We start from the raw sequence: 230,686 nt of genomic DNA on the forward strand, positions 1-230,686 counted from the left end.
GCGTATTTCCAGCCCAGGGCTTCACGGGTGGCAGCCACTTCGGCCGCACCCAGCGCCGCGCCGTGCACGTCGTGGGTACCGGCCTTGTTCGGGGAACCAAAACCAATCACGGTTTTGCACATCAGCAGCGACGGCTTGTCGGTCACCTTGCGGGCTTCTTCAATCGCGGCCTTGATGGCATCCGGGTTGTGACCGTCAACGTGACGCACCACGTGCCAGCCGTAGGCTTCAAAGCGCTCGGCGGTATCGTCGGTGAACCAGCCTTCGACGTGACCGTCGATGGAGATGCCGTTGTCATCGTAGAACGCGGTCAGTTTGCCGAGCTTGAGGGTACCGGCCAGCGAACAGACTTCGTGGGAGATGCCTTCCATCATGCAGCCGTCGCCCATAAAGGCGTAGGTGTGGTGGTCGACCACGTCATGACCCGGGCGGTTGAACTGCGCGCCCAGGGTGCGTTCGGCAATGGCGAAACCGACGGCGTTGGCGATGCCCTGGCCCAGTGGGCCGGTGGTGGTTTCCACGCCCGGGGTGTAGCCGTATTCCGGGTGACCCGGGGTTTTGGAGTGCAGCTGGCGGAAGTTTTCCAGCTCGCTCATCGGCAGGTCGTAGCCGGTGAGGTGCAACAGGCTGTAAATCAGCATGGAGCCGTGGCCGTTGGAAAGGACGAAGCGGTCACGGTCAGCCCAGTGCGGGTTGGTCGGGTTGTGGTTCATGTAGTCACGCCACAGGACTTCGGCGATGTCCGCCATGCCCATAGGTGCACCCGGGTGGCCGGAATTTGCTTTTTGTACGGCGTCCATGCTGAGTGCGCGGATGGCGTTGGCGAGTTCTTTACGAGCAGACATTACGGGACTCCAGAGTGATTACAGTTCAGCGGCCAGCATGTCTTCCAGCTTTTGCTGGTCAACGGCGAACAGACGGATACCTTCGGCCAGTTTTTCAACCGCCATGGCATCTTGATTGTGCTGCCAACGGAATTCGGCCTCGGCCAGCGGGGCAGGTTGATGGAAACCTTCGGTCGATGGCGTCAGTTTGCGTTCTACCGGTTGATCGCTTTGCTTGAGCTGTTCCAGCAGGTTCGGGGCGATAGTCAGGCGATCGCAGCCGGCCAGCGCCAGGATTTGCTCTACCTTGCGGAAGCTGGCACCCATGATAACCGTCTGATAACGGTGCTGCTTGTAGTATTCATAAATGCTGCGGACTGATTCCACGCCCGGATCCTGCTCGGCGTTATAGTCAGCGGACGGTTGTTTGGCCTGATACCAGTCATAGATGCGGCCAACGAAAGGTGAAATCAGGAACACCCCGGCTTCGGCACAGGCGCGGGCCTGGGCGAAAGAGAACAACAGGGTCAGGTTGGTGTTGATGCCTTCTCTTTCCAGCTCCTCGGCGGCTTTGATGCCTTCCCAGGTGGAAGCCAGTTTGATCAGAATGCGCGACTTATCAATGCCCTGTTGCTGATACAGGCCAATCAGTTTACGCGCCTTGGCCACGCACATACCGCGGTCGAAGGACAGGCGGGCGTCCACTTCGGTGGAAATGCGGCCCGGCACGCTTTTCAAAATTTCGACGCCGATGTTGACCGCCAGTTTGTCGCAGGCGTTAATCAGTTGGGTTTCTTTGCTGCCGCCTTGCTGGCGGGCATAGCTCAGGGCTTCGAGGATCAGTGGCTTATATTGAGGCAGTGCAGCGGCCTTCAGGATCAGTGAAGGGTTGGTGGTGGCATCTTGCGGTTCGAACTGGCGGATCGATTCGATATCGCCGCTGTCGGCCACAACCGTGGTTAGCTGCTTGAGTGCGTCTAATTGATTCATTTATAAGCTCCTTGACCAAACGTCAATGTAGGAAATGAGAACGTTTTCCATCGTAGGCTGAACACACTGCATCAGAAGCCCGAAGATTAAAATGCGCTTTTTCTGATTGTTGCAATGGACAAGAACGATGGATCCTCTCAAAAGCCAGGCGGGCTGCGGCTTTGCGTCGATTGTTCGACAGCGGGAAGCCGAATTTAGCCTGAGGGGAACAATAAGAAACATGCGCTGCGACGATCTATAAAGCAATAAAAAAGGGTTCAGCCCCCGGCTGAACCCTGTGGTATTCCCCCTCCTTATTATTTGCTCAAATTAACGTCAATCGCCTGATAGAAGGCATTGTCCGTATCTGCTACATCCCACACTGCGAGGATCACGTGCGAACCGCTACGGTCTGCCGGTATGTTGCACTGGTGGGTGACCTGCGCGGCAGGGATCGCGCCGCCGTCGTTCTGTTGGCAGAACGGTGTCAGGTCAAACGACGCACGGGTCAACGGCTGTGAAGCGTCCCAGTTTGGCTTGGTAATGAAATAACGCCAACTGGTGGTGCTGTGACGAGCCGTCAATGTCCAGGTGAAGGAATTAGGCCCGGTGTGCAGGTTGATTTTGTTCCAGCGGGTCGGCGTTTGCTGATCCAGCTCGAAGAAGGTGGTTTTGTCGGCGCTGGCGATATGCCCATCCGCTGGACCGGCCTGCGGGAAGCCTTTCAGCCCTTCAACGCTTTGCGGTTCGTATTGCACGCTGCCGCACTGGGTATTGAGCTGTAGTTTGCACTGGTAAGAGCGGCTGGCCGGTGTTTCGACATAGCCGTGGGCAGCAGCCTGTTGTGAGACGCCGAACAGTGCGGCACTCAAAAGACCAAGGGACATAAGGGTACGAGAAGTCTTGTTCATAAGTCACTCCTGACTGAAGTTGTATTGTAAGTTGGGTTTATTTCACCGGTGAAATGAGAGGTTATTAACGAAATTAAAAACATCATTCTTGGCGGCTTGTTTTATTTTTACTCTTAGTCTCGGCCATCAGGATGGAATGTTTTGTAGGCTATTAACTAAAATTATTATGATGATTGACTTTTGTTTCTTGGTTGAATTTATTTAAACACTGCTGTCTAAAAAAACGGCGTCATGATGAATTTTATTTAAAGGATTGATGAATAGTCTTTCAGATGACGTTCTCCGATATGGAGTATATTGCTTGTGGTTTGACTTACTCTTGTGTGACTTGAACGACTTTTACGCGCCAACCACTTGGGAATTTAGTGTCAATTTTTTCTTATTTTATTTCAAAGAGGAATTTGTATGACTAGATTATCCCTGGATGCGATTAAAATAATCAGCACCATCAAAAGTACCGGCTCTTTCTCAATGGCGGCGGAGGCATTGCATAAAACCCCGTCGGCTATCTCCTATCGGGTTTCCAATATTGAAAGTAAACTCTGCGTGAAACTTTTTCATCGTAATGGCCCGATGATTACCCTGACAGATGAAGGGGAATTCCTGTTACAAGAGGGCGGTTGGATTTTAAATGCGGTGCAGGATCTTGAGAGTAGGGTAAGAAACATCCCAAAACTCGATAATAATATCCGCATCGTCGTCGATAATTTCTTTCCGTTGGAAACTATCACCCAGGATATCCGCGACTATATTGGGCACAGTCCGAATGCCAACATTTCCGTACAGCGTGAAGCGCTGAATGGCACCTGGGATGCGCTGAAGAACAACCGGGCTGATTTGATTATCGCCATCGGCCAGATCCCGGACAGCGTACAGGCCAAGACGCTGATGCTCGGCAAGCTGAATTTTGTGCTGTGCGTTTCACCTTCGCATCCCTTTGCGGCGCAGAAAAAGCCGGTGGATAAAAACCAGCGGTTGAACGATATCGTGGTGGTGATTGCCGACAGCAGCCACGAGCTGCCCAAGCGTAACCACGGCACCATGCCGTTGCAGCGCCAACTGGTGGTGTGCGACGTCGAAAGTAAGCTGGCGTTGTTGAAGCGCGGCATTGGCCACGGCTTCCTGCCACCGGCACTGATAGAAAAAGAGCTGGCGAGCGGCGAACTGGTGACGGTGCCGGTTGATATGCAAAAAGGTGACGAAATGATTTGGCTGGCCTGGCATCCGGCCAGCAAGGGGGCCGGGTTTACCTGGTGGCATGAGCGGCTGACGCGCAAAAGCGACGTTTTTAGCCTGATGGGACGCGAAGTCATACGTGATGGGGGTTACCCTTGGTGTAACAACTGAAGGAGTAGCCACGAAGGGATGCGAAAATTAAACGTTTAATGCAGTAAGAACCCCGTTGCCATCGGCCCCGGGGTTTTTTTATGCTGCGACCTGCCGTTACGCCACGCGGCCCACTTTCAGCCAGGCGGTGTCGGAGCCGGGCACCGACGTGATGTAGCCCCACTTGGTCTGCCAGACGTAGCCCAGATAAGACACCAACGCCCCCTGGTTATAGGTGGTACCGGCAACGTAGGCCGGGGCACTCATGATCGGCAAATTACCCGGGCCAACGCCGGTATAACGCAGGCCTGTGCCCATATCCAGTTGGCTGTCATCGTAGTCCGTCGCGTTGAAATAGCGGTCCAGCGACGCCAGCAGGTCCCCGTTACGGTTATCCTGGCCCAGGTGCCAGAACATCACGCCGCCCAACTGCTGCTGCTTGATGTACTTCGCCTTGTATTTGAAGCTTTCGACGTCGTCATAGGTGACGAACAGGCCATTGGCCGCGTGATACAGGTACGGCGTTTTGGTCTTGTCGTTCCACAGGCGCTGATAGCCGTAGTTGCCCAAAAGCATCTGTTCCAGTTGGCGGTAGGAGGCAATGCGCGGATCCTTGTCGCGGACACACTCTTCACAACCCACCAACCAATAGTCGGTGCCCGGGAAAGGATCTTCGCCCGGTGTGCTATGGCTGCTGTACTGGCCGCCGTTGCTGCCGCTGACGCCCTTGAACGCACGGCCATAGAACGGCACACCCATGACAATTTTGTGGCTCGGCACGCCTTCCAGCATCAGGTGCTGTTGTACTGCGGCGTCCACCGTCAGGCTGAATGGGCTGGGGAAGGCGCGGGTCAGTTCTTCCCAGCTCCAGCCCAGGTTGGCTTCACGTAGCGCGTTATAGAAGGTTGGCCCGGCGCTGTCGCCGAATAATCCCGCCTGATGGTTGGTGATCTTTTCCCATGGGCCGGCCAGATCGTAGGTCATCAGGTTGATGTAATCGAGCGAGGCGACGATCTGCGGCAGCTTGCTGTAGTAACGGGACAGGAAGAAAGCGCCACCGGCGCCGGCAATGGTCAACTGGTAAGGCAGTGCCTGGCGGCCGTCGGCCTGAGTCTGCTGGTTCAACAGGGTACGGATTTCCTGCAGCGCGGCGACAAAGCCATCTACTTCGCTGCTCTGTGGGTATTCCCAGTCAATGTCCACGCCGTCAAAGCCGTAGTCTTTCATGATACGTACACAGGATTGCGCAAATTTGGTACGCGCCGCCGGGGTTTTTACCGCATTGACATAGTTGGCATGGGAAACCCCCAGATCGTTGGAGTAATACCAGCCGCCGATGGAGAACATAATGCGCAGGTTGGGGTTGTGAGCTTTCAGCGCGGTTAACCGGCCGACCACGTCGCGCGCCTTGGTGTCGTTAGTGGCCGGATCCCAAGCGCATTCCAGATTGCTGTTAATGTCGAGGAACGAGAAATTAATGTGGGTCAGTTGTTTGGCCTTGGCCGGTGTGATGTTTGACACTGGGAAGGGCACAATTGAAGTATCAGACTCGGTATAGTTATTAATTTGGTTGGTTGGAATGAAATAATAACCAATAACGGCTTTACGTTCGGACATGATATTTCTCCAGGGTTGAGTTTTTTTGTTATTGAGAGCCATTCTCTCGCCGCTATTAATGTTTATTTTTCTGATAAAGAGAAGTCGAAATAAATCACAGTAAAGATGAATTTTTTATCAATGCACCCTGTTATTTACCTGAGCTTGTTGTGCTATGGCTGAGCATGAATCAATTTGACCTTAGAGGCTATATTTATTCATTTGCTTTGTTATAGCATCCTTAACTAGATTCTGATGGTACCGATATCCCACCGGCCGTGATGGGCAGTTTATTAAAATAAAATAGGAGTGTAGCTATGTCCAGCTTAGAGCCAGACGCTGTTGGCTTAATTATCCAGAGAGCATGTGAATATCTCCAGCCGGTGATGAATGCCATTTTGGCGGGCATCATGGCGCTATTACATGGCGCCTACCGCAACGTAGGTATGCGGCGCCGATTATTAAATGCAGGCATGTGTGCATTATTGGCCTGGACGGTGCGCGACGCGTTGGCGCTGACCGGGTTGGAATTAAAGTGGGCGAATCTTGCCAGCGTGCTGATTGGTTTTCTTGGGGCAGATTATATCAGCGCATTAATTAAAAAAATCATTGGAAAAAAGACGGGGTTTAAAAATGATAAATGAAATTGAGGACATTCAGTTTACCGCACGCAGCGAGGCGAATTTAATCGGCGTTCATCCGGATCTGGTGCGGGTGATAAGGCTGGCGCTGCACTACTCATTGGTGCCGTTTTCCATTACCGAGGGGCTGCGCACTATGGCTCGTCAGCGTGATCTGGTGCGTGGCGGTCAAAGCCAGACGCTGAAAAGCCGTCATTTGACCGGCCATGCGGTGGACGTGGTGGCGATGCCGGCGGGCGTGGTGTCCTGGGAATGGGATTACTACGCGCAAATTGCCGTAGCAGTACGCCGCGCGGCACGCGAATGTGCCGTCAGCGTTGAGTGGGGCGGGGAATGGAAAACGCTGAAGGACGGGCCGCACTTCCAGCTTTCCTTCAGGGATTATCCGGCATGAGCGGCTTGCTGAGCCGGCTGGTGCAGGGGGGATGGCTGCTGTTGTTGGTGGCAGCCATCTGCCTTGGCGGCTATAGCTCGCTGTTGTCGCACCGGCTGGAGTTGGTGCAGCAACAGGCGGGTGAACAGCAAAAGACCCTGGCGCAGCAGGCAGGGTTGATTGCCACGTTGCAAACTCAGGATGCACAGAACCGGGCGCTGATGGCGGCCCAGCAGCAGCAGGAGCAGCAGTTGCGTCAGCAAAGCGACGTTTATCAGAGGAAATACCGTGAAGCGATCAAAAATGACGCCTGCGCTGGGCAGCCTATGCCTGATGCTGTTATTGAGCTCCTGCGCCCAACCGCCACAGGTAGCAGTGCCGGTGGTGCTGTTGCCCCCTGAGTCGGTGTTTACCCCGTGCGAGCAGCCGCAGTTATTGGGCAGTACCTGGGGTGACGCGTTGAGTTACACCCTGGCACTACAAACCTCGTTACAAATTTGCGCCGGCCGGGTGTCAACGCTCAACGTCTGGCGTGCCCAACTGCCGTCGAACTGACGGCACTCAGGCTACTGATAATGTCCGATATTAGGGAGAGCGTGCCGAAGGGGTCGTAGCAGCCTTGGCTGCCGGAGCGCCCCTCGGTGCGCTAGGCCCGGGTATCTCGAGCTAAAAAACAACTTTGTTATCAAACTCACTAGCGTCGCACTGACGGCAGTGTTTTTCTTTTCCGTCCTGTGGTACTTCTTTTTTTACTTTTAAAAAACTATTTCGATCAAGGTTATGGCCCGGTTCAAAGTTTGTGACGTTTCTCTCACTATACTGGTCTAGCCTTACAAGTCTTACCTCAACATAAAAGCAAAAAGCATAGGAACCCATAATGGACGAACAGCTCAAACAGAGTGCGCTTGATTTTCACCAGTATCCGGTCCCAGGGAAGATCCAGGTCTCTCCAACCAAACCGCTGGCAACGCAACGCGATCTGGCGCTGGCCTACTCGCCGGGCGTCGCAGCCCCTTGTCTGGAAATCGCTGCCGATCCGCTGGCGGCCTACAAGTACACCGCGCGTGGCAACCTGGTGGCGGTGATTTCCAACGGCACGGCAGTGCTCGGGCTGGGCAATATCGGCGCATTGGCCGGTAAGCCGGTAATGGAAGGGAAAGGCGTCCTGTTCAAGAAATTTTCCGGTATCGACGTGTTCGATATCGAAGTGGATGAGCTAAACCCTGACAAGCTGATCGACATCATTGCCTCGCTGGAGCCCACCTTCGGTGGCATCAACCTGGAAGACATCAAAGCGCCGGAGTGTTTCTACATCGAGCAGAAACTGCGTGAACGTATGAAGATCCCGGTGTTTCATGACGATCAGCACGGTACCGCCATTATCACCACCGCCGCAGTGCTGAACGGCCTGCGGGTAGTGAAAAAGAATATTTCCGACGTGCGACTGGTGGTTTCCGGTGCCGGTGCCGCGTCGATCGCCTGTTTAAACCTGCTGGTGGCGCTGGGGTTGCGTCAGCAGAACATTACCGTCTGCGATTCCAAAGGGGTGATCTACAAAGGTCGCGACGCCAACATGGAGCAGACCAAGGCGGCCTACGCCATTGAAGATAACGGCCAGCGGACGCTGGGGGACGCGATCCCCGATGCCGATATCTTCCTCGGCTGTTCCGGCCCGGGCGTACTGACCCAGGATATGGTGAAAACCATGGCCAAGGATCCGCTGATCATGGCGCTGGCCAACCCGGAACCGGAGATCTTGCCGCCGCTGGCGAAAGCCGTGCGTCCGGACGCCATTATCTGTACCGGCCGTTCCGACTACCCGAACCAGGTGAACAACGTATTGTGCTTCCCGTTCATCTTCCGTGGCGCGCTGGACGTGGGCGCAACCACCATCAACGAAGAAATGAAGCTGGCCTGTGTACATGCGATTGCCGATCTGGCACTGGCTGAGCAGAGCGACGTAGTGGCTTCGGCCTATGGCGATCAGGACCTGTCATTTGGCCCTGAATACATCATTCCAAAACCTTTCGACCCGCGTCTGATTGTTAAAATTGCTCCGGCGGTCGCCAAGGCGGCGATGGAGTCCGGCGTGGCGACGCGTCCGATCGAAGACTTTGACGCCTACGTCGAAAAACTGTCCGAATTCGTCTACAAAACCAATCTGTTCATGAAGCCGATTTTCTCCCAGGCGAAGAAAGAAATGAAGCGCGTGGTGATGGCGGAAGGCGAGGAAGAAAGGGTACTGCATGCGACTCAGGAACTGGTGTCGCAGGGGCTGGCCTATCCAATCCTGGTCGGTCGTCCGAGCGTGATTGAAATGCGCCTGAAAAAACTCGGCCTGCAACTGACGGCAGGTAAAGACTTTGAAGTGGTGAACAACGAGTCCGATCCGCGTTTCAACGAATACTGGGGCGAGTATTACCAGATCATGAAACGCCGCGGTGTATCGCAGGAGCAGGCGCGCCGTGCGGTGATCGGTAACCCGACGCTGATTGCCGCCATCATGCTGCATCGCGGTGAAGCGGATGCGATGATTTGCGGCACCATCGGCAGCTATCATGAGCATTACGACGTGGTTGAGAAAGTGTTTGGCTTCCGCGAGGGGGCACACGTCGCCGGGGCGATGAATGCGCTGCTGCTGCCAAGCGGTAACACCTTTATTGCCGACACCTATGTCAATGACGATCCTACCCCGGAACAACTGGCAGAAATCACCCTGATGGCGGCGGAAACCGTGCGCCGCTTCGGTATTGAGCCGAAAGTGGCGCTGCTGTCCCATTCCAGCTTTGGCTCTTCCGATAACCCGGCGGCCTGCAAGATGCGCAAAACGCTGGAGCTGGTGAACAAGATGGCGCCGGAACTGGAAATTGACGGTGAGATGCACGGCGATGCCGCGCTGGTAGAGAGCATTCGTAATGATCTGATGCCGGACAGCCCGCTGAAAGGGGCGGCCAACGTGTTGATCATGCCGAATATGGAAGCGGCGCGCATCAGCTACAACCTGCTGCGCGTCTCCTCTTCCGAAGGGGTCACCGTAGGGCCGGTGCTGATGGGGGTATCGAAACCGGTACACATCCTGACGCCAATCGCCTCGGTACGCCGTATCGTCAACATGGTGGCGCTGGCCGTGGTAGAAGCGCAGACCACGCCGCTATAAGCCTTTAGCGATAAACCACCCCCTGACGCCCTCGGCGCAGGGGGTTTTTTTATGCCTTGCAGCTGGCCGCGATCTGACGGATATCCTGCGGCGTAGTGCGGCAGCAGCCACCAATCAGTCGTGCACCGATGCCTTGCCACTCGCCAATTTGATCAATCAGGCTGCCGTGTGCACCGCCGCAGGCATGCCAGGTTTTGCTCACCGCGTCGTAGTGTTCACCGGAGTTCGGATAGACCAGCAGCGGCTTGTCAGCCAGGGCGGCAAACTGTTGCAGTGCCGGGGCCACATTTTCCAGCGCAATACAGTTAATGCCGATGGCCAGCACCTGTGGATTGGCGTGTAGCAGTGCCATGACCTCGGTCAGCGGTGTCCCGTCGCTGAGGTGCTGGCTGTCGCGCAGGGTGAAAGCGAACCAGGCACCGAGCGTCGGGAATTCTTGTAATAACGTCAGCAACGCCTGCAGTTCGCTGAAGGACGGCAGGGTTTCGCAAGCCAGTAAATCCACCCCGGCTTCGGCTAACGCCTGGATACGTGGGCGGTGGAAGGCGATCATCTCTTCCTGCGGCAGTGAGTAATCGCCGCGATATTCAGACCCATCGGCCAGATAAGCGCCATACGGCCCCACCGAGCCGGCAACCAGCAGGGGGGCAGCTTGCGGATGCTGCGCCAGGTAGTCACTGCGTGCCTGCTGCGCCAGTTGCACGCTTTTGGCAATCAGCGCCAGTGACTGTGCTTGATCCAGACCCCGGCGTAAAAAGCCTTGTGGCGTGGCCTGATAGCTGGCGGTGATGGCACACTGTGCTCCTGCTTCGAAATAATCGAGGTGCACCTGATAAATCAGCTCAGGGTTTTCAATCAGCACTTTTGCCGACCACAGCGAGTCGCTGAGGTCACAGCCGCGCGCTTCCAGTTCGGTAGCCAGCGCGCCGTCTAAAATCAGCGTGCCGTTAGCGGCCAAGAGGGGGGCTACGGGGTTATTAACCGACATGATTCTCTCCCAGAGTGGTTTTTTGCCCGGCACGGCGGGTCAGGTAATAGGCGATGTAGCACAGGGCGACAAACGGCAGGCCGCAGTAAAGCGCGATACGCTGCTCGGGATCGAACGCCAGCCCGATACAAGCCAACAGGCACAGGGCGAAACCGACAATCGGTGTGAGCGGATACCCCGGCGCTCGGTATTTCAGGCCGGAGATCGGCTGGCCGCTGCGGACATAATGACGGCGGAAAGCGAAGTGCGAGGCACAGATGCTCAACCAGACCACCACCACCGCAAAGCCGGAAATCGCGGACAGCGCCACGAACACCGTGTCTGGAGCGATCACGCTGGTCAGCAGTGCCAGTACGCCGCCGAGCATGCTGAAGGTCAGCGCATTAATCGGAATGCCGCGTTTATTCACGCGGGAGAAATAGGCCGGCAGAGTACGCTGGTTGGCCAGCGACCACAGCATGCGACCCGAAGCGTACAGGCCCGAGTTGGCCGCCGACAGAATGGCGGTCAGGATCACGAAATTAAAGATATCGGCGGCATAGGGTACGCCGATACGTTCAAACACCAGCACAAACGGGCTTTTGACAATGCCGGCCTGATCCATCGGGATCAGCGCCGCCAAAATAAATACCGTGCCGATAAAGAACAGCATCAGACGGATCACCGTGGTCCGTATCGCCCAGGGCACCACCTTTTCCGGGTTCTCGGTTTCGCCGGCGGCAATGCCGATCAACTCAGTACCGGAGAAAGCGAAGTTCACCGCCACCATGGTCATCAGGATTGGCAAGGTGCCGTTCGGCAGCCAGCCGGAAGCAGTCAGGTTATGCAGGAAGGGGGCCGGGGTGCCGTCTTTCATCGGCAGCAGGCCGAACATCGCCGCACCGCCGAGAATGATAAACGCCAGAATAGTGACCACCTTGATCAGTGAGAACCAGAATTCGCTTTCAGCAAAGAAGCGGGTGGTGACCACGTTGAGCAGGAAAATAGCTGCGCAGAAGATCAAACACCACAGCCACACCGGTGATTGTGGGAACCAATACTGCATGCAGAAACCGGCGGCGGTCAGGCTGGAGCCCAATGCAACCGTCCAGGTCAGCCAGTATAGCCAGGCGACGGTGTAACCGGTGGCCGGACCAAGATAACGTGAAGCATAGACGTGGAAGGCACCGGTTTCCGGCATCGCCACCGACAGTTCCCCCAGACACAGCATCACCAGATAGACCACCAGCGCGCCGATCAAGTAGGCCAGCAGGGTGCCGAGAGCGCCGGTGGTGGAAATGATATAACCGGTGTTGAAGAACAGTCCGGTGCCAATCACACCGCCTAGCGACAGCATCACCAGATGCCGGGCTTTCATGGTGCGTTTGAACTGTCCTTCGGTGGGAACGGCTGAGTGCATAATTTCTTGTCCGTATAGACGTCTGGGCTGCTAAGTGGCTATTGGTTATACCCGCAATACTTCATGAAATCAATGCGGGAGCGGAAACCATAAAGTAAAAAAATAGTTATCGACGTCTCAGGACAGGTTGCTTTCTATATGCAAATGATAATTATTATCTATAATGTTGCCACTTTTTATTACAGGGCTGCATCATGAGATTTTTGATTTTATTGGCCGCGCTGGCACTGGGTGCCTGTAGTCAGGCTCCGGTTTCCTCGCCGAAAAATACCCTCGACAGTCTGGGGAAAGTAACCGACTTGCACACGGGGAAAACCCTGACGCCTGACCAACTGCTGACCCGTTTGGCCGCTCAGCCACGGGTTATCGTTGGGGAAAAACATGACAATCCGTATCACCACCAGATTGAACGGTGGCTGGTGCAAAACCTGCCGCAGCAACGGCCGCAGGGCAGCGTGCTGATGGAGATGATTAACCCGAATCAGCAGGCCAAGGTAGATCAGGTGAAGCACTGGCTGCAGGGCAGTCCGGCGGTACGCGACAGCCGTGTGGCGGAGTTGATTGACTGGCAGCCAGGCTGGAAATGGTCGCTGTACGGTGATTTGACGATGGCGGCGATGCGCGCACCGTACCCGCTGTGGTCGGCCAACCTGGATCGCGATGAGATCATGGCGTTTTATCAGCAGCCGACTTTCCCGCAGGGCCAACTGTCGGTGCGTCTGGTGGTGCAAAAGGCGCTGGAAGAAACTATCCGTACTTCGCACGGTGGGAAGATTGAACCTCAGCAGCTGCATGCGATGCTGGCGATCCAGCAGCAACGTGACCGGCGCATGGCTGAACGTCTGCTGGCGGCCCCGACCCCGGCGCTGCTGATTGCCGGTGGCTACCATGCTGCCAAGTCGGTGGGGGTACCGCTGCACGTAGAGGATCTGCAACCGAAGGCGATGCCGACCGTGTTGATGCTGGCGGAACCCGGCGTTCAGGTCGATAAGCAGGTGGCGGATTACCTGTGGGTTACCCCTGCGGTAGCCCCTGAGGTTAAATGATTAGGTTAAGACAGTGAAAAGAACTGTTAATACAAATTACAAATGATTATCATTAGCAAATGAGATCTAAAATCATTCGTAATTAAATAGTCTAATCTCCCTATGTTAAGTCAGTCTTTATCTTACCCGACCGTCGCTTTGCCGCAGCCGCGTTGGGCTCGCGGCTTTTTGTGTGCAATAGCGGCACATGCGGCTCTGGTGCTGTTGTTTTACTGGCCGTCTTCGTCGTTGCCGCCGATGCAGTTGCCACCACCGGCGGTGATGATGAGTTGGGCTGCGCAGATTGAGGCGCCGGATAGCCCCAGGCCGCTGCCGTTGGGCGTGCAACAGGCGGAGTCCGCAGCGGCACAACCGGCCGAACAGCAGGAAGAGCCGGACTTGCCGAAGTTGGCGCGGGCTGAAAAGACCAAAATTAGCGTGGCTGAGAAAAAGCGGACCGAACACCGGCCACCGCAGAAAGCTCAGCCGAAGCCGGAAGATCAGGCGAAAGAGGCCAAACGTGCCGCCGCCTCCAGTGCCGCGGCACCAAAAGCGCTGAATATCTCCCGGCAGACGGCAGCGCCGCTGAACAGCGATTCCGCAAGCAGTGTGCAGGCCAAGCTGTCGTGGGAGAGCCAGGTGAAGGGAATGCTAAACCGCAACAAACGTTATCCGCCGGATGCGCAACGTCGCCGCCGTAGCGGTATGCCGCAGGTGTCTTTTTCTGTGGATGCTCAGGGGCGGGTTTTCGATCTGACATTGCACGCCCCGTCGGGCACGGCCTCGCTGGATCGGGAGGCGTTAGCGGTGGTGATGCGGGCACAGCCGCTGCCACTACCACCGGGCGAGCTGCTGCGGCAGGGTAATGTACAGGTGACGATGCCGATTGATTTTAATCTGGCTGCATTGAACGCCAGCAAATAATTTATTCCGTGAGCAGCCTCCTTGGTTTATCTAAACCAGGGGCGGGATTGCTTATGCCAAACCATCGTGAGGGATTATGAAACATCCATTTCTGTCGGTTCGTCGTCGTTGGCGTACGGCCGCCTATGCAGCGATTTCATTGAGTTTATTGGGGCAGGTAGCCCGGGCGGAAGCATTGGCACCCAGCGCTGAGATTATCCCGCATCCATTAACTGCCCAGGGGGAAATCCGGGTGGATGATTATTATTGGCTGCGTGACGACAGCCGCCAGAATAAAAAAATGCTGAATTATCTGAAGGCGGAAAACCGTTATACCGAACAGATGATGCAGCCGTATAAAAAACTGCGCGATACGCTGTATCAGGAAATGTTGGGCCGTATGAGCCCGGAAGATCGCTCGGTGCCTTATCAGCTTAACGGTTATCGCTATCAGGAAAGCTATGCGGTGGGTAAAGATTTTGCCCTGTATCAACGCCAGGCTCTGACGGCCGATGCGCCATGGCAAACCTTGCTGGACGCTAATCAGCGCGCCATGGGCCAGGATTATTATCGTCTGGCCGGGTTGGAGATCAGCCAGGATAATCGGCAGATGGCGATCGCCGAAGATTTGCAGGGGCGCAGGCAGTACCGTATCTCATTGCAGGATATCGATAGTGGAAAATGGTCGCCGGAAGTGATTGAAAATACCTCCGGTGATATGGCGTGGGCCAACGATGGCAAGACGCTGTTCTATATCCGCAACCACCCGCAGACCTTGCTGCCGTATCAGGTTTATCGTCATCAATCCGGTACGCCGGTCGCGGATGATAAGCTGGTGTATCAGGAGAATGACGGAGGGTTTTATCTGAGCCTGGGCCGATCTTCCTCACGTGACTACGTCATTATTAGCATCAGCGGCAATACCACCTCGGAGGCGCGACTGATCGACGCTAATCAGCCGCTGAACACTCCGGTGTTGTTTGCCGCACGCAAGAACGGCCTCGAGTATTATTTGGATCACTATCGCGGTGAGTTCTATTTGCGCTCCAACCACCAGAGCCCGCATTTTGGCTTGTATCACACCGCGGCGGTCGATAAGCCGTGGCAGACGCTGATAGCGCCGCAGGAAAAGAACGAGGTGGAAGGCTTCACCCTGTTCCGCGACTGGCTGGTGGTGAAGGAACGTGGCGAGGGTTTGGTGCAACTGCGGCAAATCAGTTGGGACGGTAAAACTCGGCGCAGTATTCCGTTCGATGACGCCAGCTATATGGCCTGGCTGGGTTATAACCCCGATCCGGATAACCCGCAGTTGCGCTACGGCTATTCGGCGATGACCACTCCGACCCGGACTTACCAATGGGATCTTAATAAAGGCGAGCGCACCCTGCTGAAACAGCAGGAAGTGAAGGGGGTGGATCCCAGCCAGTACCACAGTGAGCGGGTGTGGATTAACGCGCGTGACGGTGTGAAGGTGCCGGTCTCGCTGGTCTACAACAAAGCAATGTTCAAACCGAGGCACAGCCCGCTGCTGGTATACGGTTATGGTGCTTACGGCATGAGCATGGATCCGGCCTTCAGCGCTAACCGCATTAGTTTGCTGGATCGCGGTTTCGTTTATGCGCTGATCCACGTGCGTGGTGGCGGTGAACTGGGGCAGAACTGGTACCAACAGGGTAAGTTGACCCATAAGCCGAATACCTTCAACGACTTTATCGATGCCACCCAGGCATTAATCCAACAGGGTTATGGTCAGCCGGGCCGCATTTACGCCATGGGCGGCAGCGCCGGTGGGCTGCTGATGGGAGCGGTGATCAATCAGGCACCGCAGTTGTATAACGCGGTGGTGGCGCAGGTGCCTTTCGTTGATGTGCTGACCACCATGCTGGACGACAGCATTCCGCTGACGGTCGGTGAATACGAGGAGTGGGGCAACCCGAATCAAGCGCAGGCCTATGCGTTGATGAAGTCCTATAGCCCCTATGACAACGTGCGTAAGCAGGCCTATCCGAACCTGCTGGTCACCAGCGGCCTGTATGACTCGCAGGTGCAATATTGGGAACCGGCCAAATGGGTGGCCAAACTGCGTCGCTTTAAACAGGGCGATTCACTGTTGCTGCTGGCGACCGATATGACGGCCGGCCACGGCGGAAAATCAGGCCGTCTGACACGGCTGGAAAATAACGCGCTGGAGTACAGCTTTATTATGGCGATGGATCAGAAAACACAGCAATAACCATTACCACCGTCGGGTAATAAACCCGACGGTTTATTAAAACTATAAAAAATAAATTTACCGTCGATTTCGGCGGACTTTTTGCTGGGCATTGTCGGCCATCAAACCTTTTTGGCAATTTCTGGGGATATATGAAAATTAAATTAATAGTAAGCCTGATCGGTGCAGGAATAGCACTGAGCGGGGCGGCGACGGCTGCGCAGAGTGGGGCAGAGGGTAGCAAGGGCAAGGTGGTTTTCAGCCCATTGAATGTTTCGGCGGCAGACAGCAGCAACAGCAGTGAAAAAGAGGCGCTGGAAAAGCCCGGCGCCTTCAGTTCGCGCGGGGAAAATAAGAATCTGGAGTCGGTGGACAGCATTCTGCGCAGCATGCCGGGCACCTATACTCAGATCGATCCAGGCCAGGGTTCGGTCAGCGTCAATATCCGCGGCATGAGTGGCTTTGGTCGTGTAAACACCATGGTCGATGGCATTACCCAGAACTATTACGGCAGTTCACCGAGTGACGCCGCGCATGGTGGTCTGCCCACCAGTCAGTTTGGCGCGTTGATCGATCCTAACTTTATCGTCGGCGTTGATGTGGCACGCGGTAATGCGACGGGTTCCGCCGGTGTTAATGCATTGGCGGGCAGCGCCAACTTCCGCACTATTGGTGTGGATGACGTGGTGTTTTCGGATAACCCCTTCGGCGTGCGCACCAGGTTTTCTGTTGGGAATAACGGCATTGGCCGTAGCGGTATGATTGCCGTGGGCGGAAAGACTAGCGCTTTCGGTGAGGGGGGCAGCCTGGGGGCCATGGCAGCTATCAGCGGCAGCTCCATCACCTCTAATTATAAGAACGGCTCAGGGTTTGACAGTGAAGAGTTTAATGTCGATAAAACCTATCGCCAGAATCCTAAATCTCAGCTATTCAAAGTGGATATTAAACCTGACGCCTTTAATAGCATTGAACTGTCAGCCAGAACTTATCAAAATAAGATCACCCGCCGCCATATCGACAGTAATGACTTTTATATTAAATATCATTACGCCCCGTATTCAGAGCTGATTGACTTTAATCTGACGGCCAGTACCAGCCGGGGTGAGCAGAAGTTTATGTCCGACAATATGGCGGGCTTTAGCGACAGCACCGCAAAAAATATCTCCGACGCGGTGGATGTGAACAATACCAGCCGTTTCAGCCTGCAGGAGGTTGATTTTGCCTTCAGCTACGGTGGCAAGCTGATTCACAACGAATACAAGAAGCGCGCCTCCGGTCTGGTGACAGACGAGGGCCAGGCGGAAAGCTCGCCGGTCGGCATTGCCGGCAAACAAAACATTGCCAGTATTTACAGCGGGCTGCAGCTTAATTACGGCATTTGGCAAGGTAACTTTGACCTGAACTATAGCGCCTATGATATCTCCGGCTATAAACCCGCCTGCGATGAGCGCGTCGCCTGCTTCCCGCAGGGGGCCAGTAACATCAATTTGAAAGAGCATGGCTTTAACCCGGCGGTGATGTTGTCCGCGCAGGTAACGCCGTGGTTGCAGCCGTTCGTCAGCTACAATAAATCCATGCGTGGACCGAATATTCAGGAAGTGTTCTTCGCCAACAGCGGTGGGCAGTCGATGAACCCGTTCCTTAAGGGGGAAACGGCAGAAACCTATCAGGCGGGTTTTAACGCCAATGCGCATGACCTGCTGTTTAAACAGGACAGTTTCCAGCTCAAGGCGGTGTATTTTGAATCGAAAATCAAAAATTACATTTCCAGCCAGAGCTACATGGTGTGCAGCAATCGCCAAAAATGTAATCGTGCCCAGACTAGTCAGGAGGAATGGGATAACGCCGATGTGAATGTCGCCATGACTATGTACAGCAACTCTTACGAGCCAGTCAGGTCGCGTGGGGTAGAAGTAGAGGCGATGTACGACGCCGGTTTCGCCTACACCAAACTGTCTTTGAGCAAGGAGCACACCAGCCAGCCGACCAATCAGGCCAGCAATGTGTTTGGTGCCGGTGACATTAGCGAGTTACCGGAGTTGTACTTTACGCTAGATACGGGGGTGCGTTTGCTGGATGAGAAATTGACGTTGGGCGGGTTGGTGAAATACACCGGCAAGGCTGTGCGCCTCTCTCCCGATTCTAACGTCGATGAGAATGAGCAGTTGCTGAAAGAGCCTGCGCCGCATATTCCGACCGTTATCGACCTGTACAGCACCTATCAATTCAACCGCAATCTGCTGTTGAAATTCAGCGTGCAGAACCTGATGGACAAAGACTATTCCGATGCATTGAACAAGATGAACGCGATGCCGTCGCAGTCGCAGGATTTCTCACCGACCAACACCGCCCGCGGCCGAACCTATATCTTCGGCGGGGAGGTGCGATTCTAAGCGCAATGCGGGCGCAGTTACTGCGCCCGTTTGGCCTGCTGCAGCCACTTGTCCAACTCGTTGGCAAACTGCTGACGGTCGCGCTGGTTCAGCGTATTCGGCCCGCCGGTCTGGATACCGCTGGAGCGCAGGGTGTCCATAAAGTCACGCATATTCAGGCGTTCACGAATGGTGTCCGGGGTGTAACGTTCACCGCGTGGGTTCAGCGCCACCGCCCCTTTTTCTATTACCTCTGCCGCCAGCGGGATATCGGCGGTGATCACCAGATCGCCTTTCTCGCAGCGGCGTACGATTTCGTTATCCGCCACGTCAAAGCCGGCCGGCACCTGCAGGGTGTGGATGTGTTTTGACGGCGGCGTTCTCAGTGGCTGGTTCGCCACCAGCGTCACCGACATCGCAGTACGCTCTGCCGCCCGGAACAGCACTTCCTTGATTACGTTCGGACAGGCGTCCGCATCAACCCAAATCTGCATCATTCTGGCTCCTTCAGCCAATCGCGCACCGGCAGGAAATCACGGTACAACGCCGCTTCCGGGCTGTCTTCTGCCGGTTGATAGTTGTATTCCCAGCGTACCAGCGGCGGCATCGACATCAGGATGGATTCGGTACGGCCACCGGTTTGCAGGCCAAACAGCGTACCCCGATCCCAGACCAAATTGAATTCCACATAGCGTCCACGGCGATACAGTTGGAACTGACGTTCGTGATCGCCCCAGCTCAGCGCCTTGCGTTTCTCTACGATCGGCAGATAGGCCTCGAGGAAGCCTTCGCCCACCGCCTGGGTAAACGCGAAGCAGGTGGCGAAGTCCGGGGTGTTCAGATCGTCAAAGAACAGGCCGCCGATGCCGCGTGCCTCGTTGCGGTGCTTGATAAAGAAATAGTCGTCGCACCACTTTTTGTATTTGGGATAGACCTGTTCACCGAAGGGCGCACACAGCTGCTCGGCGGTGCGGTGCCAGTGAACGGCGTCTTCTTCAAAGCCATAGAACGGCGTCAGGTCAAAACCGCCGCCAAACCACCACACCGGTTCTTCACCCGGCTTTTCCGCAATGAAAAAGCGTACGTTGGCGTGGCTGGTGGGAATGTAGGGGCTGCGCGGATGGATCACCAGCGAAACGCCCATCGCCTGGAAGCTGCGTCCGGCCAGTTCGGGGCGATGCGCAGTAGCGGAAGCGGGCAGGGTGGCACCGGAGACGTGTGAAAAATTGACGCCCGCCTGTTCGAACACCGCGCCGTCGGTCAACACCCGGCTGCGGCCACCGCCGCCTTCTTCGCGCGTCCAGCGGTCTTCGTTGAAAACGGCGCCGCCGTCGGCCTGGGCCAACTGGCTGCAGATGCGGTCCTGCAGCGCCAGCAGGAAGGATTTTACTTCTGCGATGGTCGATAAACTCATACGGAATAATTCACAGCGTCTGACTGAACAAGCCGCAGAGTATACCTTTATTCACGGCGGCTGGCAGTATCAGCCGGGTTTTCGTTGGTGGGTATCGTAATAGCTGAAGAAGCTGATCACCCCATCGGCAATGGCGCGGGCGATTTTTTCGCGGAATGCGGTGGTGCCCAGCAAGCGCTCTTCGGCCGGGTTGGTAATGAACGAGGTTTCGACCAACACCGACGGGATCGACGGGGATTTCAGCACCGCGAAGGCTGCCTGTTCCGTGCTGTTGCTGTGCAGGTGGTGCACCGGACGGATCTGGCCAAGCACATGGCGGCCGAGTGTCAGGCTGTTGTTGATGGTGTCAGTCTGCACCAGGTCAAATAGCACCTGCTGCAGATAGTTGTCCTGGTTTTTATACTTGCCGCCGGCCACGTCATCGGCAGCATTTTCGCGCTTGGACAGGTATCGCGCCATGGCGCTGCTGGCGCCGCGGTTGGATAAGGCGAACACCGACGCGCCCGAGGCTTCCGGGCTGGTGAAGCCGTCGGCATGAATCGAGATAAACAGATCGGCCTGATGCTGGTGGGCAATCTCCACCCGCTGGAACAAGGGAATAAACTCGTCCTCTTCCCGCGTCAGGCGAACTTCGACATGTTCCTGCTCGTGCAGGATGCGGCGGACGTGGTTGGCAATTTCCAGCACCACGTGCTTTTCCTGTGAGCCTTCACTGCCGACTGCGCCGGAGTCGATACCGCCATGACCCGGGTCGATCATCACCAGCCTTTTGCTGCCGGAAGGTTTAGGCGCAGGTTTAGCGGTCGGTTTGGGATGTTGGTTACGCAGCATGCCGCCAGACTCGGCTTCGGCAGTGTGGCTTTTGCTGCCAAGTAACACCAATGCCAGACCGGAGAGCAGTAATTGACGTCGCGTGGGGGAAACGGAAAGCGGCTTAAAATTGAGGAATTGTTTAACCTGCTTTTTCATAACGCTACGCTCCATCGACAAATTCTAATTTGCGATGTTATATCGTATTGATAATCATTAATCGACCTGATAACTATGTCCATTTATTACTCGTGTTACCGGTGATTTCTACATAATTGAGGGGGGAAATCACAGTTTGATATTGCGTAAGTGAGTAATCACGCGATAATCAGATAAACATCTTAATTAACAGCGGCGAACATCGATGGAAATTCGCGTATTTCGACAAGACGACTTTGAAGAAATCATTACCCTGTGGGAGCGCTGCGATCTGCTGCGACCGTGGAACGATCCTGAGATGGATATTGAGCGCAAATTGAATCACGATCCGGATCTGTTTCTGGTCGCCGAAGTGGGCGGTGAAGTGGTGGGCTCAGTGATGGGCGGTTACGACGGCCATCGTGGCTCGGCGTATTATCTGGGGGTACACCCGGATTATCGTGGGCGGGGCATCGCCAATGCGTTGATTAGCCGCCTCGAAAAGAAGCTGATTGCGCGCGGTTGCCCGAAGATCCAACTAATGGTGCGGGAAGATAACGATACGGTGATCGAGATGTATGAAAAGCTCGGTTACGAAATCCAGAACGTCACCAGCCTGGGCAAACGACTGATCGAAGATCAGGAATATTGAGTGGCACTTTGGGCGGTGAAGCTTCACCGCCCTTTGCTACCGGTTACGGCAGTTTTTTGATGTTCTTCACATCCACTTCGACACTGCTCCAGTCTTTATCCACTTTCCCTTCCAACTGCACTTTATCTTTCGGGGTGATGGTCTGGCCGTTCCAGCGTTTTTTGTCGATCTCTACCGTCAGGGTGCCGCTGGCATCGCGGAAGGTATAGGTGTCGTCACCGACGCGCTGCTCAATGTTGCCCTGCAGCATCACCCAGGTGTCATCGCTCATCGACTTAACCTTGTCTACGGTGGTCAGCGCGGCGCTGGGGCCGGAGAAGCCGCCTTGCTGGGTGTTTTGCGTTTGCGTCTGCGGTACTGCAGGATCAAGGAACCCACCTTGCTGTGCCAAAACCGGTGCGCTGCACAGGGCGATTAATGCGGCCAGGGTATATTTTTTCATTTGAAGCTTCCTTATCTCAATCGAGAATTAAAGCCCTGCCAATCAGGACTGCTGGTTTGATGGGGTTAAGTAAAGCATGAAAATCTTAAGGGGTTCTTAAGCGTGCGCATTGAAAACTATAAATCGGGCTCCCATTTGAAGGAGTAATCAAATGAAATTGGCAAGGAATCGACGTTGAAGCCACTCCCACCCCGTTTTTCCCCCGACGATTACGATCATCACGGCGCGCTGCGTTTGCCGCTGTGGTTTTGGGGCGTGCTGGTTTTACAGGCCCGCACCTGGATCCTGTTCGTGATGGCCGGTGCCTCACGCCAGCAGGGGGAAGGGCTGCTGCAGCTGTTTTACCCGGATACCCAAAGGTTCTGGTTCGGCATCATATTGGGGCTGCCGGCGGCACTGGCATTTTTGTTAGCCCCGCGCCGTCACCAGTGGCCACGCTTGTGGCGAGCCTGGCGTTGGGTACTTTGCCTCTCGCTACTGGCGGCGCTGGGTGGTTCGCTGTTCAGCCTGTGGCAGCAGGCCGACAATCAGCCGCCGCTGGAGGTTGTTCTGGTGCTGCTTGATGCGTTGGCACTGGCCTACCTGCTACTGAATGAACGCCTGAAAGCCTGCTTTGCCGTGCAGGACGAGGCGGGGTAATTGCCGCCGGCTGCGGCACTTTTCCTATTTTCCGCACTCCAAGCTCGCAACCGATGGCGAAGCGTGGGCAGTTATGAGAGGCTGACACGCAGCAAAACGCCGAGCGCGCTTGATATTAAGGAGTTAGAAATGAATATTCGCCCCCTGCTGTTAGGGCTCCCGCTGTTACTGACCGGCTGTTCGACGATGTCCAACTTCTCCTGGTCGAGCCTGTCACCGCTTAACTGGTTTGGCAGCAGTCTTGAGGTCAGTGCCAAGGGCGTTGGTGAACTCAATGCAGGTACCCCAATGTCGGAAAGCGCTATTAACGACGGGTTGAATGGCGATTACCGCCTGCGCGGCGGCATGGCCACCAGTCAGGGCCAGATTGTTTCTTACTATCAGGCGATGGACGGCAACGACGTGAAGCTGGTGATCACCGGTGAACCCAAGGGCCACGTGCAGCGTGTGGACGTGATGGACAGCAAAGTGGCAACCGAGTGGGGCAGCAAACTCGGCACGCCGTTCAGCGATCTGTACAGCAAAGCGTTCGGCGCCTGTAAACCGGCCGACGGCGATGATGCCGGCAAGGTGGAGTGCGTGGCGGAGCAGAGCAAGTACGTCACCTACATCTTCAGCGGTAAATGGGCCGGTCCGCAGGACATCATCCCACCGGATGACACGCTGAAAAGCTGGACGGTCAGCAAGATCATCTGGCACGCCAAACCCCAGTAAACCTTTCTTTTTGGGCGCCCAATCCGCGGCGCCCCCGCTCCCCTCATCATGACGGATATCCTTATTTTCTTTGCGTTCGGGCAAGGCAATTACCCTTGCTTGCGGTATGATGCTGCGCATTCGTAACAGGCCACTGTTACCCGATTCTGCTATAGAGGATAACGACAATGACACAGGTTCAGAGCGGCATTTTGCTGGAACACTGCCGTTTCGCCATTTTTATGGAAGCCACCGTGCAGGGCGAATTCGCCGATTTACGCCAGGGCTGCAAGCAGTTTTGCCAGACCTTGACCGAGCTGCAACAGCAGTTCCCCGATGCGCATTTGGGCGCGGTGATCGCCTTTGGCTACGACGTTTGGCATGACCTGTCCAGCGGCCAGGGTGCCAAAGAGCTGAAGCCATTCACCCCGCTCGGCAAAGGGCTGGCACCGGCCACCCAGCGCGACCTGCTGATCCATATTCAATCCCTGCGTCATGACGTTAACTTCACGCTGGCCCAGGCCGCACTGGCGGCGTTTGGCAACGCCATCAAAATTGAAGAAGAAACCCACGGTTTCCGCTGGGTAGAAGAGCGTGACCTGAGCGGCTTTATCGACGGCACGGAAAACCCGCAGGGCGAGCAACGTCCGGAAGTGGCGGTGATTGCCGAAGGCGAAGAAGATGCCGGCGGCAGCTACGTGCTGGTGCAGCGTTACGAACACAACCTGCGTCAGTGGCAACGTTTCACCCCCGAGCAGCAAGAGCAGATTATCGGCCGCACCAAGCAGGATAGCGAAGAGTTGCCGCCGGAGCAGCGTCCGGATACCTCGCATGTCAGCCGTGTCGATCTGAAAGAAGACGGCAAGGGCCTGAAGATCCTGCGCCAGAGCCTGCCTTACGGCACCGCCAACGGCAAGCACGGGCTGTATTTTATCGCCTACTGCGCGCGCCTGCATAACATCGAAAAACAGCTGCTGAGCATGTTTGGCGATCTGGACGGCAAACGCGATGCGATGCTGCGTTTCAGCCGTGCAGTGACCGGCAGCTATTACTTTGCGCCATCACTGACGCGTCTGCTGTCGCTTTAACTCCTCCACCGGGGTTGGCCACGCCAGCTCCGGTTTTATATCCCCCTCCGCCATGCCGCTCCGCTCCTGCCTTATAGCGTTTGATGCTTGAAAATCACTAAACGGTATATAAAAGCGTTACAGCTCCGCACCTAGTTATAAATACACTGGTCAACATCAGGGCGAAAGCCCGACAGATTGACTCAGTTATAAGGTGCACAATGAAACATACGCGGGTTAAAAATATCGTACTGAAAGGATGGCTGGCGGCGGCGCTGTTAGCCAGCGGCACCGTATCGGCAACCGAATTGCTGAACAGCTCCTATGACGTTTCCCGTGAATTGTTTACTGCGCTGAACCCAGGCTTTGAACAGCAGTGGAACCAGCAGCATCCGGGCGACAAGTTGACCATCAAGCAATCCCACGCTGGCTCTTCCAAGCAGGCGCTGGCGATCCTGCAAGGATTACGCGCCGATGTGGTGACCTACAACCAGGTGACCGACGTGCAGATCCTGCACGATCGCGGCCAACTGATCCCGGCCGACTGGCAGACACGTTTACCGAACAACAGCTCACCTTTCTATTCCACCATGGCTTTCCTGGTACGCAAGGACAATCCAAAAGGCATTCATAGCTGGAACGATTTGGTGCGTGACGACGTGAAGCTGGTATTCCCGAACCCGAAAACCTCCGGTAACGGCCGTTATACCTATCTGGCCGCCTGGGGGGCTGCCAGCCAGGCAGATGGCAACGATCAGACCAAAACCCGCGCCTTTATGACCCGCTTTTTGAAAAACGTCCTGGTGTTTGACACCGGCGGCCGTGGCGCGACCACCACCTTCGTGGAACGGGGTCTGGGTGACGTGCTGATCAGCTTTGAGTCGGAAGTGAACAATATTCGCAAGCAGTATGGTGAAGACAAATACGAAGTGATTGTGCCGCCGGTCGATATTCTGGCGGAGTTCCCGGTGGCCTGGGTAGATAAAAATGTGGCAAGAAACGGCACCGAACAGGCGGCCAAAGACTACCTGAATTATCTCTACAGCCCGGCAGCCCAGCAGGTGATCACCAGCTACTACTATCGCGTTTACGACAAGCAGGCGATGGCAGCGGCCAAGGGCCAGTTCCCGGAGACCAAGCTGTTCCGGGTGGAAGATCAGTTTGGCGGCTGGCCGCAGGTGATGAAAACGCATTTCTCCACCGGTGGCGAGTTGGATCAACTGTTAGCCGCAGGGCGTAAGTAATGTTGACGTTGACCAGCAAGCGGGTTTTGCCTGGGTTCGGCCTCAGTCTGGGGAGCAGCCTGTTTTATACCTGCCTGATCCTGCTGTTGCCGCTCAGTGCGCTGGTGATGCAGTTGGCTCAGATGAGCCTGGCGCAGTATTGGGAAGTGATTTCCAACCCGCAGGTGGTGGCGGCCTATAAAGTCACGCTGCTGGCGGCGGGCGTCGCCAGCCTGTTTAACGCGGTGTTCGGCATGCTGATGGCCTGGATCCTCACCCGCTATCGTTTTCCGGGTCGCACGCTGCTGGACGGCCTGATCGATTTGCCGTTCGCGCTGCCGACTGCAGTGGCCGGTCTGACGCTGGCGGGACTGTTTTCCACCACCGGTTGGTATGGCCAGTGGTTGGCGCATTTTGACATCAAGGTGACTTTCACCTGGCTGGGGATTGCGGTGGCGATGGCATTTACCAGCCTGCCGTTCGTGGTACGTACCGTACAGCCGGTACTGGAAGAACTGGGGCCGGAATATGAAGAAGCGGCGGAAACCCTGGGTGCAACCCGCTGGCAGAGCTTCCGCCGTGTGGTCATGCCCGAGCTGGCACCGGCGCTGCTGGCCGGTACGGCCATCTCCTTTACCCGCAGCCTGGGCGAGTTTGGTGCGGTGATTTTTATTGCCGGCAACATCGCCTGGAAGACGGAAGTGACCTCGCTGATGATTTTTGTTCGTCTGCAGGAATTTGATTATCCGGCGGCCAGTGCGATTGCCTCGGTGATCCTGGCGGCCTCGCTGCTGTTGCTGTTCAGCATTAACGTTCTGCAGAGCCGCTTTGGCCGACGCATCGGGGGGCACTGATGGCGGATATCTCTGAGTTCAACGGTGTCGAACGCCCGCGTGTCAACTGGGGCAAGTGGACGCTGATCGGTATCGGCGTACTGTTTTCGGTACTGCTGCTGGTGGTGCCGATCATTTCAATTTTCGCCGAGGCCTTTTCCAAGGGCATTGGCGCGATGTGGGGCAACCTGGTCGATCACGACATGTTGCACGCCATTTGGCTGACGGTGCTGATCGCTTTGATTACCGTGCCGTTCAACCTGGTTTTTGGCACCTTGCTGGCCTGGTTGGTGACGCGTTTCACCTTTCCCGGTCGCCAGCTGCTGCTGACGCTGATCGATATCCCGTTCGCCGTTTCACCGGTGGTTGCGGGGCTGATTTATCTGTTGTTTTACGGCAGCAATGGCCTGCTGGGCGGTTGGCTGGATGCACATAATATTCAGGTGATGTTCTCCTGGCCGGGCATGGTGCTGGTGACCATTTTCGTGACCTGTCCGTTCGTGGTGCGTGAGCTGGTGCCGATGATGCTTAGCCAGGGCAGCCAGGAAGACGAAGCTGCCATTTTACTCGGCGCTTCCGGCTGGCAGATGTTCCGCCGGGTGACGCTGCCAAACATTCGCTGGGCGCTGTTGTACGGCGTGGTACTGACCAACGCGCGCGCCATCGGTGAATTCGGCGCGGTCTCGGTAGTGTCCGGTTCTATTCGCGGTGAGACCTTCAGCCTGCCGCTGCAGGTTGAGTTATTGCAACAGGACTACAACACGGTCGGTTCCTTTACCGCCGCCGGTTTGCTGACCCTGATGGCGATAGTGACCCTATTTTTGAAGAGTGGCCTGCAATGGCGTCTGGAACGTCAGAATGCACGTCTCGAGCGGGAGGAAAATCATGAGCATTGAGATTAACGGTATCAACAAGTTTTTCGGTCGTACCAAGGTATTGAACGATATCTCGCTCGATATTGCCTCCGGTGAGATGGTGGCGCTGCTGGGGCCTTCCGGCTCCGGTAAAACCACGTTGCTGCGCATTATCGCCGGGCTGGAAAGCCAGAGCGGCGGCAAGCTGGGCTTCCACGGCACCGACGTCAGCCATGTGCATGCCCGCGATCGTCGGGTGGGCTTCGTGTTCCAGCATTACGCGCTGTTCCGCCATATGACGGTGTTCGACAACATCGCCTTCGGCCTGAGCGTGCTGCCGCGCCGTGAGCGCCCGAATGCCGCGGCGATCAAACAAAAAGTGACCCAGTTATTGGAAATGGTGCAGTTGAGCCACCTGGCTAGTCGCTACCCGTCACAGCTTTCCGGTGGCCAGAAGCAGCGCGTTGCCCTGGCACGTGCACTGGCGGTCGAACCGCAAATCCTGCTGCTGGACGAACCCTTCGGCGCGCTGGATGCACAGGTGCGTAAAGAGCTGCGTCGCTGGCTGCGCCAACTGCATGAAGAGCTGAAATTCACCAGCGTGTTTGTCACCCACGATCAGGAAGAGGCGATGGAAGTGGCCGACCGTATCGTGGTGATGAGCCAGGGCAATATTGAACAGGTCGGTTCGCCGGAAGAGATTGTGCGTGAACCGGCCAGCCGCTTCGTGCTGGAATTTATGGGCGAAGTGAACCGCCTGAGCGGCGAGATCCGCGGCTCGCAACTGTTCGTCGGTGCGCACCAGTGGCCGCTGTCGTTCCAGCCGATGCATCAGGGCAGCGTGGATTTGTTCCTGCGGCCCTGGGAAATGGAAGTGGGCACCGAAAGCAGCGACCGCTGCCCGCTGCCGGTACAGGTGCTGGAAGTCAGCCCACGCGGCCATTTCTGGCAGATGACCGTACAGCCCATCGGCTGGCATCAGGAACCGATCAGCGTAGTGCTGCCGGATGGCAACGAACCCCCGGTACGCGGCGGCCGTTACTACGTTGGCAGCCTGAATGCGCGTCTGTATGCCGGTGACCAACTGCTACAACCTGTTGCGTTAGCTAAAAGCGCCTGATAGTTTTTAGCCCCCAACTTCATTTTAAAGGCAACCCCGGGGTTGCCTTTTTACATTACGTACTTCAACACAGGCCAAGATCGTGACAACGCTTGAACAATGCATCGGGAATACCCCGCTGGTAAAATTACAACGTCTGGCCGCAGGACTGGGCAGCGAGGTTTGGCTCAAACTGGAAGGCAATAATCCGGCGGGTTCGGTGAAGGATCGCGCCGCGCTGGCGATGATCCAACAGGCGGAGCTGCGCGGTGAGATAAAGCCCGGCGATCGGTTGATCGAAGCCACCAGTGGTAACACCGGCATTGCGCTGGCGATGATCGCGGCGCTGAAAGGCTATTCGATGACCCTGCTGATGCCGGAAAACATGAGCCTGGAACGCCAGGCGGCGATGCGCGCCTATGGTGCAGAGCTGATCCTGGTCAGCAGGGAAGTGGGGATGGAAGGCGCGCGCGATCTGGCGCTGGAAATGCAGAATCAGGGGCAGGGCAAGGTGCTGGATCAGTTCAATAATCTGGACAACCCTTATGCCCACTTCACCACCACCGGTCCGGAAATCTGGCAGCAGAGCCATCAACGGGTGACCCATTTCGTTTCCAGCATGGGTACCACCGGCACCATTACCGGCGTGGGCGGCTACCTGAAGAGCCAAAATCCTCAGGTGCAGATTATCGGCCTGCAACCTGCAGAAGGCAGTAATATTCCCGGCATTCGCCGCTGGGCACCGGCCTACCTGCCGGGCATCTTCCGTCCGGAACTGGTGGATCAGGTGCTGGACATTGAGCAAACCGATGCCGAACAGACCATGCGCCAGTTGGCACAGCGCGAAGGCATTTTCTGCGGCGTCAGCTCCGGCGGTGCGGTAGCCGGTGCGCTACAAATTGCGGCAGCCAATCCGGGCAGCGTGATAGTGGCGATCATCTGCGATCGCGGCGATCGCTATCTCTCCACCGGCGTTTTTGCCTGAGTATTATTCCCTTTCCAACGCATGTATCGGATCCATCCCGGCGGCGCGTTTCGCCGGGAAGAAGCCAAAAATCACCCCAATCAACGTCGAACAGATAAAAGCGGCGACGATGGATCCGGTGGAATAAACCATCTTGAAGTTGTCGCTGAATTGGCTGAACACCACGCCGATCGCCAGTGACAACAAGACCCCCAGCGCGCCGCCCAGCAGGCACACCAGCACCGCCTCAATCAAGAACTGTTGCATGATGTCGCTGGCGCGGGCACCCACCGCCATGCGGACGCCAATTTCACGCGTGCGCTCGGTGACCGACACCAGCATGATATTCATCACCCCAATCCCGCCGACCACCAGCGAAATCAGCGCGATCATCGACACCAGCAAGGTCAGGGTAGCGGTGGTCTGTTCAATGGTCTGGCGGATGCTGTCGGTGTTCATCACGAAGAAGTCTTTGCCGCCGTGGCGTTGGCTCAGCAGGCGAGTGACGCCGTCTTCGGCGCTGGTGAGATCGATATCGTCGTTAACCCGCACGGTAATGCTTTTCAGGTAGCTCTGGCCCAGCATGCGCTTCATGGCGGTGGTGTAGGGGATCCAGACGTTGAGGTTTTCATCGCTGCCGAAGCCGCTCTGTTTTTTGGCGGCGACGCCGATAATGCGACACGGCAACGAACCGAGCAGGATCACTTCGCCCAATGGATTGGCGCCATGGGGAAACAGTTTGTCGCGGGTATTTTCGTCGATCACCGCTTCCTGCATCAGATGGTCGACGCTCTGACGGTTAAACGCCATACCGCTGTCAATGTGATAGCCGCGCACCAGAAAATACTGTTCACCGACGCCGTTGACCGTGCCGCTGACCGACTGATTGCCATAGCGAAAAGTGGTGCTGCTGGAAACGGTCGGCGTCACGCTGTGCACGTAGTTCTGCTGCGCCAGTGCGTCGGCATCGGTAGCGCGCAGCGTTTGCACTGCGGCTGAACGCATATCGCCGAAATCCTTGCCCGGATAGACCTCCAGCGTACTGGTCCCCATGGCACTAATGTTCGCCAGCACCTGCTGTTGGGAGCCTTTGCCCAGTGCCACCACCGAGACCACCGAGGCGATGCCGATAATAATGCCGAGCATGGTCAGCAAGGTGCGCAGCCGTTGGGAAGCCATCGCCAGCAGCGCCATTTTAAACGCCTCACGCAGGCGGTCGCGTTGTGATTGCCAATGACTGCTGGTGCTAGCCGGCCTTTTTGGCAGGCGTGCGACGCTCTGGGCGCTTTTCTGCCGGTCGGCGATGATTTCGCCGTCGCTGAGCTCAATGATGCGCTGGGCATGTTCGGCGATCTGCATGTCGTGGGTGACAATCACCACCGTGTGGCCGCGGGCGTGCAGGTTTTTCAGGATGCCCATCACCTCCTGGCCACTGTGACTGTCCAGCGCGCCGGTCGGTTCGTCCGCCAGGATCACTTCGCCACCGTTCATCAATGCACGGGCGATGCTGACCCGTTGCTGCTGGCCGCCGGAGAGCTGGCTGGGACGGTAATCCAGCCGTTGCGCCAAACCAAGCCGCTGCAACAAATTGGCGGCGCGCTGTCGGCGTGCACTACGCGCATGGCCCGCATACACCGCCGGTACCTCCACGTTGCCCTGTGCGCTAAGATCGCCCAGCAGATGGTAGCGCTGGAAGATAAAACCAAAGTGTTCGCGGCGCAGTTCGGCCAGGCTATCGCGATCCAGCCACCCGGTGCTGCGACCCGCCACCTGATAATCACCCTCGCTGGGGCGATCAAGGCAACCGAGAATGTTCATCAGCGTCGATTTACCGGAGCCGGAAGCCCCCATGATCGCCACCATTTCGCCCTGATCAATGGTGAGGTTGATATTGTTCAGCACCGTCACGGTTTGCTCACCGGCCTGAAAATGGCGGCTGATGCCGTGCAGTTGCAGCAGAGGTTGTTGGCTCATGATTACATCCCCATCGGCGGCGGGCCCATGCGGCGGGTGCTGCTTTTAGTCGTGGCATTGACCTGGCTGACAATCACTTGCTCGCCGGCCAACACGCCGCTGATGATCTGCGCATCAACGTTGTTATTGATGCCGACCTTGACCGGACGGCGGGCGGTATTGCCCTGTTTATCCACCACCTGTACCCAATCACCCTGTAACGCGGTAGCGGGGATCACCACCGCGTTTTCTACTTTGGCCAGCACGATATACACCTGCGCGGTCATTGAGATGCGCAAAGCGCCGTCCGGGTTGGCTACGTCAAACAGGCCGTTGTAGTAAATCGCGGTGCTGGTGCTGGAGGTACTGCTGGAGCTGCTGGTACTGGATGAGGTGGTGTCGTCATTGATGGAGTCTGGTGCAGGTTCTATCGCCCGCAGGGTAGTGCGGTAGCGCTTGCCCGGCTCACCGAGAATGGTGAAATAGACCGGCATGCCGGTTTTCACCTTTACCACGTCGGCTTCGGAGATTTGCGCTTCGATGGTCATGGTCGCCAGCTGCGCGACTTTGACGATGGTCGGTGCGCTCTGTACCGCGTTCACCGTCTGGCCTTCCTCCACCGGCAGGGCGACGATGGTGCCGTCGATCGGCGAGGTGATTTTGGTGTAACCGAGGTTAACCTGGGCGGTATTGACCGCGATCTGCGCCTGAACCGTCTGTGCGTCCAGCGCATTGATGTCAGCGCGGGTCGCAATCAGTGTGGCCTGGGCGTTATCCAAATCTGCCCGTACACCGACGCCGCGCGCCACTATGGCCTGCTGACGCTGATAAGCGAGCTGATTGTTATGCAGTGCCGCCATCTTGGAAGCTCGCTGGGCCTGAATGTTTTTCAATGCCGCTTCTGCGTCCCTCAGGGCGTTCTGCTGAGTTAAGTCGTCAATCTCAGCCACCCGTTGCCCTTTATGCACTTTATCGCCCAGCATCACGTACAGGGCCTTTATCTGGCCGGAAACCTGGGCGCCGACGCTGACCTGCTTTTGCGCCTCAATGGTGCCGTCGGCCAACACCGTTTGTTCCAGGTCGCGCGTTTGCGCCACCGCAGTGATATAACGGGGTGTTTCTTCGCCGCCTTGCGACCTGAAGTAGAGAAATAAGGCGATAGCAGCCACAATAACGGTAGGCAGCAGATAACGTTTTGAGCGTTGAAACGATGGCATGACGGTGGGATTCCCTGGCATAAAAGCGCGGAAAAAATCTGTTGGCACTAATTTAACGCGCCGTCGGCCGGGCTGCGGTTAAGTGGCGTTCAGGAATATGTAAGGATTGAGTAAAACCGGCTGCGAAGCAGACAAATAGGCGTGAAAATGGCGAAAATCCGCGAAGGAGCAAGGCATGAAAATTTTATTGGTCGATGATGACCTCGAACTCGGCACCATGCTGAGTGAGTACCTGACCGGCGAAGGCTTTAACGCCACGCTGGTGCTGACCGGCAAGGCAGGGGTAGAAGGCGCGCTGTCGGGCGATTACACCGCGATGATCCTCGACATCATGCTGCCGGACATGAGCGGTATCGACGTACTGCGTGACGTGCGTAAAAAGAGCCGCATGCCGATCATCATGCTGACGGCCAAAGGCGATAACATCGATCGGGTTATTGGCCTGGAAATGGGGGCCGACGACTATATGCCCAAGCCGTGCTATCCCCGTGAGCTGGTCGCGCGCCTGCGTGCGGTACTGCGCCGTTTTGACGAGCGTCCGGATGAAGTGGACGACGAGATTGCGATTAATTTTGGTGAGCTGACCCTTAACCCCTCGACCCGCAGCAGTGAATGGCGCGGCAAGGCGTTTGATCTGACCGCTTCCGAGTTCAACCTGCTGGAGCTGCTGCTGCGCGCGCCCGAGCGTGTGGTGTCAAAAGATGAGCTGTCAGAAAAAGGGTTAGGCCGCCCGCGCGAAGCCTATGACCGCAGCGTTGACGTGCATATCAGCAACATTCGCCAGAAGCTGGGGGCGCTGACAGACAACGCGCTCAGCATTGAGACGGTGCGCAGCATCGGCTATCGCATCCGATAATGCCCATGCGCGGAAGACTATTCTGGAAAATCCTGCTCGGCTTCTGGCTGACCTTTATCATCATGACTCAGGCGCTGTGGGTCGCTTTTTCTTTGTATGGCGATCGCTACGAACCGCCAGAAAATGCCATGGCCCGACGGGTGATCGCGCTGCAATTGACGTCGGCCGCCACCCAACTGCGCAGCGGTGGCATGCCTGCGCTGAATGCGATGTTGAAAGACTGGTCGGATGATGATCGACGTTTGCTGTCGGTGACTCCGATGGCGCAGCCTCCGGCATCGGCACCAGAACCCGAGGAGCCGGTGTTTGAAGGCCGCCGGATGCCAAAAGCGATTACCGCCTGGGTAGAAGGTGAGGGCGGTAACGGCTATTGGCTGAGTTATGATATGCGTGGCCTGCGGGAAGAGTATCGCCCCAAAAAGCGTTCGCATTTCTTCAATATTCCCGCGCCGATGCTTTGGGTCGGGGGGCTGGCGGGGCTGTTGTTCAGTGCGGTGCTGGCCTGGAACCTGACCCGGCCGATGCGCAAGCTGCGTGACGGTTTTGATCGCGTGGCGCAGGGGGACTTGTCGGTACGTTTGTTCCCGGCGATGCGCCGACGGCATGATGAACTTTCTGAGGTCGCGCGTGACTTTGACAGCATGGCCGAACGGCTGGAACTGTTGGTCAGCGCCCGTGAGCAGTTGCTGCACGATGTTTCGCACGAGCTGCGTTCGCCGCTGGCCCGCTTGCAATTGGCGATTGGCCTGGCGCGGCAGAATGAGGGTAACGTAGAGAACTCGTTGCAGCGTATTGAGCATGAAGCAGGGCGGCTGGATAAGATGATCGGCGAACTGCTGGCGCTGTCGCGTGCCGAGAACAACAGCCTGCCGGACGAAGAGTATTTCGATCTGTACGGGCTGGTGGACGCGGTGGTGAGCGATGCGCGTTACGAAGCCCAGATCCCTGGCGTGGACATCGTGCTGCAGGCCAGTTCGGACGTGGATTACACCGTCAAGGGCAATGCCGAACTGATGCGGCGTGCGGTAGATAATATCGTGCGTAACGCGTTACGGTTCTCCAGCCACGGACAGCGGGTGACGGTGGTGCTGACGCGTATCGAGCAACTGTTCCAGATTGAGGTCAGCGATCAGGGGCCGGGAGTGGAAGAGTCGAAGCTTTCGAGTATCTTTGATCCGTTCGTCAGGGTGAAATCGGCGATGTCGGGCAAGGGCTACGGGCTGGGGCTGGCGATCACCCGTAAGGTGGTACTGGCGCATGGCGGTCAGGTTGAAGCGCGTAACGGCGAACAGGAAGGGCTGGTGATTACCCTACGGATTCCACGCTGGAGTTAATCGCTATCGTGACGTTGCACAAATGACAGACATAAAAAAACGGCGCCGAGGGCGCCGTTCTTGCGTTCATTCGCTATTACTTCTTGATGCGGATGATCGGGGTCTCGCCAACGGTCACGGTACCGGACAGTTTGATCAGCTCTTTGATCTCGTCCATGTTGGAGATAACCACCGGCGTCAGGATAGACTTGGCTTTCTCTTCCAGCAGGGCCAGATTGAACTCGATGACCACATCGCCTTTCTTGACGCGCTGGCCTTCTTCAGCGATGCGTTTGAAGCCTTCGCCTTTCAGTTCAACGGTGTCGATACCGAAGTGGACAAACAGCTCGATGCCGCTGTCGGATTCGATAGAGAAAGCATGGTTGGTTTCAAAAATTTTACCGATAGTGCCGTCAACCGGAGCAACCATTTTGTTGCCAGTCGGTTTGATAGCAATACCGTCGCCAACGATTTTTTCAGCGAATACTACGTCAGGTACATCTTCGATATTAACGATTTCGCCAGAAAGTGGAGCTACGATCTCGATAGTGCCCGTGTCTTTCTTGTCATCAGAAACCAGAGATTTCAATTTATCGAACAAACCCATGATCTTCTCCTAAGCATTAAATTGGGCGGCGTTCCAGTGTCGTGGAAGTTTAGCAGAGCGTCTTTTCTTCGATGAATTTATTCACGCAATTCATCAGATCTTGCGCCGTTGGCTGTGCCAAGGCTTGCGCTGCCAACGCCTTCACATCTTCGAAATTCGTATTACGAATAATTTTCTTGATGCGCGGGATTGAAATCGCACTCATGCTGAACTCATCCAGCCCCATGCCCAATAACAACAGTGTAGCACGCTCATCACCAGCCAGTTCACCGCACATACCGGTCCACTTGCCTTCTGCGTGAGATGCATCAATAACCTGTTTGATCAGGCCAAGCACTGATGGGGACATCGGGTTATAGAGATGAGAAATCAGCTCGTTGCCGCGATCTACCGCCAGAGTATACTGGGTAAGATCGTTTGTCCCAATACTAAAGAAGTCGACTTCTTTCGCCAGGTGGTGAGCAATCACCGCCGCGGCCGGTGTTTCCACCATCACGCCCACTTCAATTGTTTCGTCAAATGCCTTGGCTTCTTCACGCAGCTGCGCTTTCAGCGTCTCGATTTCACCTTTCAGATCGCGGACTTCTTCCACGGAAATGATCATCGGGAACATGATACGCAGTTTGCCGAACGCGGAGGCGCGCAGGATGGCACGCAGCTGGGCGTGCAGGATTTCTCTGCGGTCCATGGCGATACGGATGGCGCGCCAGCCGAGGAACGGGTTCTCTTCTTTCGGCAGGTTCATGTACGGCAGGTCTTTGTCGCCGCCGATGTCCATGGTGCGGACGATCACCGCCTGCGAGCCCACGGCTTCCGCAACGGCTTTATAGGCCTGGAACTGCTCGTCTTCGGTTGGCAGTGAGTCGCGGTCCATGAACAGGAATTCGGTACGATACAGGCCGACACCTTCAGAGCCGTTACGCTCTGCACCTGCGACGTCGCGCACGGTGCCGATGTTGGCACAGACTTCAACCTGATGACCGTCCAGCGTAATCGCCGGCAGGTCTTTCAGCTTGGCCAGATCGTTTTTCTCGGTCAGGTACTGGTTCTGTTCGGCTTTCAACTTATCGATAACGTCAGCGGTTGGGTTAACGTAAATTTTATTGTTAACCGCGTCCAGAATCAGGTAGTCGTCGTTCTTCACCTGTTTGGTCACATCGCTGGTGCCTACGATTGCCGGCAATTCCAGGGAGCGAGCCATGATGGAGGTGTGGGAAGTTCGGCCGCCGAGATCGGTGATGAAGCCCAGCACTTTGTCCAGGTTCAACTGTGCGGTCTCAGACGGCGTCAGATCGGTAGCTACCAGGATCACTTGGTCCTGGATTGAGCTCAGATCGACGATAGCCAGGCCCAGAATGTTCTGCAGCAGGCGTTTACCGATGTCCCGTACGTCGGCCGCACGTTCTTTCAGGTACTCATCGTCGAGTTCTTCCAGCGCTTTCGCCTGGCCTTCGATGATGGTGTAGGCAGCCGCGTCCGCAGAAGCCAGATCATCTTTGATTAGGGCTATGATTTCCTGCTCAAGCTCTTCGTCTTCCAACAGCATGATATGGCCTTCGAAGATAGCTTCTTTCTCTTCGCCGAAGGTTTCGCCAGCTTTGGTCTTGATTGCTTCCAACTGCACGGATGCCTTGGCGCGGCCATCAAGAAAACGTTGGACTTCCTGCTCTACAGCGTCTGCAGAGATTTTCTTCCGGTTGATGACAATTTCATCTTCTTTCAGTAGGAGAGCCTTACCAAAAGCGATACCCGGTGATACTAAAATGCCTGAAATCATAACCCTACCTTACTCTTGACTGGTGTTAACTAAGAAGACGGGCCGATTACTCAAGCTCTGCCATCAGTTTTACCAGGTGCTCAACGGCTTTCTGCTCGTCTTCACCCTCAGCGGAGATGGTCACTACGGTCCCTTGAGTCAGCCCCAGAGTTTGCAGTTTGAACAGGCTTTTGGCGCTGGCGCTTTTACCGTTAGAGGTCACGGTGATGTCAGACGTGAAGCCTTTGGCTTCTTTCACGAACTGAGCGGCAGGGCGAGTGTGCAGACCATTCGGAGCGGTAATAGTAACTTCTTGCTGGAACATTGATGTTTCCCCAACTTATTGGTGTGTTGTGGAGCTAAAGTTTAGCCCAAGGGTATGACTTTAGCTTGTCTGGTTAGCGCCTGACTATGGTACAGGGGCGAGCATTGATGCAACAGAAAACGACGCGTTAGGCACTTCAGATCAAAAAATTCGGCTTCCGTCGTCGTTTTAATCCGCTCTCCATTATGCCGTGTTTAACGCCTTGGCGACAAATAAGTAAATCGATTCAGCTTAAACCAGAAATGAAGGGTGATTAATTTCGCGCATCGAAATAATGCACCGTTAAATACTAAAGCTGGCGGGTAAAATCAATCTTTGACTGCTATAAACTTTGATCCAGTCCACAAAAAAGCACCCCGAAAGGTGCTTTTTTAGCGATTAGTGCGCGGCTGGCACTACTGTTGTAATTCTTGTTCGGTGAACAAATCGGCGAACAAAGCGGTGCTTAAATAGCGTTCACCGGAGGACGGCAAAATCACCACGATGGTCTTGTCGGCGAATTCGGGTTCTTCAGCCAGTTTCACCGCTGCAACCACTGCTGCACCGGAGGAAATACCCGCCAGAATGCCTTCTTCGTCCATCAGACGGCGCGCCATGTTGATGGCTTCGTCGTTGGTGACTTGTTCAACGCGGTCGACCAGATCGAGATCCAGGTTGCCGGGGATAAAGCCGGCGCCGATGCCCTGAATTTTGTGCGGGCCCGGTTTGATTTCTTCACCGGCCAGCGCCTGGGTGATCACCGGGGAGTCAGTAGGCTCCACCGCCACGGTGGTAATCGCCTTGCCTTTGGTGTTCTTGATATAGCGGCTGACACCGGTCAGCGTACCGCCGGTACCGACGCCGGAGATGAAAACGTCGACTTCGCCATCGGTGTCGTCCCAGATTTCCGGGCCGGTGGTTTGTTCATGAATCGCCGGGTTAGCCGGATTGCTGAACTGCTGCAGGATGAGGTAGCGGTTGGGATCGGTAGCGACAATTTCTTCCGCCTTGGCGATCGCGCCTTTCATGCCTTTAGCGCCTTCGGTCAGCACCAGATTGGCGCCCAACGCTTTCAGCAGCTTGCGGCGTTCGATGCTCATGGTTTCCGGCATGGTCAGCGTCAGCTTATAGCCGCGCGCTGCGGCGACGAACGCCAGTGCGATGCCGGTGTTGCCGCTGGTCGGCTCCACCAGTTCTTTGCCGGCAACCAGTACGCCGCGTTTTTCTGCGTCCCAAATCATATTGGCACCGATGCGGCATTTAACGCTGAAGCTGGGGTTGCGTGATTCAACCTTGGCCAGAATGCGTCCGTTGCCGATACGGTTCAGACGAACCAGCGGCGTATGGCCGATTGTTAATGAGTTGTCTTCATATATCTTGCTCATAGCCCGTCCTTTAACTCTATGAAAATGTGGGGAACGTCGAAAGCATACGCTAACAGTACCGGCAGGGAAGTAAAGAATTGGTATATCTATATGTTATTAGGAAATAAGTTTTAAGCACAAGGATAAGGGCGCAAATTGCGCGCCCTGTCGAAGAATTAATCGTGAAACGGTCAGTAAAACGGCTCAGGAACGAACGAATTGTGGGCGGTAACGATCGACCCACATTGCAGTAGCACCACAAACCGCGACCGGCAGGATCACCAGATTAAGGATGGGGATCATGGTGAACAGGCTGACCATCGCGCCAAACTGCAGGTTATCGGTTTTATGCTGGCGCAGTGCGCGGCGCATATCGGCGAAGCTCACCTTATGGTTGTCGAACGGGTAGTCGCAATACTGGATCGCCAGCATCCAGGCGCTGAACAGGAACCACAGCACCGGCGCCACCGTCTGGCCAATGCCCGGAATGAAATAGAGTATCAGCAGCAGCAGTGCGCGTGGCAGGTAGTAGGCCAGCTTGCGCCATTCGCGCGCCATGATGCGCGGCAAATCTTTCACAATGCCGAAGATGCCGGTGTCCGGCAGCGGTTTGCCGGTCAGGCTACCCTCCAGGTGTTCGGCCAGCAGGCCGCAAAACGGGGCGGCAATCAGGTTGGTGATGGTGCTGAACAGATAGCTGAACACCAGCAAGACGGAAATAACCGCCAGCGGCCACAGCAAATAGCTAAGCCACTGCAGCCAGGTGGGGACATGGCTCATCATGCTGGGGATCCAATCCCCTAGCTGGCTGAACAACCACCAGAAGGCGGAGCCCATCAGCAGTACGTTGACCAGTAACGGTAATACGACATAGCGTTTAATCCCCGGGCGCGAAATCAGGCGCCAGCCTTCGGCAAAATAATGAAGGCCGTTGGTGGAGTGAGAAGGTGACTGCGTATAGGACATATCTTAAGTTATCTCTTTGTCTGAACAGGCTTAGCTATCATATCGGGATGATTTTCTACTGGCTAGGGTGACATTGGCTGAAAAAACAGCAAAAAAAGGCAGTGTAATCATCTTTATTGGCATAAAGTTCAGCACGGACTTGCACTTGTGTGCTCGGGCAAATAGAGTTAAAGAGTGAATGTTTGCCGCGGTGGCAATGTATTGGAACAACAGAGATAGCAATGATGCAGGATTTGCGTCTGATATTAATCGTTGTTGGCGCGATCGCCATAATAGCGTTGTTATTGCACGGTCTTTGGACCAGTCGTAAGGAACGCTCATCGCTTTTTCGCGATCGCCCAGCCAAACGTTCCAAAAAGGAACGTGAACAATCCCCGATCGACGAACTCGATGAAGGTGTGGGAGAGGTGCGTGTGCGCTCCGCTCACCCGGAAGATGAGCCGTCCTTTGGTCATTTTGATGCCGCTCGCGAAGAACCCGTGGTTGCGCCCAAGCCTGCTCCGGCGGCTGAGCCAGCACCGCGTGCCGTTCAACCTGCTGCTCATCAGGCTCCGCCACCGCTGTCTCAGCGGCCGGATTATGATGACATCCTGTTGGACAACTACGCGCAGGACGAAGACGACGAGCCGCAGCAGCCTGCGCCACGCCGTGAACCGCGCGTTGACGATCTCCCGCCTGTGGCACCAGTAGCAGAGCCGGCATTCCACGCCGAACCTGCTCATCAGCCGCAGCCGGAAGTGAAGCCAGCCGTGGCACACGAGCCTCAGCCAGCGCCTGCTGCCATCAAGGCTAAACTGAAAGAAACCGTACTGGTGCTGCACGTTACCGCACATCAGGGTGGCGTGATCGGCGGCGAAATTTTGCTGCAGAGCGTACTGCAGGCGGGCTTCCAGTTTGGTGAAATGGGTATCTTCCATCGCCATATCAGTCCTGCGGGCAGCGGTCCTGTGCTGTTCAGCCTGGCGAATATGGTTAAGCCGGGGTCCTTCGATCCTGAGATGATGTCCGATTTCTCTACGCCGGGCGTGTCGATGTTTATGATGGTGCCGTCTTATGGCGACGCTAATCAGAACTTCAAGCTGATGCTGCAGTCGGCACAGCGGATCGCCGACGATGTGGGTGGTGTGGTGCTGGACGATGAGCGCCGCATGATGACCCCGCAAAAGCTGGAAACCTACAAAGCGCGCCTTCGTGAAGTGTTGGAAAACAACGCCTGATCGACGGCCACGCGCACTGAACATCCGTAACAACAAAGCCCCCGCTTGCCGGGGGTTTTTTATCTTTGATGGTGAGCCATGGAATCGATAATCCAACAAATCAATCAACTACGAACCTCACTGCGCCATCATGAATATCAATATCATGTTCTGGACGCGCCGGAAGTGCCGGATGCGGAATACGATCGCCTGATGGGGGAACTGCGTGCACTGGAAAGCGCACACCCGGAGCTGATCACCGCAGATTCGCCGACTCAGCGTGTGGGCGCCGCCCCGCTGGCGGCGTTCGATCAGGTGCGTCATGAAGTGCCGATGCTGTCGCTGGACAACGTCTTCGACGAAGAAAGCTTCCTGGCGTTCTATAAGCGAGTGCAGGATCGCCTGAAGAGCAGCGATCCGCTGACCTTCTGCTGCGAACTGAAGCTGGACGGTCTGGCGGTCAGCCTGCTTTACGAAGAGGGCGAACTGGTTCGCGCGGCTACGCGCGGCGACGGCACCACCGGTGAAAATATTACTTCTAATGTGCGTACTATCCGCGCCATTCCGCTGCGACTGACCGGTGACAATATCCCGCGTCGGGTGGAAGTGCGTGGCGAAGTGTTTATGCCGCAGGCCGGTTTCGAGCAGATGAACGAAGAGGCGCGTCGCAAGGACGGTAAAATTTTCGCCAACCCGCGTAATGCTGCCGCCGGATCGATCCGTCAGCTTGACCCACGTATTACCGCCAAACGCCCGCTGACTTTCTTCTGCTATGGCGTTGGCCTGCTGGAAGGCGGCGAGTTGCCGCGCAGTCACTGGCAGCGCCTGATGCAATTCAAAGATTGGGGGTTGCCGGTCAGCGATCGCGCCAAACGTTGTACCGGCAGCGACGAAGTCCTGGCATTCTACCGCCAGGTAGAACAGGACCGCGCACAACTCGGGTTTGATATCGACGGCGTGGTAGTGAAAATCGACGATATCGACCTGCAGGAAACGCTCGGCTTTGTGGCGCGTGCACCGCGTTGGGCGACGGCATTCAAATTCCCGGCGCAGGAGCAGATCACGCTAGTGCGTGAGGTGGAATTCCAGGTTGGCCGTACCGGTGCCATTACGCCGGTGGCGAGACTGGAACCGGTGCTGGTGGCCGGGGTGATCGTCAGCAACGCCACGCTGCATAACGCCGACGAAATTGAACGTTTGGGCTTGCGTATCGGTGATACGGTGATTGTACGCCGTGCCGGTGATGTGATCCCGCAGGTGGTGGGAGTGATGACCGAACGCCGTCCGGCGGATGCGCGTGAAATCGTATTCCCACAGCATTGTCCGGTATGCGGTTCCGACGTTGAGAGAGTGGAAGGCGAAGCGGTGGCACGTTGCACCGGCGGGTTGATCTGCGCTGCACAACGTAAAGAAGCGCTGAAGCACTTTGTTTCCCGTCGGGCATTGGATGTCGACGGCATGGGCGACAAGATCATCGAGCAACTGGTCGAAAAAGAGTACGTGAAGAATCCGGCCGATCTGTTCCGTCTGTCCGCCGGTATACTGACCGGGCTGGATCGCATGGGGCCGAAGTCGGCGCAGAATCTGGTTAACGCGCTGGAAAAATCCAAACAGACCACTTTTGCCCGTTTCCTGTACGCGCTGGGTATCCGCGAAGTCGGCGAAGCCACGGCGGCCAATCTGGCGGCACATTTCGGTTCGCTGGATAAGCTGATGTCTGCTGATATTGAAGCACTGAAACAGGTGCCGGAAGTGGGCGAGGTGGTGGCGAAGCACACGCGTCATTTCCTCGACGAAGAACTTAATCAGCAGGTAATCCAGGAACTGGTCAGCGACGAAATCGGCATTAACTGGCCGGCACCGGTGGTGATAGTGGCGGAAGAGATCGACAGCCCGTTTGCCGGTAAAACCGTGGTGCTGACCGGCTCGTTGAGCCAGCTTTCCCGCGACGAGGCCAAAGATCGCCTGACGGCGCTGGGCGCCAAGGTCAGCGGCAGCGTATCGAAGAAAACCGATCTGGTGATTGCCGGTGAAGCGGCGGGATCCAAGCTGGTGAAGGCGCAGGAGCTGGGCATCGCGGTCATCGACGAAGCGGAAATGATCCGCCTGTTGGGGGTCTGATGGAAAAAGAGAATCTGATCGAAATCGCCAACACCCTGATGCCGTTCGGCAAGTATCAGGGGCGGGTGCTGATTGACCTGCCGGAAGAATACCTGCTGTGGTTTGCCCGCAAAGGGGAGTTCCCCCAGGGGAAACTCGGTATGCTGATGGAAATGACCTTGGCGATTAAAATCGAAGGGCTCGACCACCTGGTCAAGCCACTGAAGAAAACTTGAGTTACCGGGCGCGGTATCTGTGCCGCGCCCATTTTATTATCCCCGTACGGTTTCTGCTTCTGCGTTTAGCACCGCCTGCTTTTCCTGCTGTTTCTTCTGATAACGCCGAGCCAATACCGCACAGGTCATCAACTGCACCTGATGAAACACCATCAACGGCAGCACCATAATCCCCACGGTCGCGGCCGGGAACAGGATGTTGGCCATCGGGATACCATTCGCCAGGCTTTTCTTCGAGCCGCAGAACACAATGGTAATTTCGTCGGCTTTACTAAAGCCCAGCCAGCGTGCCATGTAAGTATTTACCACCAGCACAATGGTCAACAGCACCAGGCTGCCCACCACAATAAACACCAGTGAACCCAACCCCACCTGATGCCAGATGCCGTGCGTTACCGCCTCGCTGAAGGCGGCATATACCACCAGCAGAATCGAGGTCTGGTCAGTTTTGCCGATCAGCTTGCGGTTGCGTTCAATCCATTTGCCGATCAACGGCCGTGACAGATGACCGGCAACAAATGGCACCAGCAGTTGCAGCACGATGGAGCCCACTTGTTGCAGGCTGCCGGTTTCTCCGTGTACGTTCATCAACAGCCCGACCAGCAATGGTGAGACGAAGATCCCCAGCAGGCTTGAGGCAGACGCGCTGCACACCGCCGCAGCCACGTTGCCGCCCGCCAGTGAGGTAAAGGCGATGGCCGATTGCACGGTAGCAGGCAGAATGCACAGGTAGATAAAACCGGAATACAGCTCGGGGCTGACGTTGACCGGCGACCACCATTTAAACAGCACGCCGAGCGTCGGGAAAATAATAAAGGTGCTGAACATCACCCACAGGTGCAGCCGCCAGTTGTTGCTGCCGGCCAGAATGGCTTCGCGAGACAGCTTGGCACCGTGCATAAAGAACAGCAGGGCGATGGCGGCGATGGTCAACGCGTTCAGCCAGCCGACGAACTCGCCGCGCGCCGGCAGGAACGAAGCCAGCAGCACGGTGGCGATCAGCGTCAGGGTAAAGCGATCGGGCAAAAATCTCATGGCGGCGTACTCGAAGAAAAATCAATGCACCCATTGTCGCGCGACGACATATAATAATTAAATTGATTTATTTAATTCATTTATGAATAAAAAACATGAATTACTCGATTAAACAGCTCAGGGTTTTTGTCGCCATTGCCCGGCACCGCAGCTTCAGCCGGGCCGGTGAGGCGATTGGCCTGACCCAGTCGGCGGTCAGTCACAGCGTAAAAGAGCTGGAGGCGGAAATCGGCGTGCGCCTGCTCGATCGTACGACCCGCGAAGTGCTGCTGACCGACGCCGGACAGCGGCTGGCCAACCGCGTTGAACGATTGCTGGATGAATTACAGTCGTCATTGCTGGATGCGCGCAGCTTTGGCGTGCTACGCAGTGGTACGGTGCGGGTGGCATCGAGTCAGACCATCTCTGCGCACCTGATGCCACAGTGTATCGCCGCAGGGGAAAAGCAGTATCCTGACATCCGCATCATGTTACGTGACCAGGCGCAACAGCAGGTGCTGCACAGTATTCGTAACGCCGAGGTCGATTTTGGCATCGTGGTCGATCCGGTGCAGGCGCTGGATCTGGACTGCGAACCGATCCTGTATGAACCTTTCCTGTTGTTGTGCCGTAACGATCATCCGTTTGCCGAGCTGCCTGAAGTGCACTGGTCGGCGCTGAACGGCAGTCGTTTGGTGTTGCAGGATTATGCCTCCGGCAGCCGACCGTTGATTGACAGTGCCCTGAGCCAACAAGGGGTGGAAGCGACGGTGGTGCAGGAGATTGGCCACCCGGCCACGCTGTTCCCGATGGTGGCGGCGGGTATCGGCATCAGTATTTTTCCGGCGTTGGCATTACCCTTGCCGGAAGGGGGCCAGCTGAAGGTTCGGCGGCTGGTGCCGGAAATCAACCGCGCGCTGATGCTGGTGCGGCGTAAAAACCGCTCGCTGACACCGGCGGCAGAGGTCATCTGGCAGGTGGTGGGACAGCAGGCGGCGCTGTTGCAACAGCAGCGCCAACGGCAGGCAGATTACTGAGTTAAATATACACATCCACGGCGTTAAGCGCGGTTGGGCGGTTGATGCCGTCGCCTTTGGCTGGCGCGATACTATCGGCAGCTTTGGCCATTTGCTCTGCCTGCTGTTTTTCCATCTCTTCTTTCTGAATCCGCGCGATTTCGGCCTGCAGCATTTTGATCTGCGCCTGGATCAGCTGTCTCTGTTTTTCGATCTCTTTAGGATCACCATCCGAGTCTTTCAGATCTACCAGCTTTTGTTGCAGATCCTGGATTTGTTTGTTCAGCGATTTGATCCGTGCAGAAGCGCTGCTGTCGGCCACTTTTACCTGATCGTTACCGCCCGCCTCCTTGGTTTCTTTCATTTTGCCGCCTTCCGGCTGCTGGTTGACCGGTTTGGCCATCAGCAACTGGCCTTCGTTACCGGGGGCGCTAAAAACCTTGCTGATGTCGGGTACGGTATTTTTCACCGGGACAATCATGGTAATGCTGGTCGACATAATACTCTCCCTGAGTTTGATTCTGCTGCTCAGGGTATCGGCTGCGCGGGGAAAAACTTTACCCGCGGATTTGCCGCAGGCGTGGCCAGTGTTGCAACCAGCCTTTGCTGGTTACCCGTTGTTCATAAGCATTGAGGTCGCCATTTTTGACATTGAAGGTGATGGTGTCATCGAACAACCCGTCGAGGCCGAATGGCGCGACCAGTTGGATGCTGTCGTCAGCGTTCAGGCGTGCGCCCACCGCGGTTTCCCGCTCGGTCCAATAGCTGATGGCATCTTCGCTGTTAAGATAGGGGGCCCGGCCGCTGCGCAGGTGCATACGCGCCTGGTTTTTCACCGACCACGGCTGTGCTAACCACTCTTGCAGTCGCGTTTCCAGCATTTGGTCACGCTCCGCTTCCGGGCGTTGTGGATCAAAATGGATCACGTCGATGTCGTTGAGCGGCGTTGACGTGGTGTAACCGTGCAGCCGATCCCACACCAGATTACGCACAAAACCGGCTCCCAGGCACCAGTCATTCAGACCGAGCCGGCGGGCCGTGCGCAATGCCGCCATTCTTTCATTATCTTGCTGTAACCACTGGATAATTTGCTGTTGCCGGGTCATTACCTCTCCTTTGTTGCGGCTACTGTAACCTGAAGCGCCCGTGGGCGAAACAGCGGGCGAATATATTCGCTGGCCGACTGACTACACTTGGTACAGGGTTTGCAGCTTCAGATGACTATTCAGGGCCGAACAGGGGACACTATGTATCAGGCAACGCTTAGCCGGCGCAGCTACCGTTTCAGTGATTTACGTCAGTTGATGGCCAAGGCGTCACCGGCCCGTTCCGGTGACTATCTGGCGGAAGTGGCGGCGGACAGCGCGGAGGAACGCATGGCGGCGCGCATCGCATTGGCAGAGGTACCGCTGAAAACTTTCCTTCAGCAGTTGCTGGTGCCGTATGAACAGGACGAGGTCACGCGGCTGATTATCGATAGCCACGATGCGTTGGCCTTTGCGCCGATTTCGCACCTGACGGTGGGGGACTTTCGTGACTGGTTGCTGAGTGAGCAGGCGGACAGCGCTATGTTGGCGCAGGTGGCCGCCGGCATTACACCGGAAATGGCGGCGGCAGTGAGTAAATTGATGCGCAATCAGGATCTGATCCTGGTGGCCAAAAAATGCCGGGTGATAACCCGTTTTCGCAACACCATTGGTTTGCCGGGCCACCTCAGCGTGCGACTGCAGCCGAACCATCCTACCGACAGTCTGCAGGGCATTGCGGCCAGCATGCTTGATGGCCTGCTGTATGGCAGTGGTGATGCGGTGGTGGGCATCAACCCGGCCAGCGACAGCCTGCCGCTGCTGGAGAAACTCAATTATATGCTGGACGACGTGATCCAGCGTTTCGCCATTCCTACCCAATCCTGTGTGTTGACGCACGTCACCAATACGCTGCGCCTGATCGAGCGTGGCGCGCCGGTGGATTTGGTGTTCCAGTCGATCACCGGTACTGAGGCGGCCAACAGCGGTTTTGGCATAAATCTGGCCCTGCTGGCGGAGGCGCAGCAGGCAGCGCTGAGCCTCAATCGTGGCACTCTGGGTCATAACGTCATGTACTTCGAAACCGGGCAGGGCAGTTGTTTGTCGTCCAATGCGCACCACGGCGTTGATCAGCAAACCTGTGAGGCACGCGCCTATGCGGTAGCGCGACATTTCTCGCCATTGCTGATCAACACCGTGGTCGGTTTTATCGGGCCGGAGTACCTGTACGACGGCAAACAGATTATCCGCGCCGGTCTGGAAGATCATTTCTGCGGGAAATTGCTCGGTCTGCCGCTGGGTTGCGACGTGTGTTACACCAATCACGCGGAGGCAGATCAGGACGATATGGATACGCTGTTGACGCTGTTGGCCACCGCCGGACTGACTTTCCTGATTGGCGTTCCGGGGGCAGATGACATCATGCTTAATTACCAAAGCACCTCATTCCACGACGCGCTGTATATCCGCGAACTGCTGGGGCTGAAGCATGCACCGGAGTTTGCCGACTGGCTGACGAGAATGCATATCACCGACGATCTGGGCCGGTTGCGCGACACCGCCGCTAATCACCCGTTGTTGCTGGCGTTACAGGGAGAGCAACCATGAGCAAGCCGGTCCACGTTAATAGTTGGGATGCGCTGCGTGCCTTTACCGATGCGCGCATTGCGCTGGGGCGCACCGGCGCCAGTCTGCCCACCGAGGAACTGCTTAAATTTGGTCTGGCGCATGCGCAGGCGCGTGATGCGGTGCATCAGCCGTTCGACAGCGATACGCTGGCCAGCGCTTTACAGCATCAGGGCTGGCAAACCTTAACAGTGCACAGCCAGGCGGCCGATCGTACCGCTTATCTCAGCCGGCCGGATCTGGGGCGTCGGTTGGCCGCGGACAGCCGCAGCCTGCTGCAGGGCCTGTCGGACAAGCCGGCCGACTTACTGCTGGTGGTGGCGGACGGATTGTCCTCCAAGGCGGTACATCGTCAGGCGCTGCCGTTGTTGCAGGCGCTGCGGCCTTATCTCGACCTATTGGGGCTCTCGGTCGCACCGGTGGTGTTGGCGCATCAGTCACGAGTGGCATTGGGGGATGATATTGGCGAATGTTTGCGGGCCAGGGCGGTGGCGATGTTGATCGGCGAGCGGCCGGGCCTGTCCTCGCCGGACAGCCTGGGGATCTACCTGACCTGGGGGCCGAACACCCAGCGCCGTGAGTCGGAGCGTAATTGCATTTCCAACGTGCGTCCGGAAGGGCTGGATTACCCGCAGGCGGCATTTAAACTGGCATGGCTGCTGGAGCAGGCTTTCCAGCGTCGCCTGACCGGAATAGAGCTGAAAGACGAAAGTGACAACCCGGCGTTGTATGGCCAGGTCTCACCGCTTCACTCCCAACTCGGTGGTTGACCGATACTTTGCTTGAGCAGAGTAATAAACAGATTCAGCCGCGTGGACACCTTCGCCAGCGGCCGCAGCAGATAAATCCCCTGTTGCTCCTGCCGCGGATCTTCCAGCAGCGGCAGCAACCGACCGGCCTGAATATCCGGCCCGACGACCCAGTTGGGTAAAAAGGTGATCCCCAGTCCCAGCAGCGCCGCCTCGCGCTGAGCGGTAAAGTCATCGCAGCGCAATACCAGGTTGCAGCGATCCATCAACGGAGCGCTGAGAATTTGTGCCCAGCAGGCCGGTTGTTGCTTGTGATAGCGGGCAATCAGCCGATGTTCCGGCAAGGCATTCAGGTCGGCCGGGCGGCCATAACGGGCGAGATAATCAGGGCTGGCGCACATCATCCAGCGCTGGGTGGCTATCCGGCTGGCATACAGCCCACTGTCTTTTTGCTCGCCGATGCGGATGGCGGCATCCAGCAGTTCCTGGGTCGGATCGGTCTGACGCTCAGTCAAATCCAGCTCAACAAACAGCTGCGGATAGCGTTCAGCCAGCGTTGGCAACAGCGGCAGAATATAGGTTTTGCCAAAGGTCGGCAGGCAACTGATGCGCAAGGTGCCTTGCGGCCTGTCGTTCAGCGAAGTCAGTTCGGCGCGGATATCGCTGATGTCTGTCAGCAGCGCGGTGGCTCGCGTCTGCAGCATTTCCCCGGCGTCCGTCAGCATCAGACCGCGCGTTGAGCGAATAAACAGCGTCGCGCCCAGGGCACTTTCCAATGCATCAACGTGGCGCACCAGTGAAGAAGGCACCATTCCCAGCTTGCGGGCAGCGGCGGAGAAGCTGCCCAACAGGGCCACCTCGAGAAATATCGGCAGATGTTCAACATAGCGGGCGTCATTCATCTTTGCATTATATGCAAAAGCGTTTCTTATGAATACCTGGTTCTCCGTCCGTCGCAATACGGCTACTCTTTTTTGGTGCTTACGGCGGATAAGAATGTGCCGCTAGCTCACCGCACAGAGCAAGAATGCATAAGTCACGCGGTTTTTAGAACTTCAGATCACTTTTTTTCCCCAGGCGCCACCGTGCGCCTGCGGTATTGGTAACTGCTTCAACACCAGATTAACCGTTCAATTTGACACCCTGTTTCACAACAATGATTAGTGAAGCTAAACCGTTGTTGACATTGGGTGTTGCCGGCCAGCCGTGCCGGTTTTTTTGTCACCGTTGGCTGAATCGTTCCAACTGAACGCGTCGCCGGTGACATCTTTGTTCACCTTCAGGTGAGCATTTTTGAACGCGCGGGGCATTCCACTCCGTGCTGGTGGAGGAGTAGTTTATGAATGAAGACCAAGGGTGTTCCTGCGCGCAGCATTTGGCGCAAGGGTTTGCCAGGCAGTCGCTGAGCGTTGGGGAGGGCGAGATCTACCAAATCTCGCTGATGAGCGCGTTAATCAGCGGCGTTTACGAAGGGGAGGTCACTATTGCCGAATTGCTCCGGCACGGTAACTTCGGCCTGGGCACCTTCAATCACCTTGACGGCGAACTGATCGCCTTCGACAAGGAAATTCACCAGTTGCGCGCCGACGGCAGTGCGCGGCCGGCCAGTCTGCAGCAGAAAACCCCGTTTGCCGTTGTCACCTTTTTCCAACCGAGCGTTACCCAAAATTTTGATCGTCCGATCACCAAGGCGCAACTGCACCAGTGCATTGATGAACAGGTGGCTTCACCCAATCTGTTCTGCGCGGTACGCGTTGACGGCGAATTCAGCCACGTGGAAACCCGCACCGTACCACGCCAGGAACGCCCCTATCGCCCGATGCTGGAAGCGATAGAGGAGCAGCCAACCTTTGCCTTTCATCACTGCCAGGGCACCCTGGTCGGTTTCCGCTCGCCTGACTATATGCAGGGCGTTGGCGTGGCCGGTTATCACGAGCATTTTGTCACCGAGGATCGCAACGGCGGTGGCCACGTGCTGGATTACCAACTCGACCACGGTCGCCTGCAGTTTGGCGTGATCACCCGTCTCGATCTTCAGTTGCCGCATGATGCGGATTTTCTGCGCGCCGATCTCTGTCCAGAGGATTTGGACCGCGCAATTCGTTCTGCCGAGGGTTAAGTCCGCGACAGTCTTGGGTTAATTTTCAGGAGGTATTCCATGAGCAAGGCAAAAACAGACCATAACTGGGCATGCGGCGCAGATTTAGTGGTGAAAAATCTGGAAGCGCAGGGTGTTAACTACGTATTCGGTATCCCGGGAGCCAAGATTGATCGGGTATTTGATTCGCTGGAGGACGCCCCCTCAATAGAAACGGTGGTGGTGCGTCACGAAGCCAACGCCGCGTTTATGGCGGCGGCGGTCGGGCGTTTGACCGGCAAGGCCGGGGTGGCGCTGGTGACCTCCGGGCCAGGCAGTTCCAACCTGATCACCGGGCTGGCGACCGCCACCTCGGAAGGGGATGCGGTGGTGGCGTTTGGCGGGGCGGTGAAACGTGCCGATAACCAGAAGCAAACCCACCAGAGCATGGACACCGTCAGCATGTTCCGGCCGGTGACCAAGTATTGTGCCGAGGTGCATGCCGGCTCGGCGATTTCGGAAGTGATCGCCAATGCTTTCCGCCACGCCGAGTTTGGCCGTCCGGGGGCATCGTTCATCAGCCTGCCGATGGACATCGTCAATGAGCCGGTCAGTGCGCCGGTGCTGGCGGGGTGCCGACTGCCGCGCATGGGGGCGGCAGCGGCCGAGGATATTCGTGCAGCGGTCAAACTGATCCAGCAGGCGAAATGCCCGGTGCTGCTGTTAGGCCTGCAGGCCAGCCGCCCGGAAAACAGCGAGGCAGTGCGTCAGTTGCTGCATCGCACTCATATGCCGGTGGTGGGCACCTATCAGGCGGCCGGGGTGATCGATGTCAATCACTTCGCGCGCTTTGCCGGGCGCGTTGGGTTGTTCAACAACCAACCCGCCGATCAGCTATTGCAGAAGGCCGATCTGGTGGTCAGCGTCGGCTACGGGCCGATCGAGTACGATCCCTGCATGTGGAACAGCCAGGGCCGATTGAAACTGGTGCATATCGACGTGCTGCCGGCGGACATCGACACCTGCTATCGCCCGGACGTCGAGCTGGTGGGCAATATCAGCGCGACTCTCGACATGATGACCGAAGCCTTTAACAGCGTGGTGAGCGTACCGGCGGAGGTCGAACTGATCCTCAGCGATCTGGGACGTCAGCGCAATGAATTGGCGGAACGTGCCGCACGGCGCGGCGGTATGCCGATCCACCCGTTGCGCATCGTGAAAGAGCTGCAGGACATTGTCAGCGACGACGTAACGCTGTGCGTGGACATGGGCAGTTTCCATATTTGGATTGCACGTTACCTTTACAGTTTCCGCGCGCGCCAGCTACTGATTTCCAACGGCCAACAGACCATGGGGGTGGCGTTGCCGTGGGCTATCGGTGCGGCGTTGGTGCGCCCGGGGGACAAAGTGGTGTCGATATCCGGCGACGGCGGTTTTATGCAGTCGAGCATGGAGCTGGAGACCGCGGTACGGCTGAAAAATAACATCGTGCACGTGATTTGGGTGGATAACGCCTACAACATGGTGGAAATGCAGGAGCTGAACAAATACCAGCGTAAATCCGGGGTGGAATTCGGCCCTATCGACTTTAAAGCCTATGCCGAGGCCTGCGGTGCGGTCGGGTTTGCCGTGCAGTCGGTGGAGGACTTGCGGCCCATGCTGCGTAAAGCGATGGAAATTCAGGGGCCGGTCGTGGTGGCCATTCCGGTGGATTACGCCGACAACTACAAACTGATGGCGCAGATGAACTTCAGCCAGATGATTTAATTTCAGCAAGTCGTTAAACCAAGGGGAATGCCGCCTCTGGCATTCCCCGTTTTTCATGCTCATAATTTGTTCTTTACATCCCTAACTGCATGATTTATTGGTATCCCTCGAGTCTGTTTTTTACTCTGGGGATGGCACGATGAATCAGAAATCAAAAGCAAAAGCGATAACAATGACGCTGGGATTATTGGCCCTGGCGGTGATGGGCGGCGCGCGCGCCAGTACGCTGGTTTATTGTTCCGAAAGCTCGCCGGAAGGTTTCAATCCGCAGCTGTTTACCTCCGGTCCGACGGTCGATGCCAGTTCGGCGACCATTTACAACCGGCTGGTGGATTTCAAAACCGGCACCGTCGAGCTGCAACCGAGCCTGGCGGAAAGCTGGCAGGTGAGCGAAGACGGTAAGAATTACACCTTTCATCTGCGTAAAGGCGTGAAGTTCCAGAGCAACAAATACTTTACCCCCACCCGCGACTTTAATGCCGACGACGTCATCTTCTCATTTATGCGGCAAAAAGACGCCAATAACCCTTATCACAAGGTCTCCAACGGGGCTTACACCAACTTCGAATCGATGGAGTTTGGTTCGCTGATCAACCAGATTGTCAAAGTGGATGACAACACCGTGCGTTTTGAGCTTTCGCGAGCCGAAGCACCGTTTGTGGCCGATCTCGGCATGTATTTCGCCACTATTCTATCCGCCGAATATGCCGATGCGATGCTGAAAGCCGGCACTCCGCAGCGGGTGGATAACGATCCTATCGGTACCGGCCCCTTCCAGTTGGTGCAGTACCAGAAGGATGCGAAGATCCTCTACAAGGCGTTCGACCAGTATTGGGAGGGCAAACCGAAGATTGACCGCTTGGTGTTCTCGATCACCCCGGATGCGGCGGTGCGCTTCGCCAAGCTGCAAAAGAATGAATGCCAGGTGATGCCATTCCCCAACCCGGCGGATCTGACGCGCATGCGTGAGGACAAAAATATCCAGTTGATGGAGAAATCCGGGCTGAACATCGGTTTCCTGGCGTTCAACACCCAGAAAAAGCCGTTGGATAACCTCAAGGTTCGGCAGGCGTTGGCTCTGGCGGTGAACAAGCCGGCTATTCTCGAAGCAGTGTTCCACGGGGCGGGGCAGCCGGCGAAGAACCTGCTGCCGCCGACCCAATGGGGCAGCAATGATAAAATTGAGGACTATCCGTACTCACCGGAAAAAGCCAAACAGTTGTTGCAGGAGGCCGGGCTGGGCCAGGGCTTCGCTATTGACCTGTGGGCGATGCCGGTACAACGGCCGTATAACCCGAATGCCAAACGTATGGCCGAGATGATCCAGGCCGACTGGGCGAAGATCGGCGTGAAGGCCAAGATTGTCACCTTCGAGTGGGGCGAGTATTTGCAGCGGATAAAAAACGGTGAACATCAGGCGGCATTGATGGGTTGGACCACCGCCAACGGCGACCCGGATAACTTCTTCGGCCCACTGTTTACCTGCGTGTCGGCCAATGGCGGTTCGAACTCGGCCAAGTGGTGCTACCCACCCTTTGATAAGCTGATTTCGCAGGCGCGTGAAGAGAATGACCACGCCAAACGGGTGGCGATGTATCAGCAGGCGCAGGTGATGATGCATGACCAAATGCCGGCAATGATGATTGCCCACTCAACCATTTTTGAACCGGTGCGCAAGGAAGTGAAAGGCTACGAGATTGATCCCTTTGGTAAGCACATCTTCAAACAGGTTTCGCTGGAGAAATAATAAAAAGGGGCTGCATGGCAGCCCCTGAAATCATGACCGGTTTATCCCACCATTAGAAATGGGTATTCACGCTCATATAGTAAGTCCGGCCCGGTTCGTTATAGGTGGCTGCCCCTGCACCGGCGATGTTAATCGCGCCGGTGGTTGGGTCACCCACGTTCTGCGAGTTACCTTCACGGAACTGGCGTTTGTCGAACAGGTTGTCGATACCGGCGGTCAGGCTGATGTTCTTGGTCACATCATAGGTGGCGCTGGCACCCACCACGGCGTAAGGGCTGACTTCCTTGGTTTCGGTGCCGCTAACCGGCTTACCCTGGTAGTTATACTTCTTCGGTTTCTGGCGGCCGTACCAGGTCAGGGTCGATTGCATCGACAGCTCCTGGGTTGCCTGCCAGCTCAGGGTCGAGTTGATGGTGAATTCAGGAATAATCGACAGGTAATCACCGGTCGTCTTATTTTTGTTTTCAATCATATAGGTGGCGTTGTTGGACCAGGAAACGGTCTCGCTCACCGGTACATTCAACGTCCCTTCCAACCCCTGAACTACCGCTTTAGGCACGTTTTCCCACTGGTAAATGGCGGTCCCGGTGCTGCTGGTGCCGATTCGGGAGTTGCCCGCTTCAATTTTGTTGTGGTAGTCGTTACGGAAATAGGTCACGCCGGCCAACCAGCCGTCGTTATGGAACTCCAGACCAATCTCTTTGTTGACGCTGGTTTCCGCCTTCAGATCGTCGTTACCCAGCAGGTAACAGCCATTTTTGACGTCGCTGGACGAACAACCTTGCCCCTTGCTGTAGAGCAAGTAGTTTTGGTTGGTCTGGTACAGGTTAGGTGCCTTATAGGCGCGGGCGATACCCATCTTCAGGGTGAAGAAGTCGCCCAGTTCCTGCGACAGGTTCAGTGACGGGCTCCAGTTGTTGCCGGCCTCGGAGTGCAGGTCGTAACGCAGGCCCGGTGTCAGCATGGTACTGTCAGTCAGCTCCATATTGTCTTCGGCAAACAGCGAGAAGATATGTGCGGAGGCGTAAGGGCTACGGGTGCCGGTGTCTTGGCCTGGAATGGTGCCGCCCATCTGAGTTTGGCTGGTGGAGGAGCCGTCCTTCATCTTCTGTTGGTTCCACTCGGTCCCGACCGTGGCGGTTTGCGTCACGCCCAGCTCGAAGGGCACGCTGACTTCGCTGTGCGCCAGGAAATCGTCCAGCTTGGTGGTGCCGAAACCCTGGTTTTTGGTATCGAAGATGCCTTCGGTACCGCCGGCCAGGCCTTCGTTCAGACGGGTATTACGCGTGCGTTCGAACTGAATATAGTTGTTGGTGCTGACGCCGTTATCCCAGGCACCGCGGTGGTTGAGGCCAAAGGTTTCGCGATAAATACGGTTAGTCTCTTTGCCGTAGTTGCTTTGCACCAGCGCGTTGGAGTTGGTGTTTTGGGTATCCCCGGCATACAGGTTGCCCTGGCGACCGTAGGCATACTCAAACTCCAGTGACTGCAAGTGAGCAAAGTCCCAGTGCAGCATGGCATCGATGTTTTTGTCTTCTACGCCTTCACGTCCGGAGGGCGTGCTGCTGGCATAAGCGCCCACACGCGCGGATTTGTGTGATTCGTTGATATCCCAGGCATCGGCCTGGGTTTTGCTGTAGCCGCCGAACAGGCGGAAGCTCAGCTCGTCGGTCAACGGACCGGACAGGCTGAAGTCGGTACGTTTGGTCGAGCCTTCTTGCTTGTGCTGCGGGACGTTGAAGTAGGCATTTAACGAGCCGTGCAGCTCTTTGGTGTTCTTCTTGGTGATGATGTTGACGACGCCGCCGGCGGCGCCGTTGCCGTAGCGTGCTGCCGCCGGGCCACGCAGCACTTCGATGCGTTCAATCATCTCTGGTGGCACCCAGGCGGTATCGCCACGGGTATCACGTTCGCCACGCCAACCCTGGCGCACCGAATTACGGCTGGTAGCGGGTTTGCCGTCGATCAGGATCAGGGTATTTTCCGGACCCATGCCGCGAATATCGATCTGGCGGTTGTTGCCGCGCTGGCCGCTGGTGGAGTTGCCGGTCAGGTTAACGCCGGGCATGGTGCGGATCAGTTCGCTGATATCGCGCGCCGGTGGGCGCTTTTTGATTTCGTCGGCGCTGATGGTAGAAACGCCCGGGGCCTGCAGGTTCTGCTTGGCGGCGGTGACAACAATGGTTTCTTCAGCGGGTTGTTTTTTGTTTTTGGCGACGGAGTCTGTTTCTGCGGTGGTTTCTATTTGCTGTGCGGCGTGCGCAAAGGCGGACGCCCCTAATCCTAACCCGATGAGTGTGGCTAAGGAATAACGAGATAATTTGCGGTTCATGTGAGTGTTCCTACCTTGCTGCCTTTCCCGGGGCACCCAAGCTGTAGGCCACCGGCGGAGAGAAGGGCGGTTGTAGTTTTTGTGTTTTCGGAAATAAAAATCCAGCCGGCCGAGACGCGACGACACCGATACCGACATTGGATTCAGCGCTAAAACCCGGTATCCATCCCTGTTGAAGAATACCTGCCCGGTTTGCGGGCCTACACACACTATTGCAAACGCAAATAATTATCAATAGTATTCGATTTACGGTTTTCTTGGGCAGCGCCTCGCGCCGCGAATTTACCGGCTTTCCTGAAGCTGCCAGCTAAAAAGTGAATAGGCGTTTTGAAAACAAAATCCGAGTCAGAAAGCAGCAGATTATTATCGAGCAAGCACGCCGGGCGCCATGGATGGTGGCTGAATATTGCCAAACGCGGCACGCCGTTGGTGGAGTTGCTGGGGGATGGGCGAGGGAAGGTCACATTTTTATGGCGTGATCCGCAGGGATGTGAGCTCACTTCAGCCTATCAACGCGTTTGGATCCACATCAATTGCCTGACCGACCACCATCAGTCGTCGCCGCCACAGAGCCTGCAACGACTGGAAGGCACCGACGTCTGGTATTGGCAAACCGAGCTGAGCGCGGACTGGCGCGGCAGCTACTGCTTCATCCCCTGTATGGACGACCGACCGCTGGAACACAGTGGTGAGGACGCGCATGCCAAAATGCATTCGATCCGTCACTGGTGGCATCAGGTGTTTGCCGGGGCGACTCAGGATCTGCTTAATCCCCATCGTTCATGGACCGGTGTTGGCGGCAATGTGCTGTCCGGGCTGCATATGCCGGAAGCCCCGTCACAACCGGCCTGGCAGGATTTTGATCGCTACGCCGTGGCCAGTGGGCGCTGTACACCAGCGCCGCCTGCGCGACTGCAGCGTCACAGTTGGCACAGCGAGCGACTGGGTAATACTCGTAACGTCTGGGTTTACACCACCGGCGACAGCAATCCGGCGCAACGGCCGCTGGCGGTAATGCTGGACGGGCAATTCTGGTCGAGCAACATGCCTGTCTGGGATCCGCTGATGCAGTTGACCCGCGAAGGCAAACTGCCGGAAGCGGTATATCTGCTGATCGACATCATCAGCCTCAAACACCGTAGTCAGGAACTGGCCTGCAATGAAGATTTCTGGCTGGCGGTGCAAGAAGAACTGCTGCCGCAGGTGGCTGAATGGGCACCTCACAGCCGTGATCCTGCCACGACGTTAGTGTGCGGCCAGAGTTTTGGCGGCCTGTCATCGCTGTATGCCGGCTTGCACTGGCCACAGTGCTTCGGCGGCGTTATCAGCCAGTCTGGCTCCTTCTGGTGGCCACGTCGCGATATGTATCAGCGTGAAGAGATACCCGCCGATGCTGGCTGGTTGCTGCATCAGGTTGAGCAGGGCGTCGGCAAGGGTAAGTTGAAGGTGTTTATGGAGGCCGGCGTGCACGAAAAAGTAGCGCACCGGGTGAACGACCAAATGGCGGCATTGCTGCGTGACGCCGGACATCGGGTGCAATACCGGGTGGTAGCCGGAGGGCATGATTATCTGTGCTGGCGTGGTGGCCTGATCGACGGGCTACAGGCGTTGTGGGCGGATCAAGTTCCTGCGCTCTCGGCCAAGCTAACCTTCACTGTCCAAGGAGTCCGTGATGGAAACTCTGAACCCGTTCGATGACGAACAACAAATCTGCCTGATTGTGCAGAATGACCAACGGCAATACAGCCTGTGGCCGGATTTCAGCGCAGTACCGGCGGGGTGGACGCCGGTATTCGGCCCTGCGGCCCGGCCGCTGTGCGTGCTGTGGCTGGAACAACATTGGCAGGATATGCGGCCCGCATCACTGCGTAAGGCGTGATGGCATTAGTCCCGAAAACAGGAGTCAGTCCCTTGTCAGACAGCATTTTATTATCGTCCGAACAGCAGCTCGCCACTGAGCTGCCGTTGGTCGCCGCGCAGCCCGGGATCTGGGTTGCCGATCAAATTTCACCGCATGCCAATGCTTACGCGGTTTCCCACTATATTGAGCTGAACGGCCCGCTGGACCAGGATTGTCTGCTACAGGCGATCGCGCAGGGGTTGTCCGAAGTGGATACCCTGCAGTTCCGTTTTGCAGAACGTGACGGGGTGCCGATGCAGTGGCATGACCCGGCGCTGGCGATCCTGCCGGTCGAGTTTATTGACCTGCGTGATTCTCCTGACGCAGCCGTTGCAGCACGCGCCTTGATGCAACTGGATATGTCCGGTGATTTACGCATCGGCAGCGGCAATGCGCTGTACCGCCATATGTTGATCCGCCTGTCGGATCAGCGCTGGTTCTGGTATCAGCGTTATCACCATATTTTGGTCGATGGCTTCAGTTTCACCGCCATTGCCCGCAGAATTGCCCATATTTATACCCGAACGTTACGTAATGAACAGCCGGACCCGACGCCGTTTAGCGCCTTCAGCGAAGTGGTTGAAGAATATCAACGCTACGCCCAGTCGCCTACCTGTCAGCGCGACGCAGCCTTTTGGTTGAACAAGGCGCAGCAGTTACCGACCCCGGCCACGCTCTGTCCGCAGCCGTTGGCCGGCCAAACGCCGACCACCCGCATTCATCGGTTATCACAGCTGTGTGACCGCCAGGACTTTAGCCAACTGGTGAACGCCGGTCAGCAGCAGTTCAGCGTGGCAGATATGGCGCTGGCATTGGTGGCGCTGTGGGTGTCTCGCCTGAGCGGCCACGCCAGCTTCAGCGCCGGTTTTATCTTTATGCGCCGTACCGGCTCGGCGGCACTGTGTGCCAACGGGCCGGTGATTAACGTATTGCCGATCGAAATGCACCTCGACCCTCAGGCTACGCTGAGCGAAGTCGCCGGCAATATCGGCCGAGAGCTGAAAAGCGTCCGTCGTCATCAGCGTTACGAGGCGGAACAGGTGCAGCGTGATCTGGGGCGGATTGGCGATGCCCAGCCGCTGTACGGCACCGTTTTCAACTTTAAGATGTTCGATTTCCAATTGGATTTCGGTGATATCGAAGGTATTACCCATGAGCTGGCCTCCGGGCCGGTGCGTGACCTGGAAATCGCGTTGTACCTCGATGAGGCTGGTACGCTGAAGGTTGATCTGCTGGCCAATGCCGAGCGTTATCAGCCAGATGAGCTGGCGGCGCATCTGCAACGCCTGCCGCTGTTGCTGCGCCAGTTTGCGGCACAGCCGCAGATGCCGATCGGTGAAGCCGATTTGCTCACCGTGCAGGATCGCCAATTGTTGGCCCGGGTTAACGACACCGTTCATCCGGTGGCGCCGCAAACCCTCTGCGGCCTACTGGCGGAACAGGCGCAGAAAACCCCGGATGCCCCGGCACTGGCCGATGCGCAATACCAATTCAGCTACCGCGAAACCCGTGAACAGGTTACCGCGTTAGCGCGTCAACTGACGGCACAGGGCGTGCAGCCCGGCGATATCGTCGCCGTTGCCTTGCCACGGTCGGTGTTTTTGTCGCTGGCGTTAATGGCCATCGTCGAGGCCGGGGCGGCTTATTTGCCGCTGGACACCGGTTATCCTGACGAACGCCTCAGCATGATGCTGGAAGATGCCGCGCCACGCCTGATTATCACCGAAGCCAGCCAGCAGGCGCGTTTTGCCGGTCAGGGTGAGATCTTGCTGTATGCCGCACCGCTGGCCGCAAACAGCGCGGCGGACGTGGTGCTCAGTGGGCCAACGCCGCATCACCCGGCCTACATCATCTTTACCTCCGGCTCAACCGGGCGGCCGAAAGGCGTGCTGGTGGGGCATCAGGCGATCGTCAACCGATTGCTGTGGATGCAGCATCAGTATCCGATGGCTGCGGGCGATGTGGTGTTGCAGAAAACCCCCTGCAGTTTTGATGTCTCGGTGTGGGAGTTCTTCTGGCCGTTGATGGTGGGTGCCCAGTTGGTGATGGCACCGCCGGAGGCGCATCGCGATCCGGAACAGTTGCTGCAACTGATTGACCGGTATCGGGTTACCACCATGCACTTTGTGCCTTCGATGCTGGCGGCCTTTGTCGGCGCATTGGACACTCGGCAGGCGGTGGCGTGTTGTGCGCCGTTGCGGCAGGTGTTCTGCAGCGGTGAAGCCTTGCCGGCCGAGCTGTGCCGCCTGTGGCAAAGCCGCACCGGAGTGCCGTTGCATAACCTGTACGGCCCGACAGAAGCGGCGGTAGACGTCACCTGGCATCCGGCCTGGGGCGAGGCACTGGCCGCCGTCACCGGGGCTAATGTGCCCATTGGTTTGCCGGTATGGAACACCGGTCTGCGCATTCTCGACGCACGTTTGCGACCGGTACCGCCGGGTGTTGCGGGTGATTTGTATCTCACCGGTGTACAGCTGGCGCACGGCTATCTGGGCCGACCAGAGCTGACCGCCAGCCGCTTTGTGGCCGATCCGGAAGGTGACGGTGGGCGGATGTATCGCACGGGTGACGTCGCACGCTGGTTACCGGGGGGAGAGGTGGAATACCTAGGCCGCAGCGACGATCAGCTAAAAATTCGTGGTCAACGTATAGAACTGAGTGAAATCGATCATGCGTTGCTGTCATTACCGGGCATCAAGCAGGCGGTGACTCATGCGCTGGTGCTGGATAATACGCCGACAGATCCGGCTGGTGGTGATGCCCGTCAACTGGTGGGCTATCTGGTGGCGCAACCCGGTGTGCGTCTCGATCTGGACGTGCTACGAGCTGCACTGGCCGATCGTTTGCCGCCACATATGGTGCCGGTGGCGTTGGTCGAGATGGAATCCTTGCCGCTGAGTGCCAATGGCAAGCTGGATCGCAAGGCGTTGCCGCAACCGCAGAGCGGCGTCAGAGCTGCAGGGCGTGAGCCTGAAGCCGGGCTGGAAACGGCGATTGCTGCGGTGTTCGCCCGTCTGCTGCAGCGTGAAACCGTGTTTGCCGACGACGATTTCTTTGCCCTCGGTGGTCACTCGCTGCTGGCGATGCGTCTGGCGGCGGAGCTGCGCCGTGAGCTGGGTAAAGCGGTTTCGGTCGGGCAGGTGATGGTGGCTTCCCGCGTGGAACAGCTGGCGCAGCTGCTGGCGGAAGATCGCACGCAGGAAGAGGCCGATCGGACCGGTTTTGACAGCGTACTGCCGTTACGTACCACCGAAGGCCCAACGTTGTTCTGTCTGCATCCGGCTTCCGGATTCTCCTGGCAGTTCAGCGTCCTGCCGCGCTATATCGATCAGCATTGGTCGCTGGTGGGTATTCAGTCACCACGGCCAGAGGGTCCGCTGGCGCTGAGCGAGGATATGGATCAGGTCTGCGATGCACATCTGGAGACGGTATTGCAGGTGCAGCCGCAGGGCCCGTACCACTTTATCGGTTACTCACTGGGCGGCACGCTGGCGCAGGGTATCGCCGCCAGATTGCAGGCGCGGGGTGAAGAGGTGGCCTTCCTTGGGCTGCTGGATACCTATCCGCCGGAAACGCAGAACTGGGACGTGATGTTGGATGACAACGTGCTGAAAGAAGTCCAACGCGAACGTCAGCAGTTCCTGGCGGTCTCCGAGGATGCCCTTGATCCGGCATTGGGTGAAACCCGTGTGGCAATGTTCGACAATATCGAAGCCAACTATGCCGATTCGGTGCGCCTGCTTTCGGCGACCCATACGGCGAACTTTAAAGGGCAGGCGACGCTGTTTGTCGCACGTCAGACATTGCAGGAAGGGATGGACGTGCAGCAGACCTGGTCGCAATACGTGGATGCCTTGCAGGTACATGAGCTGGATTGTGCCCATGTCGATATCGTGTCACCGGCGTCGTTCAAGGTGTTGGGGCCGTTGCTCAACCGAATTCTAAGAGCGCTGTAATCCCCAGTGACGGTAGGGGGCGAATACATTCGCCCCGATTAATGCGGGCCCAGCATGCTGGGCCCCTACAATATCTATGACTTACCCAGCGGTACCACCAACGGCGTGTGCGAGACCGGATCGTCAATGATCATGCAGCGCAGGCCGTACACCTCTTCGATCAGTTCTGCGGTCACAATGTCCTTCGGGGCGCCTTCGGCTACCACCTTGCCATTGCGCATGGCAATCAGATGCGTGGCGTAGCGGCAGGCATGGTTGAGATCGTGCAGCACCACCACCAACGTATGGCCGTTTTCACGGTTTAACTGACGCATCAGTTCCAGCAGGTCAATCTGGTGGGTGATATCCAGCCAGGTGGTCGGCTCATCCAGCAGCAGCAGTGGCGTTTGCTGCGCCAGCACCATCGCAATCCACACTCGCTGACGTTGTCCGCCAGAGAGCGTATCGACCGACTGTTCGGCCAGCTCGAAGACGCCGGTAGAGCGCATTGCCTGGTCTACCGCCTGTTGATCCTCCTCACTCCAGCGACTGAACAGGCGCTGATGCGGATAGCGACCACGGGCCACCAGATCAAACACGGTGATATCACCCGGAGCGGTCGAGCTCTGTGGCAATAACCCCAACTGGCGCGCCACCTCTTTGGTGGCGTATTCGCTGATTTGTTTACCGTTCAGCCAGACTGCGCCGGCCTGCGGTTGCATCAGGCGGCTGAGAGTACGTAGCAGGGTCGATTTACCGCAGGCGTTCGGCCCGATAATCACCGTCAGTTCGCCGTGCGGGATAGAGACGGACAGGTCGCTGGCGACAATTTTTTTGTCGTAGCCGAGCGTCAGATGTTCTGCGCGCAACGGCGCGGGCTGCAGGGGTTCAGCATTCATTTTTTTTGTGACTCACGGATTAATAGCCAAATCAGATAAATGCCGCCCAGGCTGACGGTCAACACCCCGACCGGCAACTGATATGGCATAAACAGGCGCTGTGCAGCGACATCGGCGAGCAACAACAACAGGGCACCGATCAAGGCGGTCAGCAGCAGGACGCTGCGGTTGGCGCACAGGCGTCGCGCAATCTGCGGAGCCACCAGCGCAATAAAGGAGATTGGCCCTGCCACGGCGGTCGCGGCGGCCGTCAGCATCACGCCGATCAGCAGCAGCATAACGCGCGAGCGTTCCACCGGTACGCCGAGTGCGCAGGCGGTATCATCACCCATCTCCAGCAGCCGCATGCGGCGGGACAGCGTCAGCAACAGCAGGCAGCACAGCGCGAACACCGCCAGTACCGGCAGGCTTTTCGCCCAGTTCACGCCGTTGAGTGAACCGGCGCTCCACAGTCCGGCGGTCATGGCGGATTCCAGTGAGGCACTGATGATCAGCCAGGTATTCCCCGCCACCAGCAGGGCGCGGACGGCAATGCCGACGATAATCAAACGGAAAGACTCGACGCCGTTGCGCCAGGCCAGCAGATAAATCAGCGCGGCGGTCAACAGACCCCCGATCAGCGCGCCGGAAGTGATGCCGAAAACGCCGCCGTTAAACAGCACTATGGCCACCAGTACGCCGCTGTAAGCGCCGGTATTAAAGCCAATCACATCCGGACTGCCGAGCGGGTTGCGCAGTATCGACTGGAAAATGGCACCGCTGATGCCCAGTGCCGCCCCCAGCAGCAGCGCCATCACCACGCGTGGCAAGCGCCATTGGGTGACGATCACCGCCAGGTTGGCCGGGCCTTCACCGCGCAAGGCGTCGATCACCTGCGCGGCGGTCAGTGACAGAGCACCGGAACCCAGAGCGTAAATCGCCAGCGCCAGCACGGCCAGCAACAGTAGCAGCGCAGTCAGCGCCGGACGCGAAAGGGCGCGCATTTTGTGGTTGGCCATCAGGCGGGCCGCGGACATCGACATTAGCGCTGCCTCCTGAACATATGGCGTTGCCGCACCAGCATGATCAGCAGCGGTGCGCCAATCAGGGCGGTGACGATGGAAACGCGCAGTTCACCGGCCACCAGGAAGCGGCCGATCAGATCGGCGCTCAGCAGCAAAATCGGGGTCAATACCAGCGTCCATGGCAGCATCCAGTGCAGCTCGGAACCGGCCAGCCGCCGGGCGATGTGCGGCATCATCAGACCGACAAAGGCAATCGGGCCGACGGCGGCAGTGGCACCGCCACACAGCAAGGTAATCGCCAGCAGACCCAGCAATTGGGTACGCACGATACCGGTGCCCAGCGCGGTGGCCAATTCATTGCCCATGCTCAGGCTGTTCAGCGATTTGCTCATCCACAGGGTAATCAGCGTACCCAGCAGGATTGGCAGGGCGACGGTACGCACCACCTGCATATTTTGAATATCCAGCGAACCGGCCTGCCAAAAACGGAGCTGATCGAACACCAGTGGGTTCAGCAGGGAAATCCCGGAGGTCATGCCCTCCAGCACCGCGGCCAGCGCGACACCGGCCAGCGTCAGGCGCACCGGGTTAAGGCTGCTGCCGCCCAGAGCGCCGATCAGAGCCACCAGCAGCGCAGCGAACATCGCACCGGCAAAGGCAAACCACAGATATTGGCTGACGTCGGCAGCACCAAAGAAGGTGATCCCCAGTACCACGGCAAAGCCCGCACCGGCATTAACCCCGAGAATGCCCGGATCGGCGAGGGGGTTGCGGGTGAGGGTTTGCATCAGTACGCCGGACAGGCCCAGTGCGATACCGGCCAGCACGCCCACCAGCGTACGTGGCAGCCTGGCGTTGGTAATGATAGTGCAGTCTGCACCGCTGCACTGGCCGTTCAGCGCCTGGATAACCGTGTCGAAGGGAATTGATTTAGCGCCAAGTGACAGGCTGAGCAACATCACGATCAGCAATGCACAAAAGGCAATCAGCAGGCCAAACAGCCTGCGGCGAAATGAGCGGGGAGTGCCGCCAATAAGACGCTCCCGGGGGGCAGGAACGGGCTGTGTGCCAGGGTGTGAAATCCGTAACATACCAATCCATTATTTAATTGAATATAAATGAGTTTTATTATCATTATTGATTGCTTTCATCTATGGTACCATGAGTCCCTTCGCTATTGCAGCACAGACGCTGCCCCTTTTTCTTTAGTTGTGGTGAGAAAGCTCATGAGTAAGCCCTCTATTTTGCTTGATTTTGGCCTGCTTAAGACCAATGGCGCGTTTCGTGCCGTTTTTTGCGCGCGTTTTATTTCCATTTTAGCGCTGGGGTTGATGGCCATTGCGATCCCGGTGCAGATCCAGGCCTTGACCGGGTCGACGTTGCTGGTTGGTTTGTCCGTGACGCTGGCGGGCAGCGGCATGTTTGCCGGTTTGTTGATGGGGGGCGTGCTGGCCGATCGTTACGAGCGCCGTCGCCTGATTTTATTCGCCCGTTCCACCTGCGGTATTGGTTTTGTCGGTCTGTGCCTGAACGCCGCTTTGCCTGCTCCTTCATTAACGCTGATTTACCTGCTGGCCGTCTGGGACGGCTTCTTCGGTGCGGTTGGCGTCACGGCGCTGTTGGCGGCCACACCGGCACTGGTGGGGCGCGAAAATATCGTGCAGGCCGGGGCCATCAGCATGCTGACGGTGCGTTTTGGCTCGATCCTCTCCCCGGCGATCGGGGGGCTGGTGATCGCCAACGCCGGCGTGGCCTGGAACTACGGTCTGGCGGCGTTTGGCACCTTGCTGACGCTGATCCCGCTGCTGCGCCTGCCGCAGTTGTTGCCGCCTCCACAGCCGCGTGAGCATCCGCTACGTGCGCTGGCCGGTGGCTTTGGGTTCCTGTTCCGTAACCGGGTGATTGGCATGGTGGCGCTGATTGGCGCGCTGTTGACCATGGCCAGTGCGGTGCGGGTGCTATATCCGGCGATGTCCGGCATGTGGCAGGTCAGTGCGGCGCAACTGGGCTTTATGTATTCCGCCGTGCCGCTGGGTGCGGCGATTGGCGCCTTTACCAGTGGTCGGGTGGCCCACGTGGCGCGGCCGGGCTGGATGATGCTGATGACGGCGATTGGTGCTTTTGTCGCTATCGGCCTGTTCGGTTTGATGCCGTGGTACGGTCTGGCGCTGTTTTTCCTGGTGGTCTTCGGTTATCTGAGCGCACTGAATTCACTGCTGCAGTACGGGTTGATCCAGAACCTGACGCCGGATGCGTTTCTCGGACGTATCAATGGCCTGTGGACGGCGCAAAACGTGGTGGGTGACGCCTTGGGCGCGCTGCTGCTGGGGGCCATGGGGGCGTTTATGCTGCCGGCGATGACTTCAACCAGTTTTGGTTTTGGCGTGGCGCTACTCGGTGTGGTGTTGGCTTTTGCGATGCGCGGTTTGCGTCAGGTGGGCCGTGGCGGGCAAGAAAACGATCTCCAGCCCGCCGCAGAATCTACTGAGAAATAAACTGTTTTTCCAACAGCGTCAGCAGGTTGCTGGCGCTGTAGTAATCCAGTCGGAAGGTGTTACTCCCCAGTGCGTAAACCCGCTTGTGCTGCACCGACGGCAGGTCCGCCAGGAAAGGATTGGCCATCAGCCGCTGGACATCGCTGTCGTTGTTGGCGAACAGCATCAGCGTCTGACCGTTCAGGCCTTCCGCCAGGTTTTCACCGCTCAGTTGAATAATGTCCTTACGCATCCCCATGCTGCGGCTGTTGTTCAGCTTGGCCGGTAGCGGTGCCAGGGTAAAACCCAACTGCTTGAGCATCTGCCCCTGGGAAGAAGCGGCGGTCCACAGGTTGGCGGATTTGCCATCGGCGTTGAAGACCAGGGCAGAAATCGGTTGTTCCGGCAGTTTCATACGCTGCTTCAGTGATTTTTCACGTGCATCGAAATCACTGACGACTTTCTGTGCCTGAACTTCATGCCCGGTAGCCTGACCCAGTTCGGTCGCCAGCGCCTGCCAGCTTTTGTCGTCGTAATTGACCACCAGCACCGGGGCAATGGCGGAGAGCTGATCGTACAGGCGCAGGGCGGAATCGGCACCGGTGGCCGAGATGATGATCAGATCGGGGGCTTCGCCGGCAATGGTTTCTGCGTTGGGTTCGCCGATATACAGACGCTTGACGCCGCGCTGTGCCGCGATAGCGCCCCATTGATGGAAGAAGCCCTGTGAATCCGCCAGACGGTTGCCGGGCGTGGTGGCGCCACTGGCGATCACCGGGGCGTCGATCGCCAGCAGGGTACCGGTGACGGTGACGCTGGTGGAAACGATACGCGCAGGGGGCTGACTGAGTGTCACCACGCCGTGTGAAGTTTCAATTTTGCGCGGCCAACCGGCGTCTGCGGCATGGGCAGTACCGATGACCATCAGGCCAAACAGCACCAGGCTGAAGATCGGGTTCTTCTTCATAAAGCATTCCTTAGAAGTTAAATAGTAATACTTATCATTTATATAATTAAAACTGCTGGTTTTATATCACGATTATGAATGGAAGAACTGTTTACATTTATTGACATAGCATATTCACGAGGGTAATTTAACGCGATTCAATACAAATGATAATCATTATTATACCGGTTATTGTTCATGATACGAAAGGGGGTACCGATGAGCGTTACAGTAAAGAGTTCCGGGCAGAAGAAGCCGCAAAGCAAGGATAGCGAACAGTCTGCTGCAGGCGTGTCGCCGACCTCCGGCTTTTTCTTTACCTCTCCTTTCCGTAGCCTGAGTACTCAAGGCTGCTTCGCCAAAATCACGCTGCCAGCCCAGGACGGGGACCAGCTTAACGGCGAGTTCCAGCAGGCGGTACAGCATGCTTTTGCCGAGGCCAAACTGGCGGGGGTGAAAAACCCAATACTGTGTGGTGCGATCCCGTTTGACACTCATCAGCCCTCCGCGCTGTTTATTCCCCAGCAAACCCAGTGGTTTGAGCGCGATGCCTATTTGGCTGGCGTAACTTCACCGCAGGACGCCCTGCCGGAAATTACTCGCCAAAATGAAGTGCCTGCCCAGCAACCCTTTATGCAGATGGTGGCGGATGCGGTGGAAGCGACCCGTGGCGACCAGTTGGATAAAGTGGTGCTGTCGCGCTTGCTGGAGATTGAAACCCGCGAGCCGGTAGACCGCCAGGCGTTGATGGCGCGTATCATCGCCCAGAATCCTCATGGTTTCCACTTTCATGTCCCGCTGGAACAGGGGGCACTGCTGGGGGCCAGCCCGGAATTGCTGCTACGCAAATCCGGCGCGCAGTTTTACTCCAACCCGCTGGCCGGCTCTGCCCGCCGTGATGCCGATCCGCAGCGGGATCTGGAAGTCAGCCAGCAGTTATTGGTGTCAGAAAAAGATCGCTATGAGCACCAGTTTGTCACCGAAGGGATGCGTCAGGTGCTGGCCGATCGCTGCCGTTATCTGAATATTCCCACCGTTCCTGAATTATTGAGCACCACCACGCTCTGGCACCTGTCGACCCCTATCGACGGTGAAGCCGCCAGCCGCGCTGAAAATGCGCTGTCGCTGGCCTGCCTGTTACACCCGACGCCGGCGCTGTGTGGGACGCCGACCGCGTTGGCACATCAGGTGATTAAGCAGTTGGAACCTTTCGATCGCGGCCTGTTTGGCGGCATCGTCGGCTGGTGTGACGCCGAAGGCAACGGCGAGTGGGTAGTGACCATCCGTTGCGGCACGGTGCAGGGCAATCAGGTGCGACTGTTCGCCGGAGCCGGCATCGTGCAAGACTCTTCGCCGGAATCCGAATGGCATGAAACCGGCACCAAACTCAGTACCATTTCGCGGGCGTTTGGCCTGAACCAAGGATAGACATTCCCATGAGTATTGCTTTTACCCCCTGGCCTGAGGCCTTGGCCCGTCGCTATCGCGAACGTGGATATTGGACCGATCGGCCGTTGATCGACATCATCACTCGCCAGGCCAAAAATGACGCCATCGCGCTGATCGACCCAGAACGCAGCCTGAGCTACCGCCGGCTTAATCAGCTTTCCGATCGGCTGGCCGCCGCCCTGCAGCGTCGCGGCATCCAAAGCGGTGATACTGCGTTGGTGCAGTTGGGCAACGTAGTCGAATTCTATGTGACCTTTTTTGCGCTGCTGAAAATTGGCGTGGTGCCGGTGAATGCGCTGTTTAGCCATCAACGCAACGAGCTGAACGCCTACGCCGTACAGATCAAACCAGCGTTGCTGATTGCCGATCGCCAGCATGGCTTGTTTGGCAACGATGAATTTCTGACGGCTTTTCACGCTGAGCATCCTTCACTGCGCGTGGTGGCACTGCGTAATCAGGCCGAGGGCGAACAGTCGCTGACGGCCTGGCTGGAAGAGGACAGCGGTGATTTTGTCGCGACGCCAACCCCGGCCGATCAGGTGGCGTTTTTCCAGCTTTCCGGTGGCAGCACCGGCACGCCAAAGCTGATCCCGCGTACCCACAATGATTACTACTACAGCATTCGCCGTAGCGTGGAAATTTGTCATTTCGATGTCGATACCCGCTATCTGTGCGCGCTGCCGGTGGCCCACAACTATCCGATGAGCTCCCCGGGCATCCTGGGCGTGTTCTATGGTGCCGGGCTGGTGGTGTTTGCCAGCGATCCGGATGCCGGACAATGTTTCCGTTTGATCGAGCAGCATCAGATTAACGTGACGGCGCTGGTGCCACCGGCGGTCACGCTGTGGTTGCAGGCGATTGAAGAGTGGGGCGGTTGCCAGCAACTGGCCAGCCTTAAGCTGCTGCAGGTGGGCGGTGCCAAGCTGGGAGAAACCCTGGCTGCACGTATTCCGGCCGAGATTGGCTGCCAGTTGCAGCAGGTGTTCGGCATGGCGGAAGGCCTGGTGAACTACACCCGACTGGACGATGACGACCAGCATATTCTGACTACCCAGGGCTGCCCGATGTCGCCGGATGACGAGCTGTGGGTGGCCGATGATGAAGGCAACCCGCTGCCGGTGGGCGAAACCGGACGTCTGATGACCCGTGGCCCTTATACCTTCCGCGGCTATTATCAAAGCCCAGAGCACAATGCTGCCGCCTTTGATGACGAAGGTTTCTACTGCTCCGGTGACCTGATCAGCCTGACCGAGGACGGTTATGTGAAGGTTGAAGGTCGTCAGAAAGATCAGATCAACCGCGGTGGGGAGAAGATCGCCGCCGAGGAGATCGAAAACCTGCTGTTACGTCACCCGGAAGTGATCAACGCGGCGTTGGTTTCGATGCCGGACGAACTGATGGGCGAAAAAAGCTGCGCCTATATTATCGCGACCAGCGGGTTGAAACCGGTGGTGCTGCGCCGCCATTTGCGCGCCGAGGGCGTGGCCGAATTCAAATTACCCGATCGCTTTATACAGGTTGATACGCTGCCGCTCACCCCGGTTGGCAAAGTGGATAAAAAACTGTTGCGCCAACGCCTGGAGGCGCAACAACTGACTCTGGTCCAGGGAGAATAAGTCATGGCCATTCCAAAACTTAATGATTACGCGTTGCCTACTCAGGCTGAACTGCCGACCAACAAAGTGAGCTGGAAGGTGGAACCGCAGCGCGCCGCACTGTTGATCCACGATATGCAGCAGTATTTCCTGAATTTCTGGGGTGAAGACAGCCCGCTGATCAAACAGGTGGTGGAAAACATCGCCAACCTGCGCCGTTACTGCAAATCCCAGGGGATCCCGGTGTTTTACACCGCGCAGCCTAATCAGCAGAGCGATGAAGATCGCGCCTTGTTGAATGACATGTGGGGCCCAGGCCTGAATAAGCACCCGGAGCAGCAAGCGGTGGTTGCTGCCCTGGCACCGGAAGCAGACGATACCGTACTGGTGAAATGGCGTTACAGTGCTTTCCACCGCTCACCGCTGCAGGAAATTCTGCAGGAGTCGGGGCGCGATCAGCTGATCATCTGTGGCGTCTACGCGCATATCGGCTGTATGACTACGGCGATCGATGCCTTTATGCGCAATATTCAGCCGTTCATGGTGGCCGACGGCCTGGCTGATTTCTCCCGTGAAGAGCATCTGATGGCATTACGTTATACCGCCGGCCGTTGCGGTCGCGTGGTGACCACCGCCGAGCTGTTGCCGGGCATTGCCAGCAAGGCTGCGCTGCGTCAGCAAATCATGCCTTTCCTCGATGAAGACAGCGAAGACATGGGCGACGATGAGAACCTGATCGACTACGGTCTGGATTCGGTACGCATCATGGAGTTGGCGGCACGCTGGCGCAAGATTCGCGGCGATATCGATTTTATCGCGCTGGCCAAGAACCCAACCATCGATGGCTGGTGGGCGCTGTTGTCAGAGGGGAAAGCCTGATGGGACAACAGGGCGAGTTCGCCGGTAAGCGAGTCTGGGTGACTGGTGCAGGTGCCGGGATTGGTCTGACAACGGCACTGGCGTTTGTGCAGGCTGGTGCCAAAGTGGTTGGCTTTGATAAGCACTTTGGTGAGCCGGAATATGCATTCCGCACCGAAGTGCTGGATATCGCTGACAGTGACGCAGTAGACCGCGTGTGCGGGCGTTTGCTGGCGGAGCAGGGGGATTTGGACGTGCTGGTCAACGGCGCTGGTATTCTGCGCATGGGGCTGGCGGATGAAACCAGCACCGCAGACTGGCTGGCCTGTCTGGCGGTCAATGCCGGTGGGGCATTCAATATGTTCCGCCATGCCTTACCGGTATTTCGCCGCCAACGACGCGGTGCGATTGTCAGTGTGGCGTCTAATGCCGCCCATGTACCGCGCGTCGGCATGGCGGCCTACTGTGCCTCCAAGGCGGCATTACGCAGCCTGTGCCAAACCGTGGGGCTGGAAATGGCCCCTTACGGCGTGCGCAGCAACCTGGTTTCGCCGGGCTCGACCAATACGCCGATGCAGCGCGGCATGTGGCAGGATGAAACCGGCGAGCAAAACACCATTAACGGTTTCCCGGAACAGTTCAAATTGGGCATTCCGTTGGGCAAAATTGCTCAACCGCAAGAAATTGCCGATGCCATTTTGTTCCTGGCTTCCGATCGCGCCAGCCATATCACTATGCAGGATATTGTGATTGATGGTGGAGCGACGCTGGCGGCCTGATATACCCGTCATACTTCAAGCTGCAGGCGCTTTGCTGTTTAATCGTAGGGGCGCTGCATGCTGCGTCCCTTGGTATAACTAATGGGTTAAGTCGGGACGAACATGTTCGTCCCCTACGGGTTAAGCTCTTTTGCTGGTTTGCTAATTATGAGGTGCTGCTTGCAGCGCCTTTTTTATGGGAGACGTTAGGGGGAGTTATAGCGGTGATAAGGATTGCTGTGCTACAGATGCGAAAAAAGCGCCCAAAGGCGCTTTTTTCTGTAGTGGTGGGTCGTGCGGGATTCGAACCTGCGACCAATTGATTAAAAGTCAACTGCTCTACCAACTGAGCTAACGACCCGCAGAAGTGGTGGGTGATGACGGGCTCGAACCGCCGACCCCCTCCGTGTAAAGGAGATGCTCTACCAACTGAGCTAATCACCCACTTCAGAACTTCCGGGTACTGCTAAACAAGAGAATGAGTGGTGGGTGATGACGGGCTCGAACCGCCGACCCCCTCCGTGTAAAGGAGATGCTCTACCAACTGAGCTAATCACCCTCATTCTTCTCATTTCTTACTGCTTTACTGCTCAACAAGATGGTGGGCGATGACGGGCTCGAACCGCCGACCCCCTCCGTGTAAAGGAGATGCTCTACCAACTGAGCTAATCGCCCCGTCTTGTTGGAGTCGCATTATAGGGATAGTTGAAAGTGAGTCAACGGTTTTTAAAATGATTTCAATCGTTCGCCGCAAATTTAAACAGGATGCGATATTTATCGCCCGCAATGACGGATCTTTGCACATTGTTATGCGAAACCTGCCGCAGAGATAACGAAATCAGGTGCAGCAATATCGTGTCAGCGTTGAGGAATTAGCGCGTGGTGGTACAATGTTGCCCACTTTTTTAAATTCCGAGCAATCGTCGGCAACCGCCGACACGCGTTGCGTAATAAGGCAGTGAACCCAATGAAAATCAAAACCCGTTTTGCACCGAGCCCAACCGGCTATCTTCACGTCGGTGGCGCCCGTACTGCGCTTTACTCCTGGTTGTTTACCCGCCATATGGGCGGTGAGTTCGTTCTGCGTATCGAAGATACCGATCTGGAACGTTCAACCCAGGACGCTATTGACGCAATTATGGATGGCATGAACTGGTTAAACCTGGATTGGAACGAAGGCCCGTACTTCCAGACCAAGCGTTTTGACCGCTATAACGCGGTGATTGACGACATGCTGGTGCAGAATACCGCCTATAAATGCTATTGCTCGAAAGAACGTCTGGAAGCGCTGCGTGAAACGCAGATGGAAAACGGTGAAAAACCACGTTACGACGGTCATTGCCGCGACAGCCAGTGCAGCCATACCGACGACGAACCCTACGTGGTGCGTTTCCGTAACCCGCAGGAAGGCTCGGTTATCTTCGATGACAAGATCCGTGGCCCGATCGAATTCAGCAACCAGGAGCTGGATGACCTGATCATTCGCCGTACCGACGGTTCACCGACCTATAACTTCTGCGTAGTGGTGGATGACTGGGATATGGAAATCACCCACGTGATCCGTGGCGAAGACCACATCAATAACACCCCGCGTCAGATCAACATTCTGAAAGCGCTGGGCGCGCCAGTACCGGAATACGCACACGTTTCGATGATCCTCGGTGACGATGGCAAAAAACTGTCGAAACGTCACGGTGCGGTAGGCGTAATGCAGTATCGTGACGACGGCTATTTGCCGCAGGCGCTGCTGAACTATCTGGTGCGTCTGGGTTGGTCCCATGGCGATCAGGAAATCTTCTCTATTGATGAGATGAAAGAGTTCTTTACTCTGGAAGCGATCAACAAATCTGCCAGCGCCTTCAATACCGAGAAGCTGCAGTGGCTGAACCACCACTACATTAACCATATGCCGGCCGAAGAAGTGGCGGTGCACCTGGCGTGGCATGTTGAGCAACTGGGTATTGAAACCCGCAACGGTCCTGAGCTGAAAGATATTGTTAAGCTGCTGGGCGAGCGCTGTAAAACGCTGAAGGAAATGGCCGAGTCTTGCCGTTACTTCTACGAAGACTTCAGCGAGTTCGACGCTGATGCTGCCAAGAAACACTTGCGTCCTGTTGCACGCCAGCCGCTGGAAGCCGTACGTGCCAAACTGGCTGCTATCACTGCCTGGACGCCGGAAAACGTGCATGACGCCATTCAGGGCACGGCTGATGAGCTGGGTGTAGGTATGGGCAAGGTCGGCATGCCGCTGCGCGTAGCGGTGACCGGTGCCGGTCAGTCACCGGGTATGGATGTTACCGTTCATGCTATCGGTCAGAAACGTTCTCTGCAGCGTATCGACCTGGCGCTGGCTTTCATTGCCGGGCGTGAAGCTTAAGGCTGATAGTTTCCCAGCCTGTGAATGAAAAAGCCCCGTGGAGCAATCCCGGGGCTTTTTTTGTATCGACTATTTTAGGGCTGATTTTTAGCGCGCTGTGCCGATGGGCGTAATATGTAGCGCCGAGGTAGCCGAGGTAATAGTTTTGGCCCTAACGCTCAATTTTTAGCAGCAAACGCGCTGATTTGGCGGCTTTTTCAGCGCTTGATGCAGGAATGCAATTTAGCCGTTGACAGCTTTGAGTGGGTTTCATATTATGCGCCCCGTTCACAGGATTTTGTGATTGTGGATTGGGGCTATAGCTCAGCTGGGAGAGCGCTTGCATGGCATGCAAGAGGTCGACGGTTCGATCCCGTCTAGCTCCACCAACCTTTATCTCAGAAGGGTTGGGGAATACCGTAACGCCGGTTAAAGCGTACCACTTTTGTGGGGCTATAGCTCAGCTGGGAGAGCGCTTGCATGGCATGCAAGAGGTCGACGGTTCGATCCCGTCTAGCTCCACCACCATTTAAAAAGCCGACCTCAGGGTCGGCTTTTTGCTTTCTGTCTTTCCTCCTCCATCCCGGGCACCGAATTACAGGCATTAAAAAAGGCCGCCGAAGCGACCTTTGTCTCACTGAGGTTTCGGCTTAGCCCAGAACCAGGCCTGCGATGGACGCAGACAGGATGCTGACCAGCGTAGAACCGTATACCAGCTTCAGACCAAAGCGGGACACCACGTTGCCCTGATGCTCGTTCAGCCCTTTAATCGCACCGGCAACGATACCGATGGAAGAGAAGTTGGCGAAGGAAACCAGGAACACCGACAGGATCCCCATGCTGCGAGGAGAGAGTTCAGCAGAGATTTTCTGCAGTTCCATCATCGCCACGAATTCGTTGGAAACCAGTTTGGTCGCCATGATGCTGCCTACCTGCAACGCTTCGTGCTTAGGAATACCCATAATCCAGGCGAATGGATAGAAGAAGTAGCCCAGGATTTCCTGGAAGCTCAGGCCGAAGATGGCGCTGAACAGGCCGTTGAGCGCGGCGATCAGGGCGATAAAGCCAATCAGCATCGCAGCAACGATAATAGCTACTTTAAAACCAGCCAGAATGTATTCACCCAGCATTTCGAAGAAGCTCTGGCCTTCGTGCAGATTGCCCAGATGCAGTTCTTCTTCTTTACTGGTGTCATACGGGTTGACCAATGACAGCACGATAAAGGTGCTGAACATGTTCAGTACCAGTGCGGCGACCACAAACTTGGCATCCAGCATGGTCATGTAAGCACCGACGATGGACATGGAAACCGTAGACATCGCGGTTGCCGCCATGGTGTACATGCGCTTTTCTGACATCTTGCCCAGAATATCTTTATAGGCAATGAAGTTTTCAGACTGGCCCAGGATCAGCGAGCTGACGGCGTTGAAGGATTCCAGCTTGCCCATACCGTTTACTTTTGACAGCACGGTACCAATAATGCGGATGATAAACGGCAGTACTTTAATGTATTGCAGAATACCGATCAGCGCAGAGATGAAGACGATCGGGCACAGTACCTTCAGGAAGAAGAAGGCCAGACCTTTATCACCCATACCGCCGAATACAAATTCAGTCCCTTGCCCAGCAAACCCGAGCAGCTTGTCAAACAGCGCTGCGAATCCTTTTACAAAGCCTAAACCCGCTTCCGAATGCAGGAAGAAATAGGCCAGCAGTACTTCAATAACCAACAGTTGTATAACGTAGCGAATGCGGATGCTTTTACGATCGCGGCACACTAACAGTGCCAGAACCGCAACCACCACTAACGCCAACGCAAAGTGCGCAATATGGGACATGTTTGCTCCAAACTTGAGGCAGGCTGAATTTCGGATGTCATTTTATGTAACGCCACGTTTAAAAACGAGAGGTCTATTGCAAATATGGAAAATCATAGTGGGATATGTCTTAAATTAGTACGGTAAAGCATAAAAAATCAAGAGCTTAATGAAGCCATATGAAATTCCTATTCCTGCGCTAATCCGATTATAAGACGCATTGTGCTCTGAATTGGCTTCGGCAGAGTACGGAAAATGTTCATTTACCCGCTGGACCTTTCGTTAAACCCGTGGCTTTTCGCTATCGCAGAGATAAGTATTACCACTCCAAATGCACTTGATAATTATTATCATTTACATAAAATAACCTCAGGCTTAATAGAAGTAAGGGTTCAGAGCATGCTGAACAGTCGCGTGGTAGAGACCACCCAGCGCCCATCCAGAAAGATCAAACTCTCCCTGATGGGGCCCGCATTTATCGCGGCTATCGGCTATATCGACCCCGGCAATTTCGCCACCAACATCCAGTCCGGGGCTTCTTTTGGTTATACCCTGCTGTGGGTGGTGGTGTGGGCCAATGTGATGGCGATGCTGATCCAGTTGTTGTCCGCCAAGCTTGGCATTGCCACCGGTAAAAACCTGGCGGAGCACATTCGCGATCGTTTCCCACGCCCAGCGGTGTGGGCCTATTGGGTGCAGGCGGAAATCATTGCGATGGCGACCGATCTGGCCGAGTTTATTGGTGCGGCTATCGGTTTCAAACTGCTGTTGGGCGTAACGCTGCTGGAAGGGGCGATCCTGACCGGTATTGCCACCTTCCTGATCCTGATGCTGCAAAAACGCGGGCAAAAGCCGCTGGAATGGGTGATTGGCAGCCTGCTGCTGTTTGTCGCTCTGGCTTATATGGTGGAACTGGTGTTCTCCCAGCCGCAGTTGGGGCCGTTGTTAACAGGCATGGCGCTGCCGGACTTGCCGAATGGCGATGCGGTGTTTCTGGCCGCGGGCGTGTTGGGCGCTACCATTATGCCGCACGTGATTTATCTGCATTCGTCGTTAACCCAGGCCGCTGGCGAGAATTCAAAGGCCGATCGCTATGCCGCTACCAAGTTCGATGTTGCCATTGCCATGACTATCGCCGGGTTTGTTAATCTGGCGATGATGGCCACCGCTGCCGCCGCCTTCCATTTTAATGGCCATAGTGGCGTCACCGATCTCGACCAGGCCTATCTGACGCTGCAACCTTTGCTGGGGCAGGCTGCAGCGACCATTTTCGGGCTGAGCCTGGTGGCTGCCGGGCTGTCTTCTACCGTGGTGGGCACGCTGGCGGGGCAGGTGGTGATGCAGGGATTCGTGCGTTTTTACATTCCGCTGTGGGTACGCCGCGTGGTCACCATGCTGCCGTCATTTATCGTGATTATGCTGGGGATGGACGCTACGCGCATTCTTGTACTGAGTCAGGTATTGCTGAGTTTCGGGATTGCCCTGGCACTGGTGCCATTGCTCTCGTTCACTGGCAATCGTGAGTTGATGGGGGAGATGGTGAACAGCCGTACCATACAGACGATGGGTAAGCTGATCGTGGTGGTAGTAGTGGGGCTGAACGGTTATTTGCTGGTCAGCAGCGTGCTGTGATCACCTGTTAAATGAAAGGCCGGCATGATGCCGGCCTTTTGCTGTCAGTCGTCGTGGTCGCCATGACCACGGTGACCGTGATCGCGGTCATCATGACGACGATCTTTCCAGTGGTGTTTATCATGATGCTTGTAGTAGTGCTTATCGTATTTGCGATAGCGGCCTTCATGATAGTAATAATTTTTGCGCCAGTAGTCGTTGTCGCGCCAGCGATAACCGTCCCAGTTGTAACCCCGGCGGTTGCGATCGCCCAGGTAGCGACCCTGATGGCCCTGCCACCAGTCGCGGTCACGCCAGTCATAACCGTCCCAGTAACGGCCACGGTTGTCTTGCTCACCGATACGTAATGACACGCCCGGCATCAGATCGATACTGAGGCCGTCCGCCTGGGCTTGCTGCATGACAGGCACCGTTGACACCACCAACAGGGCGGCCAATAACAGAGGTTTAAACATGAATTCTCCTTTCCGCCGCAGCGGGTTGGCCGGTTCTATAAGTAATGAAGCGCGTTCATCAGTTTATAAAACAGCCTTATAGTTTTACCTGCAATAGCGGCATCTTAGCCTGTGGGGATAGGCTTGAATCTTAGAGGGATTCTGAAAAGCGGTGTGGGGCAGCTGATTTAAGATTTGTCTGGCGCAGAGAGACGATCGCCGGTGTGGGATCCGGCGATCATTGTAATCGATTACACTAATATCTGTTCGATCTGGTCAACTTCGTCATCGTTGAAGCTGCGGTTAGCCAACATGCCCACCGCGTCTTCAATCTGGCTGGTCTTGCTGGCACCAATCAGTACTGACGTGACGCGATCGCCGCGTAATACCCAGGCTAGCGCCATTTGCGACAGCTTTTGCCCGCGCTGTTGCGCCAGCGTATTGAGCCGACGCACTTTATCCAACTTATCGTCGGTGAGCTGACCGGGCTGCAGGAACTGACTGCCGCTGGCAGCGCGTGAATCTTGTGGAATACCATGCAGATAGCGATCGGTCAACAGACCGCCGGCCAGTGGTGAGAAGGCAATAGAACCTACCCCGTGCTCTTCCAGCGTATCCAGTAACTCGGGTTCAACCCAGCGTTCGAACATCGAGTATTTGGGCTGATGGATCACGCAAGGCGTGCCGAGCTTTTGCAGAATGCGAAACGCTTCGCGTGCACGGTCGGCCGGGTAGTTTGATAGCCCGACGTACAGTGCCTTGCCCTGACGCACCAGCAAATCCAGCGCGCCCATGGTTTCTTCCAGCGGCGTATCCGGATCCGGGCGATGGTGATAGAAGATGTCCACATACTCCAGCCCCATGCGCTGCAGGCTTTGATCCAGGCTGGCGACCAGATACTTTTTCGATCCCCAGTCGCCGTAAGGGCCAGGCCACATGGTGTAACCGGCTTTCGAGGAGATGATCAGTTCATCACGCCAGGGCTTCAGATCCGCGTTAAGAATACGGCCAAAGTTTTCCTCGGCGGAACCGGGAGGCGGGCCATAGTTGTTGGCCAGATCGAAGTGGGTAATACCGCGATCGAACGCGCAGTGGATCAGCTTGCGCGCATTGTCATACAACGTGGTGTCGCCAAAGTTATGCCATAAGCCGAGTGAAATCGCCGGCAGTTTCAGGCCGCTACGGCCGCAGCGGCGGTATTCCATACTTTGATAGCGCGAAGAATCAGCCTGGTAGAGCATAGGAACCCTTTTCAGCAGAGGTGGAATGAATTCTAGTGTATGCGTTTCCATGGCGGTTGTCAGAGTCACCGATCACGCTTAATCGCCATAACGTTATAAATACTACTTATGAGGTATGCCTCATGCCCGCCAAGGGTGCATCGATGTAACGCTGGGTTGCCAATCACTTTTTAAACACAATGCTCGAAATTCATACCACATCTTCGATACTTAAAACTGACAATCTCAACTGTTGGCAGGTGATGATCATGAATAAGACCTATAGGGTGGCTGATTACCTACTCGATCGTTTGGCTCAGATCGGTATCCGGCATTTCTTTGGTGTGCCCGGGGACTACAACCTGCAGTTTCTCGATCATGTCATCGCTCATCCGCAGATCACCTGGGTCGGCTGTGCTAATGAACTGAATGCCGCCTATGCCGCAGATGGTTATGCACGCTGTAAACCGGCTGCCGCTTTACTGACCACTTTTGGCGTGGGTGAACTGAGCGCGGTCAATGGCATTGCCGGGAGTTACGCTGAATACTTGCCGGTGATCCACGTAGTGGGTGCCCCTACATTACGTGCCCAGCAGGCAGGCGATTTATTGCACCATTCTCTGGGCGATGGCGATTTCGGCCACTTTGCCCGCATGGCGAAAGAGGTCACCGTCGCGCAGGCCAGCCTCACCGCCGACAACGCCGAGGCAGAAATTGATCGGCTGCTCACCATCGCGTTGTTTGAGCATCGTCCGGTTTATCTGCTGTTGCCCAGTGAGGTGGCAGAAGCATCGCTGGCATCCCGACCGGCACCGCTGATGCTGCGACAGGCCCATTGTTCTCAGGTATCACTGCAAGCCTTTATCATGGCCGCGCGGGAAATGCTGCTGCCGGCCAAGCGGGTTTCCCTGTTGGCGGACTTTCTGGCTGAACGTTTTGGGGCTGAAAAGGTGCTGGCACAGTGGATGAATGAGGTCGATATGCCGCATTCAACCCTGTTGCTTGGCAAGAGCGTATTGGATGAAACCCATGCCTGTTTTACCGGCACCTATGCCGGTGCGGCCAGCGATCCGCAGGTGAAGCAACTGATTGAGGGAGCCGATGTCGTCATTAACGTCGGCGTGCGTTTTACCGATACCATTACCGCGGGCTTCACTCATCATCTGCCCGCGGAGAAATGCATTGATATTCAGCCGTTTGAAGCACGGGTAGGGCAGCAAGTCTTCAGCCAGATCCCAATGCGAGACGCAGTCATTGCGTTGCACCAGTTGACGCTGACGCTGGTAAAACAATGGCAATTGCCGGCGATTAAACGTCCGGTATTGCCGGATCCGAACGGCAGTGGTTTGGATCAGCACGGTTTTTGGCAACAGATGCAGGACTTTCTGCGGCCGGGCGACATTGTGATCGCCGAGCAGGGCACGGCCTGTTTTGGTGCTGCGGCGCTTAGCCTGCCGCAGGGCTGCCGGTTTATCGTCCAGTCGTTGTGGGGGTCTATCGGTTATACCCTGCCAGCGGCATTCGGTGCCCAGACGGCGGAGCCGGACCGGCGGGTGGTGCTGTTGATCGGCGACGGTTCGGCACAGCTCACCGCGCAGGAGCTGGGCTCGATGCTACGCGACGGGCTGAAACCGGTGATCTTCCTGCTCAATAATGAAGGTTATACCGTTGAGCGGGCTATCCACGGCCCGCAACAGCGTTACAACGACATCGCCCAGTGGAATTGGACGCAGTTGCCGCAGGCGTTAGCTGGCGAACATCAGGTGAAAACGCTGCGGGTTACTGAACCGGAACAGTTGCGCCAGGCGCTGAGAGAAGTCGGCGACAGCCCGCAACTGGCTTTTGTGGAAGTGGTGCTGCCGAAGATGGATATTCCCGAACTGCTGGATACCGTCTCGCGCGCCATTCAGTCACGTAATGCGGCGGCCTGATCCGTCGCGTTCTCCAGCAGACGTTCCAGCAACCAATACCCCGCCGGCCCCGGCGGGGTCAGTTTCGACCATACCGCATCCACTGAAATCAGCTTTGGCCATCCGCGTGGCTTAAGTTCGGTTAATTTGTCATGGCCATATTGCCGCACCAGCCAGTTCGGCAGTGTGGCCCAACCGACCCCTTGCTCGGCCATTTCCAGCAGCATCAGGTAACTGGGTGCCGACCAGACCCGGCCCTGAGGACGGGACGCACCGGTGCCGGTGTAGGTGTTCAGATAGAGTTGGCGGGTGCTGGACAGTTGTTCCGGCGTGGGGGAAGGCGTCTGCGCCAGCGGGTGCGAGTGGGTGACGAACAGCCCCATCTCCGTCTGTTCCGGCAGCCGTGCAAAGCCGATATCCGGCGGATAACTGGCCTGCACCTCCACCATACCCAGATGTGCACGGCCACTTTGCAACAGATCCAGCACGTCGCCGTCCTCGGCGATCATGCACTCCAGTTCTATATCCTGATAGCGTTGTTCAAAGTGCTGCATCAGGCGATCGTGGTGGGTGGGCTGGTAGGTATCGGAAAAAACGATGGTCAGGCGGGGTTCTATATTGTCTGCCAGCCGAATACTCAGCGCGTCGAGTCGTTCGCTGGCCGTGAGAATGTCCTGCACATGGCCCAGCACTTTGTGGCCAGCGGCGGTTAAAACCGGCTGACGCGCCTGGCGATCAAACAGGATCAGCCCGAGATCGGCTTCCAGATTGGCGATCGCGGTACTGACAGTGGACTGGCTTTTGCGCAGCTTGCGCGCGGCGGCTGAGAAAGAACCGAGGGCGGCGGCCTCAACAAACGCCTGTAGGGCTTCGGGAGAATAGCGCATGATGTATCTAATTTATCGATGGAACCTATTTTTAATCTACCCAAAAAATCGATGATAATCACCTGAGTTTATTAGCCACAACAGTAAAAACAGGTGATGTATGCAACTGCAAAACAAGTCTTTCGTTGAACGTATCGTCCACGCCGTCGGTTTCGAAACCATTGCCGTGATGGTCTGCGCCCCTTTGGGCGCGTGGTTGTTGAACCGTTCGATGGTACAGGTCGGTGCGTTGGCGGTGATGTTGTCCACCGTCGCCATGGTATGGAACATGGTTTATAACACCGTTTTTGACCGCCTGTGGCCGGTGGGCCGCGTGGTGCGTAATCTTAAGGTGCGGGTGTTTCATGCCCTGGGCTTTGAGGCCGGTTTTGTGTTGATCGGCGTGCCCATTGCCGCCTGGATGCTGAGCATTTCTTTAGTACAGGCGTTTATGCTGGAGATCGGCTTCTTCCTGTTCTTCCTGCCGTACACCATGTTCTATAACTGGGCGTACGATACGCTGCGTCAGCGTTGGTTTGAGGCTCGTCAGCCGGTCAACTCTTCCGCTAAATAAGGCGTCGTCATCCCTGCGATTCTCAGGTAATGTCGGATAATTGCAGCAATGACTGAGGAGCAAACGATGAAAGTGTTGGGCCTGCTGGGCGGCATGAGCTGGGAATCGACCATTCCTTATTACCGCATGATCAATGAACAGGTTAAGGAGCGACTTGGCGGCCTGCATTCGGCCAAAATCGTGCTCTACAGCGTCGATTTCCACGAGGTGGAACGCTTGCAGCATCAGGGCGATTGGCAGGGGGCGGGGCAACTGCTGGCTGCCGCGGCGGCCTCACTGCGTGCTGCGGGGGCACAGGCTATCGTCATTTGTACCAACACCATGCACAAGGTAGCTGATGCGGTTGAACAGGCCAGCGGCTTACCGTTGATCCATATCGCCGACGCTACGGCGTTGCAGGTGCGTCAGCAGGATATTCGCCGCGTCGGGCTGCTTGGCACGCGTTTTACCATGGAACAAGAGTTCTATCGTGGGCGACTGCAGGAAAAGTATGGCATTGAGGTGGTCACCCCGGTGGCGGCCGATCGCGATATTGTGCACCGCATTATTTATGAAGAGCTGTGCTTGGGGAAAATCCGTGATGCGTCGCGCGATGAGTATCGCCGCATTATCGGCAATCTGGAACAGGAGGGCACTCAGGGGATTATTTTCGGCTGCACCGAGATTGGTCTGCTGGTTGGCGCGCAGGATGCGTCAGTGCCGGTATTTGACACCACCGCTATCCATGCGCGCGCAGCAGCAGAATACTCGCTAGCCTAATCGTCGTGCGGCGGTTGGAGCTTACCCACCAGCATCAGCGGTTTGCCCGCCAGAACCAGCCAGGCGGGCAGCATCACCACACACAGCACCGGTAGCAGGTGCAACTCCGGCACCACCGCAACGGCCATAAACAGGCTGAGCCAACCGTCACGAGTGACCACCAACACCAACCCCATAATGGCGCAGGAAACGGTAATGGCCGCCGGCACCGCCGGGACATGCTGATGCAGCATCAGGCCCAGCGCCACCCCGACAAACACTGCCGGGAAGATGCGTCCACCACGAAAACCGCTGGCGGCAGCAATCACCAGTGCCGCCAGCTTGGTCAGCGTGATCAACAGCAGTTCCGTGACCGAAAAATTCTCGCCGATCGCCAGCCGCTTCATTTCATCCAGCCCTTTAAACAGGGTGATCTCGCCGCCGATTAATGCCAATAGCCCGAGCACAAAGCCGCCCAGTCCCAGCATCAATACTGGGTTCTTGATCGAATGGAACAGGCGATGGATATGCGGAAAACTCCACAGCGCCACCATGCCCAGCGCGATGGCGATCAGCGCGACGATGGATCCACTGAAAATATCCGTCAGCCGGGTAACGCCATAGGCATCAAGCTGCAGGGTAAAGTTCGGGGTGAAAAAGAGTTGGGTGGTGACCGCACCGGCTGCTGCTGCCATCAGCGGGGCAAACAGCCGATCCCACAGCGGCACATCATTATTGCCCGCCAGAGTTTGTGAAAAGATCAGCGCAGCGGCAACCGGAGTGCCGAACAGTGCGCCGATGGTGCCGGCTGCGGCCAGAATAATCCAGTCCATGCGCGGGACTCTCGGCAGCAGACGTGAGCCGATTGCCACCACCAACGCGATATTGATGGCGGTGATCGGGTTTTCAGGCCCCAGGCTGACGCCACCCACCAGACCCACGATCAGCGCCAGCGCAAGACCGGGCACCGCCGATAAGGGCAGAGGCATGCCGATCAGCGATTCCGTCGCCGGGTCTGGCCCCGCATGGCCGGGCATATAGCGGATAATTAACCCGACGCCGACGCCGGTCAGCGTCAGAATGCCGATCAACCACCAGGGCGAATGGGTGTCGATATTCATAACGGCAGGAATATTCACCCACAGCAGCCGCTGCAGTGCATCGGCGAATTTCATCACCAGAATGAGCACCAGGCTTGAAGCCGAACCGATAACGAGAGCGGGCAGAGCGAAAGCCAACATGGCATTGGCGCGCGGGTGCAACATGCGGGGATCCCTTGTTAATGGCCCCGGATGGCAGGGCGAACGGGTGATTGAATTGTGACCACAGCTTGCCAGACAATCAGCACTCTGGCACGCAAAGATATTTCCGGCCAGGCCTTGGGCCACAGCCGATTAATAGTGCCTTTCTGTGATGATGGTTAACAGTCGTGGTAGCGCGTTTTTTGCCGCAATTTGTTTCAAATCGCCCTGAAAGGGACGGGCTGAAACGTTTTTTGTGATCTGGATCGCTAATGGATGGCCGCGCGAAGGATGGTGATTGTTGTTTTTGCGGCGGGATTTTACAGTGTGGGCAGCTTTCAATTATTCATTTTGCGGAGAAGTTACAGATGACTTATGCCCTCGTAGGTGATGTAGGCGGCACTAATGCCCGCCTGGCGTTGTGCACTGTGGCGACGGGTGAAATTACCCAGGCGAAAACCTATTCCGGCCTGGAGTTTGACAGCCTGGAGGCGGTGATCCGCCAATATTTAACCGAGCAGGGTATTCAGGTGCAGGACGCCTGTATTGCCATTGCCTGTCCGGTCACTGAAGACTGGGTGGCGATGACTAACCATACCTGGGCGTTCTCGATCAAAGAGATGAAGGCCAGCCTGGGGCTGAGCCACCTGGAAGTGATCAACGACTTTACCGCCGTGTCGATGGCGATCCCGATGCTGTCACAGGACGACGTGTTGCAGTTTGGCGGTGGCAGTGCGCAGAAAGACAAGCCGATTGCAGTGTATGGCGCTGGCACCGGTCTGGGGGTGGCGCATCTGGTGCACGTTAACCGTCGCTGGGTGAGCCTGCCGGGCGAGGGCGGCCATGTGGACTTCGCACCGAACAGTGAAGAGGAAGATATCATTCTGGAGGTGTTACGCGCCGAAGTGGGCCATGTGTCTGCCGAGCGTGTGCTGTCCGGGCCGGGGCTGGTCAATCTCTACCGCGCTATCGTCAAATCCGATAAGCGTCTGCCTGAAAAGCTGGAGCCGAAGGACATTACCGAGCGCGCACTGGCCGACAGCTGCATTGATTGTCGTCGTGCCTTGTCGCTGTTCTGCGTCATTTTAGGGCGTTTCGGTGGCAATCTGGCGTTGAGCCTGGGCACCTTTGGCGGCGTTTATATTGCCGGGGGCATAGTGCCGCGCTTTATGGAGTTCTTTAAAGCCTCTGGCTTCCGTGCGGCGTTCGAAGATAAAGGGCGTTTCAAGGATTACGTACACGATATTCCGGTATTTATGATCACCCACGGGCAACCGGGTTTGCTGGGTGCCGGCGCTCATCTGCGTCAAACGCTGGGTATGCATCTGTAATTAATCGCGGTGATAAAAAAAGGGGCGCAACCGCTAAGTTGCGCCCCTTTTATCGTTGGAGGAGTTAGGCTTTTGCCAGCTCCGCCTGTGGGAAGTGTTCTTCTTCCTGCGCTACCGCTTTCGGTGCCTTGATGAACAGGGTGATTATCAGAGAAGCCACTGACAGCACGCCAATCACGATGAAGGTCGCATGGAAGCCGCCGAAGTATTTGGCGACAAACGAACCGGCCAGTGCGCCCAGACCGAAGCCCTGATAGATGATGCCGTAGTTTTTGCTGTGGTTCTTCAGGCCGAAGAAGTCACCGACAATCGCTGGGAACACTGTGATGTTGCCACCGAAGCAGAAGGCGACGGCGCCGACGCAGATGAAGAACAGCGTGTGGTTCAGGGTGAGGAAGCTCAGTGCCATAATCGCCAGTACCGTAACCAGCATGGTGAAGCTGATGACGCGCATGCGGCCCACTTTATCGGACAGCGTACCCAGAATGATGCGGCCCGCGGTGTTGAAGATAGCGACGGCGGAAACGGTGTTGGCGGCGGTGGCTAAATCCATCCCGGCCAGTTGCACGCCCATGTCTTTCACGATGCCAATCAGATACAAACCACTCATACAGGCAGCGAAGAAGATAATGAACAACAGGTAGGCTTCTTTGGTGGCCAGCATCTGGCGCACGCTGTAGTCATTGCCCAGGCCACTGGTGCCTTGCTGTGCAGAGTTGCTCACCAGTACCGGCTCTTTCAGCAGCAGGGAGCCGAGCACGATCAGCGCCATTACAATGGCACCCCAGTAGAAGAAGGCGGAGGACACGCCGACGTCGGCAATCAGTGCGGCATTAACGTATTTAAACAGCAGGCTACCGGTACCGAAAGCGCCCACTGAGATACCGGAGATCAGCCCTTTGTTGGCCGGGAACCACTTAATCAGGTTAGACAGGGTAGAGATGTAAGCAATACCGACTGCGAATCCGACTACCACACCGGCCAGCAGATAGACCATATTCAGTGAGCTGACGTAGGCGCTGGCAATCAGGCCCAGGCCGACCAGGATACCGGAGCACAGCGTCAGGTTGCGGATACCGAAGCGTTCCTGCAGTTTGCCGGCAAACAGCGTGGCGAAAGCCAGGAAGAAGCTGGTGATGGAGAAGGTGGTGGCGACGTCGCCGAGACCCCAGTGGAACTTGTCGACCAACGGCTGGTTGAACAGACTCCAGGTATAGATAGTACCGAGACCCATCTGACAGATGATGGTCCCCAGAACGATTAAGCTGCGATTTGCCGGTTTGGTGTTCATGGCCGGACTCCTTCCTGTGTGTGCATTGCCGGGCGTTAGCCGTTGGCGGAAATTTGCGGATAGCGTCTAAGGCCCCGCGGTATGGGCTTATTATAAGGCTGGTAATACCACTGGACGGCGGATCGGGAATGAGTTGCACAAGGGAAGGAATGAAATGCATCAGAAGGCGCATGAGTTGCCGTTTTTGCGCTTAAAAGGGCGTGAAATGCGGCGGGTGCCACGTGATCTATATCAAGAATGTTAGCGATTTATCGCCGATCACCCGGCGGTGATTGTGGTTGAATTGTGAAGGATGTGTGTGAAAGGCGTAAATGGGTATTGTTCCTATAGAGCGGCGGCTGGCGCAGATCTATGTTATCTGCGAACGGACGGGTTCCGCTCTGCAGGAGTCGTTGAGATGAAGAAAATACTGTTGTTATTAGCCGCACTGCTGTCGCTGCCGTTGGTGAGCCACGCAGACGTATCGATTGGCGTCAATGTACCGGGCCTTTCATTGCACATTGGCGATCGCGATAATCGCGGTCACTATTGGGACGGCGGTCGCTGGCGCGATCCGCGCTGGTGGTCTGAACACCGGGGCTATGAACGCCCGCGCGGTTATTACTATGGTCCGCCACCACGGGTGATTTATTACGGCCCGCCACGACGCGAATGGCGCGACCGCCCGCATTACCGTATGTCACCACCGCCTCCGCCGGGCTATTACTACGGCCCGGGGCCGCGCTAGTAACGGCTGACGATCACAAACGCATCAGTTTGCGAAACTCTTTTACCTTGCTGCGGCTGACCGGCACTTCAAAATCCAGATCGCTCAGCCGCAGAATATAGGTGTTGTTGAACCAGGGGACGATCTCGCGAATTTTTGACAGATTGACGCAATAGGAACGGTGACAGCGGAAGAAATGCTCTTCAGGCAGACGACCGTAAAACTCGCTGAGGTTCATCGGCATCACAAACTCTTCGCGTCGGGTATACACCCGCGTCACTTTCTCATCGGCAGCGGCATAATAAATATCGTTGATGTCGGTAACGATAATCCGCTCGTCTTTGATCAGGTTAATGCTGTGGCTGCTGCGGTTCGGCGCGCTGGTCTGTTCCGGCAGGGGGGCGGGGCGGTTATGCAGCGCCTCCAGCTTTTGCAGCATGGTGACGATGCGCGCTTCGTGATAAGGCTTGAGGATGTAGTCAAAGGCCTCGATTTCAAAGGCTTCCACCGCATGCTCTTTATAGGCGGTGATGAACACAATAGAAGGGCGATGGGCGAATTTGCTGATGTTCTGCGCCAGTAATACCCCATCCAGCGACGGGATATTGATGTCGAGGAAAATGGCATCGACCTGATGGTTTTGCAGGTATTTCAGCACGTCCAGCCCGTCTTCGAAGGTGGCTTCGATGACGATATTGCTGTGTTTTTTGATCAGATAGCTGAGTTCTTCCTGCGCGAGGAACTCGTCTTCAACGATGATGGCTTTCATGAGGGTTCCCCGGCCGGCAGTGCGTTGTTCTCTACCGGCAGTTTGCCGCCATTTTTACTGATATAAAAGGCAATTTCGGTGCCCGGCTCCAGGCGACGAATGCGCAACCCTTCACCGTACAGCAGGGACACCCGGTGATGCACGTTCAGCAGTCCGATGTTGTGCCCTGGCATCTCGTTGCGCGCTACCCGTTCGATGACCTGCGGGTCAATACCGTGGCCGGTATCTTTGACCGAAATCCTGACCCGGTCACCCTGATCTTTCACCGCAATCACCACCACCCCCTTGCCTTTGCAGGGTTGAATGCCGTGCACGATGGCGTTCTCCACCAGTGGCTGGATCAGCAGGCTGGGGATGCGCACCGAGATATCGTCATCGATGTCATAAATCACCGTCAGCTTGGCGCCGAAGCGCGCTTGCTCGATGGCAATATAATCCTGAATTTGGTGCAATTCCTTGCGAATGTCGATCAACTCGTCGTTCAGCTCCAGGTTATAGCGCAGGTAGCGGGACAGGTTGATAATCAGTTGGCGCGCGGTGTCCGGATTGATGCGGATCGAGGACGAAATGGCATTCAGCGCGTTGAACAGGAAGTGCGGGTTGATCTTGCTTTGCAGCGCGCGCATTTCTGCTTTGTCTGCCATCTGACGCAGATGTTCAATGCGTGAAACTTCCATTTGGGTGGAGATAATCTGCGACAGGCCTACCGCCATCACCTTCAGCGTATTGGTGATCTGGTGGGCATGGCAGTAGTAAATTTTCAGCGCACCGGTCACTTCGCCTTTTTCCCACAGCGGGATCACCAATTGCGAGTGGATCTGCGGCGTGGCCGGGTTTTCCAGATTATTTTTGATGATGATCTTGCCGTGCCGGATGCTTTCACGGGTCACCCGGCTCAGCCCTTCACGGCCGATCGGGTAAGCCTCTTCACCCACGCCGACATAGGCCAACACCTGGTGGGTATCGGTGATAGCCACCGCATCAGCCTGAATGTCCTGGCGAATAATGTCGCAGATGGTGGCCAGCGATTCACTGTTGATATTGCGGAAATACGGCAGCGTTTTGCGGGCAATATCCAGTGCCAGCTTGGCCTGTCGGGCGGCGATCACCTCTTTTTCATCTTCCACGCTCTGCACCAGCAGCACGATCAGGCCGATGCACACCGTACCGAGGATCATCGGCAAAGCAATTTTGGAGACGATATCCAGCCCCAGCTCGGTCGGCTTGGCCCACAGCACAATCAACAGCATGGTCAGGCATTCGCACAGCATGCCGCCGATGATCCCGGCGCGCCAGCGCTGCTCTTTTTTTACCTTCAGGTTGATATAGCCGGCGCTGATACCGGCAATGATGCTGGTGATCAGGCAGGGAACCGAGGTAATGCCATCGATATCGATCAGGTAACGGTGCACCCCGGCGATGATGCCGGTAATGATCCCCACCCAGGGGCCGAACAGGATGCCGCCCGCCATGATGGCGATCACCCGCACGTTGACCAGCGAGCCTTCAACGTTAACGCCGGAATAGGTGCTGAACAGCGCAAACAGCGAGAAGATGGCGGTGACCATGCCCAGTTCCAGCGGCGTATGGTCTTCTTTTTGCAGCAACTGGCGGAACAATCGGGTGCGGGTGAGGAAAAACAGACAGATCAACATCAACGCGGCGCGATCAAATACCGCTAACAGCATTTCAAAAAAAGGGTGCACGACGGGCTCTCGCTGCGGCGGAAATAAGTGAGAAGTATATCACAGCGAATGAACCCCGTGGCGGCCTGGCGGCGCGCCACGGGGAACTGCGCTATTTGATGCCCAGCTGTTCCTTGCCGATCGGTGTCAGCAGCTCAAGCGTAGCTCGGCCGATGAAATCCACTTCGAAATCGTCGGGGGCGAAATCCGGCGGGGTTTTACCGGCGATAAAGCTGGGCAATTGGCGCTGCAGGTAGGCATCGTTTTTCTCGCAGCCCGGCGCGGCAGCGATATACATCACGTTGCTGTCGAACTCGCCGTTATGCTCGTTTTCCACCGCGTGGATCACGTCGCAATGCCAGAAAACCGTGTCGCCCGGCTCTAAATCGGGAATAGGGGAAATCCCACTGATTAAAAGGGGATGCCATTTTTCGGAGATCGACAGCGCACGGCCCGGGGCGGCATCGCACAGATCGTCGTCGGCGACGTCATCCTGCAGCGCACGCAACAGCACGTAGGCCATGGCGTTGGCAATCGGGACCAGATTCAGCGTGCCGGCATGGGTACGCTGTGGCGTCAGTGCCGTCCACCCCTGGAAGGTACGGAACATTGAACACACCGCCGGTGAAGCGATTTCACGCACCTCGGTGCGCCCGTCGGCGGCAAAGGGGTCATAATCCTGCCAGTTGCCGGAGAACACGTGGCGGTATACGTAGCGGAAGTTCTCATCCAGCCAGCGCTCAATGGTACCGCTGTCTACGTGCGGCGACAGGCCGAGTGACGAGGAATTCGGTGGGCGGCGGCGGGTGCGATCGGCGTAGGTGGTCACGCGCGTTGGGTCAAAATGCTGTTTGCCGTTGCTCTCGGTTTCCCACAGGCTGTTGAGGAACACCTGCACCGCGTGCATGCGGGCGTCCTGACGGGCTTCCACCTGCGGTTTGGACCAGTAAATACCGTAGATTTGCGGCTTGCTGGCGGCCAGTTTGCCAAAGTAGTTGTCTTCGGCAGCCCCTTTCAGGCGTTCGACGAAGTTGTTGCGCTCGAGATAGTCACCGATTTCCTGATTCCAGGCTGCGGCCTTGTCGCGGGGGAACACGCCACGAATGGCACAGGCACCACGCTGTTTGATCAGCGCTTTATGCTGCTCGCTGACGCGTCGTTGCAGGATATCTTCGGCATCGACTTGCGGCACCGGACTTTGACCGGCGGCCAGCTCCCGGCGGATTTGTTCAACCTGCTGGCGGATGTTTTCTTCCAGTGCCAAAAAGGTCTCACGGTAATCAGGCAATGCCTGGCGAAGCTGCTGTTTGACGGTTTTAATTGTGCCTGGAATATCGTCAATCTGTAAGGAAGCCATGGTGTTCTCCTCGCGCTGCAGGTGGGCAACGACGGACGGTTGTAGGTGACCGGGTAAGGCGTTATGGTTTTGTTGTTTTGACGTTAATGATTATCTGGATTTAATAGGGGAAAATAAAGGGATATCTTTCATTCGTAACTTCCTCATTTTCGTTTTTCGGAGATCCCTGTTTTTTAGGAGATAAAAGCAATGAAGTTGGTCACTGAGCGTTTGACCCTGGAGTCGCTGACGGCCGACGACTGGCCGCTGTTTTTAAGCCTGTATCAGGATCCTGATGTGATCCGTTACATCTCCGACCCGTACCGCGAGGAAGACATCCTCAGTCGTTTCGAGGCCCGTTTACCAACCTGGGACAAGCATTTGGATCAATGGCTGTGCCTGGTGTTGCGAGAGAAAGAAAGCGGAGAAGTGGCTGGCATGACCGGTTTTCGTCCGATGTGGCTGCCTTACCAACAGGCGGAAGTGGGATACGCCTTGCTGCCGTCCGCGCAAGGTAAGGGCTATGGCAAGGAATCACTGCGGGCGGTGCTGGATTTTGGTTTTAACGCCTGTGGTTTCCATAAGCTGACTGCCACCGTGACCGTGGGCAATATCGCTTCGCGCCGGTTGCTGGAGTCTTGTGGCTTCTTGTTAGAAGGTACGCTGCGCGATAACTACCGCCTGGCGGGGCAGTGGCGTGATGACTGGCAGTTCGGGCTGTTGGCCAGGGAGTTTAAGGCCGGAAAATAAAAAAGTTGTGCCGGGTATCGACAACCCTGCCGAAGCTGGGATATGTTCAATATCCGGTCAATTTTTAGGTTGGCCAGCGTCGCTCGGATGGTCCGGGCGCTAACGTCTCTTCGAGGTATCTATGGCTGATAATAGTCCGCAACGCCGTTTCACGCGTATTGAACGTCTTCCCCCTTATGTATTCAACATCACCGCCGAACTGAAGATGGCTGCACGCCGTCGCGGCGAGGATATTATCGATTTCAGCATGGGTAATCCCGACGGGCCAACGCCGCCGCACATTGTGGAAAAACTCTGCACCGTTGCCCAGCGTGACGACACCCACGGTTATTCCACTTCGCGGGGTATACCGCGTTTACGTCGTGCTATTTCACGCTGGTACGCCGACCGCTACCAGGTGGAGATCGATCCCGAAAGCGAAGCCATTGTCACCATAGGTTCAAAAGAAGGGCTGGCACACCTGATGCTGGCGACGCTTGACCACGGCGATACCGTACTGGTGCCGAACCCGAGCTATCCGATCCACATTTACGGTGCGGTGATTGCCGGTGCCCAGGTGCGTTCGGTGCCGTTGGTAGAGGGAGTGGATTTCTTTGGTGAGCTGGAGCGCGCCATTCGTGAAACCATTCCTCGTCCGAAAATGATGATCCTCGGCTTCCCGTCGAACCCGACCGCCCAGTGTGTGGAACTGGACTTCTTTGAACGGGTGGTCGCGCTGGCCAAGCAGTACGACGTGCTGGTGGTTCACGATCTGGCCTATGCCGACATTGTGTATGACGGCTGGAAAGCGCCCTCGATTATGCAGGTGCCTGGCGCCAAGGACATCGCGGTAGAATTTTTCACCCTGTCGAAAAGTTACAATATGGCGGGCTGGCGTATCGGCTTTATGGTCGGTAACCCGGAGTTGGTCAACGCGCTGGCACGCATCAAGAGTTACCACGACTACGGCACCTTTACGCCACTGCAGGTTGCCGCCATTGCTGCGCTGGAAGGCGATCAGCAGTGTGTGCGGGATATCGCGGAACAGTACCGTCAGCGCCGCAATGTGCTGGTGAAAGGGCTGCATGAAGCGGGCTGGATGGTGGAAAATCCGAAGGCTGCAATGTACGTCTGGGCCAAAATTCCTGAGCCTTATGCGCATCTCGGTTCGCTGGAGTTTGCCAAACGCCTGTTGGCAGAGGCCAAGGTTTGCGTCTCACCGGGCATCGGCTTTGGTGACTACGGTGACACCCATGTGCGTTTCGCGCTGATAGAAAATCAGGATCGCATCCGTCAGGCGGTACGTGGTATCAAAGCCATGTTCCGGGCGGATGGGCTGATTAAACCAAGCGCCACCAAATAATTGTTTCAGGCCGGCGCATTCGCTCCGGCCTTTTTCTCACTGCTAAGGTTTTCTTCATCATTTACCCACTATGATCCAATAAGATTTTCTTTATTTATCAGGATGAGTGTATGGGTAACCGCTACGCGAAATCACAAATTGTGCTGCACTGGCTGACGCTACTGATGGTGATCCTCACCTACGCGGCGATGCTGCTAAAGGATTCGGTGCCGGATGACCTGGTATCACTGGTAAAAAACCTGCATTTTAATTTTGGTTTGGCGGTCTTTTTGCTGATGTTTATCCGGTTGGGGTTACGTCGGCGACATGGCACACCGGCCACCACACCGCCGCTTGAAGAATGGCAGGAATGGGGCGCCAAAATTTTCCACTGGCTGCTGTATCTGCTGTTCCTGACTTTGCCGGTGCTGGGGGTGTTGACGCTGGCTTACGGCGGAAAGGAGTGGGTGCTACTGGGTTGGCAGGTGCCGCAGTTTGTTACGCCGGATCCCCTGCTGCGTCAGGTCATCAAAAGTACCCACGAGACCCTGGCCAATACCGGCTATTTTATCATTGGCGCGCATACGCTGGCGGCGCTTTACCACCATTATCTGCGTAAGGATGACACCTTGCGCCGTATGATGCCGGGCAAATAGCCCAGATTCAGAAACAACAAAGGGGCGCTTGTGCGCCCCTTTATCTATGTATCTATATTCCTGGTCATGCCGTGGTTATGCAACCATCAGCATAAAGGTACCAATCCATGTAACCAACATGAATGAAACGCCAAATACAAAATATTTCACTGAACAACTCCCGTCTGGAGTCCCTCGCAAGCCAATGATCCCGATTGTTGTGCTGAGTATTTTGTGGGTAGTCGGCGGTGGAGAGGCGGATCCTTCAAGAGGAAGAACAACGTCCTTGACCACAGATTACCCGGTTGTCGTGCTTCAAAGTCCGTGAGGTAAAACATGAACCACGACAGGATCGGCGTTAATGTACTCCCAATGCCAGCCTGATTACAATACTGTGTTTTTGATCACACTTTTTGATGATTTTTTAACCAGCGCTGACTGTTTTTAAACGATTTTTATTTCTGATAATCCGATTCAGTTTCACTGTGGCTCAGTGATATTCTGAGGCAGGCAGTCTGATAGGAAATGGAACGTGTTGATATTGGCAAAGTCACGATTTTTTTTAGCATTAATACTGCTGTTTTCAGCTTTACCCTCGTTCGCCAGCAGTGCGTTATGGCGGGTGGTTAATAATATATGTGTTTTTAATTATCAAACACTTGGATCCGCTTTCCCCTGCGAAAAAGTCTATTTGGATGAAGGCAAAAAGAAAGGTTACGCGGTAGTTCGCGATCCGGAAACTCGTTATCACTTTTTACTGGTTCCAACGCTGAAATTGAAAGGTGTTGAAAGCCCGGAATTGCTATTGCCCGTGACTGTGAATTATTTTTCCCTGGCTTGGCAGAATCGTCACGTGTTGGACAAGATTTATGGTAAAGAGTTACCTCGTAATGCTTTTGCCTTGACGATAAATTCTCAGGGAGGTCGTACACAAGGACAGTTGCATATTCATATTGCATGTCTGAAGCCGCACATCCGGCGCAGTATCGACAGGCAACTTCCCAGCATTGGCGATGACTGGACGGAGTTGTCAGATAATCTGGTTGGGCAGCATTATCTGGGCAAACGTATCAGGCAGGATAATTTGGAGGGGGTTTATCCCTTTGTGCAAATTGGTCGGCAGTTGGCTAAAAATGGCAGTGAAATGAAAAAATTTGGAGTTGCAGTCGTCCCCGTGTCATTCGAAAACAAACAACAAGGTTTTGTTTTATTGGCGGATGAGGCGGGGCGAGTAAAAAATAATACTGGGCATACAGAGAACCTGCTGGATTTTACCTGTAGTGGGTTTGCCAGGTAGGTTTTTGACGTAATGTACGGCAGCCTGATTAGGCTGCCGCGATAAAAACAGGTAATATTTTAGCCATATCAGACCATGCACAAGACCGCTTGATTTTACTCAAGTGCTGTAGCAATACCGATAGCGACAATGGTCAAAAACAGCGCACAGGATAGCATCATGGCTATCCAAATCTCACGGCGACTCCAGTGCATTTTACGGCCTTATATGATGTGAATATTGTCCAATAACAACCACATCGGCCTGCCGTAGAAAAAGTTTAGTTTTATTTAATCTGCTGGGGTGGCGTAGCTATAACTTCCGTCTGCACCTCATACCCCAACAGGTAAAGAGCCTGTTCCAGAGCTTCGATCTTGGAGGCGTAGGCAACGTCCAGCAGGCGATCCATTTGCCCGGCGTTAAAGCCCAGCTTACGCGCCAGATCGGCTTTCGAGGTGGTTCCTGCCAGCATAATGTTATGCAGTTCAAGCTTGAGTTTAACCAGAACCGGCAGGTGGATTGCCAGTTCATCCGGTAAGGCGCGGGAAGGGGCCAGCACCGGGCGGCCTTCTTCCATTTCCAGCGCGATGGCAATCAGCAGGCTTTCCTGCGCTTCCAGTTCGATGTCTTCACGTTTATAGCAGGCGGCCTGCTGTTCAGGAAAATCACGAAAGTGAATCTGCCAGGCATCGCTGTCGTTATCAAAGGCGTAGTGGGCGGGGTAGTGGCTAGACATGGTATTTCCTGTTTGGGCCGGGAATGATGCGGCATTGTGACCGCTTGCCCCACAGATAGCCAGTAGCGATACGGGCGACTAATTCGCTTTGCGCGTGCGCCACTCAGACGGAAGCAGCAGTGCGCAGACCACGCCAATCAGGCTGATAACCACCAGCCAGCGCTGTATTGGGCCGGGATAATAATTATTCACCACGCTGAGCAGATACATCACCAGCGCCAGCGGCCAGCCGGGCGTGCCGACGTCATTAAGACGAAAGGCCGTTCGGGCGACGAGCCAGACGGTTAAACTTATCCAACTCAGTGACCAGAACATAATGCACAGCAAATAGACAAACACCGAAAAGAACTCGGCAATGTCGCTGTGCGCATAGGCGCGGAAAAGATTTTTATCCAGATAGGGTGACAGGTATGACAGCAGTGCCAGACCTGCGGCGAACACAGCCACGGAGAATAGATATTCCCTGCGGGTAATACGGCGTTTAAAGACGTTTTTAGCGATTTGTCCTAGAGAATCCACAGTGCCATTCCGTTGTATCAGTGATGACTGCCAGCGCAGTCAGCCAAAGAGGGGGGAGTGTAGTGACGCTTTATTTTGAGTCAATATGATAATTGTTCTCATTGAGTGAATGTTTAGGTTCTGTTTGTGCGGTTGCTTACCCTAAGTAATTCTTTGTTTCTGTGCTTCCTATCACGTTTTATAAGATTTTGGCGCCAAGACGCCATGATCGGCCACATAATCCAGTTTGTTCGCACCTGACAATGGATTAACATAACCCACACTTATCACTGGCCTGGCTTATATGGATATCCGATGCGTCATTTAGTTGTTCTTCTCCCCCTGCTTACCTTACTCACTGCCTGTAGCAGCGGGCCGAAGTCGACCCCAGCCACGCCTCAGGACAACACCGTGAAAGGTGGTTTTCTGCTGACGCCCGCGCATTCCGGCCAGCCGCTGGGCGGTGATTTCGCCAACAACCCGAACACTGCCCGCTTTATCGATAAAATGGTGCAGGAACACGGTTTCGATCGTCAGCAATTGCATGACGTTCTGGCCCAGGCCAAACGCCTGGACTCTGTACTGCGGCTGATGGATCGCCAGGCACCGACGCCAACCACCCAGGCGCCGTCCGGCCCGAACGGTTCCTGGCTGCGGTACCGCAATAAGTTCATCACGCCGGATAACGTGCAAAATGGCGTGCAGTTCTGGAATCAATATCAGGACGCGCTGCAGCGTGCTTATCAGGTTTACGGCGTGCCGCCAGAGATTATTGTCGGCATTATCGGCGTTGAAACCCGTTGGGGCCGCGTGATGGGTAAAACCCGCATTATCGATGCGCTGTCTACCCTGGCCTTCAACTATCCGCGCCGTGCCGATTACTTTGCCGGCGAGTTGGAAACCTTTTTGCTGATGTCGCGCACCGAAGGGGATGATCCGCTGGAGCTGCGCGGTTCCTTCGCCGGAGCTATGGGTTACGGCCAGTTTATGCCGTCCTCGTTCAAGAGTTACGCGGTTGATTTCAACGGTGACGGCCACGTTAACCTGTGGGATCCGGTGGATGCCATCGGTAGCGTCGCCAACTACTTTAAAGCACACGGCTGGACCAAGGGTGAACCCGTTGCTGTGCCGGCCAACGGTCAGGCTCCAGGGTTGGAGAATGGTTTTAAAACCCGCTACTCGGTTGCCAGTTTGTCGGAGGCCGGGCTGACGCCGCAAGGGTCGCTTGGCGACAATCAGGAAGCCAGCCTGCTGCGCCTGGATATGGGGACCAGTTACCAGTATTGGTACGGTTTACCTAACTTCTACACCATTACCCGCTACAACCACAGCACCCATTATGCGATGGCGGTGTGGCAGTTGGGCGAAGCGGTGGGTCGCTCGGCGCGTGGCGGATTCTGATGTCATGTTACTAATGAAAAAGGCCGCTTAAGCGGCCTTTTTTGCGTCTAAAGCAATTAGAAATCGTAACGCAGACGCACCAGCGTCATATCACCGAGGTTGTCAGTGCTTGAAGTCAGCACGTGTTCCACATCGACGCGGAAACCGTAATCAAACTGCACGGTAACACCCAGGCCGTTATCAATACGCTGATAGTCGCGGCCACTTACGTACTGTAGACGGTCGCCCATAAAGTACGGCATCACGGATTTCACCGCATATTGCCCTACCGGCACGGTGTAACCGGCCAGATACTCAATACCCCAGGCGTCACCGGCGAAGTAGTCGTTAACATTGGCTTTTTTGGTGGTCAGGAAGTTGTTGTACCAGCCACCGCCAAAGGTCAGCGTCCAGTTATCCGGTTTCCAGCTCAGCGCGGTACCCAGGATGTTTTGGTCGTAATCTTTGGTGCTGTTGCTGGAGGGATCACGCATTTCGGCGCGGGTATAGTTCCACGCGGTGCCCCAGGTCAGGTCCGGCGTCAGGTGGTAATCCACACCCAGTGAACCCCCGCCCTCGCGCTTGTAGCGCAGGCCGTTACCCGGCAGGTACTCGTTATCGCTGAACAGGTATGAGGCATAAACGTCAGCATCACCAAAGGTGTTTTTGTACTTCAGCATTTTGCGTGAACGGTAGGAGCCGTCGTAATCACCGTTGATGCCGTTCCCCGGTGCCTGGGCCAGCATGTCGTAATCCCAGATATCGGTTTTGGCGCCGACCACGTCGTAGTACACGCTGTTCTGCTGACCAAAGGTCAATTGTCCCCAGGTTTTGCTTTTCAGACCGGTGTACAGCATGCGACGGCTGGTGTTGTTGGCACCGTCGGCATAGTGGTTATCCCAGTTGAACAGCGCAGGGATATTTACCCCCAGCTCGTAGTAGCTGATCCAGCTAATGTCGTCGAACAGGTAGTAATCGGCAGCAAAGCGGAAGCGGGTGCCACCGTCGAAACCGTTACGTTTATAAGAGCCTTTATCGCCATCGCCGGTCATATTGTTGAACTGCGGGCGGATGCTGCCGCCGACGGTAAAGTTAAGACGGCTCAGCGGATCACCCGCTTGTGGATCCTGCTTCAGTAGGGTGATTTCGGCCTGAGCGGCGAAAGAAGCACTGCCAACTACCAATCCCAGGGCAATTGCCTGAGTTAATGCGCGCAATTTGTATGTCATTTTATATCCCTGTGTACGTTCCAATCCCACTGAACCTTCAGGCATCAGTGATTTGCTCAGGAAATTTTCTGAGCGTTTTCATTGCTTTTAACGTGGTTAAAGCGGAATGCATATGTAACACAATGCTCGTCACAAAAAGTTACTTTTCCTGCTAATTATTAGGTTAATTTGTAATCAGCCGCAGGGAAGAGGCGCGATGCAGTCAGGCGGTGGAAAAGAGTTAACTTAATGACACAACAATGACGATGATGCTCGGATGAATTCATCTAACACGAAGGTTTATATTTTTCACTTGTCAGTGAAGGGCAGATGCCGTGTAATTTCATCGCGCAGAACGATATTTAAATAAGCGGATATAACGTCATTGAATAGGGTGATATCTGCAAAATGGATAAGGCTAATAAGGAACCTGGAGGTGGCTATGAAAAAGTGTTTAATGCTGATTATCGGTCTGTTGCCATTACCATTGATGGCGGCAGAGTCACACGTTTGTCAATCACAAGCTTATGATTATGCAAGTATTGGTAAGTTGAGACTGAGTGATGACACGATCTTTAACTGTCGTGATATTGGGCGCGTCACTATCCCTGAGTTGGCTAAGCGGGGCTGGAAGGTGACTCATGTGGCGCAACAAACAGAATATACCGGTGAAGTCGACAGCGATAGTGAAGTCATCAAGATGTACCAGGAAATAGTGGTTTATAAAGACTAGTCTTTAATATTTCCCTCGAATTTACCCATCACCTTTTTATTAGCGGTGAGGGAAGAGTGTATTTTTATTTAAGCGGCTTGAGGTGGTGTGATGAGTGCCAGAAACAACATAGACAGCAGGGCTGCCGCCGCCATGATGATGATATGCGCCATCTGGGGGTTGCAGCAGGTGGCGATCAAGGCCGCTGAGCCGGACATTTCTGCCGTACTGCAAATCGCCATTCGATCGGGCATTGCCGCCCTGGCGGTTTACCTCCTGGCGCGCTACCGAAGTGAAAAGTTCGTTTCCGATCGTCCGACGCTGTTAGCCGGCCTGTGCGTTGGGGGTCTGTTCGCTTTGGAGTTCTTTTTTGTCTCTGAAGGTTTGCGCTATACCAGCGCGTCGCACATGGCGGTATTTTTGTATACCGCACCTTTATTCTCCGCCATCGGGCTGCATTTTGTTATTCGGCATGAACGGCTGTCGTTGATACAGTGGGTCGGTATTGCCATCGCCTTCGGCGGTGTGGTGCTGGCCATCTCCGGCATGAGTGGTAGCTCGGGCGCAGAAAGCCAACTGCGTGGTGATATTTACGGCCTGCTGGCGGGAATGTCCTGGGGCGGTTCGACCATCGTCATTCGCACCACCGGGCTGGCAAACTGCTCGTCAAAACAGACCCTGTTGTTCCAGCTCTCGGGTGCCTGCATTCTGCTATCTCTGTTGGCGATAGCCACGGAGAACGTTCATTTCACTTTGAGTGCTGTGGCCTGGAGCAGCCTGATATTCCAAACGGTAGTGGTCTCTTTTATCAGCTATTTGATCTGGTTTTCTTTGCTGCGTCATTATCAGGCGTCCTCGTTGGGGATCCTGACTTTTATGACGCCCATTTTTGGAATTTTAGCCGGCGTGGTGATATTGGGGGAGCCGCTGCAGATTGAGTTTATATTGGGTTCTGTGCTGATCGTTTTAGGATTGATTGTCGTGAGCTGTTCTTATTTATTTTATCTCAATAGAGGAATTGCACCTAAAATATAAGCTATGGATGTAGATATTAATACCTATCAAATTACTTGTGAAAGTCAATTCACCATTACTGTGCAAATATCAAAGTATGCCTGGGGTTATCCCTTGATAACACTCAGTGATAATGGTGATTTTTTCGTGGTGAAAAACACCAAGCGCGGTCGGTTATCTAACCAGACGCCCGTGGAGATAATAAAGTTTGCTAATAACGCTACGGTAGTATGGGATAACAGCCGCAAACATATTTATTATTCAAAGACCGGGCAGTTGTACAGCTGCGCACTTGATTTCTATTATACCCCAAAGAAGTGGTAATCATTTTAACCTATCAACTAAAACCTCTGACAATCAGGCCAGAGGCTCTATCTTCATCATCCACTGTTTGAACGCGATGATCTTCGGCCACTGGCGTTCGGATACGGTCGAGACAAAATAGCAGTGTTCGCAGGGCAGGGTCATCTTCGTAAACGGGATAATCAGTTCGCCGCTTTTGATCCAGTCTTGCACCAGATTAAGCCGTCCCATGGCAACGCCAAGGTGTTGAGTCGCCGCCAGCACCGCCAGGTCAGAACGATCGAACTCCATGCTTTTGCTGTCGGTATCCAGGCCCAAATCAAAATGTTGTGACCAGGTTTGCCACTCGTCTTCGCCGGAATTATATCTGTCATGCAAAAGGGTGCTGTGCGCCAGATTTTCAGGAGCATTGTAGAGGTTATGCGTTTTGGCGTACTGCGCAGTACAGACCGGGACCATGGACTCTGACATAAAGGCTTCATCCAGCTGCTGGCCCGACGGCAGCCGGCCAAAATACAGGGCCAGATCAACCCCTCTGTTGGCCAGGTTAATGTTTTCCTGCCCGGTGAGAATGTTTAAATGAATGGTGGGATACTGGGCAATAAAGTCACCGATCCTCGGTATCAGCAAACACTGTACGATGGAGGGGTGGGAGTAAATGGTCAGGGTGCCCGTCAATTCACGGTTCCTGATATCAAGAATTTCCTGAGTCAGGGCATCGAAGGAGCTGCTTAACGACCATTGCATCCGCTCGCCTTCCGGCGTTAGCGTAATTCTGCGGTGAAAACGCTGAAATAAAAGAAAGCCCAACTCTTTCTCAAGCAAATTAATTCTGTGACTTACGGCGCTGGGGGTAATTGACAGTTCTTCTGCCGCCAATGAAAAGGAGAGGTGACGGGCGACGCATTCAAAAGTATGCAAGCGTGAAAATTGATAACTGGTCAGCGGATTGGCTCGTTGTGAATATTTTTTGTTGGGGAACATACTATTACTCCATTCGCGTCATATTACCAATGTTAGCATTTTAATTTATGGATATAAAATGAGAATTAACTTATTTATGGTTGGGGAAGTTGCAGCGTTTGAGATAGTATATTGACACTGAATTTAATATTTCCAGGGATTATAGCTTGGTATTATTTTGACTAAGGCCGCTGAGGTTTAGGTGAGGGCAAAGGTTATTGTCCGTTGCCCTAAGCATTTCTTACCACATTAGATCATCAGGCACGACAAAATCGGCATACGGATCTTCATCATCTTGATCCTCCTGACTCAGCACATTACTGACTACAATGCTACCGGCATCACGCTGCGCAATTTTATTTGCCACGATTGCGGGGATAATCGCGTAATCGTTATCAAGGCCATTATCAGCAACCAGGCGCGCAATGGCGAGACGACCACTGATTAACTGGGATTGAGTCGCTTTATCCACACTGATATTTTTAATTAAATTATTGTCTGTGAAGTTATAGCTAACATTGCCTTTTGAAATAACGATCCGGTTCATTTCAATTAACTGTTTAACCTGAGCTTTATACTCTTTAGACAAGGCCGCTTGCTTTTGTTGCTCACTAAGCTGTTTATCACGTTCAACTTGTGCCTTTTTATTGACTTCCACCGCCTCTCTGGCCTCACGAGCCTGAACTCGCGATTTTTTAGCGGTTTTCTGTACTTTCGCCAGTTTCTTGCTGTTGACCAATCCGGCTTTAAGCATCTGCTCTTGTAATGTGAGTTTTGTCATGTTCGTTTCTAAAATCAATTAAATCGTGTGTGAGATTATACCTTTAATAGTCGACCTTGCGCCAGATTGTGAGGCAGGGTGATGCATCATGCTGATAACACGGGAAGTTTTAAGGTTTTGTGAGGCAAGGGAGCTTGGGGGGCGATAGTGGTAAATAGACAGCTTTATGGTGTCCCCGACTGGAATCGAACCAGTAACTAGCCCTTAGGAGGGGCTTGTTATATCCGTTTAACTACGGGGACGCTGCGGGCTGGCAACCTGAGGCTGCCGGGGCAGTATACCTTTTTTTACCCGCAGAATAAGCGCTTAGCGGTGCGTTTGCTCATTCCCTCGCCAATATGCGCTGAATTTCGTGTGCTGCGCTGACCGCGATCACGGTTTTCTCACCTTGGCAGTCTGTTTTTTTGCCTCCAGTCGCGCCGCTTTGTTTTTATCGCTCATATCATTGCGGATCTGTGCATGGCTGATTAACGCAAAGATAAAGGTACCGCCAATAATGTTGCCGGCCAGCGTCGGAATGGCGAACGGATAGATAAACTCATGCCAGGGGATCACACCGCTAAACACCAGATAAAGGATCTCGACCGATCCGACCACGATATGGGTCAGATCGCAGATCGCCACCAGATAGGTCATCAGGACGATCACCCAAATCTTGGCGGCGCCGGCGGAAGGGAACATCCACACCATGGTGGCGATGATCCAACCGGCAATAATGCCGTTGGCGAACATTTCTGACGGTGAGTTTTGCATCACTTCTTGCGACAGGCTAACGAAGGCGTTGCGGGTGTTTTCATCAAAAATAGGCATATGAATAAACGCCAGTGACACCAGCCCGGTGCCAATCAGGTTGCCGAGCAGCACCACGCCCCACAGGCGGAACAGGATGATGAAATTTCTCGGTGTCGGTTTGTGCATGATAGGCAGCACGGCGGTCACGGTATTTTCGGTAAACAGCTGCTGGCGGGCCATAATCACAATGATAAAGCCAAAGGTATAGCCAATATTCTCGATAAAGAAGCGGCTGGGGTCGTCCGGTAAACGGGCATGAAAAATGCCCTTTGCCATCAGTGAAGCACCCATCGACAGCCCGGCGGCCACCGCTGACCACAGTAAAGCCAGCCAATCGCGCTCCAGCTCTTTCTCTCCCTCCATGCGGATCTGCTCATGTACCGCCGCCGCGCGTGAAGGCAGGTTCTGTTCCTTTACCTCGATTTCGCTCTTGCCCTGTTCATGCTCTTTGCTCTCTACCTGCAGATGTTCATCGCTATCCGTATCAGGGCGCTGTTGTGGGTCGCTCATTATCTGCTCTCTCCTTTAACTGCTGTCTGGGTCACGGATTAAGCATAGTTGGCGTGTCGGCACGGCGAAAGCCATGTCGCAAATTGCAGAAAAAAGTAACAAGAGTTTAACGCCGTCGGTTTTTTCTTCGCATTATTGATCTGGGGCGCAATATTACCCCTATTGGAGTAGCTGAGTGACCCGCGGCGGGCTACGTGCCGCAGCATGGCTTATGCTATGATCGCTATCCCAAAGAAAAATATGAGTTCTCCCGATGCTGGAAGCTAAAAATCTGAGTTGCGTCCGCGATGAACGCACCCTGTTTAGCGCGTTAAGCTTTACGGTGAAACCGGGCGATATTATTCAGGTGGAAGGGCCGAACGGCGCGGGTAAAACCAGCCTGCTGCGCATTTTGGCCGGTCTGGCGCGGCCGGAGGGCGGTGAAGTCTGCTGGCGCGGGCAAAATACGTTGCGCCATCGCGAACGTTATCATCAGGATCTGCTGTTCCTCGGCCATCAGCCGGGAATTAAAACCCAGTTAACGCCTTTTGAGAACCTGCAGTTTTACCAGGCGGTACGTACCACGCCTGACCGGCAGGCCATTTGGCAGGCGCTGGAGCAGGTAGGCCTGGTGGGCTACGAGGATTTGCCGGTGGCGCAGCTTTCCGCCGGGCAGCAGCGCCGGGTAGCACTGGCACGTTTGTGGCTCAGTGATTGCCCACTGTGGATCCTGGACGAGCCGCTGACGGCCATCGACAAGCAGGGCGTGGCTGAATTAATTAGCCTTTTTGAGCAACATGCACAGCAGGGCGGCATGGTATTGTTGACCACGCATCAGGATTTGGCCGGCGTAACGCAGGCGGTGGGGAAAATCAGCCTGACGGAAAACCGCGTGGAGAGTGTTTGATGTTTTTGACTATATTGCGCCGTGAGCTGAAGATTGCCTTTCGCAAAGGGTCGGAAATCGTTAATCCGCTGTGGTTCTTCCTGATCGTTATCACCTTGTTTCCGCTGGGGATCGGGCCAGATCCGCAGTTACTGGCGCGCATTTCGCCGGGGATCATCTGGGTCGCCGCGCTGCTGGCGGCGTTGTTGTCGCTGGAGCGTTTGTTCCGTGATGACTTTCTGGATGGCTCACTGGAGCAACTGCTGTTGCTGCCGACGCCGCTGCCAATGACGGTGTTAGGCAAAGTGTGTGCTCACTGGGTAGTAACAGGCTTACCCCTGTTAATCCTGTCGCCGCTGGTGGCTCTGCTGCTGTCGTTGGATATGAATACCTGGTTGGCGGTGGCGTTTACGCTGCTGTTGGGGACGCCGACGCTGAGTCTGATCGGCGCTATCGGTGTGGCGCTGACCGTCGGGCTGCGCAAGGGCGGCGTGTTACTTAGCCTGTTGGTGCTGCCGCTGTATATACCGGTGCTGATATTTTCCACCGCCGCCATTGATGCCGCGTCTATGGGCATGCCAATAGACGGTTACCTGGCGATTCTGGGCGCGATGCTGGCGGGCAGCATAACGCTGGCGCCATTCGCCACCGCAGCGGCGCTGCGTGTGAGCGTGCACTAGCTAACTTATTGAAATGCGGGTTAACGCCATCAAGAGCGTGTTCCACCGCACTGTAATTTTCGTCGCCTTGGTCAACGGGGCGGCCACCGTATAAATTTACCGTGAGCAATGACGACAATGTGGAAATGGTTACATCAATTTGCCCAGCCTGAACGGCTGTATCGTGTCTGTGGCCGCTTTATCCCCTGGTTGGGGCTGGCTGGCGTGGCTTGCCTGCTGCTGGGTTGGGTATGGGGTTTTGGCTTTGCCCCCAAGGATTATCAGCAGGGTGACAGCTTCCGCATCATGTATATCCATGTCCCGGCCGCCATGTGGTCGATGGGGGTCTACGGTTCGATGGCGGTAGCGGCGTTCATCGGTCTGGTGTGGCAGATGAAAATGTCCGATACGGTGGTGGCGGCGATGGCGCCGGTCGGTGCAGTATTTACCTTTATTGCTCTGGTCACCGGTTCCGCCTGGGGCAAGCCGATGTGGGGCACCTGGTGGGTGTGGGACGCACGCCTGACCTCTGAACTGGTGTTGCTGTTCCTTTATATCGGCATTATTGCGCTGTATAACGCCTTTGAAGACCGCCGCCTGGCGGGCCGCGCCGCCGGTATTCTGGTACTGGTGGGGGTGGTGAACATCCCGATTATTCATTTCTCGGTCGAATGGTGGAATACGCTGCACCAGGGCTCGACCAATATGCAACAGAGTATCGCGCCAAGCATGCGCACCCCGCTGCGCTGGGCGATCCTCGGCTACCTGCTGTTCTTTATTACCCTCACTTTGATGCGCCTGCGCAATTTGATTTTGTCTCAGGAAAGTCAGCGCCCGTGGGTCGCCGGGCTGGTCAATAAGGAGCGCCAACCATGAATGCCGCATTTACTTCCTGGCAGGCGTTTTTCGCCATGGGGGGCTATGCCTTCTACGTCTGGCTGTCGGTAGCCGTCACGCTGCTCTCGTTGTTGGGCCTGGTGGCTCATACTTTCTGGCAGCGTCGGCAATTGCTCGATGAGATCGGCCGCCGTCAGGCGCGCGAGCGACGCATTCGTCAGTCGCAGCAGTCGAAACAAAAATCCGCCAACCCGCGGGAGAAATCATTGTGAATCCACGTCGTAAAAGTCGCCTGTATCTGGCGATCGTAGTGCTGATCGGCGTTGCGCTTACCGCGACCCTGATGCTGTATGCGCTGCGTTCCAATATCGATCTGTTTTATACCCCGAGCGAAATTCTGCAGGGCAAGGGCGAAAATCATGAGAAGCCGGAAGCGGGCCAACGCCTGCGAATCGGCGGCATGGTGATGCCCGGCTCGGTGAAACGCGATCAGAAAACGCTGCAGGTCAGCTTCAAGGTCTATGATGCGCGCGGTGCGATCGACGTCACCTACACCGGCATTCTGCCGGATCTGTTCCGTGAAGGGCAGGGCGTGGTGGCGCAGGGCGTGCTGGGTGAAGGCAACGTGGTGAACGCGCGTGAAGTGCTGGCGAAACACGATGAAAAATACACGCCGCCGGAAGTGGCCGACGCGATGAAAGAAAACCATAAGGGGCCGGCTTCGGCTTACGCTACCCCGCAGAATGAGGGTGCCAAATCATGATGCCGGAAACGGGAAGTTTTCTGCTGTGCCTGGCGCTGGCGATATCGCTGCTGCTGAGTATTTACCCGCAGTGGGGCGCTGCGCGTCAGGATCGCCGTATGATGGCGGTGGCGCGTCCACTGACCTACGGCATGTTCGGTGCTATTGCGCTGGCGTTCATTTGCCTGGTGTATGCCTTTGTCACCAATGATTTTACCGTGGCCTATGTGGCCGCCAACTCCAATACGCAACTGCCGGTGTATTACCGCATCGCCGCCACCTGGGGCGCCCATGAAGGGTCGCTGCTGCTGTGGGTGCTGCTGCTGAGCTGCTGGTCGCTGGCGGTGGCGTTGTGCAGCCGCTCGATGCCGCAGGACGCGGTGGCACGCGTGCTGTCGGTGATGGGCATGATTACCGCAGGCTTCCTGCTGTTCATTATCATGACCTCCAACCCGTTCACCCGCACCTTGCCTAATTTCCCGATCGACGGCAGTGACCTCAACCCTCTGCTGCAGGATATCGGCCTGATTTTCCATCCGCCGTTGCTGTATATGGGCTACGTTGGTTTCTCGGTGGCCTTCGCCTTTGCGATTGCCTCACTGATGGCCGGCCGGCTCGATACCGCCTGGGCACGCTGGTCACGTCCCTGGACCACGGCGGCCTGGGTGTTCCTCACCATGGGCATCGTGCTGGGTTCGGCCTGGGCCTATTACGAACTGGGCTGGGGCGGTTGGTGGTTCTGGGATCCGGTAGAGAACGCTTCATTTATGCCGTGGTTGGCCGGTACCGCCCTGATGCACTCGCTGGCAGTGACCGAAAAGCGCGGGACCTTCAAGGCCTGGACGGTGCTGCTGGCGATTACCGCCTTCTCGCTGTGCCTGTTGGGGACCTTCCTGGTGCGCTCCGGCGTGCTGGTGTCGGTGCACTCCTTTGCCTCCGATCCGGCGCGTGGTATGTTTATCCTTGCCTATCTGGTGATTGTGATCGGCGGTTCTTTGCTGTTGTATGCGGTCAAGGGTGGGCAGGTGCGCAGCCGGGTGCAGCATGAGACTTTCTCGCGTGAAACCTTCCTGCTGGGTAACAACGTGCTGTTGATTGCCGCGATGCTGGTGGTGCTGCTGGGCACGCTGCTGCCGCTGGTGCATAAACAGCTCGGCCTGGGCAGTATTTCTATCGGCGAACCCTTCTTCAATACCATGTTTACCTGGCTGATGGCGCCGATGGCGTTGCTGATGGGCATCGGCCCGTTGGTGCGCTGGCGTCGTGATGAACCAACCAAACTGTGGCGTCGCCTGAGTGTGGCGCTGGTGATTACGCTGGTGCTGTCGATCCTGCTGCCGTGGCTGTTACAAGACAGCATCGCCGGCATGACGGTGGTGGGGCTGATCATGGCGGTCTGGGTGATTATCCTGACGCTGATGGAGTTGCACGAGCGTGCCACCCACCGTCACGGTTTCTGGCGTGGTTTGAGCCACCTTTCCCGCAGTCACTGGGGCATGGTGCTGGGTCACCTTGGCGTAGCGGTGACGGTGATCGGTATTGCTTTCAGCCAGAACTACAGTGTGGAACGTGATGTGCGCATGAAGGCCGGCGATAGCGTGGATATCCATAACTATCACTTCGTGTTCCGCGATGTACACGATATTCGCGGGCCAAACTACACCGGCGGTGTCGGTATTATCGACGTCACGCGCAACGGCAAGCCGGAAGCGACGCTGCACGCGGAAAAACGCTACTACAGCGTGGCGCGCAGCATGATGACCGAAGCGGCTATCGACGGCGGCTTCAGCCGTGATCTTTACGCTGCACTGGGTGAAGAACTGGACGACGGCTCCTGGGCCGTGCGGTTGTACTATAAACCCTTCGTACGCTGGATCTGGTTCGGTGGCGTGTTTATGGCGATTGGCGGCATCCTGTGTATTCTCGACCCGCGCTATCGGATGAGCAAAAAACTCAAGCGTGAAGGCAAGCTGGAGGAGCAGGCATGAACCGTAAACTGCTGTTTATCCCGTTAATCCTGTTCCTGCTACTGGTGGCGGCGTTTATGGTGCAACTGACGCGCAATGCCGGTGGCGAAGATCCGACTATGCTGGAGTCAGCGCTGATCGGCAAACCGGTACCGGCCTTCAAACTGGAGTCGCTCGATCAACCCGGCAAGACTTACGATCAGGCGGTGCTGCGCAATGGCAAGCCGATGTTGCTGAATGTCTGGGCCACCTGGTGCCCAACTTGTCGCGCCGAACATCAATACCTCAATACGCTGGCCGCGCGCGGTATTCGCGTGGTGGGACTGAACTATAAAGACGATCGCGGCAAGGCGGTGACCTGGCTGAATTCGCTGGGCAACCCTTATGCGCTCAGCCTGTATGACGGCGACGGCATGCTCGGGCTGGATCTGGGCGTGTACGGCGCGCCGGAAACCTTCCTGATCGACGGGCAGGGCATTATTCGCTATCGCCACGCCGGGGATATGAACGAACGCGTCTGGCAGCAGGAAGTCTTGCCGCTGTACAAAAAGTACGGGGGTGAGGCATGAGGCTGATTGCCCTGCTGTTTGCCGCGCTGCTGAGCTGGAGCGCCGCTGCGGCTATTGATACCTATCAGTTCAAATCGGTGGAGCAGGAACAGCAATACCGTGAACTGACCGAGCAACTGCGCTGCCCGAAATGCCAGAACAACAGCATTGCCGACTCTAACGCTATCATCGCGGCGGACATGCGCACCAAGGTATACGAGCTGATGATGCAGGGGCAGAGCAAGCCGCAGATCATCGATTACATGGTGGCGCGCTACGGCAATTTCGTCACCTATGAGCCGCCGGTGACCCCGGCGACGCTGATCCTGTGGGTTGGCCCGTTGCTGTTTGTGCTAATCGGCGGTGCGGTGGTGATACTGCGTACCCGCCGTCGCCGCAGCAGTACTGCTAACGCTAACGATGAATTCTCCGAGCAGGAGCAACAGCGTCTGGCGGCGCTGCTGAAAGAGACTGACAGGAAGAAACCCTAATGGCTTTTTGGCTGATTATTATTGTATTGCTGGTTGGCGCTGCGGCGTTGCTGGTGGTGCCGGCGATGCGCCAAAGCGACAAAAGCACCGCCGCTAGCCGCGATGCGTTGAACAAAGCATTTTATCAGGACCGTCTGCACGAACTGGAACAGGACGAAGAGCAGGGTGTGGTTGCCGAGCGTCCGGAACTGGTGAAGGAACTGCAGCAAAACCTGTTGAATGATATTCCCGGTCAACAGGAAGCGCTGGCGAAACCGATCAACCGTTGGGCGCTGGTACCCGGCGTCGCGTTATTGGTGGTGGTCACCCTGGGTTTTTATCTGAAAACCGGTGGGCTGGCGCAGGTGCTGGACTGGCAGCAGGTGGAAGCTCAAATGCCGGATCTGCGTGCGCGGGTTGCCAATGAACGCGCTCAGCCGCTGAGTATGGAAGAGATTGCCCGTCTCGGCCTGGGGCTGCGTACCTCACTCCAACAAGACGATCGTAATATCAACGACTGGATGATGCTGGGCCGGGTCGGTATGGCGCTGAATAACGCCACTACCGCGACTCAGGCATTCGCTCATGCTTATCAACTGGATCCGAATAGTCTGGAAGTTCGCCTCGGCTACGCGGAAGTCTTGACGCGCTCCAACGATCCAGAGGATAACAAGCAGGCCACGCAGATGCTGCGCAAGATGATCGCCGAAGATCATACCAACCTGCGGGTGCTAAGCTTATTGGCATTTAACTCCTTCGAACAGGGCGATTTCAAGCAGGCCATCGGTGCCTGGCAGGTGATGTTGAAACTGCTGCCGGCTAACGATCAGCGCGCCGAAGTGTTAAAGCGCAGCATTGAACAAGCAAAAACACAGGCAGGCGGAGAAACTGTTAAACTTGGCGTTAACGTGACGTTATCGCCGCAAGCGACTAACGCTTTGCCGCCACAAGGGACGCTGGTAATCTCGGTGACCGATGGCACTAATCCGGTGCCGGTGGCGGTAAAACAACTGCCTTTAAGCCGTTTCCCGCTATCATTCTCTTTGGATGACAGCAATGCCATGATGCCTGAACGCCTGCTTTCGGCCCAGCATCAGGTTAAGGTACGGGTGCGGATTTCTCAGGACGGTCTGGCTACGCCACAGGCGGGTGACTGGTTCGGTGAGAGTGCGCTGCAGAATTTCAGCGGTAAAGAGCAAATTGACGTTCAGATAAACAAACAGGTCCCCTGAATAAAAGACCGAACGTGTTTTCATGGAGAAGAATATGAATTTTCGCCTGACTGGGCTGGCTTTCACAACGGTGTTATTGGTGGGCTGTGCCAGCGCGCCACAAGATGAACCACAAGGGCGATCCGATCCTCTGGAAGGATTTAACCGGACGATGTTCAACTTTAACTATAACGTCCTGGATCCGTACGTACTGCGCCCGGTGGCCGTGGCCTGGCGCAACTATCTGCCGATGCCGGCACGTAATGGTATCAGCAACTTCACTTCCAACCTGGAAGAACCGGCCAGCATGGTCAACTCCTTCCTGAAGGGTGATCCGTACAAGGGGATGATCCACTTCAACCGTTTCTTCCTCAATACCCTTCTGGGGATGGGCGGTCTGATCGACGTGGCTGGTATGGCTAACCCGAAACTGGCGCGTGAAGAGCCGAACCGTTTCGGTAGCACTCTGGGGCACTACGGTGTCGGTTATGGCCCTTATGTGATGTTGCCGGGCTATGGCAGCTTCACTCTGCGTGAAGAGGGTGGTGACTGGGCAGATACCGTTTATCCGGTGCTGAGCTACCTGACCTTCTGGATGTCGGCGGGCAAATGGGTGGTTGAGGGGATTGAAACCCGCGCCGAACTGTTGGATTCCGACGGCTTGCTGCACAACTCTTCCGATCCGTACCTGATGGTGCGTGAAGCCTACTTCCAGCGCAACGACTTCCTGGCGAACGGCGGCTCACTGAAGCCGGAGATCAACCCGAACGCCCAGGCGATCCAGGGCGATCTGGACGAGATCGACTCGCAATAACCTCGGTTAGCGAAGATAAAGAACCTGCCATCCGGCAGGTTTTTTTTTGCCTTGTGAATGCGTCGGCAATAAAAAAGCGCCCCGCGGGGCGCTTTGGCTTCATTGTCGAAAGGATTAGAAGCGGTAGTTGAAGTTGGCACCGTACAGCCAGGCCTTGCCCACCGATTCGAAGGTGTATGGGCCTTCTTTGATGGTGACTTTCTGACCGTGCATGTAGGAGATACCGACATCAACCGAGGCGTCTTTGTTGAACGCGTAGCTGGTACCGGCGCTAACCCAGAAACGGTCCTGATCCGGGATAGAAATAGAACGGTTTTGAGCTGGTACCGGGCTGTCATCGAAGGCGATACCGGTACGGAAGGTCCAGTTGTCATCGTAGAAGTAGCTGGTACCCAGCGCGATGCGGTAAGCATCTTTGAAGCCTTCATGCTTCTCGAACAGCGTCTGGCCGTTGTTGCCGGTAGCTTTCAGCTCCTGGAACTGACTCCAACTGGTGTAAGCCAGGCTGTAGTGGACAGCCCACTGCGGCGCAACCTTGTTGTAGCCAGAGATTTCCCACATTTCCGGCAGGTTCAGAGTCAGAGAGCCAGGAATGGTATTGCCATCGGTCCCCCATGGCAGACCGGTTCTTCCCTGCAGCGGGTTAAAGCGGGATGGAATGCTGCTTTTGTAGTCGCCGTCGAAGTCGACTTTCACTTCTGAACGGTAAGTTAAGCCATAGCGGTTGTTTTCGTCGACTTCATACAGCAGGCCAGCGTTCCAGCCAAAGCCCCATTCATCGCCCTTCAGGTGAGAGATTTGAGTATCAGCCGGCATTCCGAGGGCTGCACCACTTTCACCCGCATAACGCTCGAGTTTGGCTTTAGCATAAACCGCATCAAAACCCAGACCGAAGCTGAAGTTTTGGTTCAGACGATAAGCACCGCTCAGATTGAGGTTTACGGTGGTCAGGTCAGTTTTACCGCCGTAAGCACCAGCGGTATAGCCATCGTTGAATTCGGTAGCCAGGCCGTAGTTACTGGTGACAGAGGCACCCACGGCAAATTGGTCATTGATCGGCTGCACATAGTGCAGGTTCGGCACCCAGGCGGTAGGGGCGATATTTTTAGAGTCCAGGCTGGCACCAGAAGGTGACTTGCCGGTGATGTCCACGTCCGGATCGATAAACACCGCGCCGAAAGACAACTCTGGGCGAGTGTACATCATCAACAGGGCCGGGTTACGGCTGGCGGAAGCCGCAGTGTCTGCCATGGCGCCTTCGCCAGAATACGAACGTCCTAAACCAGCTGCTGAGAACTCGTTCAGCTGGAATCCGGCGGCAGACACGTTTGAAGAAATAATTGCCACTGCAGCTGCGAGAGCTGATTTAGTCAATAGGTTTTTCTGGCTCATGACCAAAACCTCATTTTATGTGTTTATTATTTAAACATGTTACATAAAGTAACAAGGAAGCGCGCGATTGTAGGGTCCGATCTCATTCAGACAAATCAGACCAGTGGCTGAATTATAGGTCCGACCTGTGAGAATGTTGCAACATTGTTTTTGAAATATTTCCAAATTGATATCAAAAGAGAGATCTGGCTAACAAAAAACCAGCGATAGATAACAAAATTCTTACCATTCCTTAGCAGACAACGATTTTTATTTGTGATTTCCATCACTTAAAACACCTATAAAAAGTAAGTGCTAGTGATCGGTTTCGTCGCAGAGTAAAATGAGTGCAGAATCTTGTGTCTTTGCGCCAGTAGCTAAATGGCAATTCGGATCCGCGTCATGGCGATCCCTGAGGAGAATTAATCATGTCAAATGCACTTAATAAATGTAGCGCCCAGGAAACTGCCGCTTGTTGCTGTGTTGATGTCGGTACCGTCATGGACAATACCGATTGCACCGCCTCCTACAGCCAGGTGTTTGCCAATCAGCAAGATGCAGAGAAAATGCTGGCGGTGTTGACTGAAAAAGCCCGTAGTGTGGAATCTGATCCTTGCGACATCAGCAGTAGCATTAAACCGGTTGACGGTGGTGTGGAACTGGTGGCTGATTTCACCTTTGCCTGCCAGGCAGAAACCTTTATTTTCCAGCTCGGCCTGCGTTAATTACTGCTTTAAAACGGTGCGGGGTTCACCCGCACCGCTGACTATCCCATTATCCCCCCTAAGAAAGTTGCTCCTGCTCTCAGTTTTCACTTCTGCCGGTTTGCCAAATATAAACATTTGGTTAACAATGACCCCATCAGGTCAGACCTCTTTTTAGCCGTTGCGCTGACGTTATTCTCTTCAGGAGCGTTTATGAGTAAGGCACTGCCGTTGGTGACCCGTCACGGTGACCGTATTGCGATTGTAAATGGACTGCGCACTCCCTTTGCCAAACAGGCGACCGCTTATCACGGTATTCCGGCGGTGGATTTGGGTAAAACGGCGGTGAGTGAATTGTTGGCCCGCAGCGGTATCGATCCTGCGTTGATCGAACAGTTGGTGTTTGGTCAGGTGGTGCAAATGCCTGAAGCACCGAATATCGCGCGTGAAATTGTGCTCGGTACCGGCATGAGTGTGCATACCGATGCCTACAGCGTGTCGCGTGCCTGCGCCACCAGCTTCCAGGCGATTGCCAACGTGGCGGAAAGCATCATGGCCGGCAGCATCAGTATCGGCATTGCCGGTGGCGCTGACTCTTCCTCCGTACTGCCTATTGGCGTCAGCAAAGCGCTGGCGCGTACATTGGTGGACGTCAACAAGGCTCGTACCCTGTCACAACGCCTCAAGCTGTTCAGCCGACTGAAGTTCCGTGACCTGATGCCGGTCCCCCCGGCGGTGGCGGAATACTCTACCGGTCTGCGTATGGGTGATACTGCCGAGCAAATGGCGAAAAGCCACGGCATCACCCGGGAAGAGCAGGATGCGCTGGCGCACCGTTCTCATCAGTTGGCGGCCAAAGCCTGGGAGCTGGGGCTATTGCACGATGAGGTGATGACCGCCTACGTGCCGCCATACCGCACGCAAATCACCGAAGACAATAACGTCCGCAAAGACTCCAGCCTGGCCTCCTACGCGAAGCTGAAACCGGCATTTGACCGCAAGCATGGCAGCGTTACCGCGGCCAACAGCACGCCGCTGACCGACGGCGCGGCGGCGGTGCTGATGATGAGTGAATCACGGGCGAAAGAATTGGGGCTGCAGCCGCTGGGCTACCTGCGCAGCTTTGCCTTCTCCGCCATCGACGTGTGGGAAGACATGCTGCTCGGGCCGTCTTACGCCACGCCGCTGGCCTTGGATCGCGCCGGTATCGGTCTGGACGACCTGACACTGATCGACATGCACGAAGCCTTTGCTGCGCAAACCCTGGCCAACCTGAAGATGTTTGCCAGCGACGAGTTCGCCCAGCAAAAATTGGGTCGCAGCCGGGCGATTGGCGTGGTAGACATGGATAAATTCAACGTATTGGGCGGCTCGATTGCCTACGGCCACCCATTTGCCGCTACCGGCGCGCGCATGATCACCCAAACGCTGCACGAGCTGAAACGCCGTGGCGGCGGACTGGGATTGACTACCGCCTGTGCCGCCGGGGGGTTAGGGGCCGCAATGATCGTAGAGGTGGAATAATGAGCTTTGAAAATGCATTGCACGAACAGCGAGCCAAACCCTCAGCCTTTCAGCTGACGATACGTCCGGACAACATTGGCGTGATTACCATTGATGTTCCGGGTGAGAAGGTGAATACGCTGAAGGCCGAGTTTGTCGAACAGGTCAACGACGTACTGATCCGCGCGCAGCAACACCCGGCATTGGAAGGGCTGGTGATCATTTCCGGCAAGCCGGACTCATTTATTGCCGGTGCGGACATCACCATGATTGCCGCCTGTAGCACCGCCAAAGAAGCCGAGGCGCTGGCGAAAAAAGGGCAGAGCACGCTGGCACAGATTGCCGCGTTCCAGGTTCCGGTGGTGGCGGCAATTCACGGTGCTTGTCTTGGCGGCGGGCTGGAGTTGGCTTTGGCCTGCCACGGTCGCGTCTGTTCGCTGGATGATAAAACCGCCCTCGGCCTGCCGGAAGTTCAGTTGGGTTTGCTGCCGGGTTCCGGCGGCACCCAGCGTTTGCCACGGTTGATCGGCGCCAGCAAGGCGCTGGATATGATCCTCACCGGCAAACATATTCGGGCGCGTCAGGCATTGCGTATGGGACTGGTGGACGATGCGGTGCCGCAGTCGATTTTGTTGCAGGCCGCCATTGAGCGAGTCAAACAGGGCTGGCAGAGTCGGCGTGAATTGCCATGGCAGGAGCGTCTGCTCAACGGCCCATTGGGGAAAAGCCTGCTGTTCAGCATTGTGCGCAAGAAAACGCTGGAAAAAACCCACGGTAACTACCCAGCAGCAGAACGCATTATTCAGGTGGTGCGCACCGGCCTGGATCACGGCAGCGCCAGCGGTTATGAAGCCGAGGCTCGCGCCTTTGGCGAACTGGCCATGACACCGCAGTCGGCGGCGTTACGCAGCCTGTTCTTTGCCTCCACCACGCTGAAGAAAGAGCGCGGTGGCAATGCACAACCTCATGAATTGCACCGCATCGGTATTTTAGGTGGCGGCCTGATGGGCGGGGGTATCGCGTGCGTCACCGCCACGCGCGGCGGCCTGCCGGTACGAATTAAAGACGTTAACGAAACGGGCATTAACCACGCGTTGAAATACAGCTGGGATGTGCTCAGCAAGCGGGTTCGCAGCAAACGCATGCGCCCGATGGAGCGGCAAAAGCAGATGATGCTGATCTCCGGCTCGACCGATTACACCGGCTTTGAACAGGTGGATGTGGTGATTGAGGCGGTGTTTGAAGACTTGTCCCTGAAGCAGCAGATGGTGGCTGAGATCGAACAGCACGCTGCGCCGCACACCATTTTTGCCTCCAATACCTCATCGCTGCCGATTGGCCAGATCGCCGCCAGGGCGCAGCGGCCGGAGCAGGTGATCGGCCTGCATTATTTCAGCCCGGTAGATAAAATGCCGTTGGTTGAGGTGATCCCGCATGCCACGACCAGTGAAGAAACCATAGCCACCACCGTGGCGTTGGCGCACAAGCAGGGCAAGACGGCGATTGTGGTGGCCGATCGCGCCGGTTTCTACGTTAACCGCATTTTGGCTCCTTATATAAATGAAGCGGCGCGCTGCCTGTTGGAAGGCGAGCCTATCGAAGCGCTGGACAAGGCGCTGGTTGATTTCGGCTTCCCGGTGGGGCCGATAACCCTGCTCGATGAAGTGGGCATTGACGTCGGTACCAAGATTATCCCGGTGCTGGTGGAACAGTTGGGGCCGCGCTTTGCCGCCCCGGCGGCTTTCGATGCGGTGCTGAAAGACGGGCGAAAAGGGCGCAAAAACGGCCGTGGCTTCTATCTGTATCCGAGCGAAGGCCAGCAGCGCCAGCGGAACAAACGTGCCGATACCTCGCTGTATATTCTGTTGGGCATTACACCGAAGTCGCATTTGCAGCCGGCGGTTATCGCGCAGCGATGCGTGATGATGATGCTGAACGAAGCGGCGCGCTGTCTGGACGAAGGTGTGATCCGCAGTGCACGCGACGGTGACATCGGCGCGGTGTTCGGCATTGGCTTCCCACCGTTCCTTGGCGGGCCATTCCGTTATATGGACCAGTTGGGCGCCGAGAAGGTGGTTAAAACGCTGGAGCACCTGCAGCGGCAGCACGGGGAATATTTTGCGCCCTGTGAACGCCTGCAGCGCATGGCTCAGCAGGGGGAACGTTTCTACCCGCAGGGGGCGTGAGCGGCACGGTGACGTGATTTGTACTAGAGTAGGATCAAGGATGCATTGTGATCGTTATCACTCCTTGCAACACCAGTAATCCCGGACCCTATACAGGGAGATAGGGACGAGGTAACGTAACCCGATGGCGGTGAAACCCTGGCCGCCATCAATAAAATTCATGATGAAAAGGTTAAAATTTAACCTGTTGAATTGGTTGTTAAGTGAGCGCCTAATAGGTATCAAGACGCCATTGATGTAAAAAACAGCGTTTTCTTTACGTGAACTTTCAGGCAAAATGCCCGGCCGCCATAAAGAGACGGCGCGTTATCGTTTCAAAGCTTTTGCTTTGGGGTTGTAAAACTCGGCGATACAGCACGCTCGGCGTTTCTGTATAGCGTTATTTTGTCAACAACAGCGGTGCAATATGCAAGTTTTGATTATGCGTCACGGAGAGGCGGCACTTGATGCGGCCAGCGATTTGGTAAGACCTCTTACTGTTTGTGGCCGTGATGAGTCACGTCAGATGGCGGCCTGGTTAAATACCAAGTCTGTGGATATTGAACGAGTGCTGGTCAGCCCCTATCTGCGGGCCGAGCAGACGCTGGCCACGGTGCGCGAAGCCTTAAGCTTGCCGGCAAGCGAAGAAGTGCTGCCTGAGCTGACGCCGGGCGGGGATGCCAGCCTGGTGGGCAGTTATCTGCAGGTGCTGGCGCAGCAGGGGATCACCTCGGTGCTGATTGTCTCCCACTTACCGCTGGTGGGTTATCTGGTGGCAGAACTTTGCCCGGGTGAATGCCCGCCGATGTTTGCCACCTCGGCGATCGCCAATGTCGATCTGGCGGCTGACGGCAGCTGCGGTAAATTTGAATGGCAGGTCAGTCCATCACAGGTGATGGCTAAAGTGTAGGGGCCGCAGGTCGGTTCCAAACAAAAGGGCGATGTTTAACATCGCCCTTTGTCATTTCTGCAGTTTACTCGGCCAGTTCGACCAGCAGCAGGATCGCCGCCGTGCCGCCCCATTCTTTGGGCGCCTGATGGAACACCAGTACGTCGGGGTGCTGCGCCAGCCACAGTGGGGTTTGCTGTTTAAGGATGTGCTTGCCGTGGCCGTGCATCACACAGGCGCAGTGCACGTGTTCGCGTCGACAAGCGGCGATCAATGCGCCCAGTTCCTGCTTGGCCTGCATTTGGGTCAGGCCGTGCAAATCGAGAAACAGTTCTGGCGAATAGTCGCCGCGACGCAGTTTTTTCAGCTCAAAGGCGCTGTAACCGGGGCGCACATAGCGCGTCGGCCCTTCCTCTTCCAACTGTGGTTGGTATTCATCCGAGAAATAATAACTGGCGTCGACCTGTTCCTGCAGCAGGCGCTGCGGGGCAATTTGTTTGGTTTTTGGCTTCGGTTTACGGTGGACAATGGTGTCCTGACGCAGCTTCTTTGCGTCTACTACCGACTCTCTGAAGAGCTGCAATTCATCTTTGCTCAGAGGGTGCTTGTTCTTCATTTTTTATTCACCGGAAATCATTTATCGCGGTAGTTTACCGTGTCGCGGGTATCTGTCGACGCAAAATTCGCGCCAAAATGAAAAGCGCAAGGGGTTAGCGTGATTTGTCGCGGGCTTCATGGCAAACTATGCGGCTAAATCATGAATCACAGTGCCTGCCGGAGGGCAAATTGGACAAAATTTTCGTCGAGGAAGCAGTGAATGAACTGCACACCATTCAAGATATGCTGCGTTGGACAGTAAGCCGTTTCAACGCCGCCGATATCTACTATGGTCACGGAACCGATAATCCGTGGGACGAAGCGGTGCAATTGGTGCTGCCAAGCCTGTTCCTGCCGCTGGATATTCCAGAGGACATGCACACCGCACGTTTGACCTCCAGCGAGCGCCACCGCATCGTTGAACGCGTGATCCGCCGCGTCAACGAGCGCATTCCGGTAGCCTACCTGACTAACAAAGCCTGGTTCTGCGACCTGGAGTTTTATGTCGATGAGCGCGTGCTGGTTCCGCGTTCCCCGATTGGCGAACTGATCAACGATCGCTTTAGCGCGCTGATCCCTCATCCGCCGAGCCACATTCTCGACATGTGTACCGGCAGCGGCTGTATCGCCATTGCCTGCGGCTACGCTTTCCCGGAAGCGGAAGTGGACGCGGTAGACATCTCCGCCGACGTGCTGGCGGTGACCGAGCGCAATATTCAGGCGCTGGGTGTTGAACAGCAGGTGACTCCTATCCGTTCCGATCTGTTCCGCGACGTTCCCGCGATCCAGTACGATTTGATCGTCACCAACCCACCGTATGTCGATGCAGAAGACATGTCCGATCTGCCGCAGGAATTCCGCTTTGAACCTGAGCTGGGCCTGGCGGCGGGCAGCGACGGCCTGAAGCTGGTGCGTCGCATTCTGGCCTGTGCGCCGGATTACCTGAGCGACGACGGCGTGCTGATTTGTGAAGTGGGTAACAGCATGGTACATCTGATGGAACAGTATCCGGATATTCCGTTCAACTGGCTGGAGTTTGAAAACGGCGGTGACGGGGTGTTCATGCTGACCAAACAGCAACTGGTAGATTGCAAGGATCATTTCAGCCTCTACCGCAGCTAAGCATTCTTCGGGCCGGCTTTGGCGGGCCCAACAAAGATAATAATTAAGGGTAAGGATCCGCGATGGCAGGAAACAGTATTGGGCAGATTTTCCGCGTCACCACTTTTGGTGAATCTCACGGTGTGGCGCTGGGATGTATCGTAGACGGCGTGCCACCGGGCATTCCGCTTACCGAAGCTGATTTGCAGCACGATCTGGACCGCCGCCGTCCGGGCACCTCGCGTTATACCACTCAACGCCGCGAGCCGGATCAGGTGCGCATTCTTTCCGGCGTGTTTGAAGGCGTGACCACCGGCACCAGTATTGGGTTGATGATCGAAAACACCGACCAGCGTTCGCAGGACTACGGTGCTATCAAAGACGTGTTCCGTCCGGGACATGCCGATTATACCTACGAACAAAAATACGGCGTGCGCGACTACCGTGGCGGTGGCCGTTCTTCGGCGCGCGAAACTGCAATGCGCGTTGCGGCAGGGGCAATTGCCAAGAAATACCTGCAGCAGAAATTCGGTGTGCAGGTGCGCGGCTATCTGGCGCAAATCGGTGATGTGGTCTGTGAGCTGAAAGACTGGGAGCAGGTCGAACAAAACCCGTTCTTCTGTCCGGATCCAGACAAGCTGGAAGCCTTGGACGAACTGATGCGTGCGCTGAAGAAAGAGGGCGACTCCATTGGTGCCAAAGTCAGCGTAGTGGCAGAAAACGTGCCGGTTGGCCTCGGTGAACCGGTGTTTGACCGCCTCGACGCGGATTTGGCGCATGCGCTGATGAGCATCAATGCGGTTAAAGGCGTGGAAATCGGCGACGGCTTTAGCGTTGTGACCAAGCGCGGCAGCGAAAACCGTGATGAAATCACCCCGGAAGGTTTCCAGAGCAACCATGCTGGCGGCATTCTCGGCGGCATCAGCAGCGGCCAGGAGGTGATTGCGCATCTGGCGCTGAAACCGACTTCCAGCATTATGGTGCCGGGCAGAACCATCAATCGCCAGGGCGAAGCGGTGGAAATGGTCACCCGTGGCCGCCACGATCCTTGTGTAGGCATCCGTGCGGTACCGATCGCCGAAGCGATGATGGCGATTGTGCTGATGGATCACCTGTTGCGCCAACGTGCGCAGAACGGTGATGTGGTTTCTAACGTTCCACGCTGGTAATCACCATGAAAAACTGGATGTTGGGCATCGTTGCCCTGATGGCTTCGGGCTCTGCCATGGCGTTGACACCGTGGCAAAAAATCGATCACCCGGTGGCCGGTGCGCCGCAGGCGGTGGGCGGTTTTGCCAATGGTTGCGTGATCGGCGCCCAGCCGCTGCCGCTGAACTCGCCGGATTATCAGGTGATGCGTCCCGATCAACGCCGCTATTTCGGTCACCCGGATTTGCTGGCGTTTATTCAGCGTCTGAGCAGCAAGGCGAACCAAAAAAACCTCGGTACGGTGCTGATCGGCGATATGGCGATGCCGGCCGGCGGGCGCTTTAGCAGCGGTCATGCCAGCCATCAGTCCGGGCTTGATGTAGACATTTGGCTGCAGTTGCCACGCCAACGCTGGAGTGCGCAACAACTGTTGAAGCCGCAGCCGATCGATTTGGTTTCCAGCGACGGCAAGCAGGTGGTCGCACGCCAGTGGCAGCCGCAGATTGAAACTTTGATCAAAGCGGCGGCGCAGGATCAGGAAGTGACGCGTATCTTCGTCAATCCGGCGATCAAGCAGCGTCTGTGCCTGGATGCCGGTGCCGATCGTGACTGGTTGCACAAGGTACGGCCGTGGTTTGGGCATCGTGCGCACATGCATGTGCGTCTGCGTTGTCCTGCCGGTAGCCTGGAGTGTAAAGAACAGGATACCCCGCCACCGGGTGACGGCTGTGGTGCCGAACTGGCAAGCTGGTTCGTTCCGCATCAGCCAAGCGCCAAACCGGGCAAACCGGTGCCGCCGCCTTTACCGCCAACCTGTCAGGCTTTGCTGAATAACCATTTCGCTGCGGAATAATAAATGGATTGGTTCGTCGTTGGCCCCGAGATGCTCGGGGTCTTGTTTGTGGTGGCATTGCTGGCGGGGTTTATCGACTCGATTGCCGGTGGTGGTGGCCTGTTGACCGTCCCGGCGCTGTTGGCGGTGGGCGTTCCCCCGGCGCAGGCGCTGGCGACCAACAAGCTGCAATCGGTGGGCGGTTCCTTCTCCGCCAGCCTGTACTTTATCCGCCGGCGAGCCGTCGATCTCAAAGATCAGAAACTGACGATCCTGTTGGCGCTGATCGGCTCCGTCGCCGGGACCATCCTGGTGCAGCACATGCGCGCCGATCTGCTGCGGCAAATGCTGCCGTTACTGGTGATCGGCATCGGCCTGTACTTTCTGCTGACTCCGCGCTTGGGGGAAAATGACCGGCAGCGTCGTTTGAGCGCCTTGCCGTTCGGCCTGGTGGCCGGGGGCTGCGTAGGTTTTTACGATGGCTTCTTTGGCCCCGGTGCCGGTTCCTTCTACGCACTGGCCTATGTGACGCTGTGTGGCTTTAACCTGGCCAAGTCCACCGCCCACGCCAAGGTGCTGAACTTCACTTCCAACTTTGGCAGCCTGGTGTTGTTTATCATCGGCGGCAAAGTGGTGTGGAGTATCGGTTTGGTGATGCTGGTAGGGCAGGTGCTGGGTGCCCGTCTCGGGGCGCATATGGTGATGACCCGTGGGCAGAAGTTGATCCGCCCGATGATCGTCATCGTTTCGCTGGTGATGAGCTGCAAGCTGATATACGACAATCACGGTACGGAAATTCAGCAGTGGCTGGCATTGCATATTTAGCATGCCAAGAGAGCGGTAAAGTGAAATAATTACCTCTTTATTTTTGTGGTTATTGGATTTGTTTATGTCAGACACACAGGCTACCCATCAATACGAACAGCTGATTGATATCTTTAATCAGTGCTTCAGTGATGATTACAATACCCGGCTGGTCAAGGGCGACGATGAGCCCATCTATCTGCCGGCCGACGACGAGTTGCCATACCACCGCATCGTCTTTGCCCATGGCTATTACGCCAGCGGCATGCATGAAATCTCTCACTGGTGCATTGCCGGTGAGCAGCGCCGCAAACTGGTCGACTTCGGTTACTGGTACTGCCCGGACGGGCGCGATGCACAGACGCAAAGCGAATTCGAAGCGGTAGAAATCAAGCCGCAGTCGTTGGAGTGGATGTTCTGCGTGGCGGCCGGTTTTCCGTTCAACGTCAGTTGCGACAACCTGAACGGCGATTGCGAGCCGGATCGCATTGCCTTCCAGCGTAAAGTGCGTGAACGGGTGCTGTTGCTGCTGGAACAGGGAATACCCACAAGACCTGCGCGCTTTATTCAGGCGTTACAATCGTTTTACAATACGCCACCGCTGACGGCCGAGCTTTTCCCCTATCCGGAAGATCTCAATTGACCGTCAGTTTGTTATTTAATGAGGAAATTTGATGATCGCAGAATTCGAAGCGCGCATTTTGGCGCTGATTGATGACATGGTAGAGCACGCCAGCGATGATGAACTGTTTGCCGGTGGCTACCTGCGCGGTCATCTGACGCTGGCGGTTGCCGAAGTGGAAGAACAGGGCGATCACACCGCTGAAGCGTTGAAGGCACAGGTGGAAAATAGCCTGGATAAAGCCATCGCCGCCGGTGAACTGTCGCCACCGGACCAGGTTCTGGTGTATGGCATGTGGGAAACCCTGTACCAAACCGCGTTGCCGACTGCCTGATCCGCTTTACAGGACGCTGGCAACAGCGTCCTGTAAAATGCTGATTAAACCTAAACCGCACGCCCCTTCAGTAATTTTCTTACCCATATCCGGTTCGGATTCAACGCCGCCATCATCTGGGCGTCACCCGGCAAGGGCTCGCCGAACAGCTGTGCCGCTAAAATTTCCGCCGCCAGCGGTGCCGAGCACAAACCACGTGAACCTAACGCGCCAATCACAAACAGATTTGGATAGGTTGGTGCATTGGCAATAGCCTCACCGCGCTGATGTTGGCGCTGCAGATCCTGATACTGGGTCAGCGTCGCCTGGTAGTCCGGCACTGCGCCAATCATCGGCAGATGATCGCGGGTAGCGCTACGCACGCCGCAGCGGGCGTGGTGACCGCTGACGTCCACCTGCAGCGGCCAGCTCTGATCCGGCAGGCAACGCAGCAGGCGGGCTCGGTTATCCTGCTGTTCTTCTTCGCGGTATTCGGTGGCGGTTTCGCCGCGCTGGTAGCTGGCGCCAATACAGTGCTGCTGGTTATGAGGATTGACCGGCGTCAGGTAGCCGTCGTAACACAGCACCTGCTTTAACTCACTCAGCTGCGGGGTGGTGGGGATGTGGGAGACTTGACCGCGCACCGCATAAACCGGCAACGCTTCGCTTTGCGCCAGTTCGCCAAGCTGATGGCCGTTAGCCAAGATCACCGTCGCATGCTGTCGGGGCTCACCCTGGCGAAAGCTAAGCTGCCAGCCGCTGTCGGTGGCGGTCAGAGCGCGGACATCAGATTGATACTGACAGCTCAGCCCCTGACCTTGCGCCAGGGCAATTGCACTGCGCGTCAGCTCGGCCGGGCACAGCCAACCGCCCTGAGGGTAGTGAATGCCGCCAAAGCCGCTGTCAATGCCGCACAGGGCGCTGAGCGTGGTGCGATCGGCCGCCATGGCCAGTTCCTGCGGCCATTCAACCGCCAGCATGTTGGCAATCTTCCCGGCGCTCTTCTCATCAAAAGCTAACTGACTGACGCCGCACCACTGGTGATCGAACGCCACGCCCTGTTGTACCAGCGCATCGTACTGACGGCGGGCAAACAGGAAGGCGGCGCTGAAGAAGTTTTCCAGTGCATCACCCCGGCCGTTCAACAACGGGTAGAGCGCGCCCTGACGGTTGCCGGATGCTCCTTCGGCCGGTTGCGAATCGGCACAGTACAGCGTGACCTTCGCACCCCGTCGCAACAGGGCGAGGGCGGTCAAGGCGCTGGCAACACCGCCGCCGATGATGGCGATATCATCGGTATGCTCCGCCGCCGGGCGCAACAGCCAGGGGGTGGGATGGGCGATCGCGGGCGCATCGGCAGGCAGTTCGCCAATCAGCATTTCACGTTTCTGGCCGAAACCTTTGCTCTTGATGACCTCAAATCCGGCCTGCTGAAGCCCACGGCGTACGAAACCGGCGGCGGTAAAGGTGGCAAGGCTGCCTCCTGGCCGGGCAAAGCGTGCCATGGCGGCGAACAGCTGTTCGGTCCACATATCCGGATTTTTTGACGGGGCGAACCCGTCGAGGAACCAGGCGTCGATTTGGCGGTTCATACTGGCGTCAAAGTGTGGCAGCAATTCGTTCACATCGCCAAACCACAGGTCCAGCGTAATGCGGCCTTCCGCCAGCAGCAGGCGGTGGCAGCCCGGTAGCGGTAACGGCCATTGGGCGCGTAATTCATCGGCATAGGGGGCCAGCTCCGGCCAACGCGCATGTGCCGCCGCCAGATCGGCCTGCAGCAGCGGGTATTTTTCAAAGCTGATAAAGTGCAGTCGCTGCAGCGTGGCGCTCGGCGTGGTCGCACGAAAGGCGGCAAAGGCCTGCCACAGGGTTAAAAAATTAAGTCCGGTGCCGAAGCCGGTTTCCGCGACGATAAACAGCGGGCGAGGGTGTTCGGCAAAACGTAGCGGCAGTCGGTTGCCCTTGAGAAACACGTAGCGGGTTTCTTCCAGCCCATCCTGATTAGAAAAGTAGACGTCATCAAACTGTTTCGAAACAGGTGTACCCTGTTCATTCCAGGATAACGCTGCGGTTTGGATCGGGGCGTGGCTCACGGTTAGTTGCTCGTAACTCAAGGGGTGACGGGATTCTAACGGCGCTGGCGCTATGGCGCAAACTGGATAAGAATAAAGCTGAAAAACGCTGATCGGACTTGTTCGGCGTACATCTGTACGCTAAAGTGCGATGCAAAATCCCGAATGTAAAATTGTGGAAGAGGTATTGAATGAAACGTGCAGTGATTACTGGCCTGGGAATCGTCTCCAGCATTGGTAACAACCAGCAGGAGGTCCTGGCGAGCCTGCAGGAAGGACGTTCTGGGATCACTTTCTCCCAGGAGCTGAAAGATTCCGGCATGCGTAGTCACGTATGGGGCGATGTTAAACTGGACACCACCGGTCTGATCGACCGTAAAGTTATGCGCTTTATGAGCGATGCGTCCGTTTATGCCTATCTTTCCATGGAAGAAGCCATCAAAGACTCAGGTCTGGCTGCCGATCAGGTTTCCAACGATCGCACCGGTCTGGTTGTTGGCTCAGGTGGCGGCTCTCCACGCAATCAGGTTGCTGGATCCGACGGCATGCGTGCCAAAGGCCTGCGCGGCGTTGGCCCGTACATGGTGACCAAGGCTATGGCTTCAGGCGTTTCCGCCTGCCTGGCAACCCCGTTCAAAATTCGTGGCGTTAACTATTCCATCAGCTCTGCCTGCGCAACCTCTGCACACTGCATTGGCCACGCGGTTGAACTGATCCAACTGGGCAAGCAGGACGTGGTCTTTGCCGGTGGCGGTGAAGAACTGTGCTGGGAAATGGCCTGTGAGTTCGATGCGATGGGCGCACTGTCCACCAGCTACAACGACACCCCGGAAAAAGCTTCCCGTACCTATGACGCAGCGCGTGACGGTTTCGTCATCGCCGGCGGCGGCGGTATGGTGGTCGTCGAAGAGCTGGAACACGCTCTGGCGCGTGGCGCACACATCTATGCCGAGATCATCGGCTACGGTGCGACCTCTGACGGTGCAGACATGGTTGCACCATCAGGCGAAGGCGCAGTGCGTTGCATGAAGATGGCAATGCAGGGCGTTGATACCCCAATCGACTACATGAACGTGCACGGGACTTCCACGCCGGTTGGCGATGTGAAAGAACTGGGCGCTATCCGTGAAGTGTTTGGCGACAACACCCCGGCAATCTCCTCCACCAAGGCCATGACCGGTCACTCACTGGGCGCCGCTGGCGTGCAGGAAGCGATCTACAGCCTGTTGATGGTTGAGCACGGCTTTATTGCGCCGAGCATCAACATCGAAAACCTGGATGAGAAAGCCGCAGGCATGAACATCGTGACTCAGCCGACTCAACGTGAGCTGACTACCGTAATGTCCAACAGCTTCGGCTTCGGCGGCACCAACGCCACGTTGGTCATGCGTAAACTGCAGAAGTAATTCCGGCCTCAAGGTTGTCGATCAAGCCCGCGTTTTCGCGGGCTTTTTACTGCCTGCAGACCTTACCGGGGGCCGTTCGGAGTTATCCCAAATTACATCTTCTGACGGATCATTAACGCTTCGTTCAGCCTTTTGCGCATACAATGGCTCAATAGCGCGAATATCACTCGGCGTAGTATTTCAGAGTGATCGAACATTGAGGCAAAAGTATGAAAAAGTTAATTGCGGTTGGGCTGCTGTCGGTATTTCTGGCTGGGTGCGCGACTGAATCACCTTGTGTCCCGGTCTATGACGATCAGGGGCGTCTGGTGCACACCAACACCTGTATGAAAGGCACTACTCAGGATAACTGGGAAACCGCAGGCGCCATTGCCGGTGGTGCGGCGGCGGTTGCCGGTCTGACGTTGGGTATCATCGCGTTAACCAAATAATCCCCGGTCGGTGAATATCTCCGTATCAAGCCCAGCAAAAGCTGGGCTTTTTCTTTGGTTGAGACGCCACCGGTTGATTGATATCAAAGAATTTTAATTTCCACTTCGCCGGTGAATGCCGCTTTGTCAGCGGGTGTAAATTCCATTCCTGCGCAAGCACTTGGTCGATATACTTCCGCCATCTCCCGCTCTGGAATGACCTGATGTCGGCTTTGGCGTCCATCTCTTTATCCATGCACCGTCTGCGCTTTGCTAAAAAGCGGGCTGGCGCATGGTTATTGGTCGTCTGCTGGCTGCTGTTGAATAGCCAACTGGCGCTGGCCAGCCATAATTGTAACCTGCAGTTCAGCGGCGAAGCGCCGATGGCCCAGCATATGATGCATATGCAAAACAGCCTGCCGTCGTCGGAACAGATGCAAACCCAGGGGCCACTGTGTGAGAAACACTGTGTACCGGAGTCAGCCCAACAAGACCACGCCAACCTGACGTTAGCCGCCTTGCCGATCAGCAGCGAATGGGCCGTTATTGCGCCTTCCCCGTCACTTTCTATCCCGGTTAATACCTGGCAAACACCCCCGATAACAGGCCCGCCGACAGAGATAGTTTTCTGCCGGTTCCGTGAATAGCTCTGACAACCGCTTTGCCGTCCCTGACGGCCATCCGCGTTTGTTAACTATTTAATGGAGTACCCGTTATGCGTAATTTATTTGCCGTTGTATTGATCACCCTGTTTTTCTCCTCTGCCGCCAGCGCCGCCGATATGGCGATGCAACATTCTGCCGTAAAACCTGACGTCGAAATCCATAGCCAGGGCGTGATCAAAGCCTGGGATGAGCGAAAGGTGTCCATCGCGCACCAGGCCATTCCGGCGCTCAACTGGCCGCCCATGACCATGAGTTTCCAACTCCCTTCATCGCCATCGCTCACCGCATTGCCTGCGGGAACGGCGGTTGATTTCAGCTTCCTGCCCGTCGACGGTGGTTATCAGTTGGTGGCTATCGCCGCCGCTCGCCAATAACGGAGGCGTCATGACCATTATCCTTTCTCACCCTTGGCGGGTGGGCTGGCTGCTGCTTGCCTGTTGGGCACCGGCCAGTCAGGCGGCGGAGTTGACGTTGCAACAGTCGCTGACGGCCGCCGAGCGTTATTCGGCCGAGCTATCGGCGAATCGACACCAGGTGAATGCGTTGGAGAACATGGCGGATTCGGCGATGCAATTGCCCGATCCCAAGCTGAAGTTCGGTATTGAAAACGTACCGGTGCAGGGTGGAAACGCCCGGCGCTTCACCCGTGAAGGCATGACGATGGGGCGTGTCGGCATCATGCAGGATTACGTCAGCAGCACTAAACGCCAACGTAAGGCGGATACCCTGCGCGCCGAAGCCAGCCAGACGGACGCCGGCAGTGCCACCATCCGAGCTCGTCTGCAGCAGCAAACCGCGCAGGCGTGGCTGGAACTGGCGCTGAGTCGGCAAACCTTGCGCGATGCCACTGCCCTGGTCACGGAGAGTGAGCGTCAAATCGCCACTCAGCATGCTGGCGTGGCCGGTGGTGGTACTCCTGCCAGCGGCGTGCTGGACGCCAGACTGACGCTGTTGGCCATGCAGGATCGTATCAGCGAGGCGCAGCGTGACGTCGCGGTGGCTCAGGCACGCCTGACACAACTGACCGGTCTGGCGGCGACGGATACCGCCGGAACCCTGCCGCGCTTTGAACGTTTGCCGGCCGACAGCGACGTCTTGCGGCAGGCGATCAGGCAGCATCCCGAGGTGCTGCAGGCCAGCCGTGAGGCCGACGTAGCCAAGGCGCGTTCGGCGCAGTCAGAGGTGGCAGCCATACCGGATGTCGGCGTAGAGGTGTATTACGGCAAGCGCGCCGATGACTACGAGGATCTGGCTGGGGTGATGTTTACCGTCGATCTGCCGCTGTTCCGCTCGCAACGGCAGGACAAGGACTACGCCGCTGATGTGTCGCGCAACATGGAGGCCAACGATCGGCTGACGTTGTTGATCCGCGATCATCAGGCGCAGCTCGACACGCTGTTGGCACAGTATCAGGCGGCGCAGGCGCAATGGCAGCGTCAGCAACAACAGGCGATCCCCCTGCAGCAACAGCGAGTGAGCTTGCTGTTGGCGCAATATCGCAGCGGTAAAAGCGACTTGTCTGCGGTGCTGGAAGCAAGACGGGCGCTGCTTGACAGCCGTCTCAGCGCCGGTAAGGCCGCTCGCGGACTGGCACAGATTTGGGCCGCTATCCGCTATCTCACCCCTCAGGAGTCGATGCAATGAAAATGCCATTTAAGCTGGCGCTGTTAGCGGCGTTAATCGGTGGTGGGCTGGCCGGATACTGGTTTGGCGCGTCGGGTGAAACCGCACCGCAGGTGGACAAAAGTGAACGGCAGGTACTGTATTGGTACGATCCGATGATGCCTGCCCAGCGTTTTGATAAGCCGGGGAAATCGCCTTTTATGGATATGCAACTGGTGCCGCGCTATGCCGATGAGGCCGAGACGGAGGGCGGTGTGACCATCAGCGCACGCCAGCAGCAGAACCTGGGGGTGCGTATCGAGACTGCCCAGTTACGTCCGCTGGATCCGCAGCTTAACGCTTTTGGCAGCGTGGCCACCGATGAACGTGGGGTGCAGATTATTGCCGCCCGCGCCAATGGGCTGGTGGAAAAACTCTATGTCCGTGCCAGCCAACAGCAGGTGAAAAAAGGCGAAGCGCTGGCACAGTTATGGATCCCTGACTGGAGCGCGGCGCAGCAGGAGTATCTGGCGATACGCCAACTGGGTGACCGCGCATTGACTGCGGCTGCTCGTCAGCGGTTGCAACTGCTGTTTATGCCCGAAGCGGTGATTCGGCAGGTAGAGCGCACGGGTAAACCCGAGCCCCGCATTACGATAGTGGCGCCGGAAAGCGGTTATGTGAACAAGCTCAGCGTGCTCGAAGGCGCGCAGGTGACTGCGGCGCAGGGGCTATTCGAACTTGCCAGTCTCGATCCGGTGTGGATCGTGGCTGATTATCCGCAGGCGCAAGCCGGGTTGCTGAAGGTGGGGGACAAGGTGGAAGCCAACTCCGCCAGTTGGCCTGGAGAACGCTTTGAAGGCGAGGTGAGCGAACTGCTGGCCAATGTCGATCCGCTGACCCGAACCTTTAAAGCGCGGATCCTGTTGAAAAATCCTCAACAAAAGCTGCGGCCGGGCATGTACCTGCAACTGACGCTGTCGCAGAGCCGCGTCGGTAAACCGGTGCTGGCAATCCCGCAGGAGGCGCTGATTGGCAGTGGCGATCGTAATCGGGTATTGATCGCCGAAGGTAATGGTCATTTCACGCCGGTTGAGGTGGTGGCCGGGCGCGCCCAGGACGGCTGGGTGGAAATCAAACGTGGGCTGAACGCCGGGCAGCAGGTCGTGACCTCCGGTCAGTTCCTGATCGACTCCGAGGCCAGCATGCGCAGTGCCTTGCCGCAGATGGCGGCGGAAACCGAGGTTAAACAGTATCAGGCCGAGGGAGTGATTAAGGCGTTGAATGGCGACAGCATGACGCTATCCCACGGGCCGGTGCCGGAATTGCAGTGGCCGGCGATGACCATGGATTTTGCTTTGCCGCCGGGGGGATTACCGGCAGCTATCAAGCCAGGCGACCGGGTGAAAATCCGCTTTAGCGTCGACGACAGCGGTTCGCATATCAGCCAGGTCCTGCCGGCCAGTGCTGAACACGGAGGCCACTTATGATTGCATTAGTGATCCGCTGGTCGCTGCGTAATCGGCTGCTGGTGCTACTGGCTTCGGTGTTGTTGGCCGGCTGGGGTGTTTGGGCTTTGCAGAAAGCACCGCTGGATGCCCTGCCGGACTTGTCTGACGTGCAGGTGATCGTCCGTGCCACTTACCCAGGCAAGGCACCGCAGGTGATTGAAGATCAGGTCACCTATCCGCTGACCACCAACTTGTTGACGGTGCCGGGGGCTAAAACGGTGCGGGGCTTTTCCATGTTTGGCGACGCCTACGTCTACGTGCTGTTTGAGGATGGCACCGATCTTTACTGGGCGCGTTCACGGGTGCTGGAGTCGCTGAGCCAGGTGCAATCTTCATTGCCTGAACAGGTGAAGGTGGCGCTGGGGCCGGATGCCACCGGTGTGGGTTGGGTGTACGAATATGCCCTGGTGGATAAAAGCGGCAAACACAGCCTGGCCGACCTGCGTGCGCTGCAAGACTGGACGCTGAAGTTTGAGCTTAAAACCGTCCCCAACGTGGCGGAAGTGGCCAGCGTGGGCGGCATGGTGCGTCAGTATCAGGTGGTGTTGGATCCGCAAAGCCTGCGTGCGCTGAATATCACTCATCAACAGGTGGTGACGGCCATCCAGGACGCCAACCAGGAAGGAGGCGGGGCGCTGCTGGAAATGGGCGAAGCGGAATATATGGTGCGGACCTCGGGCTACCTGAAAAAGCTGAGTGATTTTGCCAACGTGGTGATCACCGTGCGCGACGGTGTACCTATCCTGCTGTCACAGGTGGCGACGCTGCGTGAAGGGCCGGAGATCCGCCGTGGCGTGGCGGAGTTGAACGGGGAAGGGGAAGTGGCGGGCGGCATTGTGGTGATGCGTTACGGCAAGAATGCGCTGGAAACCATCAACGCGCTGAAGGTGAAGTTGCAGGAGATTCAGCAGACTCTGCCGCCGGGGGTAGAAATCGTCACGGTTTACGATCGCTCTCAGTTGATCGAACACGCCATCGAAACCTTGTCCCACAAGCTGCTGGAAGAGTTTATCGTGGTGGCTCTGGTCTGCACCCTGTTCCTGTTCCATTTCCGTTCGGCGCTGGTGGCGATGATCACGCTGCCACTCGGCATTCTCGGTGCCTTTGTGGTGATGCATTATCAGGGGGTGAACGCCAACATCATGTCGTTGGGCGGGATCGCCATAGCGATAGGGGCGATGGTGGATGCGGCGATCGTCATGATCGAGAACATGCATAAGGTGCTGGAGCAGTGGCGACAACGCCACCCTGGGCAACAACCGACGTCGGCAGATTACTGGCGCATTTCGGAGCAGGCGGCGGTAGAAGTGGGGCCGGCGCTGTTTTGCAGCCTGCTGATCATCACACTGTCCTTCATTCCGGTGTTCACGCTGCAGGCGCAGGAAGGGCGGATGTTCTCTCCGCTGGCCTACACCAAAACCTATGCCATGGCGGTGGCGGCTGGGCTGGGGATTACGTTGGTGCCGGTGCTGATGGGCTACTTCATCCGTGGTCGCATTCCCGACGAGCATGCCAACCCGATCAATCGCTGGCTGATCCGTCTGTACCAGCCGGTGCTGGCGGCGGTGTTGGCACGGCCGAAAACCACGCTCGGGGTTTCGTTGTTGCTGCTGTTGTTAACCTTGTATCCACTTAGCCGCCTGGGCAGTGAATTTATGCCGCAGCTCGATGAAGGCGATCTGTTGTATATGCCATCGTCATTGCCGGGCATGTCGGCGCGCGAAGCCAGCAGGCTGCTGCAACTGACCGACCGGTTGATCAAAACCGTGCCGGAAGTGGCGACGGTATTTGGCAAGGCGGGGCGGGCGGAAACCGCTACCGACCCGGCACCGCTGACCATGCTGGAAACCACCATACGTTTCAAGCCGCGTGACCAATGGCGGCCGGGGATGACCATGGACAAGCTGGTGGCGGAATTGGACAGCGTGGTCAAGGTACCGGGGATAGCCAACGTGTGGGTTCCCCCTATCCGTAATAGACTGGATATGTTGGCCACCGGCATAAAAAGTCCGGTCGGCATCAAGGTGAACGGCAATAACATGGCCGATATCGAGCGGATTTCCGGGCAGATTGAGCAGGTGGTGAAGCGGGTTCCGGGCGTTACCTCGGCGCTGGCGGAGCGTATTACCGGCGGCCGTTACGTGGATATTGATATCGACCGTCAGCGGGCGGCACGCTACGGCGTTTCGGTTAAAGAACTTCAATCTATGGTGGCGACGTTGGTGGGGGGCGAAAACATTGGCGAAACCATTGAGGGGCGCGCGCGTTATCCGATCAATGTGCGTTACCCGCGTGAAATCCGTGATTCGGTGCAACAACTGCAGGCGTTGCCGGTCCTGACTGCCAGCGGGGGCCAGGTGCCATTATCAATGTTGGCAGACATTCGGGTGACCGAAGGGCCGCCAATGTTGAAGAGTGAGAATGCGCGGCTTTCCAACTGGATTTATGTCGATCTGCGCGGGCGCGATCTCAAATCGGCGGTGGAAGAGATGCAGCAGGCGGTCGCGCAGCAGGTCAAGCTGCCGGCCGGGGTATCATTGGGCTGGTCCGGGCAATTTGAATATCTGGAACGCGCCAGCGCCCAGCTGAAAATCGTGCTGCCGGTGACACTGGCGATCATTTTCGTCTTGCTGTTTGTCACCTTCAGCAGCGTGCGAGATGCGCTGCTGATCATGGCGACGCTGCCCTTCGCACTGATCGGCGGCGTGTGGCTGCTGTACCTGTTGGACTACAACCTTTCGGTGGCCGGGGCGGTTGGCTTTATTGCCCTGTCCGGGGTGGCGGCGGAGTTCGGCGTGATTATGGTGCTGTATCTGAATCACGCGTTGGAAAAACACCGTCAGCCAGGGCAGCCGCTCACCCAGCAACAACTGATGGCGGCCATCAGTGAGGGGGCGGTACTGCGCGTGCGGCCAAAAGTGATGACCGTCGCCACCATCATGGCCGGGTTGTTACCGATCATGTGGGGCGATGGCGCCGGTTCTGAGGTGATGCGGCGCATTGCGGCACCGATGATTGGCGGGATGGTCAGCGCACCCTTGTTGTCGATGCTGGTGGTTCCGGTGGTTTATTTGCTGTTGCACCGTAAAGGATGACGGAGCGGGGCGCGGTATTGAACTGCGCCCCTTATTACTGAACCAGAAACTATTTCACCAGAAACGCTTTAAACTGCGGCGTCATGACGGCGCTGAATCCCTGGTCGGTTTTGCTGATCAAATACACCGCCAGCCCTTTATCCTCCGCCAGTTTCAGTGCTTTTTCCGTTCCCAGCACCATCAGCCCGGTATCCCAACCGTCGGCTTCCAGCGCGGTCGGAGCTATCACCGTGGCGGACACCAGACGGTGGGTAATAGGTCGGCCGGTAGTGGGATCAATCACGTGCGAATAACGCTGTCCATCCTGTTCGAAATAGTTGCGGTAGCTGCCGGCGGTGCTGATGCCATACCCTTGCAGATCCACCAGGGCCTGCACCGCATTTTCGCGGTCGGTCGGTTTTTGGATCGCCACCCGCCAGGCTTTGCCCTGGCCGTTAACGCCGCGTGAGGAAACCGCACCGCCGACCGAGACCAGATAGTTGGTGATGCCGTTGCGCGCCATCAACTGCACCAACTGGTCAACGCCATAGCCTTCTCCCAGGGTTGAGAGATCGACATACATCTCCGGCAGGTCTTTTTGCAGCCACTCACCGCGATCGTCACTGATCAGCTTCAGATGCTGCAGGCCGACATTCTTTTGCGCAGCTTCTATTTGCTGCTGGCTCGGCACCTTGACCACCCGTTTATCCGGGCCAAAGCCCCACAAATTGACCAACGGACCGACGGTAATATTCATCGCGCCCTGAGTATCGCGGCCGATGCGTTGAGCCATCAGGATAATGTCCGCCATACCGCGTGGGATCGGCTGTGGATCGGCGCTGCGGGTCTGATTAAAGCGCGACAGTACCGAATCATTGCGGTAGGTGGAGATATCGTCGTTGGCCCGTTCCAGCACGGCGTCGATCTGCTGTTGCAACTGCTGTTTATTGATTGCCATGTCACCGCTGACCTTGACGCTGTAGAAGGTCCCCATGGTTTTACCGTCGATGTCCGTCTGCGGGCGGGAGTTCTGGTCATTACAGGCGGTCAGCAAGCCGAGCACGAGACTCAGCAACAGGCCTTTGGCGAAAACGTTAGCCATAAATAAATCCTTTAAAACAGGGAAAGGCGCTACAAATAGAGTAAAGCGCGGCGAATGAAAAGCAGATAAAGGTAAAATAGCATTTTGCTGGCGTTCCCGTCGTGCTTGGGCTAACTTCTGGCTCCCGACCCTTGGTTGTTTTTTGAAGCGCTCAACATGAGTTCAAACGCCGTTTCACGCTTGGTTCAGCCGTTCCTGAAAGATCGTTTTTTACATATTCTGCTGTTGGCCGGCGTGTTGATGGCGGCCGTTAATCCGCAGCAACTGCCTGCGATCGGCGGTTTTATCGACTGGCGAACCATTATTACTCTGCTGGGCCTGATGCTATTGACCAAGGGGGTTGAGGTCAGCGGCTATTTTGATTTTATCGGCCGCAAGATCGTCAACACGCTGTACAGCGAACGGCGGCTGGCACTGTTTTTGGTGTTTTCTGCCGCGCTACTGTCGTCATTTCTGACCAACGACGTGGCGCTGTTTATTGTCATTCCGCTGACCATCACGCTGAAAAAATTGTCTTCGCTGCCGATTAGCCGGCTGATTATCTTCCAGGCGCTGGCGGTCAATGCCGGCTCGCTGCTGACGCCGATTGGCAATCCGCAGAACATTTTGCTGTGGAGTAAATCCTCATTGTCCTTCCTGGGTTTTATTGCCCAGATGGCCCCCTTTGGCGCAGCGATGCTGGCCAGCCTGCTGTTGTTGACCTGGTTCAGTTTCCCGGCGCGGGATATCGTTAAAGCCCCGCACACCGAAGGCTATCCTTATCAGCGACGTCTGTTGCTGAGTTGCGTGGCGTTGTACGTGATTTTTCTGCTGTGTCTGGATATTGACCTGCCGCTGTACGGCCTGTTGGCGGTATTCGCCGGTTTTTTACTGCTGGCGCGCCGGGTGTTGCTGCAGATCGACTGGAGCCTGATTTTTGTCTTTATCGCCATGTTTATCGACGTGGGGTTGTTCACCCGGCTCGGGGCCGTCCAGCCCTGGTTTGCTGACATTACCAGGCTAAGTGAGGGCGGTATTTATGCCCTGGGAATCGGCCTGTCACAGGTGATCAGTAACGTACCGGCGACCATTTTACTGCTCAACTATGTACCTTCCAGCCAACTGTTGGCCTATGCGGTGAACGCCGGTGGTTTTGGCCTGGCGATCGGCTCACTGGCCAATTTGATTGCACTGCGGATGGCGGGTGAGCGAAAAATCTGGCTGAAATTCCATTACTACTCGCTGCCACTGCTGGCGTGGGGTGGGTTGCTTGGCTGGCTGTTGGCCTAAGAGCGGTATTTTTGTATGAAATACCGCTCTCTGTTGGTGTGGCCGTTAACCGCGAGCCGCCAGCAAACAAATACTGCGGGTGACCTGATAGGACTTCACAAAGGCGCTGATCGGCAGAAACTCAAAGCGAGAGTGGAAATTGTGCGCGCCGGTAAAGTAGTTGGGGGTCACCAGACCGCGGCTGGATAGCGCCGCACCGTCGGTGCCACCGCGCATTGGTATCACCTTTGGTGGAATACCATGGGCGGCGAGGGCGCCGAAAATCAGTTCGATGGCACGTTTGTCTTCACCGATAGAGTTGCTGATATTGCTGTAGATATCCGTGACGTTGCAGCTGACCCAGGCCCGCGGGTAGTTTGCCGCCACCTGCTGCACCACTTGCTGAATGCGCTCTTTACGCGCATTGAAACTCGCCAGATCAAAATCGCGGATCGACACTTTCAGCGTGGCGAGGTTGGCATTGGCCGTCATGTCGTTGAACCAGAAGTAGCCTTCACGTCCTTCGGTATGCTCCGGCGTATCCTGGCTGTCGAACTGGTTGATAATGTCATTGGCGATGCGAATCGGGTTGATCAGCACGTTCTTGGCTGACATCGGGTGAGCGGTCACTCCCTCAATGCGGATCTCCGCCGCCGCCGCATTGAAGTTTTCATACACCACTTCGCCCAGTTCGCAGCAGTCGATGGTATAGGCGAAATCAACGTCAAAGCGCGCCAGATCCAGTGCTTTGGCACCGCGCAGGCCAATTTCTTCATCCGGCACAAAGGCCACCAGAATATCGCCGTGGCGGTCGGTGGCACTCAGGTTCGCCAGCAGGGTCATCACCACCGTCACCGCCGCCTTGTTATCGGCACCGAGCACGCTGGTTCCGTCGCTGAAAATAATCTCTTCATTCGGATAGGCCAGGATCTCCGGGTGCTCGGCGGTGCGCAGCCAGATGTCGTGTTCTGCGTTCAGGCACAGATCCTGGCCGCTAAAGCGCAGGCGCTGCGGATGAATATGCGCTGACAGGCCGACGTCAACGGTATCGATATGGGTAATAAAACCGATGCGCGGTGCACCTGGCTGGTTACCGGGCTTGCGTGCGGTGACGGTGGCGTGCTCATCAATTTGAACGTCTTTCATCCCCAACTGGCGCAGTTCGGCTGCCAGCAGCTTGGCCATATCATGCTGGCCCGGCGTGCTGGGCAGGGTGGCAACGGCGGCATCGCTCTGGCTGGTCACCGCCAGATAGCGGAAGAAACGTTCGGTGAGCTGTTCGGCTATGGCGCTGGTCATGCGGGTTCCTCTCGGTAAGCGGTCTATCGGTTTTAAAGGTAAATCAGCCGGTTGTCCAATGGTGCAATACTTCGGCTGTCGGAATGCGAGATGCCGCGCAGAATAAAAAAATAGCGGCACAACTAGGAAATAGTCGCGGGTAACTGCGGCAAAATCGTTGTTAGCTGTGGGGAGCGGGTGCCCCAACAAAAAATCTTAACCTTAAAAGGAGAATTCATGCGCTCACGTCATGCTTTGCTTATTACTTTGTTATCCCTGGGAATATCTCAGACCGCCTGGTCTTCCACAGACGGCGGTCATGCCAACAGCAACGCCAATAGCCGCGAAGTGGCCAGCGCGCTTGGTGGCCTGAAGAACAAAACCTATAGCCTGGAGCAGGCACCGAAGATCCGCGTCGCCAGCTTTAATATTGCCGCCGGTAAGGTCAGTGACATGACCGCTATCGCCAAGGCGATCAAGGCGATGAACGTCGACGTGGTGGCGCTGCAGGAAGTGGACAAGCTGACCGGCCGCAGCGGTAAATTGGATCAGGCTGAAGAGCTGGCCAAGCTGACCGGTATGCACGTGGTCTTTGGGCGCGCGATTGACTTTGACGGCGGTGAATATGGCCTGGCGTTCCTGTCAAAATACCCGCTGCATGACAGCAAGATTTACCCGCTCCCTTCCGGCCAGCGTGAACAGCGCATTGCCTTCAGTGCCCAGACTGACGTGCCTGAATTCCCGGCCCCGATCACCCTGATCAATACCCATCTGGACACCAAGGAAGATCCTGCCATGCGTTTGGATCAGGTGCGTGAGTTGAACGATCGCACTATCGAGATGCGCGGTATCAAGCTGTTGTTTGGCGATATGAACGACGTCCCGGGCAGCGTCACCTGGACCGAACTCAGCCGTTACTGGAACGACATCATGCCCAGCGCGCAAGATGGCCGCAGTTGGCCGGCGGAAAACGCCGAAATCAAGGTCGACTATATTTTTAGCGGCAATGCTCAGCGCTGGCACCTGGACAGCCTGACGGTGCCGAACGCCAGCGGCGACTGGAATGGTATTCATTGGCCGGCGGTCAGCGATCACCTGCCGGTGGTTGCCGAACTGCGGCTGACCGAGCAGTAATTTAATCGCAAACGGTGTTGTCAGCTTAAGCGGGGGAGATCCGTGCCAGCCGTTCGATGGCGGCACGGATTTCACCCGGTGTCAGGGCAGAAAAGCCCAACAGCCAACCGTCGCGTCGCCCGGCTGGCGTGAGATAGTGCGCCGCCAGCCCCGGCGTCACGACACCCAGGCGTTGCGCCTGACGGGAGAGAGCCTCCTCCTGACCGGGCGGCAGCCAAACGCTGAGTTGCAATCCGCCACTTGCCGATTGTGGGGTGGCAAAATGCCCCATTTTTTCCTGCACCTCCTCCAATAACCTGTCACGACGACTGCGGTACAACTGACGCATATAGCGGATATGCGCGGCAAAATGCCCTTGCTGGATAAACTCGGCGGTCACCGCCTGCATCAGTTGGGCGTTGTGGCCGTCGTAAACCGTACGGGCAGTGGTAAAAGCATCTACCAGCATCGGGGGAACGATCAAATATGCCAGCCTCAACGAAGGAAACAGCGCCTTGGAAAAGGTGCCCAGATAAAGCACGTTACCGTGCCGGTCCAGCCCTTGCATCGCCGGCATGGGCTGGCCGTCATAGTGAAACTCGCTGTTGTAGTCATCTTCAATAATCCATGCTTGCTGTCGTTGAGCCAAAGCCAGCAATTCGAGCCTGCGTGTCAGGCTGAGCGCCACGCCGGTAGGGTATTGGTGTGATGGCGTCAGGTAAATCAGTCGCGGCGCGGGCAGTTGTTCATCCGGCCGCATCCCGGCCTCATCAACGCTGACCGGTACCAGCTCGGCGCCAGCGCTGGTAAAGGCGTTCCTGGCTCCGCGGTAGCCAGGCTCCTCCAGCCAAACCTTGTCGCCGTGATCCAACAGCAGGGTGGCAATCAACTGCAGGGCCTGCTGCGAACTGGTCAGCACCAACACTTGTTGTGCATCGCAATTAACGCCACGCGTTTGGCTGACATAACCGGCAATCGCCTCGCGTAACGGCAGATAACCCTGTGGATCGCCATAGCGCATCAGGGTTTCGCCCCGCAGGCGTAACTGACGGGCGGTGAGCTGTTTCCACAGCTTTAGCGGAAAGGCGCGCAAATCTGGTGAACCGGCGGCAAAGGGCAAGGGCTGTTGGGGATCGCGGCAGCCCCCGGTTTGTACTATTTGTCGGCCACGCAATGACAGACGCGGCTGAGCAGTAACCTTGCTGACAGTTGGTGATTTATCTATGCGTATCGCCACAAAGGTGCCCTGGCCTACCCGACGCTGCAGGTAGCCCTCTGCCTCCAGTTGACCGTAGGCCGCCTCGGCTGTGACCCGTGATACACCCAAATCTTCGGCTAATATGCGCGATGAAGGTAAACGTTGTCCGCAGCGCAACGTTCCGGCATGAATAGCTCGACGCAGGGTGCAGCATACGCGCTCACGCAAGGTACCGCCGGCATGTTCCGGCAGGTGAAAAATGGTGAGCAGTGCGTTGACCATAATGGGACTTATCAATGAGTGAAAATGGGTATCAAACATAAGACCAAAATCAGGCAATATTGTCATCAGTCTTTATCAACAGGAGTGAATTCCATGGCGGTATCTTCATTGGTTTTGGCCTTTCCACCGGGGACGGCGGCGCAGAGTCTGGATTATCTGGCCGCGAAGCTGAGTTATTACGCAGATGCGTGGGACGTGGCGGAAGATCTGCGCAACGGCGTCAGTGAGATCCAGGTGATCGATACCCGTGCGGAAGCCCTATACGCGGCTGGACATATTCCTGGTGCCATCAGTTTGCCCCATCGCCTGATGGACGAGGCCGGTACGGCGCATCTGGCGCGCGATAAAGTCTATGTCACGTATTGTGATGGCATTGGCTGCAACGGCTCCACCAAGGGGGCGTACAAGCTGGCGCTGCAAGGATTCCGGGTGAAGGAGTTGATTGGCGGGTTGGACTTCTGGCTACGCGATGGCCATCCATTGGCCACCGGTGCACAGCCGGGCTCGCTGCAGGGAAGTGCTATTGGAGAAGACTGCGGCTGCGCCTGAGGGGTTAAAACACCAGCGCCAATACCAGGGCCAGCACCAGAATAAACAGGATAAAGGCCACGGCCGGTTTGCTCAGCGCTTTTTGCAGCGGTTGGGGCAGGGCGGCAATCAGTGGGTTGAGCAACGGCTGCGGTTCGGCATGGTTGCCGGACAGCGGTTGTGCCGGGGCGGCTTTTTCCAGACGGCGTGCAAACAGCTGGTTAATAATATCGCTCATCTGCGGATGGATCAGCGGTGCGCTGGCATTGCAGTGAAAACGCGACTGGCAGTAGTCATTTAACTGTTGCTGTTCTTGCGAGTCTGCAGGCTGTTTGAGCGCGGCCAGCAGGTTGTTCAGCGTCGGCGCGGTCTGCGGACTCAGCGCGACCTTCACCTGCAAAAACTGGTTCAGCAGTTGGAAGTGGCGTGCAGGCAGCGGATCGTTGGTTTTTACCCCACTCAGGTCAAACAGCGTCTGCCAGATCTTGACCGGTGATTCGCCGGTGGCGGCGCTGAGCTTGGTCACCTGCTGTTGCAGGCTCTGGTGCTCGGCAGGCAGCAGCGGGCGATCGCTGGTGGTGGTTTGCTGCGGCTGAGGAATGGCCAGGCTGCGGGTCTGCAACAGGTTCAGTACCTGCTCTAACTGCGGATGGCTCAACTGGCTCAGTACCGTATGGCCAAACTGCTGGCGAATAAAGTCGCTGACGGCCAGGCGGTTATTGCCCTGCGGCAACAGTTCGGTGAGCTGCTGCAACAGTTGGCGGCTGGCATGGCTTTGCTGCACCTGCGCCAAACGGTTTTGCAACAGCTGCTCGGCCGGTTGGAAATGGCGTGCCAGCAGCTCGCTGTTGTTGTCCGTCTGCAGGTCGTGGCGCAGCGTGACCCAAATCTCTGCGGACTTGGCCGGGCTGAGCGCCATGATCTTGACGACCAGCTTCTCCAGCGTTGTGCGTTGTGCCGGGGAGAGCGGACTACCGTCAGTGGCTGTGGTTTTGTCCGGGCTAGGGGAACGATCGCTGGCGATCGGGGTGCCCGGACCACTCAAAGGTTGCATATCACCTGTCCTTCGCTGTGTAGAAAATCGTCATACCCGGCGAAAAGCGCAGGATTGTGCTTATGATACCTGTAAACGGCCGTCATCAATACCGCCGTCAGACATTTCTTTACAGGCAAAACATTGCTAAACGCGTCTGCGCCGCTAAGATAAGCGCAGACTTGGAATTGAGGACGGCATGATTAAACAGCAGTGGATTGCGAAATGGTTTTTATGCCTGGCTTGCCTGGTCGTATTGACCTGCATGACTCAGCGCATGGCGAGCATGCATGCGTTGCAGCAAGTGACGGGCCTGCCTGTCGCCAGTGCACTCGCCTCTGCCGCCGATGACGCCGCCGAACTGCAACCCACGCCCTGTGAATTGAGTGCCAAATCCTTGTTGGCCTCGCCGCCGGTGATGTTCGAAACCCTGCTGTTCGGCCTGGGTCTGTTACTGGTGCTATTGGCACCCACCGTGGCCGCGCGTCTGCGCATTCCTCCTCCCAGAGTTATTTCCCCCACCACCCTCAGGGTACATCTGCGATTATGCGTGTTCCGTGAATGAGTTAATCACCCGCCTGTTTTGGTGATTGGCTTATTTATGGAGAAAAAACATGTTGAATATCATCAGGTCGGCGTTAGCCTGCCTATTACTGCTGTGGCTACCTGCTTTGCAGGCGGCGGACAGCGGCTGGCTACAAAGTCCGACTAACGATCATGCCAAGGTGCGGCTGCGTGCCGACACTTCGCACAATGGGGAAACCCGTTTGCTGCTGGCCATTGAGCTGCAAAAAGGCTGGAAAACCTATTGGCGTTCGCCGGGGGAAGGCGGTATTGCACCGGCCATCACCTGGCAGGGCAACCCACCGCCGGCGACCTGGTACTGGCCGACGCCGCAGCGTTTTGACGTTGCCGGTATTTCTACCCAGGGTTACCACGACCGGGTTGAGTTGCCGATGGTAATCAAGGGCGCGGTGCCACGTCAGTTGGCGGGCACGCTGACGCTTTCTACCTGCAGCAACGTCTGTATCTTGACCGACTATCCGTTCAGTTTGGATCTTGGCGCGCCGTCAGATGCGCAGTTTACTCATGACTTTGCCCAGGCGATGGGGCAGGTACCCATTGCTGATGGGCTGGTGGAGAGCATTAAAGCCGGCTATCAGAACGGGGAGTTGCAGATCAGCGCCGAGCGAACCGCCGGTTGGCAGCAGCCTGAGCTGTTCTTCGATACGCTGAAAGATGCCGATCTCGGTAAGCCGAAGGTCAGCAGTGAGGGTTCACAGATGTTCGCGCGGGTACCGGTCAGTGACGGTTGGGGTGACAGCGCAGCAGATCTGCGTGGCAAAACCCTGACGTTAGTGATCGGTGACGGCGGTGTGGCGCAACAGGTGACACTGCCGATTGGCGGGCCTCTGGTCTCTCCGGTGGCGGCGAATTTCTCGCTGTGGCAGGCGGTCCTGATGGCGCTGCTCGGTGGGTTGATCCTCAACCTGATGCCCTGCGTGCTGCCGGTGTTGGGCATCAAATTGGGTTCTATTTTGCAGGTCGAACAGCGCGACCGACACAGCATCCGGCTGCAATTTTTGGCCTCGTCGTTCGGCATTGTGGCGTCGTTTATGGCGCTGGCCTTGCTGATGACGCTGTTGCGGTTGAGCAATCAGGCGCTTGGCTGGGGTATCCAGTTCCAAAACCCGTGGTTTATCGGCTTTATGGTGTTGGTGACGCTGTTATTCAGTGCCAACCTGTTCGGCCTGTTCCATCTGCAGCTTTCCTCTTCGCTGAACACCAAACTGGCGACCCATAACGGCCGTGGTTTGGGAGGCCATTTCTGGCAGGGCGCTTTTGCCACCTTGCTGGCGACGCCGTGCTCTGCACCTTTCCTGGGTACCGCGGTGGCCTTTGCCCTGGCCGCGCCGCTACCTGTGTTGTGGGGCATGTTTGTCGCGCTGGGTATCGGCATGAGCCTGCCCTGGCTGCTGATTGCCGCCTGGCCGGCGCTGGCGCTGCGTCTACCTCGCCCAGGACGCTGGATGAACAGTCTGCGTTTGGTGATGGGCCTGCTGATGCTGGCTTCTTCGCTGTGGTTGCTAAGCCTGATGGCCAACCATATCGGCGGGATGCTGACGCTGGTGGTGGGGGTTATCGCTCTGCTGGCCCTGTTGCTGGCAGTTGGCTGGCAACATGGCATTCGTCTGGCGGCCAAGCTGGCTGCCGGGACCCTGGTACTGGTCGGGGGGGTGCTATTGGCCGGTTCGCTGACCGCCGGGCTGTGGCGTCAGCCGCTGCACGACAATGTGGCCTGGCAGCCGCTGAGCGAGGAGGCCATCACCCAGGCACTGGCCCAGAACAAGCGGGTGTTTGTCGACGTCACTGCCGACTGGTGTGTGACCTGTAAAGCCAACAAATTCAACGTACTGCTGCGTGATGACGTGCAAAAAGCGTTGAGCGCTGAGGACGTTGTCGCCCTGCGCGGGGACTGGAGTCGCCCATCGGCTGAAATTAGCGCCTTCCTGCAACAACGCGGCAGCGTCGCCGTGCCTTTTAATCAAATTTATGGCCCCGGCAGCCGCGATGGCGTGGTGTTGTCCCCACTGTTGACCCGCGAAGCGGTATTGCAAACCCTGTCCGCCGCCAAAGGAAACTCACAATGAAAAAATTAATGATTTTACTGATGTTGATCGCCACCCCTGTCTGGGCGGCTGCACCTTTTACTCCGGAGCAGGAAGTGCGTATTAAAGAGCTAATCCGCGAAACCCTGGTGTCAAACCCGGATATCCTGGCGCAGGCGGTCGATGCCTGGCAGCAGCAAACTTCCGGCCAGCAAATCAGCCAGGCGATTAAGCAAAACGCCAAAACCTTGTATGAGGATCCGGCCAGTCCGCGTCTGGGGGCGGCCAATGCCAAACTGACGCTGGTAACCTTTACCGATTACAACTGCCCGTACTGCAAACGTTTTGACCCGATGCTGGAAAAAATCGTTAAAGAGAACCCGGATGTGGCGTTGGTGGTGAAACTGTTGCCGTTCAAAGGGGAAAGCTCGGTCAGTTCGGCGCGCGTGGCCTTGACCACCTGGCAGCAGCATCCTGACCAGTTCTGGGCGTTGCACCAGCGGCTGATGGCGAAGAAAGGTTTTCACGACACCGCCAGCATTGCCGCCGCACAGCAGAAGACCGGGGTGAAAGCCGTAGCACCCAGTGAGGTAAGCATGACCACGCTGCGCACTAACATGGAACTGGCGGAGCAACTGGGCGTGCAGGGGACGCCGGCGACGCTGATTGGCGACCAAATGCTGCCGGGGGCTGTGTCTTACGAGGAACTGGAGGCGGTGGTGAAACAACAATTGGCGAAGGTCAAAAATGGCTAGGTTGCGGCGTTGGGCCCGCGAACTGTTGATCCTGCTGCTGATCGTTCTGGTGGCGGCATTCGGGATGGACTGGCTGCGCGCACCGCAGGCACCGGCCGCCTTCGACTTGCAGGTTCTGACGACGCTGAACGGTGAGCAGGTGTCACTGGCGCAGCTCAATCAGGATAAGCCGCTACTGGTCTATTTCTGGGCCAGTTGGTGCGGTGTTTGCCGCTTCACCACCCCCTATGTCGCCAGACTGGTCGGCGAGGGGGGCAATGTGCTGACCGTAGCGCTGCGCTCCGGTGACGACACTCAGGTAGCACAGTGGCTGGCGGGCAAACGGGTGACCTTGCCGGTGGTGAATGATCCGCGTGGCGAGCTGTCGGCGCAGTGGCAAATCGGCGTCACCCCGACGCTGGTGATCATCTCCAAAGGTCAGGTGGTGCAAAGCACCACCGGCTGGACCAGCTACTGGGGCATGAAGCTGCGGCTGTGGTGGGCCGGGCTGTAATCAGCGGCTTATTCTGACGCCATCACCTGACTAATCGCCCGGCACAGCCGGGCGATACCCTCCTCAATCAGCGGCGGCGTATTGGCGGCGAAATTCAATCGCAGGCCGTGTGCGCCACGCTGTTCCTCGGCATAAAAACATTCTCCGCGCGCAAAAGTTACACCCTGTCGCCAGGCCACCGGCATCAGGGCTTCGGTGTTAACGGTCGCAGGCAGCGTCAGCCAGATAAACAGCCCGCCCTCCGGTGTTTCAAACTGGCAGCCTGACGGCAGTTGTTGCTGCAAAGCCGCCACCATCACGTCCCGGTGGTGGCGATAGATCCGCCCGGCGCGCCGCAGCTGTTTGTCGTAGCGACCGATGGTGACGAAGGCATCCAGCGCCCGCTGGATCAGGTTGGAACTGGTAAAGCTGTCGACGTGTTTCAGCCGGGCGATGCGCTGATAATGTTCGCTGTCCGCCACCAAATAGCCAATACGCATACTGGGTAACAGCATTTTGGAAAAAGTGCTGACGTAAATTACCGCGCCCGGCTGCGCCAGCGCCCGCAGCGACGGCAACTGCTTGCCGTTGTAACGTAGATCGCCGACAAAATCGTCCTCCAGGATCACCACGCCAGCACGCTGGGCCAGTGCCAACAGGCGTCGACGGCGGGCTTCGCTCATGCAGCGTCCGGTGGGATTATGGAAATTGGGAATGGTGTAAATCAGCTTCGGGCGATGTTTTTCCAGCAGGGCGGGCAGCTGTTCAACCAGCATGCCGTGCCGATCGCTGGGGACAGTGACGATATTGATGCGGTGCAGGCGCAGCAGCCCCAGCGCTTCGGCGTAGGTCGGTTGTTCGACGATCACCGTATCGCCCGGTTCCAGCAGGCTTTGTACAATCAGGCTGATGGCGTGCTGCGAACCGTTGGTGATCAGCAATTGTTCCGCATGGGTCGGAATGCCCTGCGCGGTGAGGATCCGCCCCAGCGTATCGCGCAGCGGGTAGTAGCCACAGTATTCGCCATAGCTGAAAGCTTCTTCCGCATGGCGGCTGAGCACTGACAGCAATATCTTGCGGAATTCTTCCTGAGGGAAAACCTTCGGGCTACCGACACCGGCGGCAAAGTTGATGATGTTGTCCGGCAGCGGGATATCGGGGTAGCCATCCAGCCGTGAGGTCAGGGTGGTGAAACGCTCCGTCGGGAAAGCTGTGTCGGTGCTGGGGCGTGGTTGAGCGGGTTGTGGCAGCGGGTGCTGGACATAGGCACCGCTGCCGCGTCGTTGGCGTAAGAAGCCTTTGGCCGCCAGTTCGGCATAGGCGTTATCTACCGTCAACCGGCTGACAGCCAGTTCGCTCGCCAGCGTACGGGTTGAAGGCAGCTTATCGCCATCGACAAACACGCCGCTCAGGATCGCCCGCCGCAGCGCCTCTTCAATTTGCAGATACAGCGGGACGTCCTGTTGGCGGTCTAACGGAATATGCATGCGAAATTGGCTCGGTTAACGGTGATGATTTTTACTATACCCCATAGCAGCAGGCCTTCAAGCGGATAAAAGTGGCCTGTACAACATTGGGGGAAAGTGGCTCTGGCGGCAAAATCGCGCGGCGTTAGAATCTCTGCCTGAGTCTATTACCGCCGTTTTTTGAGGGTGTCATGTCATTACCATCGGGTGTTTCAGCCAGGCCGGTTTTCCCCGGCGCGGGTATTTTACAGGGCAGCAGTCAGGGCTATGTGATTGCCATTATCAGCGCCATGTTGCTGGCTTTTACCGCCATTATTATCCGCGTGCTGACGGAGTATTATCACCTGCCGACCTTTGTGCTGGCCTTTTGGCGAGCGGCATTGGTGGCGCTGGTTTTATTGCCGGCGTTGTTGCTGTTTAAGCCCGAGTGGGCGCGTTTACGGCGTTCGCAGATCCCCTTTTATGCCTGTTATGGCCTGCTGCTGGCGGTATTCAACAGCCTGTGGACGTTGTCGGTGGCGCTGAACGGCGCGTCGGTGGCGACCATCCTGACTTACTGTTCGGTGGGCTTTACCGTCTTTCTCGGTTGGATGATCTATAGCGAGCGCCTGAACCTGCGCCAGTTAGTGGTGATTGTGATCAGCCTGGGCGGCTGTTTCCTGGTCAGCAACGGTGACAGCATGGGCAACAGCCATTTTAACCTGCTGGGGCTGCTGGTCGGTATGTTGTCCGGTATCGGTTATACCCTCTACACGTTGGGCGGGCGGGTGGCGACGGAGCGGCATTATCCGGTGTGGAATACCATTTTGTATGTGTTTGGCTTTTCGGCCATCTACCAGTGGCTGTTCAACGCCGCATTGACGCTCTACCCGCTGGCGGCTTTCCATGGCATGACCGGTTCTTTGTGGTTCCTGTCCCACGGCATTCAGGGCATTGAGTGGCGTGGCTGGCTGTTGTTGCTCACCCTGGCCGCCGGGCCGACGCTGTTGGGGTTTGGTTTGTACAACATCAGTCTGAAAACCTTGCCGCTGGCGGTGGCCAACCTGATTTTGTCGCTGGAGCTGGTGTTTACGGCAGTGATCGCCTATTTCCTGCTGGGGGAAAACATGAATCAGTTGCAGTTGCTGGGTAGCGCGCTGGTGATGGGCGGAGTGCTGATGTTGAAGAGCAAGACGGCGGAGGCGTGATTTGTTACCCTTACGCCGCAATTTGGAGGCAATAATGACCAATAACCCAAGATTAAAGCGGGCACTCATCGCTTAACCCGGCAGTGTTTTGTGACCAAAAAACACTGCCACAGACCTTCGGCTGTGGCTCTTGTACTGAATAAAAGAGTAACTGCCATGACAGAAAAACACTGGTCAAAAACAGAACGGCTGCACCAAACGGTGACTAACCCCAATATCATCGTCAAGGGAACCCACAGTTATTACAGCGACTACTGGGATGATGGCTTTGAACGCTCGGTGGTGCGCTATTTGCACGGCGATGCGGTCAGCCGGCAGTGGCCCCCGTTAGGGACGATAGACCAATTGCTGATCGGCGATTACGTCTGTATCGCCGCTGAGGCGGTGATCCTGATGGGGGGCAATCATACCCATCGCATCGACTGGCTGTGCCTGTATCCGTTTATGGAAAGCATTCAGGCCGCTTATCAACCGAAAGGGGATACCCGGTTGGGTGACGGCTGTTGGATTGGGATGCGGGCGATGCTGATGCCGGGCGTGAGTATTGGAGAAGGGGCGATAGTGGCTGCAGGCAGCATTGTGACCCAGGATGTTGAACCCTATTCCATCGTGGGCGGCAATCCGGCACGGCCGATCAAACTGCGGTTTAGCCCGCAGACCGTCGCCCGGTTACTCGCTTTGCGCATTTATGATTTGTCGGCGGAGGATTTTGCACGCGTGCAGCCTTTGCTGGCCAATAATGATATTGCGGCCCTTGAGCAGGCGGTAGCTGAAATTAAACGTTAAATGAAAAGGGCGGGGTAAACACCCCGCCCTTTGGCTTACTCGGCCTTGGCCGCTTCCGCCCTTTGGCGGCGTTTGCGTACGATGCGCAGCAGTGGTGGCAGTACCAGCACGGACACCGCCAACACCAGCAAGGTTTGCGCGATGCTGCTGCTCCACAGAATGCCAAACTCCCCGTTGCTGATCGACAGCGCGCGGCGCAGGTTCTGCTCCAGCATCTCCCCTAATACGAAGCCCAGGATCAGCGGCGACATCGGGAAGTGCATTTTCCTCAGAATATAACCAAACACCCCCAGCCCGACCATCAACAGCAGGTCAAAGGTGGTGCTGTGTACCGCATAAACGCCGACCGCAGACACCGCGGCAATCGCCGGAACCAGGAACCACAACGGAATGGTCAACATGCGGGTGAACAGGCCGACCAGCGGCAGGTTCATGATCAGCAAGATCACGTTGGCAATCAACAATGCGGCGATCAACCCCCAGACAATATCCGGCTGTTCGGTGAACATCGCTGGGCCAGGTGTGATGTTATACAGCGTCAGCGCGCCCATCATCACCGCCGTGGTGCCGGAACCCGGCACGCCCAGCGTCAGCATTGGAATAAACGAGCCGCAGGCTGAGGCGTTATTAGCGGCCTCGGGCGCCGCTACGCCGCGAATATCCCCTTTGCCGAAGGTATCGCTGTTGCCACTGATTTTCTTTTCGGTCATGTAGGTGAGCGCACTGGCGATGGTGGCACCGGCGCCCGGCAGAATGCCGACGAAGAAACCAATCACCGAAGAACGCAAGGTTGGGCCAACGCACTGGGCAGCTTCCTTACGGTTGAACAGCAGGCGCCCAGTTTTGCGTACCAGTTTTTGCCCGCCGCTGGTGCTTTCCAGCATCAACAGGATTTCACTGACCGAGAACAGGCCGATCACCACCACGATGAACTGCACGCCGTCGGAGAGATGGACACTGTCGAAGGTGAAGCGGTAAACGCCGGTATTGGCATCCACGCCGACCGTCGCCAGCCCCAGGCCAATCAGTGCCGCCAGCAGCGACTTCAGCGGGTTCTGGCTCATCATGCTACCCAGGCAGGCGATGGCGAACACCATCAGGGCAAAGTACTCCGCCGGGCCGAACGCCAGTGACCAGCGTGCCAGCAGTGGGGCGAACAGGATAATCCCGCCGATGGCGATCATCGAACCGACAAAAGAGCTGACTGCCGAGATCGACAGCGCCACACCGGCACGGCCTTGCTGCGCCATCGGATAGCCGTCCAGCGCGGTCATGATGGCTGCAGCGTCACCCGGCACGTTAAGCAGTATCGAGGAGATACGACCACCGTACTCGCAGCCGATATACACCGTCGCCAACAGGATCAGCGCGGACTCGGCCGGCAGTTTGAGGGCGAACGCCAGCGGCAGCAAAATAGCCACGCCGTTGATCGGCCCCAACCCCGGCAGCAGGCCGACAATGGTGCCGACGAAGCAGCCGATCAGGGCGATAATCAGGTTCTGTGGCACCAACGCCACCTCAAACCCTTGAGACAAATACATCCAGGTTTCCATCATCGCTCCCGTTAGCTCAGCCAAACGCCGAGTGGCAGTGTCACATCAAGTAAGTGGTCAAAGGCGTAATACAGCGCCACGCCCATCACCACGCCGGACACCAATGCCGCCTTCAGGCTGGCTTGGAACAGCAGGCCAATGCTGAAGGTCAACAATGTCGTCGCCAGCGGAAAGCCCAGCCACTCGAAGCCCCAGGCGTACAGCACCAGGGTAATCACCAGTACCAGCAGGCGTTGCATCACCTTGTTATGTGGCCATTCAACCACCTGGGGTTTGTTCAGCAGCAGCAGGGCTGCGCACAATGCCATCAGGCTGAGAATCGCCAGCGGGAAGGGACGTGGCCCCAGGGGTTCGTAACTGTATTCGCTCTGGATACCCCAGCCGATAAACAGGCCGCCGATACACAGCAGCAGCCAGAAACCGGCAAAAATGCGATCGCTCATGGTATGCCCCCGGTTACTTGGCCAGGCCGAAAACTTTGGCCTGTTCGCGGTACTGATTGACCTGGGCTTTCACGTAAGCATCGAGTTCCTTGCCGGCCAGGTTGAATTCAAACAGGCCACGCAAATCGCGCTGTTTTTTGAACTCATCGGTCGCCGCCATTTTCTGGAAGGTGTCGAGCCACCATTGGTATTCCTCTTCACTGACCTTCGGGCCAAGGTAGAAACCGCGGATAACCGGCCAAACCAGATTGAACCCTTGCTCTTTGGCGGTTGGCACATTGGCTAACTGGCCCGGCAGACGCTGATCGGCATACACCGCCAGCACGCGGATTTTGTCGCCTTGCAGGTAGGGCACCATTTCGCTCAGATCGCCGGAGACCGCCTGAATGTGGTTGCCGAGCAGGGCGGTAACCGGTTCGCCGCCGCCTTCGAATGCCACGTAACGCATCTTGTGAGGATCAACCCCGACCTCACGTGCCAGCAGGGCGGTTTTCATCCAGTCCTGGCTGCCGATAGAGGCACCCGCGCCGAACACCACGCTGTTCGGATCTTTTTGGAATGCGTCCATCAGGTCTTTCAGGGTTTTGTACGGCGAGTCGGCGCGGACCGCGATCATGCCGTAGTCGGTGCCGACGGCGGCCAGCCATTTCACGTCGTCGACGTTGTAACGGCCAAATTTCCCCTGTGACAGGTTCAGCAACGAGCCGCCAGAGAAGGCAACTACGGTGCCGAATTCCGCCGGACGTTGGGCAACGATGGCGTTATAGGCCACCGCGCCAACGCCGCCAGGCATGTAGGTGACGCGCATCGGTTTATCGATGGCTTTGGTTTCCTGCAGCGAGACCTGAATCAGCTTACAGGTCAGGTCAAACCCACCGCCGGGCTTGGCAGGGGCGATACATTCGGTGCGTTTCGGTGCTTCAATGGCAAAGGCCTGATGGGTTGCCAGCAGCAGAGCGGTCGCGGTCAGAGTACGGGTGATTATTTTTTTCATTGCTTTCCCCAAGGTATTTTTCAGTCGGTGTCGATCCCCGCCGATACGGGTTGCTGGATTGTTAAATCAACAACCTTTCATTTACCTTTCAACCCAGGGAAAAGTTTGCGGGATGTGATACGCGTCTCCTGTCAGGAGGCGTAACATCGCAATCACCGGTCAAATTGGCCGCTGCGCTAACACATATCGCGGGGGACTAACAGTGCGTGAACCTGACTTAAAACCTGCGTAATATCAGTTTTGTTATTTATGCCTTAAGATAAAATGGCTAAAACTAAAATTATGACAGGTGCGGGATTATGTTTTCATTAGGGAAATTGTTCGGTGGTAAGGACAGCGATAAAGTTAAAGCTATCAAGATGTTGCCATCGGCGTACGCCGAGGTTTGTGGGGGGGGGGGAGAGTGTCGGCTAAAACGCCTGCGACCGGAGATCGGCGTTTTTGAACTGCATTTCGCCAATGAGAAAGGCGATAAATACGTTTGCCCAATGACGGCCTGTATTACCGGCATTGATATTGTTTTTGCCGCCAATAACCGCTCGGTGCTGGTGTCACCGCCATTCACGCCAAGCAAATTGCAGCCGGTGTTTGATATCGCTCTGGCCGACAGCGAAAAATAATAGCCTGCCAACTGAATAGACGGCTGTACCGACAGGCCTGAGTTCATTCAGTGTCACAATTGTGCCCCAGCTCCCAAAACTGGCCCGGCATAACCCTTCTATCACTCGGTCTTCCGTGCCATCCTTATGGTTATCAAGATGTTAATTAACCTCCGACTGGAACGGGGCCCTCTGCACCGCGCCTGACCTGTAGGCATAGATAAGTCAATGGATTGGATAAATGCGTCTGTTATTGGTTGAAGACCACCCCGAGTTATCTCACTGGTTGCAAAAGGCGCTGACCGGCGTCGGTTTTGCCGTCGACGTCGCGCCGGACGGGCTGGCGGCTGACCATCTGTTATTAAACGAAACCTATGCGCTGGTGGTGCTGGACGTGGCGTTGCCGCGCCTGAATGGGCTGGAGCTGCTGGCACGATTGCGCAAGCGCGGACAGGATTTGCCGGTGTTGTTGCTGACGGCCAGAACCGACGTCGCCGATCGGGTCAAAGGGCTGAACCTGGGCGCAGATGACTACCTGACCAAGCCGTTCGAGCTGGATGAGCTGGAAGCGCGTATCCGGGCGTTGCTGCGCCGCAGCGTTGGCGTCACTCAGCAGGCGCTGCAGTACGGGGCGCTGACCTATCACGATGAAGGCTATTTTCAACTGAACGACAAACCCTTGCAATTGACGCCACGAGAGCTGGCAGTGCTGACCGCCTTGATCCACCGGCGTGGCCGACCGGTTGCCAAACAGCAGCTGTTTGAACAGGTGTTTACCCTGTCCGATGAGGCCAACCCGGAGAGCATCGAGCTGTATGTTCATCGACTGCGGAAAAAGCTGCAGGGCAGCAATGTGGCGATAATCACCCTGCGTGGTCTGGGCTACAGCCTGGAGCTTTGCAATGAGGTGGTTTAACGCACCACGATCGCTGTTTTATCAACTGTTGTTATTCTTTGGTTTACCGCTGCTGGTGTTGGGCGGAATTTCGATTTATACCCACTATTTCAGCGCGATGAATGCTGCCACTCTGGCCTACGATCGCACGCTGCTGGCGTCGGCGCGCACCGTGGCGGAGCGGCTGGTGGTGCGCAATGGTAGGCTGGAGGCGGACGTACCCTATGTGGTGCTCGACAGCTTCGAGCGCAACATGAACGATCAACTGTATTACGAGGTGATCTCCCCGCAAGGGGAAAGCATTTCAGGCTACGATGACCTGCCGCCGATGCCGCCCTATATCCTGCGTTCCAGCCTGTATCCGGCGCTGGTGCATTTCTATGATGCCGAATATCGCGGTCGTCCGATCCGCGTAGCCGCGCTGTACCAGCCGATCAACGAGTCCGGCGTGATGGGCATGGCGACCATTCTGGTGGCGGAAACGCTGGAGTCGCGTCGCTATCTGGCGCGGCAAATGATGCTTTCCGCGTTGCTCAGCCAGGGCACCGTGGTGGTGTTGACCATGACCCTGGCCTTTGCGCTGCTCAAGCGGGTGTTGAAACCGATGCGCAAGCTTTCCGGCATCATGCTGCGGCGCGATCCGGGGGAATTAACCCCCTTGCCGATGGTATTGCCCTGGTCGGAAATGCAGCCGCTGCTGTTGGCATTCAACCGTTATATTGAACGGTTGCGGCTGATGGTGGCGCGTCAGGAACGTTTCAGTGCTGACGCTTCACACCAACTTCGCACGCCGTTAACCGTGCTGAAGACTCAGGTGGGGGTCGCGCTGGCCAGCGATAAACCGGAGCAGTGGCGGGAAAGTCTGTTAGCGATGAGCGCTACGCTGGATAACACCGTGGCGCTGACCGATCGTCTGCTCTATCTGTCCAGGCTCAAAGCCCATGAACACCAGGCGGATCACCAGTTGCAGCCGATGAATCTGGCGCAGGTGCTGCGCGATGCCTGTTTTTCACGGCTGCCGCAGGCGCGCAGTAAACGTATCGATCTGGGGTATGAAGGGGAATCCATCTGTTGGGTCGGTGGGGAGGCGTTGCTGCTGACCGAACTGTGCGCCAACCTGCTGGATAATGCGCTGAAATACACCCCGAGTCAGGGCACGGTCACGGCACGACTCACCATGGATAAGTTGGCTGGGGAGTGCGTGCTGGAAATTGAAGACAGTGGCCCGGGCATTGCCGAACAGGATACTGCGCAGGCGCTGCAGCCGTTTCATCGGCTGGATAACGTGGGTAATCAGCCCGGTGCCGGCTTGGGGCTGGCGCTGGTCAGCGACATCACCCGTTATCACGGCACCCGCCCGGAGCTGTTGACCTCGGCCACCCTGGGGGGCCTGCTGGTGCGGGTGCGTTTTCAACTGCTGCCTTAGCTTTCACACTCTGCGGCTTGCTTTGCCTTACGGCCCAGCGGCGTGCGCAGACGCTGCGACAGGATCACACCCAGCAGGGTGATACCGCCGCCAATCAGATGATAGCTGTGCAAGTGTTCATGCAGGAACAGTACCGCAATGATGGCGGTAAATACCGGGGCCAGATTCATAAAGATCGACGCGGTATTGGCACCCAGGCGCATCACGCCGTGGATCCACAGGTAAGGCGCGACTATAGAGGCCGGGATACCGGCGAACAGCACCAGTGGGATATTCTGGCTGGTCAACGCGACGTCCTGCGCCATCAGGAAATTAGGCAACAGCAACACAACGCCGAACAGGATCTGTACGTACAGAGACTGCCAGTTAGGCAGGGCGATCGCCCAGCGCTTGGTCAGCACGCCGTACAGCGCATAGGCGGCGGTGGCGGCAAGCATCATCAACTCGCCTTTGCCGATGCCATGTTGCAGCAATTCGGCCGGGTTACCGGCGCTCACCAGCCAGATTAAGCCAGCCAGCGACAACAGGCTGCCGATCGCAATGCCCACCGTTGGTGCTACCCGCAATAACACAATGCTGATCAGAATGGTCAGTAACGGGATCAGGGAAACAATGATCCCCATGAACAGTGCGCTGACGCTGTGTGCCGCGTAATAGGCCAGGCTCTGATACAGCACCATGCCCAGCATGCCGAGGACCAGCAACTTCCACCAGTTGGCGCGTATTGCCGCCCAGTGGCGAATAACGCCGGGCAGGACGAAAGGCGTCAGGGCGATCAGCGCCAGCAGCCAGCGGTAGAAGGAGATGGCGGCCGGATCGATGGCGGTGGCGGAGAGCTTGCTGACCACGGCGTTGATTGACCAAATCAACACCGCCAGCAGAGGGAATAGCATATTCATGATAATTATTCTCATTAACAACGGACATGCTGGCTAGTTTACTCGTGTCCGGTTTATTATATATAGCGATATCCAGACAATATTTTCCCTAAACAAGACAAGTCACAGGGCGAAACCATGCCAGAAATTCGTCATTATCCCGAAGCGCTGATCCCGGCGCCACGGCCGGTGCAATTCCGCTGCGAGGAGTTCAACGCCCGTACAGAGTTTCAGCCACACCAGCACAGTTGGGGGCAGTTGATGTGGGTCAAGGCCGGTGTGATGGTGCTGCGCATCGGCGGCCAGCGTTTTTTGGCACCGCCGGAGTTTGTGCTGTGGGCACCGGCGGGCATTGAACACTCCTGTTATAACCAGCGGCTGGCACAGTGCCGCATGGTCGATATTGCGTTGCCGCTGTGTGCCGGGCTGCCGATTGATCCCTGTTTGGTCAGCGTGACGCCGATTTTCCGTGCCATTGCCGAAGATTTTTACGCACGCAAACAATATATCCCTCAGAGCAAACAGGATTTGCGCCTGTGCCGGGCGCTGATCGACCAACTGCATCTGTCGCCGATTCAGCAAACCTACTTGCCGTCGTCCGAAGACAAATTCCTGGCACCGGTGCTGGAAGCGCTGGAGCACTGTCCTTCGGACAATACGTCGCTCGCTGCCTGGGCCGCCCGGGTCTATACCACCGAACGTACGCTGTCGCGCCGTTGCCAGCAGGATCTGGGGATGTCATTCAGCGAATGGCGCCAGCGGCTGCGTTTCCTGCATGCCGTGTCCTTGCTGGAACAGGGCAAAACCGTGCAGGAAGTGGCGCTCGAGGTAGGCTACAGCTCGGCCTCGGCGTTTATTGTCATGTTTCAGCAAATTGCCGGTACCACCCCCGAGCGCTTTCGCCGGGCATGATTCAGTGGCACACTATTTCCCAGCGAAATAGCCGTAAACCGTCGGAGCAATAAGTGAAAATCCTGGTTGATGAAAATATGCCGTATGCGACTGAACTGTTCAGTCGTTTGGGGAATGTGCAGGCGGTGCCTGGCCGTCCGATCCCGAGTGATGCGCTGGCCGATGCGGATGCGCTGATGGTGCGTTCAGTGACGAAAGTCAATGAAGCGCTGCTGGCCGGTACCCGTATTGGTTTTGTCGGCACCGCCACCGCTGGGACCGACCACGTAGACGATGCCTGGCTGCAACAGCAGGGCATCGGTTTTTCTGCGGCACCGGGCTGTAATGCCATTGCGGTGGTGGAATATGTGTTCTCCGCGCTGATGCTGCTGGCCGAACGCGACGGTTTTCAACTGCGGGATAAAACCGTCGGCATTATCGGTGTCGGCAACGTAGGTTCGCGCCTGGATGCCCGCCTGAAGGCCCTGGGGGTGCGCACCTTGTTATGCGATCCACCGCGTGCCGAACGTGGTGATGCCGGTGAGTTCTGGCCGCTGGAAAAACTGGTGGCGCAAGCTGACGTATTGACCTTCCATACACCGCTGAATAAATCCGGCCCTTACAACTCGCTGCATCTGGTGGACGCTGAGCTGCTGACGGCGCTGCCGGACAATCGTATTCTGATCAACGCCTGCCGCGGTGCGGTGGTGGATAATGCTGCGCTGCTGCAGGCGCTGGAAAAAGGCAAAAAGCTGAGCACGGTGCTGGACGTCTGGGAACCGGAACCGGAGCTTTCGCTGCCGTTGCTGGCTCGGGTGGACATTGGCACCGCGCATATTGCCGGTTACACGCTGGAAGGCAAGGCGCGCGGCACCACTCAGGTGTTTGAAGCCTTCAGCCGCCACCTGGGGCAGCCGCAACAGATCGAGCTGGCCTCGCTGTTGCCGGTACCCGAATTCAGCCAGATCCAACTCAATGGGCCGCTGGATGAAGGCAAATTAAAACGATTGATGCACTTGGTGTATGATGTGCGCCGCGATGATGCGCCGCTGCGCAAAGTGGCCGGGCAAGCGGGCGAATTTGATCGTCTGCGCAAGCATTATCAGGAACGCCGCGAGTGGTCTTCATTGCGCGTCCAGTGTGATGACAGCGCCAGTGCGGAGTTGCTGCACAAGCTGGGTTTCCTGACGGCATAAGGCTTTCTTAAGCCACAGCGACTAATTTTGTTATCAGGGCGGTGCAGTAGCCGCCCATCTGCATTTGAATAAATACTCTGGAGAAACCCAATGTCTGACGGCTGGAATATCGCTCTGCTTGGTGCCACTGGCGCGGTAGGTGAAGCGTTGCTGGAATTATTACAGGAACGCCAGTTCCCGGTGGGCGAACTCTATCCCTTGGCCAGTGAACGTGGTGCCGGTGCTACCGTACGCTTCAATGGCAAATCGGTACTGGTACAAAAAGCGGAAGAATTTGACTGGTCACAGGCGCAGTTGGCGTTCTTCGTTGCCGGCACCGAAGCTTCGGCCCGCTACGCGGAAGAAGCCGGCAACATGGGCTGCCTGGTGATCGACACCAGTGGCCTGTTTGCGCTGGAGCCGGACGTGCCGCTGGTGGTCCCTGGGGTGAACCCGCAGGTGCTGGCGGATTACCGTAACCGCAATATCGTTGCCGTGGCCGACAGCATGGTCAGCCAACTGCTGACTGCGATCAAACCGCTGACCGAGCAGGCCGGGCTTTCCCGTCTGCACGTCACTACCCTGATGTCGGTATCGGCACGCGGCAAAGTGGCGGTCGACGATCTGGCCGGCCAAAGTGCACGTCTGTTGAACGGCATTCCGGCTGAAGCGGGCGTTTTTGCCAAGCAGTTGGCGTTCAACCTGTTGCCGTTGCTGGCTGATGAACAGGGCAGCGTGCGCGAGGAACGTTTGATTGTCGATCAGGTGCGTAAAGTGCTGCAGGACGAAGGGTTGCCGATTTCCGTGAGCTGTGTGCAGTCGCCGGTATTCTACGGCCATGCGCAGGTGGTTCATCTGGAAGCGCTGCGCCCAATGTCTGCGGAAGAAGCACGCGGCGAACTGGAGCAGGTGGACGATATCCAACTGAGCGAAGAAGACGACTACCCGACCCAGGTGACGGAAGCCTCCGGCAGCGATGTGTTAAGCGTCGGCTGCCTGCGCAATGACTACGGTATTCCGGAGATCCTGCAGTTCTGGTCGGTCGCTGATAACGTACGCTTTGGCGGCGCGTTAATGGCGATCGAAACCGCCGAGCGTCTGGTGCAGGAGCAGATGTACTGATGTCTGAAGTTGTCTTGCCCACCCAGCAGACCTTAAAAATCGCGCTGGGGATTGAATATGACGGCAGCCATTATTACGGCTGGCAGCGTCAGCAGGAAGTGGCCAGCGTGCAGGCCTGTCTGGAACAGGCGTTGAGCAAGGTGGCCAATGCGCCGATCAACGTGTTGTGCGCCGGACGTACCGACGCCGGGGTACATGCTACCGGTCAGGTGGTACATTTTGAAACCACCGCGCAGCGCAAGGACGCCGCCTGGACGATGGGGGTCAATACCCATTTGCCACCGGATATCGCCGTGCGCTGGGTGGCCGGTGTGGCCGAAGATTTTCATGCGCGTTTCAGTGCGACTGCGCGCCGCTATCGCTACATTATTTATAACCACCGCTACCGCCCGGCGGTATTACAGCAGGGGATGACCCATTTTTATCACCCGCTGGATGCCGAACGGATGGAAAGGGCGGCGCAGGCGCTGCTGGGTGAGAACGACTTTACTTCGTTCCGCGCCGTACAATGTCAGTCGCGCACACCCTGGCGTAATGTAAAACACGTTAAGGTTACGCGCTACGGCGAGTATCTTGTGGTAGATATCAAGGCGAATGCCTTTGTACATCATATGGTTCGCAATATTGTCGGTAGCCTGATGGAAATTGGCTGCGGCAATCAGGATGAGAACTGGATGGCCGAGCTATTGGCACTGAAGAATCGAAATCTGGCTGCGGCGACGGCGCGGGCCGACGGGTTATACCTGGTTAGCGTCGATTACCCTGAGCACTTTGCCATACCCCGGCCGGCAATGGGGCCACTGTTTTTACCCGACGACTAAACAAATGTACCCTATGAATTTCAAGCTGCAGCTAGGCGCCCAGCTCACTCATCCCCAGGCGCTTACTTGAGTAAGTAACTGGGGTGAGTGACAAATCTGTCGGGAACAGATTTGAACGCTGCTTGCAGCGGCCCCGAAGGGGCAAGACCCACGGATGGGTCTTGTAAAGCAGGTAACAACGCTGCAGCTTGAAAGGCGACGGGTATAAACACTGGCGCGCTTGGCGCGTTACTCCCTTGTGCACCTGCCGGGTGGGTGAGACACCCGGTAAAAGAGAGAACCTATGGACATCATCAAGTTTGTAATTGATTTTATTCTGCATATTGACGTGCATCTGGCCGAGCTGGTGGCGCAATACGGTATGTGGGTGTACGCAATTCTGTTCCTGATCCTGTTTTGTGAAACCGGGCTGGTGGTGACGCCTTTCCTGCCGGGCGATTCTCTGCTGTTTGTTGCCGGTGCGCTGGCGGCATTGCCGACCAACGATCTGAATGTGCACACCATGGTTGCGTTGATGATAGGTGCGGCGATACTCGGGGATGCGGTCAACTACACCATCGGTCGGCTGTTCGGGGAAAAGCTGTTCAGCAACCCGAATTCGAAAATTTTCCGTCGCAGCTATCTGGATAAAACTCACCAGTTTTATGAAAAACATGGCGGGAAAACGATTATCCTGGCGCGATTTGTGCCGATCGTACGTACTTTTGCACCGTTCGTTGCCGGTATGGGGCATATGTCCTATCGCCACTTTGCAGCCTACAACGTGATTGGTGCACTGGTTTGGGTGCTGCTCTTCACTTATGCTGGCTATCTCTTTGGCGATCTGCCGATCGTGCAGGAAAACCTGAAACTGTTGATCGTGGGTATCATCATTGTTTCAATTCTGCCGGGTGTCATTGAAATTTGGCGCCATAAGCGTGCGGCTGCCCGCCAGCAAAAACAGTAAAAACATCGCTTAACCTGTCGGTTCGACCAGTTTTTTGTCCACAGAGTCGGGCCGATATGGTTTAATGAGCGACATTTATGGTCTGTTCCTGTTAACAACCTTGAAACCTGTGCCTCGCTTGCGCGCTTGCCGTGTTTTGCCCAGGCATTTTTTCATTGGTGTTTTCGGGGGGATTGTTATCCCTATAAGTTTCAAGTCACAGCTAGGCGACCAGCTCACTCATCCCCTGGAGCTTAAGTAAGTGAGTGGGGTGAGTTAGTGCAGGTAACAACGCTGTGGCTTGAAAGACGACGGGTATAAAGCATGAACAGCGAACTGGCGTCTGCCAGGTTCAAACAGAAAGGTCATCGATGAGCTGGATTGAACGAATTCTTAACAAGAGCAATATCACCCAAACCCGTAAGGCGAGTATTCCTGAAGGGGTCTGGACCAAATGCGATAGCTGCGGTCAGGTTCTCTACCGCGCCGAGCTGGAGCGTAATCTGGAAGTGTGCCCGAAATGCGACCACCACATGCGCATGACTGCGCGTATGCGTCTGCATACGCTGCTGGATGAAGGCAGTGAAGTGGAGCTGGGCAGCGAACTGGAGCCGAAAGACGTTCTGAAGTTCAAGGATTCCAAAAAGTATAAAGATCGCCTGGTTGCCGCACAGAAAGCGACCGGTGAAAAAGACGCGCTGGTCGTGATGAAGGGCACGCTGTACGGCATGCCAATTGTCGCCGCTTCGTTTGAATTTGCCTTTATCGGTGGTTCCATGTCGTCCGTGGTCGGCGCGCGCTTTGTGCGTGCGGTTGAGCAGGCGCTGGAAGACAACTGTCCGCTGGTGTGTTTCTCAGCCAGTGGTGGTGCCCGTATGCAGGAAGCGCTGATGTCACTGATGCAGATGGCGAAGACCAGCGCAGCGCTGGCGAAACTGCAGGAACGCGGTCTGCCGTACATTTCGGTATTGACCGATCCAACCATGGGTGGCGTTTCTGCCAGTCTGGCGATGCTGGGTGATATCAATATCGCCGAGCCGAAAGCGCTGATCGGCTTTGCCGGCCCACGCGTTATCGAACAGACGGTACGTGAAAAGTTGCCACCGGGCTTCCAGCGCAGTGAGTTCCTGATTGAAAAAGGCGCGATCGACATGATCGTACGCCGTCCGGAAATGCGCCAGACCCTGGCGAGTATCCTTTCCAAGCTGGCCAACCAGCCGCAGCCGCATTTCGATGAGGCCGCACCGGTGTCTGAGCAGGAAAATCAGGCCGACGCCTGAAGCCAATAAATGGCCCGCACCGGTACCAATCGGTGTGGGTTCAGCCGCCATTTTGTGGCTAAATGACGGCTGAAAACGGAGAGCATCGCCTTTTACCGCGGTGAGGGTGGTGCCCGATGGATTAATGAACCCAAGTTCAGTGACGGGACTCATGCAAAACCACCAAATTCCCCAAGCCACGTCGCCTTTGAGCTCGTGGCTTTTTTATCTGGAACGTCTGCACAGCCAGGCGATCGAACTCGGCCTGGAACGCGTACAGCGAGTTGCGGCGCATCTTGATTTACTCACTCCTGCGCCGACGGTATTCACCGTTGCCGGTACCAACGGCAAAGGCACCACCTGTCGCACCCTGGAAACCATCCTGTTGGCGGCCGGTTTGCGGGTTGGCGTCTACAGTTCGCCGCACCTGGTGCGTTATACCGAGCGGGTACGCATTCAGGGCGATGAACTGAGCGAGGCTGAACACAGCCGTTCGTTCGCCGCCATTGAAGCGGGCCGGGGTGAAACTTCGCTGACCTACTTCGAATTCGGTACTCTGTCGGCACTGCAACTGTTCAAACAGGCTAAGCTTGACGTGGTGATCCTGGAAGTCGGACTCGGCGGCCGCCTGGATGCGACCAATATCGTTGATCCGAGCGTGGCGGTGGTGACCAGCATCGCGCTGGATCATACCGACTGGCTGGGCAACGATCGCGAAAGCATTGGCCGCGAAAAGGCCGGTATCTTCCGTAGCGGCAAGCCGGCGGTGGTAGGTGAACCAGATATGCCGGCCACCATTGGGCAAGTAGCGGAAACCCTGGGTGCTCAACTGTATCGCCGTGGCGATGCCTGGACCTTCAGTGAACAGGGCGAACGCTGGCAGTGGCAGGGCGGCGGTACCTTGCTGACCGACTTGCCGATGCCAAACGTCCCCTTGGCCAACGCTGCGACCGCGCTGGCGGCGCTGCATTTTTCTGCCTTGGAAATTGATGAGCGGGCGATCTTCACCGGCTTGCAGCAGGCGACATTGCCCGGGCGTTTCCAGATTGTGCGGCGTGAGCCGACGCTGATCCTCGACGTGGCGCATAACCCCCACGCGGCAGGTTATCTGGCCGGGCGTCTGGCAACCTTGCCGCGCAAGGGTGGCAAGGTGCGTGCGGTGGTGGGGATGTTGTCGGATAAAGATATCGCCGGTACCCTGGCCTGTCTGAGTGAGCAGGTCGATGAGTGGTATTGCGCGCCGCTGGACGGGCCACGCGGGGCCAGCGTCGAACTGTTGGCGCAGTATTTGACGGAACCGCGGCAGTTTACCGATGTCGAAACTGCCTGGCGTCAGGCTATGCAGGACGCAGATATTCAGGATATTGTGATCGTCTGTGGATCGTTCCACACCGTTGCACAGGTTATGGCGGCGTTAGACGAGATGCGGGGAGTGTGAGTGGCAAGTAAATTTCAAAACCGATTGGTCGGTACCGTGATTTTGGTCGCGCTGGGGGTGATTATCCTGCCAGGGCTGCTGGACGGTAAAAAGAAGCATTATGAGGACGAATTCGCCGCCATTCCATTGGTGCCGAAGGCCGGTGATGTGGAAGAAAACGACGTGGTGCCACCGGTAAGCCAGCCGTTACCGGCACAGCCACCGGAAGGGGCGGGCGCGTTGGTTGAGCAGCAGGCGGCCAATGAGGCCGCAGCGCAGCAGGCAGTTCGCCAGCCGACGCAGCAGCCGACGTTGGTTACGCCGCCGGTCGAAACCCGTCCACAGCCGACGCCACCGCCGAAACCTAAGCCGGTAGAGGTGAAGCCAAAACCGGTGCCGCAACCTAAGCCGGTGGAAGTGAAGCCGGTGGTGAAACCTGAAACCCGACCGGAGCCGAAACCTGAACCAACGCCAGTACCTAAGCCTGAGCCTGCACCAGTGCAGAAGCCGGCGGAAGAGAAAGCGCCGGCGGGGCAGGCTTATGTGGTGCAGCTCGGCGCGTTGAAGAACGCCGCCAAGGTCAATGAGGTGGTGGCATCGCTCAGGTTGTCCGGTTATCGCGCCTTTACCGTGCCGTCAACGCCGGTACAGGGACAGATCACCCGGATTTATGTCGGCCCGGATGCCTCGAAACAGAAGCTGCAGTCTTCGCTGTCCGCGCTGAACTCGATCAGCGGTTTGAGCGGTCAGGTGAAGCCATACGGCGTACGTTAAGATGAGGGGGCACAGCATGCTGTGCCCCTGAAATGATGGATGCCGATATAATCATTAAAAATAATGTGCCTTTCGTAGCTGAAATGGCCTATGTAGGCGCGGCGATTGGGAATTTTTTTATCGCCGTTTTTTATTTGTAACGTGGTAGGAAAACCCCTACGCAAACGTTTACGTTTTCTGTTAGAATTCGCCGCGAAATGGATGCAGGGGCGATTCATCATTGGAATAGTTCATGGTCTGGATTGATTACGTCATTATAGCGGTGATTGGATTTTCGGCTCTGGTGAGCCTGATCCGAGGGTTTGTTCGCGAAGCATTGTCACTTGTGACATGGGGATGTGCGTTTTTTGTTGCCAGCCATTTTTACTCTTACCTTGCAGTCTACTTCACTCGTTTTGAAGATGAACTGGTGCGAAACGGCATCGCGATTGCCATCTTGTTTATCGCGACCCTGATCGTAGGCGCTATTGTTAACTATGTGATTAGCTCACTGGTAGAGAAAACCGGGTTATCAGGCACCGACCGGGTGCTGGGCGTCTGTTTTGGCGCACTGCGCGGCGTGTTGATCGTTTCGGCGATACTGTTTTTCCTGGATACCTTTACCGGCTTCTCACAAAGTACCGACTGGAAACAGTCGCAGCTGATCCCCCAGTTCAGTTACATCATCAGGTGGTTCTTTGACTACCTGCAGAGCACGTCGAGTTTCTTGCCGACCCATTTACCGGGGCGGTAGCGCTGATGAGGAAAAGACAACATGTGCGGTATTGTCGGTATCGCCGGTTTTATGCCGGTAAACCAGTCGATTTATGATGCGTTGATGGTGCTTCAGCACCGTGGCCAGGATGCCGCAGGCATCGTCACCATAGATGCCCATAATGGGTTCCGTCTGCGTAAAGCCAACGGTCTGGTGAAGGATGTGTTTGAGGCTCGCCATATGCAGCGCTTGCAGGGCAACATGGGTATTGGCCATGTGCGCTACCCGACGGCTGGCAGCTCCAGTGCCTCAGAGGCTCAACCCTTCTATGTCAACTCGCCGTTCGGCCTTACGTTGGCCCACAACGGCAACCTGACCAACGCCCATGAGCTGCGCCAAAAGCTGTTTGAAAGCGGCCGCCGCCATATCAACACCACTTCCGATTCCGAGATCCTGCTGAACGTACTGGCCAGTGAGCTGGACCGTTTCCAACATTATCCGCTGGAATCCGACAACATTTTCACCGCCGTTGCCGCCATGCATCAGCAACTGCGTGGCGCTTACGCCTGCGTGGCGATGATCATTGGTCACGGTCTGCTGGCGTTCCGTGATCCTAACGGCATCCGCCCGCTGGTGATTGGCAAACGCACGCTGGAAGATGGCCGTAACGAGTATATGGTGGCTTCCGAGAGCGTGGCACTGGACACGCTGGGCTTCGAATTCCTGCGCGACGTGGCGCCGGGCGAAGCGGTGTACATCACCGATAAAGGCCAACTGTTCACTCGTCAGTGTGCAGAGAACCCGAAAACCAACCCGTGCCTGTTCGAATATGTCTACTTCGCTCGTCCAGATTCCTTTATGGACAAAATTTCGGTCTACAGCGCCCGTGTGCGCATGGGGCAGAAGCTGGGTGAGAAGATTGCCCGTGAGTGGGAAGATTTGGACATCGACGTGGTGATCCCGATCCCGGAAACCTCCTGCGATATCGCGTTGGAAATCGCGCGTATCCTGGATAAGCCGTATCGCCAGGGCTTTGTGAAGAACCGCTATGTCGGCCGTACCTTCATCATGCCGGGCCAGCAGGCGCGCCGTAAGTCGGTACGCCGCAAGCTGAACGCCAACCGTGCCGAGTTCCGCGACAAGAACGTGCTGCTGGTGGATGATTCCATCGTGCGCGGTACCACTTCCGAGCAGATCGTAGAGATGGCGCGTGACGCCGGGGCGAAACGCGTTTATCTGGCTTCCGCTGCACCGGAGATCCGTTTCCCTAACGTGTACGGCATCGATATGCCGAGCGCCAACGAACTGATTGCCCACGGCCGTGAAGTGGATGAAATCCGCCAGATCATCGGTGCCGACGGTTTGATCTTCCAGGACCTGGACGATCTGATCGAAGCGGTGCGCGAAGAGAACCCGGACATCAGCCAGTTCGAATGCTCGGTATTTAACGGTATCTACGTCACCAAAGACGTCGACCAGAGCTACCTCGAGTATCTGGAATCGCTGCGTAATGACGACGCCAAAGAAATGCGTGGGCAGACCGAAGCGGAAAATCTGGAAATGCACAACGAAGGCTAAGCCTTAGCCTTGACCAAAACAGTGCACCGTGGCGCTCGCTGCGGTGCATTATCCCTCCCTGACTTGCTTATGTAGCCCCATTGCGGCAAAGTCTGCCTGATCCTATTTTTTCCTTGGCAGAGGCCAGCTTTATGAAACGACTCATCATCGGTATTTCCGGCGCCAGCGGCGCAATCTACGGCGTGCGCCTGTTACAGGTATTGCGTGACGTCGCAGAGGTGGAAACCCATTTGGTGATGAGTAACGCGGCACGACAAACGCTGGCGCTGGAAACCGATCTCAGCCTGCGTGAAGTGCAGGCGCTGGCCGATGTGGTGCATGACTCACGCGATATCGGTGCCAGTATTTCTTCCGGTTCGTTCAAAACGGCCGGCATGGTGATTTTACCTTGCTCGATCAAAACCTTATCGGGTATCGCCAATAGCTACAGCGACGGTCTGCTGACGCGGGCGGCCGATGTGGTGCTGAAAGAGCGTCGCCGGTTGGTGCTGTGCGTACGTGAAACCCCGTTGCATATCGGTCATCTGCGCCTGATGACCCAAGCGGCGGAAATGGGAGCGGTGATCATGCCGCCCGTGCCGGCGTTTTATCATCGCCCTGAAAGCGTAGAAGACATTATCGATCAAACCGTCAACCGGGTGGTCGATCAGTTTGACATTGAATTACCGCAAGATTTATTTGCCCGCTGGCAAGGCACGAATTAACAAATTTCTCCCCAATTTGGCACATTTGTGCAACACCGCACTGAATTAGGGCGGCGCATGCACCATAATGATCCCACTTCATCACGCTCACTGTTTCAAGGCTCTGGTATTTATCCATTGCCCGTGGCGCGGCCAACACTGGCCGATTTAATTTTGCGGTTATCGTCCCAGGAAACAGTTTTGTGAAGGCCGGAGCCGTTCCCTCCGCCTACAGCAACAAATGTGGCACGATTACTGCAAATTGATTTGGTGGAAAAGTAATGCCCGCAGTGGCATCAAAAAATCAATTTGAGGGTAATTTATGAAAAAGCTGGTTAAGGTTCTTCCTTTAGTCTTGGCTTTAGCAGCAGCAAGCAGCGCATTTGCCGCGGTACCATCGACGCTGAAGATAGGTACCGATCCGACCTATGCACCATTTGAATCCAAAAATGCCAAAGGTGAGCTGGTCGGTTTTGATATCGATCTGGCCAAAGAGCTGTGCAAACGCATAAATACCCAATGTACCTTTGTGGAAAGCGATTTTGACGCGCTGATCCCGTCCCTGAAGGCGAAGAAAATTGACGCCATCATCTCTTCTCTGTCGATCACCGAAAAACGCCAGCAGGAAATAGCCTTTACCGACAAGCTGTACGCTGCTAACGCCCGTCTGATTGCACCGAAAGGCTCCAAGCTGTTGCCTACCGTGGATGCGTTAAAAGGCAAGAGCGTCGGCGTGTTGCAGGGCACCACCCAGGAAGCCTATGCCAACGCCATGTGGCAGCCTAAAGGCATCACCGTTGTGCCTTATCAGAACCAGGATCTGGTGTATGCCGACCTGGCATCCGGCCGTATCGATGCCGCCTTCCAGGACGAAGTGGCGGGCAGCGATGGCTTCCTGAAACAGCCTCCAGGCAAGGATTATGCTTTTGCCGGTGAATCGGTGAAGGATGACAAATTCTTCGGCGTGGGCACTGGCATGGGCCTGCGCAAGACCGACACCGAACTGAAGGCGGCGCTGGATAAAGCCTTTGCTGAAATGCGTAAAGACGGTACTTACGACAAGTACGCGAAGAAATACTTCGATTTTGACGTCTACGGCGGTTAATGCCGCAACCGTTCCGTGTTGTGACTTCGGGGCTGGCTTGCCGGCCCCGATGGTTCGGGATCCAATGACGACAGGGTGAAGTAAATGCTGCAAGGCTATTCCCAATTGATATTTGAGGGCGCTCTGGTGACGCTGGAGCTGGCCCTGAGTTCCGTACTGCTGGCGCTGGTGATCGGTTTGATCGGTGCCGGTGGCAAGCTTTCCCAAAATCGCCTGCTTTCAACGCTGTTTGGTGCCTATACCACGCTGATCCGCGGCGTGCCTGACCTGGTGCTGATGCTGTTGATTTTCTACGGCCTGCAAATTGCGCTCAACAACCTCACCGAACTGCTTGGCTTCTCGCAAATCGATATTGATCCGCTCAGCGCGGGGATCATTACCCTCGGGTTTATCTACGGTGCCTATTTCACTGAAACCTTCCGCGGTGCCTATATGGCCGTATCGAAGGGGCAGATCGAGGCGGCAACCGCTTACGGTTTCACCGGTTCGCAGATTTTCCGCCGCATTCTGTTTCCTGCGATGATGCGTTTTGCCCTGCCAGGCATCGGCAACAACTGGCAGGTGATCCTGAAGGCAACGGCGCTGGTGTCTATTTTGGGCCTGAATGACGTGGTGAAAGCCACTCAGTTGGCCGGTAAAGGCACCTATCAGCCGTTCTTCTTTGCGATCGTCGCCGGGGTGGTTTACCTGATTTTCACTACCGTCTCCAATGGCGTGTTGTTGTGGCTTGAACGGCGTTATTCCCTGGGCGTCCGGAGGGCTGAGCTATGATCGAAATTTTGCAACAGTACTGGCAATCGTTGCTGTGGAGCGACGGCTACCGTTTCACCGGTGTTGCCGTCACCTTATGGCTGCTGATTTCCTCGGTGGTGATGGGCGGTTTACTGGCGATCCCGATGGCGGTGGCGCGGGTTTCTTCCATCACCTGGGTGCGTTTCCCGGTTTGGCTCTACACCTATATTTTTCGCGGCACGCCGCTGTATGTGCAGCTGTTGGTGTTTTACTCCGGTATGTACAGCCTGGAAATCGTTCGCGGGACGGACTTTCTCAATGCCTTCTTCCGCAGCGGGCTTAACTGCACCATTTTGGCGCTGACGCTGAACACCTGCGCCTATACCACCGAGATCTTCGCCGGGGCGATCCGCTCGGTGTCGCACGGTGAAATCGAGGCGGCCAATGCCTATGGCTTCTCTCGCTTCAAAATGTACCGCTGCATCATTTTGCCGTCTGCGCTGCGCACCGCACTGCCGGCCTACAGCAACGAAGTGATACTGATGCTGCATTCCACCGCGCTGGCGTTTACTGCCACCGTGCCGGACTTGTTGAAGATAGCGCGAGATATCAACGCAGCGACCTACCAGCCGTTCTATGCCTTTGGCATTGCGGCAGTGCTGTATCTGATCATCTCTTACGGGTTAATCAGCCTGTTCCGCAAGGCGGAAAAGCGCTGGATGGCACACGTTAATCACTGATAATGACGGGAACCTACTATGTCTGAGAATAAATTAGCCGTCACCGAACTGCATAAACGCTATGGCGAACACGAAGTGCTGAAAGGCGTCTCGCTGGCGGCCAACGCAGGGGATGTGATTAGCATCATCGGGTCTTCCGGTTCCGGTAAAAGTACCTTTTTACGCTGCATTAACTTCCTGGAGAAGCCGAGTGAAGGCTCCATCAGCCTGAACAACGAAGATATCCGCATGGTGCGTGACAAGGACGGCCAGCTGAAGGTCTTCGACAAGAAACAGCTGCAGCTGCTGCGTACCCGCCTGACCATGGTGTTCCAGCACTTTAACCTGTGGAGCCACATGACGGTGCTGGAGAACGTGATGGAAGCGCCGGTGCAGGTGCTGGGGCTGAGCAAGACCGAAGCGCGTGAGCGCGCGATACGTTATTTGGATAAGGTGGGTATCGACGAGCGGGCCCGCGGCAAATACCCGGTGCACCTGTCTGGCGGCCAGCAACAGCGTGTGTCTATCGCGCGCGCCCTGGCGATGGAGCCGGAAGTTTTACTGTTCGATGAGCCGACGTCGGCGCTGGATCCGGAGTTGGTGGGGGAGGTTCTGCGTATCATGCAGAAGCTGGCGGAAGAGGGCAAAACCATGGTGGTGGTAACCCACGAAATGGAGTTTGCGCGCCATGTTTCCAGCCACGTGATCTTCCTGCACAAAGGGCTGATCGAAGAGCAGGGGCCACCGGCCGAGCTGTTTGGTAATCCGAAAAGTGCTCGCCTGCAGCAGTTCTTGTCCGGCGCGTTAAAATAGCGACCTGTCGGGGCCGGATCTTTCTGGCCCCGATCGGACCTTCAGCGGGTTTCGGCCCGTTGATTAATCACATCATCCAATGCCTGTTCCAGCTCCAAAAAGCGGAAGCTAAAACCGGCTTCCTCCAGCCTTCTCGGTACCGCGCGCTGCCCACCCAACACTAATACTGCCGCTTCCCCCATCAATAAACGCATGGCGAATGCCGGTACGCGTAAAAATGCCGGCCGATCGAGCACGTTGGCGAGCTGAGCGGCAAACTGTTCGTTGTGAACCGGGTAAGGGGCAACCATATTGAACGGCCCTTGCAGGGTTTGGTGTTCCAGCAAATAGACAATGCCGTCGACCATGTCTTCCAGATGGATCCACGGCAGATATTGACGGCCGTTGCCTATGGGGCCGCCCAGCCCAAAGCGGAACGGCGGCAGCATTTTCGCCAAGGCACCGCCTTTGGGCGCCAGCACTACGCCGGTACGTAGCAAACAGACGCGGGTGGCATCGCTTTGCGCTTGCAAAGCCAGAGACTCCCAGCGTTGGCACAGCTGATGGGTGAATTCGTCGTGTGGGGCTTCGTCTTCGGTGACCACCGCCTGGCCCTGATCGCCATAGTAGCCAATCGCAGAACCGGAAATCAGCACGCTGGGCGGCGCGCTGCCGGCGTTAATCAGCTTGGCCAACTGTTCGGTCAGATCCCAACGGCTGTGGCACAGCCGCTCTTTCTGCGCTTTGCTCCAGCGCTTGTCGGCGATCGGCTCCCCGGCCAGGTTGATCACTGCGTCAAAACCGTCCAGCGAGGGCTGGTCCTGCAGCGTTGACCAGTAGCTGGCCTGCTCGCCGAACTGCTCACGTGCGCGCTGCACGTTGCGGCTCAGCACCGTAATTTGGTGAGAAAGGCCCAGCAGCCGTTGCGTCAGGCTGCTCCCTATCAATCCTGTGGCACCGGTGATCAGGATCCGCATGGTCGATTCTCCCTGAAACTGTGGTTTTCAGGCCCGGCGATAGCTCATGGTCATCGAAACCGAGTCGGCGTAGCGCAGGGCCAGTAGTTTATCTATCTCCACTTCAGCATAGGTTACCCAGGCGTGTTGTTTCACGATATCGAGCACATCCTGAGTTAATTTTTCCAGCAGGGCGAAGCGGTTATCTTCCACATGACGGATGATGGCTTTGGTGATGGTGCGGTAATTGAGCGCGTCGTCGATATTTTCACTGTCGCGCGCCTTATCCGCCGGGTAATGGATCGCCACGTTAATCAGGATGTCCTGACGGTTGTTGATTTCTTCTTCCTTGATACCGATGAATGTACGCAACCGCAGATTTTTTATACGAATAATGGCGTCGGGTTGACTGAATGACATCAGAGAGTCTCCACAGGTCTGATTATTGGTGCTCAGAATACACGGAAAGTAGGGAAAAGATAACGAGTCAGGGGAAACTCCCCGGAGGCCGGGGAGCTGGAAGTTTAACCCTGCTCAGCCAGCTTGTAGGCACGCTCGGTAGCCGGGCGGTTGCTGATGCGTTCGAACCAGTTACGCACCGCCGGATAATCCGCCAGATCGATGCGCTGACGTGGGTGTGACACCACCCAGGGATAGGTCGCGATATCGGCTATGCTGTAGTTGTCACCGCCCAGATAGGGGTGCTTTTGCAACTCGGCTTCCAGCACGGCATACAGGCGCTTGGTTTCCAGGTGGTAACGTTCGATGGCGTAAGGCACCGGCTGTGGTGCGTAGTGGTTGAAGTGGTGATTTTGCCCGAGCATGGGCCCAAAGCCCGCCACTTGCCAAAACAACCACTGCAGCGTGGCAGCGCGCTCACGCAGCCCTTTGCTCAGCAGCTTGCCGGTTTTCTCCGCCAGGTACAGCAGAATTTCGCCGGACTCGAACAGGCTGATCGGCGCACCGCCATCAACCGGCTGCTGGTCGACAATCGCCGGGATTTTGTTGTTGGGTGAAATGCTCAGAAAATCCGGCTTGAACTGGTCGCCGGCACTGATATTTACGCGGTGGATACGGTAGGGTAAGCCAACCTCCTCCAGAAACAGGGTAATCTTGTGACCATTGGGAGTAGGCGCGTAATACAGGTCAATCATGTTGCCTCCTGCGGTAAGGTGATCTGTAAGTCATTACACGTTGTTGCGGTCTTCGCCGCGCACAAAGGTATATCAGAGATCTTTCTCTAGGGTTACCAACAATAGCAGCTAAGAATAGCAGGCTATGTGAGATTCGTCTGATGCTATCTCCACAAGATGCATCACAATGCTTTGCTGGCGCATCTGCGGTTTGCCGCACGGTGCCAGCGCGCTAAAATAGGGCTTATTTCCTTAACAGGGACAAGGTTATGAAGCTGTTATTTGCCTCGGATATACATGGTTCGCTCCCCGCGACCGAAAGCGTGCTGGAGCGTTTCGAACAAAGCGGTGCCGACTGGCTGATCCTGCTGGGCGATTTGCTGAATCATGGGCCGCGCAATGCCCTGCCGGTGGGTTATCAACCGGCGCAGGTTGCCGAACAATTGAACCGCTATAGCGACAAGATCATCGCCGTTCGCGGCAACTGTGACAGTGAAGTCGATCAGATGCTACTGTCCTTCCCTATCACCGCGTCTTGGCAGCAGGTGCTATTACAAAAAAGACGATTGTTTTTAACCCACGGTCACCTTTATCATCCCTCGGCACTGCCGCCGTTATCTGCCGGTGATGTGCTGGTCTACGGACACAGCCATTTGCCGCAGGCGGAACGGCAGGGAGAAATTTACTGCTTTAATCCAGGGTCGGTCAGCATTCCGAAAGGGGGCTTTCCTGCCAGCTATGGCATACTGGAGGACGGCGTTTTAAGTGTGGTCACTTTGCTCGGCGGCAAGGCTGTTGCAGAGGTGGCATTAACGCACTAATTTATACACACACAATAAAAATCTTTGAAAAACACTCATTGATTAACCAGTGCGCGGGATGCATCGCGCCAAAATAGAAGGTTTTAGAGGATGGCGGAACAGGATCAGGCTGCAGATACCGAGTGGGTTGATATCGTCAACGAGCAAAACGAAGTGATTGCTCAATCCAGTCGCCAACAGATGCGTGCCCAACGGCTGCGTCATCGTGCTACCTATATTGTGGTGCATGATGGAATGGGAAAAATTCTGGTGCAGCGTCGCACCGACATAAAAGATTTCTATCCGGGCTGGCTGGACGCCACTGCGGGTGGTGTGGTGCAGAGCGGGGAGAATGTACTGGATTCCGCCCGTCGCGAAGCGGAAGAGGAGCTGGGCATTGCCGGCGTGCCTTTCGCCGAACATGGCCTGTTCTACTTTGAAGAAGATCAGTGCCGGGTGTGGGGCGCATTATTCAGTTGCGTTTCTCACGGCCCGTTTGCTCTGCAGGAAGAAGAAGTGGCGGAGGTGAGCTGGCTGACGCCGGAAGAGATCACCGCACGCTGCGATGAATTCACGCCAGATTCGCTGAAAGCGCTGTCGCTGTGGCTGACGCGCAACAACGAACAGGCCTACGGTAAACCGCTACGCGATAGCGATGAAAATGCCTGATGGGGCTTCAGAAATGAAAAAGCCGGTCAATTGACCGGCTTTCTCTTAATCCTATCCTGTTTTTATTCCAACCGTGCAAAACCCGCATCAAGATCGGCAATTAAGTCTTCGATATTTTCAAGACCAATATGCACACGCACGAGTGTCCCGGTGAAATCCACTTTGCCTGCAGGGCGGATTTCGTTGAGTTCCTCAGGCTGATTGGCCAGGATCAGTGATTCAAAACCACCCCATGAATAGGCCATGCCGAAGTGCTCAAAATTATCCAGATAATGGGCAACTTGTTCATCGGTTAAGCGTTGTTTAAGCACAAAAGAGAACAATCCGCAGCTGCCAGTGAAATCCCGCAGATAATATTCGTGCCCTTTACAGGAGGGCAGCGCCGGGTGATTGACTTGAGCCACCTCGGGGCGTTTAGCCAGCCATTTTGCGACGGTGATACTGCTTATCTCGTGTTGTTTTAATCTTACTCCCAGGGTTCTCAATCCTCGGCTGCCAACATAGGCCGTATCGGCATCGGCCATTTGTCCCATTAGATAAGAATTCTCGCGCAGTTGATCCCAACAGCGCGTATTTGATACCGCGGTCCCTAACATGGCATCGGAATGGCCAATGATATATTTGGTTCCTGCCTGAATAGAGATATCCACGCCAAAATCCAGTGCTTTAAATAAGATGCCTGCAGCCCAGGTATTATCAATCATGATCACAATGTCAGGATTAATCGCCCGGATTGCCTTTACCATGCCGGGAACATCTTGAATCTCCATAGTGATGGAGCTTGGTGACTCAAGAAATACCACTTTGGTATTGGGTTGAATGAGATCGACAATACCCGCACTTATCAGTGGGTCATAATACGTCGTTGCCACACCCAATCGTGCTAATACCTTATTACAGAAATCCTGAGTGGGTTCATAAGCTGCCCCCGTCATCAGAATATGATCGCCGTTAGCGACAAAGGCCAGAATGGCATTTGTCACTGCGGCAGCACCGCAAGGGTAAAGAGAGCATCCTGTGCCACCTTCTAACTCCGTCATGGCATCCTGGAATGCAAAATGAGTCAAGGTGCCGCGGCGACCATAAAATAGTTCACCTTTGGTGCGGTTAGCCATAGCCAGTTTTTTCGCCTTTACTGAGCTAAAAATTAATGAAGATGCGCGTTGTATTACCGAGTTTACCGAACCCTGGGTAAATTTTGGTTTACGACCCGCGGTGACCAAGGCAGTTTCTATTTTTTTAGATGTCATAATTTACCTGCTTATTCTCGATTGTTAATCCAATGGGTAACGAATGAATTTCTATGAGGCATTTTTTTCTTTTATTAAAGAGACGTTCATCTGAGTTGCGGTAGATACCGATTTCTTACCAGAAAAACGTTCAACAATTTGCGCTGCATTTAAGTCATGGATCACGTTGATCAAGGTGGCAGGAGCATCAGTAATGGTGCCAAGTACAACCAACATGGGAATGGTTTCCAACGGCAATCCTAATGTCGTCACAATGAAAATCTCACCGAGGAATGCACCGCCAGGCACACCGCCAACAATAATCGCCGAAAGTACAGAGATTAACATGGTCAGGAAGAAGGTCTCCATCGTGAAGTCCAATCCCAGCACGGCAAAGATGAAAACGATTTTCAGCGCGGCAATCATCGCCACACCGCCTTTATTCAGGTTTACCAATAAGGGTAAGGCAATATCAACGATTTCCGGGTCGATACCCATGGCTTTACCGGCGCGAATATTGACGGGTAAAGTTCCTAGGGAAGAGCAGGTTCCCAATGCTGTTGCTGAAGGTTCGATAGCATTTTTCCAGAATGCGCGTATCGCAGGGACACCGCCGCCAATCCAGGAATAGAAAATGGAGCCGAAAATGTAATACAGCAATGTTGCCAGAAAAAATAGGCCAATAGCCCGGGCAAAGGTGAGCAGTAGCTGTGAGTCTTGGCTTGCCATAGTCGAAGCAAAATAACAGCCCAAGCCGATAGGGGCCGCTTTCATGATGATGGACACAATCTTCATGATGACGGTATTCAGATCGTTCAGCGAGTTGGAAATACGTTTGCCTTGCTCACCGGATTGCCCAATGGCGATCCCGGCGATAACCGACATGATAATCAGCGCCAGGATGTTGGATTTGGACAGTAATCCAACAAAATCATTGGCGGTAACCATGCTGACAAAATCCATCTCACCACCGCCGGTGTTGAACTTCTCGGTCAGCTCAATCACGACGCCCTGTGCTGGATCAAACAGTGTTGCTAAACCAACAATGCCTGCCGCCGGTATCAGCGCCATCATAATGGAAACGGCGAAGATAATTCCCATGATGCGCCCGAGTTTTTTCAGGTCCGTCATGCCTGCAATCGATGACATAACGCTAACGCTGACCAATGGCACAATAATCATAAATAATAAATTTAGGAATATTTTGCCTATAGACTGTAATTTCAATGCGATTTCAGGTGCATAGATACCTAATACACCCCCTAGTGTTAATGCGAGTAATAGAATAAGCGAGGATCGGTAAGGTTCTAAATGTTTCCACATATTGATTCCTTTTTCATCATTTTTTCACATGTGACTTAAGTCACTTTTTTATTTGCTATTTTTCTTGATTTTTTGTTTTGTGATTGTGGTCACCATTTGGTGCTTTATTTAAAATTAAAAACGTATAATGTTTCCGTAGTTAATAATTACATTTTATTTTAATGAATGTAATACGCCATTCGTACCATTTAATGAAATCACTCGTGAATGAAAGGAAAAAATGAGCAATCCAGTCTCGTTAAAACAACTAGAGATCCTGGTCAAGATCGTCGAGTGTGGTGGCTTATCGGAAGCTGCAGTACAGCTTAATGTCTCACCCTCTGCGGTGAGTAAAAGCCTGTCGCAGCTGGAAAATCAATTAGGTACAACTTTGTTGAAAAGAACAACAAGAAGTTTTACTCTTACTGAACCTGGGCAGTATTTATACAATAGGGCAACGCAACTGTTGCTGGATTTTGATGAATCAGTAAACACAACTGCGGGCTACTATAATCATCCTCAAGGTGAATTAAGGATAACCTGTTCGATGGCATTTGGTTATTCACACTTGGTGACGCTGGTTAATCACTTTCGTAAAAACTGCCCTGATGTTGATTTTCACATCGATCTTAATGATAATTTTGTTAATCTTAATGAAGTTAATGTTGATATCGCATTACGGGTTTCTTCATCCCCCCCTGATAATTATGCTATGCGCAAATTGGCGACCATTAACTGGGCATATTGCGCAAGTCCTGATTACCTCAGTAAATATGGTAAGCCCAACTCTGTTCAAGAGTTTCCTCAACATCATTGTCTGACTTATCCGGGCTTAACCCCTATAGAGAGAAGCACCGATAAACAGGGCGTTACACACCAGTTAAAAAAACGAACCCCTATTCAAGCAAATAGCAGTCTGGTTTTGCTCAAGTCTGCCCTTGAAGATCAAGGTATTGCCTATCTTCCTACCTATTTACTAAGCGATTCGATACAACAGGGAACCCTGGTCCCTTTGGCACTGGATGGTAAATTGACTCACGATACCCATGCACTCTATGCCCTTTATTTTCCAAGCCGATATAGCAACCCAAAGGTTCGTTCATTTATCGATTATCTGTTGGATGAGCTCCAGCCGATTCCCATCTGGGATAATTGGATGAGCAAGTTCACAAAGAATTAAAACCGGGCTTTTCGTTGAGGTAAGCAGCTTTTGATGCACTGGCGAGGGCTAATCAGTTGTTACACCGCTGAGTGAGCTGTGACCCGTCCTAAATAGCGTTGACACGTTTTCGACTTAGATCCGGAGAACGTGATAATGGCTGAGTTCCTGGATGCCGTCGTTAACGTGCTGAAAAATGACTATGGGATCAGCGTCATAAAAAAGCGGCCAGGCAAGTCCTCACGCAAAAACAGACCCAAAAAATAACCATTATCCGGGTCGCCTATTCCTGGGGCAGAGCCGACAGACCTGGTATCAACACAATACACGGCTCAGTAAGCTGCGGAGTCGTGACGTCCGGATCGTCGATTTTGTTAAAGCAATAAGAGTCCGTCAGGCGTGTATCGGAACCCGTAAGTTGCATTATCTGCTGAATAAACAATCAGATGATGGATTACATATCGGACGTGACCGGTTGTTCTCCCTGCTAAAGGAACGCAGGCTATTGGTTCCTGTCAGACGGGCGTACCATAAAACAACGGACAGTCATTACCGTTTTCGGCGACATCCCAATTTATTAAAGGCGGGGCCGGAACAGGTGGTGGTAAGGCGGCCAGAACAGGTATGGGTGGCGGATATTACTTATCTGCCAACCCGGAGTGGCATGGTCTACCTGAGCCTGATAACGGATGCCTGCTCAAGGAAAATTATGGGTCATCATGCGCACAGTGATCTGCGTACGGATAATGTCGTGCAGGCTCTAAAACAGGCCTTAAAGCTGAGAAAAACTACCTAGCCGCTAATCCATCACTCAGACCGTGGAATACAATATTGTTCAGCAAGTTACCAGTCAGTCCATGAAAGATACGGGCTAATCTGCTCAATGACGAATGGCTATGACTGTTATCAGAACGCACTGGCGGAAAGGGTGAATGGAATACTGAAAACGGAGTTTTTGCTGTCACGCCCGGCAGATCTGGAGCAGGCAAGATATTTACAACAGAGAGCACCCTCACCAGTCGCTGAAATACAAAACGCCCGATGCAGTGCATCAGGCGTTTTACAGGCATAAAAGTGTCAACCTATGCCAGGACTAGTCACTGAAAATGAAAAAGCCGGTCAATTGACCGGCTTTTTTTATCGCATAACCCAGGGGCTATCAGGCTTTAGCTGTCGCTTCATCAGCCTGGGAAGACTGAATGGCGGTCAGCGCCACGGTGTAAACAATGTCGTCTACCAGTGCGCCACGTGACAGGTCGTTCACCGGCTTGCGCATGCCTTGCAGCATTGGCCCGATGGACACCAGGTCAGCGGAACGCTGTACCGCTTTGTAGGTGGTGTTACCGGTGTTCAGATCCGGGAAGATGAACACGGTAGCCTGGCCGGCAACCGGCGAGTTAGGCGCCTTGGATTTGGCTACGTCAGCCATGATCGCGGCGTCGTACTGCAACGGACCGTCGATGATCAGGTCAGGACGTTTTTCCTGTGCCAGACGGGTTGCTTCACGCACTTTCTCAACGTCGCTGCCCGCACCGGAGTTGCCGGTGGAGTAGGAGATCATCGCTACGCGTGGTTCTATACCGAAAGCGGCGGCGGAGTCGGCCGACTGGATTGCGATCTCAGACAGTTGCTCAGCGGTTGGATCCGGGTTGATCGCACAGTCGCCGTACACCAGAACCTGGTCAGGCAGCAGCATGAAGAATACGGAGGATACCAGCGAGCTGCCCGGTGCGGTTTTGATCAACTGCAGCGGTGGACGGATGGTGTTGGCAGTAGTGTGAACCGCGCCGGAAACCAGCCCGTCAACTTCGCCTTTTTCCAGCATCAGGGTGCCGAGAACCACATTGTCTTCCAGTTGCTCACGCGCAACCACTTCGGTCATGCCCTTGCTCTTACGCAGCTCAACCAGACGCGGCACATAGAGTTCGCGGACGGCGACCGGATCAACGATTTCGATGCCTTTGCCCAGTTCAACGCCCTGAGCGGCAGCAACGCGCTTGATCTCTTCCGGATTACCCAGCAGCACGCATTCTGCGATACCGCGTTCGGCACAGATAGCTGCAGCTTTCACGGTACGCGGCTCGTCACCTTCAGGCAGCACGATGCGCTTGCCGGCTTTGCGTGCCAGCTCGGTCAGTTCGTAACGGAACGCCGGTGGAGAAAGACGACGTGAACGCTCGGAGGTGGCGGTCAGAGACTCGATCCACTCGGCGTTGATGTGGCTGGCCACGTAGTTCTGCACTTTCTCGATGCGCTGATGGTCGTCCGCCGGCACTTCAAGGTTGAAGCTTTGCAGGCTGAGCGAGGTCTGCCAGGTGTTGGTGTCGACCATAAATACCGGCAGGCCGGTCTGGAAGGCACGTTCACACAGCTTTCTGATCGGCTCGTCGATGGCATAGCCACCGGTCAGCAGGATGGCGCCAATTTCTACGCCATTCATCGCGGCCAGACAGGCAGAAACCAGCACGTCAGGACGGTCTGCCGAGGTCACCAGCAGTGAGCCTGGGCGGAAGTGCTCCAGCATGTGCGGGATGCTGCGCGCACAGAAGGTCACAGACTTCACGCGGCGGGTCATGATGTCGCCTTCATTGACCACGGAGGCCTTCAGGTGACGAGCCATGTCGATAGCGCGGGTGGCGATCAGATCAAAGCTCCACGGCACGCAACCCAGAATCGGCAGCGGGCTGTTGGCGAACAATTGCGCCGGGTCAACGTTGGTCACGCTGGCCTTGGTGGAGTCGTCGAAGATCTCGGACAGGTCAGGACGGGTGCGGCCCTGTTCGTCAACCGGGGCGTTCAGCTTGTTGATGATTACGCCGGTGATGTTTTTATTTTTGCTGCCGCCGAAGCTGCTGCGGGCCAGCTCGATGCGCTCTTTCAGCTGTGCTGGGGAATCGTTACCCAGCGCCAGTACGAAGACGATTTCTGCATTCAGCGTTTTGGCGATTTCGTAGTTCAGCGCGTTGGCGAACTGATGTTTACGGGTCGGCACCAGGCCTTCGATCAACACCACTTCTGCGTCTTTGGTGTTTTCGTGGTAGCGAGCCACGATCTCTTCCATCAGCACATCTTGCTTGTTGGAGCTCAACAGGCCCTCAACGTAGCTCATGCGCAGCGGTTCGGCTGCGGTGATGGTGGAGTTGCTGCTGCGGATGATGGTGGTGGTCTGATCGAGCGAGTCGCCGCCAGTACGTGGCTGTGCGATAGGTTTGAACACGCTCAGGCTAACGCCTTTTTGCTCCATGGAGCGAATGACACCCAGGCTGACGCTGGTCAGGCCGACGCTGGTGCCAGTGGGGATCAACATAATTGTACGTGACACAGAATAGTCCTCTTCACGAATTAACATGAGGCTAAAACAGCACCGTCAGCCTGGGCTGACGGTGTCGGAGAGCGTTACGCGGTCAGACGGGATGCGTCTTGCGCGATGACCAACTCTTCGTTGGTCGGGATAACCAGCGCCAGGCGGCTACCGTCTTTGGTGATGGCACCGGATTTACCGAAGCGAGCAGCCATGTTGCGGTCGTGGTCAACTTCGAAGCCCAGCAGGCCCAGTTTGTTCAGGGTCAGCTCACGTACCATACCGGCGTTTTCACCGATACCACCGGTGAAGACGACTGCGTCCAGACGGCCGTCCATCAGGGCGCTGTAGGCACCGATGTATTTGGACAGGCGGTGGCAGAATACGTCCATCGCACGCTTGGCGTCGGCTTTGCTTTCGTAGTTGTCTTCAACATAACGGCAGTCGCTGGTGACTTCGGTCAGGCCCAGCAGGCCGGATTCTTTGGTCAGCATTTTGTTGATTTGATCAACGCTCATGCCCAGGGAGTCGTGCAGGTGGAAGATAATGGCAGGATCGATGTCACCGCTACGGGTACCCATGACCAGGCCTTCCAGCGGGGTCAGACCCATGGAGGTGTCAACGCATTTGCCGTTGCGCACTGCGGCAACGGAACCGCCGTTGCCCAGGTGGCAGGTGATCAGGTTAACTTCTTCAACCGGCTTGTTCAGCGCCTTGGCCGCTTCTTGAGTCACGTAGAAGTGGCTGGTGCCGTGTGCGCCATAGCGGCGAACGCTGTGGTCACGGTACAGGCTGTACGGCAGGGCGTACAGGTAGGATTCTTCCGGCATGGTCTGGTGGAACGCGGTGTCGAACACGGCAACGTTTTTATCCGCCAGTTTAGGGAAAGATTTCAATGCTTCAGCGATACCGATCAGGTGCGCTGGGTTATGCAGTGGTGCAAAAGGCACCGAATCTTTGATACCCTGCAGGACTTCGTCATTGATCACGGCAGAAGCGGTAAACTTCTCGCCGCCGTGCACAATGCGGTGACCGATAGCGGTCAGCTGTGCAGAAAGCTCAGGTTTTTGTGCCAGAATTGTATTAACAATGTAGTTCAGTGCTTCGCTGTGCGCAGCGCCGGCGCCCAGAGCCGCTTCGTGTTTCGCGCCGTCCATCTTCCACTTGAGGCGAGCCTCAGGCAGGTGGAAACATTCGGCTAAGCCGGAGAGGTGTTCTTCACCGTTGACAGCATCGATGATAGCGAACTTCAGGGAAGAACTGCCGCAGTTCAGGACCAGTACTAGCTTACTCGACATGGAAGTACCTACTTAAATAGTTCGTGTTGTTAAAGGAAAGACCAAAACACGTGGTGAATTAATCGTCAATCAGACAACAAGCGTAGCGCATAATGCCGTTGACATTTATGATTAACATCATGTGAATTGCACAAACCACATGACGATGAAAAAACCGATGATTTCTCTACGGTTTAAGTAATCTTGATTTTTATAGGGCTAAAAGTTGACAGAATTCTTGTCATCTTCTACCGGCCAAAAGGCCGGCTTAGGATACCGATAGCCTGAGGCAAACACAAAATAAATTTAAAGCTTCAACTTTTTTAGTATTGTGTTGGCTGTGTCCTTATTTTTCTTTGTGACGTTGAGGTACGCAATGACGAGCAAACCGTCCGGTTCCGTTAGCTGGTTTCAGGTCTTCCAGCGCGGGCAGCATTATATGAAAACCTGGCCGTCGGACAAACGTCTGGCTCCGGTCTTTCCGGAGAATCGCGTTGCGAGTGCCACCCGTTTTGCCGTCCGTTTTATGCCGCCGCTGGCGGTGTTCGCCCTGACCTGGCAGATTGCCCTGGGTGGCCAGTTAGGCCCGGCGATCGCCACCGCGCTGTTTGCGTGCAGCATGCCGATGCAGGGTCTGTGGTGGTTGGGCCGTCGTTCGGTTACTCCGTTGCCGCCAACGCTGCTGCAATGGTTCCACGAAGTCCGCAACAAGCTGGCGGAAGCCGGTCAGGCGGTAGCACCGGTAGAAGGCACACCGACCTACCAGGCGCTGGCGGACCTGCTGAAACGCGCCTTCAAGCAGTTGGATAAAACCTTCCTGGATGACCTGTAACCACAAAAATGGCCGCATTGATTGCGGCCTGGTTAAGTTTGATGTCTAGTCTGAGATACCCGGGCCTAGCGCACCGAGGGGCTATTATGTGACACATCCATGTGTCCCACCCTTTGGGCCGACTGAAGTCGTTCCAATTTGTTCCCGACAAATTGGTCGGCAGCTGAAGCTGCTACGACCCCTTCGGCACGCTCTCCCTAATAATAGACCTGGGCATAGCTTGTTCCAGCCAATAACCCCGGTTTAAATCAAAGAACCGGCGAGTTGTGATTTCCTGCGATCTTGCGCTGTGCGATGCTTCCGCCATTAGCAATTTATCGAGGAAATTATAATGGAAATGACCCACGCCCAACGGCTGATCCTGTCGAACCAATACAAGATGATGACCATGCTGGATCCGGATAACGCCGAGCGTTACCGCCGCCTGCAGACCGTTATCGAACGTGGGTTTGGCCTGCAGATGCGCGAGCTGGATCGCGACTTTGGCGAAATGAGCGAAGAAGTGTGCCGCACCATTATCAACGTGATGGAAATGCACCATGCGTTGCAGGTCTCCTGGGATAACCTGAAGGAAAAACAGGGGATTGAGGCGCGCCGCCTGGCGTTTCTCGGCTTTGACGCTGCAACCGAAGCGCGTTATCTCAGCTATGTGCGTTTCCTTGTGACCACCGAGGGGCGCTATACTCATTTCGATTCTGGCAGCCACGGCTTTAATGCCCAAACCAAAATGTGGGAAAAGTACCAGCGAATGCTGGCTATCTGGCTGTCATGCCCACGTCAGTATCACCTGAGCGCCGTCGAGATAGCGCAAATTATCAATGCCTGATTAAAAGAGGTTTCCTGTGGAGTGTAAGGGTTTTCTGTTCGATCTTGATGGGACGTTGGTTGATTCGCTGCCGGCGGTAGAGCGCGCCTGGATTAACTGGGCCAAACGCCGCGGCATTAATCCGCAGGACGTACTGGATTTCATTCACGGTAAACAGGCCATTACCTCGTTACGTCACTTTATGCCGGGTGAAAGTGAGGAAGCCATTCAACAGGAGTTCCTGCTGCTGGAGCAGGTGGAAGCGCAGGACACCGATGGCGTTACTGCGTTGCCGGGGGCCGCTGCCTTGCTGGAGCGCTTGAATCGCTTGGATATCCCGTGGGCGATCGTCACCTCTGGGTCGATCCCGGTGGCTACCGCCCGTCGTAATGCCGGTGGTTTGCCGCAGCCGGAGGTGTTCATTACCGCCGAGCAGGTAAAACATGGCAAGCCACAGCCGGATGCCTATCTGCTGGGCGCAGAGCGTCTGGGGCTGGCGCCACAGGACTGTGTGGTAGTGGAAGACGCCGCCGCCGGTATCCTTTCCGGGTTGGCCGCCGGCTGCCAGGTAATTGCGGTCAATGTACCGGCCGACGCCCCCAAGCTGGAGCAGGTTGATCTATTGTTAACCTCGCTTGAGCAGATTGCGGTGAGTAAAACGGAGCAGGGTGCGGCGATAAGCCTGGTCGCCTGACCGAGGGTATCTTCACCCAAATTGATTAGACCCCGCACCGGCGGGGTTTTTTTATGCTAATTTTTAAGCCCTTGGATATTTCTGCCGGATGAGGCCGTTTTGAACAGCGAATTACTGTGGGTGCTGAGTTTACTGTTGATTGCCATCGTGCTGTTTACCACCAACAAGCTGCGGATGGACGTCGTGGCGTTGCTGGTGATCATCGCTTTTGTGCTGAGCGGCACGCTGACCCTGGCGGAGGCTACGGTGGGCTTCAGCGATCCCAATGTGATCCTGATCGCCGCGCTGTTCGTGATTGGTGAAGGGTTGGTGCGCACCGGAGTGGCTTATCAGGTGGGTGACTGGCTGGTGAAGGTGGCCGGCAGCAGCGAAACCAGAATGCTGATGTTGTTGATGGTCACCGTGGCCGGTCTCGGGGCTTTTATGAGCTCGACCGGCGTGGTGGCGATCTTTATTCCGGTGGTACTCAGCGTGGCGGCGCGGATGAAAATCGCGCCGGGCAGGTTGATGATGCCACTGAGCTTTGCCGGTTTGATCAGCGGTATGATGACCCTGGTGGCAACGCCGCCGAACATGGTGGTCAACAGTGAGCTGGTCCGCGAGGGCATCAGCGGTTTTGGCTTCTTCGGCGTAACCCCGGTCGGTCTGGCGGTGCTGGTGTTGGGCGTGGGGTACATGCTGGTGGCGCGGCGCTGGTTGGCCAATGACGACGGTGATAAAACGCGTGAAACCTGGCAACGGCGTACCTTCCACGATCTGATCCGCGACTATAAGCTGACCGGCCGTGCCCGCCGCTTGGCGCTGCGCAGCGGTTCGCCGATGGTCGGTCATTCGCTGGACGAGCTGCACCTGCGTGCCCGCTATGGCGCTAACGTGGTGGGGATTGAACGCTGGAAACGCTTTCGGCGGGTGATGGTCAGCGCATCCGGCAGCACCGAACTGCGCGAAGGGGATGTGCTGCTGCTTGACATGTCGGACAGTCAGGTCGATCTACGCGAGTTCTGCAGCGAGCAACAGCTGGAGCCGATGGTCCTGCGCGGCGACTATTTCTCCGAACAGTCACGCAACGTCGGCATGGCGGAAGTGTCGTTGATCCCCGATTCAACCCTGTTGGGTAAAAGCCTGCGCGAGTCTGCCTTCCGCAGTCGCTACGATCTGAACGTGGTTGGTATTCGCCGTAATGGCGAAACCCTGGCAGGCAAGCTGGTGGATGAGCCTCTGGCATTGGGCGATATTCTGTTGGTAATCGGCGACTGGAAGGCGATCCGTCAGCTGCAGGCGAAAACTCATGATTTTATCGTCCTCAACCTGCCGGCCGAGGTTGATGAAGTGGCACCGGCCATCACCCAGGCGCCGCACGCACTGTTCTGCCTGGCGCTGATGGTCGCGATGATGCTGACCGATGAAATTCCCAACCCGATTGCCGCGCTGATTGCCTGTCTGCTGATGGGCAAGTTCCGCTGCATCGACATGGAAAGCGCCTATAAGTCGATTCACTGGCCGAGCATTATTTTGATTGTCGGTATGATGCCGTTTGCCCAGGCGCTGCAAAAAACCGGCGGGGTCGATTTGATCGTGCGTGGTTTAATGGACGTGGCGGGCGATGCCGGACCGCGGGTGATGCTGGTGTGCCTGTTTGCCCTCTGCGCCACTATCGGCCTGTTTATCTCCAACACCGCCACCGCGGTGCTGATGGCGCCGATCGCCATTGCGGCCGCGCGTGAAATGGGCGTTTCCCCGTACCCCTTTGCGATGATTATCGCCATCGCCGCTTCGGCCGCATTTATGACGCCGGTTTCTTCACCGGTAAACACGCTGGTGCTGGGGCCGGGAAACTATAAGTTCGGTGATTTTATCCGCATGGGCGTGCCGTTCACGCTGTTGGTGATGGTAGTCAGCGTGATTATCGTGCCCTGGTTGTATGCATTCTAATTAACGGCGCAGCGTGCTGCGCCATGAGAATTACAGGGAAGAATCCAGGCTGATTTCATCCAGCGACAGGCTGAAGCTGGGGATAAACACGTTCATGAAATAATCCATCTCCGGGCTGCTGCGTTGCTGCAGGGTTTTTTCCAGCCGCGCTTTCGCCAGCTTGAATTCGTTATTGCCGGCAGACAACTCCTCCAGACATTTCAGGTAGGCGCACAGCGCATCGGCCTGCTTCACCACCAACTTTTCATCTTCGGTGTAATAGTGTTCGTCGAGGATCGAGCGGAAATCGTTGCGTAACTCCGCCGGGATCATATCCAGCAGTTTCTGCTGGGCTATCTTTTCGATCTTCTTATACTCGTGGGCAATCTGCGGATTGTAGTATTTGATCGGCGTCGGCATGTCGCCGGTGATCACTTCACTGGCATCGTGGTACATCGCCAGCAGGGCGACGCGATCGGCGCTCAGGTTGCCATTGAATTTTCGGTTTTTGATCACCGCCAGTGCGTGGGCAACAAAGGCCACCTGCAGGCTGTGCTCGGAAACGTTCTCGGTGCGAACATTGCGCATCAGCGGCCAGCGGTTAATCAGTTTCAAGCGGGACAGATGGGCAAAAAAGTGGCTCTGGCTCATGGTGCTCTCTTTTACAACGGCAAGTGAGGGCCCCATTGTGAGCAGTGACGGCGGGTTATGCAACTCGGGCTGTGCGGTGACGTTCTGGTGGGGGAGTGGGGCAGCAGGCTGCCCCGGCGGCGATTACTGACGGTAGCCTTCCAGGAAACGGCCCAGTTTGCCCACCGCCATTTCCAGTTCATCCACACGCGGCAGAGTCACGATACGCACGTGATCCGGATACGGCCAGTTGAACGCGCTGCCCTGTACCAGCAGCACTTTTTCCTGCAGCAACAGGTCCAGCACCAATTTCTGGTCATCGCGAATATTAAAGCGTTTAGCGTCGATGCGCGGGAACATATACAGCGCCCCCTGAGGTTTCACACAGGAAACGCCCGGGATTTGGTTCAACAGTTCCCAGGTCCGGTTGCGTTGTTCATACAGACGCCCGCCCGGTTGAATAAATTCGTTGATGCTCTGGTAGCCACCCAGCGCGGTTTGGATTGCGTGCTGCATCGGCACGTTGGCGCACAGCCGCATGGATGCCAGCATTTCCAGCCCTTCGATATACCCCTTGGCGTGCTTCTTCGGCCCGTTCAACACCATCCAGCCCTGACGGAAACCCGCCACGCGATAGGTTTTTGACAGCCCGTTAAAGGTCACGGTCAGCAGGTCCGGCGCCAGCGCAGCGATCGAATGGTGCTCGGCTTCGTCATACAGAATTTTGTCGTAGATTTCATCGGAGAATATGATCAGGTTGTGCTGACGGGCGATCTCAACAATCTGCTCCAGCAGTGCCTTGCTGTAGACCGCGCCGGTCGGATTGTTTGGGTTGATGATCACAATGCCACGGGTGCGTGGGGTGATCTTGCTGATGATGTCATCCAGATCCGGGAACCAGCCGGCTTCTTCATCACACAGGTAATGCACGGCTTTGCCGCCGGACAGCGAAACCGCCGCGGTCCACAGCGGGTAATCTGGCGCCGGTACCAGCATTTCGTCACCGCTGTTGAGCAGCGCCTGCATGGATTGCACAATCAGTTCGGAAACCCCATTACCGATGTAGATATCCTCAACGGTCACGTCACGTATGTTGCGCGCCTGGTAGTGCTGCATAATCGCTTTACGCGCCGAGAAGAGCCCTTTGGAATCGGAATAGCCTTGCGCCGTGGGCAGATTGCGGATCACGTCGAGCAGGATTTCATCAGGGGCGTCAAAACCAAACGGGGCAGGGTTGCCGATGTTCAGTTTGAGGACTTTATGGCCTTCTTCTTCAAGACGTTTAGCTTCTTTGAGCACCGGGCCGCGAATGTCATAACAGACGTTGTCCAGTTTGCTGGATTTCTCAATGGGGGACATAGAAAGTTGAGCCTTTTGCTGGGATAGGGGCGTTCCTACCGTGGAACACCGCAACCTGCCCAATGTACTCCTGGCGCAGATGCTTTTGAAGGGTTGTGCACGCCTTTGGTGCAAACGAAGGGCCCAAAGGGGGATTCCAGGCATGATAAGCAACGTGAATGTGATTTTCTGGTATTTAATTTCTTAATCTATTTGTTTATTGGGTTTTTGTTCTGAAGTGATAAGGGCGTACAGCGATAATGGCACCATGCCAGCAACGCTGGGCTAACAGAAACCTGTTCACTGTTAAGCCACACCGGGGAGTTAACGAAGATAAAATGTAAAGAGATGATAATGCCAGAGTAGTCTGATGGCGGTTTGTCCATCAGCGATCCAAACTGAATCATAAGAAAATTCACATTAGCGTTATTTTAGTTTCTCTGTTAAGCCGCGTTTAAGTAGTTATTCCTGAGTTATTCACGGAATAAATGTTACTGATTGAATTTATTAAAATCATTAAAAAATCCATCGGCTGTTACAAGAGGAATTTCTTACTCTTTCGCGTATCGGGAGACGCTGCGGCCAGTCTGGCTGCGGAGGTTGTGCAGCACAATTGGTGTGGCAATCCTGCTATCTGAATGAGTAAAATATTTTGTTCGGTAAAAATTAAACACTTTCACCACTTATAAAGTCAGACGTTGTATAAGCAATCTCGATAGATCACATTTTAAAAGGCGATAGAGGTAACGAAATAAAAGTAATTTTTTTGCCCTCCACTAATGAGTGGGGTACTGTCATGTCTGGCATCGTCCCTTTTAAACGATGTCTTAGAAACACACCAGGGTAGTTTGTAAATTAGAATTTAAAAAGTGAAGAAAACACTATGACAACTGCAAATCGTCCGATACTCAATCTCGACCTCGATCTGCTAAGAACCTTTGTGGCTGTTGCTGATTTGAATACTTTTGCGGCGGCGGCAGTCGCCGTTTGTCGTACTCAATCAGCCGTCAGCCAACAAATGCAGCGGTTAGAGCAACTGGTTGGCAAAGAGTTGTTTGCCCGTCATGGGCGCAATAAATTACTGACTGAACACGGTATTCAGCTTCTCGGCTACGCCAGGAAAATCCTGCGCTTTAACGACGAAGCCTGTACCTCTCTGATGTACAACAATATTAAAGGTGTTCTGACTATTGGCGCTTCTGATGATACCGCCGATACCATCCTGCCTTTCCTGCTTAACCGCGTCACTTCGGTGTATCCAAAATTGGCGATTGATGTGCGAGTGAAACCCAGCTCGTTCATGATCGACATGCTGGAAAACGGTGAAGTCGATCTGGCGATTACCACTATGGCTACCGCAGATCGCCCGCACATTGTGCTGCGTACTTCGCCAACCCTGTGGTATTGCGCGGCGGATTACCATTTTCAGGCCGGTGAACCCATCCCGTTGGTGGTGATGGACGAACCCAGTCCGTTCCGCTCGATGGCGATTAAACACCTGGATGCCGCCGGGATCCCATGGCGCATTGCCTATGTGGCTTCGACGCTGTCCGCCGTTCGTGCAGCCTGCAAGGCTGGCCTGGGCATCACCGTTCGGCCAATTGAGATGATGAGCCCGGACCTGCGGGTGCTCGGCGCAGCGGAAGGTTTGCCAACGCTGCCGGACACGCAATACAGCCTGTGCAAGGACCTGCAGTGCGGCAACGAGCTGGCGATGGCCATTTTCAGCGCCATGCAGAACGGCAACGACAACTACAGCTTCAATGGGCCGAGTGCCTCGTTGCAGGATGACACCTGCCTGGTTGATGACGAGGAATAACGCCAAAACGCGTTAAATCAGGTCATAAAACCTCTGCTTCGGCGGAGGTTTTTTTTGTCCTTAAATCGGGAATAATTCAATTTATGAGCGTTTAGTCTTGTCTTTATAGTGAAGTGGCTATTTGTTTGACTCTATGGCGGTCGATGAGAACGATTATCAGACGAAGAAAAAGCCTTTCGGTCATTTTTTGAACGAATAATTATAAAGGTAAAGGCCTGGAATCAATATGGTTATTTTGGTAGTTTGTCCCGGGATAATTTGACCGGCGTAATTGACAAAATTTATTAAAGGGCCACACTTTTTTTGAGGGTTTATGCTGAAAACGTGTCCTGGATCAAAAAAATACCCCTAGGTAGTGAGTGGAAGAACAGGAGATTCCTGAGACAATGGTATAGTAAAACTGAAATGAGCATGTTGGTTTATATCTATCTGTTTCTACACATCAATTAACTGACACGATTTAGCCTAAGCCAGTCGCATCAAATGTTAATTAAATGATATGTATGTAAACTAGTGTGTAGATACTTTTGTCAAAGTTGACAAAAGGTTATAGAAAGGAGTAAAAAGCCCACAGTAAAACGCTGGCTAACTTGCTGTAATAGCAGTTTGTTTGTGTGGTTTATTTATCCTTCCCTTAAATCGATGTGGTGCACTAACTGCCAGAAACAAGAGCAGAGCGATCGACGCCACTTTTGATGAGTAAGCATAGAGTATGTCAACAACCACTGAAGTTATCGCTCATCACTGGGCGTTCGCCGTATTTTTTGTCGTGGCAATCGGGCTTTGCTGTTTAATGCTTATGGGTGCGTTCTTCCTGGGTGGGAGAGCCCGTGCGCGCGCCAAACATACCCCGTTTGAATCAGGCATCGACTCGGTCGGTACGGCGCGCATGCGTCTGTCGGCCAAGTTCTACCTGGTCGCCATGTTCTTCGTTATTTTCGATGTTGAAGCCTTGTACCTGTACGCCTGGTCGGTCTCCATACGTGAGAGCGGGTGGGTAGGCTTTATCGAAGCCGCCATTTTCATTTTGGTGTTATTGGCTGGGCTGGTTTATCTGGTGCGTATTGGCGCATTGGATTGGACTCCGGTGCGCTCCCGGCGCCAGAGCAAGCCAGGCACAATCAAAAACGCCACTAACAGTCATCCGCAGTAGTCGGTTAAAAACGAGGCATTAAGATGGACTATACGCTCACCCGCATAGACCCGAACGGTGAGAACGACCGTTACCCCCTGCAAAAACAGGAGATCGTTGCCGATCCCCTGGACCAACAGGTTCACCGCACGGTTTACATGGGTAAACTCGAACATGCATTGCATGACATGGTGAACTGGGGGCGTAAAAACTCTATTTGGCCGTATAACTTCGGCCTTTCGTGCTGTTACGTGGAGATGGTGACGTCGTTTACCGCCGTTCACGACGTGGCGCGTTTTGGTGCTGAAGTTCTGCGTGCATCACCGCGTCAGGCTGACCTGATGGTAGTGGCCGGTACCTGCTTTACCAAGATGGCCCCGGTTATTCAACGTCTGTACGAACAGATGCTGGAACCAAAATGGGTGATCTCCATGGGTGCCTGTGCCAACTCCGGCGGCATGTACGATATCTATTCCGTGGTACAGGGCGTGGACAAGTTCCTGCCGGTCGACGTGTACATTCCTGGCTGTCCACCGCGCCCGGAAGCTTACATGCAGGCACTGATGCTGTTGCAGGAATCTATTGGCAAAGAACGCCGCCCTCTGTCCTGGGTTGTCGGCGATCAGGGTGTTTACCGCGCCAACATGCAGTCTGAAAGAGAGCGTAAACACGGCGAGCGTATCGCGGTGACCAACCTTCGGACGCCTGACGAGATTTAAGACGTTCATTTAACGTCCATCTTAGTGCGCTATTGGTTAACACAGCGAAAAGTGAACTTGCGGCGAAATAACCCTTCAGTGTGGTGAAAAAAATTATGACAGATTCAACGACGCACGACGCATTGCCGGCCTGGCAAACCAGAGATCACCTTGACGATCCGGTGATTGGCGAACTGCGCAACCGTTTTGGGCCGGAAGCCTTTACTGTTCAGCCTACCCGTACCGGAATACCCGTGGTATGGGTCAAAGCCGATCAGTTACTGGAAGTAATGACGTTTTTGAGAAAGCAGCCGAAGCCTTATGTCATGCTGTTCGATCTGCATGGCATGGACGAGCGTCTGCGTACCCACCGCGACGGCCTGCCGGCAGCGGATTTTTCTGTTTTCTATCATCTGATTTCTATCGAACGCAACCGCGACATCATGCTGAAAGTGGCGCTGTCTGAAAAAGACCTGCACGTGCCCACAGCGACCAAGGTATTCCCTAATGCCAACTGGTATGAGCGTGAAACCTGGGAAATGTTCGGTATTACCTTCGACGGCCACCCGCACCTGACGCGCATCATGATGCCGCAAACCTGGGAAGGCCACCCGCTGCGTAAAGATTACCCGGCGCGTGCCACCGAATTCGATCCCTTTGTGTTGACCAAACAGAAAGAAGATCTGGAAATGGAAGCGCTGACTTTCAAACCGGAAGACTGGGGCATGAAGCGCGGTACCGAGAACGAGGACTTCATGTTCCTTAACCTCGGCCCGAACCACCCGTCTGCGCACGGTGCATTCCGTATCATTCTGCAGTTGGATGGTGAAGATATTGTCGACTGCGTACCGGATATCGGTTACCACCACCGTGGCGCCGAGAAGATGGGCGAGCGTCAGTCCTGGCACAGCTACATTCCGTACACCGACCGTATCGAGTACCTCGGCGGCTGCGTGAACGAAATGCCTTACGTGCTGGCAGTTGAGAAACTGGCCGGTATCAAGGTGCCGGATCGCGTTGATACTATCCGCGTGATGCTGTCCGAACTGTTCCGCATCAACAGCCACCTGCTGTACATCAGTACCTTCATTCAAGACGTCGGCGCGATGACTCCGGTGTTCTTCGCCTTTACCGACCGTCAGAAAATCTACGATCTGGTTGAAGCGATCACCGGTTTCCGTATGCACCCGGCCTGGTTCCGTATTGGCGGTGTCGCACACGACCTGCCGCGCGGATGGGATCGTCTGCTGCGCGAGTTCCTTGAGTGGATGCCAAAACGTCTGGATTCTTACGTCAAGGCCGCACTGAAGAACAGCATCCTGAAAGGCCGTTCCGTTGGCGTGGCATCCTACAATGCGAAAGAAGCGTTGGAGTGGGGCGTCACTGGCGCGGGTCTGCGTGCCACCGGTATCGAGTTCGATGTGCGCAAATGGCGTCCGTATTCCGGCTATGAGAATTTCGATTTCGAAGTTCCGGTCGGTGACGGCAACAGCGACTGCTACACCCGTGTGATGTTGAAGGTGGAAGAGCTGCGCCAGAGTCTGCGCATTCTCGAACAGTGCCTGAACAACATGCCGGAAGGCCCGTTCAAGGCCGATCACCCGCTGACCACGCCGCCGCCGAAAGAGCGCACGCTGCAGCACATTGAAACGCTGATCACCCACTTCCTGCAGGTTTCCTGGGGCCCGGTGATGCCAGCCAACGAATCATTCCAGATGATTGAAGCCACTAAAGGGATCAACAGCTACTACCTGACCAGCGACGGCAGCACCATGAGCTACCGCACCCGGGTACGTACGCCAAGCTTTGCGCACCTGCAGCAAATCCCAGCGGTAATCCGTGGCAGCCTGGTCTCCGACCTGATCGTCTATCTGGGTAGTATCGATTTTGTAATGTCAGATGTGGACCGCTAACTATGCATGATCAAAAAGACAATCACGCGAATAACCCCGCGCTTGAACCTATCAATGCGGCCGCTCCTCAGAGCGGCGTTGATGCATTTGAGCTGAGTGCGGAAGAACGTGATGCGATCGAGCACGAAAAGCACCATTACGAGGACCCACGCGCCGCCTCTATCGAAGCACTGAAAATTGTGCAGAAGCAGCGTGGCTGGGTTCCGGATGGGGCGATTTATGCCATCGCGGAACTGCTGGGCATTCCTGCCAGCGACGTAGAAGGCGTGGCCACGTTCTACAGCCAGATTTTCCGTCAGCCAGTAGGACGTCACGTGATCCGTTATTGTGACAGCGTTGTTTGTCACATCACCGGTTACCAGGGCATTCAGGCCGCCATTGAGAAGAAGCTGAGCATCAAACCGGGTCAAACCACCTTTGATGGCCGTTTCACTCTGCTGCCAACCTGCTGCCTGGGCAACTGCGATAAAGGGCCGACCATGATGATTGATGAGGACACTCACAGTCAGCTGAAGCCTGAAGATATCGAGACGCTACTGGAGCAGTATCAATGATTAAAGACATTGTGCGCACTCCCGAAATGCACCCGCTGACCTGGCGGCTGCGCGATGACAAACAGCCGGTCTGGCTGGATGAATACCGCAGCAAGAACGGCTATGCCGGTGCCGAAAAGGCCATCAAAGGCATGGCCCCGGACGAGATTGTCACCCTGGTGAAAGACGCCGGGTTGAAAGGTCGTGGCGGTGCAGGCTTCTCCACCGGTTTGAAGTGGAGCCTGATGCCGAAAGATGAATCCATGAACATCCGTTACCTGCTGTGTAACGCTGATGAAATGGAGCCGGGCACCTATAAAGACCGCTTGCTGATGGAGCAACTGCCGCACCTGTTGGTGGAAGGCATGTTGATCTCGGCGTTCGCGCTGAAGGCCTATCGCGGCTACATCTTCCTGCGCGGTGAGTACATCGAAGCTGCGGTGCATTTGCGCCGGGCGATCGCTGAAGCCACCGAAGCCGGTTATTTGGGCAAGAACATCATGGGCAGCGGCTTCGACTTCGAGCTGATTGTTCATACCGGCGCCGGTCGCTACATCTGTGGCGAAGAAACCGCACTGATCAACTCGCTGGAAGGCCGCCGTGCCAACCCGCGCTCCAAGCCACCTTTCCCGGCGTCCTCCGGTGTCTGGGGTAAACCGACCTGCGTCAATAACGTAGAAACCCTGTGTAACGTTCCGGCGATCCTTGAAGGCGGCGTTGACTGGTACAAGGGGATCTCCGCCGGCAAGAGTAACGACGCCGGTACCAAACTGATGGGCTTCTCCGGCCGGGTGAAAAACCCAGGCGTTTGGGAGCTGCCGTTTGGCACCACCGCACGTGAAATTCTGGAAGATTACGCCGGTGGCATGCGTGACGGTCTGCGTTTTAAAGCCTGGCAGCCAGGCGGCGCGGGCACCGACTTCCTGACCGCCGATCACCTTGATCTGCCGATGGACTTCGAGAGCATCGGTAAAGCCGGCAGCCGTCTCGGTACCGCGCTGGCGATGGCCGTAGACCACGAGATTGGCATGGTTCCGCTGGTGCGTAACCTGGAAGAGTTTTTCTCTCGCGAGTCCTGCGGCTGGTGTACGCCATGCCGTGACGGCCTGCCGTGGAGCGTGAAGATCCTGCGTGCGCTGGAGAATGGCGAAGGGCAGCCGGGGGATATCGAAACCCTTGAGCAGCTGTGCCGTTCTCTCGGCCCGGGCAAAACCTTCTGCGCCCATGCGCCAGGTGCCGTAGAGCCACTGCAAAGCGCGATTAAATATTTCCGTGAAGAGTTCGAAGCGGGCATTGCCGTGAAGCACTTCAGTAACGCGCATGCGATTGGCGGTATTCAGCCGAACAATCTGCTGAAGCAACGCTGGTAAGCCGACTCGCCCCGACGACACGGCCAGAATTTTTGATTAACGCCTGCCGCAAGGCAGGCCACTTGGAAGCATGCTGACTATGGCTACGATTCATGTAGACGGCAAAGAATACGACGTAGATGGGGCCGACAACCTGCTGCAGGCTTGTCTCTCCCTCGGGCTCGATATTCCTTACTTTTGCTGGCATCCGGCGCTGGGAAGCGTCGGCGCTTGCCGCCAATGTGCGGTAAAGCAATACCAAAACGCGGAAGATACGCGTGGCCGTTTGGTGATGTCTTGTATGACACCGGCATCCGATGGAACCTTTATTTCCATCGACGATGGCGAAGCCAAACAGTTCCGTGAAAGCGTGGTTGAGTGGTTGATGACCAACCACCCGCACGACTGTCCGGTATGTGAAGAAGGCGGTAACTGTCACCTGCAGGATATGACAGTAATGACCGGCCACAGCTTCCGTAAATACCGCTTCAGTAAGCGTACTCACAACAACCAGGAGCTGGGGCCGTTTATCTCGCATGAGATGAACCGCTGTATCGCCTGTTACCGTTGTGTGCGCTACTACAAGGATTATGCGGACGGCACCGACTTCGGTGTGTACGGCGCGCACGACAACGTCTACTTCGGTCGTACCGAGAGCGGCACGCTGGAAAGCGAGTTCTCCGGTAACCTGGTAGAAGTGTGCCCGACCGGTGTGTTCACCGATAAAACCCACTCCGAGCGGTATAACCGTAAGTGGGACATGCAGTTTGCGCCAAGCATCTGCCAGCAGTGCAGCATCGGCTGTAATACCAGCCCGGGCGAGCGCTATGGCGAACTGCGTCGTATCGAAAACCGTTATAACGGCAGCGTGAACCACTACTTCCTGTGTGACCGTGGCCGCTTCGGTTATGGCTACGTGAACCAGAAAGATCGTCCGCGTCAGCCACAACAACTGCGTGGCGACGACTGGATCACCCTGAACGCCGAGCAGGCGATGCAGGGCGCGGCGGATATTCTGCGTCAGGCGAAGAAAACCATCGGCATTGGCTCACCACGCGCCAGCCTGGAAAGTAACTTCGCACTGCGTGATTTGGTGGGTGCCGAGAACTTCTACACCGGTATCTCGCAGGCCGAGCAGGGCCGTCTGGACCTGATGCTGAACGTGCTGCAAAACAGCGGTGTTCACACCCCTGCGCTGCGTGAAATCGAAGGTTACGACGCGGTGCTGGTGCTGGGTGAAGATTTGACCCAGACCGGTGCACGTATTGCCCTGTCGGTACGTCAGGCGGTGAAGGGCAAGGCTCGCGCCATGGCTGCGGCCCAACGCGTTGCCGACTGGCAGATTGCTGCGGTGCAGAACATCGGCCAGCACGCCAAACACCCGCTGTTCGTTACCAACGTGGATAACACCCGTCTGGACGATATCGCGGCATGGAATTACCGTGCACCGGTGGATGAGCAGGCGCGCTTCGGCTTCGCTATCGCCCATGCGCTGGATAACGCGGCACCGGCGGTCAACGATTTGGCTGACGGCCTGAACAAGAAAGTCGACATCATCGTGCAGGCGCTGACCGACGCGCGTAAACCGCTGATCGTTACCGGCAGCAACGCCGGCAGCGAAGCCATCATCGAAGCGGCGGCCAACATCGCCAAGGCGCTGAAGGATCGCGGTTCTGACGTCGGCATCACCTTCGTTGCCAGCGCTGCCAACAGCATCGGTTTGTCGATGATCGGCGGCGGTTCGCTCGATCAGGCGCTGACCCAGTTGGAAAGCGGCGAGGCAGACACGGCCATCGTGATGGAAAACGATCTCTACCGGCACGCGCCGGCGGCGAAAGTGGACGCTGCGCTGGCCAAGGTCAGCAACCTGATCGTGGTCGATCACCAGCGTACCGCCATCATGGACAAGGCTAACCTGATCCTGTCGGCGGCCAGCTTCGCCGAAAGCGACGGTACTCTGGTCAACCAGGAAGGCCGCGCACAGCGTTTCTTCCAGGTTTACGATCCGGCGTACTACGACGATGCGAAGAAAGACGTTTACACCGTGATGCTGGAAAGCTGGCGTTGGATGCACTCGCTGCATTCCACCTATACCAGCCGCCACGTGGACTGGACGCAGCTCGACCATGTGATCGAAGCCTGTGTCACCGCGTTGCCGCAGTTGCAGGGTATTGTCGACGCCGCACCGGACGCGAGTTTCCGTATCCGCGGTCAGAAACTGGCGCGTTCTCCGATTCGCTCCAGTGGCCGTACGGCGATGCGCGCCAATATCAGCGTGCACGAACCGCGTCAGCCGCAGGATAAAGACACCATGTTCGCCTTCTCAATGGAAGGGAACAACAGCCCGTTTGCCGATCGTCAGCAGATCCCGTTCGCCTGGGCACCTGGTTGGAACTCACCGCAAGCCTGGAACAAATTCCAGGCCGAAGTGGGTGGCAAGCTGCGTCATGGCGATCCGGGCGTGCGTTTGATCGAAGCGGGGGAGGGCAAACTGGGTTACTTCACCAACGTGCCTGCCGCCTTTGGTCAACAGCAAGGCTGGCGTGTCGCGCCGTATTACCACCTGTTCGGCAGTGATGAAATGTCACAGCGTTCCGGGGTGATTCAGCAGCGCATGCCGGATGCCTATGTGATGGTCAACCCGACCGATGCTGCTGCACTTGGCGTTAATGCCGGTGCGCTGGTGGAGTTCAGCTGTGCGGGCCAGACCTTGCGTCTGCCGGTGCGTCTGAGTGAAACCCTGACCCAGGGCCAGGTGGGCTTACCGCTCGGCTTGCCAGGGATCCCGCCGGTATTGGTGGGTGCAACGGTTGAAAATCTGCGGGAGGCGACACGATGAGCTGGTTTACCCCTGAGGTGATCGACATTCTGATCTCCATTCTTAAAGCGGTAGTGATCCTGCTGGTCGTAGTCACCTGTGGGGCATTCATGAGCTTCGGCGAACGCCGTTTGCTCGGCTTGTTCCAGAACCGTTATGGACCGAACCGTGTCGGCTGGGGTGGCTCACTGCAGCTGGTCGCCGACATGATCAAAATGTTCTTCAAGGAAGACTGGGTACCGAAATTCTCCGACCGGGTGATCTTTACCCTGGCGCCGATGATCGCCTTTACTTCCCTGTTGCTGGCATTTGCCATCGTCCCGGTCAGTCCGACCTGGGCGGTGTCCGACCTCAACATCGGTATTTTGTTCTTCCTGATGATGGCCGGCCTGGCGGTTTACGCCGTGCTGTTCGCCGGCTGGTCGAGCAACAACAAATACTCGCTGTTGGGGGCGATGCGTGCTTCTGCGCAAACCCTGAGCTACGAAGTGTTCATCGGCCTGTCGCTGATGGGTGTGGTGGCACAGGCGGACTCCTTCAACATGCAGGCGATTGTTGAATCTCAGGCGCATATGTGGAACGTCATCCCGCAATTCTTTGGTTTCATTACCTTTGCGATTGCCGGCGTGGCGGTGTGTCACCGTCACCCGTTTGACCAACCGGAAGCCGAGCAGGAACTGGCTGACGGTTACCACATTGAATATTCCGGCATGAAGTTCGGTCTGTTCTTCGTGGGTGAATACATAGGTATCGTCACCGTTTCTGCCCTGATTGTGACGTTGTTCTTCGGTGGCTGGCAGGGTCCTTTCCTACCGCCATTCATCTGGTTCGCGCTGAAAACGGCTTTCTTCATGATGATGTTTATTCTGATTCGTGCTGCTCTGCCACGTCCGCGCTATGACCAGGTGATGTCCTTCGGCTGGAAAGTCTGTCTGCCGTTGACGCTGCTGAACCTGCTGGCGACTGCCGCAGTCATTTTGTACAACGCTCAATAAGGGGTGAATAAACCATGACATTGAAAGAGTTATTGGTTGGTTTCGGCACCCAGGTGCGCAGTATTTGGATGATAGGCCTGCACGCCTTCGCCAAACGCGAAACCCAGATGTACCCGGAAGAACCGGTTTACCTGCCGCCGCGTTACCGTGGCCGCATCGTGCTGACGCGCGATCCGGACGGCGAAGAGCGCTGCGTGGCGTGTAACCTGTGTGCGGTTGCCTGCCCGGTGGGCTGTATCTCGCTGCAAAAAGCAGAACAGAAAGACGGCCGTTGGTATCCGGAGTTTTTCCGCATCAACTTCTCGCGCTGCATTTTCTGCGGCCTGTGCGAAGAAGCTTGCCCAACTACCGCGATCCAGCTGACGCCGGATTTCGAAATGGGTGAGTTCAAGCGTCAGGATCTGGTGTACGAAAAAGAAGATCTGTTGATCTCGGGGCCGGGTAAATATCCGGAATATAATTTCTACCGGATGGCCGGTATGGCGATTGACGGCAAAGCCAAGGGCGAAGCCGAAAACGAAGCCAAACCGATCGACGTCAAAGGTCTGTTGCCTTAAGGAGCCAGCAAGCATGGAAATTGCCTTTTATCTGGCAGGTTTTATTGCGGTGATCTCGACAATTCGCGTGATCTCGCATACCAATCCTGTGCATGCGTTGCTGTATCTGATCGTTTCGTTACTGGCGATCTCTGCAGTCTTTTTCTCACTCGGCGCATACTTTGCCGCGGCATTGGAAATCATCGTCTACGCCGGCGCCATCATGGTGTTGTTCGTGTTCGTGGTGATGATGTTGAACCTCGGCAACGCGGTGCAGCAGCAAGAGCGCGATTGGCTGAAGCCGTCGGTGTGGATCGGCCCTGGCATCTTGTCGCTGGCGCTGTTGGCGGTGCTGATTGTCGCTATCCGCAGCGTGTCCGATCAGGGCATCAGCGGTGAGATGGTTGACGCTAAAGCGGTGGGGATCAGCCTGTTTGGTCCTTACGTTCTGGCGGTTGAGCTGGCTTCAATGCTGCTGTTGGCAGGTCTGGTTGTTGCCTTCCACATTGGCCGTGAGCACAAACCGGGTGAGGTGTTGAGCAACGCCCCGGCCAGTAGCGAAATGGCGAGAAGAAAATCGGAGGAGCAAGCATGATCCCTCTTCAACATGGCCTGATCCTGGCGGCGATCCTGTTCGTCCTGGGTCTGACCGGGTTGCTGGTCCGTCGCAATCTGCTGTTTATGCTGATCAGTCTGGAAGTGATGATCAACGCCGCAGCATTGGCGTTTATCGTTGCGGGCAGCTACTGGGGCCAACCGGACGGGCAGGTGATGTATATCCTGGCGATCAGCCTGGCAGCCGCCGAGGCCAGTATTGGTCTGGCATTGCTGCTGCAGCTTTACCGTCGTCGTCATACCCTGAATATTGATACTGTCAGTGAGATGCGCGGATGAACCTATTATATTTAACTATTCTGCTACCGCTGATCGGGTTCCTGCTGTTGGCCTTTTCCCGTGGCCGCTGGTCTGAGAACACCTCGGCAATCGTCGGCGTAGGCTCTATCGGCCTGGCTGCTCTGGTCACGGTCTATGTGGGGATGGATTTCTTCGCCCAGAAAGCCAATGGCGTGCAGCTGTTTGAGCAAAGCCTGTGGAACTGGATGAGCGTCGGTAACTTCAACATTGGCGTGACTTTGACGCTGGATGGCCTGTCGTTGACCATGCTGTCAGTGGTGACCGGCGTGGGCTTCTTCATCCACATGTTCGCTTCCTGGTACATGCGCGGTGAAGAGGGCTACTCACGCTTCTTCGCTTACACCAACCTGTTTATCGCCAGCATGGTGATATTGGTACTGGCAGACAACCTGTTGCTGCTGTACCTGGGTTGGGAAGGCGTGGGCCTGTGCAGCTACCTGTTGATCGGCTTCTATTACAAGGATCCGGCCAACGGTGCGGCAGCGATGAAAGCCTTCATTGTGACTCGTGTTGGTGACGTGTTCCTGGCGTTTGCGCTGTTCATCCTCTACAACGAGCTGGGCACGCTGAACATCCGCGAACTGATGATCCTGGCACCGCAAAAACTGGCGATCGGCGATACCGCGATCACCTGGGCTACCCTGATGTTGCTGGGTGGTGCGGTCGGTAAATCGGCGCAGTTGCCGTTGCAGACCTGGCTGGCAGATGCGATGGCGGGTCCAACCCCGGTTTCCGCACTGATCCACGCAGCGACCATGGTGACCGCAGGCGTTTATCTGATTGCACGTACTCACGGCCTGTTCCTGATGGCGCCGGAAGTACTGCATCTGGTGGGGATTATCGGGGCGGTGACCCTGGTGCTGGCCGGCTTTGCCGCGCTGGTGCAGACCGATATCAAACGCGTACTTGCCTACTCCACCATGAGCCAGATTGGCTACATGTTCCTGGCGTTGGGCGTGCAGGCGTGGGATGCGGCTATCTTCCACCTGATGACCCATGCGTTCTTCAAGGCGCTGCTGTTCCTCTCCTCCGGTTCGGTGATCCTGGCCTGCCATCACGAGCAGAACATCTTCAAGATGGGTGGCCTGCGCAAGAGCATTCCACTGGTTTACGTCTGCTTCCTGGTGGGTGGCGCTGCGCTGTCAGCCTTGCCGCTGATCACCGCAGGCTTCTTCAGTAAGGATGAGATCCTGGCCGGTGCGATGGCTAACGGTCACATCAACCTGATGATTGCCGGTCTGATCGGTGCGTTCATGACCTCGCTGTACACCTTCCGTATGATTTTCATCGTGTTCCATGGCGAAGAGAAAATCAAAGCGCATGCCGGTAAAGGCATCACTCACCACCTGCCGCTGTTGGTTCTGTTGGTGCTGTCCACCTTCGTTGGCGCGATGATCGTTCCGCCACTGCAGGGCGTACTGCCAGATACCACCGAGCTGGCGCACGGTAGCGTACTGCAACTGGAGATCACCTCCGGCGTAGTGGCTATTGTCGGCATCCTGTTGGCGGCGGCACTGTGGCTGGGCAAACGTAGCCTGGTGACCCGCATTGCCAAGAGCGCACCGGGGCGTTTCTTCTCGACCTGGTGGTTCCATGCCTGGGGCTTCGACTGGCTGTACGACAAAGTGTTCGTCAAGCCGTACCTGGGTATTGCGAAGTTGCTGCAGCGTGATCCGCTGAACTCGATGATGAATCTGCCGGCCATCTTCTCCCGCTGGGGGAACCGAGGTCTGACAGTGAGCGAGAACGGTCAGGTGCGTTGGTATATAGCGTCTATGGGTGTGGGTGCAGTGGTCGTATTGGCTCTGTTGATTCTGGTTTAATTGAATAATTTAAACAGACGCATTTTTCGGGCGTAGCGCCCTGCAGGGCAGGCGCTACGTACAAAGTTTGAAATTATTCGTATAAGGGACACAAAACGCCATGCTATTACCTTGGCTAATTCTTATCCCCTTTATTGGCGGTCTGCTGTGCTGGCAGTTTGAGCGCTTCGGTACTAAGGTGCCGCGCTGGATTGCGTTGATCGCAATGGGGCTGACATTGGCGCTTTCTCTGTATCTGTGGATGCAGGGTGGCTACACATTGACTACGCCGAAAGGCATTCCGCAGTGGCAGTCTGAATTCCTGCTGCCGTGGATCCCACGCTTTGGTATTTCCATCCACCTGGCGCTGGACGGCCTGTCACTGCTGATGGTGGTGCTGACCGGCCTGCTGGGCGTGCTGGCGATCCTCTGTTCCTGGCGTGAAATCCAGAAATACCAGGGCTTCTTCCACCTGAACCTGCTGTGGATCCTGGGTGGGGTTATCGGCGTGTTCCTCGCCATCGATATGTTCCTGTTCTTCTTCTTCTGGGAAATGATGTTGGTGCCGATGTACTTCCTGATTGCGCTCTGGGGTCACAAGGCGTCGGACGGGAAAACCCGCATCACTGCGGCCACCAAGTTCTTCATCTATACCCAGGCCAGCGGTCTGGTGATGCTGATTGCCATTATGGGCCTGGTGTTCGTGCACTATAACGCGACCGGCGTGTGGACCTTCGATTACGAAGACCTGCTGCAGACGCCAATGTCGCACAACGTGCAATACCTGTTGATGCTGGGCTTCTTCATTGCCTTCGCGGTGAAAATGCCGGTGGTACCGCTGCACGGCTGGTTGCCTGATGCGCATAGCCAGGCCCCTACCGCAGGTTCTGTGGACCTGGCGGGGATCTTGCTGAAGACCGCGGCCTACGGCATGTTGCGTTTCAGCCTGCCGCTGTTCCCGGAAGCGTCGCACGAGTTTGCGCCTATCGCCATGTGGCTGGGTGTGATCGGTATCTTCTACGGCGCCTGGATGGCGTTTGCGCAGACCGATATCAAGCGTCTGATTGCTTACACCTCGGTTTCCCATATGGGCTTCGTGCTGATCGCCATCTACACCGGCAGCCAACTGGCTTACCAGGGCGCGGTGATCCAGATGATTGCGCACGGCCTGTCTGCGGCCGGTATGTTCATCATCTGTGGCCAGCTGTACGAACGTCTGCATACCCGTGACATGCGTGAAATGGGCGGCCTGTGGGGACGTATCAAATACATCCCTGCGCTGTCGCTGTTCTTCGCAGTGGCGACGCTGGGGATGCCGGGTACCGGTAACTTCGTCGGTGAATTCATGATCCTGTTCGGCAGCTACCAGGTCGTGCCGGTGATCACCGTGATTTCTACCTTCGGTCTGGTGTTTGCTTCGGTTTACTCGTTGATCATGATGCAGCGCGCCTATTACGGCAAAGCCAAATCTGACCAACCGTTGCCGGGCATGACCGCGCGTGAGCTGTTTATCGTTCTGTTGCTGGTGGTATTGCTGGTTCTGCTCGGGGTTTACCCGCAGCCGATTCTGGATACTTCCAATGCGGCGATGAGCAACGTGCAACACTGGTTTGGTTCGTCAGTTTCAGCAATTTCAACAACAAGGCCGTAATTCGCCATGACAATAACTCCTCAACAACTGATCGCATTGTTACCACTGTTGATCGTCGGATTGACGGTGGTGGTTGTGATGCTAGGCATTGCGTGGCGACGCGACCACTTTATCAACGCCACCCTGACCGTGATCGGTCTCAACCTGGCGCTGCTTTCACTGTACTTTGTTGGCCAGGTAGGCCCAATGGACGTCACCCCGCTGATGCGGGTAGACGGCTACTCGATGTTCTATACCGGGCTGGTGATACTGGCGAGTCTGGCGACCTGTACCTTTGCCTATCCTTGGCTGGTCGGTTACCCGGACAACCGCGAAGAGTTCTACCTGCTGGTGCTGATTGCGACCATGGGTGGCATTCTGCTGGCGAGCGCCAACCATCTGGCGTCGCTGTTCCTCGGTATTGAACTGATCTCGCTGCCGCTGTTCGGCCTGGTGGGCTATGCCTACCGCCAGAAGCGCCCGCTGGAAGCGGCTATCAAGTACATGTTGCTGTCTGCTGCCGCGTCGTCATTCCTGCTGTTCGGTATGGCGCTGCTGTATGCGGAGTCCGGTGACCTGTCACTGGCCGGCCTGGGCAAAAGCATGCAAGAAAACATGATGCACCAGCCGCTGATCCTGGCGGGTATGGGCATGATGATTGTTGGTCTGGGCTTCAAGCTGTCGTTGGTACCGTTCCAACTGTGGACGCCGGATGTGTATCAGGGTGCGCCTGCGCCGGTTTCAACCTTCCTGGCGACCGCCAGCAAGATTGCGATCTTTGCCGTAGTGATGCGTTTGTTCCTGTATGCACCGGCCGCCGACAACGAAGCGCTGCGCATGGTGCTGTCAATCATTGCCGTCTGCTCAATTTTGTTCGGCAACCTGATGGCTATCAGCCAGACCAACATCAAGCGTCTGCTGGGTTACTCGTCGATCGCCCACCTGGGTTATCTGCTGGTGGCGTTGATTGCGGTGCAAACCCATCAGCTGTCGCTGGAAACCGCCGGGGTTTACCTGGCCGGTTACCTGTTCAGCAGCCTGGGCGCGTTCGGTGTGGTCAGCCTGATGTCCAGCCCGTACCGTGGCCCGGACGCCGACTCACTGTTCTCCTACCGTGGTCTGTTCTGGCATAAGCCAATTCTGTCTGCGGTCATGACGGTGATGATGCTGTCACTGGCCGGTATCCCGATGACCCTGGGCTTTATCGGTAAGTTCTTTGTTATCGCGATGGGCGTCAGTGCTCACCTGTGGTGGTTGACCGGCGCAGTGGTGCTGGGCAGCGCCATTGGTTTGTACTACTACCTGCGTGTGACCGTCAGCCTGTTCCTCAGTGCGCCGGAAGCGCTGCAGCGCGATACCCCGAACAACTGGGCGTTGACCGCAGGCGGTGTGGTAGTGCTGATCTCCGCCGCGTTGGTGCTGCTGTTGGGTGTTTATCCGCAGCCGCTGATTACGCTGGTGCAGATGGCACAGCCGATGTTCTGATTGGCATCAGGGCAGTAAAAAAGGTCGCTTCGGCGACCTTTTTTTATGGGGAAGTGATGCAGTACTGGAACGATCAGCCGGGATTGTTTTGAAACGAGGCTTCCAGCGCCTGCACTACGGCACGTACCCGCGCGGCACGCTGCAGGTCGGGATGCAGCACCAGCCAGATATCGACCCAGTCTTTATTCTCCGGGAAGATGCGCACCAGGTCCGGGTCTTTATCCGCCAGGAAGGAGGACAGCAGGCCAATCCCCAAGCCGTTACGGGTTGCCGAGCGCAGCAGTAACTGCGAATTACACTGCAGAACCACGTTGGGGTCGATCAGTGCTTCGCCACAAAAGTCGTTCCAGTGACGGGGTACCAGTTCACGCGGGAACATCAGTAGATCGTGACCGCGCAGATGGTCGCCCTTGGTCGGCAGGCCGTGTTTGTCGAGGTAGTCCTGCGTCGCATACAGGCCCATTTCGATGGTCGCCATGCGTTTGATAATCAGCTCATCGGACTCGGGCCGCGCGCCGCGGATCGCCAGATCTGCCCCACGGTAGGAAATATCAGAGATATTCACCGCCGTCAGCATGGTGACGGTGATTAACGGGTGTTGCTCCCGCAGTGCTTTCAGCGCCGGGATGACAAAGGCCTCAGCCATGGTATCGGTGGTGGCGATGCGCACATTGCCGCACAGGCTGTCGTCGCCGCTGGTGGCTTTACGGCCAATCGCCTGCACGGCGTTTTCCATATTCATGACGTCCGCCAGCATTTCCTCGCCCAGAGGGCTGAGGGAAAATGATTTTGGCGTACGGATAAACAGCTTGGAGCCGAGGCTCTCTTCAAAAGCGGTAATGCGCCGTCCGACGGTGGCCTGGTCGACGTGTAGTTCATTGGCGGCCTTTCGTAAAGTGCCGCAGCGTGCTACTGCCAGGAAGAAGCGTGCGTCATCCCAATTCATCATGCCATTTCCTTTGTACAGGCTTATCGGCCTTGTCGATGTTCATTCTTGCGCAACCGTACTGGCTCTGGTTTAGGCTGCAAATGGAGCCCGCGTATCATAATTATTTATTATGTTTCAGGATATGAATAAATGCATCAACGTGAAGCAGTTTTGCATCTTTATTTTTACCCGACAATCTTTATGCTTATCAACGTTTATGCTGTGATCTGGCGCACATTTCGTGCCAGTGTTACCCTAAACGCATAAACAGATGCGTATGAGAGCCTGTCTCTGTTGGCTAACAGCCTGGTGGGATCGACTCTGAATCAGGTTGGCCTACCACGACTGGACATTAAAAATGGAGTCTCACGCAGAGAAGTTATACACCCCCGTTGCACTGGCAACTGCGGACGGTGTCAGGGTTATTGCAACGCCCGGCGCGAAAGCGGCAGAGCAAAGTAACGCTGAAGTGATTATCCAGAGTCTTGAAGCACGCGGCATTCAGCACATATTCCTGGTACCCGGCAAGCTGGTGTACCCACTGATTAAATCCATTGAACATTCAGCCATTACCGGCATCGTCGGCGCTCATGAAACCGCCTGCGGTTTTATGGCCGATGGCTACGCCCGTGCTAACCGCAAATTTGGCGTTTGTCTGGGTATCTCCGGCCCCGGCACCATGAATTTCCTGCCGGCAATGGCCGCGGCACAGGCCGATAAAATCCCGGTGCTGTATCTGGCCGGCGGGATCGCCACTTATCATGAAGCGCAGGGCGCTTTCCAGGACGGTAGCAATAGCGGCATCGATGAGCTGACTATCGTCAAACCGCTGCTTTCCGCCGCCATAGAAGTGAAAAATAACCTTACGTTGCAGCACGAGCTGCGGCGCAGTTTGTCCTGCCTGAACACCCAGCGTAAAGGCCGCGCTTATTTAAGCGTGCCGGTCGATATGCAAAAGAAAGGGGTGGCTGGCAATTATGAAGCCAGCCCGCAGCGTACGCCGCAGTGCCGCGAAGCGGCGATCGACCAGCAGGCGCTGGAGCAGGTAGTGGACGATTATCTGCTGCGCGGGCTGAACGTTGCCTGCCTGGTGGGAAACCGCATGAATAACCCGCTGGATGCCGCACTGTTGTTGCGCCTGGCGGAGAAATACCGTCTGCCGGTCGCCACTACGCTGTCCGGCAAGGGCGCTTTTCCCGAAGGGCACGAGCTGGCGCTGGGGCTGTACGGCTTCGCTGGCCATACCCGGGCGGTGGAAACCATCAATGGTGATGAAGTCGATGTGTTGCTGGTGCTGGGCTGCGATCTCAGCCAGCGCGACAGCCTGAACTGGAATCCACGGCTGCATGGCACCAAAACGCTGGTGGTGATTGATGAAGATTTTGACAAGGTCAGTTCGCACTATCAGCCGGACATGCAGATTTTCTCCAGCCTGACCGGCACGCTGCACCACCTGCTGGATGCGGTCAGCGACGAAGATGCGCATTTGGCCGGCATCAAAAGTTTGCGCAATGGCTGGCTAGAACAGGTGCGTTCACTGCCGCTGGAGCAACAACGGCCCGATTTACAGGCGCGTCTTGCCCTGGGTGAAGCCAATATGTACCCCGGCGATGCCATCAAACGCATTCGCAGCCGCATGAATCAGGACACTAACGTGGTGGTCGACTCTGGTGCTCACCGGATCTTTATGGCACACCATTGGCTGGCCAGCGGGCGTGGTGATTACCATACCTCAAGTTCCCTGGCACCGATGGGCTGGGCGATTTGTGCCGGTATTGGCATCAAGCTGGCGGCGCCGCACCGTGATTGCGTGGTGGTCACCGGCGACGGTTGCATGCTGATGCACGGCATGGAGATCCAGACTGCGGCTCGTTATCAGGTCAAGATGACCTTTGTGGTGATGAATAACTGCGCCCACGGTGCGATGCACATTGATACCTTGCAGAATCGTGGTGTCTCAGCCGATTATACGGCGCTGCCGAATCACGACTGGAAGGCCTTCGCCAACAGCCTGGGGGTTTCTTCTGCCAAGGCGGCCACGCTGGAAGAACTGGATGAAGCGTTAGCCGCTGCGGCTGAGCATGAGGGGCCGTTCTTGATAGAAGTGTTGGTAGGTAATCATGTGGCGCCTAATCGATACTATGCCGAGAGCATCGTAGAATACGAGCAGCGTATCAAAGGCTTGTAAGGACGTAGCCCACAAACTGCGGGAGCCGTCATTATCGTCTTTGCATCACGCCATTCTATTTTGTTCACAGTAGTCATGGAGCGATAACAATGTATAAACTGGCACTTCTGGCATTAATGATGGCATTTCAGGGCTATGCCCAGGCCGCTGACGATCACGGCGAAGGCATTACCAAAGAAACCCTGCTGAAAACCGAGACCTCATGGGAAGGCTCGCCGTACCAGCACTACCCGGCCGGCGCCCCGCAGATCACCATGTTGAAGGTCAGGGTAGAGCCGAATAAGGTGCTCGCCTGGCATACCCATCCGTGCATCAGCGCGGTGTATATGACCGGTGGCAGCGTCTCACTGACGGTTAAGAAAACCGGCGTGAAGCATACCTTCAAGCAGGGCGACTCCTTTACCGACACGGTAGATATCGTGCATCAGGGCGTTTCCGGCGATAAAGGTGCCGAGATGCTGGTATTCTTTGCCTGCGCTGATAACAAGCCCTTGACGGTGAAAGCCGCCGAATAATATCCCCGGCATCTTTCAAGCTACAGTGTTGTCGGTTGCATTACCTGTAGGGGGCGAATACATTCGCCCCGTTTTATTTTATTGCCCGTTGGGGCGGTATACCGAGGGAATCATGGTTGCTTTGTGGATGGTTGTCGCCAGCGGGTTCTTTGCGCTGATGGGGGCCAGCATCAAACTGGCTTCGGCCAAAGTCGGCTTTTTCGACATCATTTTTTACCGCTCTGTGATTAACGTGCTGATCGTTGCCGCGTTAATTCAGGTTAAAAACCTCGGTTTCCGCACTCAGCATCTGGGTCTGCATATGAAGCGCGCTGCCATTGGTAACGCGGCGATGTACTGCGGTTTCTATTCGCTGATCCACCTGCCGATCGCCACCGCCACCACGCTGGGCTACACCAACCCGATCTTCCAGTCGGCGATCGCCTTTGTGACGTCGAAAGGCCAGTTGACCGGCAAGCTGCTGTTCTCGGTGCTGCTGGGCTTTATCGGCATTCTGGTGTTGCTGCGCCCCGATACGCCGAACGGTGAGTATGCCGCTACGCTGATTGGCCTGTTGTCTGGCCTGTTGACCGCGCTGGCCTATTTTAACGTCGGCAAACTGGTACGCAGCGGTGAACCGGAACTGCGGGTGGTGTTTTATTTCTCGCTGGTGGGCACCCTGGTGGGCGGTGTGATGACGACGGTCGTGGGCTTTACCACGCTGGATAGCGCCATGATGCTGTGCGTTGGTGCCATCGGCGTTTTTGGCAGTATGGGGCAAATTACCATGACCCGTGCCTATGGCAGCGGCAACGCGGTGATCGTCAGCATTCTGTCCTACAGCACCATCATTTTCTCCACGCTGCTCGGCTATCTGCTGTTTGGCGAGACGCTGTCTTATATTGCTGCGGGTGGTATGGCACTGATTATACTTTCCGGCGCGCTGGCTATTTTAAAACGTGCGCCAGCGAAGGTCGCCAAGGCCGAAGCAGTGTAGTTTTGCATGCAACAGAATGCATTAATGAATCACTATGATGCATTCTTGGCTATTTTGACGGTTATACCCGAAAGGTATGATGAACGCGTCTCCTGATGAGTTTGGTTTCAGGGTTTAGCGTTTATCCAGATTGTTTCGGGAGAGTAAAATGTCTGAAGGTGTGGCTGTTGATGAAGCGGCTAAAGCGAATTCGGGCACGTCGCATTTTGCCATACTGCTGTTTTTAGCCCTGGCATTAATGTCTGCATTGCTCAACAGCAGTGCACCGACGCCGCTTTATCCGCTTTATCAACATGAATTGGCGTTAAGCTCGGTCAGCCTGACGGTCATTTATGGTGCCTATGCTGCCGGTGTGCTGATCTCGCTGTTCGGCGTGGGCAACATGGCCGGTAAGGTGAAAGACCTGCGCAGCATGATAGTGCCGGCTTTGCTGGTGGTGCTGGCCGGGGCCCTGTTGTTCTCGATGGCCGATTCGTTTTTGATGATGTTTATGGCGCGTTTGCTGGCCGGGATCGGCACCGGGGCGTTGACCGGGGCGGCCAACATTGCATTGGTGCGTTTTGGGCCGAAAGACGGCGGTAAAAATGCGGCGCTGATTGCCACGCTGTCATTCACCACCGGTCTGGCGCTGGGACCGATTTTCAGCGGTGTGGCGCTGCAAACCGGGTTCCATACCACTTCGCTGCCGTTCATTATCATTATGGCGGTGGCCGCCGTGGCCGCGCTGGGCGTGATGCTGAAATGGCCGGTTGAAGCCGTCGCCGTGCCGTTAAGCGGGGCGCAGGGGAGTGATGCTGCAGCAGAGAAAAGTTCGTTGGCTGACGGCCTGCGAGCTACCGGTGGCAAGTTCTACCTGTGTGCCGGTGCGTTGTTTATCTGTTGGGCGGTAGCCGCCAGTATTCTGGCGATTGGTCCGAGCGTGTCGGAAAAGCTGTTGGGCATGCATAGCCGCGGCGTTTACGGCTATGTGATTGCAGTTTACCTGGTGATTGCCGGTATCAGCCAGATCCTGAGTCGCCGCGTTAATGCGCGCCACTCGCTGATGTTTGGTTGTCTGGCGCAGGCGTTGTCGGTGGTGGTGTTTGCCGAAGCCATTCAGATCCACTCGTTGGGTCTGGCCAGTGCTGGCATGGTAATTGCCGGTTATGCCTACGGGGCGATTTTTGTCGGCAGTGCCACGCTGGTGAACCTGATTTCGCCGAAGGCCAGCCATGCCAGACTGATTTCACTGTTTTACGTTATTGCTTATATCGCCAACTGGGTTCCGATCCTGTTGGGGGTAGTGATCGACCATGCCAGTCTGCATCTGGCGGTCAATCTGTTATTTATGGTCAGTGCCGTGGTGTGCTTAATTTTGAGCTTCATGGTGACCCGTGCGGGCTTCCCGCGCTGAGATACCCGTCGCCTTCCAAGTTGAATGTCTGATTGACTGAAACTTGAAGTAGGTAGGGTATAAGTCTCTAGTCGCTGCGCAATGTGGCGATCCGATTTCCCTGGTGTTGTTGTGTGTCATTTCCAGCGTGCTTGCCACGCTGGTTTTTTTTGTGACAAATTCCACAACTCTGTAATTACCATGTTTCTCATTACATGTTTTATGTGAATTTCATCACATGATATTGGCGATTTTCGAGTAAACTGCGCGCTTTCTCTGCTGCGGGTCGGTTTATGAACGTTATTTTTGCCATTGCTGTGACTACCGGGATCCTGTCCGGCGTGTGGGGCTGGGTGGCTGTTAGCCTGGGGCTGATCAGCTGGGCCGGTTTCCTGGGCTGTACGGCCTATTTTGCTTGCCCACAGGGCGGGCTGAAAGGGTTGTTGATCAGCACGCTAACCTGTTGCAGCGGGATCTTTTGGGCGATGGTGATCATTCACGGCAGCGAACTGGCACCCGCTTGGAGCATGCTCGGCTACCTGTTGACCGGTGCGGTGGCCTTCCTGATGTGCATTCAGGCCAGGCAGCAGTGGTTGGGGTTTGTTCCCGGCACCTTTATTGGCGCCTGCGCCACCTTCGCCGGTGGCGGTAACTGGCCGCTGGTGACTCTATCCTTACTGGTGGGGCTGGTATTCGGCTACGCGATGAAAAACAGCGGCCTGTGGCTGGCGGCGCGCAAAGAAAAACCTAAACAGACAACGGCTGTTACCGAGCATGTTAACCGCTGATTTAAATGGTGCCGCCGAGTGAAATGCGGTAGTGCAGGTCAACGCGCTCAATGCACGGCACCCCTTTGATGCGTTTCAGCAAAATCTCTGTGGCGACCTTGCCCATATCAAACCTTGGGGTGATCACGCTGGCGATCCCCGGCGTGGTAGCCTTACCAATATCCAGACCGTGAAAACCTGACAGGGCGATATCCTGCGGGACCTTCAGCCCGAGCCGCAGACACGCCTGCAAAACGCCCACCGCCAGATCGTCATTGGTGCACAAGATAGCATCCAAATCGGGGTAGAGCTGTCGCGCCATCGCCAGCATGTCGGAGCCGACCGAGACCGACGACACCCGATGCGGCGTGATTTGCCGCGGCATCAACCCCTGCTTCTCCATCGCCCGGCAATAGCCCTGGTAACGTTTGGTGTCGCGTGCGTCGGACATGGCGCCAAAGTAAACCACCTGACGTTTACCGCTGGCGAGTAGCGCTTCGGTCATGTCGAAACCCGCCTGATAGTTATCGAACCCCACGGCGATCCGTCCTTCAGGCCCTTCAAGATCCATGACCTGCGCCACCGGGATTTTTGCCGCCGCCAGATATTTTTCCGCCCGCAGAGTGTGCTCTGAATCGGTGAGGATCAATCCGGCGATGGGGTAGGCCAGCAACTGGATAATGTGCTCTTCTTCCCGCTGACGACTGTAGTCATAGTTCACCACCAGGGTTTGATAGCCGTGCTCCAGCGTGATGGATTCGATACCGGCCAGCAGATCGGCAAAAATCTGGTTGTTGAAGGAGGGGATCAACACGCCAATGCGCGGTTTTTGAGTTGAGCGTGCCTCATCGCTGTCGGTGAAGTTAACTTCTTTCATCACCTGGGCAATTTTCGCGGCGGTTTCGGCCGCCACCTTTTCCGGCGTACGCAGATAGCGGCTGACGGTCATTTTGGTCACACCGGCGAGCAGTGCAATGTCCTGCAGCGTGACGCGTTGGTTCTTCATCAGAATGCCTTAACAGGATGGAGCGGAAAGATGGCTAATCCTGCCATGTTAACAAATCGATCTGGTGATAACAATCGACGCGGTAAAGTATAAAGTACATATTTTTCAATGAAATATAGTAATTTCCTGCCCCGGGTGAATGCGTGGCTTCACGTTAAAGGTAACAGCTTTTAGTAACACTGTTTTAAGTGATCTTTATCACATTTTTACCGACGACGATCCGCTGAGATAGGCGTCAGTCTTATCCAAATGCTATTGCCGGGGAACGTTATGAACACCTTATTTTCACTGGATAACAAAAAAATACTGATTACCGGCGCTTCTCGAGGCATTGGTTTTCTGCTGGCTCGTGGCCTGGCGCAGTATGGCGCCCATATTCTGGTCAATGCCACCACTCAGGAAAATGCCCAGCGTGCGGTTGAAACACTGCGCCGTGAAGGGTTCCGCGCCGATGCGGCGGCTTTCGACGTCACCGACTCACAGGCTATTCATGCCGCGATAGAAAAAATCGAGGCGGAAAGCGGCGGGATTGATGTGTTGATCAACAACGCCGGTATTCAGCGGCGTCATCCGTTTACCGAATTTCCGGAAAAAGACTGGGACGACATTATCGCCGTCAACCAGAAGGCGGTATTTATGGTGTCACAAGCCGTAGCGCGCCATATGGTGCAGCGCCAGAGTGGCAAAATCATCAATATCGGCTCGATGCAGAGCGAACTGGGCCGCGACACCATCACGCCGTATGCCGCCTCCAAAGGGGCGGTAAAAATGCTGACACGCGGCATGTGCGTTGAGCTGGCACGCTACAACATTCAGGTCAATGGTATCGCGCCGGGCTATTTCAAAACCGAAATGACCCAGGCGTTGGCGGACAATCTGGAATTTACCGCTTGGCTGACCAAGCGTACCCCGGCCGCCCGCTGGGGTGATCCGCAGGAGCTGATCGGCGCGGCGGTGTTCCTGTCGTCCAAAGCCTCGGATTTTGTTAATGGTCATCTGCTGTTTGTCGATGGCGGCATGTCCGCTGCGGTCTAGCCGCCTGCTCAAGGGAAATTATGATGAAAATTCAAACCCAATCCTGCGTGGTGAACGGCAAATATGACGTGGCGGTGGTGGAGCAGGAAGTGGATTATCAGGGGATTGGCACGCTGGTGAAAATCACCCGTGGTGGCATCTGCGGTTCTGACCTGCATTATTACCAGGAAGGCAAAGTCGGCAGTTTTCAGGTGCGGCAGCCGATGGTGCTCGGCCATGAGGTGATCGGTGAAGTGGTGGCCAGTGATACAGCGCGGCTGCCGGTGGGGCAGAAGGTGGCGTTAAACCCCAGTAAACCCTGTGGGCAGTGCAAGTATTGCCTGGCGAGCCAGCAAAACCAGTGTACCCAAATGCGTTTCTTCGGTAGCGCAATGTATTTCCCGCATGTTGACGGTGCCTTTACTCAGTACAAGGTGGTCGATAGCGCCCAGTGCATTGCCTTCGATGCCGATCGCGATGAAAAGGTGATGGTGTTTGCCGAACCCCTGGCGGTGGCGATCCACGCGGCGAAACAGCCGGGTGAGGTTAAAGGAAAAAAGGTGTTTGTTTCCGGTGTCGGTCCGATTGGCTGCCTGCTGGTGGCGGCATTGAAGGCTCTGGGCGCCGACGAAATTGTCTGTGCCGATCTCAGCCCGCGTTGCCTGGATATTGCCCAGAAAATGGGGGCGACCCGTTGTCTGCATGCCGGCAATGACGATTTTAGCCTCTATCAGCAGGAAAAGGGGGTCTTTGATATCGCTTTTGAAGTTTCCGGCCACCCGTTGTCGTTGCAGCGTTGTCTGGAAGTCACCCGCGCCAAGGGTACGGTAGTGCAGGTAGGCATGGGTGGCAGTTTCCCGGACTTCCCACTGATGTTGCTGATCGCCAAGGAGTTGACTTTGCTGGGATCGTTTCGTTTTGTTGAAGAGTTTGATTTGGCGGTGGCTTGGTTGGCCGAGGGGACCGTCAATCCGTTGCCGCTACTGTCTGCCGAGTTTGATAATCAGCAACTGGCACAGGCGTTGACCTTTGCCGGTGACAAGAGTCAGGCGGCCAAGGTACAGCTGGTGTTCTGATTTTAGCCGATAGTCTGATGGCGAACAGCGGTGATCCTTGTCTATAGTTAAGGGCCGTTTCATTTTTTATCACGGAGAACTTAACATGGCGAGAAATACGGATACGGATCAAACCACGCTCGATGACGATCTGAGAATGCTGAGCGACACGCTGGAAGAAGTGTTGAAGTACTCCGGCGATCGTGCCGATCAGGCCTATATTGACATCAAGGCTCATGCCGAAGAGGCGTTGAGCGAGGTCAAGTCACGACTGGCTGACTCTACCGAGTCCTACTATGCGCGAGCCAAGGATGCGGTTTGCCGCACCGACGGTTACGTGCGTGAAAACCCATGGCACAGCGTGGGCATCGGCGCGACGGTCGGTCTGGTACTGGGCTTGCTGCTGGCGCGTAAATAACGCCTGTCAGAAGGTGGGCGTGGCAACCGCCGCGCCCTGACGTTTACTGCCCCAGCGTGACCTCCACCTGATGGATTTTCCCATCGTCCAGCAGTGTGATCACGGCCTCCGGCTGTTTTTCACCGTCGACAGTCACCTGCGCATCTCCCTGTCCCTGGCGAACGGTCAACTGATACTCGCTGCCACCTTCCCGATAGTTAACCGTCACCTGCGGCCAGTCGGCCGGCAGACGGGTGTTGACGGTCAGCCGATCGCCATGGCGTTTCAGCCCCAGCAGAGACTCGAGGATCAGCCGGTACATCCAGCCGGCCGAACCGGTATACCAACTCCAGCCGCCACGGCCAACATGCGGTGCCACCGCGTAAATATCGGCGGTGACCACGTAAGGCTCGACCTTGTAGCGCTCGGCGGCAGTGCTGTCCAGGCTATGGTTGATCGGGTTGATCAGCGCCATCAATTCCCAGGCGCGTTCAATGTTGCCCATCTCGGCAAAGGCCATCACCGCCCATACGGCGCCGTGGGTATACTGGCCGCCATTTTCCCGCACGCCGGGCAGATAGCCGCGAATATAGCCAGGATTAGGGCCGTTGCCGTCAAACGGCGGGGTCAGCAATTTAATCAGACCGGCCTGATCGTCGACCAGGTGTTTGTCTAGTGACTGCATGGCCTGCAGGCTGCGTGGCTGATCGCCGGCCCCGGACAGCACAGACCAGCTCTGGGCGATGGCATCGATACGGCACTCGGCCGACTGATGAGATCCCAGCGGTTCCCCACTGTCAAAATAGCCCCGGCGATACCATTCGCCGTCCCAGGCGTGGTCGCGCAGATTATCGCGCAGGGTGGCTGCCTGTTGACGACACTGCGTGGCCAGGTCGGCGTCGTTACGGCGTTGCGCCAGTTCGCCGTAGCGCTGCAGAATATGGAACAGGAAGAAACCAAGCCACACGCTCTCACCGCGGCCCTCCAGGCCCACCATATTCATGCCATCGTTCCAGTCACCGGCGCCCATCAGCGGCAGACCGTGTTCACCGAAGGTCAAGCCGTGTTTCAACGCTCGCACGCCGTGCTGGTACAGGGTTTCCTGCGTTGCACTCAGGGCCGGCTGTTCGTAGGACGATTCCTCGCCCGGCGCCAGCTTGCGTGCCTCCAGATAACCTACCTGTTCATCCAGAATGCTTTGATCGTCGGTGGCGTCCAGATAGTGACAAATCGCCAGCGGTAGCCACAGATAGTCATCTGAACAGCGCGTGCGCACCCCATTACCCTGTGGTGGGTGCCACCAGTGCTGCACATCGCCTTCGACAAACTGGCGTGAGGCGCACAGCAGGATCTGTTCTCGCAGGCGCTCAGGGGCGGCGTGGGTCAATGCCAGCGTATCCTGAAGCTGATCGCGGAAGCCAAAGGCACCGCCGGATTGGTAGTAACCGCTGCGCGCCTGAATTCGGCAGGACAGGGTCTGGTACAGCAGCCAGCCGTTGGCCAACAGATCGACGGCCGGCTGCGGCGTGCCGATCTGCACCTTGTTGAGAATGCCGTCCCAATGCGCTGCTACCTGCTGCAGTTCATCCTGTAGGCTGTCTTCCCGCAGGTAATTTTGCAGCAGCGCCTGGGCCTCATCGGCGTTTTGCCCCAGGCCGAGGGCAAATACAAAGCTGCGCTGATCGCCGTCGATCAGGCTGATGGCCGACTGTACCGCACCACAGGGATCCATGGCTGCGCCTACCTTGCCAGACAGCCGTCGCAGCTTCAGCACCGCCGGGTTGGTTAGCGATCCGTTGCGGCCAATAAATTCACGCCGATCGCCGCTGATCGAACAGTGCACACCGGTCACGCCAAAGAAAGCCGTGCGTTCCGATCCGCTGCTGCCGTAATGGTTGGTGGCCAGGATACCGCAGCCGCTCTCGGGCGTTGCCGCCTGGGTGACGATGTGCATGGCGGATTTTTGCCGCAGATCGCCGAGGATAAATTCCACGTAGCCGGTGGCAGACAGTTTGCGGGTGCGCCCGGAGGTGTTGGTCAGCGTCAGCAGGAACAGTTTGACCGGTGCCTCTTTGGCCACCAGCACGGTGAGCTGGCTGTCGATGCCGTTTTCGCGGTGATCAAACACGCTGTAGCCGAAACCGTGGCGGGTCAGATAGTGGCCACGGCCGCGGGCGGGCAGCGGTGTGGGCGACCAGAAATGGCCATTCTCTTCATCACGCAGATAGAAGGCTTCCCCACTGCGGTCACAGATCGGATCGTTATCCCACGGTGTCAGGCGGTATTCATGGGCGTTTTCGTACCAGGTGTACGCCTGACCGCTTTCCGAGATCACCGAGCCGAACATCGGGTTGGCTATCACGTTTGACCAGGGCGCGGGGGTGATTTTGCTTTCATTCATCGCAATCACATATTCACGACCATCCTCCGAGAAGCCGCCGAGACCGTTATAGAACTGCAGTGCATCAATGGCGGGCAACTGCGGCGAATGCAGGTTGCGCGGCAAATTGTCCACCGTGGCCAGTTTCGATGAAGCGGTCACCGGCGACAGCGGTTGCTGCAGGATCTGCGGCAGTTGCAGGCGCTGATTGAGCTGTTCGGTCAGTCCACCGCGGCGATCGTCGAGATAAATCCGCGCCACGCTGAGCAGCAGGCGATGATCATCCGGTGACATATGTTCGCTGGTGCGCACGAAGATGCCGCCGGGTTTGTCGGTCTGGGTAGATTCCATCCCGGCGGCGATCAGGCTCATGATCTGATTTTGCAGCTCCTGGCGGTAGCCGCCGACGTCTTCGTTGAGGATCACCAGATCTACCTGCAGCCCTTTCAGACGCCAGTAGTTGTGCGCCTGGATCAGTTGCTGCACCAGCTCGATATTTTCACCGTCGGTGACGGTCAGCAGCACAATAGGCAGATCGCCGGAGATCGAATGTCCCCACAGCCCTGACTGGCCACGGCGGTTTTGGATAATCTCGTTGCTGGCAGCACGCATTTCCTGCGCCGGGAACACCACCGCGCTGGCCAGGCGATTGAACAGGTTGGCGTCTTCCTCGTTGGCATTCAATTGACGCAGCACCACCTGGCTGTGTGACCAGGCCAGTTCAAACACGCGGTCCGCCAGATGACGGTCGCGGTATTTTTCCAGCATCGCCAGGCTGCTGACGCGGTCTTCACAGACGCCATAGAAAATATCCAGCGTCAGCGGCACGTTCGGTTCCAACACCACGCGCTGGCGAATAGCGATGATCGGGTCAATCACCGGACCGGCGCTGTTGCTCAGAGGCGTATTTTGATACAGCGCCTGGGGGTTGGCCGGGGTACGACCACGGCCGATAAATTTGGCACGGTCGGTTTCAAACGACGTTTGGCTGGTGCGGCCCTGTACCGTCATCATGTGCAGCAACCACGGGCATTTCTCTTGCGGTTCGCGTGGGCGGCGGTGGCACAAAATGGCGTCCTGATCCGCCAGCAGCTCGGTTTGCACAAACAGGTTGCTGAAGGCCGGGTGAGCCAGATCGTTACCGGCCGGTGCCAGCACCACTTCCGCATAGCTGGTGACTTCGATAGTCCGCGGCTGTTTACCACGGTTGATCAGCGTCACCCGGCGTAGCTCGATATCATCCTCCGGTGACACCACGATCTGCGTTTTGACCGACAACGCGCCCTGCTGGCGCTGGAACTCGGCGCCGGCATCGTTGAATACGGCGCTGTACCCCTTGGCCGCACCGCCGATCGGTTGCCAGGTATTACTCCATACCTCGCCGGTTTGCGGATCGCGCAGGTAGCAGAAAGCGCCCCAGTTATCGCAGGTGGCATCTTCACGCCAGCGGGTCAGCGCCAGGTTCTGCCAGCGGCTGTAGCTGCCGCCCGCCTGGGTCAGCATCAGGTGATAATTGACGTTGGACAGCAACTGTACTTCCGGGATCGGCGAGTCCACCCGGTTGAATTCGCGTGCGGCGAAGCTGGCCGGGGTAATGGTGCCCTCATGGGTTTCGAAGTGGCGGCGGGTGCTGTACAGCTCAACCGCATCCGGCACCCGTTCTTGCAGCAGCAGGCGTGTCGACTGGAATGCCGGATAGTCAGCAAAGCGCGCCACCATCGGCGCATCCAGCAGCAGGTGCGACAGGGCCAGGAAGCTCATGCCCTGATGGTGCGCCATATAAGAACGAATAATTACGTACAACTGGCCGCGGCTCAGGCGGGCAGTGGTGTAATCCAGCGCCTCGTAGAAACCATAGCGGCCTTTGGCGCCGTTTTGTTCCAACGTGACCAGGTTATTGCAGGCGGCGTGCGGATCGACAATCAACGCCATCAGCGTGGCGTAAGGTGCGACCACCATATCGTCACCCAGCCCGCGTCTCAGGCCCAGTCCGGGCACGCCAAAGGCATGATACTGGTAGTTCTGATCGGCATCGAAGCCAAAGTAGCCGGATTCGGAAATGCCCCAGGGCACGCCGCGTTCCTTGCCCCAGGCAATTTGCCGTTCCACCGCCGCCCGGCACATTTGCACCAGCAACGAATCGGGGTAGGCGGGCATCACCAACTGCGGCATCAGGTATTCAAACATCGAACCGCTCCACGACATCAGCGCCGGTTCACGGTCGATCACGGTGAACAAGCGGCCAAGCGCAAACCAACTGCGCTGCGGTACCTGGTTAGTGGCGATAGCGACGTAGTTGGTCAGGCGGATCTCCGATGCCAGCAGATCGTATTTACTGCTGTCCATCCGGTTTTGATCGCAGTTAAAGCCGACGGTCAGTAAATGGGTCGATTCGTCATACAGGAAGTGGAAGTCCATCTGCGCCATTTTTTCCAGCCGCTGCTGGAGGCGGTACAACTGGGTCAGTCGTTCCTGCGCCAGGGCGCTGGCTGCATCTAGCTGGCTCTGCTGCTCCGGCGACAGCTTCAATGTTTCCGGTGGGTTAGCCAGCCAGTGCAGGCTGGGCACCTGTTCCAGTTCTGACAGACCGTCGCTCAGCCAGTCGCACCACTGCGCCCATTCGGCACAGAGTTCGTTGAGCTGCTGATGCAGAGCGCCGGCCCAGCGTTGGGTTTCTTCATCGTGATTCAGTGCCGGCTCTTGCAGCCCGTTGCTGTAATTGCGCATGGCATTCAGCTCCGCCAGCAGGGCGGCGGGGTGGCTATGGTGCGCTCGCTCCCAGTGGTTGCGCAACTTCGGCAGGTTTTTCGGCGCAGCGTTACCCCAATGTTGCTCCAGCAGCTGCAAACTGTCGCCCAGCCCGGCCAGCATCTGTTGCGGGTCAATGACCGGTTGGTGGGCCAGGGCCGGCAGGCCGGCGCTGAGGGTCAGCAGGTGACCGGCCAGGTTGCCGCTGTCGACGCTGGAGATATAACGTGGGGTCAGAGGTTCCAGCGTGCGAGTGTCGTACCAGTTGTACAGGTGGCCGCGATAGTGTTCCATGCGGTCCAGGGTATTGAGCGTCAGTTCGATACGCCGCAGTGCCTCACTGAGCGTCAGATAACCAAAGTCATAGGCAGTGAGGTTCGCCAGCAGCGACAGCCCGATATTGGTCGGTGAAGTGCGGTGCGCGACGACCGGCTCCGGTATTTCCTGATAGTTATCCGGCGGCAGCCAGTTCTCCTGCTGATTGACGAAGGTATTGAAGAAGTCCCAGGTCTGGCGGCTGGTATGGCGCAGGAAGCGCCGCTGTTCATCGTTAATGGCGGTTTTACTGCGCTGGGGTTCGTGGCTGAGATAGCACAACAGCAACGGCGCCAGCATCCACAGGGCGGCCAGTGGCAGAGTGATAAACAGCGCCATTGGGTTATGCATCAGGGTGAAGAACAGAAGGACCAGGCCGGTCAGCGGGTTGATCCACATCGCGCGGTAGAAGTTTTTCAGCGTGACCTGCTGGCGGGCTTTGGATTGATCGTAGCTGGTCCACTCCTGCAGGTTGCGTTGAGTGACAAGTAACCGCCAGAGGGTGACGGTAATCGCTTTCAGGCTGTACAGCGTTTCATGCGGCAGCGTGGCCAGCCGCAGTCCGACCTGTGACAGTCGGCGCAATGAGCCTTTCAGCGCCAACAGCAGGTGCTGCAGGAACGGCCTGCGCGGGGGTTTGCGAACAATGTCCTGCACCAACGCCAACAGGGTCGGCAGCAGCAGAATAATGGCAAACACCCCCAGCCAGTAACGGGTATTCGGCAGCCAGACGAAGCCGCAAAACAGCAGCAACAACAGGCTGGGTGCCGTCAGGCTGCGACGCAGGTTATCGAACAATTTCCAGCGTGACAGGGTGCTCAGCGGGTTGGCGGTACGGCTGCCGTCTGCGGTTTTCACCCGTGGCAGCAACCAGTTGAGCAGTTGCCAGTCACCGCGGATCCAGCGCGAACGTCGTGCCACGTCTACCAGATAATTACTGGGATACTGCTCATACAGCAGCACGTCGCTCAGCAGGCCGGAGCGGGCATAACACCCCTCGAGCAGGTCGTGGCTCAGCACCAGATTCGGCGGACAGGTTCCCTTCATACTGTGCGAGAACACGTCTACGTCGTAAATTCCCTTACCGATAAACGAGCCTTCGCCAAACAAATCCTGATAAATATCCGAGGCCATCAGCGTATAGGGATCGTTGCCCGGCGTACTGCTGCAAAGCGCGGCGTAACGGCCCTGACCATAGCTTGGGATCTCCTCGGCCATGCGTGGCTGCAGGATGGCATAACCTTCCACCACCCGTTGCTGACGCGCGTCATACTGAGGCTGATTGAGTGGATGAGCCATGGCGGCAATCAACTGGTGGGCGCTTTCACGCGGCAATACGGTATCGCTGTCCAGGGTGATGACGTATTTGACGTTTTTCAGCACTTCCAGCCCGTCGCCAATCTGGGTGCAGAAGGCGTTGCCACGGTTGCGCAGCCAGTCGTTCAGTGCATTCAGTTTGCCGCGCTTACGCTCCAGCCCCATCCACACGCCCTGTTTTTCGTTCCACTCACGGTTGCGGTGAAACAGGAAAAAATGGCTGGGCCCTTCGCAAGGGTAGCGTCCGTTCAACGCCTCCATCTGTTGGCTGGCATAGGCCAGCAGTTCGGCATCGTCTGCGTGCTGCTGTTGCGGGGCATCGTTGAAGTCGGTAAGCAGGGCAAAGTGCAGATGTTTCATCGCGTTGCCCAGGTAACAGACTTCAAGTGCATTGATCAGCTTATCGACGCCACTTTTGCTGTCAATCAGCGTCGGTATCACCACCAGGCTGCGGAACTCGGCCGGAATACCGCAGGAGAAATCGAGCCTCGGCAACGGTTGTGGGGTGCGACTGCGGGTAGTGACCTCGCTGAGCAGGTTTAGCACGAATTGGCTGATGACGATCGCCATGGGGAAAAACAACAGCGCCAGCCCCCAACTGATACCGGTGCTGTAAGCGTGGCGCAGCAGCTCGGCGCAGCAGGCGGTGGTGATCAGGCTCAGACTGCCGAGCCAGGAAAGCAGCGGCGCCTGACTCAACGCATGGCGCAGCCGGGTAATACGGCCCAGGTGCACATCAAGCTGTTGCTCCAGCTCCGGGCGACCATCGTCAATCAGGTAATAGCCGATGTGGTTGCAACGTGGATCGCTGGAGGGAATTTCAGCCGCAATGCGCGCCATATTCAGCACATGCTGGGCAACCTGCACTTCATTGTGTGGGCAATGCCGCGCCAGCATTTCAATCACGTGGCGGTAGTTGTCACGGGTGGTGAAATGCATCAACGGGTAAACCCCGGCCGGATCCTGACGCAGGGTTTGTTCCACCTGGCTCATGGTTTCGACAAATTCAGCCCAGTCCATTTCGCTCAGTTGGCGCAGGCCGGAAATGCTGTTGCTGACCGACAGCTGGCTGACCGCCAACTGCTGGTTAAAGCGGTGGATCAATTCGTCGGAGGTCAGGCCGACTTCCGCCAGCCGCTGCTCCACCCAGGTGAGCGGCAACGCCAGCATGGTGCCGTGGCCCTGCAGACGGCGAACCAGCTCGGCGACGAAGGCACTGGTCCGCGGGGGATTGGATCGCGCCATGTCGGCAATGACCACGATCAGATTGGCCGGATCGTTTTCCGCCGATTCCAGCATTTTAGTCACCCAACTGTCGGCCAGATTGCGTTCCTGCTGCGACTGTGCCACCTCAACGCTGACGCGCCGCAGGTTTTCGATCAACGCCAGGCGTAACATTCCGGGCAGCGCCCAGAGTTCCCCCAGCGTCAGATTGACCTCTTTTTGATAGGCAGCAATATAGCGCGTGAGGCTCTCGGCATCCCAGCGGCCGTCGCCGTGTGCAATGGCTTCCGAGGCGACGTCATAGATGCGCGGACAGTTATGCGGCGGGCCCAATTGCGGCAGGCCACGGCCGAAGGTTTTCGGCAGATGATGGCGTACGACGCGGATTTGTTCTTCGATCAGATAGTAGTTATCCAGCAGCCATTCGCCGGCGGGGGTCATGCTGGCTTTCTTGCCATTGCTGAGTTGATGGCAGCTTTCCGCCAGGATGCGCTCGTTATCATCCAGTCGTTTCAGCAAGTAGTAGGGAGTCTTACGCGTCGCCAGCTTATGGGAACGCGCCAGACGTTGGCCATAGCGTTCCATTTGATCGACAGAAAACAGCTCGGCCTTGATCGTTCCGCCGCTAGGCTCGGGTTCGCCCTTGCCGCGCCGGGCAGGTAAAGATTTTACTTTCGGTGTTCTGCGTTGTTTTTTTAACCAATTGATTAATATTTCTTTCACACAAAAGCTCCTTACATCTGACCCAAAGGGCAGCCGGTGAAACCGCTGGGAGATCGTGAATATCCTGTTTTTAGCGCCGGGCAGATTTGGCGTGGGTTCGCAGCAGGCAGGAACATGCCTTCTCAGTATAGCTGCATAATGGCGTACTGGCCGTTTTTTGAGCTAATTGTTTAATTTTAATAAACAATTAAAGGTCGCTGAGGTTGATCTCCAACGCTATTTTTCCGCCGTCCCGTCTTGATTTGCCGTATAATTCCCTACATTAAGCTTGGTTATTGAGGTGGTCGTGGAACAACTTTCGGGATTGCTGAGGCGGTTACGCCAGCAGCTTGAACAACATTTGCCTGCTGTGGGCGGTTTCCGGCAGCTTTCACTTCCGGTACCGGCATCGTTAGCCGACAATTTACTGGAGTGGCTGGCGGCGCAAGCGGCATTCCCGCAGTTTTACTGGCGTCATCGTGATGGGCATGAGGAGGCGGCAGTCTGCGGCGCAGTGCGTCAGTTTAGCCAGCCACAGCAGGCTCAGGCATTTCTCAGGGAGCATGAGGGAGCACGGGTTTGGGGGTTGAATGCTTTTGATGGTGTAGCCCATTTATTTTTGCCACGGCTGGAAATTCTGAGCCGTGACGGTGAAACACAATTAACCCTGAATCTGTTTTCTGCCAGCTCGCTGCGTGAAGATGCGGCGTTAGCCGGCCACTGGCTGAAGCAACTCTCGGTGGCAAGGCCCATCACGCCATTAAAGGCGCAGGTGACCCAGGTGCAGCATCAACCGGATAGTGCTGGGTGGGAAATCATGCTGCACGACGCGCTACAAGCGATAGGTCGGCAACAGATGGAGAAGGTGGTGTTAGCGCGCAGCACGTTACTGACGCTGGATTGCCCGCTGTCTGCACCGGCGATGATGGATGCCAGCCGCCGTGTAAACCACCGTTGCTACCACTTTATGCTGCGCTTTGATGCAGATTGCGCCTTTCTTGGCTCGAGCCCGGAAAGGCTGTATCTGCGCAACGGCCGTCATTTGCAGACGGAGGCGCTGGCGGGCACCGTGGTCAATCACCCCGATCGACAGCAGGCTCAGGCGCTGGCGCAGTGGTTGTTGCAGGATGGCAAAAACCAGCATGAGAATCTGCTGGTGGTGGATGACATCTGCCAGCGTCTGCAGGGGGGAGCCGATGCGGTGGATGTGTTGCCGCCGGAAGTGGTGCGCTTGCGTAAGGTGCAGCATCTGCGGCGTCGTATTGAAGGCCGGCTCAACCAGGGTGACGATGCCGATTGCCTGCAGCGCTTGCAGCCCACGGCGGCGGTTGCCGGGCTCCCACGCCAGGCGGCCCGCGAGTTTATCCTGCAACATGAACCTTTCGACCGTGGCTGGTACGCCGGATCTGCCGGTTACCTGTCTTCTTCCCGCAGTGAGTTTTGTGTGTCCCTGCGCTGCGCGCAGCTCGATGACCAGGGATTGTGGCTGTATGCCGGCGCGGGCATCGTGGCCGGTTCTGACGCCGCCGCAGAGTGGCAGGAAATTGAAAACAAGGCCGCCGGGTTGCTGAGCTTGCTGCAACCCTAAGCCTGGCCTGAATTTCCCTGCGGTTGTTCTGGATTCATTGAGAGAATGGCGCGGTGAGTGTAAACTGTTTGTGATTTTTATGTTTATTTTTTGTTCAAAATCAATTGATTGTCTATCATAAAGTCACCGGGATATACGGCGTTTTTGCGCTGGCGCAAAAGTCGTAAAGATAACTACTCATATAATGCAGAACATCATTTTTGGCACACCGTCGATTGGCGGGGCCATGGGACGATTCTGTTAACCGACTTGTGAGCGAATTATGTCGACAAGTGTTTTTAATCGCCGGTGGGCGGCGTTGCTGTTGGAAGCGCTGGCCCGCCATGGAGTGCGACATGTCTGTATCGCTCCGGGGTCACGCTCCACGCCGTTGACGCTCGCGGCGGCGGCTAACAAGTCTTTTATCTGCCATACCCATTTTGATGAACGCGGGCTGGGCCATCTGGCGCTTGGCCTGGCGAAGGCATCGCGGGAGCCGGTGGCGGTGATCGTCACTTCCGGTACCGCGGCAGCCAATCTTTACCCTTCCCTGATCGAAGCCGGGCTGACCGGTGAACGGTTGGTGTTTCTCACCGCCGATCGGCCGCCTGAACTGATCAACTGCGGTGCCAACCAAGCGATCCGCCAAAATGGTCTGTATGCCAGCCACCCGGCGCTGAGTATTGACCTGCCGCGCCCGACGACGGACATTCCTGCCCGTTGGCTGGTGTCCACCGTCGACAGCGCGATGGCGCGTCTTCAGCACGGCGCTTTGCATATTAATTGCCCGTTTGCCGAACCACTGTACGGCGGTGATGAGCAGCAGTATGCCGACTGGTCGGCGACGCTCGGCGACTGGTGGCAAGACAGTCGTCCCTGGCTGCGGGAAATGGATCCGCACCAGGTGCTCAAGCAGCCGGACTGGTTCTTCTGGCGGCAAAAGCGTGGCGTGATAGTGGCGGGGCGCATGAGCGCGGAAGAGGGCGAGCAACTGGCCCAATGGGCCGAGCTGCTCGGTTGGCCGCTGATTGGTGACGTACTGTCTCAGACCGGGCAGCCGCTGCCTTGCGCCGATTTATGGCTGGCTCAGCCACAGGCGCAAAAGCTGCTGGCCGATGCGCAGTTGGTGGTGCAGTTCGGCAGCAGCCTGACCGGCAAGCGCCTGTTGCAGTGGCAGGAGCAGTGTCGGCCGCAGGAGTATTGGCTGATCGACGATTTACCGGGGCGGCTCGATCCGGCTCAGCATCGTGGACGTCGCATTCGTGCCAGCGTGGCGCAGTGGCTTGAACTGCACCCGGCGCAACCGCGTTCCCCGTGGGCCGATGAGTTGACTCGGCTGGCGGACAACGCGCTGGATGCCGTCTCCGGCCATTTGGTTAACCGCTTTGGTGAGGCGCAGTTAGCCCACCGACTGCCGGAATTACTGCCGGAAAACGGCCAACTGTTCCTCGGCAACAGTCTGATCGTGCGGTTGATTGATGCATTGACCCGCTTGCCGGCCGGTTACCCGGTATTCAGCAATCGCGGGGCCAGCGGTATCGATGGCCTGATCTCCACGGCGGCAGGCGTACAGCGGGCAACCGCCAAACCGACGCTGGCGGTGGTGGGGGATCTCTCTGCGCTGTATGACCTGAACGCGCTGGCGTTGCTGCGTCAATGTTCTGCACCGACGGTGTTGATCGTGGTGAATAACAACGGCGGCCAGATTTTCTCACTGCTGCCGACGCCGGAAGAAGATCGGCAGCGGTTTTACTGCATGCCGCAGGACGTC

At 56.2% G+C, this 230,686-nt stretch carries 203 protein-coding genes, 7 tRNA genes and 1 pseudogene (1 of these 211 cut by a window edge); 140 read left to right on the forward strand and 71 right to left on the reverse strand.

What is annotated here, in order from left to right; genetic code table 11:
• The 3 genes from OC597_RS16445 to cbp21 all read right to left on the reverse strand — a co-directional run.
• A partial coding sequence (locus OC597_RS16445; protein WP_510181748.1) for a thiamine pyrophosphate-binding protein occupies window positions 1-845 on the reverse strand: 845 nt, incomplete at its 3' end.
• 18 nt (window positions 846-863) lie between these two features.
• Window positions 864-1,814, reverse strand: coding sequence for a transaldolase (gene tal, locus OC597_RS16450; protein ID WP_099063618.1), 951 nt, complete (start codon window positions 1,812-1,814; stop codon window positions 864-866).
• 296 nt (window positions 1,815-2,110) lie between these two features.
• Window positions 2,111-2,704: a chitin-binding protein/chitosanase CBP21 gene (cbp21, locus tag OC597_RS16455; protein ID WP_262209611.1), complete on the reverse strand. Its 594-nt coding sequence runs from the start codon at window positions 2,702-2,704 to the stop codon at window positions 2,111-2,113.
• Between the two features lie 405 nt (window positions 2,705-3,109).
• Between cbp21 and OC597_RS16460 the strand changes: the two genes are divergently transcribed.
• Window positions 3,110-4,051 (forward strand): LysR family transcriptional regulator, encoded by a 942-nt coding sequence (locus OC597_RS16460; protein ID WP_099063620.1) that lies wholly within the window; start codon window positions 3,110-3,112, stop codon window positions 4,049-4,051.
• A gap of 96 nt (window positions 4,052-4,147) precedes the next feature.
• Here OC597_RS16460 and chiB read toward each other — a convergent pair whose 3' ends face one another.
• Window positions 4,148-5,647, reverse strand: a complete 1,500-nt coding sequence (gene chiB / locus OC597_RS16465; RefSeq protein ID WP_261258482.1) for a chitinase ChiB — start codon at window positions 5,645-5,647, stop codon at window positions 4,148-4,150.
• Between the two features lie 296 nt (window positions 5,648-5,943).
• On the opposite strand from chiB, the gene OC597_RS16470 reads away from it, so the two are divergent.
• The 5 genes from OC597_RS16470 to maeB all read left to right on the forward strand — a co-directional run bounded on the left by OC597_RS16470 (window position 5,944) and on the right by maeB (window position 9,797).
• Complete coding sequence (locus OC597_RS16470; RefSeq protein ID WP_099063622.1) at window positions 5,944-6,270, forward strand: phage holin, lambda family; 327 nt, start codon at window positions 5,944-5,946, stop codon at window positions 6,268-6,270.
• Window positions 6,271-6,280: 10 nt separating this feature from the next.
• A complete protein-coding gene (gene chiX / locus OC597_RS16475; RefSeq protein WP_461531901.1) occupies window positions 6,281-6,661 on the forward strand; it encodes an L-Ala D-Glu endopeptidase ChiX in 381 nt (126 codons plus the stop codon).
• A complete protein-coding gene (locus tag OC597_RS16480; RefSeq protein ID WP_262209614.1) occupies window positions 6,658-7,041 on the forward strand; it encodes a DUF2570 family protein in 384 nt (127 codons plus the stop codon). Before chiX ends, OC597_RS16480 begins: the two co-directional genes overlap by 4 nt.
• A complete protein-coding gene (lysC, locus tag OC597_RS16485) occupies window positions 7,025-7,195 on the forward strand; it encodes an Rz1-like lysis system protein LysC (protein ID WP_262209819.1) in 171 nt (56 codons plus the stop codon). The genes OC597_RS16480 and lysC overlap by 17 nt, the downstream gene beginning before the upstream one ends.
• 322 nt (window positions 7,196-7,517) lie before the next feature.
• Entirely contained in the window at window positions 7,518-9,797 is a 2,280-nt protein-coding gene (gene maeB / locus OC597_RS16490; RefSeq protein WP_085118056.1) for an NADP-dependent oxaloacetate-decarboxylating malate dehydrogenase, read from the forward strand.
• Between the two features lie 49 nt (window positions 9,798-9,846).
• Here the strand turns inward: maeB and mmuM are convergent, their stop codons facing one another.
• Complete coding sequence (gene mmuM / locus OC597_RS16495; protein WP_262209617.1) at window positions 9,847-10,785, reverse strand: homocysteine S-methyltransferase; 939 nt, start codon at window positions 10,783-10,785, stop codon at window positions 9,847-9,849.
• Window positions 10,775-12,184: an S-methylmethionine permease gene (gene mmuP, locus OC597_RS16500; protein ID WP_262209619.1), complete on the reverse strand. Its 1,410-nt coding sequence runs from the start codon at window positions 12,182-12,184 to the stop codon at window positions 10,775-10,777. Before mmuP ends, mmuM begins: the two co-directional genes overlap by 11 nt.
• A 194-nt stretch (window positions 12,185-12,378) precedes the next feature.
• Here mmuP and OC597_RS16505 point away from each other — a divergent pair, with 194 nt between their 5' ends.
• The 4 genes from OC597_RS16505 (at window position 12,379) to OC597_RS16520 (ending at window position 18,717) form a co-directional block, all read left to right on the forward strand.
• Window positions 12,379-13,230: a ChaN family lipoprotein gene (locus OC597_RS16505; protein ID WP_261425314.1), complete on the forward strand. Its 852-nt coding sequence runs from the start codon at window positions 12,379-12,381 to the stop codon at window positions 13,228-13,230.
• Between the two features lie 102 nt (window positions 13,231-13,332).
• On the forward strand, window positions 13,333-14,133 hold the full coding sequence (locus OC597_RS16510; RefSeq protein ID WP_262209622.1) for an energy transducer TonB: 801 nt from the start codon (window positions 13,333-13,335) through the stop codon (window positions 14,131-14,133).
• A 76-nt stretch (window positions 14,134-14,209) separates the two neighbouring features.
• The gene (locus OC597_RS16515; RefSeq protein ID WP_262209623.1) at window positions 14,210-16,345 is read left to right on the forward strand and encodes a S9 family peptidase; all 2,136 of its coding nucleotides are present in this window, start codon (window positions 14,210-14,212) and stop codon (window positions 16,343-16,345) included.
• 131 nt (window positions 16,346-16,476) lie between these two features.
• Complete coding sequence (locus OC597_RS16520) at window positions 16,477-18,717, forward strand: TonB-dependent receptor domain-containing protein (RefSeq protein WP_261285099.1); 2,241 nt, start codon at window positions 16,477-16,479, stop codon at window positions 18,715-18,717.
• Between the two features lie 17 nt (window positions 18,718-18,734).
• Here the strand turns inward: OC597_RS16520 and OC597_RS16525 are convergent, their stop codons facing one another.
• The 3 genes from OC597_RS16525 to amiA form a co-directional block, all read right to left on the reverse strand.
• The gene (locus OC597_RS16525) at window positions 18,735-19,190 is read right to left on the reverse strand and encodes a YaiI/YqxD family protein (RefSeq protein WP_099063701.1); all 456 of its coding nucleotides are present in this window, start codon (window positions 19,188-19,190) and stop codon (window positions 18,735-18,737) included.
• Entirely contained in the window at window positions 19,190-20,110 is a 921-nt protein-coding gene (gene hemF, locus OC597_RS16530; protein WP_176979721.1) for an oxygen-dependent coproporphyrinogen oxidase, read from the reverse strand. Before hemF ends, OC597_RS16525 begins: the two co-directional genes overlap by 1 nt.
• 69 nt (window positions 20,111-20,179) lie before the next feature.
• Window positions 20,180-21,079: an N-acetylmuramoyl-L-alanine amidase AmiA gene (gene amiA, locus OC597_RS16535; protein WP_261141670.1), complete on the reverse strand. Its 900-nt coding sequence runs from the start codon at window positions 21,077-21,079 to the stop codon at window positions 20,180-20,182.
• A gap of 205 nt (window positions 21,080-21,284) precedes the next feature.
• Between amiA and OC597_RS16540 the strand changes: the two genes are divergently transcribed.
• Window positions 21,285-21,710, forward strand: coding sequence for a GNAT family acetyltransferase (locus OC597_RS16540; RefSeq protein ID WP_129936646.1), 426 nt, complete (start codon window positions 21,285-21,287; stop codon window positions 21,708-21,710).
• 43 nt (window positions 21,711-21,753) lie between these two features.
• On the opposite strand, the gene OC597_RS16545 is transcribed toward OC597_RS16540, so the two are convergent.
• The gene (locus tag OC597_RS16545; protein WP_262209627.1) at window positions 21,754-22,152 is read right to left on the reverse strand and encodes a YgiW/YdeI family stress tolerance OB fold protein; all 399 of its coding nucleotides are present in this window, start codon (window positions 22,150-22,152) and stop codon (window positions 21,754-21,756) included.
• Between the two features lie 174 nt (window positions 22,153-22,326).
• Here OC597_RS16545 and OC597_RS16550 point away from each other — a divergent pair, with 174 nt between their 5' ends.
• The 8 genes from OC597_RS16550 (at window position 22,327) to cysM (ending at window position 29,545) form a co-directional block, all read left to right on the forward strand.
• The gene (locus tag OC597_RS16550) at window positions 22,327-22,791 is read left to right on the forward strand and encodes a DUF2919 domain-containing protein (RefSeq protein WP_261258459.1); all 465 of its coding nucleotides are present in this window, start codon (window positions 22,327-22,329) and stop codon (window positions 22,789-22,791) included.
• 129 nt (window positions 22,792-22,920) lie between these two features.
• On the forward strand, window positions 22,921-23,505 hold the full coding sequence (locus tag OC597_RS16555) for an RpoE-regulated lipoprotein (RefSeq protein ID WP_112348733.1): 585 nt from the start codon (window positions 22,921-22,923) through the stop codon (window positions 23,503-23,505).
• Between the two features lie 167 nt (window positions 23,506-23,672).
• Entirely contained in the window at window positions 23,673-24,572 is a 900-nt protein-coding gene (locus tag OC597_RS16560; protein ID WP_262209628.1) for a Dyp-type peroxidase, read from the forward strand.
• Between the two features lie 200 nt (window positions 24,573-24,772).
• Window positions 24,773-25,795 carry a sulfate ABC transporter substrate-binding protein gene (locus tag OC597_RS16565; protein ID WP_261285095.1) on the forward strand — a complete coding sequence of 341 codons (1,023 nt, stop codon included), beginning with the start codon at window positions 24,773-24,775 and terminating at the stop codon, window positions 25,793-25,795.
• Window positions 25,795-26,628: a sulfate/thiosulfate ABC transporter permease CysT gene (gene cysT, locus OC597_RS16570; RefSeq protein WP_085118028.1), complete on the forward strand. Its 834-nt coding sequence runs from the start codon at window positions 25,795-25,797 to the stop codon at window positions 26,626-26,628. The genes OC597_RS16565 and cysT overlap by 1 nt, the downstream gene beginning before the upstream one ends.
• On the forward strand, window positions 26,628-27,503 hold the full coding sequence (cysW, locus tag OC597_RS16575) for a sulfate/thiosulfate ABC transporter permease CysW (RefSeq protein ID WP_261258449.1): 876 nt from the start codon (window positions 26,628-26,630) through the stop codon (window positions 27,501-27,503). Before cysT ends, cysW begins: the two co-directional genes overlap by 1 nt.
• Complete coding sequence (cysA, locus tag OC597_RS16580; protein ID WP_099063635.1) at window positions 27,493-28,581, forward strand: sulfate/thiosulfate ABC transporter ATP-binding protein CysA; 1,089 nt, start codon at window positions 27,493-27,495, stop codon at window positions 28,579-28,581. The genes cysW and cysA overlap by 11 nt, the downstream gene beginning before the upstream one ends.
• A gap of 82 nt (window positions 28,582-28,663) precedes the next feature.
• A complete protein-coding gene (gene cysM, locus OC597_RS16585) occupies window positions 28,664-29,545 on the forward strand; it encodes a cysteine synthase CysM (RefSeq protein ID WP_085118023.1) in 882 nt (293 codons plus the stop codon).
• Between the two features lie 3 nt (window positions 29,546-29,548).
• On the opposite strand, the gene OC597_RS16590 is transcribed toward cysM, so the two are convergent.
• Both OC597_RS16590 and OC597_RS16595 read right to left on the reverse strand, forming a co-directional pair.
• Window positions 29,549-31,498 carry a MacB family efflux pump subunit gene (locus OC597_RS16590; RefSeq protein WP_262209630.1) on the reverse strand — a complete coding sequence of 650 codons (1,950 nt, stop codon included), beginning with the start codon at window positions 31,496-31,498 and terminating at the stop codon, window positions 29,549-29,551.
• 2 nt (window positions 31,499-31,500) lie between these two features.
• Window positions 31,501-32,694, reverse strand: a complete 1,194-nt coding sequence (locus tag OC597_RS16595; protein ID WP_262209632.1) for an efflux RND transporter periplasmic adaptor subunit — start codon at window positions 32,692-32,694, stop codon at window positions 31,501-31,503.
• A 175-nt stretch (window positions 32,695-32,869) separates the two neighbouring features.
• On the opposite strand from OC597_RS16595, the gene OC597_RS16600 reads away from it, so the two are divergent.
• The gene (locus OC597_RS16600; RefSeq protein WP_012146164.1) at window positions 32,870-33,550 is read left to right on the forward strand and encodes a response regulator transcription factor; all 681 of its coding nucleotides are present in this window, start codon (window positions 32,870-32,872) and stop codon (window positions 33,548-33,550) included.
• 5 nt (window positions 33,551-33,555) lie between these two features.
• On the forward strand, window positions 33,556-34,884 hold the full coding sequence (locus OC597_RS16605; RefSeq protein WP_261285092.1) for an ATP-binding protein: 1,329 nt from the start codon (window positions 33,556-33,558) through the stop codon (window positions 34,882-34,884).
• Window positions 34,885-34,960: 76 nt separating this feature from the next.
• On the opposite strand, the gene crr is transcribed toward OC597_RS16605, so the two are convergent.
• The 5 genes from crr to cysZ all read right to left on the reverse strand — a co-directional run bounded on the left by crr (window position 34,961) and on the right by cysZ (window position 39,860).
• The gene (gene crr / locus OC597_RS16610) at window positions 34,961-35,470 is read right to left on the reverse strand and encodes a PTS glucose transporter subunit IIA (protein ID WP_085118019.1); all 510 of its coding nucleotides are present in this window, start codon (window positions 35,468-35,470) and stop codon (window positions 34,961-34,963) included.
• 49 nt (window positions 35,471-35,519) lie between these two features.
• Window positions 35,520-37,247, reverse strand: coding sequence for a phosphoenolpyruvate-protein phosphotransferase PtsI (gene ptsI, locus OC597_RS16615; RefSeq protein WP_261258437.1), 1,728 nt, complete (start codon window positions 37,245-37,247; stop codon window positions 35,520-35,522).
• 46 nt (window positions 37,248-37,293) lie between these two features.
• A complete protein-coding gene (gene ptsH, locus OC597_RS16620) occupies window positions 37,294-37,551 on the reverse strand; it encodes a phosphocarrier protein Hpr (protein ID WP_004936458.1) in 258 nt (85 codons plus the stop codon).
• Between the two features lie 395 nt (window positions 37,552-37,946).
• Window positions 37,947-38,915, reverse strand: coding sequence for a cysteine synthase A (gene cysK / locus OC597_RS16625; RefSeq protein WP_262209636.1), 969 nt, complete (start codon window positions 38,913-38,915; stop codon window positions 37,947-37,949).
• A 183-nt stretch (window positions 38,916-39,098) separates the two neighbouring features.
• A complete protein-coding gene (cysZ, locus tag OC597_RS16630; RefSeq protein WP_099063640.1) occupies window positions 39,099-39,860 on the reverse strand; it encodes a sulfate transporter CysZ in 762 nt (253 codons plus the stop codon).
• Window positions 39,861-40,081: 221 nt separating this feature from the next.
• On the opposite strand from cysZ, the gene zipA reads away from it, so the two are divergent.
• The 3 genes from zipA to OC597_RS16645 all read left to right on the forward strand — a co-directional run bounded on the left by zipA (window position 40,082) and on the right by OC597_RS16645 (window position 43,392).
• Complete coding sequence (gene zipA / locus OC597_RS16635; protein WP_112348740.1) at window positions 40,082-41,077, forward strand: cell division protein ZipA; 996 nt, start codon at window positions 40,082-40,084, stop codon at window positions 41,075-41,077.
• A gap of 78 nt (window positions 41,078-41,155) precedes the next feature.
• Entirely contained in the window at window positions 41,156-43,177 is a 2,022-nt protein-coding gene (gene ligA, locus OC597_RS16640) for an NAD-dependent DNA ligase LigA (RefSeq protein ID WP_261285090.1), read from the forward strand.
• A complete protein-coding gene (locus OC597_RS16645) occupies window positions 43,177-43,392 on the forward strand; it encodes a DUF3820 family protein (protein WP_085118008.1) in 216 nt (71 codons plus the stop codon). The genes ligA and OC597_RS16645 overlap by 1 nt, the downstream gene beginning before the upstream one ends.
• Before the next feature lie 36 nt (window positions 43,393-43,428).
• Here OC597_RS16645 and OC597_RS16650 read toward each other — a convergent pair whose 3' ends face one another.
• Window positions 43,429-44,427, reverse strand: coding sequence for a bile acid:sodium symporter family protein (locus OC597_RS16650; RefSeq protein WP_261258432.1), 999 nt, complete (start codon window positions 44,425-44,427; stop codon window positions 43,429-43,431).
• Window positions 44,428-44,522: 95 nt separating this feature from the next.
• Between OC597_RS16650 and OC597_RS16655 the strand changes: the two genes are divergently transcribed.
• Window positions 44,523-45,443, forward strand: a complete 921-nt coding sequence (locus tag OC597_RS16655) for a LysR family transcriptional regulator (RefSeq protein ID WP_262209640.1) — start codon at window positions 44,523-44,525, stop codon at window positions 45,441-45,443.
• Between the two features lies 1 nt (window position 45,444).
• On the opposite strand, the gene OC597_RS16660 is transcribed toward OC597_RS16655, so the two are convergent.
• Both OC597_RS16660 and OC597_RS16665 read right to left on the reverse strand, forming a co-directional pair.
• Window positions 45,445-45,921: a FlxA-like family protein gene (locus OC597_RS16660; protein WP_261462062.1), complete on the reverse strand. Its 477-nt coding sequence runs from the start codon at window positions 45,919-45,921 to the stop codon at window positions 45,445-45,447.
• A gap of 58 nt (window positions 45,922-45,979) precedes the next feature.
• Complete coding sequence (locus OC597_RS16665) at window positions 45,980-46,528, reverse strand: nucleotidyltransferase family protein (protein ID WP_261258424.1); 549 nt, start codon at window positions 46,526-46,528, stop codon at window positions 45,980-45,982.
• Window positions 46,529-46,669: 141 nt separating this feature from the next.
• Here OC597_RS16665 and OC597_RS16670 point away from each other — a divergent pair, with 141 nt between their 5' ends.
• Both OC597_RS16670 and eutC read left to right on the forward strand, forming a co-directional pair.
• The gene (locus OC597_RS16670) at window positions 46,670-48,055 is read left to right on the forward strand and encodes an ethanolamine ammonia-lyase subunit EutB (RefSeq protein WP_262209643.1); all 1,386 of its coding nucleotides are present in this window, start codon (window positions 46,670-46,672) and stop codon (window positions 48,053-48,055) included.
• Window positions 48,052-48,843 carry an ethanolamine ammonia-lyase subunit EutC gene (gene eutC, locus OC597_RS16675; RefSeq protein ID WP_099063649.1) on the forward strand — a complete coding sequence of 264 codons (792 nt, stop codon included), beginning with the start codon at window positions 48,052-48,054 and terminating at the stop codon, window positions 48,841-48,843. Before OC597_RS16670 ends, eutC begins: the two co-directional genes overlap by 4 nt.
• On the opposite strand, the gene OC597_RS16680 is transcribed toward eutC, so the two are convergent.
• Window positions 48,822-49,724: a LysR family transcriptional regulator gene (locus OC597_RS16680; protein ID WP_261258419.1), complete on the reverse strand. Its 903-nt coding sequence runs from the start codon at window positions 49,722-49,724 to the stop codon at window positions 48,822-48,824. The genes eutC and OC597_RS16680 overlap by 22 nt on opposite strands.
• Before the next feature lie 437 nt (window positions 49,725-50,161).
• Between OC597_RS16680 and budA the strand changes: the two genes are divergently transcribed.
• The 3 genes from budA (at window position 50,162) to OC597_RS16695 (ending at window position 54,413) form a co-directional block, all read left to right on the forward strand.
• Window positions 50,162-50,941: an acetolactate decarboxylase gene (budA, locus tag OC597_RS16685; RefSeq protein WP_262209645.1), complete on the forward strand. Its 780-nt coding sequence runs from the start codon at window positions 50,162-50,164 to the stop codon at window positions 50,939-50,941.
• Between the two features lie 39 nt (window positions 50,942-50,980).
• The gene (gene alsS, locus OC597_RS16690) at window positions 50,981-52,666 is read left to right on the forward strand and encodes an acetolactate synthase AlsS (protein ID WP_261258415.1); all 1,686 of its coding nucleotides are present in this window, start codon (window positions 50,981-50,983) and stop codon (window positions 52,664-52,666) included.
• Between the two features lie 139 nt (window positions 52,667-52,805).
• Window positions 52,806-54,413 (forward strand): ABC transporter substrate-binding protein, encoded by a 1,608-nt coding sequence (locus tag OC597_RS16695; RefSeq protein ID WP_261258413.1) that lies wholly within the window; start codon window positions 52,806-52,808, stop codon window positions 54,411-54,413.
• Window positions 54,414-54,465: 52 nt separating this feature from the next.
• Here OC597_RS16695 and OC597_RS16700 read toward each other — a convergent pair whose 3' ends face one another.
• The gene (locus OC597_RS16700; RefSeq protein WP_262209647.1) at window positions 54,466-56,745 is read right to left on the reverse strand and encodes a TonB-dependent siderophore receptor; all 2,280 of its coding nucleotides are present in this window, start codon (window positions 56,743-56,745) and stop codon (window positions 54,466-54,468) included.
• Between the two features lie 327 nt (window positions 56,746-57,072).
• Between OC597_RS16700 and fes the strand changes: the two genes are divergently transcribed.
• The 3 genes from fes to OC597_RS16715 are packed head-to-tail and all read left to right on the forward strand — an operon-like array spanning window position 57,073 to window position 62,601.
• Window positions 57,073-58,443 carry an enterochelin esterase gene (gene fes / locus OC597_RS16705; protein ID WP_261258410.1) on the forward strand — a complete coding sequence of 457 codons (1,371 nt, stop codon included), beginning with the start codon at window positions 57,073-57,075 and terminating at the stop codon, window positions 58,441-58,443.
• On the forward strand, window positions 58,418-58,624 hold the full coding sequence (locus OC597_RS16710; RefSeq protein WP_219016728.1) for an MbtH family protein: 207 nt from the start codon (window positions 58,418-58,420) through the stop codon (window positions 58,622-58,624). The genes fes and OC597_RS16710 overlap by 26 nt, the downstream gene beginning before the upstream one ends.
• Window positions 58,625-58,656: 32 nt before the next feature.
• The gene (locus OC597_RS16715) at window positions 58,657-62,601 is read left to right on the forward strand and encodes an enterobactin synthase subunit F (RefSeq protein WP_262209651.1); all 3,945 of its coding nucleotides are present in this window, start codon (window positions 58,657-58,659) and stop codon (window positions 62,599-62,601) included.
• 74 nt (window positions 62,602-62,675) lie between these two features.
• On the opposite strand, the gene OC597_RS16720 is transcribed toward OC597_RS16715, so the two are convergent.
• From OC597_RS16720 to fepD, 3 genes are read right to left on the reverse strand one after another with little or no spacing between them, the layout of a single operon-like run.
• The gene (locus tag OC597_RS16720) at window positions 62,676-63,479 is read right to left on the reverse strand and encodes an ATP-binding cassette domain-containing protein (RefSeq protein WP_262209652.1); all 804 of its coding nucleotides are present in this window, start codon (window positions 63,477-63,479) and stop codon (window positions 62,676-62,678) included.
• Window positions 63,476-64,501: an iron-enterobactin ABC transporter permease gene (gene fepG, locus OC597_RS16725; protein WP_261258406.1), complete on the reverse strand. Its 1,026-nt coding sequence runs from the start codon at window positions 64,499-64,501 to the stop codon at window positions 63,476-63,478. Before fepG ends, OC597_RS16720 begins: the two co-directional genes overlap by 4 nt.
• A complete protein-coding gene (gene fepD, locus OC597_RS16730; protein ID WP_261258404.1) occupies window positions 64,501-65,574 on the reverse strand; it encodes a Fe(3+)-siderophore ABC transporter permease in 1,074 nt (357 codons plus the stop codon). Before fepD ends, fepG begins: the two co-directional genes overlap by 1 nt.
• Window positions 65,575-65,709: 135 nt before the next feature.
• Between fepD and entS the strand changes: the two genes are divergently transcribed.
• The gene (entS, locus tag OC597_RS16735) at window positions 65,710-66,978 is read left to right on the forward strand and encodes an enterobactin transporter EntS (protein WP_261258402.1); all 1,269 of its coding nucleotides are present in this window, start codon (window positions 65,710-65,712) and stop codon (window positions 66,976-66,978) included.
• Here the strand turns inward: entS and fepB are convergent.
• A complete protein-coding gene (gene fepB / locus OC597_RS16740; RefSeq protein WP_262209653.1) occupies window positions 66,965-67,924 on the reverse strand; it encodes a Fe2+-enterobactin ABC transporter substrate-binding protein in 960 nt (319 codons plus the stop codon). The two genes, entS and fepB, sit on opposite strands and share 14 nt — an antisense overlap.
• 198 nt (window positions 67,925-68,122) lie before the next feature.
• Between fepB and OC597_RS16745 the strand changes: the two genes are divergently transcribed.
• Genes OC597_RS16745 through dhbA form a run of 4 tightly spaced genes read left to right on the forward strand, consistent with a single transcriptional unit; the run spans window position 68,123 to window position 72,584 of the window.
• Window positions 68,123-69,331, forward strand: coding sequence for an isochorismate synthase (locus OC597_RS16745; RefSeq protein ID WP_261258398.1), 1,209 nt, complete (start codon window positions 68,123-68,125; stop codon window positions 69,329-69,331).
• Window positions 69,332-69,339: 8 nt separating this feature from the next.
• Window positions 69,340-70,968 carry a (2,3-dihydroxybenzoyl)adenylate synthase gene (locus OC597_RS16750; RefSeq protein WP_262209656.1) on the forward strand — a complete coding sequence of 543 codons (1,629 nt, stop codon included), beginning with the start codon at window positions 69,340-69,342 and terminating at the stop codon, window positions 70,966-70,968.
• 3 nt (window positions 70,969-70,971) lie between these two features.
• Complete coding sequence (locus OC597_RS16755) at window positions 70,972-71,826, forward strand: isochorismatase (RefSeq protein ID WP_099063664.1); 855 nt, start codon at window positions 70,972-70,974, stop codon at window positions 71,824-71,826.
• Entirely contained in the window at window positions 71,826-72,584 is a 759-nt protein-coding gene (dhbA, locus tag OC597_RS16760; RefSeq protein ID WP_262209658.1) for a 2,3-dihydro-2,3-dihydroxybenzoate dehydrogenase, read from the forward strand. The genes OC597_RS16755 and dhbA overlap by 1 nt, the downstream gene beginning before the upstream one ends.
• Window positions 72,585-72,848: 264 nt before the next feature.
• On the opposite strand, the gene OC597_RS16765 is transcribed toward dhbA, so the two are convergent.
• The 4 genes from OC597_RS16765 to OC597_RS16780 all read right to left on the reverse strand — a co-directional run bounded on the left by OC597_RS16765 (window position 72,849) and on the right by OC597_RS16780 (window position 73,238).
• Window positions 72,849-72,924, reverse strand: a tRNA-Lys gene (locus OC597_RS16765).
• Between the two features lie 7 nt (window positions 72,925-72,931).
• A tRNA-Val gene (locus OC597_RS16770) sits at window positions 72,932-73,007 on the reverse strand.
• A 39-nt stretch (window positions 73,008-73,046) separates the two neighbouring features.
• Window positions 73,047-73,122, reverse strand: a tRNA-Val gene (locus OC597_RS16775).
• A gap of 40 nt (window positions 73,123-73,162) precedes the next feature.
• Window positions 73,163-73,238 (reverse strand) — tRNA-Val (locus tag OC597_RS16780).
• Window positions 73,239-73,530: 292 nt separating this feature from the next.
• Here OC597_RS16780 and gltX point away from each other — a divergent pair.
• The 3 genes from gltX (at window position 73,531) to OC597_RS16795 (ending at window position 75,444) form a co-directional block, all read left to right on the forward strand.
• Window positions 73,531-74,940, forward strand: a complete 1,410-nt coding sequence (gene gltX, locus OC597_RS16785; protein WP_099063667.1) for a glutamate--tRNA ligase — start codon at window positions 73,531-73,533, stop codon at window positions 74,938-74,940.
• A gap of 292 nt (window positions 74,941-75,232) precedes the next feature.
• A tRNA-Ala gene (locus OC597_RS16790) sits at window positions 75,233-75,308 on the forward strand.
• Between the two features lie 60 nt (window positions 75,309-75,368).
• Window positions 75,369-75,444 (forward strand) — tRNA-Ala (locus tag OC597_RS16795).
• Between the two features lie 125 nt (window positions 75,445-75,569).
• On the opposite strand, the gene OC597_RS16800 is transcribed toward OC597_RS16795, so the two are convergent.
• Window positions 75,570-76,757, reverse strand: coding sequence for a NupC/NupG family nucleoside CNT transporter (locus tag OC597_RS16800; RefSeq protein ID WP_099063669.1), 1,188 nt, complete (start codon window positions 76,755-76,757; stop codon window positions 75,570-75,572).
• Between the two features lie 378 nt (window positions 76,758-77,135).
• Here OC597_RS16800 and OC597_RS16805 point away from each other — a divergent pair, with 378 nt between their 5' ends.
• Window positions 77,136-78,368 carry an Nramp family divalent metal transporter gene (locus OC597_RS16805; RefSeq protein WP_261425353.1) on the forward strand — a complete coding sequence of 411 codons (1,233 nt, stop codon included), beginning with the start codon at window positions 77,136-77,138 and terminating at the stop codon, window positions 78,366-78,368.
• Window positions 78,369-78,412: 44 nt separating this feature from the next.
• On the opposite strand, the gene OC597_RS16810 is transcribed toward OC597_RS16805, so the two are convergent.
• The gene (locus OC597_RS16810) at window positions 78,413-78,823 is read right to left on the reverse strand and encodes a DUF2502 domain-containing protein (protein WP_085117959.1); all 411 of its coding nucleotides are present in this window, start codon (window positions 78,821-78,823) and stop codon (window positions 78,413-78,415) included.
• 230 nt (window positions 78,824-79,053) lie between these two features.
• Window positions 79,054-80,043: an L-glyceraldehyde 3-phosphate reductase gene (gene mgrA / locus OC597_RS16815; RefSeq protein ID WP_262209662.1), complete on the reverse strand. Its 990-nt coding sequence runs from the start codon at window positions 80,041-80,043 to the stop codon at window positions 79,054-79,056.
• Window positions 80,044-80,291: 248 nt separating this feature from the next.
• Between mgrA and OC597_RS16820 the strand changes: the two genes are divergently transcribed.
• On the forward strand, window positions 80,292-81,953 hold the full coding sequence (locus tag OC597_RS16820) for an alpha-keto acid decarboxylase family protein (protein ID WP_262209664.1): 1,662 nt from the start codon (window positions 80,292-80,294) through the stop codon (window positions 81,951-81,953).
• Here the strand turns inward: OC597_RS16820 and OC597_RS16825 are convergent.
• The gene (locus OC597_RS16825; protein ID WP_085117953.1) at window positions 81,929-82,819 is read right to left on the reverse strand and encodes a LysR family transcriptional regulator; all 891 of its coding nucleotides are present in this window, start codon (window positions 82,817-82,819) and stop codon (window positions 81,929-81,931) included. The two genes, OC597_RS16820 and OC597_RS16825, sit on opposite strands and share 25 nt — an antisense overlap.
• Window positions 82,820-82,919: 100 nt before the next feature.
• On the opposite strand from OC597_RS16825, the gene OC597_RS16830 reads away from it, so the two are divergent.
• Complete coding sequence (locus tag OC597_RS16830) at window positions 82,920-83,372, forward strand: multidrug/biocide efflux PACE transporter (protein ID WP_261258382.1); 453 nt, start codon at window positions 82,920-82,922, stop codon at window positions 83,370-83,372.
• A 66-nt stretch (window positions 83,373-83,438) separates the two neighbouring features.
• Entirely contained in the window at window positions 83,439-84,131 is a 693-nt protein-coding gene (locus tag OC597_RS16835) for an aspartate/glutamate racemase family protein (RefSeq protein WP_262209667.1), read from the forward strand.
• Here OC597_RS16835 and OC597_RS16840 read toward each other — a convergent pair.
• Window positions 84,128-85,375 (reverse strand): ion channel protein, encoded by a 1,248-nt coding sequence (locus OC597_RS16840; RefSeq protein WP_262209669.1) that lies wholly within the window; start codon window positions 85,373-85,375, stop codon window positions 84,128-84,130. The genes OC597_RS16835 and OC597_RS16840 overlap by 4 nt on opposite strands.
• A 344-nt stretch (window positions 85,376-85,719) precedes the next feature.
• Between OC597_RS16840 and glk the strand changes: the two genes are divergently transcribed.
• Window positions 85,720-86,682, forward strand: coding sequence for a glucokinase (glk, locus tag OC597_RS16845; protein WP_261258376.1), 963 nt, complete (start codon window positions 85,720-85,722; stop codon window positions 86,680-86,682).
• 64 nt (window positions 86,683-86,746) lie between these two features.
• Here the strand turns inward: glk and OC597_RS16850 are convergent, their stop codons facing one another.
• A complete protein-coding gene (locus OC597_RS16850) occupies window positions 86,747-87,973 on the reverse strand; it encodes an L-lactate MFS transporter (RefSeq protein WP_262209671.1) in 1,227 nt (408 codons plus the stop codon).
• Between the two features lie 397 nt (window positions 87,974-88,370).
• Between OC597_RS16850 and OC597_RS16855 the strand changes: the two genes are divergently transcribed.
• Entirely contained in the window at window positions 88,371-88,700 is a 330-nt protein-coding gene (locus OC597_RS16855; protein WP_262209673.1) for a DUF2502 domain-containing protein, read from the forward strand.
• 13 nt (window positions 88,701-88,713) lie between these two features.
• On the opposite strand, the gene OC597_RS16860 is transcribed toward OC597_RS16855, so the two are convergent.
• The 3 genes from OC597_RS16860 to OC597_RS16870 form a co-directional block, all read right to left on the reverse strand.
• Window positions 88,714-89,448 (reverse strand): LytR/AlgR family response regulator transcription factor, encoded by a 735-nt coding sequence (locus tag OC597_RS16860; protein ID WP_262209674.1) that lies wholly within the window; start codon window positions 89,446-89,448, stop codon window positions 88,714-88,716.
• The gene (locus OC597_RS16865; RefSeq protein ID WP_314733067.1) at window positions 89,445-91,136 is read right to left on the reverse strand and encodes a LytS/YhcK type 5TM receptor domain-containing protein; all 1,692 of its coding nucleotides are present in this window, start codon (window positions 91,134-91,136) and stop codon (window positions 89,445-89,447) included. Before OC597_RS16865 ends, OC597_RS16860 begins: the two co-directional genes overlap by 4 nt.
• Window positions 91,137-91,245: 109 nt before the next feature.
• On the reverse strand, window positions 91,246-92,490 hold the full coding sequence (locus tag OC597_RS16870) for a DUF1479 domain-containing protein (RefSeq protein ID WP_262209675.1): 1,245 nt from the start codon (window positions 92,488-92,490) through the stop codon (window positions 91,246-91,248).
• A 189-nt stretch (window positions 92,491-92,679) separates the two neighbouring features.
• Between OC597_RS16870 and OC597_RS16875 the strand changes: the two genes are divergently transcribed.
• The 3 genes from OC597_RS16875 to OC597_RS16885 all read left to right on the forward strand — a co-directional run bounded on the left by OC597_RS16875 (window position 92,680) and on the right by OC597_RS16885 (window position 95,196).
• Window positions 92,680-93,219 carry a GNAT family N-acetyltransferase gene (locus OC597_RS16875; RefSeq protein ID WP_262209676.1) on the forward strand — a complete coding sequence of 180 codons (540 nt, stop codon included), beginning with the start codon at window positions 92,680-92,682 and terminating at the stop codon, window positions 93,217-93,219.
• Between the two features lie 121 nt (window positions 93,220-93,340).
• On the forward strand, window positions 93,341-94,561 hold the full coding sequence (gene alaC, locus OC597_RS16880) for an alanine transaminase (RefSeq protein WP_207978900.1): 1,221 nt from the start codon (window positions 93,341-93,343) through the stop codon (window positions 94,559-94,561).
• Between the two features lie 110 nt (window positions 94,562-94,671).
• Window positions 94,672-95,196: a cytochrome b gene (locus OC597_RS16885; RefSeq protein WP_261258361.1), complete on the forward strand. Its 525-nt coding sequence runs from the start codon at window positions 94,672-94,674 to the stop codon at window positions 95,194-95,196.
• 75 nt (window positions 95,197-95,271) lie between these two features.
• Here OC597_RS16885 and ypdK read toward each other — a convergent pair whose 3' ends face one another.
• Window positions 95,272-95,346 carry a membrane protein YpdK gene (gene ypdK / locus OC597_RS16890; RefSeq protein ID WP_112349011.1) on the reverse strand — a complete coding sequence of 25 codons (75 nt, stop codon included), beginning with the start codon at window positions 95,344-95,346 and terminating at the stop codon, window positions 95,272-95,274.
• Between the two features lie 361 nt (window positions 95,347-95,707).
• Here ypdK and OC597_RS16895 point away from each other — a divergent pair, with 361 nt between their 5' ends.
• Window positions 95,708-96,472, forward strand: a complete 765-nt coding sequence (locus tag OC597_RS16895; RefSeq protein ID WP_262209679.1) for a CDP-diacylglycerol diphosphatase — start codon at window positions 95,708-95,710, stop codon at window positions 96,470-96,472.
• 265 nt (window positions 96,473-96,737) lie between these two features.
• Here the strand turns inward: OC597_RS16895 and OC597_RS16900 are convergent, their stop codons facing one another.
• Both OC597_RS16900 and OC597_RS16905 read right to left on the reverse strand, forming a co-directional pair.
• Complete coding sequence (locus tag OC597_RS16900) at window positions 96,738-97,187, reverse strand: type II toxin-antitoxin system HicB family antitoxin (protein ID WP_262209681.1); 450 nt, start codon at window positions 97,185-97,187, stop codon at window positions 96,738-96,740.
• 78 nt (window positions 97,188-97,265) lie between these two features.
• The gene (locus tag OC597_RS16905; protein ID WP_261258357.1) at window positions 97,266-97,706 is read right to left on the reverse strand and encodes a DUF805 domain-containing protein; all 441 of its coding nucleotides are present in this window, start codon (window positions 97,704-97,706) and stop codon (window positions 97,266-97,268) included.
• A 294-nt stretch (window positions 97,707-98,000) separates the two neighbouring features.
• Between OC597_RS16905 and mltB the strand changes: the two genes are divergently transcribed.
• Window positions 98,001-99,086 carry a lytic murein transglycosylase B gene (gene mltB, locus OC597_RS16910; RefSeq protein ID WP_261258355.1) on the forward strand — a complete coding sequence of 362 codons (1,086 nt, stop codon included), beginning with the start codon at window positions 98,001-98,003 and terminating at the stop codon, window positions 99,084-99,086.
• Window positions 99,087-99,142: 56 nt separating this feature from the next.
• Here mltB and OC597_RS16915 read toward each other — a convergent pair whose 3' ends face one another.
• Window positions 99,143-100,294 (reverse strand): porin, encoded by a 1,152-nt coding sequence (locus OC597_RS16915; RefSeq protein WP_261258354.1) that lies wholly within the window; start codon window positions 100,292-100,294, stop codon window positions 99,143-99,145.
• A 421-nt stretch (window positions 100,295-100,715) separates the two neighbouring features.
• Between OC597_RS16915 and OC597_RS16920 the strand changes: the two genes are divergently transcribed.
• The gene (locus OC597_RS16920; protein ID WP_262209684.1) at window positions 100,716-101,006 is read left to right on the forward strand and encodes a hypothetical protein; all 291 of its coding nucleotides are present in this window, start codon (window positions 100,716-100,718) and stop codon (window positions 101,004-101,006) included.
• Window positions 101,007-101,096: 90 nt separating this feature from the next.
• Window positions 101,097-102,020 carry a DMT family transporter gene (locus tag OC597_RS16925; RefSeq protein ID WP_262209686.1) on the forward strand — a complete coding sequence of 308 codons (924 nt, stop codon included), beginning with the start codon at window positions 101,097-101,099 and terminating at the stop codon, window positions 102,018-102,020.
• A 336-nt stretch (window positions 102,021-102,356) separates the two neighbouring features.
• Here OC597_RS16925 and dsdC read toward each other — a convergent pair whose 3' ends face one another.
• From dsdC to OC597_RS16945, 4 genes are all read right to left on the reverse strand, one after another.
• Complete coding sequence (dsdC, locus tag OC597_RS16930; RefSeq protein WP_261258348.1) at window positions 102,357-103,286, reverse strand: DNA-binding transcriptional regulator DsdC; 930 nt, start codon at window positions 103,284-103,286, stop codon at window positions 102,357-102,359.
• A gap of 220 nt (window positions 103,287-103,506) precedes the next feature.
• Window positions 103,507-104,046, reverse strand: coding sequence for a DUF2058 domain-containing protein (locus tag OC597_RS16935; RefSeq protein ID WP_261425370.1), 540 nt, complete (start codon window positions 104,044-104,046; stop codon window positions 103,507-103,509).
• A gap of 167 nt (window positions 104,047-104,213) precedes the next feature.
• Window positions 104,214-104,288: transfer RNA gene (locus tag OC597_RS16940), tRNA-Arg, on the reverse strand.
• Between the two features lie 130 nt (window positions 104,289-104,418).
• Window positions 104,419-105,348 (reverse strand): formate/nitrite transporter family protein, encoded by a 930-nt coding sequence (locus OC597_RS16945; RefSeq protein WP_262209689.1) that lies wholly within the window; start codon window positions 105,346-105,348, stop codon window positions 104,419-104,421.
• A 253-nt stretch (window positions 105,349-105,601) separates the two neighbouring features.
• Here OC597_RS16945 and ccmA point away from each other — a divergent pair, with 253 nt between their 5' ends.
• From ccmA to mlaA, 10 genes are all read left to right on the forward strand, one after another.
• A complete protein-coding gene (gene ccmA, locus OC597_RS16950) occupies window positions 105,602-106,234 on the forward strand; it encodes a cytochrome c biogenesis heme-transporting ATPase CcmA (RefSeq protein WP_261258343.1) in 633 nt (210 codons plus the stop codon).
• Entirely contained in the window at window positions 106,234-106,893 is a 660-nt protein-coding gene (gene ccmB, locus OC597_RS16955; RefSeq protein WP_261258342.1) for a heme exporter protein CcmB, read from the forward strand. Before ccmA ends, ccmB begins: the two co-directional genes overlap by 1 nt.
• Window positions 106,894-107,010: 117 nt before the next feature.
• Entirely contained in the window at window positions 107,011-107,748 is a 738-nt protein-coding gene (locus OC597_RS16960; RefSeq protein ID WP_261258340.1) for a heme ABC transporter permease, read from the forward strand.
• Window positions 107,745-107,981: a heme exporter protein CcmD gene (gene ccmD / locus OC597_RS16965; RefSeq protein ID WP_085117901.1), complete on the forward strand. Its 237-nt coding sequence runs from the start codon at window positions 107,745-107,747 to the stop codon at window positions 107,979-107,981. The genes OC597_RS16960 and ccmD overlap by 4 nt, the downstream gene beginning before the upstream one ends.
• A complete protein-coding gene (gene ccmE, locus OC597_RS16970) occupies window positions 107,978-108,472 on the forward strand; it encodes a cytochrome c maturation protein CcmE (protein ID WP_262209693.1) in 495 nt (164 codons plus the stop codon). The genes ccmD and ccmE overlap by 4 nt, the downstream gene beginning before the upstream one ends.
• Window positions 108,469-110,439 (forward strand): heme lyase CcmF/NrfE family subunit, encoded by a 1,971-nt coding sequence (locus tag OC597_RS16975; protein ID WP_085117899.1) that lies wholly within the window; start codon window positions 108,469-108,471, stop codon window positions 110,437-110,439. The genes ccmE and OC597_RS16975 overlap by 4 nt, the downstream gene beginning before the upstream one ends.
• The gene (locus OC597_RS16980; RefSeq protein WP_020827921.1) at window positions 110,436-110,987 is read left to right on the forward strand and encodes a DsbE family thiol:disulfide interchange protein; all 552 of its coding nucleotides are present in this window, start codon (window positions 110,436-110,438) and stop codon (window positions 110,985-110,987) included. Before OC597_RS16975 ends, OC597_RS16980 begins: the two co-directional genes overlap by 4 nt.
• On the forward strand, window positions 110,984-111,457 hold the full coding sequence (locus OC597_RS16985) for a cytochrome c-type biogenesis protein (protein ID WP_261425373.1): 474 nt from the start codon (window positions 110,984-110,986) through the stop codon (window positions 111,455-111,457). Before OC597_RS16980 ends, OC597_RS16985 begins: the two co-directional genes overlap by 4 nt.
• The gene (gene ccmI / locus OC597_RS16990) at window positions 111,457-112,668 is read left to right on the forward strand and encodes a c-type cytochrome biogenesis protein CcmI (protein WP_261425375.1); all 1,212 of its coding nucleotides are present in this window, start codon (window positions 111,457-111,459) and stop codon (window positions 112,666-112,668) included. The genes OC597_RS16985 and ccmI overlap by 1 nt, the downstream gene beginning before the upstream one ends.
• A gap of 34 nt (window positions 112,669-112,702) precedes the next feature.
• Entirely contained in the window at window positions 112,703-113,461 is a 759-nt protein-coding gene (gene mlaA, locus OC597_RS16995; RefSeq protein WP_261258335.1) for a phospholipid-binding lipoprotein MlaA, read from the forward strand.
• Between the two features lie 114 nt (window positions 113,462-113,575).
• Here mlaA and fadL read toward each other — a convergent pair whose 3' ends face one another.
• The gene (fadL, locus tag OC597_RS17000) at window positions 113,576-114,853 is read right to left on the reverse strand and encodes a long-chain fatty acid transporter FadL (RefSeq protein WP_261258334.1); all 1,278 of its coding nucleotides are present in this window, start codon (window positions 114,851-114,853) and stop codon (window positions 113,576-113,578) included.
• A 407-nt stretch (window positions 114,854-115,260) separates the two neighbouring features.
• Here fadL and OC597_RS17005 point away from each other — a divergent pair, with 407 nt between their 5' ends.
• The 4 genes from OC597_RS17005 to sixA all read left to right on the forward strand — a co-directional run bounded on the left by OC597_RS17005 (window position 115,261) and on the right by sixA (window position 120,114).
• Window positions 115,261-115,557 carry a YfcZ/YiiS family protein gene (locus OC597_RS17005; protein ID WP_099065653.1) on the forward strand — a complete coding sequence of 99 codons (297 nt, stop codon included), beginning with the start codon at window positions 115,261-115,263 and terminating at the stop codon, window positions 115,555-115,557.
• A gap of 192 nt (window positions 115,558-115,749) precedes the next feature.
• Complete coding sequence (gene fadI, locus OC597_RS17010) at window positions 115,750-117,060, forward strand: acetyl-CoA C-acyltransferase FadI (protein WP_262209698.1); 1,311 nt, start codon at window positions 115,750-115,752, stop codon at window positions 117,058-117,060.
• The gene (gene fadJ / locus OC597_RS17015; protein ID WP_262209699.1) at window positions 117,060-119,225 is read left to right on the forward strand and encodes a fatty acid oxidation complex subunit alpha FadJ; all 2,166 of its coding nucleotides are present in this window, start codon (window positions 117,060-117,062) and stop codon (window positions 119,223-119,225) included. Before fadI ends, fadJ begins: the two co-directional genes overlap by 1 nt.
• A 406-nt stretch (window positions 119,226-119,631) precedes the next feature.
• Window positions 119,632-120,114 (forward strand): phosphohistidine phosphatase SixA, encoded by a 483-nt coding sequence (gene sixA / locus OC597_RS17020; protein WP_262209701.1) that lies wholly within the window; start codon window positions 119,632-119,634, stop codon window positions 120,112-120,114.
• A 64-nt stretch (window positions 120,115-120,178) separates the two neighbouring features.
• Here sixA and smrB read toward each other — a convergent pair whose 3' ends face one another.
• The gene (gene smrB, locus OC597_RS17025; protein WP_099065657.1) at window positions 120,179-120,709 is read right to left on the reverse strand and encodes an endonuclease SmrB; all 531 of its coding nucleotides are present in this window, start codon (window positions 120,707-120,709) and stop codon (window positions 120,179-120,181) included.
• A gap of 170 nt (window positions 120,710-120,879) precedes the next feature.
• On the opposite strand from smrB, the gene prmB reads away from it, so the two are divergent.
• The 6 genes from prmB to OC597_RS17055 all read left to right on the forward strand — a co-directional run bounded on the left by prmB (window position 120,880) and on the right by OC597_RS17055 (window position 125,532).
• On the forward strand, window positions 120,880-121,812 hold the full coding sequence (gene prmB / locus OC597_RS17030; RefSeq protein ID WP_037423765.1) for a 50S ribosomal protein L3 N(5)-glutamine methyltransferase: 933 nt from the start codon (window positions 120,880-120,882) through the stop codon (window positions 121,810-121,812).
• Window positions 121,813-121,874: 62 nt separating this feature from the next.
• Window positions 121,875-122,960: a chorismate synthase gene (aroC, locus tag OC597_RS17035; protein WP_262209705.1), complete on the forward strand. Its 1,086-nt coding sequence runs from the start codon at window positions 121,875-121,877 to the stop codon at window positions 122,958-122,960.
• Window positions 122,961-122,965: 5 nt separating this feature from the next.
• Complete coding sequence (gene mepA, locus OC597_RS17040; protein WP_262209706.1) at window positions 122,966-123,793, forward strand: penicillin-insensitive murein endopeptidase; 828 nt, start codon at window positions 122,966-122,968, stop codon at window positions 123,791-123,793.
• Window positions 123,794-123,796: 3 nt separating this feature from the next.
• Window positions 123,797-124,597 (forward strand): sulfite exporter TauE/SafE family protein, encoded by an 801-nt coding sequence (locus OC597_RS17045; protein WP_261258323.1) that lies wholly within the window; start codon window positions 123,797-123,799, stop codon window positions 124,595-124,597.
• Between the two features lie 64 nt (window positions 124,598-124,661).
• On the forward strand, window positions 124,662-125,219 hold the full coding sequence (locus OC597_RS17050) for an elongation factor P hydroxylase (RefSeq protein WP_135317403.1): 558 nt from the start codon (window positions 124,662-124,664) through the stop codon (window positions 125,217-125,219).
• Between the two features lie 31 nt (window positions 125,220-125,250).
• The gene (locus OC597_RS17055; protein ID WP_085117875.1) at window positions 125,251-125,532 is read left to right on the forward strand and encodes a YfcL family protein; all 282 of its coding nucleotides are present in this window, start codon (window positions 125,251-125,253) and stop codon (window positions 125,530-125,532) included.
• A 50-nt stretch (window positions 125,533-125,582) separates the two neighbouring features.
• Here the strand turns inward: OC597_RS17055 and mnmC are convergent, their stop codons facing one another.
• The gene (gene mnmC / locus OC597_RS17060; RefSeq protein WP_262209709.1) at window positions 125,583-127,604 is read right to left on the reverse strand and encodes a bifunctional tRNA (5-methylaminomethyl-2-thiouridine)(34)-methyltransferase MnmC2/FAD-dependent 5-carboxymethylaminomethyl-2-thiouridine(34) oxidoreductase MnmC1; all 2,022 of its coding nucleotides are present in this window, start codon (window positions 127,602-127,604) and stop codon (window positions 125,583-125,585) included.
• Between the two features lie 170 nt (window positions 127,605-127,774).
• Here mnmC and fabB point away from each other — a divergent pair, with 170 nt between their 5' ends.
• The 7 genes from fabB to OC597_RS17095 all read left to right on the forward strand — a co-directional run bounded on the left by fabB (window position 127,775) and on the right by OC597_RS17095 (window position 136,272).
• Entirely contained in the window at window positions 127,775-128,989 is a 1,215-nt protein-coding gene (gene fabB, locus OC597_RS17065) for a beta-ketoacyl-ACP synthase I (protein ID WP_012146081.1), read from the forward strand.
• A gap of 209 nt (window positions 128,990-129,198) precedes the next feature.
• Window positions 129,199-129,420 carry a putative periplasmic lipoprotein gene (locus tag OC597_RS17070; protein WP_004947462.1) on the forward strand — a complete coding sequence of 74 codons (222 nt, stop codon included), beginning with the start codon at window positions 129,199-129,201 and terminating at the stop codon, window positions 129,418-129,420.
• A gap of 203 nt (window positions 129,421-129,623) precedes the next feature.
• On the forward strand, window positions 129,624-130,046 hold the full coding sequence (locus OC597_RS17075; protein ID WP_099065663.1) for a hypothetical protein: 423 nt from the start codon (window positions 129,624-129,626) through the stop codon (window positions 130,044-130,046).
• A 68-nt stretch (window positions 130,047-130,114) separates the two neighbouring features.
• Complete coding sequence (locus tag OC597_RS17080; protein WP_261258316.1) at window positions 130,115-130,438, forward strand: copper-binding protein; 324 nt, start codon at window positions 130,115-130,117, stop codon at window positions 130,436-130,438.
• A 10-nt stretch (window positions 130,439-130,448) separates the two neighbouring features.
• Window positions 130,449-131,708, forward strand: coding sequence for a TolC family protein (locus tag OC597_RS17085; RefSeq protein ID WP_261285067.1), 1,260 nt, complete (start codon window positions 130,449-130,451; stop codon window positions 131,706-131,708).
• On the forward strand, window positions 131,705-133,156 hold the full coding sequence (locus tag OC597_RS17090; protein ID WP_262209712.1) for an efflux RND transporter periplasmic adaptor subunit: 1,452 nt from the start codon (window positions 131,705-131,707) through the stop codon (window positions 133,154-133,156). The genes OC597_RS17085 and OC597_RS17090 overlap by 4 nt, the downstream gene beginning before the upstream one ends.
• Window positions 133,153-136,272 (forward strand): efflux RND transporter permease subunit, encoded by a 3,120-nt coding sequence (locus OC597_RS17095; RefSeq protein WP_261258310.1) that lies wholly within the window; start codon window positions 133,153-133,155, stop codon window positions 136,270-136,272. Before OC597_RS17090 ends, OC597_RS17095 begins: the two co-directional genes overlap by 4 nt.
• A gap of 49 nt (window positions 136,273-136,321) precedes the next feature.
• Here OC597_RS17095 and apbE read toward each other — a convergent pair whose 3' ends face one another.
• The gene (gene apbE / locus OC597_RS17100) at window positions 136,322-137,353 is read right to left on the reverse strand and encodes an FAD:protein FMN transferase ApbE (protein WP_261258308.1); all 1,032 of its coding nucleotides are present in this window, start codon (window positions 137,351-137,353) and stop codon (window positions 136,322-136,324) included.
• Between the two features lie 156 nt (window positions 137,354-137,509).
• On the opposite strand from apbE, the gene OC597_RS17105 reads away from it, so the two are divergent.
• Window positions 137,510-138,622 (forward strand): SLC13 family permease, encoded by a 1,113-nt coding sequence (locus tag OC597_RS17105; protein WP_261425394.1) that lies wholly within the window; start codon window positions 137,510-137,512, stop codon window positions 138,620-138,622.
• 45 nt (window positions 138,623-138,667) lie between these two features.
• Here the strand turns inward: OC597_RS17105 and pepT are convergent, their stop codons facing one another.
• Window positions 138,668-139,900 (reverse strand): peptidase T, encoded by a 1,233-nt coding sequence (gene pepT / locus OC597_RS17110; RefSeq protein WP_262209715.1) that lies wholly within the window; start codon window positions 139,898-139,900, stop codon window positions 138,668-138,670.
• Window positions 139,901-140,116: 216 nt separating this feature from the next.
• Between pepT and OC597_RS17115 the strand changes: the two genes are divergently transcribed.
• Entirely contained in the window at window positions 140,117-141,013 is an 897-nt protein-coding gene (locus OC597_RS17115; protein WP_261462093.1) for an endonuclease/exonuclease/phosphatase family protein, read from the forward strand.
• Window positions 141,014-141,038: 25 nt separating this feature from the next.
• Here OC597_RS17115 and pdxR (OC597_RS17120) read toward each other — a convergent pair whose 3' ends face one another.
• Window positions 141,039-142,538 carry a MocR-like pyridoxine biosynthesis transcription factor PdxR gene (gene pdxR / locus OC597_RS17120; RefSeq protein WP_262209717.1) on the reverse strand — a complete coding sequence of 500 codons (1,500 nt, stop codon included), beginning with the start codon at window positions 142,536-142,538 and terminating at the stop codon, window positions 141,039-141,041.
• Between the two features lie 27 nt (window positions 142,539-142,565).
• Here pdxR (OC597_RS17120) and OC597_RS17125 point away from each other — a divergent pair, with 27 nt between their 5' ends.
• Window positions 142,566-143,021, forward strand: a complete 456-nt coding sequence (locus tag OC597_RS17125; RefSeq protein WP_262209719.1) for a rhodanese-like domain-containing protein — start codon at window positions 142,566-142,568, stop codon at window positions 143,019-143,021.
• A gap of 4 nt (window positions 143,022-143,025) precedes the next feature.
• On the opposite strand, the gene flk is transcribed toward OC597_RS17125, so the two are convergent.
• Window positions 143,026-144,054, reverse strand: a complete 1,029-nt coding sequence (gene flk / locus OC597_RS17130) for a flagella biosynthesis regulator Flk (RefSeq protein ID WP_262209720.1) — start codon at window positions 144,052-144,054, stop codon at window positions 143,026-143,028.
• Between the two features lie 178 nt (window positions 144,055-144,232).
• Here flk and OC597_RS17135 point away from each other — a divergent pair, with 178 nt between their 5' ends.
• The 4 genes from OC597_RS17135 to OC597_RS17150 are packed head-to-tail and all read left to right on the forward strand — an operon-like array spanning window position 144,233 to window position 147,890.
• The gene (locus OC597_RS17135) at window positions 144,233-144,598 is read left to right on the forward strand and encodes a copper resistance protein (protein ID WP_261258292.1); all 366 of its coding nucleotides are present in this window, start codon (window positions 144,233-144,235) and stop codon (window positions 144,596-144,598) included.
• A gap of 49 nt (window positions 144,599-144,647) precedes the next feature.
• Window positions 144,648-146,684 carry a protein-disulfide reductase DsbD family protein gene (locus OC597_RS17140; protein ID WP_261285061.1) on the forward strand — a complete coding sequence of 679 codons (2,037 nt, stop codon included), beginning with the start codon at window positions 144,648-144,650 and terminating at the stop codon, window positions 146,682-146,684.
• Window positions 146,681-147,397, forward strand: coding sequence for a DsbA family protein (locus tag OC597_RS17145; protein ID WP_261258288.1), 717 nt, complete (start codon window positions 146,681-146,683; stop codon window positions 147,395-147,397). Before OC597_RS17140 ends, OC597_RS17145 begins: the two co-directional genes overlap by 4 nt.
• Window positions 147,390-147,890: a protein disulfide oxidoreductase gene (locus tag OC597_RS17150; protein ID WP_261258286.1), complete on the forward strand. Its 501-nt coding sequence runs from the start codon at window positions 147,390-147,392 to the stop codon at window positions 147,888-147,890. The genes OC597_RS17145 and OC597_RS17150 overlap by 8 nt, the downstream gene beginning before the upstream one ends.
• 8 nt (window positions 147,891-147,898) lie before the next feature.
• On the opposite strand, the gene pdxR (OC597_RS17155) is transcribed toward OC597_RS17150, so the two are convergent.
• Window positions 147,899-149,356, reverse strand: a complete 1,458-nt coding sequence (gene pdxR, locus OC597_RS17155) for a MocR-like pyridoxine biosynthesis transcription factor PdxR (protein WP_262209725.1) — start codon at window positions 149,354-149,356, stop codon at window positions 147,899-147,901.
• Between the two features lie 170 nt (window positions 149,357-149,526).
• Here pdxR (OC597_RS17155) and OC597_RS17160 point away from each other — a divergent pair, with 170 nt between their 5' ends.
• Both OC597_RS17160 and OC597_RS17165 read left to right on the forward strand, forming a co-directional pair.
• Window positions 149,527-150,522, forward strand: coding sequence for a DMT family transporter (locus tag OC597_RS17160; protein WP_261258282.1), 996 nt, complete (start codon window positions 149,527-149,529; stop codon window positions 150,520-150,522).
• A 156-nt stretch (window positions 150,523-150,678) separates the two neighbouring features.
• A complete protein-coding gene (locus OC597_RS17165) occupies window positions 150,679-151,308 on the forward strand; it encodes a CatB-related O-acetyltransferase (RefSeq protein ID WP_261258279.1) in 630 nt (209 codons plus the stop codon).
• Between the two features lie 35 nt (window positions 151,309-151,343).
• Here the strand turns inward: OC597_RS17165 and OC597_RS17170 are convergent, their stop codons facing one another.
• From OC597_RS17170 to OC597_RS17180, 3 genes are read right to left on the reverse strand one after another with little or no spacing between them, the layout of a single operon-like run.
• Window positions 151,344-152,861: a tripartite tricarboxylate transporter permease gene (locus OC597_RS17170; protein ID WP_085117845.1), complete on the reverse strand. Its 1,518-nt coding sequence runs from the start codon at window positions 152,859-152,861 to the stop codon at window positions 151,344-151,346.
• Window positions 152,862-152,872: 11 nt separating this feature from the next.
• On the reverse strand, window positions 152,873-153,304 hold the full coding sequence (locus OC597_RS17175) for a tripartite tricarboxylate transporter TctB family protein (RefSeq protein ID WP_262209728.1): 432 nt from the start codon (window positions 153,302-153,304) through the stop codon (window positions 152,873-152,875).
• A 13-nt stretch (window positions 153,305-153,317) separates the two neighbouring features.
• Window positions 153,318-154,298 carry a Bug family tripartite tricarboxylate transporter substrate binding protein gene (locus tag OC597_RS17180; RefSeq protein ID WP_261258277.1) on the reverse strand — a complete coding sequence of 327 codons (981 nt, stop codon included), beginning with the start codon at window positions 154,296-154,298 and terminating at the stop codon, window positions 153,318-153,320.
• 299 nt (window positions 154,299-154,597) lie between these two features.
• Between OC597_RS17180 and OC597_RS17185 the strand changes: the two genes are divergently transcribed.
• The 3 genes from OC597_RS17185 to OC597_RS17195 all read left to right on the forward strand — a co-directional run bounded on the left by OC597_RS17185 (window position 154,598) and on the right by OC597_RS17195 (window position 157,218).
• Window positions 154,598-154,918 carry a hypothetical protein gene (locus OC597_RS17185; RefSeq protein ID WP_262209730.1) on the forward strand — a complete coding sequence of 107 codons (321 nt, stop codon included), beginning with the start codon at window positions 154,598-154,600 and terminating at the stop codon, window positions 154,916-154,918.
• A 220-nt stretch (window positions 154,919-155,138) separates the two neighbouring features.
• Window positions 155,139-155,813, forward strand: coding sequence for a transcriptional regulator TctD (gene tctD, locus OC597_RS17190; protein WP_261258272.1), 675 nt, complete (start codon window positions 155,139-155,141; stop codon window positions 155,811-155,813).
• Window positions 155,800-157,218 carry a sensor histidine kinase gene (locus OC597_RS17195; protein WP_262209731.1) on the forward strand — a complete coding sequence of 473 codons (1,419 nt, stop codon included), beginning with the start codon at window positions 155,800-155,802 and terminating at the stop codon, window positions 157,216-157,218. Before tctD ends, OC597_RS17195 begins: the two co-directional genes overlap by 14 nt.
• On the opposite strand, the gene OC597_RS17200 is transcribed toward OC597_RS17195, so the two are convergent.
• Complete coding sequence (locus OC597_RS17200; RefSeq protein WP_261258268.1) at window positions 157,215-158,117, reverse strand: DMT family transporter; 903 nt, start codon at window positions 158,115-158,117, stop codon at window positions 157,215-157,217. The two genes, OC597_RS17195 and OC597_RS17200, sit on opposite strands and share 4 nt — an antisense overlap.
• 117 nt (window positions 158,118-158,234) lie before the next feature.
• Between OC597_RS17200 and OC597_RS17205 the strand changes: the two genes are divergently transcribed.
• The 15 genes from OC597_RS17205 to hisP all read left to right on the forward strand — a co-directional run bounded on the left by OC597_RS17205 (window position 158,235) and on the right by hisP (window position 172,804).
• Window positions 158,235-159,008 carry an AraC family transcriptional regulator gene (locus tag OC597_RS17205; RefSeq protein WP_261258266.1) on the forward strand — a complete coding sequence of 258 codons (774 nt, stop codon included), beginning with the start codon at window positions 158,235-158,237 and terminating at the stop codon, window positions 159,006-159,008.
• Between the two features lie 53 nt (window positions 159,009-159,061).
• On the forward strand, window positions 159,062-160,183 hold the full coding sequence (pdxB, locus tag OC597_RS17210; protein WP_261463918.1) for a 4-phosphoerythronate dehydrogenase PdxB: 1,122 nt from the start codon (window positions 159,062-159,064) through the stop codon (window positions 160,181-160,183).
• Window positions 160,184-160,273: 90 nt separating this feature from the next.
• A complete protein-coding gene (locus OC597_RS17215) occupies window positions 160,274-161,284 on the forward strand; it encodes an aspartate-semialdehyde dehydrogenase (RefSeq protein ID WP_112348831.1) in 1,011 nt (336 codons plus the stop codon).
• Window positions 161,284-162,105 (forward strand): tRNA pseudouridine(38-40) synthase TruA, encoded by an 822-nt coding sequence (gene truA, locus OC597_RS17220; RefSeq protein ID WP_262209734.1) that lies wholly within the window; start codon window positions 161,284-161,286, stop codon window positions 162,103-162,105. Before OC597_RS17215 ends, truA begins: the two co-directional genes overlap by 1 nt.
• A 283-nt stretch (window positions 162,106-162,388) precedes the next feature.
• Window positions 162,389-163,051 (forward strand): DedA family protein, encoded by a 663-nt coding sequence (locus tag OC597_RS17225; protein ID WP_085117828.1) that lies wholly within the window; start codon window positions 162,389-162,391, stop codon window positions 163,049-163,051.
• A gap of 350 nt (window positions 163,052-163,401) precedes the next feature.
• Window positions 163,402-164,310, forward strand: a complete 909-nt coding sequence (accD, locus tag OC597_RS17230) for an acetyl-CoA carboxylase, carboxyltransferase subunit beta (RefSeq protein WP_261416758.1) — start codon at window positions 163,402-163,404, stop codon at window positions 164,308-164,310.
• Between the two features lie 151 nt (window positions 164,311-164,461).
• Window positions 164,462-165,727, forward strand: a complete 1,266-nt coding sequence (folC, locus tag OC597_RS17235; protein ID WP_262209738.1) for a bifunctional tetrahydrofolate synthase/dihydrofolate synthase — start codon at window positions 164,462-164,464, stop codon at window positions 165,725-165,727.
• Window positions 165,728-166,480, forward strand: coding sequence for a cell division protein DedD (gene dedD, locus OC597_RS17240; protein ID WP_261258257.1), 753 nt, complete (start codon window positions 165,728-165,730; stop codon window positions 166,478-166,480).
• A gap of 232 nt (window positions 166,481-166,712) precedes the next feature.
• Window positions 166,713-167,213: a colicin V production protein gene (gene cvpA, locus OC597_RS17245; protein ID WP_012146043.1), complete on the forward strand. Its 501-nt coding sequence runs from the start codon at window positions 166,713-166,715 to the stop codon at window positions 167,211-167,213.
• A gap of 21 nt (window positions 167,214-167,234) precedes the next feature.
• Complete coding sequence (gene purF, locus OC597_RS17250) at window positions 167,235-168,752, forward strand: amidophosphoribosyltransferase (protein WP_099061622.1); 1,518 nt, start codon at window positions 167,235-167,237, stop codon at window positions 168,750-168,752.
• A gap of 131 nt (window positions 168,753-168,883) precedes the next feature.
• A complete protein-coding gene (locus OC597_RS17255) occupies window positions 168,884-169,456 on the forward strand; it encodes a UbiX family flavin prenyltransferase (RefSeq protein ID WP_085117817.1) in 573 nt (190 codons plus the stop codon).
• Window positions 169,457-169,757: 301 nt separating this feature from the next.
• A complete protein-coding gene (gene hisJ, locus OC597_RS17260) occupies window positions 169,758-170,540 on the forward strand; it encodes a histidine ABC transporter substrate-binding protein HisJ (RefSeq protein ID WP_261258254.1) in 783 nt (260 codons plus the stop codon).
• Window positions 170,541-170,624: 84 nt separating this feature from the next.
• Window positions 170,625-171,311, forward strand: a complete 687-nt coding sequence (gene hisQ / locus OC597_RS17265; protein ID WP_261258252.1) for a histidine ABC transporter permease HisQ — start codon at window positions 170,625-170,627, stop codon at window positions 171,309-171,311.
• The gene (locus tag OC597_RS17270; protein ID WP_012146038.1) at window positions 171,308-172,012 is read left to right on the forward strand and encodes an ABC transporter permease; all 705 of its coding nucleotides are present in this window, start codon (window positions 171,308-171,310) and stop codon (window positions 172,010-172,012) included. Before hisQ ends, OC597_RS17270 begins: the two co-directional genes overlap by 4 nt.
• 18 nt (window positions 172,013-172,030) lie before the next feature.
• Window positions 172,031-172,804 (forward strand): histidine ABC transporter ATP-binding protein HisP, encoded by a 774-nt coding sequence (hisP, locus tag OC597_RS17275; protein WP_085117811.1) that lies wholly within the window; start codon window positions 172,031-172,033, stop codon window positions 172,802-172,804.
• Window positions 172,805-172,845: 41 nt separating this feature from the next.
• Here hisP and OC597_RS17280 read toward each other — a convergent pair whose 3' ends face one another.
• The 3 genes from OC597_RS17280 to yfcG all read right to left on the reverse strand — a co-directional run bounded on the left by OC597_RS17280 (window position 172,846) and on the right by yfcG (window position 174,893).
• On the reverse strand, window positions 172,846-173,760 hold the full coding sequence (locus OC597_RS17280; RefSeq protein WP_261258249.1) for a TIGR01777 family oxidoreductase: 915 nt from the start codon (window positions 173,758-173,760) through the stop codon (window positions 172,846-172,848).
• A 27-nt stretch (window positions 173,761-173,787) separates the two neighbouring features.
• On the reverse strand, window positions 173,788-174,159 hold the full coding sequence (folX, locus tag OC597_RS17285; protein ID WP_261258247.1) for a dihydroneopterin triphosphate 2'-epimerase: 372 nt from the start codon (window positions 174,157-174,159) through the stop codon (window positions 173,788-173,790).
• 104 nt (window positions 174,160-174,263) lie between these two features.
• Window positions 174,264-174,893 (reverse strand): GSH-dependent disulfide bond oxidoreductase, encoded by a 630-nt coding sequence (gene yfcG, locus OC597_RS17290; RefSeq protein WP_012146034.1) that lies wholly within the window; start codon window positions 174,891-174,893, stop codon window positions 174,264-174,266.
• A gap of 248 nt (window positions 174,894-175,141) precedes the next feature.
• Here yfcG and yfcE point away from each other — a divergent pair, with 248 nt between their 5' ends.
• Entirely contained in the window at window positions 175,142-175,693 is a 552-nt protein-coding gene (gene yfcE / locus OC597_RS17295) for a phosphodiesterase (protein ID WP_112348840.1), read from the forward strand.
• 90 nt (window positions 175,694-175,783) lie between these two features.
• A complete protein-coding gene (gene yfcD, locus OC597_RS17300) occupies window positions 175,784-176,341 on the forward strand; it encodes an NUDIX hydrolase YfcD (RefSeq protein WP_099061616.1) in 558 nt (185 codons plus the stop codon).
• Between the two features lie 62 nt (window positions 176,342-176,403).
• Here yfcD and metC read toward each other — a convergent pair whose 3' ends face one another.
• Together metC and OC597_RS17310 are read right to left on the reverse strand one after the other, a co-directional pair.
• Window positions 176,404-177,591: a cystathionine beta-lyase gene (gene metC, locus OC597_RS17305; protein WP_410071723.1), complete on the reverse strand. Its 1,188-nt coding sequence runs from the start codon at window positions 177,589-177,591 to the stop codon at window positions 176,404-176,406.
• Between the two features lie 51 nt (window positions 177,592-177,642).
• Window positions 177,643-178,893: a dicarboxylate/amino acid:cation symporter gene (locus tag OC597_RS17310; protein ID WP_261258243.1), complete on the reverse strand. Its 1,251-nt coding sequence runs from the start codon at window positions 178,891-178,893 to the stop codon at window positions 177,643-177,645.
• A 220-nt stretch (window positions 178,894-179,113) separates the two neighbouring features.
• On the opposite strand from OC597_RS17310, the gene OC597_RS17315 reads away from it, so the two are divergent.
• Together OC597_RS17315 and OC597_RS17320 are read left to right on the forward strand one after the other, a co-directional pair.
• Entirely contained in the window at window positions 179,114-180,052 is a 939-nt protein-coding gene (locus OC597_RS17315) for a LysR family transcriptional regulator (RefSeq protein ID WP_261285045.1), read from the forward strand.
• A 138-nt stretch (window positions 180,053-180,190) separates the two neighbouring features.
• A pseudogene (locus OC597_RS17320) lies at window positions 180,191-181,128 on the forward strand (IS3 family transposase); the annotation flags it as partial.
• A 62-nt stretch (window positions 181,129-181,190) separates the two neighbouring features.
• Here the strand turns inward: OC597_RS17320 and pta are convergent.
• Together pta and ackA are read right to left on the reverse strand one after the other, a co-directional pair.
• Window positions 181,191-183,353, reverse strand: coding sequence for a phosphate acetyltransferase (gene pta / locus OC597_RS17325; protein WP_262209744.1), 2,163 nt, complete (start codon window positions 183,351-183,353; stop codon window positions 181,191-181,193).
• Between the two features lie 74 nt (window positions 183,354-183,427).
• Window positions 183,428-184,630, reverse strand: coding sequence for an acetate kinase (ackA, locus tag OC597_RS17330; protein WP_261258238.1), 1,203 nt, complete (start codon window positions 184,628-184,630; stop codon window positions 183,428-183,430).
• 355 nt (window positions 184,631-184,985) lie between these two features.
• Between ackA and yfbV the strand changes: the two genes are divergently transcribed.
• The 4 genes from yfbV (at window position 184,986) to OC597_RS17350 (ending at window position 188,872) form a co-directional block, all read left to right on the forward strand.
• On the forward strand, window positions 184,986-185,441 hold the full coding sequence (yfbV, locus tag OC597_RS17335) for a terminus macrodomain insulation protein YfbV (protein ID WP_085117795.1): 456 nt from the start codon (window positions 184,986-184,988) through the stop codon (window positions 185,439-185,441).
• A 331-nt stretch (window positions 185,442-185,772) separates the two neighbouring features.
• Window positions 185,773-186,267, forward strand: a complete 495-nt coding sequence (locus tag OC597_RS17340) for a YfbU family protein (RefSeq protein WP_099061613.1) — start codon at window positions 185,773-185,775, stop codon at window positions 186,265-186,267.
• 16 nt (window positions 186,268-186,283) lie between these two features.
• Entirely contained in the window at window positions 186,284-186,940 is a 657-nt protein-coding gene (locus tag OC597_RS17345; RefSeq protein WP_262209746.1) for a sugar phosphatase, read from the forward strand.
• 99 nt (window positions 186,941-187,039) lie between these two features.
• Complete coding sequence (locus tag OC597_RS17350) at window positions 187,040-188,872, forward strand: SLC13 family permease (RefSeq protein ID WP_262209748.1); 1,833 nt, start codon at window positions 187,040-187,042, stop codon at window positions 188,870-188,872.
• 30 nt (window positions 188,873-188,902) lie between these two features.
• On the opposite strand, the gene yfbR is transcribed toward OC597_RS17350, so the two are convergent.
• Both yfbR and OC597_RS17360 read right to left on the reverse strand, forming a co-directional pair.
• The gene (yfbR, locus tag OC597_RS17355) at window positions 188,903-189,502 is read right to left on the reverse strand and encodes a 5'-deoxynucleotidase (RefSeq protein ID WP_037421003.1); all 600 of its coding nucleotides are present in this window, start codon (window positions 189,500-189,502) and stop codon (window positions 188,903-188,905) included.
• Window positions 189,503-189,625: 123 nt separating this feature from the next.
• Entirely contained in the window at window positions 189,626-190,840 is a 1,215-nt protein-coding gene (locus tag OC597_RS17360; RefSeq protein WP_085117786.1) for a pyridoxal phosphate-dependent aminotransferase, read from the reverse strand.
• Between the two features lie 862 nt (window positions 190,841-191,702).
• On the opposite strand from OC597_RS17360, the gene lrhA reads away from it, so the two are divergent.
• From lrhA to nuoN, 14 genes are all read left to right on the forward strand, one after another.
• Window positions 191,703-192,638 carry a transcriptional regulator LrhA gene (lrhA, locus tag OC597_RS17365; protein ID WP_262209750.1) on the forward strand — a complete coding sequence of 312 codons (936 nt, stop codon included), beginning with the start codon at window positions 191,703-191,705 and terminating at the stop codon, window positions 192,636-192,638.
• Window positions 192,639-193,350: 712 nt separating this feature from the next.
• Entirely contained in the window at window positions 193,351-193,791 is a 441-nt protein-coding gene (locus OC597_RS17370) for an NADH-quinone oxidoreductase subunit A (RefSeq protein ID WP_012146022.1), read from the forward strand.
• 23 nt (window positions 193,792-193,814) lie between these two features.
• Window positions 193,815-194,489 (forward strand): NuoB/complex I 20 kDa subunit family protein, encoded by a 675-nt coding sequence (locus tag OC597_RS17375; RefSeq protein ID WP_004947278.1) that lies wholly within the window; start codon window positions 193,815-193,817, stop codon window positions 194,487-194,489.
• A 95-nt stretch (window positions 194,490-194,584) separates the two neighbouring features.
• Window positions 194,585-196,381, forward strand: coding sequence for an NADH-quinone oxidoreductase subunit C/D (gene nuoC / locus OC597_RS17380; protein WP_099061608.1), 1,797 nt, complete (start codon window positions 194,585-194,587; stop codon window positions 196,379-196,381).
• A 2-nt stretch (window positions 196,382-196,383) separates the two neighbouring features.
• The gene (nuoE, locus tag OC597_RS17385; protein ID WP_099061607.1) at window positions 196,384-196,935 is read left to right on the forward strand and encodes an NADH-quinone oxidoreductase subunit NuoE; all 552 of its coding nucleotides are present in this window, start codon (window positions 196,384-196,386) and stop codon (window positions 196,933-196,935) included.
• Window positions 196,932-198,284 (forward strand): NADH-quinone oxidoreductase subunit NuoF, encoded by a 1,353-nt coding sequence (gene nuoF, locus OC597_RS17390; protein ID WP_261463912.1) that lies wholly within the window; start codon window positions 196,932-196,934, stop codon window positions 198,282-198,284. The genes nuoE and nuoF overlap by 4 nt, the downstream gene beginning before the upstream one ends.
• A gap of 79 nt (window positions 198,285-198,363) precedes the next feature.
• Window positions 198,364-201,102 carry an NADH-quinone oxidoreductase subunit NuoG gene (gene nuoG, locus OC597_RS17395; RefSeq protein WP_261258224.1) on the forward strand — a complete coding sequence of 913 codons (2,739 nt, stop codon included), beginning with the start codon at window positions 198,364-198,366 and terminating at the stop codon, window positions 201,100-201,102.
• Window positions 201,099-202,076 carry an NADH-quinone oxidoreductase subunit NuoH gene (gene nuoH / locus OC597_RS17400; RefSeq protein WP_085117774.1) on the forward strand — a complete coding sequence of 326 codons (978 nt, stop codon included), beginning with the start codon at window positions 201,099-201,101 and terminating at the stop codon, window positions 202,074-202,076. The genes nuoG and nuoH overlap by 4 nt, the downstream gene beginning before the upstream one ends.
• Before the next feature lie 14 nt (window positions 202,077-202,090).
• A complete protein-coding gene (gene nuoI / locus OC597_RS17405; RefSeq protein WP_004947256.1) occupies window positions 202,091-202,633 on the forward strand; it encodes an NADH-quinone oxidoreductase subunit NuoI in 543 nt (180 codons plus the stop codon).
• Between the two features lie 13 nt (window positions 202,634-202,646).
• The gene (gene nuoJ, locus OC597_RS17410; RefSeq protein ID WP_085117771.1) at window positions 202,647-203,207 is read left to right on the forward strand and encodes an NADH-quinone oxidoreductase subunit J; all 561 of its coding nucleotides are present in this window, start codon (window positions 202,647-202,649) and stop codon (window positions 203,205-203,207) included.
• Window positions 203,204-203,506: an NADH-quinone oxidoreductase subunit NuoK gene (nuoK, locus tag OC597_RS17415; protein WP_012146014.1), complete on the forward strand. Its 303-nt coding sequence runs from the start codon at window positions 203,204-203,206 to the stop codon at window positions 203,504-203,506. Before nuoJ ends, nuoK begins: the two co-directional genes overlap by 4 nt.
• Complete coding sequence (nuoL, locus tag OC597_RS17420; RefSeq protein ID WP_261258221.1) at window positions 203,503-205,350, forward strand: NADH-quinone oxidoreductase subunit L; 1,848 nt, start codon at window positions 203,503-203,505, stop codon at window positions 205,348-205,350. Before nuoK ends, nuoL begins: the two co-directional genes overlap by 4 nt.
• Before the next feature lie 100 nt (window positions 205,351-205,450).
• Window positions 205,451-206,980: an NADH-quinone oxidoreductase subunit M gene (gene nuoM / locus OC597_RS17425; protein WP_099061604.1), complete on the forward strand. Its 1,530-nt coding sequence runs from the start codon at window positions 205,451-205,453 to the stop codon at window positions 206,978-206,980.
• Window positions 206,981-206,986: 6 nt separating this feature from the next.
• Window positions 206,987-208,444 (forward strand): NADH-quinone oxidoreductase subunit NuoN, encoded by a 1,458-nt coding sequence (gene nuoN / locus OC597_RS17430; RefSeq protein WP_112348849.1) that lies wholly within the window; start codon window positions 206,987-206,989, stop codon window positions 208,442-208,444.
• Between the two features lie 73 nt (window positions 208,445-208,517).
• Here nuoN and OC597_RS17435 read toward each other — a convergent pair whose 3' ends face one another.
• Complete coding sequence (locus OC597_RS17435) at window positions 208,518-209,393, reverse strand: LysR family transcriptional regulator (protein WP_099061602.1); 876 nt, start codon at window positions 209,391-209,393, stop codon at window positions 208,518-208,520.
• A 337-nt stretch (window positions 209,394-209,730) separates the two neighbouring features.
• On the opposite strand from OC597_RS17435, the gene OC597_RS17440 reads away from it, so the two are divergent.
• The 5 genes from OC597_RS17440 to OC597_RS17460 all read left to right on the forward strand — a co-directional run bounded on the left by OC597_RS17440 (window position 209,731) and on the right by OC597_RS17460 (window position 215,211).
• The gene (locus OC597_RS17440) at window positions 209,731-211,560 is read left to right on the forward strand and encodes a thiamine pyrophosphate-binding protein (RefSeq protein ID WP_261258218.1); all 1,830 of its coding nucleotides are present in this window, start codon (window positions 209,731-209,733) and stop codon (window positions 211,558-211,560) included.
• Window positions 211,561-211,649: 89 nt separating this feature from the next.
• Window positions 211,650-212,075 (forward strand): cupin domain-containing protein, encoded by a 426-nt coding sequence (locus OC597_RS17445; RefSeq protein WP_261285038.1) that lies wholly within the window; start codon window positions 211,650-211,652, stop codon window positions 212,073-212,075.
• A 112-nt stretch (window positions 212,076-212,187) separates the two neighbouring features.
• A complete protein-coding gene (locus OC597_RS17450) occupies window positions 212,188-213,051 on the forward strand; it encodes a DMT family transporter (RefSeq protein WP_261463909.1) in 864 nt (287 codons plus the stop codon).
• A gap of 148 nt (window positions 213,052-213,199) precedes the next feature.
• Window positions 213,200-214,444, forward strand: a complete 1,245-nt coding sequence (locus OC597_RS17455; RefSeq protein WP_207978850.1) for an MFS transporter — start codon at window positions 213,200-213,202, stop codon at window positions 214,442-214,444.
• Between the two features lie 272 nt (window positions 214,445-214,716).
• Window positions 214,717-215,211, forward strand: coding sequence for a DUF1097 domain-containing protein (locus OC597_RS17460; protein WP_261285036.1), 495 nt, complete (start codon window positions 214,717-214,719; stop codon window positions 215,209-215,211).
• Window position 215,212: 1 nt separating this feature from the next.
• On the opposite strand, the gene OC597_RS17465 is transcribed toward OC597_RS17460, so the two are convergent.
• The gene (locus OC597_RS17465; protein WP_261463907.1) at window positions 215,213-216,196 is read right to left on the reverse strand and encodes a LacI family DNA-binding transcriptional regulator; all 984 of its coding nucleotides are present in this window, start codon (window positions 216,194-216,196) and stop codon (window positions 215,213-215,215) included.
• A gap of 270 nt (window positions 216,197-216,466) precedes the next feature.
• On the opposite strand from OC597_RS17465, the gene idnO reads away from it, so the two are divergent.
• The 3 genes from idnO to elaB all read left to right on the forward strand — a co-directional run bounded on the left by idnO (window position 216,467) and on the right by elaB (window position 218,683).
• A complete protein-coding gene (gene idnO, locus OC597_RS17470; protein ID WP_262209755.1) occupies window positions 216,467-217,231 on the forward strand; it encodes a gluconate 5-dehydrogenase in 765 nt (254 codons plus the stop codon).
• A gap of 23 nt (window positions 217,232-217,254) precedes the next feature.
• Window positions 217,255-218,286 (forward strand): L-idonate 5-dehydrogenase, encoded by a 1,032-nt coding sequence (idnD, locus tag OC597_RS17475; RefSeq protein ID WP_262209817.1) that lies wholly within the window; start codon window positions 217,255-217,257, stop codon window positions 218,284-218,286.
• An 85-nt stretch (window positions 218,287-218,371) separates the two neighbouring features.
• Window positions 218,372-218,683 (forward strand): stress response protein ElaB, encoded by a 312-nt coding sequence (gene elaB / locus OC597_RS17480; protein ID WP_099061594.1) that lies wholly within the window; start codon window positions 218,372-218,374, stop codon window positions 218,681-218,683.
• Window positions 218,684-218,726: 43 nt separating this feature from the next.
• Here elaB and OC597_RS17485 read toward each other — a convergent pair whose 3' ends face one another.
• Complete coding sequence (locus OC597_RS17485) at window positions 218,727-227,369, reverse strand: glycoside hydrolase family 94 protein (protein WP_262209757.1); 8,643 nt, start codon at window positions 227,367-227,369, stop codon at window positions 218,727-218,729.
• A 286-nt stretch (window positions 227,370-227,655) separates the two neighbouring features.
• Here OC597_RS17485 and menF point away from each other — a divergent pair, with 286 nt between their 5' ends.
• Both menF and menD read left to right on the forward strand, forming a co-directional pair.
• Window positions 227,656-228,936: an isochorismate synthase MenF gene (gene menF / locus OC597_RS17490; RefSeq protein WP_262209759.1), complete on the forward strand. Its 1,281-nt coding sequence runs from the start codon at window positions 227,656-227,658 to the stop codon at window positions 228,934-228,936.
• 262 nt (window positions 228,937-229,198) lie between these two features.
• Window positions 229,199-230,686: the 5' portion of a 2-succinyl-5-enolpyruvyl-6-hydroxy-3-cyclohexene-1-carboxylic-acid synthase gene (menD, locus tag OC597_RS17495; RefSeq protein WP_262209761.1), read on the forward strand. 186 nt of this gene lie beyond the right edge of the window; 1,488 of the gene's 1,674 nt are visible here — the first part of the coding sequence; it begins with the start codon at window positions 229,199-229,201; its stop codon lies beyond the right edge, outside the window.

It is taken from the genome of Serratia proteamaculans (genome assembly GCF_946227095.1).
In the GTDB taxonomy this organism is placed as follows: domain Bacteria; phylum Pseudomonadota; class Gammaproteobacteria; order Enterobacterales; family Enterobacteriaceae; genus Serratia; species Serratia proteamaculans_E.

Bases quoted from the DNA above. Each gene is read 5' to 3' on its own strand.
- tal (WP_099063618.1), bottom strand. From the start codon at position 1,814: ATGAATCAATTAGACGCACTCAAGCAGCTAACCACGGTTGTGGCCGAC.
- cbp21 (WP_262209611.1), bottom strand. From the start codon at position 2,704: ATGAACAAGACTTCTCGTACCCTTATGTCCCTTGGTCTTTTGAGTGCC.
- OC597_RS16460 (WP_099063620.1), top strand. From the start codon at position 3,110: ATGACTAGATTATCCCTGGATGCGATTAAAATAATCAGCACCATCAAA.
- chiB (WP_261258482.1), bottom strand. From the start codon at position 5,647: ATGTCCGAACGTAAAGCCGTTATTGGTTATTATTTCATTCCAACCAAC.
- OC597_RS16470 (WP_099063622.1), top strand. From the start codon at position 5,944: ATGTCCAGCTTAGAGCCAGACGCTGTTGGCTTAATTATCCAGAGAGCA.
- OC597_RS16480 (WP_262209614.1), top strand. From the start codon at position 6,658: ATGAGCGGCTTGCTGAGCCGGCTGGTGCAGGGGGGATGGCTGCTGTTG.
- maeB (WP_085118056.1), top strand. From the start codon at position 7,518: ATGGACGAACAGCTCAAACAGAGTGCGCTTGATTTTCACCAGTATCCG.
- mmuM (WP_262209617.1), bottom strand. From the start codon at position 10,785: ATGTCGGTTAATAACCCCGTAGCCCCCCTCTTGGCCGCTAACGGCACG.
- mmuP (WP_262209619.1), bottom strand. From the start codon at position 12,184: ATGCACTCAGCCGTTCCCACCGAAGGACAGTTCAAACGCACCATGAAA.
- OC597_RS16505 (WP_261425314.1), top strand. From the start codon at position 12,379: ATGAGATTTTTGATTTTATTGGCCGCGCTGGCACTGGGTGCCTGTAGT.
- OC597_RS16510 (WP_262209622.1), top strand. From the start codon at position 13,333: ATGTTAAGTCAGTCTTTATCTTACCCGACCGTCGCTTTGCCGCAGCCG.
- OC597_RS16515 (WP_262209623.1), top strand. From the start codon at position 14,210: ATGAAACATCCATTTCTGTCGGTTCGTCGTCGTTGGCGTACGGCCGCC.
- OC597_RS16520 (WP_261285099.1), top strand. From the start codon at position 16,477: ATGAAAATTAAATTAATAGTAAGCCTGATCGGTGCAGGAATAGCACTG.
- OC597_RS16525 (WP_099063701.1), bottom strand. From the start codon at position 19,190: ATGCAGATTTGGGTTGATGCGGACGCCTGTCCGAACGTAATCAAGGAA.
- hemF (WP_176979721.1), bottom strand. From the start codon at position 20,110: ATGAGTTTATCGACCATCGCAGAAGTAAAATCCTTCCTGCTGGCGCTG.
- amiA (WP_261141670.1), bottom strand. From the start codon at position 21,079: ATGAAAAAGCAGGTTAAACAATTCCTCAATTTTAAGCCGCTTTCCGTT.
- OC597_RS16540 (WP_129936646.1), top strand. From the start codon at position 21,285: ATGGAAATTCGCGTATTTCGACAAGACGACTTTGAAGAAATCATTACC.
- OC597_RS16545 (WP_262209627.1), bottom strand. From the start codon at position 22,152: ATGAAAAAATATACCCTGGCCGCATTAATCGCCCTGTGCAGCGCACCG.
- OC597_RS16555 (WP_112348733.1), top strand. From the start codon at position 22,921: ATGAATATTCGCCCCCTGCTGTTAGGGCTCCCGCTGTTACTGACCGGC.
- OC597_RS16560 (WP_262209628.1), top strand. From the start codon at position 23,673: ATGACACAGGTTCAGAGCGGCATTTTGCTGGAACACTGCCGTTTCGCC.
- OC597_RS16565 (WP_261285095.1), top strand. From the start codon at position 24,773: ATGAAACATACGCGGGTTAAAAATATCGTACTGAAAGGATGGCTGGCG.
- cysT (WP_085118028.1), top strand. From the start codon at position 25,795: ATGTTGACGTTGACCAGCAAGCGGGTTTTGCCTGGGTTCGGCCTCAGT.
- cysW (WP_261258449.1), top strand. From the start codon at position 26,628: ATGGCGGATATCTCTGAGTTCAACGGTGTCGAACGCCCGCGTGTCAAC.
- cysA (WP_099063635.1), top strand. From the start codon at position 27,493: ATGAGCATTGAGATTAACGGTATCAACAAGTTTTTCGGTCGTACCAAG.
- OC597_RS16590 (WP_262209630.1), bottom strand. From the start codon at position 31,498: ATGAGCCAACAACCTCTGCTGCAACTGCACGGCATCAGCCGCCATTTT.
- OC597_RS16595 (WP_262209632.1), bottom strand. From the start codon at position 32,694: ATGCCATCGTTTCAACGCTCAAAACGTTATCTGCTGCCTACCGTTATT.
- OC597_RS16600 (WP_012146164.1), top strand. From the start codon at position 32,870: ATGAAAATTTTATTGGTCGATGATGACCTCGAACTCGGCACCATGCTG.
- OC597_RS16605 (WP_261285092.1), top strand. From the start codon at position 33,556: ATGCGCGGAAGACTATTCTGGAAAATCCTGCTCGGCTTCTGGCTGACC.
- crr (WP_085118019.1), bottom strand. From the start codon at position 35,470: ATGGGTTTGTTCGATAAATTGAAATCTCTGGTTTCTGATGACAAGAAA.
- ptsI (WP_261258437.1), bottom strand. From the start codon at position 37,247: ATGATTTCAGGCATTTTAGTATCACCGGGTATCGCTTTTGGTAAGGCT.
- ptsH (WP_004936458.1), bottom strand. From the start codon at position 37,551: ATGTTCCAGCAAGAAGTTACTATTACCGCTCCGAATGGTCTGCACACT.
- cysK (WP_262209636.1), bottom strand. From the start codon at position 38,915: ATGAGCAAGATATATGAAGACAACTCATTAACAATCGGCCATACGCCG.
- cysZ (WP_099063640.1), bottom strand. From the start codon at position 39,860: ATGTCCTATACGCAGTCACCTTCTCACTCCACCAACGGCCTTCATTAT.
- zipA (WP_112348740.1), top strand. From the start codon at position 40,082: ATGATGCAGGATTTGCGTCTGATATTAATCGTTGTTGGCGCGATCGCC.
- ligA (WP_261285090.1), top strand. From the start codon at position 41,156: ATGGAATCGATAATCCAACAAATCAATCAACTACGAACCTCACTGCGC.
- OC597_RS16645 (WP_085118008.1), top strand. From the start codon at position 43,177: ATGGAAAAAGAGAATCTGATCGAAATCGCCAACACCCTGATGCCGTTC.
- OC597_RS16650 (WP_261258432.1), bottom strand. From the start codon at position 44,427: ATGAGATTTTTGCCCGATCGCTTTACCCTGACGCTGATCGCCACCGTG.
- OC597_RS16655 (WP_262209640.1), top strand. From the start codon at position 44,523: ATGAATTACTCGATTAAACAGCTCAGGGTTTTTGTCGCCATTGCCCGG.
- OC597_RS16660 (WP_261462062.1), bottom strand. From the start codon at position 45,921: ATGTCGACCAGCATTACCATGATTGTCCCGGTGAAAAATACCGTACCC.
- OC597_RS16665 (WP_261258424.1), bottom strand. From the start codon at position 46,528: ATGACCCGGCAACAGCAAATTATCCAGTGGTTACAGCAAGATAATGAA.
- OC597_RS16670 (WP_262209643.1), top strand. From the start codon at position 46,670: ATGTATCAGGCAACGCTTAGCCGGCGCAGCTACCGTTTCAGTGATTTA.
- eutC (WP_099063649.1), top strand. From the start codon at position 48,052: ATGAGCAAGCCGGTCCACGTTAATAGTTGGGATGCGCTGCGTGCCTTT.
- OC597_RS16680 (WP_261258419.1), bottom strand. From the start codon at position 49,724: ATGAATGACGCCCGCTATGTTGAACATCTGCCGATATTTCTCGAGGTG.
- budA (WP_262209645.1), top strand. From the start codon at position 50,162: ATGAATGAAGACCAAGGGTGTTCCTGCGCGCAGCATTTGGCGCAAGGG.
- alsS (WP_261258415.1), top strand. From the start codon at position 50,981: ATGAGCAAGGCAAAAACAGACCATAACTGGGCATGCGGCGCAGATTTA.
- OC597_RS16695 (WP_261258413.1), top strand. From the start codon at position 52,806: ATGAATCAGAAATCAAAAGCAAAAGCGATAACAATGACGCTGGGATTA.
- OC597_RS16700 (WP_262209647.1), bottom strand. From the start codon at position 56,745: ATGAACCGCAAATTATCTCGTTATTCCTTAGCCACACTCATCGGGTTA.
- OC597_RS16710 (WP_219016728.1), top strand. From the start codon at position 58,418: ATGGAAACTCTGAACCCGTTCGATGACGAACAACAAATCTGCCTGATT.
- OC597_RS16720 (WP_262209652.1), bottom strand. From the start codon at position 63,479: ATGAATGCTGAACCCCTGCAGCCCGCGCCGTTGCGCGCAGAACATCTG.
- fepG (WP_261258406.1), bottom strand. From the start codon at position 64,501: ATGTCGATGTCCGCGGCCCGCCTGATGGCCAACCACAAAATGCGCGCC.
- fepD (WP_261258404.1), bottom strand. From the start codon at position 65,574: ATGTTACGGATTTCACACCCTGGCACACAGCCCGTTCCTGCCCCCCGG.
- entS (WP_261258402.1), top strand. From the start codon at position 65,710: ATGAGTAAGCCCTCTATTTTGCTTGATTTTGGCCTGCTTAAGACCAAT.
- fepB (WP_262209653.1), bottom strand. From the start codon at position 67,924: ATGAAGAAGAACCCGATCTTCAGCCTGGTGCTGTTTGGCCTGATGGTC.
- OC597_RS16745 (WP_261258398.1), top strand. From the start codon at position 68,123: ATGAGCGTTACAGTAAAGAGTTCCGGGCAGAAGAAGCCGCAAAGCAAG.
- OC597_RS16750 (WP_262209656.1), top strand. From the start codon at position 69,340: ATGAGTATTGCTTTTACCCCCTGGCCTGAGGCCTTGGCCCGTCGCTAT.
- OC597_RS16755 (WP_099063664.1), top strand. From the start codon at position 70,972: ATGGCCATTCCAAAACTTAATGATTACGCGTTGCCTACTCAGGCTGAA.
- dhbA (WP_262209658.1), top strand. From the start codon at position 71,826: ATGGGACAACAGGGCGAGTTCGCCGGTAAGCGAGTCTGGGTGACTGGT.
- gltX (WP_099063667.1), top strand. From the start codon at position 73,531: ATGAAAATCAAAACCCGTTTTGCACCGAGCCCAACCGGCTATCTTCAC.
- OC597_RS16800 (WP_099063669.1), bottom strand. From the start codon at position 76,757: ATGTCCCATATTGCGCACTTTGCGTTGGCGTTAGTGGTGGTTGCGGTT.
- OC597_RS16805 (WP_261425353.1), top strand. From the start codon at position 77,136: ATGCTGAACAGTCGCGTGGTAGAGACCACCCAGCGCCCATCCAGAAAG.
- OC597_RS16810 (WP_085117959.1), bottom strand. From the start codon at position 78,823: ATGTTTAAACCTCTGTTATTGGCCGCCCTGTTGGTGGTGTCAACGGTG.
- mgrA (WP_262209662.1), bottom strand. From the start codon at position 80,043: ATGCTCTACCAGGCTGATTCTTCGCGCTATCAAAGTATGGAATACCGC.
- OC597_RS16820 (WP_262209664.1), top strand. From the start codon at position 80,292: ATGAATAAGACCTATAGGGTGGCTGATTACCTACTCGATCGTTTGGCT.
- OC597_RS16825 (WP_085117953.1), bottom strand. From the start codon at position 82,819: ATGCGCTATTCTCCCGAAGCCCTACAGGCGTTTGTTGAGGCCGCCGCC.
- OC597_RS16830 (WP_261258382.1), top strand. From the start codon at position 82,920: ATGCAACTGCAAAACAAGTCTTTCGTTGAACGTATCGTCCACGCCGTC.
- OC597_RS16835 (WP_262209667.1), top strand. From the start codon at position 83,439: ATGAAAGTGTTGGGCCTGCTGGGCGGCATGAGCTGGGAATCGACCATT.
- OC597_RS16840 (WP_262209669.1), bottom strand. From the start codon at position 85,375: ATGTTGCACCCGCGCGCCAATGCCATGTTGGCTTTCGCTCTGCCCGCT.
- glk (WP_261258376.1), top strand. From the start codon at position 85,720: ATGACTTATGCCCTCGTAGGTGATGTAGGCGGCACTAATGCCCGCCTG.
- OC597_RS16850 (WP_262209671.1), bottom strand. From the start codon at position 87,973: ATGAACACCAAACCGGCAAATCGCAGCTTAATCGTTCTGGGGACCATC.
- OC597_RS16855 (WP_262209673.1), top strand. From the start codon at position 88,371: ATGAAGAAAATACTGTTGTTATTAGCCGCACTGCTGTCGCTGCCGTTG.
- OC597_RS16860 (WP_262209674.1), bottom strand. From the start codon at position 89,448: ATGAAAGCCATCATCGTTGAAGACGAGTTCCTCGCGCAGGAAGAACTC.
- OC597_RS16865 (WP_314733067.1), bottom strand. From the start codon at position 91,136: ATGCTGTTAGCGGTATTTGATCGCGCCGCGTTGATGTTGATCTGTCTG.
- OC597_RS16870 (WP_262209675.1), bottom strand. From the start codon at position 92,490: ATGGCTTCCTTACAGATTGACGATATTCCAGGCACAATTAAAACCGTC.
- OC597_RS16875 (WP_262209676.1), top strand. From the start codon at position 92,680: ATGAAGTTGGTCACTGAGCGTTTGACCCTGGAGTCGCTGACGGCCGAC.
- alaC (WP_207978900.1), top strand. From the start codon at position 93,341: ATGGCTGATAATAGTCCGCAACGCCGTTTCACGCGTATTGAACGTCTT.
- OC597_RS16885 (WP_261258361.1), top strand. From the start codon at position 94,672: ATGGGTAACCGCTACGCGAAATCACAAATTGTGCTGCACTGGCTGACG.
- OC597_RS16900 (WP_262209681.1), bottom strand. From the start codon at position 97,187: ATGTCTAGCCACTACCCCGCCCACTACGCCTTTGATAACGACAGCGAT.
- mltB (WP_261258355.1), top strand. From the start codon at position 98,001: ATGCGTCATTTAGTTGTTCTTCTCCCCCTGCTTACCTTACTCACTGCC.
- OC597_RS16915 (WP_261258354.1), bottom strand. From the start codon at position 100,294: ATGACATACAAATTGCGCGCATTAACTCAGGCAATTGCCCTGGGATTG.
- OC597_RS16920 (WP_262209684.1), top strand. From the start codon at position 100,716: ATGAAAAAGTGTTTAATGCTGATTATCGGTCTGTTGCCATTACCATTG.
- OC597_RS16925 (WP_262209686.1), top strand. From the start codon at position 101,097: ATGAGTGCCAGAAACAACATAGACAGCAGGGCTGCCGCCGCCATGATG.
- dsdC (WP_261258348.1), bottom strand. From the start codon at position 103,286: ATGTTCCCCAACAAAAAATATTCACAACGAGCCAATCCGCTGACCAGT.
- OC597_RS16935 (WP_261425370.1), bottom strand. From the start codon at position 104,046: ATGACAAAACTCACATTACAAGAGCAGATGCTTAAAGCCGGATTGGTC.
- OC597_RS16945 (WP_262209689.1), bottom strand. From the start codon at position 105,348: ATGAGCGACCCACAACAGCGCCCTGATACGGATAGCGATGAACATCTG.
- ccmA (WP_261258343.1), top strand. From the start codon at position 105,602: ATGCTGGAAGCTAAAAATCTGAGTTGCGTCCGCGATGAACGCACCCTG.
- ccmB (WP_261258342.1), top strand. From the start codon at position 106,234: ATGTTTTTGACTATATTGCGCCGTGAGCTGAAGATTGCCTTTCGCAAA.
- OC597_RS16960 (WP_261258340.1), top strand. From the start codon at position 107,011: ATGTGGAAATGGTTACATCAATTTGCCCAGCCTGAACGGCTGTATCGT.
- ccmD (WP_085117901.1), top strand. From the start codon at position 107,745: ATGAATGCCGCATTTACTTCCTGGCAGGCGTTTTTCGCCATGGGGGGC.
- OC597_RS16975 (WP_085117899.1), top strand. From the start codon at position 108,469: ATGATGCCGGAAACGGGAAGTTTTCTGCTGTGCCTGGCGCTGGCGATA.
- OC597_RS16980 (WP_020827921.1), top strand. From the start codon at position 110,436: ATGAACCGTAAACTGCTGTTTATCCCGTTAATCCTGTTCCTGCTACTG.
- OC597_RS16985 (WP_261425373.1), top strand. From the start codon at position 110,984: ATGAGGCTGATTGCCCTGCTGTTTGCCGCGCTGCTGAGCTGGAGCGCC.
- ccmI (WP_261425375.1), top strand. From the start codon at position 111,457: ATGGCTTTTTGGCTGATTATTATTGTATTGCTGGTTGGCGCTGCGGCG.
- mlaA (WP_261258335.1), top strand. From the start codon at position 112,703: ATGAATTTTCGCCTGACTGGGCTGGCTTTCACAACGGTGTTATTGGTG.
- fadL (WP_261258334.1), bottom strand. From the start codon at position 114,853: ATGAGCCAGAAAAACCTATTGACTAAATCAGCTCTCGCAGCTGCAGTG.
- OC597_RS17005 (WP_099065653.1), top strand. From the start codon at position 115,261: ATGTCAAATGCACTTAATAAATGTAGCGCCCAGGAAACTGCCGCTTGT.
- fadI (WP_262209698.1), top strand. From the start codon at position 115,750: ATGAGTAAGGCACTGCCGTTGGTGACCCGTCACGGTGACCGTATTGCG.
- fadJ (WP_262209699.1), top strand. From the start codon at position 117,060: ATGAGCTTTGAAAATGCATTGCACGAACAGCGAGCCAAACCCTCAGCC.
- sixA (WP_262209701.1), top strand. From the start codon at position 119,632: ATGCAAGTTTTGATTATGCGTCACGGAGAGGCGGCACTTGATGCGGCC.
- smrB (WP_099065657.1), bottom strand. From the start codon at position 120,709: ATGAAGAACAAGCACCCTCTGAGCAAAGATGAATTGCAGCTCTTCAGA.
- aroC (WP_262209705.1), top strand. From the start codon at position 121,875: ATGGCAGGAAACAGTATTGGGCAGATTTTCCGCGTCACCACTTTTGGT.
- mepA (WP_262209706.1), top strand. From the start codon at position 122,966: ATGAAAAACTGGATGTTGGGCATCGTTGCCCTGATGGCTTCGGGCTCT.
- OC597_RS17045 (WP_261258323.1), top strand. From the start codon at position 123,797: ATGGATTGGTTCGTCGTTGGCCCCGAGATGCTCGGGGTCTTGTTTGTG.
- OC597_RS17050 (WP_135317403.1), top strand. From the start codon at position 124,662: ATGTCAGACACACAGGCTACCCATCAATACGAACAGCTGATTGATATC.
- OC597_RS17055 (WP_085117875.1), top strand. From the start codon at position 125,251: ATGATCGCAGAATTCGAAGCGCGCATTTTGGCGCTGATTGATGACATG.
- fabB (WP_012146081.1), top strand. From the start codon at position 127,775: ATGAAACGTGCAGTGATTACTGGCCTGGGAATCGTCTCCAGCATTGGT.
- OC597_RS17070 (WP_004947462.1), top strand. From the start codon at position 129,199: ATGAAAAAGTTAATTGCGGTTGGGCTGCTGTCGGTATTTCTGGCTGGG.
- OC597_RS17075 (WP_099065663.1), top strand. From the start codon at position 129,624: ATGTCGGCTTTGGCGTCCATCTCTTTATCCATGCACCGTCTGCGCTTT.
- OC597_RS17080 (WP_261258316.1), top strand. From the start codon at position 130,115: ATGCGTAATTTATTTGCCGTTGTATTGATCACCCTGTTTTTCTCCTCT.
- OC597_RS17085 (WP_261285067.1), top strand. From the start codon at position 130,449: ATGACCATTATCCTTTCTCACCCTTGGCGGGTGGGCTGGCTGCTGCTT.
- OC597_RS17090 (WP_262209712.1), top strand. From the start codon at position 131,705: ATGAAAATGCCATTTAAGCTGGCGCTGTTAGCGGCGTTAATCGGTGGT.
- OC597_RS17095 (WP_261258310.1), top strand. From the start codon at position 133,153: ATGATTGCATTAGTGATCCGCTGGTCGCTGCGTAATCGGCTGCTGGTG.
- apbE (WP_261258308.1), bottom strand. From the start codon at position 137,353: ATGGCTAACGTTTTCGCCAAAGGCCTGTTGCTGAGTCTCGTGCTCGGC.
- OC597_RS17105 (WP_261425394.1), top strand. From the start codon at position 137,510: ATGAGTTCAAACGCCGTTTCACGCTTGGTTCAGCCGTTCCTGAAAGAT.
- pepT (WP_262209715.1), bottom strand. From the start codon at position 139,900: ATGACCAGCGCCATAGCCGAACAGCTCACCGAACGTTTCTTCCGCTAT.
- OC597_RS17115 (WP_261462093.1), top strand. From the start codon at position 140,117: ATGCGCTCACGTCATGCTTTGCTTATTACTTTGTTATCCCTGGGAATA.
- pdxR (WP_262209717.1), bottom strand. From the start codon at position 142,538: ATGACAATATTGCCTGATTTTGGTCTTATGTTTGATACCCATTTTCAC.
- OC597_RS17125 (WP_262209719.1), top strand. From the start codon at position 142,566: ATGGCGGTATCTTCATTGGTTTTGGCCTTTCCACCGGGGACGGCGGCG.
- flk (WP_262209720.1), bottom strand. From the start codon at position 144,054: ATGCAACCTTTGAGTGGTCCGGGCACCCCGATCGCCAGCGATCGTTCC.
- OC597_RS17135 (WP_261258292.1), top strand. From the start codon at position 144,233: ATGATTAAACAGCAGTGGATTGCGAAATGGTTTTTATGCCTGGCTTGC.
- OC597_RS17140 (WP_261285061.1), top strand. From the start codon at position 144,648: ATGTTGAATATCATCAGGTCGGCGTTAGCCTGCCTATTACTGCTGTGG.
- OC597_RS17145 (WP_261258288.1), top strand. From the start codon at position 146,681: ATGAAAAAATTAATGATTTTACTGATGTTGATCGCCACCCCTGTCTGG.
- OC597_RS17150 (WP_261258286.1), top strand. From the start codon at position 147,390: ATGGCTAGGTTGCGGCGTTGGGCCCGCGAACTGTTGATCCTGCTGCTG.
- pdxR (WP_262209725.1), bottom strand. From the start codon at position 149,356: ATGCATATTCCGTTAGACCGCCAACAGGACGTCCCGCTGTATCTGCAA.
- OC597_RS17160 (WP_261258282.1), top strand. From the start codon at position 149,527: ATGTCATTACCATCGGGTGTTTCAGCCAGGCCGGTTTTCCCCGGCGCG.
- OC597_RS17165 (WP_261258279.1), top strand. From the start codon at position 150,679: ATGACAGAAAAACACTGGTCAAAAACAGAACGGCTGCACCAAACGGTG.
- OC597_RS17170 (WP_085117845.1), bottom strand. From the start codon at position 152,861: ATGGAAACCTGGATGTATTTGTCTCAAGGGTTTGAGGTGGCGTTGGTG.
- OC597_RS17175 (WP_262209728.1), bottom strand. From the start codon at position 153,304: ATGAGCGATCGCATTTTTGCCGGTTTCTGGCTGCTGCTGTGTATCGGC.
- OC597_RS17180 (WP_261258277.1), bottom strand. From the start codon at position 154,298: ATGAAAAAAATAATCACCCGTACTCTGACCGCGACCGCTCTGCTGCTG.
- OC597_RS17185 (WP_262209730.1), top strand. From the start codon at position 154,598: ATGTTTTCATTAGGGAAATTGTTCGGTGGTAAGGACAGCGATAAAGTT.
- tctD (WP_261258272.1), top strand. From the start codon at position 155,139: ATGCGTCTGTTATTGGTTGAAGACCACCCCGAGTTATCTCACTGGTTG.
- OC597_RS17195 (WP_262209731.1), top strand. From the start codon at position 155,800: ATGAGGTGGTTTAACGCACCACGATCGCTGTTTTATCAACTGTTGTTA.
- OC597_RS17200 (WP_261258268.1), bottom strand. From the start codon at position 158,117: ATGAATATGCTATTCCCTCTGCTGGCGGTGTTGATTTGGTCAATCAAC.
- OC597_RS17205 (WP_261258266.1), top strand. From the start codon at position 158,235: ATGCCAGAAATTCGTCATTATCCCGAAGCGCTGATCCCGGCGCCACGG.
- OC597_RS17215 (WP_112348831.1), top strand. From the start codon at position 160,274: ATGTCTGACGGCTGGAATATCGCTCTGCTTGGTGCCACTGGCGCGGTA.
- truA (WP_262209734.1), top strand. From the start codon at position 161,284: ATGTCTGAAGTTGTCTTGCCCACCCAGCAGACCTTAAAAATCGCGCTG.
- OC597_RS17225 (WP_085117828.1), top strand. From the start codon at position 162,389: ATGGACATCATCAAGTTTGTAATTGATTTTATTCTGCATATTGACGTG.
- accD (WP_261416758.1), top strand. From the start codon at position 163,402: ATGAGCTGGATTGAACGAATTCTTAACAAGAGCAATATCACCCAAACC.
- folC (WP_262209738.1), top strand. From the start codon at position 164,462: ATGCAAAACCACCAAATTCCCCAAGCCACGTCGCCTTTGAGCTCGTGG.
- cvpA (WP_012146043.1), top strand. From the start codon at position 166,713: ATGGTCTGGATTGATTACGTCATTATAGCGGTGATTGGATTTTCGGCT.
- purF (WP_099061622.1), top strand. From the start codon at position 167,235: ATGTGCGGTATTGTCGGTATCGCCGGTTTTATGCCGGTAAACCAGTCG.
- OC597_RS17255 (WP_085117817.1), top strand. From the start codon at position 168,884: ATGAAACGACTCATCATCGGTATTTCCGGCGCCAGCGGCGCAATCTAC.
- hisJ (WP_261258254.1), top strand. From the start codon at position 169,758: ATGAAAAAGCTGGTTAAGGTTCTTCCTTTAGTCTTGGCTTTAGCAGCA.
- hisQ (WP_261258252.1), top strand. From the start codon at position 170,625: ATGCTGCAAGGCTATTCCCAATTGATATTTGAGGGCGCTCTGGTGACG.
- OC597_RS17270 (WP_012146038.1), top strand. From the start codon at position 171,308: ATGATCGAAATTTTGCAACAGTACTGGCAATCGTTGCTGTGGAGCGAC.
- hisP (WP_085117811.1), top strand. From the start codon at position 172,031: ATGTCTGAGAATAAATTAGCCGTCACCGAACTGCATAAACGCTATGGC.
- OC597_RS17280 (WP_261258249.1), bottom strand. From the start codon at position 173,760: ATGCGGATCCTGATCACCGGTGCCACAGGATTGATAGGGAGCAGCCTG.
- folX (WP_261258247.1), bottom strand. From the start codon at position 174,159: ATGTCATTCAGTCAACCCGACGCCATTATTCGTATAAAAAATCTGCGG.
- yfcG (WP_012146034.1), bottom strand. From the start codon at position 174,893: ATGATTGACCTGTATTACGCGCCTACTCCCAATGGTCACAAGATTACC.
- yfcE (WP_112348840.1), top strand. From the start codon at position 175,142: ATGAAGCTGTTATTTGCCTCGGATATACATGGTTCGCTCCCCGCGACC.
- yfcD (WP_099061616.1), top strand. From the start codon at position 175,784: ATGGCGGAACAGGATCAGGCTGCAGATACCGAGTGGGTTGATATCGTC.
- metC (WP_410071723.1), bottom strand. From the start codon at position 177,591: ATGACATCTAAAAAAATAGAAACTGCCTTGGTCACCGCGGGTCGTAAA.
- OC597_RS17310 (WP_261258243.1), bottom strand. From the start codon at position 178,893: ATGTGGAAACATTTAGAACCTTACCGATCCTCGCTTATTCTATTACTC.
- OC597_RS17315 (WP_261285045.1), top strand. From the start codon at position 179,114: ATGAGCAATCCAGTCTCGTTAAAACAACTAGAGATCCTGGTCAAGATC.
- ackA (WP_261258238.1), bottom strand. From the start codon at position 184,630: ATGTCGAGTAAGCTAGTACTGGTCCTGAACTGCGGCAGTTCTTCCCTG.
- yfbV (WP_085117795.1), top strand. From the start codon at position 184,986: ATGACGAGCAAACCGTCCGGTTCCGTTAGCTGGTTTCAGGTCTTCCAG.
- OC597_RS17340 (WP_099061613.1), top strand. From the start codon at position 185,773: ATGGAAATGACCCACGCCCAACGGCTGATCCTGTCGAACCAATACAAG.
- yfbR (WP_037421003.1), bottom strand. From the start codon at position 189,502: ATGAGCCAGAGCCACTTTTTTGCCCATCTGTCCCGCTTGAAACTGATT.
- OC597_RS17360 (WP_085117786.1), bottom strand. From the start codon at position 190,840: ATGTCCCCCATTGAGAAATCCAGCAAACTGGACAACGTCTGTTATGAC.
- lrhA (WP_262209750.1), top strand. From the start codon at position 191,703: ATGACAACTGCAAATCGTCCGATACTCAATCTCGACCTCGATCTGCTA.
- OC597_RS17370 (WP_012146022.1), top strand. From the start codon at position 193,351: ATGTCAACAACCACTGAAGTTATCGCTCATCACTGGGCGTTCGCCGTA.
- OC597_RS17375 (WP_004947278.1), top strand. From the start codon at position 193,815: ATGGACTATACGCTCACCCGCATAGACCCGAACGGTGAGAACGACCGT.
- nuoC (WP_099061608.1), top strand. From the start codon at position 194,585: ATGACAGATTCAACGACGCACGACGCATTGCCGGCCTGGCAAACCAGA.
- nuoE (WP_099061607.1), top strand. From the start codon at position 196,384: ATGCATGATCAAAAAGACAATCACGCGAATAACCCCGCGCTTGAACCT.
- nuoF (WP_261463912.1), top strand. From the start codon at position 196,932: ATGATTAAAGACATTGTGCGCACTCCCGAAATGCACCCGCTGACCTGG.
- nuoG (WP_261258224.1), top strand. From the start codon at position 198,364: ATGGCTACGATTCATGTAGACGGCAAAGAATACGACGTAGATGGGGCC.
- nuoH (WP_085117774.1), top strand. From the start codon at position 201,099: ATGAGCTGGTTTACCCCTGAGGTGATCGACATTCTGATCTCCATTCTT.
- nuoI (WP_004947256.1), top strand. From the start codon at position 202,091: ATGACATTGAAAGAGTTATTGGTTGGTTTCGGCACCCAGGTGCGCAGT.
- nuoJ (WP_085117771.1), top strand. From the start codon at position 202,647: ATGGAAATTGCCTTTTATCTGGCAGGTTTTATTGCGGTGATCTCGACA.
- nuoK (WP_012146014.1), top strand. From the start codon at position 203,204: ATGATCCCTCTTCAACATGGCCTGATCCTGGCGGCGATCCTGTTCGTC.
- nuoL (WP_261258221.1), top strand. From the start codon at position 203,503: ATGAACCTATTATATTTAACTATTCTGCTACCGCTGATCGGGTTCCTG.
- nuoM (WP_099061604.1), top strand. From the start codon at position 205,451: ATGCTATTACCTTGGCTAATTCTTATCCCCTTTATTGGCGGTCTGCTG.
- nuoN (WP_112348849.1), top strand. From the start codon at position 206,987: ATGACAATAACTCCTCAACAACTGATCGCATTGTTACCACTGTTGATC.
- OC597_RS17435 (WP_099061602.1), bottom strand. From the start codon at position 209,393: ATGATGAATTGGGATGACGCACGCTTCTTCCTGGCAGTAGCACGCTGC.
- OC597_RS17440 (WP_261258218.1), top strand. From the start codon at position 209,731: ATGGAGTCTCACGCAGAGAAGTTATACACCCCCGTTGCACTGGCAACT.
- OC597_RS17445 (WP_261285038.1), top strand. From the start codon at position 211,650: ATGTATAAACTGGCACTTCTGGCATTAATGATGGCATTTCAGGGCTAT.
- OC597_RS17450 (WP_261463909.1), top strand. From the start codon at position 212,188: ATGGTTGCTTTGTGGATGGTTGTCGCCAGCGGGTTCTTTGCGCTGATG.
- OC597_RS17455 (WP_207978850.1), top strand. From the start codon at position 213,200: ATGTCTGAAGGTGTGGCTGTTGATGAAGCGGCTAAAGCGAATTCGGGC.
- OC597_RS17460 (WP_261285036.1), top strand. From the start codon at position 214,717: ATGAACGTTATTTTTGCCATTGCTGTGACTACCGGGATCCTGTCCGGC.
- OC597_RS17465 (WP_261463907.1), bottom strand. From the start codon at position 216,196: ATGAAGAACCAACGCGTCACGCTGCAGGACATTGCACTGCTCGCCGGT.
- idnO (WP_262209755.1), top strand. From the start codon at position 216,467: ATGAACACCTTATTTTCACTGGATAACAAAAAAATACTGATTACCGGC.
- idnD (WP_262209817.1), top strand. From the start codon at position 217,255: ATGAAAATTCAAACCCAATCCTGCGTGGTGAACGGCAAATATGACGTG.
- elaB (WP_099061594.1), top strand. From the start codon at position 218,372: ATGGCGAGAAATACGGATACGGATCAAACCACGCTCGATGACGATCTG.